Here is a 230,686-nt window from a genome sequence, read left to right on the forward strand (position 1 = left end):
GTGCCCAGCATGGCGTCGCTGTCGCCCTGCTCGACGGCCGCGCGCAATCGCCCCAGGCCGGTCTCGAAATCATCCAGCGCATCCAGCAGCGCATCGCGGTTGGCGGTGAAGATATCGCGCCACATCACCGGATCGCTACCGGCGATGCGGGTAAAATCTCGAAACCCGCCGGCGGCGTAGCGGAAGATATCCAGCCGTTCGTCCTGGCGGGCCAGCGTGTCGACCAGCGAGAACGCCAGCAGATGCGGCAGATGGCTGGTTCGCGCCAGCACCTGATCGTGCCGGTCAACCGGCATCTCGAGCACTTCCGCGCCACAGCGCTGCCACAATCCCCGCACCACGGCGACGGCCGTCGGCGTGGTGTCAGCCTCCGGCGTCAGGATGACCTTGTGATGACGATAGAGCGCCGGATTGGCCGCAGCCACGCCGCTCTTTTCGGAACCGGCGATGGGGTGGCCCGGGACGAAATTGGCCGGCAGCCGGCCGAAAGCTTCCCGCGCCGCCTCGCAGACGCGGCGCTTGGTACTCCCGACATCGGTCAGCACGCGCTCGCCGAGGACCGGCGCCAGCTGCTCGAAGACCCGGCGCATGGCCAGCACCGGCACTGCCACCACGACGAGGCCGCTCTGGGCGACCAGCGCGGCGAGATCGCGCCCCCCGTCGTCGATCACCCCCATCTCGAGGCCGACGGCGATCTCCTCGACGTTGGGATCGCAGGCCAGGATCCGCCCGTCATAGCCGCTGGACTTGAGCGCCGCGGCCAGCGAGCCGCCGATCATCCCCAGTCCTACGATCAGTACCGTGGGATCCGCTGACGTTGTCTCGCTCTCCCCCATCCTAAAGCACGCCCACCGGGTAGGAACCCAGCACCTTCATATCCTGCGCGCCGCTGCGCACCTCTTCGAGCACGCTCGCGATCTCGGGCTGGTCGACATGCCCCTTGAAGTCGATGAAGAACACGTAGTTCCACGCGCCAGTGCGCGACGGGCGCGTCTCGAGGCGGGTCATGTCGACATGGTGGCGGTGAAACGGCTCGAGCAGCGCATGCAACGCGCCGGGTTCGTTGCGCATGGCGACCACCACCGAGGTCTTGTCGGTGCCCGACGGCGGCACCGACTCGTTGCCGATGATCAGGAATCGCGTGGAGTTGTCGGGGCGGTCCTCGATCTTCTCCGCGACATGGTCGAGCCCGTAGAGCTGCGCCGCCATGTCGCCGGCGATCGCCGCGCTGTGCCACTCGGTCTTGACCAGGCGCGCCGCCTCGGCGTTGGAGGATACCGCAACGCGCTCGGCGTGGGGGTAGTGGGCATCCAGCCACTTGCGACACTGGGCAAAGGACTGGGGATGGGAGTAGATCCGGGATATCTTGTCCTGCCGGGTGATGCTCGACATCAGCAGATGGTGGTGGATCCGCAGCACCACCTCCCCGCTGATGTGCAGGCCGGAGTCCATGAACGAATCCAAGGTGTTGTTGACCACACCCTCGGTGGAGTTCTCCACCGGCACCACGCCGTAGTTGACCGCGCCCGCCTCGACTTCACGGAACACTTCGTCGATGGCCGCCATCGGCAAGCTGATGGCGCTGTGGCCGAAATGCTTGAGCGCCGCCTGCTGGGTGAAGGTGCCTTCCGGCCCCAGGTAGGCGACCTTGATCGGCTTTTCCAGCGCCAGACAGGCGGACATGATCTCGCGAAAGAGCCTGGCCATCTCCTCGCGGTGAAGCGGCCCGGGATTCTCCTCCATCACCCGGCGCAGCACCTGCGCCTCGCGCTCCGGGCGATAGAAGACGGCATCGGGGTCGTCAGCGGTCTTGACGTGAGCCACCTGGGCGGCGCACTCGGCACGCTCGCTGATCAGGCGCATCAATTCGCTGTCGATGGTGTCGATGCGCTGCCGGAGTGCAGCCAGGTCCAGCGGCGAATTCGAAGAGTCACTCATGACCGTATCCTGATGACTGTAGGGTGATGTCGTTGGGTGAAGCTCCGCTCATCAACCACGGCGGCGCTCGAAATCCCGCATGAAAGTGATCAGCGCCTGAACGTCGGCCTCGCTGACGGCGTTATAGAGGCTGGCCCGCATACCGCCGACGCTGCGATGCCCCTTGAGATTCAGCAGCCCTTCCGACTCCGCCTCCTCGAGGAACGCCGAATTCAGCGATTCGTCGGCCAGGGTGAATGGCACGTTCATGATCGAGCGGTTGGTCGGATCGATGGGGTTGGCGTAGAAATCGCTGGCGTCGATCGCCGCGTAGAGCGACTCGCACTTGCGCCGGTTGATCGCCTCCATCTCGGCCAGACCGCCAACGTCCTGCTTGAGCCACTGAAACACCAGGCCAGCCAGATACCAGGCATAGGTCGGCGGCGTGTTGATCATGGAGTCGTTGTCGGCATACACCTTCCAGCCCAGCAGCGAAGGCGTCTGCGGCAGGGCGCGCTCGAGCAGATCATCGCGGACGATGACGACGGTGATCCCGGCGGGTCCGATGTTCTTCTGGGCCCCGGCGTAGATGACCCCATACCGGCTCACGTCGAGCGGCGCGGAGAGGATCGACGAAGACATGTCGCAGACCAGCGGCACGTCCACCTCAGGCACGTAGTCGTAGGCCAGGCCACCGATGGTCTCGTTGTGGCAGTAATGCAGGTAGGCGGCATCGGCCGACAGCGCGATCTCGTCCGGACGCGGCACATGGACGTAGCCATTACCCTGCGTCGAGCCCGCGACGTGTGCGCTGGCGAGATGATTCGCCTCCTTGATCGCCTTGCCGGACCAGATCCCGGTATCCAGGTAGTTCGGGGTGCCGCCCGGCCCCAGCAGGTTGAGCGGTACGCAGGCGAACTGCAGGGTGGCGCCACCCTGCATGAACAGCACGCGGTAGTTGTCGGGAATCGCCAGCAGATCGCGCAGATCCCGCTCGGCCTGGGCCGCGATCGCCTCGAACGTCGGGCTGCGGTGGCTCATCTCCATCACCGAGAGACCCTGCCCTCGGTAGTCGAGCATCTCCTCGCGAGCGCGCTCCAAAACGGCGGTCGGCATCGCCGCCGGACCCGCACAGAAATTATGCAGACGTCTCATTGCCTGGGTTCCTGGATCTGAATCATTGCCAACCACGGTGACTGCCCTGAACGGCCATCATCGACGAACGACCACCGCGGAGAACGTTGCTGTCGACCGCGCCGACCCGGTAGGCCGGCGCGGTCCTTGCTCACTCGTCTTCCGACCTGGCGTCGCCCGCTTCGTCGCCGGGAGCGTCATCGGCCTTGTCAACATTCGACTCGGCGTCGGAATCGATGTTGCCGTTCTCGTCGCCGCCCGCTTCAGCCAGCTCGTCCTCGGTCAGTTCGTCCTCTTGGGGCTCGTCGACACGCACCGTCTTGACCAGGCGCTCGTCGTCACCCGTGCGGATCAGCGTCACGCCCTGGGTGTTGCGCGAACTGATCGAGACTTCGGCGACCCGGGTACGGACCAGCGTGCCGCGATCGGTGATCAGCATCATCTCGTCGCTCGAGCGCACCTGCATCGCCGCCACCAGCGAGCCGTTGCGCGCCGTGGTCTGCATCGCGATCACGCCCTGGCCGCCGCGCCCACGAATCGGGAACTCCTCGAGCCGGGTGCGCTTGCCATAGCCGTTCTCCGATGCGGTCAGAATGTAGATCTGCTCGTCGTTGCCATTGCTGCCGTCGTTCTCGGCATCGGCCTGATTGTCGGCTTCGGCATCGGCATTGGCGTCGATGGTCTGGCTCTGCGGGATGATCAGGCTGATCACCTCGGCGCCATCGAGCAGGCGCATGCCGCGAACGCCGCGGGCGGTACGCCCCATGGCGCGGACATTGCCCTCCTCGAAGCGGATCGCCTTGCCGTTGGACGACAGCAGCATGACGTGATCCGACCCGGAGGTGATCGCGGCGCCGACGAGGCGATCGCCCTCGTCGATATCGATGGCGATCAGCCCCACGCTGCGCGGCCGCGAGAACTGATCCAGCGAGGTCCGCTTGACCGTGCCGCTGGCAGTGGCAAAGAAGATGTAGCTGTCGGGGTTGTAGTCCCGCACCGGCAGAATGGCGTTGATCGACTCGCCGGCATCCAGCGGCAGCAGGTTGACCAGCGGCTTGCCTCGCGAGCCGCGGCTGGCGTTGGGCATTTCGTAGGTCTTGAGCCAGTAGACCTTGCCGCGGTTGGAGAACAGCAGCATGGTGTCGTGGGTCGAGGCGACCACCAGATGCTCGATGACGTCCTCGTCCTTCATGCTGGTCGCCGACTTGCCGCGCCCGCCCCGCTTCTGCGCCTGGTAGTCGGTGATCGGCTGGGTCTTGGCGTAGCCGCCACGGGAGAGCGTGACCACCATGTCCTCCTCGGCGATCAGATCCTCCATGGAGAGGTCGAGACGACTGGTGTGAATCTCCGTCTTGCGCTCGTTGCCGTACTGGTCGCGGATCGCCTCCAGCTCTTCGCGGATGACCTCGAGCAGGCGATCCGGCGAGGCCAGAATATGGTTGAGCTCGGCGATCTTCTCGAGAATGCTCAGGTATTCGTCGAGCAGCTTCTCGGTCTCGAGTCCGGTCAGACGATGCAGACGCAACTCGAGGATCGCCTGGGCCTGGGCCGGAGACAGTCGGTACATGGCGCTGTCGTCGGACAGCCCGTAGCCCTCTTCGAGATCCTCCGGCTTGCACGAGGTCGCCCCGGCACGCTCGAGCATGCCGGTGACCTGGCCCGGCTGCCAGTCGCGAGCGAGCAGCTTGTCCTTGGCTTCGGCGGCATTGGGCGAGGCCTTGATCAGCTCGATCACCTCGTCGATGTTGGAGATCGCGACCGTCAGGCCTTCGAGCAGATGGCCACGCTCGCGGGCCTTGCGGAGTTCGTACAGCGTGCGACGGGTAACGACCTCACGCCGGTGACGGACGAAAGCCTCGAGCAGTTGCTTGAGATTGAGCGTCTTGGGCTGACCGTCGTCCAGCGCAACGATGTTGATCCCGAAAACGTTCTCGAGCTGGGTGTGCGCGAACAGGTTGTTGACGACGACATCGCCCGATTCGCCACGCTTGATCTCGATGACCACGCGCAACCCTTCCTTGTCGGACTCGTCACGCAGTTCGGCGATGCCCTCGACCCGCTTCTCCTTGACCAGCTCGGCGATCTTCTCGATCAGGCGCGCCTTGTTGACCTGGTAAGGCAGCTCGGTGATGACGATATGGTCGCGACCGCTCTTCTTGTCGAACTCGACGGTATGCTTGGCCCGCACGTAGATGCGGCCGCGGCCGGTGCGATACGCCTCGAGAATGCCGGCACGGCCGTTGATGATGCCGGCGGTGGGGAAATCGGGGCCGGGGATGTACTCCATCAGGTCGTCGACCGTCAGGGTGTAGTCGTCGATCAGGGCCAGACAGCCGTTGATCACTTCCACCATGTTGTGCGGCGGGATGTTCGTCGCCATGCCGACCGCGATACCCGATGCACCGTTGATCAGCAGGTTCGGCACCTTGGTCGGCAGCACTTCGGGGATCCGTTCGGTGCCGTCGTAGTTGTCGACCCAGTCGACGGTGTCCTTCTCGAGATCCGCCAGCAGCTCGTGGGAGAGGCGCGCCATGCGCACTTCGGTGTAACGCATCGCTGCGGCGTTGTCGCCATCGATGGAGCCGAAGTTGCCCTGGCCGTCGACCAGCACGTGGCGCATCGAGAAATGCTGCGCCATTCGCACGATGGTGTCGTAGACCGCACTGTCGCCGTGGGGGTGATATTTACCGATCACGTCGCCGACCACACGCGCCGACTTCTTGTATGGCTTGTTCCAGTCATTGCCGAGTTCGTGCATCGCGTAGAGCACGCGACGGTGGACCGGCTTCAAGCCATCGCGGACGTCGGGAAGCGCGCGCCCGATAATGACGCTCATCGCATAGTCCAGGTAGGACTGCTTGAGCTCATCCTCGATGTTGACTGGCAGAATTTCTCTGGCGATATCACCCATGGGTCGTCAAATCCTTTGCACCGCTGCCACGACCGGCGTCCGGCCGTGGCAGCGTTAATAAAGCCCCGGCAAGGCGGCCAAGTCACTTGGCCGCACAATCACGGGATCATACCATTTCAGGGGCTTTAAAGGCAGGCGTTGACGTGCTTTGACCGGCTTTTCTACTTCCCTTCGGGTACATCCACCACCAACGGTCCCAATCGCTCTGCCCACGCTCCCTCCATCGGGACCACCTGGCCACTCTGCTGATCGAGCAGCACGAATGTCAGCGTGGCGGCCGCTACCAGCTCACCGCTGCCGAGGTGCGTTATCCGATGCCCTACGACACCGCTGCGCCCACCGATGCGAGTCAGGCAGGTCTCGACCTTGAGGTCGTCGTTCATGACGGCGGCGCGCCGGTAGTCGATATTGAGATTGACCGCGACCAGCGCCACGCCCCGGGCCAACCCGTCGGCGAATTCGGGATGGGCATCGACGTAGGCCCAGCGCCCCTCCTCGAGAAACTCGAGATAGCGGGCATGATTGACGTGACCGTAGCCGTCGAGATGAAAGCCCCGGACGCGAACCTCGGTTACCGTGATACGTGAATCCATGCAAACCTCCGTGATGACGGTTGTAGACGCCGCGGCGGCAAGGCGACGCCTACGTCCGTTCAGTTGCCGATCGTCTGTCGCTCGCAGCCCAAAACATACGCCCGTTTGAAACAGTCGCGCAAACATCAACGATCGACCTCGGTGGTAACACCTGGGTCGTTTCGACATAATATGCCTCCTTTCAAACGGAGCGGGCGCATGTGGTTCAAGCACTGTCATCTGTATCGCTGCCATGACGTCGAGGTTCTCCCCCTAGAGGATCTGGAAACCGCACTGGCAGAATTCGCGTTTCGCCCCGTCTCCCCGCGCGAGGCGCGCCGGGTTGGCTGGAGTGCGCCGGCGGGCCGTCGCAGCGATCAGCGCGCCCATGAGGTTCAGGGACATCGACTGCTGTCGATGCTGCGCCAGGAGCGCTTGCTGCCGGCGGCCGTGGTCAATGATGAGGTCAACGAACGCAGTGAGGCGCGCGAGCAGGCCGAAGGCCAGCCGCTATCGCGCCGTGAGCGACAGCTGCTCAAGGAACAGGTGATGGAGGAGCTGCTGCCCCAGGCATTCACCCGCACCCAGCGCGTGGAATTGTGGTGGGACACCCGCAAGCGCCTGATCGGCATCAACGCTTCCAGCCGCAAGCGCGCCGAGGAGGTGCTGGACCTGCTGCGCCAGACGCTCGGCTCGTTGAAGGTGACGCCATTGGCCACTAAGACGCCGCCCTCTCGCGGCATGACCCAGTGGTTGAGCGACCCCGCCAGCCGCCCCGCCAGCCTGATGCTCGGCGACCAGGTGGAGCTGCGCGCGGCCGAAGACGAAGGTGTCCTGCGCGCGCGCCAGGTCGACCTCGACAGCGAGGAGATCCAGTCGCTGCTGGAGAACGGACGGCAGGCCAGCCAGCTCAGCCTCGGCAGCGAGGGTCAGCTTCGTGCCATGTTGCACGACGACCTGGCGCTCAAGTCTCTCAAGTTCGACGATGCCCTGCTGGACGAAGCCAGCCAGAGTGACGACGGCGACGACCCGATCGTCTCCCTGGAAACCGACTTCGCACTGATGTCGCAGACGCTGGCGACTTTCGTCGACCAACTGATCGAATGGCTGGGCGGCGAAGCCGATCCGGCAGCACCGACGCCATGACGCTTCATCCCGATACCCTCAAGAGCACCGACCCCGGCAGTAGTGGCATGACCGTGAATCCACACAGCGCCGAGGCGGCGATCGATCTCGACCGGTTCGCCGACATTCGTCCCTATCACGACGAAGAGGTCGAGGCCGTGCTGGCCCGCCTCGCCCACGACAGCGAGCTACTGGATGCGATCACCCGCTACCGCTTGCCGCGGTTGGCACGCTTCGCCCCGCCGCTGGCGCGCATGCTCGCCAGCTTCCGGCTGCAGCGTGAGATGCGTGGCGTGACCACCGTGCGTGACTTCCAGTTGCGCATCGCCGACTACATGGCCCACATGATCAGTCGCACGACCCAGGGCTTCGATGTCGAGGGCCTGGAGCGGCTGGATCCGGATCAGGCCTACCTGTTCATCGGCAACCACCGGGACATCGCCCTCGACCCGGCCTTCGTCAACTACGCGCTCTACCTCGCGGGCCACGACACCGTGCGCATCGCCATCGGCGACAACCTGCTGCAGAAACCCTTCGTCACCGATCTGATGCGGCTCAACAAGAGTTTCATCGTGCCGCGCTCGATCAAGGGCAAGCGGGCGATGCTGGCGGCCTATCAGTCGCTCTCGGGCTACATTCGCCACTCGATCACCGACGACAACCACTCGGTGTGGCTGGCCCAGCGCGAAGGGCGGGCCAAGGACGGTGTCGATCGAACCGATAGCGCCATCGTCAAGATGCTCTGCATGGCACGCCGCCTGGAAGAAGGCGATAGCGATATCGGCAGCGCGGTACGCGAACTCAAGATCGTCCCCGTGTCGATCAGCTACGAGTACGATCCCTGCGCGATCAACAAGGCCCGCGAGTTGCAGGCCAAGGAGACCGACGGCACCTACCGGAAGGTGGAGTTCGAGGACATCTTCTCGATCGTCTCCGGCATCACCGGCAACAAGGGCCGGGTCAAGCTGGTGTTCGGGACGCCGCTAGCGGCCGACTTTGGCACTGCCGACGAGGTGGCCGACGAGATCGACCGTCAGGTGCTGGAGAACTATCCGACCTTTCCCAGCCACCAGCTCGCCCTGGCGGAGACCGGGGCAGCCCCGGAACTGGTGGATTTGACTGGCGTGACACCCGGCGATCGCGAGCAGTTCCGCAACCAGCTCGCGGCCGTCCCCGAGCCGCTGCAGCGCTGGTGGCTATTGCAGTACGCCAATCCGATCCTGAATCGAGCCGGCAAAGCCCAGCGTCACGACGCCTGAGACGCCGGCACCAGGATCACATCGTCCCGGCCTCGGCCGGGACCCTCCCTCTCTACTGACGCCCATCTGTCGAGGGCGGCGCCCGGCTCCAAAGCGGGCTCATGGGCGTCCAGGCTCTCTCGCTACAGCGACTCCTGCCCAGCGGGTGTCGCCGGCTGGCCGCATCCGCCCGGCCGGTATCGCTGCTGCCAGCCACTGGCGCAAGCGCGGAATGTTTCTTAAAATACGCTTAAATTTAGCCTGCTAATTAGCGTATTCACGTTCTGCCCATGAACTCTGCTCCCGATTCCGTCACCGTAACCCCGGTCACGGCACCCGATGCCGTCGGGTCGCTCGCTCCGCCGCCTGAAGCATTGCCGCCACCGGCGCCTGCCCCCATCAGGCCCACCACCCTCCAGCAGGGCGGCGGGCTGCTCAAGGCCGATGTCTACCTCGACGTTCACGCGGGAGAACCGGTCATCCGCAAGGATTACAGCCGCTATGCCGGTAGCTGGCAGGCAATTCCGGCGCGTCTGCTGCTGCACCACGAGGCCCGAATGCTGGAACGCCTCCGTCATTGGCCCCATGCGCCCAGGGTGGTTGGCCAGGTCGGCAGGCTCTCGCTGCTGCTGGAGTATGTGCCCGGCGAGCTGCTGAGCGATGCGGCCGACCCTGCCAACCCGGCGGTTTTCGTCCAGCTGATGGCTGCCCTGGCCGCACTCCACCGCAGTTCGATCGTCCACAACGACGTGCGCGGCTCCAATATCATCATGAGCCGGGGTCGCGTGGTGCTGATCGATTTCGCCGCGGCGCTCTACCTGCCCGGCGGTCGACTTCTCCGGTTCCTGCTTCGTCCCCTGCAGCGCAGCGATATCGCCGGCGGGCTCAAGTTCAAGACCCGCCTGACCGGCGAGGCGCTGACACCGAAGGAGGCGCGGCTGCGGCGCAAGCCGACCTGGATGAAAGGCCTGCAGCACACCTGGAAGCGGCGGTTGCTGCCCCGCCTCAAGCGTCGTCTCGCCTCGACCGACCGAAGCAGCCGATGACATCCCGCCCCACCGCTACTTGCGCCAGAAAGGAGGCGCGGCTGCGGCGCAAGCCGACCTGGATGAAAGGCCTGCAGCACACCTGGAAGCGGCGGTTGCTGCCCCGCCTCAAGCGTCGTCTCGCCTCGACCGACCGAGGCAGCCGATGACATCCCGCCCCACCGCTACTTGCGCCAGAAGAACGGCGTCATCAGCACCAGCACCGTGAGGATCTCGAGGCGCCCCATCAGCATGCCGAGGGAAAGCAGCCATTTGGCGGCGTCCGGCAGCGAGGCGAAGTTGCCGGCGGGGCCAATGGTGTTCCCCAGTCCCGGCCCGACATTGGCCAGGGCGGTGGCCGCGCCGGTAATCGCGGTCACCATGTCGAGCCCCAGCGCGGCCAGCGCCAGCGCCAGCACCGCCACGGTGAGAAAGAAGAAGAACGAGAAGGCGATGACCGCGCGCACCACCTCGTCGTTGAGCGGCCGGCCGTTGTAGCGCTGGGCGAATACGCCACTGGGATGCACCAGATAGCGTAACTGGTTGGCCAGCAACAGCCCTCCGATCTGGAACCGGAAGATCTTCATGCCGCCACTGGTCGAGCCGCTGCAACCGCCGACGAAGGTAATGAAGAAGAACGTGGTGACGGCCAGCGGCCCCCACTGGGTGTAGTCGGCGCTGGCGTAGCCGGTGGTCGTCACCACCGAGATCACGTTGAAGGCGACATCCGTCAGCGCCTGAAAAGGCGCATCCGAGAAGGCCAGGACTCGGTAGAGTGTCAGCGTCGCGATCACCACGAGCAGCAGCCCGACGAGCCCCCGCACCTGCTGGTCCTGCCACAGCGCACCGCGACTGTCGCGCAGCAGCCGGATATAGAGCACGAACGGCAACGCCCCGCCCAGCATGAACAGACAGCCCAGCCACAGAATCAGCGGTCGATCGTGATAGATGCCGAACGAGGCGTCGTAGTTGGCGAAGCCACCGGTGGAGACCGAACTCATGGCATGGACGATGGCATCCAGCGTGCCCATGCCCGCCAGCCGATAGCTCAGGATCGCCGCCAGCGTGAGACCGAGATAGATGACCGTGGACGCCTTGGCGATGCCGCCGGCCCGGGGCAGCACCTTGTCCGACCAGTCGGACGACTCGGTCTGGAACAGGCGCATACCGCCGACCTTCAGGAACGGCAGAATCGCGATCGCCATCACGATGATCCCGATCCCGCCCAGCCACTGCATCAATCCGCGCCACAGCTTGAGACCGTCGGAGAGGTTATCGATGCCGGAGAGCACGGTGGAGCCGGTGGTGGTGATGGCGGAGACCGACTCGAACACCGCGTCGGTGAACGACAGCTGCGGCGCCCCCAGCACCAGCGGCAGGCTGGCGAAGGCGCTGATCACCGCCCAGCTGGAGGTGGTCAGGATGAACATGTGACGCGTCTTCAACTCGACCGCCGTCTGCCACGTCCAAGCCAGCAGCGAACCCGAGACCACCGCGACGACCGCCATCGACTTGAGAAATGCCCATAGATCGGGATCGTTCTCCAGCCCCAGCAGGATCACCGGCGGCACCATGAACAGTGCCAAAACGATCAACAGCAGCGCCAGAATCTTGAAAATCGGCTTGGCGTCTCGCAAGACTTCCTCCCGGTTCCGTCCACTCGAGTCCGATCCCTCCGCCCGCAGGAGACCTCCCCGTCGCGACGAATAAATCGCAGCGATGATAGGCCATCACGCGGCGCAAGACACGGCCTTGCCCGCTTTTCTCTTCGCCGGCACGGCTCTGCTCCGCCCTCGCCTCGGCGTGAAGAAACACCACCGGAAAGCGCTCGCCGGCGTGACGACCGCTACATCCCGCAGCCAAGCCCCGCAGCCTCTGGCGATGCGGCGAGATATGCTATGGTGGCGCCATCAGAACGCCTGGGCACGGAGGCTTGGCGATACGCCGCCCCCGACACCGCCCGCGCCGCCCACCACAGGAGAGTCGTCCATGAGTTCCGCCTCGGAAATGCAGAAAAACCGCGTCATCCAGGAGCTGCGCGCCTTCATCAAGAAGCTGCTGCAGGAGCCCGGCATCCTCGAGAACTCGCTGGCCATCGCCAAGCGTCACTCCGATGGCAGCAACGATCCCAAAGCCTGGGCGACCATCGCCAACGAGATTTCGGACACCACCAGCGTGCACATTCCGGAAGACCCGAGCGAGCACTCGGAGGCGGATCGGCTGTTCCTTGAGGTGTTGCGTGAGGTCGTGGGGGAGGAGAAGGCGCTTTATTGAGCTTTAAGCCGCGAGCTGGAAGCTGGAAGAAGAACAAGGCCGGCATTCGCCGGCCAATTATTTATTCGGCTGTGACAGTACAACTACTTGCGTACTGTTCAGCGACTGTCGTTCCACACTCCCATACCCCTGTTGCAGGATAATAAGTGTAAGTGACTGTTTTTGTAGAAATGTTTGAATTCGCCGTAGCGCCGGCTCCAGAACCAAATTTATATTCTACAGTTGCGTTCCCCGAACCATTCCAACTACCTGACGTAATTGCGCCATAAGAACCTTGCGTAGAAATACCAAGACGGCTGGCATCAGATGTAGCGCCATCTTCATTGGTAATAGTATAACTTTCCCCTCTATCGACTTGCTGCTGGATACTAATCTTGGCTCCGCCGAGCATGCTATGGGCTTCAGAGAACTGGGATCTCGCAACATAGTTCTGGTACTGCGGGATCGCGATGGCGGCGAGGATGCCGATGATCGCGACGACGATCATGAGTTCGATCAGGGTGAAGCCGCCCTGCCGGCGAATTGGTGTTTTCGGATTCTGCTGCATCATGGTTCCCTGCTCTTGCCAATGTTGAGCCGGTGGGATGGGCGCCATCTGCGCCGCCCACCGGACGTCCCCTTGCGTTGCGTACCGCGCACTCGCCGGCCCCCAGCCCCCGACCCGCCATGGTCGCTCGCGGCTGCTAGCCGCCATACACACGACGACACGCAAAGTTACTCTTGGTGACACTTCAGTCGACTTATCGGCAGATCGCGAAGGATACTTAAAGAAAAATGGCCTCGAGCCGATATCACCGTCATCCCGGCCGTGATGCCTACTCTTCGTGGCCCTGCGTTGCCGGTCGTCGTCGCTCGCTCAACCGCCCTCCTTGAGCGGTCGATTCCGCTGCTCACATCGTCATTCAAGGGGTGCCTTTCCATGCCGGACGCCATACCCTCCCGCGCGCAGAGCGGGCTCGCCCAGCGCTTCGTCGAGCAGGGATTGATCAGCGCCGAGGCTTGCGAGCAGGCGTTCCGCGAGGCCGAAAAGAGGCAATTGACGCTACTGGAGTTCCTGGTGAGAGAGGGCCGGATCGATGCCCGCCAGGCCAGCGTGCTGGCGGCTCGCGAGTACGGCTTGCCATTCCTGGATTTGAAGCAGATCGACTGGGATCAGCTCCCGGTCATCGAACCGGTGGCGGACAAGGTCATTCGCCGCTTCCAGGTGCTGCCGCTGGCCCGCGACCACCGGCGACTGACCGTAGCGATCGCGTTTCCCGCCACCTTGGCCAGTCTGGACGAGCTGCAGTTCACCACCGGGCTGGCGATCGAGGGCGTGCTGGTGCCATTCGATCAGTTGGAACGGGCGCTGGCCAAGCGCTATCAGAACCACGAGACCTCCGGCATGCTGGAGGCGCTCGGGGAGGCCAGCGAGGCCCTGACGCTGGATACCAGCGAAGCGGATCTGGAAAACGAGGCCGCCGCCTTCGACAAGGGCGGCGACGACGATGAGCCGGTGGTTCGTTTCGTCAACAAGATCCTGCGGGACGCCATCCATCGCGGCGCGTCCGACATTCACTTCGAGCCCTACGAGTCCAGCTATCGGATCCGCTTTCGGGTCGATGGCATGCTGGTCGAGATCGCGCGCCCCCCGCTCAACCTGCGCACCCGCCTGGCTGCGCGACTCAAGGTGATGGCACGCCTGGATATCTCCGAACGCCGCCTGCCCCAGGACGGCGCGATGAAGATCCGGCTCGATGCCAAGCGTGCCATGGACTTCCGCGTCAATACGCTGCCCACCGTTTTCGGCGAGAAGATCGTGCTGCGTCTGCTGGATGCCGAGACCGCCAGCTTCGGCATCGACGCACTGGGCTTCGCTCCCGATCAGCGTCGGCTGTTCGAGGCCGCGCTGGCCGAGCCCCAGGGCATGATCCTGGTCACCGGCCCCACCGGTAGCGGCAAGACGGTGACGCTCTACACCGGTATCAATCTGCTCAATACCGAGGAGCGCAATATCTCGACCGCGGAAGACCCGGTGGAGCTCAAGGTTCCCGGCGTCAATCAGGTCAACGTGCAGCCGCGTATCGGTCTCGACTTCGCCAGCGCCCTTCGCGCTTTCCTGCGCCAGGACCCGGACGTGGTGATGGTCGGCGAGATTCGCGACCTGGAGACCGCCGAGATCGCGGTCAAGGCGGCCCAGACCGGCCACCTGGTGCTCTCGACCCTGCACACCAACTCGGCCGCCGAAACGCTGACCCGCCTGCGCAACATGGGCGTCGCCAGCTTCAATATCGCCAGTTCGGTATCGCTGATCATTGCCCAGCGCCTGGCGCGACTGCTGTGCCCGCGCTGCAAGACGCCGGCGGAGATTCCTGCCGAAGTGCTGCACCGGGAAGGCGTCTCAGCCGAGCGACTGGCAGGCGCCACCCTCTACCGCGCGGTGGGGTGCGATCACTGCACGCTGGGCTACAAGGGTCGAATCGGTATCTACGAGGTCGTGCCGGTCAGCGAGGCGATGAGCCGGATGATCATGGCGGACAGCCATGCCCTCGAACTGGCCCGCGCAGCTCGGGATGCCGGTCATGCGGGGCTGCGCCAGAGCGGGCTCGACAAGGTTCTCCAGGGCCTGACCAGCCTCGAGGAGATCAACCGCGTAACGACGGACTAAAGGCACCGACTGACGCCCGATTTACCAGACAGGAAGCGATCATGGCGACGACCCTCAAGTCAGCCAAGACAGTGAAAGCCCCCAAGGCGCCGCGACGGGTGGTGATGCACCGCTGGCGGTGGCGCGGCAAGAACCTGCGCGGGGAGAGCGTAGCCGGTGAACTCATTGCCTCCGATATCGACGAGGTCCGCAAGGAGCTGACGCGCCAGAGGATCATCGTCAAGCGCATCACCCGCAAGACGGGGATGTTCGGACTGGGGCGAATCAAGGCCCGCGACATCACGCTTTTTTCCCGTCAACTGGCGACCATGATCCGGGCCGGCGTGCCGCTACTCCAGGGCTGCAAGGTTGTCGCCGAGACGCTCAAGAATCCCGCGATGCGAAACCTGGTGGAGACGCTGGCCAACGATATCAGCGCCGGTTCCAGTTTCTCGGAGGCCCTGGCCAAGCACCCCTCCCGCTTCGATCGCATGTTCGTCAACATGGTCGCCGCCGGCGAGCAGTCGGGTGCCCTGGACAAGATGCTCGAGCGCGTGGCCAGTTATCGCGAGAAGATCGAGACGCTCAAGGGCCGGGTCAAGAAGGCGCTCTACTATCCGACCGCCGTGGTCCTGGTCGGCATCGGCGTCACCGCGCTGCTGCTGGTGAAGGTCGTACCGCAGTTCGAGAGCCTGTTCCAGGGCTTCGGCGCCGAGCTCCCGGCCTTCACCCAATTCACCGTACACCTGTCCCAACTGACCCAGGCTTACTGGTGGCAGGCCATTCTCGCCGCGACGGCGATCTTTCTCGGCCTGCGCCAGGCCATGAAGCGTTCCCCCACCTTCGCCTATCGCGCCCATCAACTGGTGCTCAAGCTGCCGGTGCTCGGCAACATCGTCGACAAGGGATCGATCGCCCGCTTCTCGCGGACCCTGGCCACCACGTTCAATGCCGGCATTCCGCTGGTGGAAGCGCTGGAGACCGCCGCCGGGGCCACCGGGAACCGCGTTCACCAGCGCGCCATCGCCAGTATCCGCGAAGACGTGGGGACGGGGCAGCAGCTCAACTTCGCCATGCGTCGGACCCGAATTTTCCCCATCATGGCGGTCCAGATGGTGAGCATCGGCGAGGAAGCCGGCGAGCTGGATACCATGCTCGACAAGGTGGCGGAGTTCTACGAGGAAGAGGTCGACAACCAGGTCGACGCGCTGACGTCGCTGCTGGAACCCTTCATCCTGGTGGTACTGGGAACGATGGTGGGTGGGCTGGTCGTGTCGATGTATTTGCCCATTTTCCAGATGGGCTCAGCCATTTAGGTACGAACGGGCTGCGCTCTCCGCGTTCCTGAGCGTTTGCGTAATCCATCAAACGAATCCTCATGACCAAAGCGGTCAGCGAATGGTTACGTTACCCTTAGCGCTGACTAGTTATTCGATGTCCGTGGAGTCTCCGTTGTCCGACCTTCCCCCTCTGATTCTCTGGCCGCTGGCGTTTCTATTCGGCGCGGCGCTTGGCAGCTTTCTCAATGTCGTCATCGTGCGGCTGCCGGTCATGCTGATGCGGCGCTGGCGCGCGGAAGCGCTGGCGGCACTGGAGCAGCCCACCGAGACCAGCCAGCGCTACAATCTGGCGACGCCAAGATCGCACTGCCCCGGCTGTGGGCACTTCATTGCCTGGCACGACAATCTGCCGCTGATCGGCTGGCTCAAGCGCCGGGGCCGTTGCGCGGCATGCGGCACATCGATCAGCGTGCAGTATCCACTGGTCGAGCTGACCGCGGCGATGCTGGCGGTGACGGCCATCGGCATACACGGGGCCAGCTGGCAGAGCCTGTGGCTGGTCGGCGCCTGCCTGACGCTGCTGGCCGGGGCGGTCATCGATTGGCGCACTCAACTGCTGCCGGATGCGCTGACCCTGCCGCTGCTCTGGGCTGGCCTGCTCTATCAATGGCTGTTCGCGCCATGGATGCTGGAGAGCGCCGTGTTGGGTGCCGTCGCCGGATATCTCTCGCTGTGGTCGGTCTACTGGTTGTTCAAGCTGACCACCGGCAAGGAGGGCATGGGCTATGGCGACTTCAAGCTGATGGCTGCCCTCGGTGCCTGGCTCGGCTGGCAAAGCCTGCCGCTGCTGCTGCTGCTCTCGGCCGGGGTCGGCGCGGTCGTCGGCGTGACATTGATCGCCACTCAACGACAGGAGCGTAACCAGGCAATGCCCTTCGGCCCCTATATCGCGCTCGCCGGGTGGATCGTGCTGCTGGTGGGCGAACCGCTGCTGGCGGCCTACCGCAACCTGTTGCTGGGAAGCTGGGGGTGACCATGACAGTCAAGGCGCAGGAGACCATGCACGAAACCATGGTGGTGGGACTCACCGGCGGGATCGGCTCCGGCAAGAGCGCCGTCGCCGACGCCTTCGGCGCCCTGGGCATCGGCTGGATAGACGCCGACCATGTTGCCCGTGAGGTCGTGATGCCTGGCGAGCCCGCGCTGGCGGCCATCGTCGAACGCTACGGCGACGCCATCCTCCAGCAGGATGGCACCCTCGATCGCCGCGCGCTGCGCACCCGGATCTTCGACGATGCAGCCGAACGCCGCTGGCTGGAGGGGGAGACTCACCCGCGCATCCGTCAACGACTGCTGGCCCACCTGGCGCGGCTGCGCGCTGCCGGCGCCCCCTACTGCCTGCTGGTGTCGCCGCTACTGATCGAATCGAGTCAGCATGAACTGGTCGACCGGATTCTGGTCGTGGACGTTCCCAGGGAGATTCAGATCGAGCGCACCTTGGCCCGGGATGGGGTCGACCGGCGCCAGGTGGAGTCCATCCTGTCCGCCCAAAGCTCCCGGGAGCGCCGCCTTGCAGCGGCCGACGACGTCATCGACAATGGCAGTACTCGACGACATTTGCTCGATCAGGTCGCTCGACTGGATGCCAAGTACCGTCAGTTGCACGCTCCAGCGGGATGAGGGTGCTCCGGCGCCCAGGCCTTCGACACGTTAGCCACCGACACGATATCCCCCATGACTCGATCCAACGATCCAAGCAACGACAACGTCGCCGGCAAGGGGCTGACCGTCCCCTGCCCCCAGTGCCAGCAACCGGTGGCCTGGACGACCGACAACGCCTACCGGCCATTCTGTTCCAAGCGCTGCAAGCTGATCGACCTGGGTGCCTGGGCGGATGGCTCCCACCGTATTCCGGGCGAACCGCACATGGATGAAACCGAACTCGACGAGCTCATCGACCGGCTCGAACGTGGCGAGTAGCCGGCGCGCGCATTGAGCGCCGACGCTCGCTACAGGGTCATTCCTGTGGCCAAAAACGAGGACGCCGCACCCAATGGGTGCGGCGTCCTCGTTTTTGGCTCGTAGCTCTTAGCTCGTAGCTCGTAGCTCTTAGCTCTTAGCTCTTAGCTCTTAGCTCGTAGCTCGTAGCTCTTAGCTCTTAGCTCTTAGCTCGTGGCTCGTGGCTCGTGGCTCAGGAGTCGTTACGCCAGAAATCGCGAATCGATGCGATGCCCTGGGCCCCGACGGCCCGCGCCTGATTCGCATGGTGACGCGTCATCCCGCCCAACGCGAAGACCGGCATCGCCGCCATCTCCACCATCTGCTGGAAATCGTGCCACCCGATCGTCACCGCCTCCGGGTGCGACGGGGTCGGCGCCAGCGGCGAGAGGGTGACGAAGTCGCAGTCGATCTGCCCGGCCTGGGTCAGTTGCTCCTCACCATGCGTCGAGGCGCCCAACCACTTGTCGCTGGGGACCGGGCGCCGCTTGAGCTCCATCAGCCTGGCACTGGTCAGATGGATACCGTCGGCATCGACCCGCTGCAGCCACTCGGGGTCGGCGTTGAGCAGCAACTTGGCACCATGGCGGCGGCAGAGCGCCAGGGTCTTCTCGGCGCGGGCCTGGTAGGCAGCATCATCGAGCCCCTTGGCACGCAACTGCACCAGACGAATATTGTCCTCTTTCAGAGCACGCTCGAGCCGGTCGAGAAAGACGGCGTCGTCCGCCTCCTCAGCGGTGATGAGATACTCCTGGGGCAGCGCCACCGCGCGCAGAATCGGCAGATTGGCCGCCGGAAAGGCGTAACTGGTCAGATCGTCGACCTCGACCCAGCGCACCGGTTGCCCTTCTCTCCCGTACGGGTCGCCTTCGTACTCGCGCACCTGCCAGACATCCAGCAGGATGTGCTTGTCGGCGTATTCGTGATGCACGCGAATCAGCGGCTGGGCGCGCAGGATCTGGATGCCGAGCTCTTCGCTCAGCTCCCGCTTGAGCGCCTCGAAGCCGGTCTCGTAGGGGGCAAGCTTGCCCCCCGGGAATTCCCACAGACCGCCCTGGTCGACCGTCGCCGGACGCCTGGCAATCAGCACTCGCCCGTCGCCTCGGATGACGGCGGCAGCCGCTACATGGACCCGTCTCTTGATCATCTTGCTAAGTCTCTCGCACCACTTCAGTGTTTGACGGCGATATCCGGCTTCGGGATAGCGCTCTCCGTCAGAAAGCGTTCAACTGCGGTAATCCGCGTTGATCGATACGTAATCGTGGGACAGGTCCGATGTCCAGATCGTGGCGCTGGCATCGCCGCGACCGAGGCGAATGCGAATGACGATCTCTTCCTGCGCCATCACCCGACTCCCCACCTCTTCCGTGTAGCTGTCGGCGCGACCGCCATGCTCCACCAGGCGTTCTCCACCGAGATCGATGATGACGCGCTCGACATCCAGATCCTTCACCGGCGCACGCCCGACGGCAGCCAGGATTCGACCCCAGTTGGCATCGCTCGCGTAGAGCGCGGTCTTGACCAGCGGCGAATGGGCGACGGTGAACGCCACCGCCCGCGCCTCGTCGACGCTCTCCGCCTGCTCGACCTGCAGCGTGACGAACTTGGTCGCCCCCTCTCCATCGCGGATAATCGCCTGCGCCAGCTCGACGAGCACCGATGTCAGCGCGTCGCGGAACCGGCGCTCATCGTCGGCCGACTCAATGCGCGGACCGCGACCGGTGGCGATCAGGGTGCAAGCGTCGTTGGTGGAGGTATCCGAATCGACGGTGATCGAGTTGAAGGAGACCTGCACCGCCTCGCGCAGCCACTGCTGGAGCCGCTCCTGATCGATCGCCGCATCGCAGGCAACGAAACCGAGCATGGTCGCCATGTTGGGCTGGATCATGCCGGAGCCCTTGCTGATGCCATTTATAGTGACCGTGCCACCGCCGAGCTCGACCTGGGCCGACGCGCCCTTGATGCGGGTATCGGTGGTCATGATGCCCTCGGCGGCGAGCGCCCAGCCCTCGGCATCCCGCGCGGCCAAGGCGGCGGACAGCGCGTCCGTGATCCGACTCACCGGCAGCGGCTCTCCGATCACCCCGGTCGAGAACGGCAGCACGTGCTGGCTCTCGACGCCGGCCAGCGCCGCCAGGGCGCGGCAGCATGCCTCGGCATCGTCAAGCCCCTTCGCGCCGGTGCCCGCATTGGCATTGCCGGTATTGATCAGCAGGAAACGTGGCGTCGTCTGCTGCAGGTGATCCCGAGCGACGTGCACGGGTGCGGCGCAGAATGCGTTGCGGGTGAACGTGGCAGCGACGGAGGCGCCCTCGGGCACCTCGATCACGACCAGATCGCGCCGGTCCGGCTTCTTGATACCCGCCATCGCGGTACCCAGGCGCACACCCTCGAGCGCCGGCATCCGGGGAAACTGTGATTTACCTACGGCCATTCCATTCTCCTCGGCGAGCACGGACCCTGCCCGTGCCCTTGGCCATTCTCAGCTCAGCGCACCATGGCACTGCTTGTACTTCTTGCCGGAACCGCACGGGCAAGGATCGTTGCGTCCGACCTTCGGGCCTTCACGGCGAACCGGCTGGGCACCATCCTCGGCCGGCGCGGCTTCCGTCTCCGCTTCCGCCCCTTCGGCCGTCTGCTGGGCAGCGGCGACCGCGTCCTCATGGACGGACTGGCTGGCCGCCTTCTCCCGCTCGAGCGCTTCGCGACGCTGACGCTCCAGGTCCTCGACCTCTTCCTGGCGACGCACCTGCACGTGGCTCAGGATGCGGGTGACGTCATGCTTGATGTTGTAGAGCAGGGACTGGAACAGCTCGAAGGCTTCGCGCTTGTACTCCTGCTTCGGGTTCTTCTGGGCGTAGCCGCGCAGGTGGATACCCCGACGAAGATGATCCATCGACTGCAGATGCTCCTTCCAGCGCGTATCCAGCACCTGCAGCATGACCTGCTTCTCGAAGCGCTGCATCATGTCGACACCGATCGCATCGACCTTGGCGCGATACTGCCCCCGATGCTGGTCCAGCAGGCGCTGGCGCAGCACCTCCTCGTTGAAGTTGTCGTCCTCTTCCGCCCACTGCACCAGCGGCAGGTCGATATTGAACTCCTGCTTGAGCTGATCCTGCAGCCCCGCCAGTTCCCACTGCTCCGGCAGGCTCTGCGGCGGCACGTAGTCGGAGATCGTCTGCTCGAGCACTTCGTCGCGGATGCTGGCGACATTGTCGGAGATCTCGTCGGCGGCGAGGATGTCGTCCCGCTGCTCGTAGATGACCCGGCGCTGGTCGTTGGAGACATCGTCGTACTCCAGCAGCTGCTTACGGATGTCGAAGTTGCGGCCTTCGACCTTCTTCTGCGCCCGCTCGACCGCGTTGGAGACCATCTTGTGCTCGATGGCTTCGCCCTCCTCGAGCCCGAGCGCGCCCATCAGGCGTTGCACCCGGTCGGAGCCGAACAGCCGCATGAGGCTGTCTTCCAGCGACAGGAAGAACCGCGTCGAGCCCGGATCCCCCTGACGCCCGGCGCGGCCACGCAGCTGGTTGTCGATCCGCCGCGATTCGTGCCGCTCGGAGCCGATCACGTGAAGGCCACCGGCCTCGAGCACGGCATCGTGGCGCTGCTGCCACTCAGCCTTGATCGCTTCGATCTGCGCCTCGCTGGGGTCCTCGAGCCTGGCGACTTCCGCTTCCCAGTTGCCGCCGAGCACGATATCGGTACCCCGGCCCGCCATGTTGGTGGCCAGCGTGACGGCACCGGGGCGACCCGCCTGGGCAATGATCTCGGCCTCGCTGTCGTGCTGCTTGGCGTTGAGGACGTTGTGAGGAATCTGCTTCGCCTGCATCAGCTTGGAGAGATACTCCGAGGTCTCGATGGACGCGGTACCCACCAGCACCGGCCGCTTGGCCTCGCGCTGGGTGTTGACGTCCTCGATGATCGCGGCGTACTTCTCCTCGGCGCTCAGATAGACCAGATCGTTCAGATCCTGGCGCGCCAACGGACGGTTGGTGGGGATCACCAGCACGTCGAGGCCGTAGATATGGTTGAACTCGAAGGCCTCGGTATCGGCAGTACCGGTCATCCCGGCCAGTTTCTCGTAGAGGCGGAAATAGTTCTGGAAGGTGGTGGATGCCAGCGTCTGGCTCTCGCGCTGGATCGTCACCCCCTCCTTGGCCTCCACCGCCTGATGCAGACCTTCCGACCAGCGGCGCCCGGGCATGGTACGACCGGTGTGCTCGTCGACGATCACCACGTTGCCGTCCGAGACGATGTAGTCGACATCGCGATGGTAGAGGCAACGAGCCCGCAGCGCCGAATGGATATGCTGCAGCAGCCCGAGATTCTGGACCGCGTAAAGCGAGTCTTCCGACTTGAGCAGGCCCGCCTCCCGCATCAACTGCTCGACCTGCTGGTGGCCCTCCTCGGTCAACTCCACCTGCTTCTGCTTTTCGTCGATCAGGAAATCGCCGGTGGTCGGGTCCTCTTCGTCGGTACACTGATTGAGCTGCTTGGAGAGCGCGTGAATCGTGCGGTAGAGCTCGACGTTCTCCTCCACCGGGCCGGAGATGATCAGCGGCGTGCGCGCTTCATCGATCAGGATCGAGTCGACCTCGTCGATGATCGCGTAGTGGAGCGGTCGCTGGACCTTGTCCTGCAGCGAGAAGGCCATGTTGTCGCGCAGATAGTCGAAGCCGTACTCGTTGTTGGTCCCGTAGGTGATATCGCAGGCATAAGCCTGCTTCTTCTCCTCGTTCGGCTGGCCGGAGGCGATGACCCCGACACTCAGGCCGAGGAATTCGTAGAGCGGGCGCATCCAGTTGGCGTCGCGGCTGGCCAGATAGTCGTTGACCGTGACCACATGCACGCCTTTCTCCAGCAGCGCGTTGAAGTAGACCGACAACGTCCCGACCAGGGTCTTGCCCTCACCGGTCTTCATCTCGGCAATCCGGCCCTCGTGCAGCGCCATGCCGCCAACCATCTGGACATCGAAATGACGCATGCCGAGGACGCGCTTGCTCGCCTCGCGGACGGTAGCGAACGCTTCCGGCAGCAGGGATTCGTGCTTCTCGCCATCGGCCAGGCGTCGGCGAAACTCGGCGGTCTTGGCCTTGAGTGCCGTGTCATCGAGCGCTTCGAACTGGGCTTCCAGCTCGTTGATCGCCGCGACCTGCTTGCGCATGCGCTTGACGTCGCGGTCGTTCTTGGACCCGACCAGCTTGTGTAGTATTGCATTCAACATGATCTATTCCTGCGTGCCCCTGAGGCAGCCATGCGACGACGAAGTCGGCACCGGCTACCGGTGATGATGAGATAGCGATAGCGGTCATCAGGCAGGCACGGGCGGGCCTCGGCGGGACAGGACGTCCAGGGCGGCGCTGGGGACAACCAGGGGTTCGAGGTGGGCTCGCTTCGGCTGCGGCAAGGGGGCCATGGTGCGCGGATGCAGGGGGCGCTTGGCGGCGATGCGCGCGACCCGCCGGGACTCGGCCCGAATGGCCTCCGGGGCCATCAGGTAGACTTGCGTCAGGCGCTCGGCCAGCCGCATCGCCTCGGCATGCATCAAGCCCGCAGGCAGCAGGCAGCCGACCAGCACACTGGCCAGCCACCAATGGGCTCGCTGCCGGGGGCGCCAGATGGCGCCACGCTGACCGGACTGCGCTTTGACCGAAGTCATGCTGTCGACGAACTCCGCGCCGTGATAGGTTTAGCGGGTCTTTCCCCACCGCGTGCAAGCCGATGAGTATAAAGGCTAAGCGTTTACGAGCCCAGCCCGTTTCCCGACTCCTTGAGCAACCGGGGGGATTGGGCGACGTGATGCGCATGGCGACGTTGATCGAACGCGCCCAGAACCACCTGAGACGGCAACTCCCACCGGACGTGGCCGAGCATCTCTATGTCGGCGGCTACCGCAACGGCGTGCTGACGCTGATCACCGACCGCGCCGCCTGGTTGACGTGGCTGCGTTACGAACAGCCTCGCCTGCTGGCGTTGCTGCATCAACTGCCCGGGTTCGAGGCGGTCATGAAATTCTCGCTGAAGGTGCGCCCGATCCGGCCGGTCAAGGCGCTACCACGGCAGACGCGTCGACTGTCGCCGGCCGGCGCCGACGCCCTGTCCCACTGCGCGGAGGGCCTGGAAGACTCTCCGCTAAAGCGCTCGCTGAATCGCCTGGCCTCACACGCCCAGATCACACCGGAATCGAACGACGACTCCGCGACCTGAACCGGAGCGCACGCTCATCCCCGCCATCGCGCTGACTGACTAGGCACCGAAGCATTCGCCGTCCACAAACGACGACGCCGATCCTGGGATCGGCGTCTAATTCAGCGACAAGAGCCGAAGCTCTCGGGAAGGCTCAAGCCATGGCTGGGGCGGCGTAGGAGATCGGCGCCGATTGCGAGGTCTCCTCGAAAGTCACGATCTCGTAAGCCTCCGGGTGGGCCAGCAACTCACGGCAGAGCTGATTGTTGAGTCCATGGCCGGACTTGTAGCCCCGGAACTCACCGATCAGGCTGTAGCCGAGCTGATAGAGGTCGCCGATCGCATCGAGCATCTTGTGCTTGACGAACTCATCGTCGTAGCGAAGGCCATCCTGGTTCACGATGCGGTAGTCGTCGACGACGATGGCGTTGTCGAGACTGCCCCCCAGCGCCAGGTTCTGCGAGCGCAGGAACTCCAGGTCGCGCATGAAACCGAACGTGCGCGCTCGCGACACCTCCTTGACGAAGGAAGTCGTGGAGAAATCGACCGTCGCGGTCTGCTTCTGCTGCTCGAAGACGGGGTGATCGAAATCGATCGCGAAACTGACCTTGAATCCGTCGTGGGGCAGGAACGTCGCCTGCTTGCCATCGTCGTTGACGGTCACTTCGCGCTTGATACGGATGAACTGCTTCGGCGCCGACTGTTCGGCGATACCCGCCGACTGGATCAGAAAGACGAACGGACCGGCGCTGCCATCCATGATCGGCACTTCGGGGGCACTCAATTCAACGTAGGCGTTGTCGATACCCAGGCCGGCGAATGCCGACATCAGATGCTCGACAGTGGCGACCTTGACGCCATCCTTGGACAGCGCCGTGCAGAGATTGGTGTCGGTAACGCTTTCGGCGTGTGCCGGGATATGCACCATCGGATCGAGGTCGGTGCGCACGAAGACGATGCCCGTATTGGGCGCCGCGGGACGCAGTGTCAGATACACTTTTTCTCCGGAATGGAGTCCTACGCCAGTGGCGCGGATCGTGTTCTGCAGCGTTCGTTGTTTGATCATGGGCATCGACCTGACAGTCAAATGGTTTGGAAACGGTGTTCACTATAACACCAAACCATGGGCCCACCAACCATATCGATGTGACAAAATGATGATGGGCAGTCAATTAGTCTATCAATCCGCCTGACGACGCAAGAAAGCCGGGATGTCGAGATAGTCGTCCATATCCGACGTCTTGCGCTTCTCCTGCTGGGACTTCTTCGCCGCGGCCTCCTGCTCCGCGCGCGCGGCCTGCTGACGCATGACGGCCGGCTGCTGAAGCTTGCGGTAATCGGTCGTTTCCGGACGCGAAGCCGCCGTTTCACGGGGAACGGCCTTCTCCTTCTGGGCATCCAGTCCCGCAGCGACGACGGTTACCCGCAGTTCGTCGGACATTTCCATATCGATGGCGGTACCCACCACGATAGTGGCGTCCTGGGAAGCGAACTCCTGAACGGTCGCGCCCACATCGTTGAATTCACCGATGGAGAGATCCGGACCGGCGGTGATGTTGACCAGAATGCCTCGCGCACCGTGCAGATCGATATCTTCGAGGAGCGGGCTGCGAATGGCTTTCTCGGCGGCTTCCCGGGCACGATTTTCCCCCGTCGCGGCACCGGTCCCCATCATCGCCATCCCCATCTCGGACATCACCGTGCGCACGTCGGCGAAGTCGACGTTGATGATACCCGGGCTGGTGATCAGCTCGGCGATACCCTGAACCGCCCCCAGCAGCACATCGTTGGCGGCACTGAAAGCGGTCAGCAGGCTGGCATTCTTGCCCAGCACCGAGAGCAGCTTTTCGTTGGGGATGGTGATCAGCGAATCGACGTACTCGGAAAGTTCCTTCATCCCCTCTTCGGCCGCGCGCATGCGCTTCGGCCCTTCGAACGGGAACGGACGAGTGACGACGGCGACAGTCAGAATGCCGAGTTCCTTGGCCACCTGAGCGACCACGGGCGCTCCACCGGTACCGGTGCCGCCGCCCATGCCGGCGGTGATGAAGATCATGTCCGCGCCCTGGAGCATCTCGGCGATGCGGTCACGATCCTCCATGGCTGCCTGGCGGCCGACATCGGGGTTCGCCCCGGCCCCCAAGCCCTTGGTGATCTCGCCACCCAGTTGAAGAACGGTCTTGGCCGCCACGCGCTTGAGCGCCTGAGCATCGGTGTTGGCGCAGATGAACTCGACGCCTTCGATGTTACTCTCGACCATGTGGTTGACGGCGTTGCCGCCGCCGCCGCCGACACCGATGACTTTGATGACTGCACTACTAGAAGGTGCGTTATCTACCAGTTCGAACATTGCCCCGTCTCCAAGACCGCTTGCGGCCTGTCAGAAATTTCCTTTAAACCAGCCTTTGAGTCGCTCCAGCGTCGAAACCTCATCCCTGGTTGCGCGCCGGGGAAGTGAGTCTTCCCTTAGAGGCTGGGCTGATACTGCGCGAGAGTGCTTGGCGTCTTTCATTCCGTAGAGTAGCAAACCTACCCCCGTCGAATAAATCGGGTTACGTACCACATCCGCCAAGCCACGGACGTTGTATGGGCAAGCGATGCGGACCGGCATGTGGAATATCTCTTCCGCCAGCTCGACCACCCCCTCCATTCGAGAGGTGCCCCCCGTCAATACGATCCCAGCCGCCACGAGGTCTTCGTAGCCACTGCGACGAAGCTCCTCGCGCACCAGCGTGAAGAGCTCTTCGTAACGTGGTTCCACGACTTCCGCCAGAGCCTGCCGGGAGAGATCCCGAGCCGGCCGGTCGCCAACGCTCGGGACCTTGATCATTTCGTCGCTGCTCGCCAGTTGCGTCAGCGCACAGGCGTATTTGACCTTGATGTCCTCGGCGTACTGAGTCGGCGTGCGAAGCGCCATGGCGATATCGTTGGTCACCTGATCGCCGGCGATCGGAATCACGGCGGTGTGCCGAATGGCGCCCTCGGTAAAGACGGCGATATCGGTCGTCCCGCCACCGATATCGACCATGCACACGCCGAGCTCCCGCTCGTCCTCGGTCAGCACCGCGTGGCTGGAGGCCAGCTGTTCGAGAATGATGTCATCCACTTCCAGGCCACAGCGGCGAACGCACTTCTCGATGTTCTGGACGGCGTTCATCGCGGCAGTCACCAGGTGAACGCGAGCTTCGAGGCGAACGCCAGACATCCCCAGCGGCTCGCGAATACCCTCCTGGGTATCGATGGCGAACTCCTGGGGGATCACGTGCAGCACGCGCTGCCCTTCGGAAATGGCGCGTGCACGGGCGGAATCGATGACACGATCGATGTCGGCAGGCGCGACTTCCCGCTCCTTGATCGCCACGACGCCATCGGAATTCATCGAACTGATGTGGCTGCCAGCGATACCGACGTAGACCGAATGGATGTCGCAGCCTGCCATCAGCTCGGCTTCTTCCACGGCGCGCTGAATCGACTGAACGGTTGATTCGATATTGATCACGACACCCTTTTTCATGCCACGCGAGGGGTGTGAACCAATCCCGGCAATTTCCAACCCGCCATCATCGGTGGGTTGCCCCACGATGGCGACCACCTTGGATGTTCCGATATCCAGCCCGACCACCATATTGGAAGCGTTGGATTGTCCTGCCATAGGTCGGGGTCGCTCCTCAAACTTCACCGATAAACCGGATAAAAATGGGCCAACAAAGATTCGTGCTTATTATAGGAACAAGACGACCCTTTTCACCAGCCCATTGCTGAAACAAAAGCCACATTAAGCCCTTTTTCTTTAAAAGGGAAATAAGGAAGGAGTGTGGCCGCTATTAACCCGGTGTGAAAACAGCGGCCCTTCGGCGATAGCAGGGGTTAAGCGCACAGTCCGGAGGGTAAGAAGCCATCGCTCGCGGCACCCTCATCTTCTCAGATCGCGATGCCGGAAGCGGCGCCAGCCGCGGGATCCAGCGCGACTTCCAGCCCCGGATGGCACCGACCTAGTGGTTGGAGTCGGCGGCCGTTTCGCCGTGTCTCGCCACCGAGACGCCATTGGGATAACGAAGATCGATGTAGCGTATCTGCGACGCCTCCTGTCCCAACTGTCGTTTCCATGCGGCAATAAAACGAGCCAATCGCGCGTCCAAGTCCGTCCGGCCGAGAATAACCCAGACACCATCATTGATCTGAAAGCGCCAGGCGCCGCGTGGCTCGAGCCTCAACTGCGTGATCGAAAGGCCAAGGTCGGAAAGGGTACGGCGCAGGGAGTCGTAGTAACCCAGGACTTCGCGCCCCGTCCCATCGGGCCCACCGAGATCGGGAAGACGACGCCCAAGATCGCTGACCGGCCCCGGCGAGAACGGCTGCCCACGGTTGTTCAGCAGCAGTTCGTCGTTCCAGCGCGCCACGGGATCCTGCTCGTAAAGCACGAAGCGCAGGGTGTTGGGCCACTCGCGAGAGACGGTGACTTCCCGCAGCCAGCCAATCTTGCGCGCTTCGGTGCGCAGGTCGCTCAAGGAGAGGGAGAGCCAGGTATGGCCGCGCACCAGAGGGGCCAGCTCTTTCTGCAAATAAGCGGCACTGACGTAGTTCAGGTCACCGCTGATCGAAACCCGGGCGATCGGCTTGTCCAGCCACAACCACAATGCCCTGCCGCCGGCACCGATGAGGACGACGATCATGAGTATGCCGAGCAGCGTACCCCGCGCGCTGGAGTTCATGACGCCCGCCCTGCCGAGGCCTCGGCCCCGCACCGCTCGCAACGCTTCGGTCGCGCCATGACGCACCCGCTCTCTTCCGGCAAGACCATTAGCCTCAAAGGACCACCTCGTCGAGCTTGAGCGCACAATGCGCGAGCCCTTGGGCAATACCGCCGATGTCACCGGCCCCCTGGGTGATCAGGATGTCGCCAGGGCGCAGCACGCGTGCGAGGATCCCCGGCAACGCCGACTTCTCCTCGATGAATAACGGATCGACCTGACCACGCTGGCGAATCGAGCCCGCCAACATCTTTCCTTCCGCGCCGGGAATCGGTGCCTCGCCGGCGCTGTACACGTCGAGCAGCAACAGGGTATCGACACCGGAAAGCACCCTGACGAAGTCTTCGTAGAGGTCTCGCGTGCGGGTATAGCGATGAGGCTGATAGATCATCACCAGCCGACGCTGCGGCCAGCCGGCACGAACGGCGCGAATCACCATCTCGACTTCGCGCGGGTGGTGGCCGTAATCGTCCACCAGCATCACCTCGCCGCCCTGCGGCAACGGATAGTGGCCGTGGACCTGGAAACGGCGACCGACCCCGCCGAACGAGGCAAGGCCCCTGACGATATCGTCGTCGCCGATACCAGCGTCGGTGGCCACCGCGATCGCCGCGAGCGCGTTCAGGGCGTTATGGGTGCCCGGCATCGACAGGGTGATGGCCAGCGCCGCGAAATCGGCGGGACGTTCGGCGACGAACCGAATGGTATCGGCGGTCTGTTCGAAGTCCCGAATACGATAATCGGCGTCTTCGCTGAACCCGTAAGTGACGAATTGGCGCTGAACCTGCGGCAGCAATTCCCGTACGTTGTCATCGTCGAGGCAGAGCACGGCCCGACCGTAGAAAGGCAGATTGTGCAGGAATTCGATGAAGGTCGTCTTCAACCGGGAAAAATCGCCGTCGTAAGTCGCCATATGGTCGGCGTCGATATTCGTCACGATCGCCGTCATCGGCTGCAGATGCAGGAACGAAGCATCGGACTCGTCGGCCTCGGCAACGAGGAAGTCCCCGGCGCCCAGGCGGGCGTTGGTTCCCGCACTGGTCAGCTTGCCGCCGATGACGAACGTCGGATCGAGCCCCGCCTCGGCGAACAGCGTCGACAGCAGGCTCGTGGTCGTGGTCTTGCCGTGGGTGCCGGCAACGGCGATACCGTGACGGAAGCGCATCAGCTCGGCGAGCATCTCGGCACGACGCACCACCGGCACGCGGTGCTCGCGCGCCCACTGGATTTCGGGGTTGGTCGGGTCGACCGCCGTCGATACCACGATCACGTTGGCACCTTCGGCGTTGACCGCCGCATGGCCGATGGCGACACGGATGCCACAGTCACGCAGATGGTGGGTGACCGCCGACTCCCTCAGATCACTGCCACTGACTTCGTAGCCTTCGTTGGCCAGCACCTCGGCGATGCCGCACATCCCAGCCCCGCCGATGCCGACGAAATGAATGCCTCGGATGCGTCGCATGCCGAGATGCGATCGCGCCGGACGCGTCTGAATGCTATCGCTCAAAACCGATCTCCATGCAGCCGTCTACCAGGCGCTCGACGGCATCGAGGTGGGCAACCCGACGTGCCTGAACCGCCATTCTCGCCAGCACGACAGGCTGCAAAAGTGACTCGAGCACCGCCTGTAAGCGTTCAGGGGTGAGCTCGGCCTGCTGTATCAATTCCGCGCCACCGGCTTCGACGAGGTGACGCGCGTTATGGGTCTGGTGATCATCGACGGCGTGCGGGAACGGCACCAGCAGGGCGGGCTTGGCCGCCGCGGAGAGTTCGGCGATGGTCAGGGCGCCCGCTCGACAGACGATGACGTCCGCCCAGTCGTAGGCGACAGCCATGTCGTCGATGAAAGCGCTCACCTCGGCCTCGACGCCCGCCGCTCGATAGGCCTCCCGCGTCACGTCATCCTTGTCGCGCCCTGCCTGATGACGCACCTGCGGGCGCCGTGCGGGATCCAGCCCCGCCAACGCGACGGGCAGCTTCTGATTGAGGGACTGTGCCCCGAGGGACCCCCCCAGGACCAGCAGTCGCAACGGCCGGTCGGCCATCTGCTCGTCCGTCCGGGGCGTCTCCCCCAGCTGTGCGATGTCGTCGCGCACCGGGTTGCCGACCACCTCGGCCTTGGCCGACGGGAAGGCACCAGGGAAGGCGGCGTAGACCCGCGTCGCCAGATGCGCCAGGGATCGATTGGTCAATCCGGCAATGGCGTTCTGCTCGTGCACCACCAGCGGCTTCCCGCTCAGACGCGCAGCCAGGCCTCCGGGGCCACTGGCGAAACCGCCAAGTCCGACGACGAGTTGCGGGTCGAAGCGCTGTATCACCCGCCGGGCCTGCCAGATCGCGCGACTCAACCGCCACGGAATCGCCAGCCAGCCACTCAGGCCATTGCCCCGCAACCCGGAAACCGCAATGCGATGCAACGGGATGTCGGCAGCGGGAACGAGACGGTTCTCGATGCCCCGGGGACTCCCCAGCCACTCGACCGTCACCCCGCGCTCACGCAGGGCCCTGGCCAGCGAGAGCGCGGGCACGACGTGCCCACCGGTACCGCCCGCCATGATCAGAACGCGCCGTGCAGCACTCATGGGGTCGACTCCTCGGCCTGGGGGCCTGGCTGTGCAGCGGGCCCGGCCTTGGGCTCCGCTCGGCGCTGCAGCCGCCTGACCTCCGCGTCGACGCGAAACAGGATGGCCATCATGACGCCACTGATGATGAGACTCGACCCGCCGTAACTCAGGAGTGGCAGCGTCAACCCTTTCGTCGGCAACATACCCGAGCTCACGGAGATGTTGATGAATGCCTGGGCGCCGATGACCAACGCAATGCCGTAACAGAGGTAGGCCGCGAACGGGATACCGATCAATTCCGCCTTGCGCCCGATCCTGAAGGCTCGAAAGACCAGCAGGGCGAAAAGCAGGATCACCGCCATGGCCCCGAACAGACCCAGCTCCTCGGCCAGCACGGCAAACACGAAGTCGGTGTGCGCCTCCGGCAGGTAGAACAGTTTCTGGACACTGTTGCCCAGCCCCAGACCGAACCAGTGCCCCCGCCCGAAGGCGATCAGCGCCTGGGTCAGCTGATAGCCGGTGTTGTACTGATCCGCCCAGGGGTTGGCAAAGCTGGTGATACGCTGCAAACGATAAGGTTCCGCCACCGCCAGCATGACGGCACCCGACCCCACCACGGCCAGAATCAGCAGAAATCGCCACAGCGGCGCGCCGGAGAGCAGCAACATGCCCATGACGCAGCCGGTCAACACGACGACGGCGCCATAGTCCGGCTCGAGGATCAGCAGAAAGCCGATCAGGGCCATCACCGCCAGCGGCCGCATGAAGGCGCCCCAGGTGCGACGCACGTCCGGCAGGTAACGCTCCAGATAGCCGGCGATATAGACGATCAGGCACAGCTTGGCGACTTCCGAGGCCTGGATATTGATGATGCCGAGCGGAATCCAGCGCCGGCTGCCGTTGATTTCACGGCCGACGATCAGCACGACGAACAGCAGCAGCAGTGCCACGATCAGCATCATCGGGCCTTTCTGCCGCCACCAGTCCAGAGGCAGGCGCACGGCGACGAGGCCGACACCGATCGCGGCGAGCACGAAGATGCCGTGACGAATACTGAAATAGTAGGGGTTGCCGGTCAGGCTCGCGGCGATCTCGGTAGATGCCGAGGTCACCATCACCCAGCCGATCAGCATCAGCGACAGCGTCGCCAGCAGCAGCCAGCCGTCGAACGACTGATGCTTGGTGGTCAATCGCGCCTGGGACGTCTTCATCATGGCCTTCAGCATGCGGCTTCCTGCCCTTGTCCGAGCGGTCCTTGATCCAGCAGGGCGCGGAACGCCTCGCCGCGCGCCAGGTAGTTGGGGAACTGGTCGAGACTCGCGCAGGCGGGCGACAGCAGTACGCAGTCCCCCGGCTCGGCGATCGCCGCTGCGCGCCGCATGGCTTCTGCCAGCGTACCGACCCGCCAGATGGCGACTTGCGGTTCGAGCGCGGCCGCCAACTGCGACGCATCCTGACCGAAGACGATCGCTTCCCGCGCATAGTGTGCCAACGGTTCGGCCAGCGGCGTGAAGTCGGCGCCTTTGCCGACCCCACCACCCAACCAGACCAGCTTGCCGGTCAGCGTCTGCCCGACGCCGGCGATCGCCGCCAGGGTCGCGCCCACGTTAGTGCCTTTGGAGTCGTTGATCCAGCACACCCCATTGCGCTCGGCGACGATCTCGCCACGGTGCGGCAGGCCGGCGAAACCGGTAAGGACGCTCCGCATCACCTCCCGGGAGATCCCGATGACATGCCCGATCGCCATCGCTGCCAGCGCATTGGCCTGGTTGTGACGCCCCGCCAGACGCAATTCGCCGACCGGCATCAGCGGCTCGCGGCCATGGCAAAGCCACTCGCCGGCCTCGCCCGCCACCGCCGAGATCCCCCACTCGCCTTCATTGGGAGAATGCGTGGTGAAACGCTCGCAGCTCAACGACGCCTGCTCCGGCCAGGTGGCCGCATCATCCGCGTTGACGACGGCATGCGCGGCGCCCTCGAAGATCCGCGCCTTGGCCCGGCGGTAGCCAGCCATGTCGCCATGGCGATCGAGGTGATCCGCCGAGAGATTCAGAAACGCCGCGCAGGCCGCCCCCAATCCGGCGAGCGTTTCCAGTTGAAAGCTCGACAGCTCCAGCACGAACAGCTCCGCCTCCTGGTGATCGATCAGCAGATCCAGCGCGGCATCCCCGAGATTGCCACCGACCGCGACGCGCCTACCCGCCTGCCGCGCCATCTCACCCACCAGTGTGGTCACGGTCGACTTGGCATTCGAGCCGGTGATGGCGACGATCGGCGCCTCGCAGTGCCGTGCGAAGAGAGATATCTCACCGACGACACGATCCCGGACGACACCCAGGCCGGCGCGCTCGAGATCGACGCCGGGACTGACGACGATTTCGGCGAATGCCTCCAGGTCCAGCGACTCGAGGCTGCCCAGGTGAAGTTCGACCGCCGGATGGGCCGCGCGGAAAGCCTCGAGTCCCGGCGGCGCGGCGCGGGTATCGGCGACCATGAATCGCTCGCCACGGCGAGCCAGGAATCGGGCGATCGCACGACCGGAGATCCCTAGCCCGACCACCAGGGTCGACGGCCTCCCCGCGGTGGAAGGGGCTCCCGGAGCAGAGCCAGCCGAATCGACAGAGAGCGGATCGGTCATGGCTTCAACGCAGCTTCAATGTCGCCAGCCCCAGCAGGACCAGCATGACGGTGACGATCCAGAAACGCACGATGACCCGGGGCTCCGGCCACCCCTTCAGCTCGAAATGGTGGTGCAGCGGCGCCATGCGGAAGATGCGCCGACCGGTGAGCTTGTAGGACCCCACCTGCAGGATGACCGACACCGTCTCCATGACGAAGACGCCCCCCATGATGAACAGGACGATCTCCTGGCGCACGATGACGGCGACGATGCCCAGCGCAGCGCCCAATGCCAGCGCACCGACGTCACCCATGAACACCTGGGCGGGATAGGTGTTGAACCACAGAAACCCGAGGCCGGCCCCGGCGATGGTGCCGCAGAACACGGCCAGTTCGCCGGCCCCCGGCACCTCGGGTATATGCAGGTAGTTGGCGAAGAGCGCGTTGCCGCTGGCGTAGGCGAAGACCGCCAGCCCCATGGAGACCAGTACCGTCGGCATGATCGCCAAGCCGTCGAGACCATCGGTCAGGTTGACCGCATTGGAGCTACCGACGATGACCAGATAGCTCAACACGATGTAGAACAGGCCCAGCGGGATCACCACGTCCTTGAACAGCGGCACGATCAGACTGGTCTCCACCGGACTCGCCGCGGTGAAATAGAGAACCAGGGACGCGCCGAGACCGATCACCGACTGCCAGAAATATTTCCAGCGGGCCGGCAGGCCGCGCGGATTCTTCTCCACCACCTTGCGAAAGTCGTCGACCCAGCCGATCGCGCCGAAACCCAGCGTGACCGCCAGTACCAGCCACACGTAATGGTTGGTCAGGTCGCCCCACAGCAGCGTGCTGATCGCGATGGAGATCAGGATCAACGCCCCGCCCATGGTCGGTGTTCCCGCCTTGGACAGGTGGGACTGGGGGCCATCGTCCCTCACGGCCTGGCCGATCTGGCGTTCGACCAGGCGGCGAATCATCTGCGGTCCCATCCACAGACTGAGAAACAACGCCGTCAACGTGCCCAGGATCACGCGCAGGGTCAGATAGCCAAAAACATTGAAAGCACTTTGAAAATGGGTAAGCAGTTCAGCCAGAAAAAGCAGCATGAGTCAGATTCACCTTGAGGCATCATCACGCAGTACGGCAACGAGTCGTTCCATGCCGGCACTGCGAGAACCCTTGACCAGTACGCTGGCCCGGGAAGGAAGCTGATCCTGGGCGAAACGCTCTAGCGTCGCCCAGTCATCGAAATGACGGCCTTCGTTGCCGAAAGCCTCCGCTGCGGCACGGGCGGGTTCGCCGTACGTGCCGAGAAAATCGAGTTCGAGCTCGCTCGCCAACTGACCGATCTCGGCGTGCAGACGCTCGCTCTCGGCGCCCATCTCGCCCATGGGGCCGAGGAAACACCAGCGCGGCGCCGGCAGTGATGCCAGGGTCTCGAGTGCCGCGCGCATGGCGCCGGGGTTGGCGTTGTAGGTGTCGTCGATCAGGCGGCTATCACGCACCCCATCGATCACCTGCATGCGCCCCGGCATGCTCCGACACGCCTCGAGCCCGGCCACGATCTCCGCGGCATGGAGCCCCAGCGCCTGTGCCGCGGCTGCCGCGGCCAGCGCGTTGCGCACATTGTGTCGCCCCATCAAGGCCAGCGAGACGCGGACCGATGTCTCGCCCGGCAGAGAAAGCGTGAAAGCATAACGCCCACCCGCATCGCACACCAGATCACGGGCGGTGACGCTGGCGTCGCTCTCGATGCCGAAGTCGATCACTCGGGCACGTCCCGCCAGGGCTCGCCATACCGGAAAATAGCGCTCCTCCCGATCGAGGACCGCGCAGCCATCCGCGGCCAGGCCAGCGAGAATCTCTCCCTTGGCCTGAGCGATCTGGCCCATGCCGCCAAATTCGCCGACATGGGCCCCGGTGACATTGGTAATGATCGCCACCTGCGGCTTGGCCAGCGCGGTGGTCCAGGCAATCTCGCCGAGATGATTGGCACCCAGCTCGACGGCCGCGTAGCGGTGTTCGGCGCCAAGTTCGAGCAGCGTCAGCGGCGCGCCGATGTCATTGTTGAGATTGCCGCGGGTGGCCAGCGTCGGCGCTCGTCGCGACAGAATCGATGCCAGCATCTCCTTGACCGTGGTCTTGCCGCTGTTGCCGGTCACCGCAACCAGCTTGCCACCCCACTCGAGCCGGTGCGCCCGCGCCAGCAACCCCAGCGCGAGCCGAGTATCGGGCACCTGAATCTGGGCCAGGGGATCGGCGACCGGACGTGAGACGACAGCCCCCACCGCCCCTTTTTCACGCGCCTGGGCAAGAAAATCGTGGGCATCGAAACGGTCACCCTGCAGCGCCACCAGCAGATCGCCAGGCAGCAGCGCGCGGGTGTCGGTGACGACCCGGAGCACCTCGGCGTCGACGCCCGCCAGATCGGCACCGAGGCGCGCCGCAACGCCACTGAGTCTATCGCTCATGCGGACGTCTCCCGCAGGCGAAGGCAACGGCTCGCCACCTCGACATCGCTGAACGGCTGGCGGATACCGGCGATCTCCTGGTAATCCTCGTGGCCCTTGCCCGCGATCAGCACGATATCCTCGTCTCCCGCCGCCGCGACAACCCGCTCGATCGCCGCTTCCCGCCCCTCCACCGACAAGCTCTCCGCCCGAGCTTCCGGCGATAGCCCGGCCGCAATCTGGTCGCGAATGGCTTGCGGGTCTTCGCTCCGAGGATTGTCGTCGGTGACGACGATGCGATCGGCCAGCTTCTCGGCGATGGCCGCCATCAGGGGACGCTTGCCGCTGTCACGGTCCCCGCCACAACCGAACACGCACCACAGGGCGCTGCCTTGGCGGCCCGGCAGATGGTCACGCAGCGCGGAAAGCGCATTCTCCAGCGCAGCCGGCGTGTGGGCATAATCCACGACCACCACCGGCGCCTTGCCGGCGTCGTCTCGCGGCAGCCGTTGCATACGCCCCGGCACCGGCTGGAGCGCGGAGGCGGCTTGCCAGAGAGATGCCAGGGGATAGCCCAGGCCATGGAGCGTGGCGATCGCCAGCAGCGCGTTGTCGAGGTTGAAGCGCCCCATCAACGCCAGTTCGAGGACACCTTCGTTCTCCGGCGTGGCGACAATGGCGCGCAGACCGTTGGGAAGCGCTTCGCAATCGACGACGCGCAACGTGGTGGCCTCGCCGCCGCCGGTCGCCAGGACCCGAGTACCGTTCGGCAGCCCCGCCAGCATCAGGCGAGCCAAGGGATCGTCACCATTGACCACGGCCAGCCGAACCGAGCCCCGCCTGAACAGCCGGGCCTTGGCGGCGGCGTAGGCCGCCATGCTGTCGTGATAGTCCAGGTGATCGCGACTCAGGTTGGTGAAGACCGCGGCATCCACTCGGGTATCACCGAGTCGCTCTTGGGCCAGCGCGTGCGATGACACCTCCATGGCAACGATCTCGACCCCGTCGCTGGCCAGCTCGCCGAGCATCTGCTGCAGGGCCAGCGGGCCTGGGGTGGTCTGCACCGCGGCGCGAACGTCGCCGGGTCGGCCGTATCCCAGCGTACCGATCACCGCAGCCGGAGTGCCGAGGGCTTCCAGCAGCGTCGCGATGTAGTACGTGACCGAACTCTTGCCGTTGGTACCGGTGACACCAACCAGTTGCAGCGACTCCGGCACCGCAAAAAGCCGTCGACCCAGCGCGGCCAACCGGGACGTCAATCCGGGCAGGGCGAGAACGCGCTCGTCGGCGGCCCACTCTTCCGCCAGCCCTTCGGCCTCGCAGAGCACGCCGGTGGCCCCGGCATCGAGCGCCCTGGAGATGAACTCGCGTCCATCGACACTGACACCCGGCACCGCCAGGAACAGGTCGCCCTGCTCGACCTGCCGACTATCCTGCGTCAGCGTCACTTCGGCTGTCGCCGAAAGCCAGGCGGCGAGTCGCTCGGGCGGCGCAGGCTCATCCGAAGACGCGGCGACATCGGGCCATAGCTCGGTCAGCGCGGTCGCGAGCCGCGCGGCATCGATTCTCATGGCGCGGTTTCCTTCTGCGGCGCATCGGGCGGCACGTCGAGCAGACGCAAGGCGCTGCCAACGACGCGGCTGAAGACGGGAGCGGCGACCAGGCCACCGTAGTAGTCGCCCTTCTTGGGATTGTCGATCATCACCACGGTGACGATACGCGGATTCGAGGCCGGGGCAATACCGGCAAACAGCCCCCGGTACTCGGTCTCCTGATAGCCGGTACTGGTAACCTTGCGCACGGTGCCGGTCTTGCCCGCGATCTGGTAGCCGGGAACCATCGCCAGATGGCCACCGGCGTTGGGCTGCACGATCTTTTCCATCATCGCCAGTAGCTCGTGCGCCACCGTGGCCGAGATCACCTGCTCGCTCTCCGGCTCGCCGTTGAGCTTGAGCAGCGAGGGAGAAAGCCGCTTGCCATCGTTGGCGATGGCGGTATAGGCGCTGGCCAGCTGCAGCGGCGTCACGGCAACGCCGTAGCCGTAGGCCATCGCCGCCTGGGCGCTGCGCGGCAGATTGGTCGGCGATGGCAGGCTACCGCTATTTTCGCCAGGAAATCCGGTGCCGGGCGACTGGCCCAGGCCGAGTTCGCGATAGCGATTCCAGATCGCGTCCTTGGGCAACTCCAGCGCGATGTGGGACATGCCGATGTTCGATGAGTGAAGCAGGATGCCGGCTGGTGACAACTTGCCGTAGTTACGGAAATCGCGAATGGTATAGCCATCCACCACCATCCAGCCCGGCGAGGTGTCGATGATGCTCTCCGGCGTGAACTTGTCGGAAGCGAGTGCCGCCGACATGGCGAGCGGCTTCATCACCGACCCAGGCTCGATCGCATCGGTGATGGCCTGGTTGCGCAGCCCACGGACGTCGACGTCACTGCGATTGTTGGGGTTATAGGAGGGCAGGTTGGCCATCGCCAGCACTTCGCCGGTACGCGCATCCAGCATGACCAACGAACCGCCATCGGCGTCGTTGTTGCGGATTCCCGCCGCCAGTTCACGATAAGCCATGTACTGCAGGCGCAGGTCGATCGACAGCGTCAGGTCGCCCCCCGGCTTGGCCTCGTCAATCAGGTGGAGATCACGAACCAGATGCCCCTTGCGATCCTTCAGCACCCGACGCTTGCCCGGCTGGCCGGTCAGATAGCGGTTGTAGGCGAGCTCGAGCCCTTCCTGTCCCTTGTCGTCGACATTGGTCACGCCGACGAGCTGCGCCGCCACTTCCCCCGCCGGGTAATAGCGCTTGTACTCGTCACGCGAATAGACCCCAGGCATCTGCAGATCCAGCGCCGGCTTGGCAGCGGCGGGCGTCAGCTGGCGACGCAGGTACATGAATTCGTGGTCCGAGTAGCGGGAAATGCGATCCTGCAACTGCCCGGGATCCACCTTGAGCGCCTTGGCCAACAGCGTCTGCTGGATCGGATCCTTCGGCAGCTCCTGAGGGTTCGCCCACAGCGTGATCACCGGTGTGGAAATGGCCAGAGGATCGCCGTTGCGGTCGCTGATCATGCCGCGGTGAGCGCCGATGGTCTCGACGCGCAGGGTCCGAGCATCCCCCTGGTTCTGGAGGAAACTGCGATCGATGACCTGGAGATAGACCACTCGGCCGACAAGCGCGGATAGCGCGACGAGGATGACCAACAGCATGAACCAGTAGCGCCCGGCGCCCAGGGGGGCATCCGGCCGGCGAGTCCTGGCTGTCGCAGCGCGTCTGGACGCACTCATGGATGAATCACCTTCACTTCATCGACACTGGGGACACGCATGTCCAGCCGTTTACTGGCCAGTGACTCGATCCGGGCCGGAGAGGACCAGGTACTCTCCTCGAGCAGCAGCCGTCCCCATTCGGTCTGTAGCGAGTCGCGCTGGTTCTCCAGCTTCTGCAGTCGCGCGTACTGGACCCGGGTCAGGTGAGAGGTGCTGATGATGGCCAGCGCCGTTATCAGCAGCGCGATGATGACCATGCCCAGCAAAGCGGAACGCAGGTCCAGGCGTCGAGCGAATGGCCAGTTGCCCACTCCCAACCCATTGCGTCGTCCTTGAACGGCCATGTTGCTCCCTATTCCAGCTTCTCGGCGACGCGCATGACGGCGCTGCGTGCGCGAGGATTGGCGTCGACCTCGCTATCGCTGGCACGCATCGCCTTGCCTACCGGCTTGAGCCGCTTGTGAAGTTGATCCTCGCGTACCGGCATGCCGCGGGGCAAGTGCGTATCGCCTCTCGACTGATCCCGGATGAACCGCTTGACCAGTCGATCCTCCAGCGAATGGAAACTGATGACGACCAGCCGCCCTCCCACCGCCAGCGACTCAAGGGCCACATCCAGCGCGCGGGTCAGTTGCTCCAGCTCGTCGTTGAGATGAATGCGAATGGCCTGGAACACGCGGGTCGCGGGGTGCTTCCCCTTCTCCCATGCGGGATGGGCCGCCTTGACGATTTCGGCCAGTTGGTGGGTGCCGACGATCGGCGTCTCCTGACGCGCGGCGACGATGGCGCGCGCGATTCGTTTGGCGAAACGCTCTTCGCCGTAGGTCTTGAAGACCCGCGCCATCTCCTGGTCGTTGGTACGCGCGATCCACTCGGCCGCGCTGGTTCCCGAGGTCGGATCCATGCGCATATCCAGCGGCCCGTCGCGCAGAAAGCTGAATCCGCGACCGGGGTCGTCCAGTTGGGGAGAGGAGACGCCGACATCGAGCAGAATACCGTTCAACTGGCCTGAAACGCCGCACGCCTCGGCATGCCTGTCCAGTTCGGCGAACACGCCACGACACACCGTCAGGCGTGAGTCGTCGATTTCGGCGGCGACGGCCAGCGCGGCGGGATCGCGATCGATCGCGATCAGCCGACCCTGGTCATCGAGTCGCGAGAGAATCGCTCGGGAGTGTCCTCCACGCCCGAAGGTACCATCGAGATAGACACCAGAGGATGACTGCACGAGTGCGTCCACCGCACCGTCGAGCAACACGCTGGTGTGGCGAAAGTCGGAACGATTCGCCGCACCGCCCTGGGGTGCCTGTGGAGCCTTGTCGCGGTGCAGCATGCGTGTCTCGGTGTTGAACGGCAAAAAATCGGAGAGGGAGTCGGCCGATAAGCCGGGTTCTGTCTAAGACAGTCATTCATCTAGGAAACGCGTCGCCACGTTTCTCGAGCAACCTACCCGGATCCAGCGCGGGCCGCGCCAAAGGATCCCTATTTGGTCTTGCTCCAGGTGGGGTTTACCATGCCACGCACTGTTGCCAGGCGCGCGGTGCGCTCTTACCGCACCCTTTCACCCTTACCGGCAGCGAATCGCTGCTTAGGCGGTCTACTCTCTGCTGCACTAGCCGTCGGCTTGCGCCGCCCAGGCGTTACCTGGCACCTCGCCCTATGGAGCCCGGACTTTCCTCCCCCGGACATGCCGGCGGCGACTGTCTGGCCGACTCCCAAGCGCGCAAGAATAACAGCCCCCCGAGACCCTCTCAAGGCAGCATTGACGAGTCGTGCAAAAGCTTTTGTCACCGCCGACAAACCGTCTCCAGACACCGACACCGATTCGGCGCTGGCGACAACGAGATCGACGCCCGAATCCCGGCAACGGGACGGTGCTGGCTCAGGCCTCCGACTTGATCGACAGCGCCATCTGGTACCAGTGCTTGCGCCGCCCGCCCAGCAACCGGACCGCGATCGCCGCCGCGCTCTTGACCGCCACTTCTTCCGCCAGCAATGCGCGAAGCAGGACCTCGCCCTCGGCATCGTCGGCGGACGCCTCCTTCGGCGGCGACCCCGCCAGCATCACCACGAACTCGCCCCGCGCCTGGTCGGGATCGGCATCCATGATCGCCAGCAACTCGCTGGCCGACCCCTCCAGCAGGGTCTCGAAGGTCTTGGTCAGCTCACGCGCCAGCACCACCTGGCGCTCGCCGACCACCGCGGCAAGATCATCCAGCAGATCGCGAATCCGGTGAGGGGATTCGTAGAACACACGCGTCTCTTCCCGCCAGGCGCCCGCCTCCAGCCGCTTCCGGCGCGCCCCGGACTTGGCCGGCAGAAACCCCTCGAAGGTGAACCTGTCCGTGGGCAGACCGGCAGCACTCAGCGCGGCAACCAGCGCGCAGGGACCGGGGACCGGCACGACCCGGCAGCCGGAACGGCGAAGTTCCCTGACCAGCACGAACCCCGGATCGGAGATCAGCGGCGTCCCGGCATCGCTCACCAGCGCCAATTGCTCGCCGCGGAGAAGACGTCTTCGCAGCTGATCCACACGAGCCGTCTCGTTGTGCTCGTGCAGCGAAATCAGCGGACGCTCGACGCCCAGGTGCCGAAGCAGACGCTGGGTGTGACGCGTGTCTTCTGCGGCAATCGCATCGACCTCCGCCAGGACGCGCCCGGCCCTCGCGCTCAGATCCTCGAGATTCCCAATCGGCGTGGCGACCACGTACAATACGCCTTCCTTTGTCTCGCTCATTCGGTACCATCCGGATTAACGTGCATTCAGAGATCGATGACCGCCAGCGGTGGCGTCGGTGCTCAACTCATCAAGGAAGCCTCCGCAAGGCAGCGGCGGGCGGTCACCGGCCGCCGGACTGCAGCAGCCTCCAGCGGAACGGGAACGGGTCGGCGCCTCGAAACCCGGTCATCGACGACCGGAGCATCCAGAATCGCTATCGATCGCGCGCGACCACTCACACGTAAAGGGAACGACACTATGCGTTACGCGCTGCGGCGACTTCTACTGCCACTGATGGCAACCCTGATACTGGCAGGCTGTGCGGGCCAGAGCATGATGCAAGGCGTCAGCGGCCCCAGCGCGCAGGAGCTGCTCGAGCAGGCCAACAGCCAGAGCGGCCCTCAGGCCGCCGCGTCCCGGCTCGAGGCGGCGGATATCCTAGCACGCCAGGGCGATACGGCGCAGGCGCTCCAGATCGCCGGCCAGATCGACAGCACCCAGCTCGATGACGCGCAACGCACCCGCTGGGCACTGGTGCTATCCGACAGCGCACTGGCCGAGGAGGATGGCTGGAGCGCGATCCGGGCAACCGACATTCTCGACACCCAGGCCAACCTCTCCACCGACGACCGCCAGACGCTACGCTACCGCCGTGGCCTTGCGCTGGAGATGATCGGCGAACCCGAGGCCGCGGCCCGGCTGCTGATCGATCTGCAGCGGGAGAACGCGCCCTACGAGCTGAATGACGACATCTGGAAACCCCTCTCGAGTCTGAGCCCCACGGCACTCGATGCACTGGCCGCGACGAATGGCGATCCGATCACCCAGGGCTGGGTCGATCTCGCTCGGCTCTATCGCACCAGCGGCGGTGACATCTCCAATCTGTTCGACCGCCTGGACCAGTGGCGCAGCCGCTACCCGGACCATCCTGCCAATCGGCGACTCCCGCAGGACCTGTCGGCACTACGCCAGATCGAAGGCAATGAAATCAGTCAGATCGCCGTATTCCTGCCGAACAGCGGCCCGCTGGCCAACATCGCATCGGCCATTCGCCAGGGCCTGGAGACTCGCGCCAGCGATGCCCAAAACCAGGGAGAGCGAACCCCGCGCCTGACCTTCGTCGACTCCAGCCAGCAGAACATCGATGCCCTCTACGCTCAGGCCACCATGAGCGGCGCCCAGGCGGTCATCGGCCCACTCGACAAGGACAAGGTGAGCGAACTCGAGACCCGCAGCAGCGTTCCGCTCCCCACCCTCGCACTGAATTACGGCGAACATCCCCGGGATCAGGCGACCAACCTGTTCCAGTACGGCCTGTCCGCCGAGGACGAGGCGCGCCAGGTCGCTCACCGCGCCCATCTCGACGGACGCCGTCGCGCTGGCATCATGATCCCCGACAACGAATGGGGGTCGCGGGTACTGGCGGCGTTTCGCAACAACTGGGAGGGTGAAGGCGGAACGGTGGCCTCGGTGGTCAGTTACGACCCTTCGGGCTCCGTCGCCACCGCGGTCCGCAAGCTCCTGAACAGCGACCCCTCGAGCATGGACATGCTGTTCCTGCTCGCACTGCCCAGCTACGCTCGCCAGGTCCCGCCGACGCTGGATTTCTACTACGCCGGCGACCTTCCGGTATATGCCACGTCACATCTCTATGAAGGCATCCCGCAGCCGCGCGCCGATCACGATCTCGACGGCGTGCAGTTCGTCGATATCCCGTGGATGATCCCGGATGCCGCCGTGGGCGGCACCGATGCGCTACCGTTCGTCTCCACCTACCAGCAACTGGCAGGCGAGAACGATCCGGGCCTGCTCAAGCTCAACGCCATGGGCGTCGACGCCTACGAGCTGGCCCGCCGCCTGCCGCTGATTCAGGCGCTGCCGAACACGCAGATCTTCGGTGCGACGGGTACGCTGCAGGCGCGCGACGACGGCCGCATCCAGCGCACGCTGCCGTGGGCGGTGTTCCAGTCCGGCACGCCGCAGCCCCTGCTGACGGCACCCGCCTCAGCCCCGACCCGCTCTCCCTCGACTTCCAACGACAGCGGGCCGTCGCAGGGAAGCCAAGGGGCCTCCAACGCCGACCTCAACGGTTTCGCGCTGGACGCCAAAGATGACGGCACCCAATAACCGGCGTCAACTTGGGCAGCAGGTCGAACAGGCCGCTGCCCGCTGGCTCGAAACGCGCGGGCTGACACTGGTCGCCAGCAACCAGCATGCCAAAGGCGGCGAGATCGACCTCATCATGCGCGATGGCGAAAATCTGGTATTCGTGGAGGTCCGCCATCGCCGCAGGTCCGACTACGGCCACCCGGCCGAGACGATCACTCCCGCCAAGCAGCGGCGCATCATCAAGGCCGCGCGTTTTTATCTTCATGCACACGGGCTATCATGCCCCTGCCGCTTCGACGTCGTCGGCGTGACCGGAAGCCTGCCCGCACTCGAATTCGACTGGATTCGGGCCGCCTTCGACGCATATTGACCGCTCAATAGGCATCTCATGGATTTTCAAGCACGCATACTCGACCTGTTCAACGCCAGCATCGACACCAAGACTTACGCCAGCGAAGTCCTGCCGCCCTTCATCGAGGTCGCCAGCCAGATGATGGTCCAGTGCCTGGTCAGCGAAGGCAAGATCCTGGCCTGCGGCAACGGGGGCAGCGCCGGCGACAGCCAGCACTTCTCCTCGGAGCTCCTCAACCGCTTCGAACGGGAACGCCCCAGCCTGCCGGCACTGGCGCTGACCACCGACACCTCGACGCTGACCTCGATCGCCAACGACTACAGCTACAATGATGTCTTCTCGAAGCAGATTCGTGCCCTCGGCCAGCCGGGCGATATCCTGCTGGCCATCTCCACCAGCGGCAACTCCGCCAACGTGGTGCAGGCGATCCAAGCCGCGCACGATCGCGAGATGAGCGTCGTCGCGTTGACCGGGAGGGATGGCGGCGACATGGCGTCCCTGCTGGGGCAGGAGGATTGCGAAATTCGCGTTCCCGCCACTTCCACCGCACGCATTCAGGAGGTCCACCTCTTGGTCATCCACTGTTTGTGTGATCTGATCGACCAACAGCTTTTTGGCAGCAACGAGTGAGCCTTATGAAGAAGACACTGATCGTTTCCTCATGCCTGATCGGCCTGCTGACACTGGGCGGATGCGCCACCGGCGGCCAGCAGGAGAACTACGCCGAGCGCACCCCTGGCGCCAAGGTCGAAGACAGCAACATCCAGAGCAAGATCTTCAATGCCCTCAACGCGGCGGATGCACGGTATGGTGATGCCCACGTCAACGTGGACAGCTATAACAGCAACGTCCTCCTGACCGGCCAGGTGCCCAGCGAGGAACTCAAGCAGCGCGCCACCGAGATCGCCCGCGACGTGCGTAGCGTGCGGCAAGTGCACAACGAACTGATGGTGTCCGCCAACACGCCGGTCAGCCAGCGCATGACCGACACCTGGATCACTGGGCGCATCAAGGCCAATCTGGTCGCCAACGAGGATCTCGATGCCAATCTGATTCGCGTGATCACCGAGAACGGAACGGTCTACATGATGGGGCTGGTGACCCAGCAGCAGGCTAGCGAAGCCACCGCCGCTGCGTCCGGCGTGGGCGGTGTCCAGCGCATCGTCAAGGTCTTCGAATACCTCAACTGACCCTCACTCCAGGCGTAAAAAAGCCGCTGCCGAGGGATCTCCGGCAGCGGCTCTACGGTACCCAAGTGGGCCCGTCGAACAAGGGTCCCGCTACTTGACGATGCGCAGTGACGGCTTGCCTTTCTCGGGACGACCGGGTGCATCGTCATCCTTGGTGGCGGCCGGCTCTGGTGATGTGGCGGTATCGTCATCAGAGCGACTCTCGACGCTCTCGAGCGTCGGCCGCCCCTCCTCTTCCAGTGCCGCCTCCTCCTCGCTGGAGAAGCTCGGCATGACCGGCTCCTGACCAAACACCATGCCGACGCCATTTTCACGCGCATAGATTGCGATCAGAGCATCCATGGGCACCACGACCTGCATCGGCTGTCCGCTGAAGCGCGCCCCGAAAGTGACTGCCGCATTATCGATCGCCAGGTCGCGCACGGCGGCCGGTGCGATGTTCAGTACAATCTGACCATTCTGCACGAACTGCTGCGGCACCCGGACATCGGGCTTTCCAGCATCCACCACGATATAGGGGGTCTGCTCGTTGTCCAGCAGCCATTCATAAAGGGCTCTCGCCAGATAGGGACGGCTAGTCAGCATGTCAACTCCTCTCGGGCAGCTTGCGGCGGAGTCGCCTCAGCTACGCATCTCACGTTCGGTTTCGGACAGCGCCACCTTGAAGGCATCCCGCGCGAAGACACGTTCCATGTAGCTTATCAACGGGGCGATCTGCTTTTCCGGCAGTTCGACACCCAGCGCCGGGAGACGCCAGAGAATCGGCGCAATGCAGCAGTCCACCAGCGTGAACTCTTCACTCATGAAATATGGCATGTCTTCGAAAATTGGTGAAATCCCGGTCAGGCTCTCACGCAACTCCTTACGAGCCTTGTCGGCATCCTTCTTGGGCCCCTGCTGAATCTGCTCGACCAGCGGACACCACTCGCGCTCGATGCGATGCATCCAGAGGCGGCTCTGCGCACGCGCCACCGGGTAGACCGGCAATAGGGGCGGATGCGGGAAACGCTCATCCAGGTACTCCATCATGACCTTGGATTCGTACAGCACCAGGTCACGATCGAGCAGCGTGGGCACGCTGTTGTACGGATTCAGATCGGCCAATTCGGCGTTATGCTCATCGGCCGAGACGTCCAGGATATCGACGGCCACGCCCTTTTCCGCCAGCACGATTCTGACGCGATGGCTGAAATGATCATCACTACCGGAGTAAAAGATCATCGACGATCGCTTGGCCACTACACCCATGAAACTTTCCTCGCATTAATTCAACGACCAATGGTAACACGACGGGCAACCCCGCTGGGCGCCAACCATCGCCACGGAGAGCCACAACACCCCTGCACCACGTACCAACAGCAAAACGCCCGACTGGATAAGCCGGGCGCTGTGCGCAGATGCGAATCCCGTGGGATCAGCGCTTGGAGAACTGCGGACGACGACGTGCTTTGCGCAGACCCACTTTCTTACGCTCGACTTCACGAGCGTCACGGGTCACGTAACCCGCCGCACGCAGCGGACGGCGCAGCTCTTCGTTGTACTCCATCAGCGCGCGCGTGATGCCGTGGCGAATCGCGCCGGCCTGAGCGGAGCCACCGCCACCCTTGACCGTGACGTAGACGTCGAACTGGCCAGTGGTCTCGGTCAGCTCCAGCGGCTGACGCACGACCATCTGTGCGGTGACGCGGCCGAAGAACTCACCCAGCTCGCGGTCGTTGACGGTGATCTTGCCGGTGCCCGGCTTGAGAAACACGCGAGCGGTAGAAGTCTTGCGACGCCCGGTGCCGTAATACTGTTGTGCCATGACGGTTACCCTCAGATGTTCAGTTCTTGCGGCTGCTGCGCGGCGTGCGGATGCTCGGTACCGGCATACACCTTGAGCTTGGCGTGCATGGCACGACCCAGCGGCCCCTTGGGCAGCATGCCCTTGACGGCGCCTTCGATGATGCGCTCCGGCGCGTGGTCGATCAGTTTCTCGAACGACATGGTGCGCAGACCGCCCGGGTAACCGGTGTGACGGTAGTAGTTCTTGGCTTGCGCCTTGTTGCCGGTGACGTGCACCTTCTCGGCGTTGACGACGACGATGTAATCGCCGGTATCGACGTGCGGGGTGTATTCCGGCTTGTGTTTGCCACGCAGGCGGCGCGCGATTTCCGTCGCCAGACGACCGAGCGTCTTGCCCGAAGCATCAACGACATACCAGTCGCGCTGCACGGTGTGCGGCTTGGCACTGAACGTCTTCATGAGTGTTTCACCAAATAAGCGTATTTGGGCGTCGAAGCACAGGCTTCTCGGCCATCCCTATTTTTCTTGGGTTGCCACCACGATCGAAAGCCGATGAACGACTACCGACAGGAGGACAACGGATCGAAGAGCGCGCATTGTACACGCGCACAATGTGCGAGGAAAGACCAGTATCGTCGCGACATTGGCGCTCGCCCGCGGCGCGCGCCATTCAGGGCTTGTGCGCCAGCGCCAGGTAGTCCCGGGACTGCATCTCCTGAAGGCGCGACAGCGTGCGCTCGAACTCGAAGCTCAGATTGCCCCCGGTGTAAAGCGACTCGACCTCGGTCTCGGCGGAGAGCAGCAGCTTGACCGCGCGGTCATAGAACTCGTCGACCATGCTGATGAACCGCCGCGCCTGATCGTCGGTTCCGGCCCCCATGCGCGGCACGTCGGAAACCAGCACGGTATGGAATTCCCGCGACAGCTCGATATAGTCGTTCTGGCTGCGAGGCCCATCGCAGAGCACCTTGAAATCGAACCACACCACGCCCTCGTGCAGACGACGGGTCTTGAGCTCCCGGTGGTTGATCGCCAGCGTGGCATTCTCGCGCCCTTCGCTGCCGGCAACCGAGCGGAAGCTCTTCGCCAGCAGCTGCTCGGCCTCGGCGTCGAGCGGCGAGTGGAATATCTCCACCTGCTCCAGGGTGCGAAGGCGGTAATCCACCCCGGAATCGACGTTGACCACCTCGCAATGACGCTTGAGCAGATCGATCGCCGGCAGGAAGCGCGCTCGCTGCAGGCCATCCTTGTAGAGATCGTCCGGCACGATGTTGGAGGTCGCCACCAGCACGACCCCCTGCGCGAACAACGCCTCCATCAAGTTGCCGAGAATCATCGCATCGGTGATGTCCTTGACGTAGAACTCATCGAAGCAGATGACCCGAGCCTCGCTGGCGAAGGTGGCCGCGATCTGGGTCAACGGGTTCTTCTCCCCCTTGTGGATCTCGAGTTCGCGATGCACTCGCTGCATGAAGCGGTTGAAATGCGTGCGCATCTTGCGCTCGAAAGGCAACGACTCGTAGAACACGTCGACCAGGTAGGTCTTGCCACGACCGACGCCGCCCCAGAAGTAGAGCCCCATGACCGCAGGCCTGGCGGGCGCCTCGGGTTCGGCGGCCTTGCGCTTGCCGAACAGTCCCGCCACCTTCGAGAGCTTGGACTCTCCGGGCGTGGAGGGCTTGGGCGCCGGGGTCCGCTGCAGATCGTCGTACAGACGCTGCAGATGCTTGACGGCGTTTTCCTGCGCGGCGTCGTGACTGAAGTCATCGCGCTCCAGATCCGCGCGATAACGCGACATTGGCGTCATGGCGCCTTGATGGGACGTCGCGGCATGGGATGAACTCATGGCGGTATCGTGACCTCGGTTCGAAACAAGTGGCGGGATTATACTCTCCGACGAAAGTCTTGACAGTGCCGGGCAGACAGGCAAGGTTTGACCCGAGAGCCGAGCGGGTCGATATAATGGCACCGCACCGACCTTAAGTAAGGGTCTTTGAGACAGGTCGTGCCGGGCACGACGACGAGGAGCGCACTGTGAACGAAAGCAATATCGACTGGATCCTGGCAATCGCCTGCTTCCTGGCGGGCATCGGTATCGGCGCCCTTTGTTACCACCTGCTGAACGCCAATGTCGCCCGCAACCAGAAAGTGCGTCAGCGTCTGGCCGAGACGGAGCTGGAGCTCAATCAGGTCAAGGATGCGCTGAACGATCACTTCGCCAAAGTCGCCGATCTGGCCTCGAGCATTCAGCGCCAGAGCCATGATCTCGAACAGCACCTGATCCAGGGTGCGGACAAGCTGGTCGACGATCTCAAGCTGAAACGTCGATTGCATGGCAGTCAGGAAGAGGCCGAAGAGGTCGACCTGCCCCAGGTGCCGCGCGACTACGCCGACGGTACCGGCGGCACGCTGGCCGAAGATTATGGCGTCCGGCAGCGCAGAACCACCGAACAGCAGGACACCGCTCCACAGCCTCCCCGCTACTGAACGGTCGAAGGCCGCCGGAGCCCACCGGGTTCCGGCGGCTGCCACCCCTCCCCTCAAGCCGGATTGTCGATGTCCACGAATCGGTGCTCGATACCGAAACGTTCCGCCAGCCAGTTGCCGAGCGCCTGGATACCATCGCGCTCGGTGGCGTGGTGGCCTGCTGCCAGATAGGTCACCCCCATCTCTCTCGCCATGTGCGTGGTGCGCTCGGAGATTTCACCGGAGATGAAGGCATCGGCACCCGCCTCGGCGGCCATTGGCAACATGTCCTGAGCGCCTCCCGTACACCAGGCCACCCGTCTTATGACGCCGGAACCCCCCTCTATCAGGGTTGGCGTCCGACCCAGAGCGCGCTCGACGAGCCCCGCCAGGGCGCTACTGTCCAGCTCGGCTTGCGGCGCGCCCATCCACAGCAGCCCCCGGCCCAGCTCTCCATCGAGACAGCGTTCCACCTCGAACCCCAGACGCTGCCCCAGGCAAGCGTTGTTGCCCATCGAGACGTGGGCGTCCAGCGGCAGGTGGTAAGCCAGCAGATTGATGTCGTTACTCAACAAGGTAGCCAGACGCCGATGCTTCATGCCGGTCACGCTGACCGGCTCGTTTTTCCAGAAATAGCCGTGATGGACCAGCACGGCATCGGCGTTCCAGGCCACCGCCTCGTCGAGTAACGCCTGGCACGCCGTGACGCCGGTCAGGACACGCTCGATCCGGTCCCGCCCCTCGACCTGCAATCCATTGACGGTGTAATCCTTGAACGCGTCGATATCCAGCTCCGTATCGACCGCCTCCAGGAGAATCTGCCGCGAAATCATACTGTCTCCCAGCGCAAAGCCTTGGTGAATGTTACACTTTTAGTCCGTACCGCCATCGTGCCAGGCACTGCGCACCGCGCCATCGAGCGTATCGTACTCTCATCGATCCCGCTCCGGCTCCATCGGCGTAGCCACGGCCGCCTCGATCACTGCAGCGCTGCCAGATGTGGCGAAGTCGCTCAGATTTTCAGTCTAAGGACCCAGCACATGCGCCGCCACCTAGCCGCCTATCTGTGGCCCGCCCTATGCGGCATTCTGATCGCCGTCGTCCTGCTCTACGCCTTTCCGTCGCTGCTGGGTCGAGACCGAACCGCCAGCGATATGTCAGCCGGTACGGCGAGCGTCAAATCCGCGACCTCGGAACGCGCCCGGCCGGGTGTCATCGATGCGCCATCGCTCAATCGCCAGGAAGGGCCCGTCAGCTACTCCCAGGCTGTCAATCGCGCCGCCCCGGCCGTCGTCAACGTCTATTCGTCGCGCGTCGTCGACACCGGCCAGCACCCGCTGATGTCGGACCCGTTCTTCCGCCAGTTCTATGGCAAGAACGTGCCGCAGCGCCAGCGCATGCTGTCGAGTCTCGGCTCGGGGGTGGTGGTCAGCGAAGAGGGCTATATCCTCACCAACAATCACGTCATCAACGACGCGGACGAGATCCAGGTGGCCCTCCGCGATGGCCGTGAAGCCATCGCCCAGGTGATCGGCACCGACCCCGATAGCGATCTGGCGGTCCTCAAGATCGACCTCGACAATCTGCCGGTCATCAAGCTGAGCGATTCGGAGAAGATCGCCATTGGCGACGTCACCCTGGCCATCGGCAACCCCTTCGGTGTCGGCCAGACGGTGACCATGGGGATCATCAGCGCGACCGGACGCGATCATCTCGGCCTCAGCCGCTACGAGGACTTCATTCAGACCGATGCCGCGATCAACCCGGGCAACTCCGGCGGCGCGCTGGTGGACACCAACGGCTCGCTGATCGGCATCAACACGGCGATATTTTCCCGCTCCGGGGGCTCCCAGGGCATCGGTTTCGCGATACCTGCCAATCTGGCACGCAGCATTCTGAACGACATCGTGACCCAGGGCCGCGTCATCCGGGGCTGGCTGGGGATCGACGCCCAACAGATGACGCCGGACCTGGCGTCGTCGTTCGGCCTCAAGACCCTGAGCGGCGTCATCGTGGCCAACGTCGTATCGGGCGGGCCCGGCGACGAGGCCGGGCTGCGCCCCGGAGACATCCTGCTCGCCATCGACGGCAAGCCGATTCTCGATCCGCGGGAGACCCAGGTGGATATCGCCGAGATCCCCCCCGGCACGGAGCTGCCATTGACCATCGTGCGGGGGGGCGAGAAACGCCAGGTGACGCTGAAGGTCGGCGAGCGCCCGCCACCGACCCAGGGCAACGACGACGCAGCCAAAAGGGCCCAGGCCACCCAGGATTCGGGCGCATCCGAGACGCCCGGCGCCGACGGCGATTCCGGCGCCCGCTAGCCGCCACCCAACGACGATCGCCGCCCAAGGGGCGGCGATCGTCTCTCTCCACGGACCCGATCCGATGCCCGCTCTTCAGCGCTTGAGGCGGTTCTCCGCCGAGCGGGCGTGGGCCGTCAAGGACTCTCCCCGCGCCAAGACCGATGCGGTCCGGCCCAGCGTATCGGCGCCCGCTGGAGAACACTGGATCAGCGACGAGCGCTTCTGGAAGTCGTAGACACCCAGCGGAGAGGAGAAACGCGCCGTACCGGAGGTCGGCAACACATGGTTGGGGCCGGCGCAGTAGTCACCGAGCACCTCCGCCGTGTGGCGCCCCATGAAGATGGCACCGGCGTGACGCACGCCCTCCACCATCTCCTCGGGGGACTCCACGGACAGCTCCAGATGTTCGGGCGCGATGCGGTTGATCAGCTCGACCGCCTGGTCGGGCCCCTCACAGAGGATCAGCGCTCCCCGCCTCGCCAGCGACTCGCGAATGATCGCCTCCCGCTCCATGGTCGGCAGCAGCCGCTCGATGGAAGCCAGGACAGCCTCGAGGTGTCCGGCATCCCAGGCCACCAGAATGGCCTGGGCATCTTCGTCGTGCTCGGCCTGGGAAAACAGATCCATCGCCAGCCAGTCCGGATCGGTACCGGCGTCGGAAACCACCAGTATCTCGGAGGGCCCGGCGATCATGTCGATGCCGACCTGACCGAAGACGGCCCGCTTGGCGGTCGCCACGTAGATGTTGCCGGGCCCGACGATCTTGTCGACCCTGGGCACGCTCTCGGTACCGTAAGCCAGGGCGGCAACGGCCTGGGCGCCGCCCAGCGTGAAGACCCGGTCGACGCCAGCGAGATGGGCAGCAGCCAGCACCAGCTCATTGACCACGCCGTCCGGCGTCGGCACGACCATCACGATCTCGCGCACGCCGGCCACATGGGCCGGCAGCGCATTCATCAGCACCGAGGAGGGATAGGCCGCTTTGCCGCCCGGCACGTAGATGCCGACGCGATCGAGCGCCGACACTTTCTGACCCAGCATGGTGCCGTCCGACTCATGGTACTGCCAGGATTCCGGCTTCTGGCGCTCGTGATAGCTCCGAATACGCTCCGCCGCGTGTTGCAGCGCCTCGCGCTGGTCCGCAGGGATCGACGCGAACGCCGCCTCCAGACGCTCGGCCCCGATCGTCAGTTCGGACATGGCCGTGGCGGCGAGCCGGTCGAAGCGATTGGTATATTCGATCAACGCCGCATCGCCGCGCCGACGAACGGCGTCGATGATCTCCGCGACGCGGGCCGAGATTTCATGATCGGAAACCCCTTCCCAGGCCAGTAGCGCATCGAGGCGCGCGTCGAAGTCAGCGTCCCGAGTGGCGAGGCGGGCAATGGTAGTCGTTTGGCTCATCATTGGTTCTCTCTACGTGCGATCGCGACCGTGACGCCGCCGACGGCGTTCATGCGGCCCAGGACTCGCTCACGGAGCCGCAGCTCAAGCGGCGGTCCGTGCGCTCACCGCGTGACGCAGACGCTCGATCAGCGGCTTGAGTCGCTCGTGCTTCATCGTCATCGACGCCTTGTTGACCACCAGCCTGGTGCTGATGCTCTCGATCAGCTCGCGGGGTTCCATGCCGTTGGCGCGCAGGGTGTTGCCGGTGTCGACGATATCGACGATCTCGTCGGCCAGGTTCATCAGCGGCGCCAGCTCCATCGCACCGTACAGCTTGATCACCTCGGCCTGGATGCCCTGCTCCGCGTAGTAACGACGCGCCACGTTGACGAACTTGGTCGCCACACGACGCCTGGCCCGCGCGGGCTGGGCGCCCACGATACCCGCCGTCATCAGCCGGCAGCGCGAGATCCCCAGGTCGAGTGGCTCGTAAAGCCCCTCGGCGCCGTGCTCGAGCAGTACGTCCTTGCCGGCGACACCGAGATCGGCTGCCCCCAGTTGCACATAGGTCGGCACGTCCACCGCCCGGATGACCACCAGCTTGACGTCGGGCAGATTGGTGTCGAACAGCAGCTTGCGACTCTTGCCGAAATCGTCCGCCGGCGTGATGCCCGCGTCCGCCAGCAGTGGCAAGGTCTCTTCGAGGATACGGCCCTTGGATAGCGCCAGGATCAGTTGATTGCTCATGGTATCTCTACACCCGGCTAGCCCGGCACGCGACGAATGCGCGCACCCAGGAGCTGCAGTTTCTCTTCGATACACTCGTAGCCACGATCGATATGGTAGATCCGGTCCACCATCGTCTCGCCCTGGGCCACCATCGCCGCCACCACCAGGCTCGCCGACGCCCGCAGGTCGGTCGCCATCACCGGCGCGCCGGACAGCTTCTCGACGCCGGTCACCACGGCGGTGTTGCCCTCGAGCGCGATATGCGCCCCCATCCGATTGAGCTCCTGCACGTGCATGAAGCGGTTTTCGAAGATGGTCTCGACGACCGTGCCGGTGCCCTCGGCTACCGCGTTCAGCGCCACGAACTGGGCCTGCATGTCGGTCGGGAAGGCCGGGTACGGCGCGGTGCGCAGATTCACGGCCCTGGGCCGGCGTCCGCCCATGTCGAGCTCGATCCAGTCGTCTCCCGTGGTCAGGGTGGCGCCGGCCTCCTCGAGCTTGGCCAGCACGGCCTCCATGATGTCGGCCCGTGTCTTGCGCACCCGCACGCGCCCGCCGGTGGCAGCGGCAGCGACCAGGAAGGTGCCGGTTTCGATGCGGTCCGGCATCACGTCGTAGTGACAGCCATGGAGACGCTCGACGCCCTCGACCGTAATGGTATCGGTCCCCTGGCCGCGGATATTGGCGCCCATGGCGATCAGGCACTCGGCCAGATCGACGACTTCCGGCTCACGGGCGGCGTTTTCCAGCACCGTGGTCCCTTCGGCCAGCGTGGCGGCCATCAGCAGGTTCTCGGTACCGGTCACCGTCACGGTATCGAAGAAGATCGTGGCGCCCTTGAGACGACCATCGACGCGGGCGCGAATGTACCCCCCTTCGACGGTGATCTCCGCGCCCATCGCCTCGAGCCCACGGATGTGCAGATCGACCGGGCGGGAGCCGATGGCACAGCCGCCGGGCAGCGACACGTCGGCCTTGCCGAAGTGGGCCAGCAGCGGCCCGAGCACCAAGATCGAGGCGCGCATCTTCTTGACCAGCTCGTAGGGGGCATGACAATCGCGCACCTGCGAGCCATCGATCTGGATACTCATTTTCTCGCCCATGACCGGCTCGATGCCCATGCGGCCGAGCAGCTCGAGTGTCGTGGTGATGTCCTGAAGATGCGGCAGGTTGCCGATGGTGACGGGTTCGTCGGCGAGCAGCGTCGCCGCCAGTATCGGCAGCGCCGAGTTCTTGGCACCACTGGCCCAGACTTCGCCGTCTAGCGGCCCGTTACCGGTAATGATCAGCTTGTCCATGAAGGTTCGCTATAGAATCGAGAGAGACGACCGGCCCGAGAGGCCGGACAGGAGCTCAGGCACCGAGGTTTTCCGGCGCCGACTCCCACTGGGCGGGAGTGAACGTCTTGATGCTGATGGCGTGGAGTGCGCCGGAGGCGATCTCGTCCGACAGCGCGCCGTAGATCAGCTGCTGACGCTTGACCGGACTCATGCCATCGAAGACGTCGCCCACGGCGATCACCTGGAAGTTGCAGCCTTCGCCCTGGATATGGAATTCACAGCCGTCGATCTGACTTTCGAGGCGGCTTTTGACATCGCTGGGTTGCATGACATCGGGCTCCCTTGTGACTGCTGCGCAGGATGCGCAGGGAAAGCGCCACATGGTAGCGGAAAGCGCCCCGTCTTGGCGATCTTGGCGATGGGCAAAAACGGCGCAAGTCGATCGCGGTCGGCGAGGCGCCTCGAGGGGTCAGTGTCGCGCCGGGGCCGGCTCGACACAGGTCGTTTCGGTAGTCGCCAGCAGCGGCGCCAGTTCGGTGATGTCCACCAGTCGCTGCAGCGGCAGGGAGAGCGCCACGCGCCTGAGGTTCAACGAGTGCCGGCTGACGCTGCGCATCCAGACCAACAGCACGCTGAGAACGGCGCTGCTGGCCACCTGCACGCCCGTCAGGTCGAAGGAGACCTCGGCTTGGGCCGGCAGCTCCGCCAGCCAGTGCCGGCCCGCCTGAGCAAGCGGGCCGGCACTGTCGAAATCCGCTTCGCCACGGATCGTCAGCGCGTTACCGTCGACGACCTCGAGCGTGGCGTCCTCGCGCTCCAGCAGGACACTCACGCGTCGCCGCCCTGCTCCAGCTCGTCGGTCCCGACTGCCGGCGCCCAGTTGTTGATCACGGTATCGATGTCCCGATTGTTGTCGCGCATCGCCTGATCGAACTGGTTGCGGAACGTCAGCCCCAGATTGATGCCGTTGACGATGACGTTGATCACCTTCCACTGGCCGTCGCTCTGACGCAGTGTGAAGTTGACCGGATAGCTCTGGCCATTGGTGGAAATCACCTCCATGGGCACCGAGGCCTGATCGTCGTAACGGCCCGCGTCTTCGCTATCTTTCACGCGCAGTGTCTGATAATCGAAGGTGACCAGCCCCTTGGCGTAAGTGTCGATCAGGGTCTTGCGGAACACCGTGACGAACCGTGAGCGCTGCTCCGGCGTTGCGGCGCGGAAATAGCGCCCCATCACGCTGGCGCCGATGTAACGGAAATCCGCCACTTCCGCCATGTTGGTGTCGACGAGCTTGGCCAACTCGCCCTCATGCTGGGCGTAGTAGTCCTTCTTGCCCTCGAGCTCGGACATCAGGGAGTCGACACTCTGCTGGATCACCTGGGTTGGCGACTGCTGGGCCTGGGCCGGGGTGGCGATGCTCGCCAGACACATAGCGACGATCGTCAGCGCCGCCATCCAGACACCGCGCATCCCGGTGTCACGCCCCGGAGCACTCGAGGCGTTACGTGCGAAGGTCATTTTCATCATCGACTCCTTGTCTGCGATTACGTTCTTCCGGCTCACTTGGCCATGTTCGACACGAACTGTTGAATGAGATCCTCCAGCACCAGTGCCTGCTGGGTATCGTGAATGACGTCACCGTCATGGAGCATGTCGGGCGCGCCCCCCACGGTCAGACCGATATACTGCTCGCCCAGCAGCCCGGACGTCAGGATGGCTGCCGTGGTGTCATCGGAGAGTTTGCCATCGTACTGCGAGTCCAGCTCCATGGTGACCTTGGCATCGAACCACTTGGGGTCGAGCTGGATGTCGGTGACCTGCCCCACGCGCACCCCGGACATGGTGACCTTGGCCTGGGGACGCAGCCCGCCGATGTTGGCAAAATTCGCGGTCAACGTGAAAGTGTTACTGGGGACGCCCACCCCCAGCCCGCTCACCCGAAGCCCGAGAAACACCAGACCGAGAATGCCTGCCAGCATAAAAATGCCGACGCCCAGTTCCAACCAGCTGTTGCGCTTCATCCGAGATCTCCAAACATCAGCGCGGTGAGCACGAAATCGAGGCCCAATACCGCCAACGAGGCGTAGACCACCGTGCGGGTGGTCGCGCGCGAAATACCTTCCGAGGTGGGGATCAGGTCATAACCCTGGAATACCGCAATCCAGGTCACGACCAGCCCGAACACCAGACTCTTGACCATGCCGTTGAGCACATCATCGAAGAAATTGACGCTGTCCTGCATGTTGCTCCAGTAGGAGCCGGCGTAGACGCCAAGCCATTCGACACCGACCAGATAACCACCCCAGATACCGACCACACCGAAGATCACCGTGAGTATCGGCAGCGAGACGAAGCCGGCCCAGAGCCGGGGCGCGACGATCCGGCGCAACGGATCGACACCGATCATCTCCATGCTGGTGAGCTGCTCGGTCGCTTTCATCAGACCGATCTCGGCGGTGAGCGCCGAGCCGGCACGGCCGGCAAACAGCAACGCCGCCACGACCGGTGCCAGCTCGCGGACGAGGGAGAGCGCCACCATCTGGCCCAGCGCCTCGTCGGCGCCGAACCCGACCAGGATGGTGAACCCCTGCAGCGCCAGCACCATGCCGATGAACAGCCCGGACACCAGTACGATCGCCACCGACATCACGCCGACGAAGTGCATCTGACGAAGCCAGAGGTGGAACCCCTCGCGAGAGGGCAGGCAGAAGATCGACTGGACCAGGAACAGCCCCGCTCTTCCTATCGAGCTCAGGGTATCGAGCGTGGCGCGGCCCAGCGCCGTGAGATATCGCGTCATGAGAACTGTCCCGCCGGCGCCAGGATGTCATCGAAGAAGTCCGGCGCAGGATAGTGGAACGGTACCGGACCGTCGGGCTCGCCATGCACGAACTGCTTCACGTGAGCGTCGTCGTTGACGTCCAGCGTCTGCGGCGTGCCATGCGCCATGACCAGCCCATCGGCGATGATATAGACGTAATCCGCAATCGACAGCGTCTCCTTGATATCGTGAGAGACCACGATAGCCGTCAACCCCAGCGCCAGGTTGACCTTCTTGATCAGCTGCACCAGCACACCCATCGAGATCGGGTCCTGCCCCACGAACGGTTCGTCGTAGAGCACCAGGTCCGGATCCAGCGCCACCGCCCGCGCCAGTGCCACACGTCTGGCCATCCCGCCGGACAGCTCCGACGGCATCAGGTGCCTGGCACCACGCAAACCCACTGCCTGGAGCTTCATCAGCACGATGTCGCGGATCATGGCATTCGGGAGTTCGGTATGGATGCGCAGCGGAAAGGCGACATTCTCGAAAACGTCGAGATCCGAGAACAGCGCGCCACTCTGAAACAGCATGCCCATTCGACGACGCAGCTTGAAGAGCGAGCGCCGGGACAGCTTGTGTACGTCCTGGCCGTCGATGAGGATCTGGCCACGATCCGGCGCCAGCTGGCCGCCGATCAGTTTCAGCAGGGTCGTCTTGCCGGTCCCGCTGGGCCCCATGATGGCGGTAATCTTGCCGAGCGGAATCTGCAGATCGACACCGCGGAAGATGTCGGTGTTGCCGCGAGAGAAGTGCAGATCCTTGACCTCGACCATAATCGGATCGTCCATGCAGCATCCACCAAGCTAATGAGATCAATTATCGAACATTGTATCCTAACCTTGGCGTCAGCGACCAGCAATCACTCTCGGGCGGTGAAAATCACCCGCGTGGGAGGGACGAATCACCGACCGATCAAAGGTATACTGCCGTTACTGCAGGCGTTTCGGACATCCGACGCACACTAGCGGTCAGACGGAGTCCGAGGCCATGAACGATTTCTCCGTCTCTTTCATCACCATCGGGGAGCCATTGCCGAGACCATGAGCGACATCGCCGCGCTAGATTTCCGCGCCAGCGCCAGGCGCACCTTGACCCTGGAGCAACAAGCCATCGGGGAGCTCGTGGCGAAGCTCGACGACTGCTTCGATGACGCCTGCAAGCTGCTGCTCGCCTGTCGCGGCCGGTTGATCGTCACCGGCATGGGCAAGTCGGGGCACATCGCACGCAAGCTGGCAGCGACCTTCGCCAGCACCGGCTCGCCCTCTTTCTACGTCCATCCGGGCGAAGCCAGTCACGGCGATCTCGGCATGATCACCGGCGACGATGTCGTCATCGCCCTCTCCAATTCGGGCGAGACTCAGGAGATCACCGACCTGCTTCCGCTGTTCAAGCGTCTCGGCGCGCCGCTGGTCAGCCTCACCGGACGACCCGGCTCCACGCTGGCCCGCTACAGCGACGTCCATATCGATGTCGGCGTCTCTCGCGAAGCCTGTCCCCACGACCTGGCACCGACCTCCTCCACCACCGCCGCGCTGGCGATGGGAGATGCGCTGGCGCTGGCGCTGCTGGAAGCACGGGGATTCAGCGCCGAGGACTTCGCGCTGTCGCACCCTGGCGGCACCCTTGGCAAGCGGCTGCTGCTGCGCGTCGCGGATCTCATGCACGAGGGTCACCGGCTCCCCAGCGTACCGACCGGCAGCCCATTGCGAGAGGCGCTGCTGGAGATGACTCTCAAGGGAATGGGGTTTACCTGCGTCGTCGATGAACGCGGCATGCTGGTCGGTGTCTATACCGATGGCGATTTGCGCCGAACCCTCGACCAGCGCGGCGATTTCGCGCTGCTGTGCGTGGATGACGTCATGACCCGCGGCGGCAAGACGGCCTCGCCCGATATGCTGGCGGCGGAGGCCGTGAGGATCATGGAGGATAATCGGATTACCGCCCTGGCGGTGGTCGAGAACGGCGCCCCCGTCGGCGCCCTGCACATGCATGATCTGCTGCGAAGCGGCGTCATTTGAGACCCCGGCCGAGGCCGGCTCCACCGAGACTCGAGCCCACTCCAGCCGATGGCGGACATGGGCCCCGATCACCACACTCACCACACTCACCACAAGGAGATAACGTGGCCAAGACAGTCAGATTCCAGTCTCCCTGGTGGCGCCGCCTCGGCCTGCTGGTCCTGTTGCTGGTCCTGGGGGGCGGTCTGACCTACCTGGACCAGCGCGGCGAGAACGGTCAGGAGCCCGTCATCGGCAATACGGTCGGCGAGCCCGACTACTATCTCGAGGATGCCAGCATGACGCGCTTCGACGAACGGGGGCGCGCCTATCAGCGGCTGGAAACGCCACGCCTGGTGCACACGCCCTCCGACGACATCATCCGCACCGAGGCGCCCCACGGCTACCTGACCGACGACCAGCAACGCCAGTGGCAGGTGACCAGTCAGACGGGGCAACTGAGCCGCAGCGGAGAGCAGTTGACGCTAGAGGGCGACGCCCGCCTGGTTCAGCCAGAGCAGGCGTGGAGCCTGGAAACGCAGACGCTGCACTACGACAACCGCGAGGCCCACGCCTGGAGTGACACACCCTCCGTGTTGCGCCAGCATAATCAGACCATGCGCGGGGATCGCTTCGATGCCTGGATCAACGAAGATCGTATGCGTTTGACCGACAACGTGCAGGGGCGCCTGCCACAGCAATCTGAGGATCAAGGATCATGAGGCGAGAAATCGGCCAACTCCTGGTGCTGACCGCGCTGGGTTTCACCAGTTTTCCAACCATCGCGCTGGAAAGCGATGCCAGTGCACCGATCGAGATCGCCGCCGATCAACTCGAGCTGGACGACCGTCAGGGCACCGCCGTCTATACGGGTGGCGTCGACCTGCAGCAAGGCAGCATGCATCTCAAGGCCGCACGCGTCGACATCCAGCGCGGCAACAACGGCCAGGTCAGCCTGGTCACCGCCAAGGGCGGCGGCGGCGAGCGCGCCTACCTCGAACAGAAGCCGTCCCCCGACCAGGAGATCGTCAAGGGCTGGGGCGATACCGTGGTCTATCACGCGGCCCAACGACGCGTGGAACTGATCGGTAACGCGGAGCTTCATCAGGCCGGCGACACCTTCGACGGTGCCTATGTCGAGTATTATCTCGACTCGCGACGCGTCCAGGCCCGTTCCGCCCAGAACAGCGACGGGAGCGGTGACGGCCGCGTCCGCATGACCCTCACGCCGCGTGACTCGTCCCAGTAACGCTCAAACCCTGACCCGGCACGGCCTCGAGCCGCCGCGTGGGGGCGTGATCGCCGACACCATATCCGGCGCGCAGCCACAAGGATCGTATTCATGAAAACGCTAACGGCCGCCAACCTTGCCAAGAGCTACAAGGGACGCCGAGTCGTCCACGACTTCAGCCTGACGCTGCGGCAAGGCAGCATTGTCGGCCTGCTGGGGCCGAATGGCGCCGGCAAGACCACCTCCTTCTACATGATCGTCGGCCTGGTCAAGTCCGATGCCGGCAGCGTCCATATCGACGACATGGATCTCAGCCGCGCACCGATGCACGACCGGGCGCGAGCCGGTATCGGCTATCTGCCGCAGGAAGCCTCGATCTTCCGCAAGCTGAGCGTTGCCGACAACATCATGGCCATCCTCGAGACGCGCAAGGACCTGGATCGTGCCGGGCGACGCGAGCGGCTGGAACAGCTGCTCGGCGACTTCCACGTCGATCACATTCGCGACAACCTGGGCATGAGCCTGTCCGGCGGCGAGCGGCGGCGGGTCGAGATCGCCCGTGCCCTGGCCACCGAGCCGGCCTTCGTGCTGCTCGACGAACCGTTCGCCGGTGTCGACCCCATCTCGGTCGGTGACATCAAGAGCATCATCCGCCAGCTGCGCGACCGCGAGATCGGCGTCCTGATCACCGATCACAACGTGCGCGAGACGCTCGACATCTGCGATAATGCCTACATCGTCGGCGACGGCCAGATCATCGCCGAGGGCCGGCCCCAGGCCATTCTCGAAAACCAGCGCGTCCGCGAGGTCTATCTCGGCCACGAGTTTCGCCTGTAGTCGCCTCTCCCCCGTCATGCCATCGGCAGCCATACCAGGCATCCGCACCGATGGCATGTTTCTTGCATGAAACGTTGCATCTCGTCACCGCAGCCAGTAACGTAAGCCTTCCACCGTTGATTGTGACGATCGTTTCTCCATGTCCATGAAGCCCTCGCTGCAACTCAGGGTCGGCACGCAGTTGACCATGACGCCTCAGCTCCAGCAGGCCATTCAACTGCTCCAGCTGTCGACGCTCGACCTCCGCCAGGAAATCCAGCAGGCGCTCGAATCCAACCCCATGCTGGAGATGGAAGAGCCCTACTCGGAGCAGGAAACTCAGGACGCCACGGAAGACGAGTGGGCCAGTGACATTCCCGACGAACTGGCCCTCGACAGCGACTGGAGCGATACCTACCAGGACGCCCATGCCAGCTCGTCGGGCAGCGCCAGCGAAGAAGCGCCGGACTTCGACCGCAACGCCGCCGTGACCACCCTCCAGGATCATCTCCTCTGGCAACTGGCCATGGGAGATTTCGACGAGCGCGAGCGCGCGCTCGGGGAGTGCCTGATCGACGCCGTCAACGACGACGGCTACCTGGTGGGCTCGCTGGACGAGCTGGCGACGAGTCTGCGCGAGCAGCGCAGGGAGAGCGTCAGCATGGCCGATCTCGAGCACATGCTCATGCGCCTGCAGCAGTTCGATCCGACCGGCGTCGGCGCTCGCAATCTGCGCGAGTGCCTGCTGCTTCAACTCGGCACGCTGGACGACGACACGCCGCTGCTACCCCAGGCCAAGCGCCTGGTGCGCCAGTTCCTCGAGGCGCTGGCCGGCAACGACCGGCGACTGCTCAAGCGTCGCCTGCGCCTCGAGGAGAACGAACTCGACAGCGTCATCGCCCTGATCCGGACGCTGGAGCCGCGCCCGGGGCAGCGCTTTGATACCAGTCACGACGATTACGTGGTTCCCGATCTGGTTGCCACCCCCTCTCGCGATGGCTGGCGTATCGAACTCAATGCCGAAACCCTGCCGCGCCTGCGCATTCAGCCCGACTACGCCGCCCTGATCAAGCGGGCAGACAAGAGCGATGACAACACCTTCCTGCGCCAGCACCTGCAGGAAGCCCGCTGGCTGATCAAGAGTCTCTCCAGTCGCAACGATACCCTGCTCAAGGTGGGCCGAGAGATCATGTCGCGCCAGATCGGGTTCCTCGAGCGCGGTGAAGAAGCGATGAAACCCCTGATCCTGGCCGATATCGCCCGCAGCGTCGACATGCATGAATCGACGATCTCCCGCGTCACGACCCAGAAGTACATTCACACGCCACGCGGCGTATTCGAGCTGAAATATTTTTTCTCGAGCCAGGTCGGCGGCCAGGGCGGCGAAGGCGATAGCTATTCGAGTACCGCCATCCGCGCTCGCATCAAGAAATTCATTGGCGACGAATCCCCTCGCAAGCCGCTGTCGGACAGCAAACTGGTCGAATTGCTGGCCCAGTCCGATATCAGTGTGGCCAGACGCACCGTGGCCAAATATCGCGAAGCCATGGGCATTCCGTCCTCCAGCGAGCGCAAGCGTCTGGCCTGATACAGGGCTCCGAAACCCGTCAAGACTCGCCATTCCGAATCAGATCGATCACGATGCCTTTGCAGTCCCCTGAAAAGGGTTACAATCAGAAGTGCCATCTGCCGCAACAGGAGTGTGTCATGCAAGTGAACGTTACCGGCCACCATGTCGAGCTGACCGACGCCCTCCGGGACTACGTCGGAGAGAAACTCGTTCGTTTGGAGCGTCACTACGACAACATCACCAATGTCCAGGTCACCCTGAGTGTCGAGAAGGAACGCCAGCAGGCAGCCTGTACCCTGCACGCAGCAGGCGGCGATCTACACGCCGAAGCCAGCGACACCGACATGTATGCCGCCATCGATTCACTGGCCGACAAACTCGACCGCCAACTGGTCAAACACAAAGAGAAGGCACAAGCCCGCGCCCAAGGCGCAGGCGCCCGCTGACGCCTGATGATGACACTGGAAAGCATTCTGCCCCCCGAGCGAACTCTGTTCGAGGTCACGGGGGGCAGCAAAAAACGTCTGCTGGAATTCTTCAGCACCTTCATCGCCCAGAATACACCCAGTCTGGATAGCCATGAGGTCTTCAGCCGCCTGATCGGTCGCGAGCGACTGGGCAGCACGGGGATCGGCAACGGCGTTGCCATCCCCCATGCCCGCAGTCCGCATTGCAAAGGGCCGATCGCGGGATTCATGCGCCTGGAAGACGCCATCGACTTCGATGCCATCGACGGCGAGCCGGTGGATCTGGTTTTCGTGCTGCTGGTGCCGGAAGAGGCGGATGATGCGCATCTGTCGCTGCTGGCGGAAGTTGCCGGCATCATGAATCAGAGCAGCGTTCGGCAGCAGTTGCGTCAGGCCGACTCGCAGCGGGCGTTGTACGACGCGCTCGTCGATGCCATCCGCCATCACCGTGACAGCGACGACGGATAAGCGATGCAACTCGTCATCATCAGCGGCCGCTCGGGCTCGGGGAAATCGATCGCACTGCAGGCGCTCGAGGATCTTGGCTACTATGCCATCGACAACCTCCCGGCCAACCTGCTGGCACCGCTGATCGACGAGCTGCGCAGCGCGCCGCCCTCCCGCCCCAACGTGGCGGTCAGCATCGACGCACGCAACCTGCCGGAATCGCTGGAGCGTTTCCCCATCCTGCTGGAGGCGGTACGCGAGCGAGGCATCGATACTCAAGTCGTCTATCTCACCGCCGACGCCAAGATCCTGCTCGAGCGCTACTCGGCCACTCGCCGACGTCACCCGCTGACCCGCGGCAATGACATGACCCTGGCCGAGGCCATCGATCACGAGCAAAGCTATCTCGCGCCGATTCGCCGCGTGGCCGACCTGGTCATCGACACCCAGGGGCTCTCGGTGCACGACCTCCGGGCCCGGATCGGCGAACAGGTGGCCAGGCATACCGGCGGCCGCCTGACCCTGACCTTCGAGTCGTTCGGCTTCAAACGGGGCGTGCCGCTGGACGCCGACATGGTGTTCGACGCCCGCTGCCTGCCCAACCCGTTCTGGGACCCCGGGCTGCGCGCCTACGACGGCCGCGATGCCTCGATCATCGAGTTCCTGGAGTCTTACCCCGATGTCCATGCCCTGGCGGAGGATATCCATGGCTGGCTCGATCGCTGGTTGCCATCCTACCTGGCCAGTCATCGCAGCTACCTGACGGTCGCCATCGGCTGTACCGGCGGCCAACACCGCTCGGTCTATCTGATCGAGCGACTGGCACGCCATTTTCACCACGACGACGCCGATATTCGACTGCGCCATCGTGAGCTGGGCATTCATACCGCTCTCTCGAGCGACTCAGCAGCGCAGCCATCGGCACCAACAGGAAACGCAGGATCCCCAGAGCGCGATGCCGACACGTGAACTTCGCCTGACCAACCGCCGCGGGCTGCATGCCCGTGCCGCCACCAAGCTGGTGCAGTGCTGCCAACCCTTCGACGTACGCGTCGCGATCTATCACGGTAACCGCCAGGCAGACGCCGCCAACATCATGTCGCTGCTGATGCTCGCCGCCCCTTGTGGCACCGAGCTGGTGGTCGTTACCGAAGGCGCAGACGAGGAGATCGCCATGGACGCCATCGTCGGGCTGTTCGACGCTCGTTTTCACGAGGACGAGTAACCCGCCTTATTTGTGAACAGCGTTTTCCATCCTCGTCATGCGCCTCGACGATGGTAGAATGCTCACCCTATCGCCAGTCGTTCAAGGATGACCGTTCAGGATGAGCAACAATCCCGAAAAACTGCAGCCACGGCTGGCCAAGCTCAACCAAGCCCTCGAGAGCGGCGCGCTGGATCAGGCGCGGCGCATGCTCAACCGTGGCTTGGCGCCGGTGGATGTCGCCCACCTGCTCGAATCCACGCCGCCCAAGGAGCGCGAGATCCTGTGGGGCTTGCTGGACCCCGAGCTACACGGCGACGTGCTGCAGTATCTGGGCGACGACGTCCAGCTCGAATTCCTCAACCGCATGGATGCGGAAGAGCTGCTGACAGCGACCGAGGGGCTCGACGTCGACGACCTCGCCGACCTGCTCCAGCAGCTGCCCAACACCGTCATTCAGGAAGTCCTCCAGTCCATGGAGGCGCAGGAGCGTCAACGCGTCGAAGCGGTGCTCTCCTATCCGGAAGACACCGCCGGCGGCCTGATGAACCCGGATGCGATCACCATCCGCCCGGATATCACGCTGGATGTCGTTCTCCGCTACCTGCGTCGCCACGAGCGCCTGCCGGATGCCACCGACACCCTGCTGGTGGTCACGCGTCGCGACGAGCTGATCGGGATCCTGTCGATCAACCGCCTGCTGGTATCGGATGTCTCGGTCCTGGTTCGCGAAGTGATGCAGACCGACTTCCACGCCATTCAGGCGACCGCCTCGGACAGCGACGTGGCGACGCTGTTCCAGAAGCACGACTTGATCTCGGCACCGGTCGTCGGCATCGATGGCAAGCTGCTCGGCCGCATCACCATCGACGATGTGGTCGATGTGATCCGGGAGGATGCCCAGCACCAGGTCATGAGCATGGCCGGTCTCGACGAGGACGAAGACACCTTCGCCCCCGCGCTGAGGACGAGCCGCCGCCGTGCGGTATGGCTCGGCATCAACCTGGTCGCGGCGACGATCGTCTCCATCGCCATCGGTTTCTTCGAGGACACCATTCAGCAGATCGCCGCGCTGGCCGTGTTGATGCCGATCGTTTCCAGCATGGGCGGTATCGCCGGCTCCCAGACCCTGACCGTCCTGATCCGGGGTATTGCGCTGGGCCACGTCTCGGGCGCCAATGTCCGTTGGCTGCTGATTCGCGAACTGCTCGTCGGCATGACCAACGGACTGATCTGGGCCGTCGTCGTGGGCGCGATGTCGGTGTTCCGCTTCGATGACATTCGGCTCGGCGAGATCATCGCCATGGCGATGGTCATCAACCTGACCGTCGCCACGCTCGCAGGCACCCTGATCCCGGTGATGCTGAAAAAGTTCAAGATCGATCCGGCCCTGTCCGGCGGCGTGCTGTTGACGACCATCACCGACGTGGTCGGCTTCGTCGCCTTCCTCGGATTGGCGACGGCGTTCTATCTGTAACGACACCGTGGCAACGTATCCCCAAGGCGCGAGCGCCCGCCAGCCAAGGAGCAGCAGATGAACTTCCACACCCGCAAGTGGATCAAGCCCGAGGATCTCAACCCCAACGGGTCACTCTTCGGTGGCAGCCTGTTGCGCTGGATCGACGAGGAGGCGGCCATCTACGCCATCATTCAGCTGGGCAACGCCCAGGTGGTGACGAAATACATCTCCGAGATCAACTTCGTCTCCAGTGCCCGGCAGGGCGACATCATCGAGCTGGGCATCACCGCCACCCGCTTCGGCACCAGCTCCATCACCCTGGAGTGCCACGTCCGCAACAAGATAACCCGCAAGAGCATCCTGACGATCGACAGGATGATCTTCGTGAATCTCGGCGAGGATGGCGCTCCCGCCCCGCATGGCCGCACCGAGATCACCTATGTCAAGGATCGCTTCGACGCCTGAAGCCGCGAGCCGCGAGCCGCGAGCCGCGAGCCGCGAAAATCAGCATCCAGTCCGCCGTAAAGAAAAAACCAGCGACGAACGTCGCTGGTTTTTTCGTAGCTCGTAGCTCGTAGCTCGTAGCTCGTAGCTCGTAGCTCGTAGCTCGTAGCTCGTAGCTCGTAGCTCGTAGCTCGTAGCTCGTAGCTCGTAGCTCGTAGCTCGTAGCTCGTAGCTCGTAGCTCGTGGCTCGTGGCTCGTGGCTCGTAGCTCGTAGCTCGTGGCTCGTGGCTCGTGGCTCGTAGCTCGTGGCTCGTTGGCTCGTAGCTCGTGGCTCGTGGCTCGTAGCTCGTAGCTCGCGCTTACTGCCCCGCGATGGTCATCGAGTCGATCAACCAGCTGCCGGTCTGGATGCTTCCCCGTCGATCGATGTCGTCGCCGACGCCCTGGAGGCCGGAGAACATCTCGCGCAGGTTGCCGGCTACGGTGAACTCCTCCACCGGGTGGGATATCCGGCCGTTCTCTACCCAGAAACCCGCCGCGCCTCGCGAGTAATCACCGGTTACCGGATTGAGCCCCTGGCCCATCATCTCGGTCACCATCACTCCCGTGCCCATCTGCTGCATCAACTGCTCAAGAGAAGAGGTCGGCGCCTGAATCCGAACATTGCGCGCCCCGCCGGCGTTGCCGGTGGTCTGGAGGCCCAGCCGACGAGCGCTGTAGGCCGCCAGCATGTAACTCGCCAGCCTGCCGCGATCGATGAAGACGTTGTCCCGGGTGGCGACGCCGTCACCATCGAAGGCGGCGCTCGCCATGCCACCGACCTCGCGCGGATGCTCACCTAGGGTGAACCACTCTGGGAACAGCGTCTCGCCGAGCTGGTCGCAGAGAAACGACGATTCGCGATAGAGCGCCCCGCCGGCGATGCTGTTGAGCAGGTTGCCGACCAACCCGCGCGCCATGTCCGGCGCCAGCAGCACCGGGAACCGGCCGGTTTTGGGCCGCTGCCCGCCCAGCCGGCTCAGGGTCCGCTCGGCAGCGCTGACACCCACCGACTCCGGAGTCGCCAGATCACTGGCCTTGCGCGCCGTGGTGAAATCGTGATCGCGCTGCATGCCGTCGCCGCTACCGCCGATCAGCAGGCAGGAAAGGGAGTGGCGAGTGCCGCGCTTGCTGCCCAGAAAGCCATGGCTGTTGGCATAGACCGTGACCACTTCCGAGGAAGAGAGGCTGGCACCTTCGGAGTTGGTGATGCCAGCTTGATCACGGCCCGCGCTTTCGCAGCGCAGCGCCAGCTCGACCGCCTGATCGGTGCTCAGCGCCCACGGGTGATGGAGGTCGAGATCCGGCAGCTCGGTCGCCATGAGCGCTGCGTCGGCGAGCCCCGAAGCCGGGTCCTCGCCGGTGTAGCGCGCGATCGAGATCGCCTTCTCGACCACCGCCCGAATCGAGGCGTCCCCGGCGTCCGAGGAGGAAGCATTGCCCTTGCGGTTGCCCACGTAGACGGTGACCGCGATACCTTGATCGCGAGAGAGCTCCACCGTTTCGATCTCGCCCAGGCGCACGCTCACGCCCAACCCCTGGTCGACGCTGGCACCGACTTCGCAGGCGTCTGCGCCAAGTTGCCTGGCGAGTTCCAGCGCCATGCCGGCGCGCTCCTCGAGGCGCGATTGCTGTGCCTCGGCGTTGAAAGCTTGACTCATCTGAGACTCCTGATGCTTGAAACTCCGCTCATCGGACACGCCGATCGAACGGAGCCTGGATCAATTCGGGCCTTGGGCGGGGCGCTATGTATCCACGCCTGGCTGACAAGAAGCGTTGGCGAGGCGGGTCGCGCTGATATACTACGGCCCTCACTCGACGCATTGGGTAAACCATGGCTAACGATTCGGACAACGATACGGCTTTCGATCACGACGCACCTCCCAGCAAGAGCCAGATCAAGCGGGAGATGCAGGAGCTGCAGGCACTCGGCGAGCGCATCATCGCACTGGACCCCGCCGTGCGCGCGCGGCTGCCGCTCTCCGACGAAATGCTCGCTGCCGTCGAGGAGACCGGTCGCATCCGCTCCCACGAAGGACGCCGTCGCCACATGCAGTACGTCGGCAAGATCATGCGCAAGGAGGACCGCGAGGCGATCCGGGCCGCCTTCGAGGAGATCGACCAGGAGCACGTCCAGCGCAACGCCGCGTTCCACCGTCTCGAACGGCTTCGCGACCAGCTCATCGAGGACGATGCCGCCCTGGAACCCTTCATCGAAACGCATCCCCATGTCGACCGCCAAGCGCTGCGCCAGTTGATCCGCAACGCCCGAAGCGAGAGAGCGCGGAACAAGCCGCCCGCCAGCTCCCGCAAGCTGTTCCAGCTGATTCGTGACACTGCCGGGCTCTGAACCGCGGGCAGCCAACCTGGGCTCGCCTGTCGCCAGATCACGCAACGCCTGGCGCGTGGCTATGACGCCGTGCCACCGACGGTGATCTCGTCCAGCTTCAGGGTCGGCTGACCGACGCCGACCGGCACCCCTTGGCCCTCCTTGCCGCAGACCCCGATACCGCTGTCCAGCGCCATGTCGTTACCGATCATCGAGACATGCGACATCGCTTCGGGGCCATTGCCGATCAGCGTGGCGCCCTTGACCGGCGCGGTGATCTTGCCGTCCTCGATCAGATACGCTTCGGAGGCCGAGAACACGAACTTGCCGGAAGTGATATCGACCTGACCACCGCCGAAGCTGACCGCGTAGATACCCCGCTTGACGCTCTTGACGATCTCTTCCGGATCGTCCCGCCCCGCCAGCATGTAGGTATTGGTCATGCGGGGCATGGTGACATGAGCGTAGGATTCGCGCCGCGCGTTGCCGGTGGGCTGCATGCCCATCAGCCGCGCATTGAGCTTGTCCTGCATGTAGCCGGTGAGAATGCCATCCTCGATCAACGGCGTGTACTGGCCCGGCGTTCCCTCGTCGTCGATGCTCAGTGAGCCGCGACAGTCGTCGAGCGTGGCATCGTCGACGACAGTGACGCCCTTGGCCGCCACCCGTTGACCCAGGCGGCCGGAGAAGGAGGAGCTGCCCTTGCGATTGAAATCCCCTTCCAGACCGTGGCCCACCGCTTCATGCAGCAGGATGCCCGGCCAGCCGTTGGCCAGCACCACCGGCATCTGTCCGGCCGGCGCGGCGACCGCCTCCAGATTCACCAGCGCCTGCCGCACCGCTTCCTTGGCATAGGCGTCGGCAACGTTCTCGTCTCGCAGACGCTGCATGGAATAGCGGCCGCCACCGCCAGCGCTGCCGCGCTCGCGACGCCCATTCCTGGCGACGATCACGTTGACGTTGAACCGCACCAGCGGACGGATGTCGGCGGCCAGCGTGCCGTCGCTGGCACAGACGAGCACCACCTCGTGCACCCCGGTCAACGACGCGCTGACCTGGGTCACCGCGGGATCGGCGGCGCGCGCCACGCGATCCGCCTGCTTGAGCATCGCGATCTTCTCCTCGGCACTCAGCCCGCTCAGCGGATCGATACCCTGGTAGCGAGACGTCGCGGCGGCGACCTGAATCGGTGCCGGTTCACGCCGGTCGCCGCTGCGCGCGATGCCGGACGCGGTGCGCCCGGTGTCCAGCAGCGCGTCCGGGCTGATCTGGCTCGAGTAGGCGAAGCCGGTCTTCTCGCCGGAGAGCGAGCGCACGCCGACGCCCCCATCGATGTTGTAGCTGGCATCCTTGACCTCGCCATCCTCCAGCACCCACATCTCGTGCCAGGTGCGCTGGAAGAAGAGATCGGCGTAGTCGATACCGGCGCCCATGGCGTGGCCAAGGCCAACGCTCAGCGATTCGACGTCCAGCCCGCCGGGCGCCAGCAACAGCGTCGACGCCTGCTCGAGAGCGTCGCCACTCGTCTGTTTCATCGGACTCAGTGTCATTGGGCACTTTCCAGGTTGATGTTCGGCGAGGACCAGGGGCCCTCGATGCGATAGTAAATCTGCGTCGCGCGATCCAGCCAGCGGCCGAACAGCTGATCGACGACGAAGAGGCCGATACCGACCTGCGGAGCGCCGGCCATGACCGCGACCAGCGGCAGGTTCTGGCTGACGGGCACGGTGATCCCGAGGCGCTGGTCCAGCGTCTGCCGATTGAGATCGACGCTGCCGGAGAGCGTGAACCGAGTGGCGGTACCGTCGACGACGATCGGCCCCTCGGTCTGCAATCGGCCATTGTACAGCGTAGCGCTGCCCTCGATGCTATTGAAAGCCGTACCGCCGCTCGTGACGTCGGAAAAGTCCAGTTGCAGACGGCGCAGCACGTTGTCCAGGTTGAACAGGCCGACCAGCTTGGCCCCCGAGGAGTGAATCTGGCGTAGTCGGCCATTCTCGAGGGTCGCCTGAACCCGTCCGGTCGACAGCGGCAAGGCGAACTGCCATGGCGCCCCCGGCCAGGAGAGTTGCAAATCGGCGTCCGCGCTCTCGCTGGTGACCGGCACCTGCTGGCCCAGCGCCTGGAAGGCACTCCCCACGTTGCCACCCGTGGCTTTCACCTGAGCCCGGCTCAAGCTTGCCTCCCCGGAGGCTTGCCACTCGAGCGACCCGGACAGCTTCAGCGCTCCCAGGGTCAGACTCAGCGGCTCGACGGCGAGTTGCCGGTCATCGGCATGCCAGGTCGCCTCCAGCGGCCCGAACTGCTGCCCCTGACGCTCGAACTGTGCAACCCGCACGCGACCCGCCGGCACTTTGGCGAGACCCGAGGGGATCGCCGCTGGATGGGGGGCGGTCTCGATCTCCTCCATCAGGCTCGACGTCTGGCCCTGGTCCGCCCCCTCCTTGGGGGTCAACGCATCCAGGTTGAGACGTTGCAGGTCGATATCGATCGGCATCGCGGCATCCGGCTGCCAACTGGCCTTGCCCGCGGCGATCTCGCCGGCGAGCGACAGTTGCCAGCCGTTCGACAGCGGCGAGGCATCGGCCTGCAAGCCACCGAGACAGCGCCCTTCCACCAGGATGCACGGCGTCGATAGCGCAATGCGCTTGAGACCGCCGCCATCCTTGACGGGCTTCGCCTCGGGATCGCCAACATCGTCCTCGAGGGTCGTTGGAACACCACCCTCCGTATCAGGTGCCGAATCGGCGGCTTCGAGTCCGCTCAGGGCCTGTACCCAGCGCTGGGTATCGATCCGGTTCGGGCGCCACAATACGTACCAGCCGGGCTCGCTGGGCCAAGCGGCCTGTTCGCCCGGCCACCCTTCCAGCCACACCTGTCCCTGGACCTGATCGCCCACGGTGCGCCAGCGCGCGTGCCCCCAGCTACCCAGCGTCACCCGACCGGTGCCGGCGGCGATATCGGCATCGATCGCCAACGACTCGCTCGAAGAAGGCGACTTCCCGAACGGCGGCGGCAGTGCGATCCCCAGGCTCTCGAGATCGCTTCGCACCGTGAGGCTGGCGTTGTCCTGTTCGTCGAACGTCAAGTTGGCGCGATAGGGGAAGAAGCCGCTCAACAGGCCGCCGACGCGAGACAGGCCGGCCCAATCCAGCAGTCCCCGCCCCAGCGCTCTGCCCTCGAGGGCAATGCCGCTGGGGCCGCGCTGGCGACCGCCGATATTGAAGTGCGCCAGCACCGGCCCCTCGAAAGCCCGCGCCCCCAGCTCTCCGGTGACATAGTCCTCGCCGTTGTCGCGCCGATAGCGCAGGTCGCCGTTGACGCCACCGAGCGTCAGTTGCAGCTCGGGGAACGTCAATGACTTAGCATCGACCCGGCCCTGGACGTCGACCGCCATGTCGGTCTCGACGTCGCTGCCCTCGTCCATCGGCATATCGATACGGAGATTGGCACTGACCGAGCCCTCGCTCTGCCAAAGGCCGAAGGTCTCACTCATGGTGTCCAGCGGGGCGTGGGCGAGAAAATCCAGCACGCCGGCGGTGCTGCCGTTGACATCACCCTCGACGTGCAGCGTCTTGTCGTCCAGCACGACACTGGCATTGCGGGTCGTGAGGCCATGGCTGGTGGCGTGTGTGATGTTCGCGTCCAGGTCCATGTTGTCCATCTGCAGGTGGCCATAGACCTTCTCCAGCGCGGGCCACTCGGGCGCGTACTGGAGGCGCCCGTCGGCCACGTCCAGCGACAGCTTGAGATAGTCGTCCGGGTTGACGAACATCTGCCCCTCCGGCGCTTCCTTGTCGCTCAGCGTGACGGAGAGTCCCAGCTTGCCCCGCTCGACGATGCCGCCGATGTCGCCGCCGAACCATTCCCGTAATTGCTCGTCGTCGATCACGCGGGTAGGCAGCCACGACAGCACTCGCGAGTTTCGGGCATCGGCATTGGCGAAATCGAGATCCAGTAGGAAGGTACCGGGCTTGTCCTGGTCATCGTAGAGCGTCAGCCCGAATCGCCCAGTGGCGGTTGCACCCCGCCATCCCGCCTTGAGGTTCTCGCCGCTGACCACGGCACCCTGGCGGGTCAGTTCGAAGTCGATCTGGCCGCTGGCGCGGGAGAGATCCAGCGGGTCGGCGTAAACCATCGGAATCGAGAATTGCGCCGCCTCACCGGCGGCGAAGGAGACCGTGCCTCCACGCCCACGATAGCTGATCCAGGCGTCCGCGGGGCCGCCGCCGGGAATCTCGTTCCAGGCGGTTACCGCAGCGTTCTCGAGCGCACTCTGGGCGTACCATTCACCGTTTTCCCGCCCGACTTCCAGACCGGCGACGTGGCCGCGGGGGTTCAACTGGATCAGCGTCTGAGCGAGCTCGAACGGCATTGGCAGATAGCGCAAATAGTCGGTCATGCCGGCCAGATCGAACGGTGCGCTGCGCAGCCGCCAGCCATTCTCGGTGGACTGGGCCTGCAACTGCTGTGGCCAGTCCACCGCTGCCAAGCCGGCATGGGAGACCCGCAGGTCATCCAACCAGGCTCTCCAGCCACCCTGGGAGTCGCGGTCCAATCCCGCCTCGAAGCCGAGCCCACGCAGCGTCTCGGAAACCTCGTTGCGGGTGTCATTGACCTGCAACCTGGGTACGTCGAGTGAGAGCCGGCCCTGGCGCAGTCCGCCGTCGCGCCACTCGCCGGCCAGCGACGCCTCGCCCTCGACCTTCCCGACCCCCTTGGGGTAGCCCGAGCTCAATGCGGCCAGTGACGGCGATAGCGCGCCCAGATCAAGCTCTCCGGCGAAGCGAGCCTCGGGGTGATCGTCGGTGCCACCGTCCCCTGGTTGCGACTCACCGCCGCTCTCGATCGCCAGATGAAGGTGTCCCGCCTCTTTCTCCCCGGCGCTGAGCGTCGCCTGGATCGAGGCCTGGCCGTTCCGGCTGGCCAGCATCAGTTGCGAAACCGAGACGCTGGCCTGCTCGCGCTCGCCATGCAGGACCAGCGTGACGTTCTCGAGCCGGGCCTGCTGGCGCGCCAGCATCCGCAGCCAGCCGTCGATATCGAGCGACGAAGACGAGGAGTCGTCGGTGCCACCGAACCAGCGGCTGCCTGCACCATCCGGCCAGGCCCATCGGCCGTCGGCAGCCTGATAGAGATGCAGCGTCAGCCCCTCGATCTCCGCCCCCCGCAGGACCGGCGCGCCCAACCGCCAGCTTGCCAGCGTCTCGAGCCGCCCGGCGGCGTGATCGATGCCCAGCAGCGGCTGACCGTCATGGGTCTCGAGTCGCAAGTCATTCAACGTCAGGCGGGGATTCAATCGATGGACCGTCAGGGCGAGGTGACCGAGCCGGGCACTGGCCTGCAACTGGTCTTCCACGACCGAGGTCAGCCAGGGGCTCAGCCGATCGATCTGCCAGGCCGCCAGCCGAACGCCGCTCGAAAGCACGGCGACGATGATGGCAACGAGGGCGACCAGCGTCAGCAGCCAGCGCCAGGAGGCACGCAACCGAGTCATTCGGGGACGACTCATCGGTTCACATCAGCACGATGTCGTACTGTTCCTGGGAGTAATGCGCCTCGACCTGGAACCGGATCGTCTTGCCAATGAAGGATTCGAGATCGGCCACCGCAGCGGACTCCTCGTCGAGCAACCGATCGACCACCGACTGGGCGGCCAGCACCATGTAGGTCTCCGGCGAATAGGCACGCTCCTCGCGCAGGATCTCGCGGAAGATCTCGTAGCAGATCGTTTCCGGGGTCTTCAGCGACCCCCGCCCCAGGCAGGTCGGGCAGGGCTCGCACAGTGTCTGCTCGAGACTCTCGCGGGTACGCTTGCGGGTCAGCTGCACCAGGCCCAGTTCGGTAACGCCGGTCAGCTTGTTCTTGGCATGGTCCCGCTCCAGCGACTTCTCGAGCACCCGCAGCACCTGGCGCTGGTGCTCCAGCTCCTCCATGTCGATGAAGTCGATGATGATGATGCCGCCGAGATTGCGCAGCCGCAGCTGGCGGGCGATGGCGGTCGCGGCTTCGAGGTTGGTCTTGAAGATGGTCTCTTCGAGATTGCGATGGCCGACATAGCCGCCGGTATTGACGTCGATGGTGGTCATCGCCTCGGTCTGGTCGATGACCAGATAACCGCCGGACTTGAGCTGTACCTTGCGCCCCAATGCCTTCTGGATCTCGTCCTCGACGCTGTAGAGATCGAAGATCGGCCGCTCGCCGGGGTAGTATTCGATCCGCGACTCCATGGTCGGCATGAACTCCCGGGCGAACTCCTTGAGCTTGAAGTAGTTCTCGCGGGAGTCGATGCGCACCTTCTCGATCTGGTCACGCATCACGTCGCGTAGCGTACGGATGAACAGTGGAAGATCGTCGTAGATCGGGGTGGAGACCTCGGCCGTGGTACGCCGCTCGGCCACCTTCTGCCACAGCCGCTGCAGGAAGACCATGTCGGCGAACAGCTCCTCTCGCCCCACGCCCTCGGCCGCCGTGCGAATGATGAAGCCCCCGCTGTCGCCTGACGGCAGCTCCGCCTTGCCGCTCTCGACCAGCGCCTTCAATCGTTCGCGCTCGGCCTCGTCCTCGATCCGCTGGGAGACGCCGACATGGGGGGAATCCGGCATATAGACGAGATAGCGGGAGGGAATGGAGAGATGCGTGGTCAACCGCGCCCCCTTCGAACCGATCGGGTCCTTGGTGACCTGGACGATCAGCGACTGCCCGGCGTGCAGCAGATGGCTGATCGACGCCGGCTCCTCGTGCGGGGCATCGGGAGGGAGTACTTCGTTGACGTGAATGAAGGCGGCCCGCTCGAGGCCGATATCGATGAAGGCGGCCTGCATGCCCGGAAGGACCCGCACGACCTTGCCCTTGTAGATATTGCCGACGATGCCCCGGCGACGGCTACGCTCGATGAAGGCTTCCTGCAGCACGCCGTTTTCCACCACGGCCACCCGCGTTTCCATCGGCGTCAGATTGATCAGTACCTCACCGCTCATGCGGGCATCCTTGTTGCAGGTGGTTCGAGCACGCCGGCGACATCCCTTGCCGGGGCCAGCGGCGCCAGCCTCATGGGAATTATGGCACAGCCGCCCGTTCTCTCATAAGGCGCCCCGTCACGAGGGAAGATCGCCCGGCCCGCCATCCGCCAACGCGCCACCCCACAGCGGGACACCTTGCCCGCGTAGCAGGGCCGCGGTCTCGGCAAGCGGCAGACCCACCACGGCGGAGTAGCTCCCCACCAATTGGTCGACGAAGATCGATGCCAGGCCCTGAATCGCGTAGCCGCCCGCCTTGTCCAGCGGCTCCCCGGTTGCCCAGTAGGCCGACGCTTCCGCCTCGTCGATGCGACGCATCACCACGCGGGTGGAGACCCGGCTCTCGACCAGCCCCCGAGGGCCCAGCACGGCCACCGCGGACAGTACCCGGTGCTCCCGTCCGGACAGCATCATCAACATCTCGCGGGCGTGGGCTTGATCTGCCGGCTTGCCGAAGATGGCGTCGTCGCAGACCACGACGGTGTCGGCGCCCAAGGTGGGCAACGCACTGCCCACATGGCCCGCCTCGGCCTTCTGGCGAGCTAGGCGGGAGACGAAGCGCTCCGGCGACTCTTCCTCCAGCCGGGACTCGTCGATGTCGGTCGGCACGACCTCGACCGTGACGCCGATCGACGCCAGCAGCTCGCGCCGACGCGGCGACGCCGATGCCAGGCGCAGGACGGGGTCGGCGCGGGAAGCGGCATTCATGGGCAAATCCTCCGAGGGAGCTGGGAAGTCACCGGCCGTCGGCATGCCGCCACCGGTCGGGAAGAGCGCCGGTCACGCCGCAGCGTGGTCGCGAATGGCCGCTGCGACGGCTACCCGATGCCCAACCGGCGACGCACCACCTGCATCATGGTGAATAGCCACGGCCAGAGCAGCGCTCCGATCAGTGCCGGCAGCAGGAACTCGAGGCTGACGGAGATCGGGCCGAAGATCGTGCGCAGCCACTGTTCGACCAGTTGCGCGATACCCAGCAGAATGAAGACCAGCACGGCCTGCTGCCAGATCGAATAGACGCGGAAACGCTGATAGAGCAGCAGGAAGAGATAGGCAAGCAGCGACAGCACCAGGGCATTCTGCCCCAGCGGTGCGCCCTCGATCAGGTCGAGCATCAGGCCCAGCACGAAGCCATGCAGCACGCCCACGCGTTGCGGGGTGGCGACACACCAGTAGGCCAGCAGCACACCCAGCCAGTCCGGTCGCCACACCAGCCAGGCATCCGGCAGCGGCATCACCTGCAGGCAGAGTGCCAACAGCAGCGTGAACCAGACGAAGAGATAACCGAACGGACCCATGGCTACTCCTGCTCCGTGGACTGCAGTGTCAGCGCTGCGGTCAACGCGTCTTCATTGATCCGGTTGGTATCGGGATGACCGGGATCACCCGGCCACACCACCTGGCGAGCCATGCGTTCCGGCGCGCTCAAGCTCTCCTCGGGTCGCTCGGGCGGAAACAGCAGCAGGAAATAGCGCGAGCGCTCCGGCTGGGAGATCGGCTCCGCCGAGACTTCCATGAACGCCTGACTCGACTCGCGCTTGACGTCGACGACACGCGCGACCGGATAGCCCTGAGGGAAACGCCCGCCCAGTCCGGATGTCACCAGCAGATCGCCCTCGCGAATATCCGCCGTCGCCGGCACGCTGGGAATGTTGAGCGAATCGAGCTGGCCGGTGCCCTGGGCGATGAAACGCAAACCGTTGCGATTGATCTCCACCGGCACCGCATGGTTGGCATCGGCCACCATCAGCACGCGACTGGTATAGGCGGAGACGGAGACCACCTGGCCGATCAGGCCCGAGGCGTCCATCACCGGTTGGCCGATGTAGACGCTATCGCGCCGCCCTCGGTTGATCACCATCTGCTGGGTGAACGGGTCGGAGTCCAGCGATAGCAGCTCGGCGGTGATATAGGGCACGTCGGCGGGATTCGGAGCGTTGAGCAGTTCGCGCAGGTGGATGTTCTCGGCGGTCAGGCTCGCCATGCGCTGCACCCGGTTGGAGAGCGTCAGCAGTTGCTCGCGCAGGCGCCCGTTCTCGTCGATCAGCGCCTGCTGGTCGGAGATCGCCATGGCGCCCCAGCGCACACCCTCGCTAGGCAGCGCGACCAGCCACTGGATCGGCGCCACGATCGAGGTCATATGGGAACGTGCCGTTTCCACCGCGCTGAAGCGGTGTTCGGCAAACATCAGCCCGAACGCCAGTACCGCACACAGCAGCATGCGGTACGTGGGTATCGGGCCGTAGGAAAACAGCGGTTTGATAGGCCTCACCCCCACCTACCGAAGACGGAAGGTGCCGCTCGGCGGCCTCATCCGTCGCGGCTGGCCTCAATCGCTGGAGAGCAGTTCGAAGGTATGCTGATCGATCATCTCGAGCGCCTTGCCGCCACCCCGAGCAACGCAGGTGAGCGGATCCTCGGCGATGATGACCGGCAGGCCGGTCTCCTCGGCGATCAGCTTGTCGATATCACGCAGCAACGCGCCACCGCCGGTCAGCACCAGGCCACGCTCGGCGATGTCGGAGGCCAGTTCCGGCGGGGACTGCTCCAGGGCGCTCTTGACCGCCGCGACGATGGAAGCCAACGGCTCCTGCAGCGCATCGAGGATCTCGTGGGAATTGAGCGTGAAGCTGCGGGGAATGCCCTCGGCCAGGTTGCGCCCGCGAACGTCGATCTCGCGCAGCTCGCCGCCCGGATAGGCGCAGCCCACCTCCTCCTTGATCCGCTCCGCCGTCGCCTCGCCGATCAGACTGCCGTAGTGGCGACGCACATAGGAGGTGATCGCCTCGTCGAAGCGGTCGCCACCCACCCGCACGGATTCGGAGTAGACCACGCCATTGAGCGAGATGATCGCGATCTCGGTGGTGCCGCCACCGATGTCGACGACCATGGAACCCTGCGCCTCCTCGACCGGCAGGCCGGCACCGATCGCGGCAGCCATAGGCTCCTCGATCAGGTAGACATCCCGTGCGCCGGCACCCTCGGCGGACTCCTTGATCGCGCGGCGCTCGACCTGCGTGGACATGCAGGGAACGCACACCAGCACGCGCGGGCTGGGCGTCAAAAAGGTGCTTTGATGAACTTTGCGGATGAAGTGCTGCAGCATCTGCTCGGTAACGGTGAAATCGGCGATCACGCCATCCTTCATCGGACGGATGGCGGTAATGTTACCGGGCGTACGCCCCAGCATCCGTTTGGCGTCGAGACCGACAGCCGCAACACTACGCATGTTGCCGGATTGGCGAATCGCCACGACGGAGGGTTCGTCCAGGACGATCCCGCGACCGCGGACGTAAATCAGCGTGTTGGCGGTCCCCAGATCGATCGACAGATCGCTCGAGAACAGCCCCCGTAAACGTTTAAACATGGAAACTTTTACCTAGTCCAGACCGGAACCCTGTGCGGACGCAAACGGTATCACCGTGGGGGTAAAGCAGCAAGCGCAAGCCTGCCAGATGGGGCGTTAATATGATAATGTCTCCTCCATTTCTTGGCATGAACAGTATCGCGAAGTTTTAGCGCGATGATCGTCTCCGATTTCCGACATCCCGAGGTTCGGGACTGGCCCTTTGGGTAGAGGTTTCGGCGATTCGGTCTCACCGCCATTCACGACGCGATGTCTCAACCAGAGGACCTTTTCTACATGGCAATCGAACATGCGGACGTGCTGCGCGCCGCGCATCTGGCTCGCCTGGGACTCAACAGCGATGCCGAAGCGGCCGGCTATGTCGACGACCTGACCCGGATCCTGGAAATGGTCGATCGCTTGCAGGCGGTGGACACCGATGGCATCGCGCCCCTCTCCCACCCGCTCGACACCACCCAGCGCCTGCGCCCGGACGAGGTCACCGAGACCAATCAGCGCGACGCCTTCCAGGCCTGCGCGCCGGAGACCGCCGAGGGCCTCTATCTGGTACCGCGTGTCGTCGAATAAGTTCGACATTTCAGGACACTTTAGACTTCAGGGCGCTTTAGAGAGTCGACTAAGTTCGACATCGTCGAGCACGTCCGACGTCGTTTATCGATGAGAGCGACAATTGCCGTCATTTCATCCCGCATAGCGATCTGACTCAGGGAATATCGACCCCATGCATCATATGACGCTCACGGAACTCGCCAAGGGCCTAAAAGCCGGCGACTTTTCCAGCCGAGAGCTGACCACCAGCCTGCTCGACCGTATCGAGCGCCTGGATGGCGAAATCAACAGCTTCGTCACCGTCACTCGCGATCAGGCCCTCGCTGCTGCCGATACCGCCGACCAGGCCCGCGCCAAGGGCGAGTCGCGCCCGCTTGCCGGCCTGCCGCTGGCGATCAAGGATATCTTCTGCACCCAGGGCATCCGTACCAGTTGCGGTTCGAAGATGCTCGACAACTTCCAGGCGCCCTACAACGCCACGGTGGTCGAGAAGCTCCAGGCCGCCGGCATGATCAGCCTCGGCAAGACCAACATGGACGAGTTCGCCATGGGCTCGTCCAACGAAAACAGCTTCTATGGCCCGGTCAAGAACCCCTGGGACCACACCGCCGTCCCCGGCGGCTCCTCCGGTGGCAGCGCCGCCGCCGTCGCGGCCGGCTTCGCGCCTGCCGCGCTGGGCACCGATACCGGCGGCTCGATTCGCCAGCCGGCCGCCTTCTGCGGCATCACCGGGCTCAAGCCGACCTATGGCCGGGTCTCCCGCTACGGCATGGTCGCGTTCGCCTCGAGCCTCGACCAGGGCGGGCCGATGGCCCGCAGCGCGGAGGATTGCGCCCACCTGCTCGGCGCCATCGCCGGCCACGACCTGCGTGACTCCACCAGCGTCGCCCGGGTGGTGCCGGACTATCTGGCCGAGCTGGACGCGCCGCTGGACGGACTCAAGATCGGACTGCCCAAGGAGTACTTCGGTGACGGCCTGGACGCGGAGGTCGAAAGCGCCATCCGCGAAGCGATCCGGGTCTACGAATCCCTGGGCGCCAAGGTGTGCGAGGTCAGCCTGCCGCATACCCACCTGGCGGTGCCGGCCTACTATGTGATCGCCCCGGCGGAAGCCTCCTCGAATCTCTCACGCTACGACGGCGTGCGCTTCGGTCACCGCTGCGACAACCCGGTCGATCTAGAGGATCTCTACAAGCGCTCGCGCGCCGAGGGCTTCGGCGACGAGGTCAAGCGCCGTATCCTGATCGGCACCCACACCTTGTCGGAAGGCTTCTTCGACGCCTACTACCGCAAGGCGCAGCAGGTCCGCCGCCTGATCCGCCAGGACTTCATGGACGCCTTCGAGGAAGTCGACGTGCTGATGGGCCCGGCCGCGCCGACCCCGGCGTTCGATCTCGGCGCCAAGAAAGATCCGGTCTCGATGTATCTGCAGGACATCTACACCATCGCCATCAACCTGGCCGGTATCCCGGGCATCAGCGTGCCGGCCGGTTTCTCCGGCCAGGGCCACCGGCCGATCGGCCTCCAGATTCTCGGCCAGCACTTCGCCGAGGGCCAACTGCTCAACGTGGCGCATCAGTTCCAGCAGGCGACGGACTGGCACCGTCGGCATCCGACCGATCAGGAGACAACCTAATGCAGTGGGAAACCGTCATCGGGTTGGAGGTCCATGTCCAGCTCGCCACCCAATCCAAGATCTTTTCCGGCGCCTCCACCGCGTTCGGCGCCGAGCCCAACACCCAGGCCTGCGCCATCGATCTGGGCCTGCCCGGCGTGCTGCCGGTGCTCAATGAAGGCGCTGTGGCAATGGCCGTTCAGTTCGGCCTGGCGATCAACGCCGAGATCCCCGAGACCTCGCTGTTCGAGCGCAAGAATTACTTCTACCCCGACCTGCCCAAGGGCTATCAGACCAGCCAGATGGCCCAGCCCATCGTCGGCAAGGGGGAAGTCGAGATCGTGCTGGACGACGAGGTGCGCAAGCGGATCCGCATCCACCACGCCCACTTGGAAGAGGACGCCGGCAAGTCACTGCACGAAGACTTCCACGGCATGAGCGGCATCGATCTCAACCGTGCCGGCACGCCGCTGCTGGAGATCGTCTCCGAACCCGACATGCGCTCGGCCAAGGAAGCGGTCGCCTACATTCGTGCGATTCACGCCATCGTCACCTATCTGGGCATCTCCGACGGCAACATGGCCGAGGGCTCAATGCGCTGCGACGTCAACGTCTCGGTGCGCCCCAAGGGCCAGGAAACGCTGGGCACCCGTGCCGAGATCAAGAACGTCAACTCGTTCCGCTTCGTCGAGCGCGCGATCGAATTCGAGGTCGAGCGCCAGATCGAGCTGATCGAGGATGGCGGCAAGGTCGTCCAGGAGACGCGGCTCTACGATCCGGACCAGGACGAGACCCGCAGCATGCGTACCAAGGAGGAAGCCAACGACTATCGTTACTTCCCCTGCCCCGATCTGCTGCCGGTGATGCTCGATAGCGCCTATATCGAACACCAGCGCGCGACCCTGCCGGAGCTGCCCACCGAGAAGCGTCACCGCTTCGAGACCAGCCTCGGGCTCTCGGCCTATGATGCCGGCGTGCTCTCCTCGACCCGCCCGATGGCCGAGTATTTCGAGGCCGTGCTGGCCGTCTGCGGCGATGCCAAGCAGGCGGCCAACTGGGTCCAGGGCGAGCTCTCCGGGCATCTCAACCGCGAGAACATCGATATCAGCAACAGCCCGGTCACCCCGGAGCAGCTCGGCGGCCTGGTCAGCCGCGTGCTCGACGACACCATCAACGGCAAGGCGGCCAAGCAGGTCTTCGCCGCGCTGTGGAACAACGAAGGCCAGAGCGCCGACGAGATCATCGACACCCGCGGGCTCAAGCAGGTCACCGACACCGGTGCCATCGAAGCGATGATCGACCAGGTCATCGCGGACAGCCCGGTGCAGGTCGCCCAGTACCGCGACGCCGACCCGGAGAAGCGCGGCAAGATGATCGGCTACTTCGTCGGCCAGGTGATGAAGGCCTCCCGCGGCACCGCCAACCCGCAGCAGGTCAACGGCCTGCTCAAGCAGAAGCTGGACGAAGCCTGAGCCAACGCTCGATCAACCAGCCAGCACCAACGAAAAAGCCCATGGCCTTGGCCATGGGCTTTTGCATGTTGGTGGCCTAGGCCGCCTCGGTCTGCACCCGCTGCCGCAAGGCAAGCGCACACCTCTCGCGATCCTCCTTGGCCAGGCTCTTGAGCGGGATCTTGAGCTTGCCTTCACCGGAACTGGCTTTGCGGTAGTAAAGCACACACTCGCGCGGGGTCGCTTCAACACGCGCTATCTGGTCGAGCGCAAGGGTCGTACGCGGGCGGATGATCGCCAGCTTGACCGAGACATCATCCTCCGTGAGCCGGACGATCGGATTGAACTGGAACCAGAGCCCGGCCACGATCAGGGCACAAGCGACGAGGATCGGAGCCCCTGGAAAAACCGGCGAGCTGGAGATCGCCACCAGCGACGCGAGCAATAATCCACCCCCGCCGCAAAGCGCGATAAGCGAGGGGACCTTGGCGTAAAAAGCCTGATCTGAATTCTCTTGAACCGGCATAGAAAACCACCCCTTAGCGTCGGACAGGCTGGCGCCAGATTATGACTTATCACCACACACCAGCACCTACGCGAAAGCTTCAGTTGGCGCGACGAATAAAACCACCGCCAACCTGAACGTTGTGCTCTTCCTGCCATTCTTTGGACTGACGGAGAGCTTCGTCGATCTGCTCTTGAGTCATTTCCTTGGCAATGCGCTTTTTATCATCAACGCCAGCACTTCCACTCAAGTCATAGTACTTATAGGCTTTCACAAGATCCCTATCCACTCCTATCCCTTTATCGTAATACTCAGCCAGGTAAGGGAAGTTTATTATCTGCCCCGGCTCAAATTTAGAACACGCCGATTTTTTGGCCCAATAAAAAGATTTTGCCTCATCCACTCCCACACCAACACCCTTGCGGTAAAGATAGGAAAGATTACCAGCAGACTGAGTATCACCTGCCTCACCAGCCTTGCTTAACCAAAAAACGGCCTTATTCATGTTTTTAGAATACAGACCCTGCCAATCACGCCCCCAGTAGGCTCTACCAAGCATTCTTTGGGAGAGAATGTAGCCTTCTTCTGCTGTCTCGGTGGCAAGCTGTCTCACCTCATCTAGATTCTTACTTACGCAGACGCCATAGTAATACATGGTTGCAAGGGTATAGCCAGCATCAACCACATCAGCCTGCCATGCTTCCTTTAACAAGCCAACTGCTTTATCACAGTTTTTTGCAACACCAAGTTCATCATCTCCTTTTACATAAAGCAACCCCAACATATATTTGTATTTGTACTCATTGGCACCATCTGCAGACTTCAGGCTCTCTATAGTCAGGTCGTCATACGCTTCATTAAGCGACCTTCCAGTGGGATCCTGAAAAAAACTTCCGCATATGCAGATCGCGCAAACACAGACAACGCAATAAAAACAAAAACAAAAAGATTTTTCATTAACCCAGCCTCATCTCCAATATATCACGCTTCATAAAGCCCAAGCTCGCGTCCCCCACGAGGACACTCAACTCAGCCTTATCTCCAACTTCATCTATTGAATAATCGCCCTGCCACTCCAGAACGTATGATTCATCAATATATTCAAAAGCAGGTTGATCAGAAAGGTGTACGCCTTGTGAGTGCGAACCTCCTGAAGCGGGCAACATTTGATCGCCACCCTCAACCTTTTTGTAACGCCAATCAAAAACATAATCCCTCGTTTCAGAAACTCTTAAACGAGCCTCCAAATCAACAGTTCGAAGGGCTGGCAAACTTATTTTTATAGTAATCCTCAACAGATTTCTTCTTGATGCAGACATATCGACAACATCGCTAGTACTAAATCCCAGCAAGCCATTACTGACACCAGTATCATTAGAGCCAGAAACAACACGGCTCCACGAAAACTCCACCAAGACCCCCTCAAACACCATCTCCAGCGAACTTTGCTCGGACGCCATATCGTCGAACGGCAGAACCTGCATATCTTCTCGTTCCGATGGCTTACCGAGAATGCTGCGGTTCACCCACATCTGCACCGCCGGGGACACCATGGCCACAAATGCATAACCCAGCAGTAGCGTCAGAATCCCGAAAAACACGCCTACGACGAGCCCGACACCCGTGCTCGCGCTGATCACGACGATCGAAGCAATGCCGGCGAGAACCCAATAAAAAACCCATGGTCAATGCCATGGGTTTTTTATTAGAAGGCCATATATCATACTGGCAACACATCAGCACCTAGCGTTAGTTGGCTTGACGAATAGAGCCACCGCCGATCTTAACATTATGCTCTTTCTGCCACTCTTTGGACTGACGAAGAGCTTCGTCGATCTGCTCTTGGGTCATTTCCTTTGCAATACGCTGTTTATCCTTGACACCCGCAGAGCCGCTAAGATCGTAGTACTTATAGGCTTGAACAAGATCTAAGTTTGTACCGATCCCTTTTTCATAATATTCAGCAAGAGGCAAAAAACCGCCTATCCCGCCTCCATAGCTATCCGATGAAAAAGCAGCCCTTTTCCTCCAAGCAAAGGATTTCTCCGCATCCTTCTTAACACCAAGCCCCTTAAGATATATATAAGACAAATTGGCAGACGAGACACCATCGCCGGATTCACCTGCCCTCTTCAACCAAAAAATAGCTTTTTCCATATTCTTAGGAAAAGCATTCAACTGACCTCTCCCCCAGTAGGAACGGCCTAGCTCACGCTGAGCTAATAAATACCCTTTCTTAGCAGACTCTACTAGCAGCCGCTTAGCCTCTCCAGAATCCTTATCAACGCACTCTCCTTTGTAATACATGGTAGAAAGAGTATACCCTGCGTCAGCACCACCATTATTCCAAACGTCGTTGAGCAAAGAGACTGCAGCTTTACAGTCCTTTTCCACTCTAAGGCGCTCATCCCCCTTCAAGTACAGAAGTGCCGAGATATACTCAAGCTCTTTATCTTCCGCGCCTTCATCTCTAATAATGTCAGAAGACTCCATACTTCGATATTTTTTATCAAGTTCGAAGCCTTCCGGGTCTTGAAAAAGGACATCTGCAGAAGCAATCGAAGAAAACACAAAAAGGGCAAAAATAAAAGCAATCTTTTTCACTGTCAAAACTCCAAAACAAACGCATCTGAGTAACGCATCATAGCACTTTGTCCCACAGCCTTATAGAAAGACACTTCAAAGGTAACCCTATCCCCAGCTAAAGCTTTAGACAACTCATCGCTCCATTCAAAATTAAGATCACCCTTAGATTCAACCAGATCAGGCTTAGTTCCGCCGGAACTATAAGATGGCTGGCTTAATCCGCCGCCCGTTGCCGAGTCAGTTCCAACAAGCCGATATGTCCAATCAAAAAAAACCTCACCTGACATTTTATTAGACAGCGCAACGTCAAAAACAATGCCTCTTACGTCCGGAAAGGCGACCTTCACATTTACTTCAACTTTCCCCAAAGCTTCTTCAGTGGCCGCTTTCAAACCATCCATATCAATATCATAAGGAGACTCAACATATTGATTTGTATCCGGCCTCACCGGCGACCAAGACAGTTCTACCAACACCCCTTGGAAAACCATTTCCAGCGAACTTTGCTCGGACGCCATATCGTCGAACGGCAGAACCTGCATATCTTCTCGTTCCGATGGCTTACCGAGAATGCTGCGGTTCACCCACATCTGCACCGCCGGGGACACCATGGCCACGAATGCATAACCCAGCAGTAGCGTCAAAATCCCAAAAAACACGCCTACGACGAGCCCGACACCCGTACTCGCACTGATCACGACGATAGAGGCAATACCGGCGATAACCCCAACCCCGCCCACGATCATGCCATAGTGGCCGGTAAGACTCTGGCCTGTCTTGTTGGCCTCGTTGGCTTCCGTCAACTTCTTCAGGCCATCCCAGATCGAGATCATGCCACCCGCCGCGCCGAGCACGTCACTGACAAAGGCCCATTTAATCCCACCGATCACCGCGCCTTCCGTCGATAGGCCCAGGCTCGCCATGCGGATCTTGTGGTAGCCTTCGATCCCCGCCATCGCGCCACTGGCCACGCTGACACCCGAGCCGATGATCTTGCTCCAGTCAGCGCCCTCCTCATCGTCCACGAAGGCGCCTTCTTGCCAGGAGACGATCAGGCTCCATAGCACCAGGCACGCACCGGCGACCTGGCCACTGCCCTTGTGTGCGCTGAGCAGGGTGTTGCCGATATCGCGGGCGTTCTGCGCCAGATCACCCAGGCGCTGCTGTTCATCCTCCGGCGTATAGCTGCCTGGCAGGGCGGGAGGTTCGCCACTCCCCCCCGTCACCGCTTTGATATCCACGTAAACCGGCAAGGCAATGCGCACCGTTCTGTCGCTATCGGCCATCGGCGCGGAAAAGTTGCCGACCATCCCATCCAGAGACTTCATTGCCTCGCTGGTATCGGCACCTTGATTCGGCTTTTGGGCACTCGCTTGCGAGACGGCGCGTAGCCACTGATAGAGTTCGGAGAGTTTGACCTCCCTCTCGACCAGAGTGGGCGCCGGCTGCTCACCGTCCAGTGCTTGCGGATCGGCCATGAAGGCCAGTTGGTGATAACGCACGAACTGCGACAGCGCCGGCTTATAGTCCGGCGCGGGCACACCAGCGGCTCGGTACAGTACCAGCGAGGCGATGGAGTTGCCGATCGTCGTTGCCAGTAGATCCTGAATCGGGCGCCAACGGTTGATGATCTGGTCGCTTGTTGGCGCGCGCCCGTCAGGCTTCTGCGTACGTTCACGTGCCTGCTGAAAGCGCTCCCCCCAGGACTTAAGCGTCTGCGCCGATAGCTTTGTCCCAGCGGGCAAGCTACCTAAACGCTCTCGGGCCTGCATGATCAGTTCTTTGTCATTGGCAAAGAGCGCGGCGAGTAGCGGCGACTCACTCGACTCGAGGTCATCGGCCAACAGCTTCCATAAGCCACCACTGGAAGGCGACATGATACCGCCACGCAGTGCATTGCTAATCAGGCCACTGAGCCCTAGCCCGGTCCAGTAGTCGGACTGGCTATAACGTCCAATCACGGCGGGTAAACCATGCTTCGCCCAGATCGCATAGTCATCGTCGAATACGGCGGCCAGACTCTGGCAATGTGCCGTATTGTCCTCGTAGGCCTGCTTGAAGGCAGTGAGTGCATCGACATCGTACATGCGGTGCAACTGATCCAAGTGCTGCTCGCTAGCCAACTCCGCATCAGATTTCAAACGATTGATGCGGTTACGCAGCTCCGTCTTTCTCATCTGGCTGCCAGGGCCTTGCACACGAGAAGAATTCAGCTCATTCAGCTCGTCTTCCAACCGCTTTCTTTCGGCTTTATCTTCATCGGACACTTGGAACAGCTCGTCGCGTTCCCGTTGCGCCTGCTCGACGGCACTATTCAAGCGGCTCCGCTCGGCGAACTCGAACGTATGAGCAGGGGATGGCCCCTGATCTAAAATCTCGCGATTTTTCTCGACAAACTCATCCCTGGCTTTTTTGGCATCCTCGACGGCTTTATCCGCATCCGCTTGCTGCTGGGCCCTGTAGCCCTGTTCGAAGCGCTTTTGAAAGGCATCGATGGCCTGCATGCAGAGCAGCTTGCGACGACGCACATTGTGTATCTGCGCCTCGTCATCCTCTTCTTCCTTGTTGTAGAAGAACGCTTCGACGCTGGCCAACGCCTGATGCCGATAGGCGTTCAACTCATCAATGATGCCGATTTCGTCCTTGACCGCGAGAATGAGCCCCTTGCCCTGGTATTCACTGCCGGCATGGTCGAGCCGGCGTTGCATGGCGTTCCTGAGTTCGTCGGGCTCATACAGCGGTCGCGTCGGGCCGCTGGACCAGAACTGTTCATCCAGACTTTCTGCCGCCGCGCTGTACTCGGCGACTTTCTCCAGCTCATCGATGCCAAAAGCGCAAGATTGCCGCTGCCCCCCCACCCATGCTGGGATGTTCACCTGCTGCATGTGGTCCTGACGCCACGCCTCATCACTGCCGATCATCCGGATGTGGGCGTTGGGCCAGGGGTGTTCGCTGAAGGCGTAGTAAAGCGTGCCCGATTTCTCGGGAAACGGCAGGGTGACGATAGACGCATCCAGGACATCGCCGGGCTTGTTCTTGCAGCTGTCGGGAAACTTGATGTCGTCCAGCGCGGGCGGCTGCAGCACCGGGAACTGATAGTACTTGCCATCGCTCGTGATCGCGTAGGCGTACCAATAATTCCCGTCTGTATTGTCCTGGTCGTAGAAGTAGAGATACCCCTGGCGTAGCTGACGCAGAATGTACTTGTTGACCTGATTGCCGGTGCTCTGCGTAAGCTCCGCCCTGACCTCGTCAGGCACGCTTCTCGCCTGCTCTTCGCCGCCTACCAGACTCTTGTCCAGCAGGATGTCGGTGAACTCCTGGATTCTCGAGGTCTCGAGTTCCGGTATATCGCCATTGCGGTCGTTACGCTGGCAGACAGCGTAGCGCACGGGAAGGATCGGTAGTCCCTTGCGTTCACAGAACTGGCAGCTCCCGCTCTCCTGGCCCGCCGCCTCATTTTCCGCTGCGTGAGCGCTCGCTTGAGATGGTGCGGTCATACTATGTCATCTCCCCCATGTCCGATATCGCTTCCCAGTCAGCGTCTGAAAGCTGATTCGACAATCCAATGTAATTCAACCGTCCGCCCAGACGGCCCAGCAGCGCCTGCATGATCGGGTGGCGATGAAAATCGGTTCGCGTGGTCAGCCCGTGAAGGACGAAGGTGGCCACGTCTGCTCGGTCTCGCAGCCCGAGGTCGTACGCGGCGACCAACAAGCCGTCGACGCTGTTCGCGGGCGCTACCGAGAGTCCCGCCGAGCCAGGGAGCGTGCGATAGAGCTCCCGGCAACGATTGATCGGGCCGATGCGCTGTATGGCCCGCCACTGCTCGGCGCTGGGTTTCAGGCCGCCGAGCCGGCGCACCTCTCCGTGTGGGTCGAGAGCGCGCAGCTGCAGCTCGGTATCGAGATAGACCCAGCGGTCGATGGGCCCCAGCAGCGCCGAGAGCTGCCAGCGCTCGAGAATGCGCGGCAGGTGCTCCAGTACCCGGGGGTCGTAGAAGCGCAGCAGGGCTGGCTTCCCTTCCGGCGTCATCTGCTTGAGCTGGCGGCCGAGATAGGTGGCAACACTGGTGCTGGCATGGTGAGAAATCAGCCAGCCGCAGAGCGGCACTGGGCCGAGCAGCCCAGCACCACGCTCGGCGCGCTGGTGATCGAGTTGCGACGCCAGCGCCGCGACGCGATGTTGATCTATCCGTTCGAGATAGAGACGCTGGGCCGGGGTCTGGGCCAGGAGCGGGTGGCGAATCAGCGTCGCTCGCTGGCGAGCCTCGCCGCTCAGCGTCCAGTCTGGCGACTCCGAAGGGTCCACCAGGCGGTAAAGCCGCCCCTCCCTGGCGGCCTCATTGGCCTCGGCCATCCACGCCGGGTCGCTCACGCTGCGCACCGCTAGCCTTCCACGCTACCGTCACCGCTGCTTGCCGCAGCCTGGCTCTTGCTGGCACAAAGCACATCTTCGCCTTCCGGCAACTCCGGCAAATCGCCCTCCAGGCTCGCCGGCCCCCCAAAACTCTTCGTCGCGCCCTTGACGGTGACCTTGCCGGGGGCGTGCAGCTCGATATCGCCGCCCTTGATGCGCACATAGGCGCCGCCGCTGACCAGCAGAATCTCCTTGGCGGCGGCCAGGTCGATTTTCTGATCGCTGGAGGTAACGTTGAGGTCGCGGCGGGCGGTGGCTTCCAGGTTGTCCGACTGCGCCTGGATATCCACCTTGCCCCGCGCGGCAAACAGCTTGATCCCGGCCTTCTGCACGAACAGCGAGAGCTTCTCGGAGATCGAGGCGACCAGGCTCTTGCCGGTGGCGACATTGACGTCCTCGCCGCTGGAGACACTCAGCGAACGCCCCTGGGCTAGGTGGGTCGATTCCGGCGTGCTCATGGTGATGCCGGCGGGCGAGGCCATATGCAGCCAGGGCGCTTTCATCCGCGCCGCTTCGCCGCGGCCGCCGCTGTCGGTGGCGCCGCGGGCGTTATCTTGCTTGGCATCCGCAAGCTGTTCGCTATTGCCGTAGGTGTCGTCGGCGTCTTCGCCTGCCTGCTTGAGATGCTCGCGGGCATCGAGGGCGTCGGCGTTGTGGTCCGCCGCACTCTGGCTGAGGCTGTCGGTGAGGTTGTAGGCGCTGTCGAGCTGCTGCTTGGCCGGGGTGAGGTCGAGCTGGTCGCCGCTGGCGCCGAGCTGGCCCCAACTGGTGAGGTAGAGCCCCTGGTTGGCGCGGATGGCGCCGTAGGCGTCGGTGCGCAGCTCGAACCCGGTGCCGCGGAAGGCGCCGCGGGTGTTGCCGGTCTGGTGGATCAGGTAGCCGAGGTTGAGCTGGCTCTTCTCGGCTTCGGAGTTGAGGCGAACGCGCTCCTGGTCGGTGGCGTCGTCGAAGACGAGTTCGTTGTACTTGCTGCCGCGGTAGGACTTGCTCTTGAACCCGGAGAGCAGGCCGTGGCTGTGCCAGTCGGGGGTCTGCTCGCCGTTGTAGACCCGGCCGGTGATCAGCGGGCGGTCGGCATCGCCTTCGAGGAAGTCGACCAGCACTTCCTGGCCGATACGCGGCACGAACACCCCGCCCCAGCCGGCGCCGGCGTTGGGCTGGGAGACCCGCAGCCAGACGCTGGCGTTTTCATCGTGCTGACCCTGGCGGTCCCAGTGGAACTGGACGCGCACCCGGTTGAGGTGATCGGTGTGGATCTCCTCGTTGGCCGGGCCGACCACGGTGGCGGTCTGCGGCCCGCCGATCACCGGGCGGCGGTGGGTCAGCGGATGGCGGTAGGGCTGGCTGCGCCGCTGCGCTTCGAGATCGACCAGAAAATGGCCGGTGCCGCCACTCATGTAGTCGGAGAGACGCTCGCCAGTAGGGTCTGCGGTATCACTCTCGAGACCGTGCGCTTTCTTGGCAGCGTCGAGCTGAGGCTGCAGGCTGCCCGGCAGCGCCTGGAGCTGGGCCGAGACCGGTAGCGCATTCTCGGCGTGCACGGTCACCCCGAGCAGCAGGAACTGACGCTCTTCTTCGCCCCCCGTGTCGTGCAGCGGGTGCTGGGTGAGTTCGAACCAGCGCCCGGCCTGGAGCTGGCGAGCGCCGCCGCTGCCACGGAAGCGCTTGGCGCGGGACTCATGCGCTTCCAGACGATTCTCGGTCAGCCGTTCACCGCGCGCATAGCCGTGGTAGTAGTACTCGCCGGCGTAGTCGTAGAGTTCGGTCTGCGGCAGGTTGCCCTGATCGCTGAGGGTGTCGAGTCCGGTGCGCTTGGTCAGTGAGGGCTGCTTGTAGTCGAAGGTACCGACGCTGACCCGGGTGGGCTGCTGGCTGCGCACGCCGCCCCACTGTGTCAGCGCGTCCTCGCGCTCGGTGGCCGCCTGGCGGTGGAAGCGGATCGCCTGGGGGCTGACCGGCTGGGTGGTGTCGACATCGTCGGTGATGACGATGCGGTGGCCAGCATAGTCGTCGTCTTCGCCCGCGAATTCGGCGTAGTAAAAGAGACCTTCTTCCTCGCAGAGGCGGCTAACGAAGTTCAGATCGCTCTCGCGATACTGCACGCAGTAGCTGCGGGCCGGGTAATCACGACGCAGATCGAAGCGGTAGCGCCCCTTGGCCAGTTCATGACCGTCGAACACCGCGGTGAGGACATCGACGACGCTGCGATCCTGGAAGATTCTACTGTCACGGCCCAGCTCGAGCATCTTGAGCCACGGCACCAGGGTGAGTTGGTAGTAGGTGACGCCGCCGTCCTCGCCCAGCAGCGCGGCCTCGGAGACCAGGCCGTGCAGCGGGCGATAGCTGCCGTCCGCCTGCAAGATCGAGAGCCGGGCCGGCTGGGCCATCAACATCTTGAGTTCGATATCGCCCTGCTGGGAGACGCAATCCAGTGTATAGGTGAAGGGCTCGCTGACCCGCTCCTCGCCCACCAGCCGGTGAGGAATGAACGACGTTCCGGCCAGGTCGAGCGTCAGCAGCCGCTGGGACTGCGACAGGTCGATATCGAAGGTGTCGAGTAAGCTATCCAGTGTCGTCTCTGCCATCTTGACCTCTCCGCCATCACACCACCCGCTGCTTGTACCGCCACGGTGTCGATGGCTAAATTAACGCTCGTTGATGAGCCCGCTTGGCCGGACTCGACCTCTCACACTTGCCAGGAAGCCCGGATCGATGAAAGGCATCGTTGTACTCGGTGACGCCACCAGCCACGGTGGCAAAGTCATTACCGCACAGAGCAACTATCTGATCGACGGCAAACCGGTTGCCTGTCTCGGCGACAAGGTCACCTGCCCGAAAGACGGTCACGGCAGCACCAACGCCATCGTCGAGGGTCATCCGACCATGAAGATCAACGGCAAGCCGGTTGCCCTGCATGGCCACAAGACCGCCTGCGGTGCCTCGCTGATCTCTTCACACAACGGTGACAGCGGTCACGAATGATCTTCGTCCTGCGCGGTTTCGGCCGCGCAGGATCGCAAGCGCCATACCGTTGAGCGGGTCTCGTCTTCCACGCGGATCACGACCGCGCTGTCCAGCGGCGAGAGCGGTGCCATCGCCAGTACCAGTGCCATCGCCGTCACCGCCTCGCCGGGCCAGCCACAGAACTGATCGACCCCCGCGCCGTCGTCGATCATGTCGATCTCCGGCCAGCGCTCGATCAACGCACTGCCGATCTCCACTGCCCTGCCGGGCAGCCCCATGGCATCGATGACGACCCGTGCCGGGGCAGCGCTCGCGCCGTCGACAGGCGTATCCGCCCCCTCGGCCTGGCCAGCGTCCGAGGCCGCAGACGCAGGCCAGGCGTCCTTCAACAGCGCGAGCAGCGCCTGGCGCTTGGCATGATCACGTTGAGCCGACCGGGCGGGATGATCGCGGACGCTACCGGTGTCGACTCGCCAACCGATATCGAAGCCGGCATCTTCGGGCAGCAGCCGCTGGATCAGCAGCGCCGCGACGCCTTCTCCCACGTAAAGTCCCGGGCTGTTCGAGGAGCGACCCAGGACCCGACGATGCTGCAACGCGGCGACGTCCGTATCGTTGAGCAGAGAGTCCGCACTGATCCACAGGACATAGGGCATGCCGCCGTCATCGCCAACGCCCACCAGGGTATGCGGGTCGCCGCCTCGCGTGGCGTGATGTATCTCGCCCAGTGCCGAGGCGTATTGTGTCTCGACGATGGCGGCCCGCAGACGCTCGACGACGATGGCGGTCGCTTCGGGGGAGCGCAGTGGCGCCGTCAGCACCACATCGAAGGCGGCTTCTTCCGGTAGCGCCTCGAGCATCATCAGCGCCTCGATCACGATCGTCTGTATCAGCTCATGAAGCCGTAATGCCTTGGCTTCCAGCCGGCCCAGCCGAGGCTCCTGGATAGGCGTGACATCGGCGACCCGGTGCACCAGCAGGCGAAAGCCGTCCGGACCATGGAGCGAGGGAGACAGCGCTGGCGACTGTGCGGCGGGCACCGCGCCGGCACCCACGAAGCCGGATGCGGTCAACGCCACGCCGTCGAGGAGCCGCAGTCTGTCGACGCGATAGTCGCTCCGGGCAGAGCTGACCTCTTCAACCGGTTCCGGAGACTGCTGGCGTTGGTGGAGCAGATCGAAAATCGAGGCTCGAGACATGGTCAATAGTCATCATCCTTGGGCTGCGTACCCAGGGTGTCGCGGATGTTGTCGATCACGCCGTTGTCCTTGATCACATCCTTGAGCCACTCTTCGAGCGGCATACGGCCCCACTTCACCGCCCGTTCGATCAGGTAAGGCACCGGGCTGTGCGGCTCGCGCTCCTTGAAGTAACGGGCGACGCCGTTGAGCATCTCGAAAGCCTCGTCACGACTGTTGGGCTTGGTGCGCAGCTGGCCGGCAGGCTCGGTGGCAGGCGGGGTAAAACTGGGCTCGACGCGCCCCGGGGCCTCGGCTTCCGCTTCGGCGATGGCTGCGGCCTCCTCCTCGACCGCGACACCGGCACCCCGGTCCCGGAGCAGCTTCTCGGTCAGGTCGCGGCACTGGACCAGCACTTTCTCGAGCGAGGAGAAACTCGGGGCATCACGGCCGAAGCGCTCGTCACTTGTCTGATCCAGTTGCGCCAGCGACACCAGCGAGGCGGCGATCGAGGTGTGGCGCTCCTGCAGAAACTCGGTGCTGCTGAGCACCACCGAGCGCTGGAATATCTCATCGTTGATCTTGCCCTCGCCCAGCGCCCGATCCATGGCATCCGGATCATTGCGAGCCTGGTTCTCGACCTGGCGGGATTCGTCGTAGTCCGCGAGGCTGTACCCCTCGCCGGCGACCAGTGGCAACGACCGCACGACATTGACCAGGGTATCGCCGAGCCAAGCCAGGCGGGCCGCGCGCTCGTCGAGATCCTCTTCGTCGAGCTCGGGATAGAGCGTCTCCCAGTAGTCGTTCAGCAGGCGCGCGGTGAGAGTCAGTCCGAAGCGCATGCCGTCGAAGCCCTCGCGATGCACCAGCCCTTCACACAGCCAGGCCGCCAGTTGCAGGTCCTTGCTCTGGGTCTCCAGCGCGGTACTGGCCAGATTGATCACCTGCCCCCAGTCGGACTGCTTGAGTTCGGTCTGCCACTCGCCCTGGGGAAGATAGGTGGGGTCCGCTCGACGCGCTTCCTTGATCTCGTCGAACAGTATCGAAAAGGTCAGGTCTTCCCCACCACCCCCATGGCTACCGCCCTCGATGGGCGCGAGAAGCGCATCGATGGAGAGTTCGCCGAGTTGATCCATATCTTCGACCTCATGATCATTTCGCGTCGCGACGGACGCCGGCGTCGTCCAGCCAGCGACGGCATTGGCTCACGCAGAAAGGGCTCGCCCTGCCTGGGTCAACCAACGGCACTCCGGCTGTAGCCGGCCAGCCCTCCCAACGCGCGGGACATTGTCAGGATCAGGCCGACCGGCAACATACCCACCTTCCGCCGCCACGGCCGATGGGTATGTCGTTGAACCGCCCCGTAGGGCGGCAGGACAAGATCAGGCGTAGACCTTGTTGCGCGTGCGATCCCAGCCACCCGCGACATTACCGCCACCCTGGCCGTCGGAACGTTTCTGCTGGGTGTAGGTGATCTTGATCCGCGCGTAGTTGAACTTGACGGTCTCGTACGGCAGATCGTGACGATCTTCGTTATCGCTCTGCTCGAAGCCAGTCGAGGTGGAAGTACCTTCCATCTCGGTGGAAGAGACGATCACTTCCTCGAGCTTGATCTCCATGTAGCGGACCTTGTCGCCACCCGCGCGGTTGACGTGCAGCACCACTTCCTTGATGTGCTGCCCCTTGCAGCAGGATTCGAACAGCTTGGCAGAGGCCTTGTCGACGAACTTCTGAATACGGAATTCGCTCAGATTGACGCGTTCTGCAGAAGCGCCACCGGAAGAGCTAGCCGTTGCAGAAGTCGCCTGACTAGCACCAAAGTCGAAGCTCTTCAGTTCGATCCAATCCGGGTGCTTGTCGTCCAGACTTTCACCGGGGATGCCATCGATTTTGAGATATGCGTCAAAAGCCATTTTGCTAAGTTCTCCTAGTTTTTCACCTACAGGAAGACACCCTCATGCATAAGATCGGCCTAGGCCCATTCTCACGAGCGGCATCTCTTTGCCAATCTATCGCCCTGCGCCATGAAGACGAAAGATATCCATGATCGAATCAACCGACTGTTTATAATGATGAATTATTCCACATCGGACAGAACCTGCCGTTTTACGACAGGATTTTCCGTCATCTAAAACCCCTAATCTGTAGGAAATCGGCGACACCATTAACATCCAATTTCCTACATGATCGAGATGTTTCCAAATGACGCCGGCCGATGCAATTCCTCACAAAATGTCGATTAACCCAGATTATATAGGGCCTTCTTAAACTTTAAAGGCAATGAACACATTTAAATACATTTGATTCAATTCGTTACAATAAAGCATCCGCGATTGACGGCAATATCGCTCACTCCTGCTTCCTGACCTCGATCTCGACCCGCCGATTGGGCGCCAGGCAGTCGATGAGCTGCGCACGCGGCTGACTGCGGTCACAGGTCACCAGCGGACGCTCGCTCCCCGCCCCTTTGGCTTCGATCAGCCCCGCAGGGACCCCTTTGCCGATCAGGTACTGACGAATCGTCATGGCGCGCTGCAGCGAGAGCTGCTGGTTGGCCCGCTCGTTGCCGATCGGGTCGGCGTGGCCGGTGATCAGAATCTGCCCCAGGTCCTGCGTGTTGAGCAGCCGCTCGGCCAGCTCGTCCAGTTCCTTCTGGCCCGCGGCCTGCAACCCGGCGTAGTCGCCGCGCCCGAAAGCGAAGAGCGTGTCGGACTCCAGCACGATGGTCTCGGAACTGGTCAACGTCTGCTCCAGCAGGCTGTCGATGTAATTGCGACTGCTGGAGACCAGGAAGGCGTTGGCGGAGATTCGCGGCACATCGCTCTCATGGACCTGTCGACTGTAGAAGTCGAGCTGGCGCCCGGCGTAACGATAGTCCGCCTGGTCCTCGTCGATCTCGGTACCGGTCCGCTGCTGGATCGCGGGATACCAGAACGCCGGCAATCGGGCCCGCAGCGTGTCCGAATCGATGTCGCCACGATCGATGTCGGACATCATCAGATAGGTGTCCAGGGTGGAGCGGCCGAACTTGGCCAGCGACTCCGCACTGTTGTCACGGGGTCGTGCGTAGGGCGCGACGGTCTCCGGCCCCTCGACGGCGTGCAGTTCGTCGCTGTTGCGACGATAGACATCGATGGTGGTCAGGGTGAACAGGGAGCGCGTCAGGTTCTGCTCCACCGGCTCCAGCATCACCGGCTGCAGTTGATCGAAGTAGCGCTCGCGAATGGCCGGCTCGATTCGATCTCCCTGATAGAGCCCCCAGCCCATGGACCAGGGCACGCCCTCGCCTTGGCGACGCTGATAGTAGTGGCTGCCCCACTCTCTGAGCGCATCCAGGCTCGACCATCGCGCATACTGTGACGGATGGCTGTCATCCTGCTCGACGGCGTCGGCGAAGGTTCCCGACATCGCCTCGATCTCGCCGTGGTTGCGCATGGCGGAGGTGATCCATAGCCCGCAGCAGAGGGCGCCGATCAGCCCTGCGACCAGCGTCCAGCGCAGTTTGCGGCGACGGCCTCGGACGTCGCTCGCATAGAGTCCGGCAAGATGCTGGTCGGCGATGATGACCTTGCGAAACAGGTTGGCGATGAAGAACGGATGCTGGGTCTGCTCGCCGGTCAGCGCTTCGGGCCGGGCCAGGGAAAAATGGCGGCCGACACGCCCGGCGTGCTCGCCCTCGATGACATCTCCCCCTTGCAGCGCGCTGACGAAATAGAAGCCGCGCAGCAAGGGCGCACTCTGGTAAGGATTGGCGTTGGTCAGCGCTTCGACGAATCGGGCCAGCGGTTCGCGCAGGGCGGCCAGTTCGAGGGGGAACCGAAACGCGGCGACGTCCCGCCGCGTATCGACGATGTCCCGCTGGACGATCTCATCGTCTCCCATCCGCTGCCAGTGGCGGCAGAGACCCTCCAGAGCGGCATCGAACTGCTGGCTCCAGTTCACGTCGCTGGGCTGCTGGTGCGGGAACGTATGCCCCAGCACATCACTCTGGCGCTGCGGGTCGAGACGTTCGAAGAACGTCGTGAACCCTTCGATCAGATCGCACTTGGTGAACACCAGATAGATCGGCAAGCGCGCTTCCAGATGCTCCCGCGCCTCCTGGATCCGCTCTCGCAGGCGCCGAGCCAGATTGTTGCGCTGGGCGTCGCTGACCTGGACGACGTCGCTGATATTGACCGCGACGATCAGGCCGTTGAGCGGGCAGCGCCGCCGATGCTGCTTCAGCAGCGACAGGAACCCTTTCCATTTGCCGGCCTCCTCTTCGCTGTTCATGTACCGGCCCGCGGTATCCAGCAGGATGGCGTCGGAGCTGAAGAACCAGTCGCAGTGACGGGTCCCGCCCATACCGGCGACGCGCGCATTTTCCCGTTCGGCGAAGGGGAAGTTGAGACCGGACTGATAGACCATGGTGCTCTTGCCGGCCGCGGGCTGGCCGACGATCATGTACCACGGCAGCGCATAGAGCGCGTCCTTGCCGTTCCTGCCCTTCCCACGACCGCTTTTCTTCAGACGCTCGATGGTCTTGAGCAGCCGCTCCCGCAGCAGGCTGATCTCTTCCCGATCCTGCGGACTGGCATCCAGCACGGCGGCATCGGCATCCTCCATCAGCAGGTGTTCCAGATTGCGTTTCTGGCCCACGCCGCGGTAAAGCAGCAGCACGTAGATCGCCGATACCAGCAGGAACAGGACGATCCCCGCCAGCAGGCTGGCCAGGGACGAGAAACCGAATGCCACGCCCAGCCGCCAGACCAGGAAGATGGCAGCGAAGAACAGCAGCCCGAGGATATAGGGCTGATACTTGAAGAAGGCGTATTTCAGATAGGCGAGTTTCATACGTTTCATTAGCACATCTGCTCAATCTAGCTCGCTCACGGCGCCTGGTGGCCGCGTGGAAAACGAGTCATGAAATCGGCCAAGTTCAGCCGGGTGTCCGGCAGCGGCAAGGTCCCCGGGTGTGGTTCGTCGTCGGCGAACGGCGCCAGCACGTCAATGCACAGGCGCCGATCATCGGGGTTCGAGAGCACTTCGAAAAACGCCTCCGCGCTATGCCAGGCAGGCATCAGCAGCAGGCGCGGGCGCATGAAGTCATCGATCAGCAGACTCATGACCGGTGCCCCTCCCCGGCAGGCGCTGCCCAGCCACTGCTGCCACAGATCCGCCACCGGGCGTTTCAGTCCGCGCTCGGCAGGCAGCGGCAACAGCACCGCCAGCGTGCTGCCCGCTTCCCAGCTCTCCAGCGCGTAGTGCAGACGATGCAGGCAAGCGCCGGCGATGAATTCCGGCCAGCCCCACTCCAGCGCCCGAGCGATGTCGTCGAAGCTGTAATCCTGCAGGAATCGCTCGTGGATACGCTGATAGAGCGCCAGGTCCTGGTCGTTCCAGAGCCGCATCTCCTTGATCGCGACGGCCGGGTCGATCGGCGTCTGACCGTGCACCGAGTCGGTCAGGATCTGTCGCGCCTGGCCGGCGAAGATCTCACCCAGCGTATGCAGGAACGGCAGCACCGATGGCCGCCCTTCCCCTTTCAACAGCTGAAAGATGAAAAACGGATAACGGCGCCCGGAAGCATCGGCGGAGCTGATCATCGCGCCCATCACATCGCTGCCGTTGCGCGCGTGATAGTGAAAGAAGCAGACCGGCAGCGCATCGAAGCGATGCATCCAGTCCTCGTGATCCAGAAATCGAACCAGCGCGCTCTGCAGCCACTGATCGAGCTCCTGGATCACCGTGCCGGCGGCGTTCACCCCCACGAAATCGGCTTTCGAGGGAATCTTGCCAAAGCAGCCGATCATGCAGACCCCTTTCTCATCGCCTGTGCCACTCCTTCACCACCCTGTCGTCACCGGCCCATTGATGGAATGTTCAGAGACTTGATCCGCTTTAGATCCGATATCTGCACACCACCGAAGTTACGGACGTCAAAGCTCACGGTTCCCATGTAGGTTCGCCAGCTGAAGCGCTGACGGGCGCTGTCGATCGGGGTGATATGGGCGCTCTCGATCATGCGCAGGAATCCCCACCGGTTGGGGTAATCGAAGACGGTGTGACGCTGACCGTTTCGATTGATGATATCCATGCGCGCACCGAAGGATTCGCCATCGCCCGGCCAGGTCAGCCGCTCCCAGGACTGGGTGTTGTTGCGGTAGTGCAGCCGCTGACCATCGAGCGTCAGGATGATATCGGTCAGCCCCGCCGTCGGGTTCATCTGTAGCTCGAAGCCGTTGCGCAGATCCGAGAGGCTGTCGATGACCCGGCCCAGCGCCGTCGCGTCGTCGATACTGGAGAGCATGCGCGGATCGACCATCGGCGAGCGCTGCCCACTGCCCGAGCCGGCGAGATCGCCGATCTCGTTCTGGCGGAACTGGGAAAGTGCGCCCTGATCCGGGTCGATGAAATACTCCAGGTCCCGCACCGAAGCTTCATTGACCGAGTCGCTGACCGGATACCGGCCAGCCACCATCTGATCCCAGGGAGTGACGATCTTGTCGTCCCAGGCGGCGTTGAGTTGATTCCTGGCAGGTTCGTTGAGCGCGGCCCAGGTGTCTTCGACCGGCACCCGGAACAGTGGCTCCAGCGCCTGCACCAGCGGCGACCGCGAGGTATCGACCCGGGAGGCCACGAAGTTGCGCAGCCCGTTGATCTCGGTAGGCTGGCCCGAGAGCGTGGCCATGATCAGTGACTTGCTGCTGCGACCCACGTCCTGGGCGCTACGGACGTTGTCGACCCGGACCTTGAGCTGACGCAGGTCGAGCAGGTACTGGTTGAGAACGGAGTTGTCGCTTCCCGTCGCCTCGTCCGCCGAGAGCATTCGCGTCACCGGCTGGAAGTGGCGCGCCAGCGCGCCATCGTTGATTCGTGGCAACGTCGCCAGATCCACCGCCGGCCCATTGCCGCCACTGCCATCGAAGACGCTCATCACGCGTCCCCAGAAACTCTGGTCCTGGGCCTTGCCGGCGGCCTGACCTTCTTCGTCGGTCGCCTTGGGGTCATCCCAGCCGGTGTTGGCCTTGACCGCCTCCAGCACCTGTCGCAGCGGCGACCCCTGCAGGTCGCTCAATGCGGCCAGCCGGTCACTGGCCTGATCGAGCGTATCGAAGCGGGAGACATGGGTGTTGCCGAGAAAGCGCTCCCAGGCGATGGCGTAATCGCGCTTGTAGCGCGCCATCAACTGACTGACGAAACGCGCCTTGGACTGGACGGCATCGTCGACGTCCTCGTCATCGAGAACCCAGTCGGACTCGCGCTGCAGATCGCCGGAGACGGTCTGAATGATCGCCGGGCGAAGGTACTCGTCCCAGACCTGACGGGTATAGAAAGCGGGTACCGCGCGACTGGAGTAGAACAGCCGACCGGACATCTCCGGCGCCATCCTGGACAGCGTCAGCGGATCGTAGCGCTCCTCGACGTCGAGCTGATAGCGCAGGTACTCGCGGTCCACCAGGCTGCTGTCGATCAGGAAGGCGTTGAGACGCTCACGACTATCGGCGACCAGGCTCTCATCGCGCTCGAGCGCCGGTGCCGTTCCTTGCTGCAGGTAGTGCACGTAGAGCGCGGCGTTGTCCATGATGCTCTCGCGGGAGCGTGACAGCCCGCGGCGACGCGCCGTCTCCTGCCACAGCCGCGGCAGGGCCGACGCCACGAAATCGCCCTGGTCCTGGTGTGCCGCCGGATCGGTCAGAATCAGGTAGAGCTTGAGCGAGGAGTAGCTCTCGATCAGCTGCTCGACGTCCTCCTGGCTCAATCGGGTCAGCATCTCCTCGGACAGCGAGGGCCCTCGTTCGCCGGACAGCGCCAGCGTCGACTCGTCGCCATCGCCGTCACCCACGGCGCTCCCCAGCGTGCTGGTGCGTTCACGCAACCCTTCTTCGAGTTCGGTCTCCGCGTTGCTGCGTGCGGAGTACCAGGCATCCCTGGCGCTGTCCGTGGTTCGCGAGCGCAGTTCGCCGCGGGCCCGACTACCCAGTTCCGAGGCGCTGGTCGGCACGCTACCCAGCGTGGGCCGCGAGGTGGAGCGTTCCCGCATCCGATCCATGGCGTCGCGACCGATCGCCTGGCCACGCTCTTCCATCGCGCCGGCATCCTGCCCGGTATTGGCCTGCGGCTCGACCTCGGCGCCAGTGGTATCGATGTTACCACCCGGCGTATCGAAACTGTCCAGAGAGCGCAGCTGCCGGGTCAGTCTCCACGCCAGCGGCTGGAGGACATCCTCGCGCAGCAGGTCCGACCAGGCCTGTTTCAACGGTTCTCGCAGGGCTCCACCCTGATAGAGCCCCAGGTCCAGCTTGAGGGGCACACCGTTCTCTCGATGCCGCTCGATGGCGGCCAGCTGCTGCTCCAGGTCGCCAAGCAGCTCGCGGCGTTCATGGGGCTTCAGGCGGCCGGTGCTGTTGCCGGCCATGATCTCGTCCAGACGGTGCTGGATATGATCGACCCACAACTTGTTGTTGTAGGCCGACCAGCCCTGGGCGGCGATGGCGGCAACGCCCAGCGCGCCCAGGGCGCCGATCATGAATGTCGGCAGGGTGCGCCGCTCGCCCCGTTGCGAGTAGTAGAGACTCAGGTTGCGGTCGGGGAAGACCACCTCGCGAAAGGTATCGGTGATGAAGTAGCTCTTCTCTCCGCCACGCGATGCAGCTGTGTCGGTCTCGCCCGGCGCCAGCGCGAACTCGGCGCGGGTCTGGTCGTCCAGCAACGCGGGCAGCGCGGGCCCGGTCTGCAAGGCGCTGGTGAAATAGAGGCCTCGCAATACCGGCGCCTGCTCGCCCTGCTGCGGAATGTCGAACTGCTCGAGGAAGTCGCTCAGGACGCCCAGCAGCTCGGCGAAGTAGTCGGGGAAGCGCAGCAGTTCGCTGTCTGCCTCGGTGCCCTCTTCGATCACTCGCCGGTCGACGCGTTGACGTAGTGTCGCCACCAACTTCGGGAAGCGCCGCTGGAAAGCGCTGATCACACCCTCGCGACGCAGCTCCTCCAGAGAGAAGGTCAGCCCCCAAGGACGCTGGCGTTCGGTGGCGTCCAGCACCTCGAAGGTGCGGGTGAAGCCGGGCAACAGGTCCGTCTTGCTGAAGAAGAGGTAGACGGGGGGATTGATCCCCAGGCAACGACGATACTCCACCACCCGACTCACCAGCTGCTCGGCAAGGGCATGAGCCTCCTGCCGCGACTGCTCGAGCAGCTCGGGCAGGCTGACGACCAGCACCAGCCCGTTGATCGCCGGCTTGCGACGCTGCTTGCGCAGGGTCTTGAGGAAGTCGGCGAACTCGCTGGCCGGCCGATCCTCGACCAGGTAGCGCCCGGCGGTATCGACCATCACCGCCTCGCGACTGAAGTACCAGTCGCAGTGCTGTGTCCCGCTGACCGCGGAGAGATTGCTGCCACCGGCCATGGTCGCCGCCAGCGACGAACGGGTCAGCAGAGAGGTCTTGCCCGAGGCTGCCATGCCGATCACCAGATACCACGGCAGTTCGTAGAGCGACGCCTTGCCGCCATCCACCGAACGCGCCGCGCGCTGCATCGCCATGGCGTGCTTGAGGCGGTCGCTGAGGATCTGGTAGTCGCCGGATTCGCTTTCGGCCGCTTCGCGGTGCACCTCCAGCTCGACCAGGTTCTCGATACTGCGCTCGGCGCGGATGCGATGATATTGACGCATGACCACGACCAGCAACCACACTGCGGTCACCAGCGCCATGGCAATGAAGATGAGCTCGCGCTCTTGCGTCAGCAGAGGCAGGATCAGTACGCAAAGTGCCAGCCCCATCAACAGCAGTACGATGGAGAGCGGCCAGAAGCCTTTCAGCGAGCGCAGGAATCGAAGAAAACGCATCGTCAGACTCGCTCGTCAGCGGGTGGAATTGAAAAGCTGCCGAATCTGCTCGATCAGCGAATCGGTCTCGCTGCCCAGCCACCAGCGCAGTCCGCCGTAGACGATCAGGCAGACCAGCACGATCCCCAGCAGATAGACCCACAACGGGATCTCGTAGCGCAACAGCTGGCCAACCTGATCCGGCAGCTTCCAGCTTTCGTTGCGCTCGTCGCTCTGCTGTCGATAACGGGCGATGTCCTGCCCCAGCGTGTTGGCGATGTAACGCAGCTGGTCCCGGTTCTCCAGGCTGTACTTGCCTTCGAAACCGAGCGCGAGACAGAGGTGGTAGACCTCGAGCACGTCCAGGTTGGCGCGCACGTCGCTGCGCAGACTGTCGAGACGGTCATAGAAGCCTTCGCCAGCGAGATGCACACCGAAGTAGCGGTACTGGAACGGGTGCAGCTCGACATGCTCGCGAATGTTGCCCACCCCGCCCTTGAGCACGCTCTCGTCGAGGAAGGCGCAGAGTGCGTACTGGGCGTCCTTCACCGCATCGGCGCTGTAATTCTCGGCCCTGGCCTTCTCCTCGAATTCGCGCAACCACTGATCGACACGTTCGAGAAAGCGCTCGACGCTTTCGGCCTGCTGGCCGCGGCGCACCATCAGGACCATGGAGATGAAGTCGCGCGACAGTGTCTTGAGCGTTTGGGGCTCGGCGATCTCGGAGGGATGAGCAAGGGCTTCGGTCATTTCATTACCGCCATCAGTTCAATGCTGAGATTCTTGAATCCGCTGGGGACGTAAAAGGCGATCGCCTGGGCGTCCATCATCCGTTCGTAAACGGCGCCATGGGGTTCGAGCGCGAAATAGTGGTTGTCCAGCCGCACCGGGATCGCGCTGGGCATGCGGGAGGCGTGCGTCAAGGTACCGCCCGGCATCGCGGTGTTGACCACCACCTCGATATCCTCCGGCGATCCGACCTTGAAGGCGCGAGGCACCAGTTCGAGGATCTGCGCGCCGGGCATGTCGGCGTGGACGCTGATGTAGAAGTCGGCGTTCTTGAGCCGAGCGTCATTGAGCCGCCCGACATAGTAGGAAGGTCGCGTCTGCTCGAGGGGGATCGGAATGTACTGGTTGGGCACCACGATCTCGAGCAACTCCCGCACCACGCTTTCCAGCCCCAGCAAGGCCGGCGCCGGATCACGATGATCGTAGTCCGGGATGTCCCCCAGCTTGTGGGACATGGAGAACGTCATCAGGCTGGCGGCGAATTCGGCCAGAAAGCGATAGAGCGTTTCGGGATGCAGCCGCGGATGCGCCAGCAGGTGCGCCAGCTGCGGGTAGGCACGATTGATGGTGTAAAGCAGCCAGAACAGGGTGACATCGCTGGAGCCGAACTCCGCCACCTGGTCGGCACGCTCGCGGCGACGGCCGGAAAGCGCCTCGCTTCGCGCCTGCAGCATGCCGATCAGGCGATTGGCGATATCGAAAGGCAGCGCGACGGAATCGATATGCAGTGCCGGCGGCATGAAGCGTTCGCTTTCGAGATTGAAGCCACCGGCGGCGTTGCGCTTGAGCAGCGCGATCGGACAGTGGGTGAAACCATCCAGGCTGTCCCCTTCCATCAACAGGGTGGCGTTGAGTTCGAGCGTGCCCAGCTCGTTCTCCAGCGAGCCCTCGTTGAGATCGGGCCGCGTCTCGAAGCGCTGGACATAACGGCGCCCGCCGTGGCGCGGGGCGTCCTGATCGAGATAACTTGGCGACCACGGTTCGAGCGTGCGCAACGCGGCGAATATCCTGACCTCTCCATTGCGCGCCAGCTCGTCGAGACTTCGCCCTGGCGGAAGCGGATCGTGCTGAGGCGCATCAAGCAAGGTACCGTCGGGAAAGACCAGCTTGAGGCGGCTCAACCGCAGTGTGCCCTGCTCGAGCGCACCCTCGTCGAAGGCGATCTCCTGCACCCCCCACTGGAACGGGTGCTGGACCTGGCGCGACTCGGCCTGCTGGCGCTGATGGAATTCGTCCTGGTACTGAAAATGCTGGGGCAGAAGGAACATCCCTTCCGACCACATGATGCGGTTGTGTTTGTTCACGTCCCTGTCCCGTGCCTCTGAATACTGACGCCCGCTGCGCGGCCGTCCTCCGAATCACAAGCTCCACTGGCTGCCGGCCCGACGCCGGAAGGATTACCGGCCGAGCAGATCGTGACCACGCTCGACTTCGACGCGATCATCGAGGAGGCGCAGCCGGACACCTTCCGAGGCGCTCAACAGGCCGTCGTTCCTGAGCTCTTCGGCGTCGAAGACCACGTGCCAGTTGTCACCGACGACATTTCGGAAAAAGGCGGCAATACCGACGAACTGGGTATTGGGCGCCAGGGCGGCGACGTCCACCTTCTGCTCACCCGGCAGCAGAGTCACTTCACGCTGGGACAACAGAGTGTTTCCCAGCACGCTCTCGCCCTCGCTCCACAGCTGACGTGGCGAGGCTGTGGCGAAGGGAGCCTGCTCGCTCAGCTGGTAGATTCTGACGACGACGGACAACGGCTCGCCATTGACATCCGGGTTGACCGATTCGTCGCTATCGATGGTGACTCGCACCCGCTCCTGGTTGCCGAACAGATCTCCCGCCCAGGTATCACCGAAGCGGTTGCCGACACGATCGGCCACGCCGCAACCCGCCAGCAGAGCCACGCATAAACCCACTACCAAAACGCGTACGGACGCCATCATTGCCGTCTCATTCACTCTATTATTTAGTCCCGAGAAAGCTCACGAAGCCTGAATGCCAAAGAAGATTTGGCATCAATTTGTCTCGTTCGCCACACACCCTACCAGATTTAATGGCTATAATAAGCGTCGAATTTAACATTAGCTTACTCAGAAACATTTATTTACAAAAAGTTTGAGATCGACACATGAAAGCACAGTCCGTCAAATGGGCTTCGGTCGCGGCTTGCCTATTGTTGAGTGCTTGCGCAGCCGGCCCTCAATCCAAGGTCAATTATGTCAAGGCTACCGAACGCTTCGAAGGCACCCTGCCCTGCAATGATTGCCGCGGGATCAAGACCGACCTGATATTGCAGCGTGATGCCATTACCGGAGCCCCCCAGGGTTTCTACCTGCACGAGGTCAAGATCGACGCGCCCGGAGGAGAGAGAGTCAACTCGACCTGGGGAAAATGGTCCAAAAATCAAGATATTAACGACTTCGAACGGCAGCTTTATGTGCTCAGGCCAGAGGTGGGCGATGCGCGTGCCTACGTCAGAATGGACAACGGCAATCTGCAGCCGCTGACGGATCAGGGCATGCCGGCCATCGACGATGAAGGCAAGAGCGTGGCCCTCGAACTGTTGACCCCGGATCTATCCCCCGCGGCGGAGACGGATAAGGACAATTGAATCACCACTCGTGCTAGAGTGATGAAATAACCTTTAATTACACGAGATGTAAGAGATCACCTACAACATTAATAGCAGATAACCTCGGAGCACCGTCTCGATTCTCCGATACAATACTTTGCGATTTCTGTTACCGGGTAGAATCTTGATCGTCAATCTATTGAGTCTTTCGGCGTCCTCGGCACAATGGGTCGCGAGCCGATGTTCAATGGAATGACACGACTGGCCTCGATAACCCAATCGACGCCAAGTCCATCTCGACGATATGACGTCGCACCGGGAATCGATCATGACGCAGTCCTTCGATGTTGATAGCTTCATCCGCTCGCGCAAGCAGACGCGAGTGGTGTCGGATTCGCTCAAGGCGCAGGCAGCGGACTATCTCACGACCTTGGCGCCACTGGTGCGACCCCAACCGCTGTTCGGCGAGTACCTGCAGGGGGCGCCCCGCGGTAGCGGCCGGGAGACTCAGCATCACTTCAAGGAGTTCCGCACCCTGTTCGACAAGCATGCGGCGCAGCGTCCGTTCAACCTGATGAACGAGCTCGAGGTACCGCTCAACATCATCAACTCCACGCCTGAGCTCTTCCCACTCGAGTACGACCATGACCTGCCGGGCGGCAGCACGGTGCGCGTGACCAGTCCTGCACGCTGGGTGGTGGGTTACTCGTCATTCGACTTGAGCCGCTTTCGTCAGGTCGTCCGCGACCCCAATCGCAGCGGCTCGGAGCTGCACCGTTTCGTGGTGCACTACCTGATGCTGTTCCACTGCTTCAGCCGCGCCGCCGGCCTGGGTCGCCTGTTCAAGGGGCTGCGCTTCCCGGTCGGCTTCCAGCAACTGGACGATTTCGGCGAGCTACCTTTCTGCGTGATCAGCTCGCCGGTCGCCTCGACCCTGCCGGCAGACGACGTGATCCGCCACAGCACCGAAATCTCCGGAAGCCGCAGCTTCGAAGAGCTGATCTCCGAAGATGCGATCGATGCCATGCAGGACGACCTGCGGGAGCAACTGATATCCGCCGTCAGGGAGGCGCCGTCCGCCTGACCGCGAGGCGCAACCCGGGCACGACCCGTTCGAACCCCAACGAAGCCGCCATCTCAAGGGAGGATCCTTTCATGGCCAAGAACGAAAGTACTCAACACAAGCTGTCGCGCGTCAGGGCACCGCGAGTTCACCTGACCTACGACGTCGAGATCGGCGACAGCATCGAGAAGAAAGAACTGCCGTTCGTGGTCGGCGTCATGGGTGACTATTCGGGCAACCCGCTCGAGCCACTGCCGCGGCTGAAGGACCGCAAGTTCGTCAATGTCGACCGCGACAACTTCGACAGCGTCATGAAGGGCGTCAAGCCGCGCTTGAGCTACCGCGTCGACAACACTCTCGCCAACGACGGCTCGCAGTTGCCGGTCGAGCTCAACTTCAAGCGGATGGAGGATTTCGAGCCGCAGGAAGTCGTGCGCCAGGTCGAGCCGCTGCGCAAGCTGCTGGAGGTTCGCAACAAGCTGGCCGATCTGCGCAACAAGATGGGTGGCAACGACAAGCTCGAAGAGCTGTTGATGGACGTGCTGCAGAACACCGACAAGCTCCAGGCCCTGGGTGAAGAGCTGGGTCGTGAAGCCGCTGCGAAACCGCAGAGCGACAAGGAATAACGGGAGTCTTCCATGGCCGACAATCAGACCGACAACACGTCACAGACCGAAACCCAGGAAGTCTTCGCGCCGGAGACTTCACTGCTGGACAGCATCATCTCCGAGAGCCGCGTGGCCCGCTCGGAGACCGAGCGCACCCGTACCCGTGACCTGATCGACGAACTGGTCAATCAGGTGCTGGAGGGAGAGGTCACCCCGAGCAAGGACCTGATCGCGGTGCTCGACTCGCGTATCGCCGAGATCGACTCGCTGCTGTCGGATCAGTTGAACGAGGTCATGCACGCCAGCGAATTCCAGCAGCTCGAAGCGTCCTGGCGTGGCCTCAAGTATCTGACCGACCAGTCCGAGACCAGCACCAACATGAAGATCCACATGTTGAACGCGTCCAAGAAGGACCTGGTCAAGGATCTCAAGTCGGCCTCCGAGTTCGACCAGAGCGCGCTGTTCAAGAAGGTCTACGAGGAAGAGTACGGCACCTTCGGCGGCGCCCCTTTCGGCATGATGATCGGCGACTACGAGTTCGGCCGCCATCCGCAGGACATGTACCTGCTGGAGCAGGTTTCCCATGTGGCGGCGGCGGCGCATGCGCCGTTCATCTCCTCGGCCTCGCCGGAGCTGTTCGGCTGGGATTCGTTCACCGACATGACCGGGCCGCGGGATCTCTCCAAGATCTTCGATACCGTCGAATACGCCAAGTGGAAGTCCTTCCGCAATTCGGAAGATGCCCGCTACGTCGGCCTGACGCTGCCCCACGTGCTCGGCCGCCTGCCCTACGGCGAGGAAACCACGCCGGTGGAGGAGTTCAACTTCACCGAGAGCGTCGACGGCCGCGACCACAACAAGTACCTGTGGATGAACGCCGCCTACACCATGGGCGCGCGGGTCACCGATGCGTTCTCCAAGTACGGCTGGTGCGTCGCGATCCGTGGCGTCGAGGGCGGCGGCCTGGTCGAGGACCTGCCAACCCACACCTTCCAGACCGACGACGGCGAGGTGGCATTGAAGTGCCCCACCGAGATCTCGATCACCGACCGCCGCGAGAAGGAGCTCTCCGACCTGGGCTTCATCCCGCTGGTGCACTGCAAGGGTACCGACTACGCCGCCTTCTTCGGCACCCAGTCCGCTCAGTTGCCCAAGCAGTACAACACCGACGTGGCCAACGCCAATGCGCGCCTCTCCTCGCAGTTGCAGTACATCTTCGCCACCTCGCGCATCGCTCACTTCATGAAGGCGATCATGCGCGACAAGGTCGGCAGCTTCGCCTCGCGCCAGAACGTGGAGGATTACCTCAACGAATGGCTGTCGCAGTACGTACTGCTGGACGACAACGCCGGCCAGGAAGCCAAGGCCAAGTACCCGCTGCGCGAAGCGCGCGTGGAAGTCGCCGAGGTCCCCGGCAAGCCCGGCGCCTACAAGGCGGTCACCTTCCTGCGGCCGCACTACCAGCTCGATGAGCTGACCGCGTCGCTGCGGCTGGTGTCGGAACTGCCGCAGTCCACTCGCGGCTCCTGATCCGCACGACCGAAGGCGGGCAGCGGTCAAGTACCGATGCCCGCCGGCGAATCCGAGGCGATATCCGGGAAGCGCGGCGCGCGGGACGACGCCGCCACGATCCATCGTGAGATGAGGATGAGATGAGCGAACCCTTGCAGATGGTTCCGACCCTGCTCGACCGTCTACTCGACGATGAGCCGCAGCACTCGACCGAAGCGCAACCCGGCCATCGCTGTTCGCTGGCCGACTACAAGAGCTCGGTGGTGCGCGATCTCGAACTCCTGGTCAACACCCGCCGGGAGCTGGTGGCCGACGGGCTGGATGGCTGGCCGTCACTGCAGGGCACCCTGCTCGACTACGGCCTGCCGGACTTCATCAGCCGTGGCGTCCGCAGCACCGAGGATCGCCGGCTGATCCAGCGCCAGCTCGAACGCACCATCGAACAGGGCGACAAGCGCTTCAGCAGCGTGCGCGTGCAACTGCTCAACCAGGACAGCCACGACCGTATTCTCCAGTTCCGCATCGAAGCCGTGCTGTCGCTGAGCGAAGCGAGCCAGCGCGTGGCCTTCGATGCCATACTGCAAGTCAACACTCGCCAATACAAGGTGCAGAACCTGATCTGATGCTCGACGACCTGCTGCCCTACTACGAGAAGGAACTCTCCCACCTGCGTTTTCTGGGTCAGGAGTTCGCTCAACGGTATCCGAAAATCGCCTCGCGACTGCTGCTCGAGGGGGACTACTGCGAGGATCCCCACGCGGAGCGGATGATCGAGTCCTTCGCCTTCCTCAGCGCCCGGGTTCACAAGAAACTCGACGACGACTTTCCCGAGATCGTCGAGGCGTTTCTCGACGTGCTCTACCCGCACTACCTGCGTCCGACACCGGCACTGTCGATCGTCGAGTTCGACCCGGGGGCACAGACCTCCCTGACCGGCGCGTATCACCTGCCCCGGCATACGGCGCTGCACTCACGCCCGGTGGAGGACTCCTTCTGCCGCTTCCGCACCTGCTACCCGGTGGATGTCTGGCCGGTGGCGGTGAGCGGCGCCGAACTGACCCGGCTGGAGCGCTCGTCGTTCAATGCCCACGGCAACGACAACGTCGCCAAGCTGACCTTGTCGCTCGAGAGCCTCGGCAACACCGATTTCGGCAAGCTGGGCATGGATCGCCTGAGATTCTTCCTCGACGGGGAAGGCACACTCATGCACCCGCTCTACGAGCTGCTGTTCAACAACGTGGCGCGAATCTCGGTCAGTTTCGTCGATGCCGGCCAGCAGCGCGAGATCGGGTTGGCACCGGATGCCATCACCCCGGTCGGCTTCGGTCACGACGAAGGGCTGATCGACTACTCCGAGCGATCGTTCCTGGGCTACCGCCTGCTTCACGAGTACTTCACCTTTCCCGAGAAATTCCTGTTCTTCGACCTGAACGGCCTGGCCCGCCCCCTCGCCGGCAAGCCGGTGACCCAGATCCAGATTCACTTCCTGTTCCGCGACTACGATCAGCACGAGCGTCTCGCCCGGCTGGCGCAGACCGTGGGGCGCCACAATTTCCGTCTCGGCTGCACCCCGGTGGTCAACCTGTTCCCGCAGCAGGCCGAACCGATCAAGCTCAGCCACACGCGCCATGAATATCCGGTGGTGCCGGACGTGCGCCACTCCCGTTCCACCGAGATCGTCTCGATCGACGAGATCACGCGGGTCATTCGCACCGCGATGCAGGACGAGGTCGCGCCCTGCCTGCCCTTCTTCGAACCGCGGGACAGTGAAAAGCAGGCCCGCCAGAGCTACTGGATCGCGCGGCGGGTCGCCTCGGAAAACGCCCGCGACCCGGGCACCGAAATGCGCCTTAGGGTGGTCGATCGCGAACTGGAGATGCTCGACGCCAGCAGCGACACCCTGAGCCTCAAGCTCACCTGCAGCAATCGCGACCTCCCGCAGTTGATGACCTTCGGCCATCCGCAGGGGGATTTCACCCTCGAACGCGAGCAGGTGGTGCAGCAGATCCGCTGCCTGCGCAAGCCGACGGCGCCGGTACGCCCGCCCATGGGCAAGGGCCTGATCTGGCGCCTGGTCTCGCACCTGTCGCTCAACCATCTGTCGCTGGTCTCCGACGGCCGCGAAGCGCTGATGGAGCTGCTGACGCTCTACAACTATCGCCAGGCTTCGGCGATCCGCAAGCAGATCAACGGCATCGCCTCGATCGCGAGCGAACCGGTGATGACGCGCATCGGTCATCCGCGCCCCGCCTTCGTGCGCGGCACCGGCATCACCCTGGAGCTCGACGAAAGCCAGTTCACCGGTAGCGGTATCTACCTGTTCGGCATGGTGCTGGACCACTTCTTCGGCCAGTACTGCAGCCTCAACAGCTTCACCCAACTCACCCTGCGCTCTCGTCAGCGCGAACAGCGAGTCGCCCAATGGAAGCCGAGAACCGGTACTCAGCCCCTGGTCTGATCGATCAGGCCCGCGCCGAGCCCTGGCGATTCGGGTTCTTCCAGCTCGTGCGCCTGCTGCGGCTGCACTACAGCCGCACCGGGCGTATCGATCCCGAAAACCGCCCCCATCAGGACCCGTTGCGGTTTCGCTCGCTGCTCTCGCTGAACTTCCCGCCCAGCGAGATCAGCGACCTCTCCTTCGAGAGCGACAAGGTCCGTTCCGCCAGCGGCGATCCGCTGAGCGAGATCCAGGTCACGTTCATGGGGCTGGTGGGGCCGTCCGGCGTCCTGCCGCGCCCCTACACCGAACTGCTGATCAACCGCCATATCGAGAAGCGCGACGATGCCGCCCATGCGTTCATGGATTTCTTCTCGCACCGCATGACGGCGCTGTTCTACGAGGCGTGGCAGAAGTACCGCTTCCATATCGAATACGAGCGCAAGGGCAGCGCGGACTTCGAGGAGTGGCTGCTGCACCTGGTGGGTTTCACGCCCACCACGCTGGAGAAGAGTCTCGCCCGCGACGCCGCGCCCGGCTCGCTGCGCCGTGACCTGTTCAGCTGGTTTTCCGGGCTGTGGTCGCAGCGGCCGCGCAATCCGAGCAACCTGCAGTCGATCCTGGAGTACACCTTCCAGCTGCCCTGCCGGGTCGACTCGTTCGCTGGCCGCTGGATACGCCTCGATCCGGCGCAGTACACCCGCCTCGGCCAGGCCAATGCCAGGCTCGGGGAGAGTGCCGTGGCCGGCACCCGGGTGCGTGACTATCAATCCGCCTTTCGCGTCTCGTTCGGGCCGCTGAGCCTGAGCGCCTACCGTTCGCTACTGCCGGACACCGAAGCGCACCGGAAGCTGATCAAGCTGGTGCGTTTCTACGCCGGCATCGAACTCGACTTCGAGATCGAGTTGATTCTCGACAGGCACAGCATTCCCGCCCCCCAACTGGGTGCGGGGGGCAGTATCCACCTGGGGCGGCTGGGTTGGCTCCAACCCGCCGACCGACCGGCCGCCTCCCACGGCCATGCACTCTTCGACATTCCCTACGACGGAGCCACGGCGTGAGTCTCAAATCCCTTTTCGACAAGCTCAACGATCCCTGCCGCGAAGCCACCGAAGGCGCAGCGGCACTGTGCCTGGCCGAGCGCCAGTACGACGTCGATATCGAGCACCTGCTGCTCAAGCTGCTCGACAGCGACGACAACGACTTCCTGCGCATCGCCCGGCACTACGACGTGTCGCTCGATCGCCTGGCGACGCAGCTCGAGGAGACGGTCTCGACCTTCAAGACCGGCAATACCCGAACGCCCGCCCTGTCGCCGCGCATCACCCGGCTGATCGAGCGCGCCTGGGTGATCGCCTCGATCGATCACGGCGAGGCCCAGATTCGCGGTGGCCACCTGCTGCTGGCGCTGCTCAAGGACGACGAACTGCGCCGGGTATTGCTGGATGGTGCCCGTGAGCTCGAGCGGATCAATGTCGACGACCTGCAGGCACATCTCGACGACCTGATCGGCGGCAGCAGCGAAGATCAACACGTGCGCCCGCTCGGCGAGGGGACGAACGCCAGTGGCCCGAGCCAGAGCGCCGGCCACTCCTCGGACACCCGGTCCGGCGGCGGGCGCCCCGGCAAGAGCAAGACCCCGGCGCTGGACCAGTACACCATCGACCTGACCGGCAATGCCCGCGCCGGTCGCATCGATCCGGTGCTCGGCCGCGAGGAGGAGGTGCGCCAGATGGTGGACATCCTCACCCGACGCCGCCAGAACAACCCGATCCTCACCGGCGAAGCGGGTGTCGGCAAGACCGCCGTGGTGGAAGGTCTGGCACTGCGCATCGTCAACGGCGATGTGCCACCGCCGCTCAAGAACGTCGAGCTGCGCACCCTCGACCTGGGGCTCCTGCAAGCCGGCGCCGGGGTCAAGGGCGAGTTCGAGAGCCGACTCAAGAACGTGATCGAGGAGACCAAGCGCAGCCTGCATCCGATCATCCTGTTCATCGACGAGGCCCATACCCTGATCGGCAGCGGCGGACAGGCCGGCCAGGGCGATGCCGCCAACCTGCTCAAGCCGGCGCTGGCGCGCGGCGAACTGCGCACCATCGCCGCCACCACCTGGGCGGAGTACAAGAAGTACTTCGAGAAGGACGCGGCGCTGGCCCGTCGCTTTCAGGTGGTCAAGGTCGAGGAGCCGGCCGAGCCGGTGGCCATCAACATGCTGCGCGGCCTGAACGAACGGATGCAGGATCATCACAAGGTGACCATTCTCGACGATGCCATCGTCCAGGCCGTTCGCCTGTCGCACCGCTATATCACCGGCCGCCAACTGCCGGACAAGGCCGTCAGCGTGCTCGACACCGCCTGCGCCCGGGTCGCCCTGGCGCAGTCCTCGCAGCCGGCGGCGCTGGAGGACGCCCATCGTCGCGTCGACAATCTCAACAGCGAGATCGCCGTTCTCCAGCGCGAACAGCGCGAAGGCAGCGATCATGCGGAAACCCTCACCGCGCTCGACGAACAGCTCACCGCGACCCGCAGCGAGATCGACGATCTCAGCGCACGCTGGGAGCGCGAGCAGGAGATCGTGACGCGCCTCAAGGGGTTGGAGGCAGAGCGCGAATCCATCGAGGCCGGCCAGCAGGATGGCGATGGCGACGCGCTGAGCCGGCAGATCGGCGAGGTCCGGCGGGAGCTGGCCGCGATTCAGGGCGAGCACTCGCTGGTGCACGGCCATGTCGACGGCAACGTGATCGCCGAGGTGATCTCCAACTGGACCGGCATTCCACTCGGCAAGATGATGCGTGACGAGATCGCCACCGTGCAGCGCCTGCCCGAACTGCTCGGCGAGCGCGTGCTGGGCCAGGATCACGCCCTCGCCGAGATCGGCAAGCGCATCGCAATCTCGCGGGCGCGGATGGAGGACCCCAACAAGCCGATCGGGGTCTTCCTGCTGCTCGGCCCCAGCGGCGTCGGCAAGACCGAAACCGCGCTATCGCTGGCCGACACCCTCTACGGTGGCGAGCGTAACGTCATCACTATCAACATGTCCGAGTACCAGGAAGCGCACACCGTCTCCAGCCTCAAGGGCTCGCCCCCCGGCTACGTCGGCTACGGCGAGGGCGGCGTGCTGACCGAAGCGGTGCGCCGCAAGCCCTACAGCGTGGTGCTGCTGGACGAAGTGGAGAAAGCCCACCCGGACGTGCTGGAGCTGTTCTTCCAGGTGTTCGACAAGGGCGTGCTGGACGATGGCGAAGGTCGCGAGATCAATTTCCGCAACACGGTGATCCTGCTCACCTCCAACGTCGGCACCGACGACATCATGCAGCAGTGCCTGGGCGTCGAGTCCCTGCCCGCGCCGGATGCGATCGTCGAAAGCCTGCGCGATCAGCTCAACGGCGTGTTCAAGCCGGCGTTCCTGGGCCGGTTGAACATCATTCCCTACTACCCGGTGCAGAAAGAGATTCTGCACAACATCGTGCGGCTCAAGCTCGACCGCATCAAGCACCGCTTCGAATACAACCATCGCGCCGAGTTCGAGTACGACCCGGCGATCATCGAAGCCGTCGCCGAGCGCTGCACCGACAGTGACAGCGGCGCACGCAATATCGACAACATCCTCTCCGGCAGCCTGATGCCGACCGTCGCCGCCCAGGTGCTGGACAAGATGGCCAATGGCGAGGCAATCGAGAAACTGACGGTCAGCCTCGACGACCAGGGGGAATTCGCTTACGCGCTGAGCTGAGTCAGCAGCGTAGCAAGACGATAGCGTCCCCGGCGGCCGAGCGTGCCGTCGGGGACGTCTGCCATTCGGCGCGCGACGGTCATCCACCAAAGTCGTATTCAGCGAAACCAAAGCCCCCTGCCACGAAAGACAGATTTCCCCCGATATCGAGTCCGGCCATGCTGGCGATACCTCCCCAGATTGGTAAATCGCGTCATGCCCGACAATCTGTCCCAAGAGACGCTCCAGCGGTGGCTAGGCAACCGCGAGCAGAGCACGGATCGTCTCGATAGCGCCCTGGTTGCCAGGGTCGCGGCGACGTTCAGCAGACCCTGCCCAGAACCAGGCGAGCCCCTGCCCCCCTTGTGGCACTGGGCGTTTTTCCAGAATCCGCTCCCCGGTGCGCAGCTCGGCGGTGATGGTCATCCGACCCGTGGCGGTTTCCTGCCGCCGGCGGACAACCGCAACCGGATGTGGGCCGGTGGCCGCGTCGAGTTTCTCACTCCATTGAAAGTGGGTATCGAAGCACAGCGCGTCTCCACCGTGACCGATATTCAGGAGAAGCACGGCCGCACCGGCTCGCTGCTGTTCGTGACGGTACAGCACGACTACTCCCAGGCTGGTGAGCTCGCCATTCGCGAAGCCCAGGATATCGTCTATCGCCAGCCTTCTCCGCCGAAACTGTCGCTCGACGAGCCGATGCCGGAAGCCGACTGGTCGCAGACCCTCGACCCCGACCCGGTGCTGCTGTTCCGCTACTCGGCGGTCACCTTCAATGGCCACCGGATTCATTACGACTGGCCGTATGTCACCGGGACCGAGGGTTATCCGGGGCTGGTAGTCCATGGCCCGCTGATCGCGACGCTGCAACTGCAGGCGTTCTGCGACGCCAATCCCCAACTGCGCCCGACGCGCATGCAGTATCGCGGCCTGCGTCCGCTGATCGCCGACAAGCCGTTTCGTACCACCGGCCGGATCACCGACCACGGCACGGCCGAGCTGACCGCCGGCAACGACGACGGGCCGGCCCATCGCGCCACGGTTGAATTCCACGACATTGAAGACCAGGAGTCTCGAGCATGAGCCTCAACCCCATCGACCACGAGGCGCTGGAAGCGATCCGCGACGGCGTTCGCAGCCTGTGCCAGCAATATGATGGCGAGTATTGGCGCGACATCGACAAGGCCCAGGGCTTCCCCGAGCAGTTCGTCACCGAGCTGACCGAAGCCGGCTGGCTCGGTGCGATGATCCCCGAGGCGTTCGGCGGCTCGGGTCTGGGTCTGGCGGAAGCCAGCGTGATTCTGGAGGAGGTCAACCGCTGCGGCGGCAATGCCGGCTTCGTTCACGGCCAGATGTACAACATGGCGACGCTGCTCAAGCATGGCAGCGAGGCGCAGAAAGCCGCCATCCTGCCCAGGCTGGCCAGCGGCGAGCTTCGCCTGCAGTCGATGGGCGTCACCGAGCCCACCACCGGCACCGACACCACCAAGATCAAGACCACGGCCGTCAAGCGCGGCGACAAGTACGTGATCAACGGCCAGAAGGTGTGGATCTCGCGGATTCAACACTCTGACCTGATGATTCTGCTGGCGCGCACGACGCCGCTGGCCGAGGTCAAGCGCAAGTCCGAGGGGATGTCGATCTTCCTGGTCGACCTGCATCAGGCAATCGCCAATGGCATGACGGTCCAGCCGATCGACAACATGGTCGGCCACGAGACCAACGAGCTGTTCTTCGACAATCTCGAGCTGCCGGCGGATAGCCTGATCGGCGAGGAGGGCAAGGGCTTCCGCTACATTCTCGACGGCCTCAACGCCGAACGCACCCTGATCGCGGCGGAGTGCATTGGCGACGGCCGCTGGTTCATCGACAAGGCCAGCCGTTACGCCAACGAGCGCGTCGTGTTCGATCGCCCGATCGGTCAGAACCAGGGGGTGCAGTTCCCCATCGCCGAGGCCCATATCGAGGTGGAAGCCGCCGATCTGATGCGCTGGCGTGCCTGCCAGGAGTTCGATGCCGGTCTGCCGGCCGGGGCCAGCGCCAACATGGCGAAGTACCTGGCGGCCAAGGCCTCGTGGGAGGCGGCCAATGTCTGCCTGCAGACCCACGGCGGCTTCGGCTTCGCCACCGAGTACGACGTCGAGCGCAAGTTTCGCGAGACTCGCCTCTACCAGGTCGCTCCGATCTCCACCAACCTCATCCTCTCCTACGTCGCAGAGCACTTGCTCGACCTGCCACGCTCGTTCTGAGGTTACCCATGAAGATCTCACAGCTGGATCATCTGGTGCTGACGGTCGCCGATATCGATGCGACCTGCGATTTCTACGGTCGTGCGCTGGGGATGAAGCGGATCGCCTTCGGCAACGGGCGTAGCGCGCTCGTCTTCGGCCAGCAGAAGATCAACCTGCACCGTCACGGCCAGGAATTCGAACCCAAGGCGCATCGCCCCGTGCCGGGTTCGGCGGATCTCTGTTTCCTCAGCGACACACCACTGGAGCAGGTGATCACCCACCTCGAGACCGAACAGATCACGATCATCGAAGGTCCGGTGGATCGGACCGGCGCCACCGGCCCGATCCGTTCCGTCTACGTTCGCGACCCTGACGGCAACCTGATCGAGATCGCCAATCGCATGGAGGAGCCTGGCAATGAATGACCTGTCCCATGATCGAACGCGAGAACTGGCAGGCTTTCTGGCCGAGCTTAGTTACGCCCACATCCCGCAAGCGGTCGTCGAGCGCTGCCAGGCCTACTACCTGGACTGGCTGGGCTCGGCGTTGGCCGGCAAGAACCACGCACCGATCCCGCTGTTCGAGCAGTACAGCCAACTCATGGGGCCGAGTGATGGAGGCTGCCAGCAGTTGACCGACCGGCGCATGACGTCGCCGCACTTCGCCGCCCTCGTCAACGCGGCCGCCTCGCATGTGGTCGAGCAGGACGATCTGCACAACAGCTCGGTGCTTCACCCGGCGACCGTGGTCTTTCCTGCCGCCCTCGCCACCGCCCAGGACCTGGGCAGCAGCGGCGAGGCGCTGATCACCGCCGCCGTGGCCGGTTACGAAGCGGGCATTCGGATCGGCGAGTTTCTGGGTCGCTCCCACTACCGTGTCTTCCATACCACCGGCACCGCCGGGACGCTGGCCGCCGCCGTGGCCGCAGGCAAGCTCATGGAACTCGACACCGACGGTTTCGTGAACCTGCTCGGCAACGCCGGCACCCAGGCGGCGGGGCTATGGGAATTTCTGCGCGACGCCGCCGATTCCAAGCAGTTGCACACGGCCAAGGCAGCCTCCGATGGTCTCCTTGCCGCCTACATGACCCACAGCGGCCTAACCGGTGCCAGGCATATTCTCGACGGCCCCCAGGGAATGGCTGCCGGGATGTCGACCGATGCCGATCCGAGCCGGCTGACGGATCGTCTCGGCGAGCGCTGGGCGCTGGTCGAGACGTCGTTCAAGTTCCATGCTTCCTGCCGGCATACGCACCCGGCGGCGGACGCCCTGCTGGCATTGATGCAGCGAGAAGCGCTGACCCACGACGCCATCGAGAGCGTCACGGCGAGAGTCCATCAGGCGGCGATCGACGTGCTCGGACCGGTGGTCGACCCGCGCACCATTCATCAGGCCAAGTTTTCGATGGGGAGCGTGCTGGGGTTGATCGCGGTTCATGGCGACGCCAGCCTGGCCAGCTTCCGGGATCACGCCCTGCAGGACGAGGCGGTGGCCAGTTTCCGCCAGCGTGTGTCGATGGTACTGGACCCGGAGGTGGATGAGGCCTACCCCCGACGTTGGCTGGGTCGGGTCGAGGTCACGACCCGCGACGGCCGCCGCTTGAGCGCGGCCATCGATGAACCCAAGGGCGATCCGGGCAACACCCTGAGCCGGGAAGAGCTGGAGGCGAAGTTCCGCCGCCTCGTGACCTTCTCGGGTGCCGCCGACGATGACGAAGTCGTCAGGCTGATCGCCCACGCCTGGCACCTGCCCTCGGTGGCACGCCTCGAGCCACTGCTGTGAGCCGGCGACCCGCCGGCATCGCATCTCCATTTCGCGAACAGGATCCCTCATGACTGCTCAACCGCCTCGTCCGCTGGATGGCATTACCGTCGTCAGCCTGGAACACGCCATCGCCGCGCCCTTCTGTACCCGCCAGCTCGCCGACCAGGGGGCTCGGGTGATCAAGGTCGAACGCCCCGGTGTCGGCGATTTCGCCCGCGGTTACGATGAGCGGGTTCACGGCCTGTCGTCGCACTTCGTTTGGACCAACCGGTCGAAGGAGAGCCTGACGCTCAACCTCAAGCACGAGGCTGCCGCGCCGATTCTCGACGATCTGCTCGGCGAGGCGGACGTGCTGGTGCAGAACCTGGCGCCCGGCGCCGCTGCCCGAATGGGGCTCGGCTTTGATGCATTGCACGCGCGCTTCCCCAGGCTGATCGTGTGCGACATCTCCGGCTATGGTGAAGGCGGCCCCTACGAGGCCAAGAAGGCGTACGACCTGCTGATCCAGAGCGAGGCAGGATTTCTCTCCGTCACCGGCGGCCCGGAACCCGATGCCATGGCCAAGGCGGGCTGTTCGGTCGCCGATATCGCCGCCGGCATGTACGCCTACAGCAACATCCTTGCCGCGCTGCTGCTTCGCGGGCGAACCGGCGAGGGCTCGCACATCGATGTCTCGATGCTGGAGAGCCTGGTCGAGTGGATGGGTTATCCGATGTACTACGCCTTCGACGGCGCCACACCACCGCCTCGCGCCGGCGCGTCCCACTCCACGATCTACCCCTATGGCCCCTTCCCGACCGGCGACGGCGGCACGGTCATGCTGGGTCTGCAGAACGAGCGCGAGTGGCAGCTGTTCTGCGAGAAGGTGATGGAACAGCCTGCGCTGGCCGCGGACGAGCGCTTCGATGCCAACTTCAAGCGCTCGGCCAATCGCGCCGCCCTGCGCGAGCTGATCGACACGGTCTTCGCCGAACTCACGGCGGAGCAGGTGATCGCCCGTCTCGATCAGGCCCAGATTGCCAATGCCCACGTCAACGACATGGCCGGTGTGTGGAACCATCCGCAGTTGGCCGCGAGAGATCGCTGGCGCGACGTGATCACCCCTGGCGGGCAGGTGCCGGCAGCGTTGCCGCCCGGACGCAATGCAGCGTACGAGCCACGCATGGACGCGGTCCCCGCATTGGGCGAACACAGCGCGACTATCCTCAGGCAGTTGGGCTACGCCGACGAGCAGGTGAACACCCTGCGCCAGGCCGGTACGATCTGACGGGTACCGCCTGAAGACCGGCTGACACCCGCCATCCATCGCTCACGCAGCCATTCATCCACCACGCATTCGCCACCGCAAGGAATCGGCTCATGACCTTGACCAACCCACCTCGCTCGGCCCTGTTCGTGCCGGCCAATCGCCCCGAGCGCATTCCCAAGGCGCTGGCCAGCGGCGCCGACATCGTTATCGTCGATCTGGAGGATGCGGTCGCGCCAGCAGTGAAACCTATGGCCCGTCGGGCGCTGGGTGACTTTCTCGAGACTGCATCGCCGGGCACCGTCTGGGTGCGGATCAATGCCGCGGACACCGATGATTTTCTCGAGGATCTCGCGTTATGCCGTGACCGGCCGGGCATCGCCGGGCTCGTCGTTCCCAAAGCGGAAAGCACCAGGAGTCTGGCCCAGGTGGAGGCACTCGGCTACCCGATGATTCCGCTGATCGAGAGCGCCAAGGGCCTGGACCATCTGGGAAAGCTGGCGCGGGTCGAGGGTGTCGTCCAGTTGAGCTTCGGCGCACTGGATCTCAGCCTGGACCTTGGCATCGAGCCGGGTAGCGAAGGGGGGAACGGGATGCTGGACCAGGCACGCTATCAGATCATCCTGCAGTCGCGCCTGGCCGGACTCGCGGCCCCCATCGAGACCGTGCATCCCGAATTCCGCGACATGGGCGTCATCCAGCGCGCCGCCAGGCGCGCCGTCGAGATGGGCTTTGCCGGCATGCTCTGTATCCATCCGAGCCAGGTCACGGTGGTCAACGACACGTTTCTGCCTACCGCCGACCAATTGGCCTGGGCGAAGCGCGTGATCGCAGCGGCCGAGCAGGACGCCGGAGCCGGGCAGATAGACGGCCAGATGATCGACGCGCCGGTCATGGCCCGCGCCCGACGGCTCGTCGCCAGTGCCGACCGGGGCTGAAAGACCCTAACCGAAACAGTTGGCGGCGAGCATTACCAGCGTGCCGCCAGCTCGTGCAATCTCGCTGTCCTGGCGACGATGGTCCACGTTAACTTCTGTGACCTCGAGCTTGACTGCCGCGGCAACCTGCCGGAATAGCCGCGATCCTGCGACGATGATTGAGCATGAAATTCCGTCGACGACGGGCTATGATCTGCACTTCAAAGAATTCATGAAAATAACATTACTATTTGAATTCAATAGAATTTATGTTTTTGACATCATATCAAAACCGGCACTCTCCAACTTTCCAGCTCCGACTTTTTAAACTTTTTAAACCAGAGAAAAACGTTATCTTTATCGCCCTAATGGTCCCGAGTCCCGCCGAAGGTTGAATATACGAATCGAGATAATTATCCGCATACTCCGCCTGGCATCGCTAATAAGGCGTTATGACAGACGCCAAGACGACAGAACAAACCCAGGAGTGAAATGCCATGTCCCTCATCAATCCAAAAACAGTATTTGGCGCGATCGGAGTTGCCATCCTGATGGGTGGCGTTGCGACTGCTCAGGCGCAGGATCCCATCGTCATCAAGTTCTCCCACGTCGTGGCCGAGAACACGCCCAAGGGCCAGGGCGCGAAGATGTTCGCCGAGGAAGTGAAGGAGAAGCTCGGCGACCGGGTCAAGGTCGAGGTCTATCCCAACTCATCGCTCTACGGCGATGGCAAGGAGATGGAAGCATTGCTGCTCGGCGACGTGCAGATGCTGGCCCCTTCGCTCGCCAAGTTCGAGCAGTACAGCCCCAGCCTGCAGCTCTACGACCTCCCGTTCCTGTTCGACGACATCAATGCCGTCGACCGCTTCCAGCATTCCGACGCCGGCCAGGGCCTGCTCGACTCGATGCAGGATCGCAACATCCAGGGGCTGGCCTATTGGCACAACGGCATGAAGCAACTCTCTGCCAACAAGCCGCTGCGCGAACCCAAGGATGCCCGCGGCCTCAAGTTCCGCGTACAGGCTTCCGACGTGCTCGACGAGCAGTTCAAGGTGCTCCGCGCCGTTCCCCGCAAGATGAGCTTCGGCGAGGTGTACCAGGCGCTGCAGACCGGGGTGGTCAACGGTCAGGAGAACACCTGGTCGAACATCTATAGCCAGAAGATGCACGAAGTGCAGCCCTACATCACCGAGTCCAACCACGGCATCATCGACTACATGGTGATCACCAACGCCGACTTCTGGAACGGACTGCCGGACGATATCCGCAGCCAGCTGGAAGAGATTCTCGCCGACGTCACCACGAAGGTGAACCAGCAGGCCTACGACCTCAACCAGCAAGCCAAGCAGTCGATCATCGACGCCGGCACCAGCGAGATCATCCAGTTGACGCCGGAAGAGCGCGAAGACTGGCGCGAAGCGGTTCGTCCGGTATGGAAGATGTTCCAGGACGACATCGGTAAAGACCTGATCGAGGCTGCCCAGGGCGCCAATCAGTCCGATACCGCCCAATCTGAAACCTCCCAGTAACCGAGCCGACCATGACACGTTTCCTGCGTGCCTGGGCGCATCTGGAGGAGGGCCTGGTGGCCTTCCTCCTCGCCCTCATGACCTTGGTGACCTTCAGCTACGTGATGGTCAATAACCTCTATACCGTCTTCTATGATGCAGCGGATCTGTTTCCGTTCGCGGAAACGCCGCTCTTCGCGATTGGCGATTTCATCATCGACCTGGCCCAGGAGATGACCTGGAGCATCGCCCTGACCAAGGCGTGCTTCGCCTGGCTGATCTTCCTGGGGATCGCCTACATCGTGCGCATCGGCGCCAACATCGGCGTCGATCTGATCGTCAGACTGCTGCCGGAGCGTGCGCGACGTGGGGTTGGCATCATCACCTGCCTGATCTGTATCGCCTATACCGCGCTGTTCGCCGTCTCCAGTTACAGCTGGGTCATGGCGCTGATGCGGGCCGGCATCGGTGCCGAGGATCTCGACCAGTACGGGGTTCTGCAGTGGCACATCACGATCATCGTGCCGGTCGGCTTCACCCTGGTGCTGATCCGCCTGATCGAGGTGCTGATCCGGATGCTGCGCGGCCAGCAGATCACCATGGAACTGAGCAACGAGTCCACCGACGCCCTGAAGCTCCAGGACGAAGCCGGCACTGAGGAGAAGCCGACATGACCATCGCCTTTCTGTTCGTGGTGCTCTTCGGCCTGCTCTTCCTCAACGTGCCGATCGCGTTCTCGCTGGGCATCGCCAGCTCGCTAACCATCATGCTGTTCAGCCAGGATTCGCTGAGCTCGCTGGCCATCAAGCTGTTCGAGACCTCCGAACATTACACCCTGCTGGCGATCCCGTTCTTCATCCTCGCCGGCGCCTTCATGACCAGCGGCGGCGTGGCGAAACGCCTGATCAATTTCGCCAATGCCTGCGTCGGCCATATCCGCGGCGGCCTGGCAATCGCCTCGGTGCTCGCCTGCGTGATGTTCGCGGCCCTTTCGGGTTCCTCCCCGGCCACGGTCGCTGCCGTCGGTTCGGTGGTCATCGCCGGGATGGCGCGTTCCGGCTACACCAAGGATTTCGCCACCGGCATCGTCTGCAACGCCGGCACCCTGGGCATCCTGATCCCCCCCTCGATCGTGATGGTGGTCTACGCCACGGTCACCGAAAGCTCCGTCGGCAAGATCTTCGTCGCGGGCATCGTGCCCGGCCTGTTGCTGGGCCTGATCCTGATGGTCGCGATCTACATCGTCGCGCGGATCAAGAAGATGCCGGCGCTGCCGCGGCCGTCGGTCGGCGAGTTCCTCGCCACCGCCCGCAAGGCGAGCTGGGGATTGCTGACCATCGTGATCGTGCTGGGCGGTATCTACGGCGGGTTCTTCACGCCCACCGAAGCCGCTGCCGTGGCCGCGGTCTATGCCGGTTTCGTCGCGCTGTTCGTCTATCGCGACATCACCCTCAGGCAGTGTCCCGGCGTGCTGCTCGACGCCGCCAAGCTCTCGGTGGTGCTGATGTTCATCATCGCCAACGCGATGCTGTTCGCCCATGTCCTGACCACGGAGCAGATCCCGCAGACCATCACGGCCTGGGTCGTCGAGCAGGGTTTCTCGCCGATCACCTTCCTGCTGGTGGTGAATATCGTGCTGCTGGTGGCGGGGTCGTTCATGGAGCCGTCGGCGATCATCCTGATCCTGGCCCCGATCCTGTTTCCGGTCGCCACCCAACTGGGCATCGACCCGATCCACTTCGGCATCATCATGGTGGTCAACATGGAGATCGGCCTGGTGACGCCACCGGTGGGCCTGAACCTGTTCGTGGCGTCGGCCGTCACCGGCATGCCGCTGACCCGCACGATCCGGGCCGCAACGCCTTGGCTGTTCCTGCTGCTGGGCTTCCTGCTACTGGTGACCTACGTGCCCTTCCTCTCGCTCGGCCTGCCGAACTGGCTGGGAATGCCTTAGCGGACGAGACGAGCCATCACAGCATGCCATTGTCGAGGGCGCCGTCACGGCGCCCTCTCTCTTGGCGGGCAACCGCACTCCCCGCGCTCCGACCTCGTCGCCCGACCCATCGAGAGCGACTACTTCAGCCACCAGGACAGGATCAGCAGCAGCAGCAGCACGGTGGCGATGGCCTGCCACACGTTAGCCGGCTCCCGCCACGGCCGCCGCCCCTCTTCGTCGCCTTTCGGTGCGGGACGGAGATGGTAGGCAAGCTCCGTGATCCGGCGGAACCTCAGCGCCCGCAGCGGATCGAGCGAGCGGCGCAGCGCGTCGTCGAGATCGCCGCTGATCGCCGGGTTGCTCAACTGTGCGCGGCGATAGGTCATCTGCTCCAGGTCGGTATGGCTACGCAGATGATTGGGCAGGAGGGTATAAGGCAGGTGGCCGGTGAGCATCCAGTAGATGGTGGAAGCCAATGAATACTGGTCGCTGCGCCGACCGACCTCGGTGTCCAGCGCATACTCCGGCGCGCTGTGTTCGGTCAGCCCGACCTGACGCGCGAGTTGACGTGCCTCGCCCAGGGCGTCGCCCTCGCGCTTGTGGCAGGCGCCGAAATCGGTCAGCAGCAGGTTGCCATGCCGGTCGATCAGGATGTTGTCGGGGTGAATGTGCTGGTGCAGCACGTCGTGGCGGTGTAGCGCCTGCACGGCCTTGACCAGTTGCCGCGCGATCTCGAGACGCTGCTCGAGACTGGCCTGGGGGTGCCGTCCCAGCCACTCGGTCAGCGTCTCGCCATCGACGTAGCTCATCAGATAGTAGAGATAACGGCGGGGCCGAGCCGGCTCCATCACCTTGACCACGAACGGCGAGTTGACCCTTTCGACAACCCACTGCTGCAAGCCGAAGTGCTCGAGATAGACGTTGCGCGTGGAGAGCTCGGGGCTGGGCGCTTTCATCACCATCTCGCGGCCGCTGCGCACATCGCGCACCCGGTAGAGCCGCGCCTTGGCGGTCCGGGAGAGCACATCGACGATCTCCAGGCCGTCGAGCCGTTCGCCCTTGGCCAGCTCCGGCGGCACCGGCAGATGGTGATAGACCCGCGGCGGCTCGTCCGGTTCGTCGTCCGAGAGCCGGTCGACACGTACCAGCTGAAAACAGAACTGGTTGGCGTTGTAGCCGCGCTCGATCGCCCGCTGGTTGGCCGCCTCGGCAAGCCGCTCGCAGGCGGCGTCCAGATCGCTGACATCGGCCCGGATCAGTTGCACGTACTCCGACGGCACCAGGGTGCCGCGGACCGCCTGGGTCATGAACAGGAACAGATCGCCCTGCTTGAGCGAAAAGGTCGAGTAGTCGATGTCCACGTGGCCATCCATCCCCAGCGCCCGGGAGGGGTAGCGATACCCGCCCAGGTCGGTGACGTGATCCCGGGTCAGTTGCTCGAACTCCGCGCCCCGGATGCGGTAGACCAGGGTATCGCCCATGTGGAACAGGTGAGCGTCGTGCTGATGGAAGATCATCGCCGACAGCGAGCAGATGTAACTCCCCCCTTCGATATAACCGCTCTGGCTGTGACACCAGCTGTTCAGGGCACGCAGTACGCGGGTCGCGGAGGTCTTGATGTCCCAGTGCTCGGGAGTCGAGTAGTAGTCGGCGAGGAATCCCCGCACACTGAGATCGCCGGCCTGCTTGGCGATCGAGTTGCGCCAGGTGGAGTCGCTGATCAGCGCACAGCCACCCTTGGAGACCAGCTGCTCGCCCTGGGGAATCTGAACCGACATCGAGCTACGATGACGATGCAGATCCGGTGCGACGAAGGCCTGACCGTAGGTCAATGACAGTGAGCTTTTCGACAACGGCTTTCTCCCGGTTGATCGACGAAGGCGACGGATGCTCCTGTCCCGGGACCGACACCTCCGGTGACATCGGCGTCTCCGCGTCGAGGTTTTCGGATGGCGGTTCTTGGCCCGGGTTGGTAATCGGCCTAGCCTATTCGTATAATTCCCCGGATTTTCGCCCGCTGGTGTTCAACCTGCAAACCGCAAGGACTCAACGATGAGTTTCGACAAGATTCCCGCCGGAAAGGATCTCCCCAACGACGTGTACGTGGCGATCGAGATTCCCGCCAACCACGCGCCGATCAAGTATGAAATCGACAAGGAGATGGACGCGCTGGTGGTCGACCGCTTCATGGCCACCCCGATGTTCTATCCGGCCAACTACGGTTTCATCCCGAACACCCTGGCCGATGATGGCGACCCCCTCGACGCGCTGGTGGTCACGCCCTACCCGGTCCAGCCCGGCAGCGTGATCCGCGCCCGCCCGGTGGGTGTGCTCAACATGTCGGACGAAGCCGGCGAGGACGCCAAGCTGGTCTGCGTGCCCCACGAGAAACTGAGCGCGCTCTACGACGACGTGCATGAGGTCACCGACCTGCCGGAGCTGCTGCGTCAGCAGATCGCCCACTTCTTCGAGAACTACAAGGATCTCGAGAAGGGCAAGTGGGTCAAGATCGACTCATGGGACGGCGCCGACGCCGCCCGCAAGGCGATCGAGAAAGCCGTCAGCGCCTACGAGAACGAGTAAGCGTCACGCCCTCGGGCCTCCGTTCGCGGCACTGACGAAAAACGCCGCCCCGGCATCCAGCCCGGGGCGGCGTTTGACGTTGTGGCGCAGGCTCTGAGGGAGTGTTTACAAAATGCCTGCGCTCGGCGATACGGCGTTGAAATCGGCCTCGTACGCGAGCCCGGTCAAAATGCTCATTTACCCCGTGTCAACTGGAACGCCAGCCCGGTCCTTTTTTCGACCGATTTCGCCTTCTCTTGCCTTCGCTCGTCGAATTTGTAAACACCCTCTGGGACCCGGCGATCAGAGCTGATTGCGGATCTTCTCGACGAGTTGGGAAGCCCGCACCGTGTAGTTGGCCATCATCAGCGAGTGGTTGGCGAATAGTCCAAATCCGGAGCCATTGAGGATCACCGGGCTCCAGACGCGGGCCTGAGAGCTCTCCAGCTCCGCCACCAGCTGGTCGAAATCGCCACCGACGCCGCTGCTCTCGATCACGTCGGCATAGTCGATCCTGGCGGCCTGCAGCAGTTGCGCCAGCGCCCAGGTGGTGCCGCGCGCCTCGAAGAACACGTTGTCGATGCGAAGCCAGGGCGTACTGTCCGTCTGCTGGTCGCCATTCGGCGACTGGCCGACGTTGGCGGCCAGGTGCTGGGTCTGGGTCTGCAGCCGCTGCTGGACCTGGCCCAGCCACTCCGCCAGCGCGGAGGAGTCGGGCGCTGCCGCCGGCTCGGTCGAGGCGGCCGCATCCTGGGTCGGGGCGCCCGGCCCGGCACTGTTTTCCAGTGCGGTGAAGGCTTCGCCCAGGTTGTTGCGCGCCGATTTCAGCAGGGTCTCGGACGCCGGCCAGCGCCAGCTGTCCAGATCGCCGCCAAGCGACTCGTTGGCCTGGTTCAACGGCGCACTGCCGACGCTCAACGCACCGCCCAGCATGGCGACCGCGTCGCGAACCTGCCGCGTGACGCCCTTCTCCCAGTTGGGCATGTTGTCGAGCCACAATCCCGGGGGCATGACGTCATTGCGCAGGTAGCCGCCAGGCTTGTGGAGCAGCGTATCGAGAATCGAGATATTGGTGGCCAGCAAGGCTTCGCCAGGCGGCACCGGTTGCGCCTCTCCGCCGGTATCGACACTCTGGGGGAAGCCCCGCTGCATCTCGACCGCCTGTCTCGGGTCCGTGGGCGCGGGCGTCCAGCTCCACCAGATACCGAGCACGATACAGACCAGCAGGTAGATGACGACCAGTGCCACCAGCGGCTTCCAGATCCAGCCGTACTGGGGCGTCTCGAGAACCTCGGTACGCGACAGTGGCGCCTTGTTCCTGCGAAATAGAGCCATGGACGATCCTTGTCATTTCGGGAGGTTGGAAATCATGTCGAGAAAGGCCGCCTGCGGCAGCCAGGCCCGACCGGAAACGGGTTGGGAGACGATATGACTCTATCCTATCATGCTCCCCGTGACGCGCAGCCCGCCTTTCGCTGCATGCCGGGCCTGGCCCACCGACGCGATCGATGGCACTTTTCCGTCACCAAGCGATCGAAAGACGCGTCGTTTCACGCGGCTTTGTCACCACCGCCCAGCTCGTCAGGGCCAAGCCTCATTCGTCGTCGGGATACCCATTAGAGCATGTCGCGTTTCTACCGGTTGGTTTTGCTGTTTTGCTGCTGTCTGTCGGCACCGCTGGGCGCCGCCCACGCCGATCTCCTCCAACGGGAGCGCCAGCCCCTGTTCGCCCAGGGCAACGCGCAGTTTCTGGCCGTCGACCAGGCGTTCCACGCTTACGCTTGGCATGACGATGAGCGCGTCTATGTCGGCATCCGCAATGAACCCGGCCACTATCTCTATCGTCACCGCTTTGCGCTGGAGAGCCGCCAGCCCGGCGTGACGCTGGGCACGCTCGAGCTGCCGCCGGGAGAGTTCAAGCACGACCCGTATCTGGGCGACGTGCATGTCTTCCACGACCAGGTCGAGATCAGCGCACCGCTATCGAAGGTCGAGGACGCCGCCGATACCGGAGGTTCGATCCCCGTCACCCTCACCTTCCAGGGGTGCGCCGACGCCGGACTCTGTTACCCCCCCGAACACTGGACGCTGGAGGCCAAGGCCGGCCCACCGCCAGCGGCATATACCGACGCGACCCGTGATGCCAAGTCGTCGCCGATCGAACAGGCCGCCGGCAATCCGTTCCCGGGATCCGGCGATGACGCTCCGCTGGCCAACCCGGCCAGCCCCCCCGATAGCATCCGGTCGACCCCGGCCCCGATACCTTCCGCCGGCGACGCACCGACGCTCGCCCATGCCAGTGCCGACGGCCGGTTCCGATCACTGCTCGACGCGGGCATCGGCCTGAGTGCGCTGGGTCTCTTCTTCCTCGCCGGGCTGGGGCTGACCTTCACCCCCTGCGTGCTACCCATGCTGCCGATCCTGACCGCCATCATCGTGGGCCAGAACGCCCGACGCGGGCGCGCACTGGCACTGTCGGCGAGCTACGTTGCCGGCATGGCCGTGACCTTCACCCTGCTCGGCACCCTGATGGGCATGTTCGGCGCCTCGCTCAATCTGCAGGCCCGGCTCCAGTCGGGCTGGGTCCTGATCCCTTTCGCGTTGCTGTTCGCGCTGTTCGCGATCGCGATGTTCGGCGCTTTCGACCTGCGCCTGCCCAGCGCGATCGGCCAGCGGGTCGACGCCTGGCAGAACCGGCTCCAGCGCAGCGGCCCGGCGGGCCTGGCAGCGGCCGGCGCCCTGTCGGTACTGGTAGTGTCGCCGTGCGTTTCCGCACCCTTGGCCGGCGCGCTGGTCTTCATCTCGACCACCGGCGAAACGCTGGGCGGCGCGTTGGCGCTGCTGGCACTGGCGCTGGGGATGGGCGTGCCGCTGATTCTGGTCGGCACCTTTGGTGGACAGTGGTTGCCGCGTACCGGCGCCTGGATGCAGGGCGTCAAGGCAGTATTCGGCGTGATGCTGCTCGGCGTCGCCATCTGGCTGATCGAACGCTTGCTGCCGGGCCCTGTCGGCCTGCTGCTGTGGGGCGCGTTGACGCTGGGATGCGCGCTGGCACTCGGCGCTCTGGACATGCGGACCACTGCCGGCTGGCCACGGGCACGCCAGGCAGCGGGCTGGGCGCTGCTGGTCTGGGGCACGGCGATGATATGGGGCGCGGCCCAGGGCGGCGGCGACCCGCTGCGGCCCCTGGCCGGAACGGATGCCCGGGCGGCTGCCGACGTGACGCGCCCCGCCTTCCAGACCGTCGACGATCTCGATCAGCTCGATGCGGCGCTGGCCTCGGCCCGCGCCGCGGGGCGGCCGGTCATGGTCGACGTCAGCGCCGACTGGTGCATCTCGTGCAAGGTGATGGAGCAGCGGGTATTCCCCGCGCCAGCGGTGGCCGAACGCCTGGCCGACTTCACCCTGCTCCGCGCCGATGTGACCCGGGACGTGGCCGCCAGCCGAGACCTGCTCGACCGCTACGGCCTGTTCGGCCCACCGGGGCTGCTGTTCTTCGCCGGCGGGCAGGAGCTCCACGACGCTCGCGTTCAGGGCGAGATCGATGCCCCGGCACTGGCCAGTCACCTGGAAGCAGTACAGCAACGGCTGCGGGACGACGGGCCTGTCGGCCCGCCGCGAGACTCTTGAACGGTGGCAAGCCGCTCGCGGCCCATGGCTCGTGATCCGAGATCCGAGATCCGAGATCATGCATTACCGAACATCGTTCGATGGTCAGGGTGGACACTCTCAGTCTTTTTCGGCAAACTTCGACACCAACGAAAAACGGTGCGCCGACGACGCCATCTTGCAGCAAAGTGACGCGATCTCGGCAATTCACGAACGGGTTAACAGCGCAAGGACTGTCATGGCTAGACTCCTGGTTCTCAATGGTCCCAACCTGAATCTGCTCGGCACTCGCGAGCCGTCGGTATATGGCACGACCACGCTGGAGGATATCCGGGTGCGCCTGACCGAGCGGGCCCTGAGCGCCGGCCATCAACTCGAGTGGCTGCAATCCAACGCCGAACACGAGCTGGTCGAGCGCGTGCACCGCGCCCGGCAGGAGAACATCGATTTCATCCTGCTCAACCCGGCCGCTTTCACGCACACCAGCGTGGCGTTGCGCGATGCGCTGACCGGCGTCGATATCCCGTTCATCGAACTGCACCTCTCCAACGTGCACGCACGGGAGCCTTTCCGCGCCCACTCCTATTTCACCGATGTCGCCCGAGGCGTCATTGCCGGATTCGGTGCCGAGAGCTACACCCTCGCGTTGGAAGCCGCACTCTCGCAGTTGGGTCGCAACTGACGCCCTTCTCGCCCGTGAACACTCGCTGAAAAGACACCGTCACCGTCAACTTTCACATTCAACCAACCCGAGACATCGCCATGGATATACGCAAGGTCAAGAAACTCATCGAACTCCTGGAAGAGTCCAACATCAGCGAAATCGAAATCCAGGAAGGCGAGGAGTCGGTTCGCATCAGCCGTCATCCCAATGGCTTCGGTGCCATGCAGCAGCCGATGTACATGCCGCAGTCCATGGCACCGGCGGCCCAAGGGCCCGGCCCGGTGGCCACGCCGGCCCCGGATCCTGCAGAGCCGGGCCCCGTGCAGCCCACGGGCCACGCCGTGACCTCCCCCATGGTCGGAACCTTCTATCGGTCGCCGGCGCCGGGCGCCAAGGCATTCGTCGAAGTCGGCCAGAGCGTCAAGAAGGGCGATACCGTTTGTATCGTCGAAGCGATGAAGATGATGAACCAGATCGAAGCCGACAAGGATGGCGTGATCGAAGCGATCCTGGTCGAGGATGGCGAGCCGGTCGAGTTCGACCAGCCGATGATCATCATCAACTAAGGCCACACGAGCGAAACCATCATGTTGGACAAGGTACTCATCGCCAACCGCGGCGAGATCGCCCTCCGTGTCCTGCGCGCCTGCAAGGAACTGGGGATCAAGACCGTCGCGGTTCATTCCAAGGCCGACCGGGAACTGATGCACGTGCGCCTGGCAGACGAGGCCGTCTGTATCGGCCCCGCCGCCTCGGCACAGTCCTATCTCAATATTCCCGCCCTGATCAGCGCGGCGGAAGTCACCGACTCGAGCGCCATCCACCCCGGTTACGGCTTTCTGTCCGAGAACGCCAACTTTGCCGAGCAGGTCGAGCGCTCCGGCTTCACCTTCGTCGGGCCGCGGGCGGAAACCATCCGCCTCATGGGTGACAAGGTCAGCGCGATCAACGCCATGAAGGCCGCCGGCGTGCCGACGGTGCCAGGCTCCGATGGCCCGCTGCCGGACGACGACGCCGAGATTCGCCGCATCGCCGGTCGCATCGGCTATCCGGTGATCATCAAGGCGGCAGCCGGCGGCGGCGGTCGCGGCATGCGCGTCGTGCGCAACGACGACGAGGTCGCCAAGGCAGCCAGCGTGACCCGTTCGGAGGCGGCGGCAGCGTTCGGCGACGGCACCGTCTATATGGAGAAGTTCCTCGAGAACCCCCGCCACGTCGAGGTACAGGTGCTGGCCGACGGCCAGGGCAATGCCATCCACCTCTACGACCGTGACTGCTCCCTTCAGCGTCGTCACCAGAAGGTGCTCGAGGAAGCGCCGGCACCGCACCTGGATCCCGAGGCGCGCGCCAAGGTGCTGAAGTCGTGCACCGATGCCTGTATCGAGATCAACTACCGGGGCGCGGGGACCTTCGAGTTCCTCTACGAGAACGGCGAGTTCTTCTTCATCGAGATGAACACCCGGGTCCAGGTGGAGCATCCCGTGACGGAGATGGTCACTGGCGTCGATATCGTCAAGGAGCAGTTGCGTATCGCCTGCGGTCAGCCGCTGTCGATCAAGCAGTCCGATGTCGAGCTTCGCGGCCATGCGTTCGAGTGTCGCATCAATGCCGAGGACTCACGCACCTTCATGCCCTCCCCCGGCAAGATCGACCTCTATCACCCGCCCGGCGGCCTGGGCGTGCGCATGGACTCCCACATCTATACCGGCTATAGCGTACCGCCCTACTACGATTCGCTGATCGGCAAGCTGATCACCTGGGGCGCGGATCGGGATATCGCCCTGATCCGGATGCGAAACGCACTCGACGAACTGCTGGTCGAGGGCATCAAGACCAATATCGACCTGCAGAAGGATCTGGTTCGCGATAGCGCCTTCCAGCGCGGGGGTGTCAACATCCACTATCTGGAGAAAAAGCTCGGGCTGAGCTGAACCCGAGCCCATCCCGGCGGGGCGGTCTATCCAGCGATAGCCCGCCCCGTTTTCGTCACCATCATCATTCCGGAGAGCGACCCATGGCGTGGCTACAACTCAAGGCATCCATCGCCCCCGAGCAGGCCGAGTGGCTGGAAGAGCTGCTGCTAGCCGAGGGTGCCAGCGCGATCACCCTGCAGGACGCTCACGACGAGCCGCTCTTCGAGCCCGACCGGGGAACCACGCCGCTGTGGCGAGAGACGGTACTTACCGGCCTCTACGACGATCTTCCCGGCGTCGAGGCGATGATCGAGCGTGTCCAGCGAGCCTGGTCCGAGGGATCTCCCGACGACCCCGCCCCGCAGATCGAGTACGAACTGTTGGCCGATCGCGACTGGGAGCGGGAGTGGATGGATGGCTTCGAGCCCCTGCAAATGGGTCACCGGTTGTGGATCGTGCCCAGTTGGCACCAGGCCCCGGACCCCGATGCCGTCAACCTGCTGCTCGATCCCGGCCTCGCTTTCGGCACCGGTACGCACCCCACCACGGCGCTCTGCCTCGGCTGGCTCGACGCCCAGGATGTCGCACAGCGACAGGTGCTGGATTACGGCTGTGGTTCCGGCATTCTAGCGATCGCCGCGCTCAAGCTCGGTGCCGACACCGCCGTCGGTGTCGATATCGACCCCCAGGCGCTGCAGGCGAGCCGGGACAACGCCGAACGCAACCAAATCGATGAGTCCCGCCTGATCCTGGACTATCCGGAAAGGATCGGACAGGGCCAGTTCGACGTGGTCGTCGCCAATATCCTCGCCGGCCCCCTGGTCGACATGGCGGCGACGATCGCCGAGCGGGTCAAATCCGGTGGCCACCTGGCCCTCTCCGGCATTCTGGCCACCCAGGCGGATACCGTGCTGGACGCCTACCGGGCCCAGGGCCTGTCGATGGACGAGCCCCGCGAGCGGGAAGGCTGGGTGCTGCTCACCGGGCATCGCGCGGCCTGAGTGTCGCTCGTCCGGTCCGCCGCAAGCCCCTCGCTGCTCGATTTCATGCCCGAGCGGCCTGACCTGAACGGCGTTCATGCACTCCCGGCGCGCTTTGCGGCTTAGGTCGTGAGTCGGCAAACAGCGCTTCAACAAACCCGGGGTGACCGGTATCATAGCCTCCCCGTTTTGCCTGAGCCCCTGTAACGATGCGTGATTCCGTGTCACCGCAGACCGATCGCCCGTTACCCCGCATCGGCCATCACACGCTACCCAATCGCGTGATCCTGGCCCCCATGGCCGGGGTGACCGACCGCCCTTTTCGCCAGCTTTGTCGCGAGCTGGGCGCAGGTCTCGTGGTGTCCGAAATGGTCACCGCCGACAGCCGGCTCTGGCACACCCGGAAATCCCGGCAGCGCATGATCCATCGCGGCGAGCCGGGGCCGAGATCGGTGCAGATCGCCGGCGGCGACCCGCAGATGCTCGCCGAGGCGGCACGGCTCAATGCCGAAGCCGGCGCCGAAATCATCGACATCAACATGGGTTGTCCGGCCAAGAAGGTCTGCAACAAGGCGGCGGGATCCGCGCTGCTGCGGGACGAACGCCTGGTAGCCGATATCCTGGGGGCCGTGGTCGCGGCGGTGGACATCCCGGTCACGCTGAAGATTCGCACCGGCTGGTGTGCCGAGACCCGCAATGCGCAGCGTGTCGCCAGCCTCGCCGAGGACGCCGGCATCGCGGCCCTGGCCATCCATGGCCGAACCCGCGAGCAGCGCTATACCGGCGCCGCGGAGTACGACACCATCGCCGCGATCAAGCAGCGCGTATCGATACCGGTCTTCGCCAACGGCGACGTGACCACGCCGCAGCGCGCTGCCGAAGTGCTCGCCTACACCGGTGCCGATGCCGTGATGGTGGGGCGCGGTGCCCAGGGCAACCCATGGCTGTTCCGGGAGATCGAGCACTACCTGCGTACCGGCCGTGAGCACGCCCCACCGAGCGCGGACGAGATCGCCAGCACCATGGGGCGCCACCTGCGTGCCCTGCACGAGCACTATGGCGACTATCTCGGCGTCCGGGTGGCTCGCAAGCACGTCGGCTGGTATCTCGCCTCGCACGATCCCAGCCGGGCATACCGCTCCCGCTTCAATCGTCTCGAGCAGGCCGAACAACAATTCGAGTTTCTTCATGAACTCTTTCGCGGTGACGCCGCCGCGATCGGTAACGGAATCCACGCAGCATGAATAGCCGGCAACCTTTAGCTCTCGATGGTGAGTCAACCGCGGAGGCCGACTCCCTCCAGATGCCCGACGCGCTATCTCACACGACTCTCCGAGAGTGCGTCGAGCGCGTCATGGAGCGCTACTTCTCCCATCTCGAGGGTGAATCCGTATCCAACCTCTACGGGATGGTGCTGGCGGAGGTCGAGGCACCGCTCCTCGAAGTCGTGATGCGCAACGTCGAAGGCAATCAGACCCGAGCCGCCGAGCTGCTCGGTCTCAATCGCGGCACGTTGCGCAAGAAGCTCAAGCAGTACGATCTGATGTAAATTCTCTCTCGCTTCGCCCGAGCGAAGCGCCACCTGGACGCGCGACGCCGCCGCCGACTCGAGAGTCTCCTGGCTGCGCCTGCCGTCTCATCGCACAAGAGTGGACTGGCATGTCTCAACCCCCTGCTTCTACCGCCCCCCGCGCCGTCCGTCGCGCCCTGCTCAGCGTGTCCGACAAGACCGGCGTCGTCGAATTCGCTCGCGAGCTGACCTCGCTTGGCGTCGAGCTGCTGTCGACCGGCGGTACCTATCGCCTGCTGCACGAGAACGGTATCGCGGTCGTCGAAGTCTCCGAGCACACCGGCTTTCCGGAGATCATGGATGGGCGCGTCAAGACGCTGCATCCCAAGATTCATGGCGGCATTCTCGGACGTCGCGGCCAGGATGACGCGGTCATGGCGGAGCATGGCATCGACCCGATCGACATGGTGGTCGTCAACCTCTACCCCTTCACGCAGACGGTGGCCAATCCGGACTGCACCCTGGAGGACGCCGTCGAGAACATCGACATCGGCGGACCGACGATGGTTCGGGCTTGCGCCAAGAACCACGAGCACACCACGATCGTGGTCAGCGCCGAGGACTACTCGCGGGTGCTGAAGGACATGGCCAGCCACGACGGCGGCGTCAGTCACAAGACCCGCTTCGACCTGGCGGTCAAGGCGTTCGAGCACACCGCCGCCTACGACGCCGCCATCGCCAACTATTTCGGCCAGCGGGTGGGCAGCGGCGAGCCCGACTTCCCGCGCACGCTGTCGCTGCAGTTCACCAAGAAGCAGGGCATGCGCTACGGCGAGAACCCGCATCAGAAGGCGGCCTTCTACGTCGAGCCGGAGAGCAGCGAGGCCAGCATCGCCACCGCCAGCCAGCTCCAGGGCAAGGCGCTCTCCTTCAACAATGTCGCCGATACCGACGCCGCGCTGGAGTGCGTCAAGTCGTTCACCAAACCGGCCTGCGTGATCGTCAAGCACGCCAACCCGTGCGGCGTGGCGGTGGTTCCGGAAGACGAGGGTGGTATCCGCAAGGCCTACGACCTGGCCTTCGAGACCGACAGCGAATCCGCTTTCGGCGGCATCATCGCCTTCAACCGGGAGCTGGATGGCGATACCGCCAGCGCCATCGTCGCCCGCCAGTTCGTCGAGGTGATCATCGCACCGCGCATCTCTGCCGAGGCCCGCGAGGCAGTCGCCAGCAAGACCAATGTGCGCCTGCTCGAATGCGGGGAGCTGCCGGCGAAGACTGGCGATGGGTGGGACTACAAGCGCGTCAACGGCGGTCTCCTGGTCCAGAGCCGCGATACCGGCATGATCGGCGCGGATGACCTCAAGGTCGTCACCCGGCGCGCCCCCACCGAACAGGAGCTGAACGACCTGGTGTTCGCCTGGAAAGTCGCCAAGTTCGTCAAGTCCAATGCGATCGTCTACGCCAGGAATCGCCAGACCGTGGGCGTTGGCGCCGGCCAGATGAGCCGCGTCAATTCAGCGCGTATCGCGGCGATCAAGGCCGAGCAGGCGGGCCTGGCGGTGACCGGCTCGGTCATGGCATCGGATGCGTTCTTCCCCTTCCGCGACGGCCTGGACAACGCCGCCGCCGCCGGCATCACTGCCGTCATCCAGCCCGGTGGATCGATGCGCGACGAGGAAGTGATTGCCGCGGCCAACGAGGCAGGCATCGCGATGGTGTTCACCGGTATGCGCCACTTCCGGCACTGAGCCGCGAACCGCGAACCGCGAACCGCGAACCGCGAACCGCGAAAAATAGCCTGACCGCAAGACGAAGAACGCCAGCGACAATGTCGCTGGCGTTCTTCGTTCGAAGCTCGAAGCTCGAAGCTCGAAGCTCGAAGCTCGAAGCTCGAAGCTCGAAGCTCGAAGCTCAGTCTGGTTGTTCGCCCAGATCGATGCAGAGGTACTTGGTCTCGAGATACTCGTCGAGCCCGTACTTGGAGCCTTCGCGGCCCAGCCCGGACGCCTTGACGCCGCCGAAGGGCGCGCTGGCGTTGGAGATCAGCCCGGTGTTGATGCCGACCATGCCGTACTCGAGTGCCTCGGCGACCCGCCATACGCGCCCCAGGTCCTTCGAGTAGAAATAGGACGCCAGCCCGAACTGGGTGTCGTTGGCCAGCCGCACGGCCTCCTCCTCGGTCTCGAACGGGAACACCGCTGCCAGCGGGCCGAACGTCTCCTCGTGCGCCACCTTCATCTCCGGGGTGGCGTGGCTGATCAGCGTGGGCGAGAAGAAGCGCCCGCCGAGGGAGTGCTCGTGGCCGCCGAGCAGCAACTGGGCACCCTTGTCAGTGGCATCCTTGACGTGCTCACTCACTTTGGCCACCGCATCTTCATCGATCAGCGGCCCGATATTGATCCCTTCCTCGAAACCGTCTCCGACCTTCAGTTCACTGTTCATCGCCGCCGCGAGCTTCTCGCTGAAGGCGTTGATCACGCTGGACTGGACCAGGAAGCGGTTGGTGCAGACGCAGGTCTGGCCGGCATTGCGGAACTTGGAGGCGATGGCGCCTTCGACCGCGGCGTCCAGGTCGGCGTCCTCGAACACCAGGAAAGGCGCATTGCCGCCGAGCTCCAGCGAAATCTTCTGGATATGCTGGGCAGCGCCGGCCATCAATGAACTCCCGACCTCGGTGGAGCCGGTGAAGGTGACCTTGCGCACCACGGACGACTCTGTCATTGCCTTGGCGATCTCGCTGGCCTTGCCCGGCACCACGTTGAAGACGCCACGCGGCACACCGGCCTGTTCGGCCAACGCGGCCAGCGCTGTCGCCGAGAACGGGGTCTGGCTGGCAGGCTTGATCACGATGGTGCAGCCGGCCGCCAGCGCGGCGGCGGCCTTGCGGGTGATCATCGATGAGGGGAAGTTCCAAGGCGTGATGGCGCCGACGACGCCCACCGGCTGCTTGGTGACGACGATCCGCTGCCGGGTGTTGGCGGCAGGAATGGTGTCGCCATAGATACGACGAGCCTCTTCGGCGAACCAGCGCATGAAGCTCGCGGCGTAGACGATCTCGCCCGCCGCCTCCTTGACCGGCTTGCCCTGCTCGGCGGTCATGATCGCGGCCAGCTCATCCTTGTGCTCGAGCATCAGCTCGTACCACTTCATCAGGATATCGGCACGCTCCAGCGCCGTGTGATTGCGCCAGCCCGGCAGTGCCGCCTCGGCGGCCTCAATGGCGCGCTCGGTCTCGGCTCTCCCCAGGCGCGGCATGCGCCCGAGAATCTCGCCGCTGGCAGGGTTGTCGACATCGATCTGCTCGCCGCTGTCGGCAGCGACCCAGTTGCCGTCGATGTAGGCAAAGGGCCTGAACAGCGCACTCTCTTTAACGGATTGCATGATTCACTCCTTCCTGGATGTGCTTGCCGATAGCGGGCATGCCCCCTATCCGCCCGACCGTTGCCACGGAACGGCGTGCCACGCGATCGGTCCTGGCTGGCGCCGGTGAAAACGAGTCAGCCGCCACGGTTGTACTGGACAGGATGGCGCGTTAACGGCACTCGTGCCAGTCACATTCACGCCCTCTCGCTGCCGAACGTCGGGGCAAGCCGTGCCAACGCCGGAGGCCAGTCACCAACGCGAAGCGAGCGCGCTCACCACCACTGGGACCACAGAGTCACGCCTACGGCCACCACGATGGCGATACCGTTCAGCCACTGCCCGGTCAGGCGCTGGGGTTCGCGATGCACGTGGCGCAGGCCCAGCCACGCCAGCACGATCGCCACCGCTTCCACCACCGGCGCATAGCGCCCCGCACTCACGCCGGCGACGGCCACCACGAAAGCGGCCAGCGCCCAGTGCGAAAGCACCTTGCGCCGGGTCTTGCCGTCAACGCCACGGATGGTGCTGGCGCGTCGCTGCGCCTCGGGGTGATTGAACACCTGAATGGCCCGACCGTCGCGGAGTTCGAAGCGCACCGGCGTTCCGGCGCTCGGCAGGCCACGACCGCGCCATTGGGAGAAGTCGAAGGGGTAGCGCTTGCCATCGCTGGACTCGATCTCTCCGAGCTGCGCTTCATCGTCGAAATGGGAAAGACGACCGTCCATCCTGCTGTCCTTGCTATCCATACGGAACCGGTTGCCGGGAGCCCGCCCGGGGTCAGGCAGTCCGTTTCTCAGCGGCCGTTGACCAGCATCAGGAACTCCTGGCGCGTGGTCTGATTCTTGCGAAAGCTACCCAACATCACCGAGGTCTTCATGCTGGAGTTCTGCTTTTCGACCCCTCGCATCATCATGCACATGTGCTGGGCCTCGATCACCACGCCGACACCGCGCGCCTGGGTCACCTGCATTACCGCTTCCGCAATCTGTCGGGTCAGATGTTCCTGAATCTGCAGGCGACGCGCGTACATGTCGACGATTCGCGCGAATTTCGACAGCCCCAGCACTTTGCCCTGGGGCAGGTAGGCAATATGGCACTTGCCGATGAAGGGCAGCACGTGATGCTCGCACATCGAGTACATCTCGATGTCCTTCACCAGCACCATTTCGTCCGTGTCGGAGGCGAAGACGGCACCGTTGACCAGTTCATCCAGCGATTGGCTGTAACCCTGGGTCAAGAACTGCATCGCCTTGGCGGCACGCATCGGGGTGTCGCGCAGGCCTTCACGCTGAGGATCCTCCCCCAGCTTTTCCAGAATACCGTGATAATGGCCTGCCAGTTGCTCTGTCATGTTGCTGCCTTGTCTATCGTTATCATCGATCGAACGCGCTCGCCGCCGCGACCGCCCCGGCCTCACTCTCGGTGAGGGCCGATTCTAGCGAAACTGCACCGACACCACTATCTCGGCACCGACTAATGACCGGTTCAGGCAAGCCAGCGCGGCGAATCGAGTGTCACACGCTGCTGCTCCAGATGACGGATGTGCTGATCCCAGTATCCGCTCTCGGCAACGTAGGGAAACGCCCGGGGAAAGGCGGGATCCTCCCAGCGCGCCGTCACCCAGGCGCTGTGGCGAATCAGGCGCAGCGTGCGCAGGGTCTCGATCCAGTCGAGCTGGCGCCGATCGAACTCCCGGCTCATCTCGTAGCCTTCGATGATCTCGGACAGTTGCATCTGCCACTCCCCCGGCGCCTGGGCGGTCAGCAGCATCCAGAGATCCTGCACCGCCGGTGCCATCAGACAGTCGTCGAAGTCGACCAGAGAAAACCGTTCGTCCCGGCCCAGCATGTTGCCGAGGTGGCAATCGCCGTGAACGCGCTGGAGCGCGCTATCGGGCCAGGCGTGGTCCGCCATCAGCGGTACCAGGGCGTCGATGACCTGGCCATAGAGGCGCCGCTGCCGCGTATCCAGCCAGCGAGCCTCGAGGACACAGCGCCGGCTTTCGTCGACCATGGCGTTCAGGTCGAGCCGCCGCCGGTGGCGGAAGGGTTCGCGGGCACCGACCTCGTGGACCTGGCCAATCAGCTCGCCGAGCGCAAATAGATGGGAGGGATTATCGAGCTCCGGCGCCTGGCCGACCACATGCGCAAACAGCGCGAAGCGAAAACCCTCGAAATAGTGCAGCGTCTTGCCCTCGGCGCTCTCCCAGGGGGCGCCGACCGAGACCGACGCCGCCGCGAGCGCCAGGAGGAAAGCGTGCTCTTCGAGAATCTGCTCATCGCTCCAGCGCGCTGGCCGGTAGAATTTCACCACCCAGCGTCGGCGGTCGTCATCGGTCAGCGAATAGACCCGGTTCTCGTAGCTGTTGAGGGCGAACGGCTCGCCGGGCAACCAGAGCCCGAGAGACTCGACAGCCTCGACCACGAGCTGTGGCGTCAGCCTCTCGAACGGATGCAGGGAATCAGCGCTCATACGAACCTCGGCTAGCAGCGGCAGGCTTGCGCGCATGCTATCAGATTCGCGCCGACGGAGTACGTGCGAAAGCCAGCGCCGTGATCTTCTCGGCACCGGCCTCTCGACAGGCACTGGCCAGCGAATCCAGCGTGGCGCCGGTCGTCATGACATCGTCGACGATGGTGACCGCGGCCGGCAACGATCGATTGATGACGAACGCGCGCGTCACGTTGCGTCGCCGGGAGAGCCGGTCCAATCCCCGCTGAGAAGGGGCCTCCCGAATCCGCTCGGCCGCGATGACCGGTAGCGCCAATCGTGCCGCCAGGCGTCCGGTCAACCAGGCGGTGTGGTCGAACCCGCGCTCCCGCGTGCGCTCATGCTGTCCCGGCACACCGATCATGGCGCTTCCCAGCTCGGGAGCGCGATCCAGCGATGCCAGCATCAGCTGTACCAATACCTCTCCTGCCCGCGGGTCCGCCGCGAACTTGTAGCGCCGAACCAGACGCGTCACCCGTGACTCGTAACGTAGTGGCACCCATGACGCGGTCTGCTGCGGCCGATGTTTCAGGCAGCGCCCACACTGGCGCGGACGAAGCGTCCCGGCATGCGTGGTCGGCAGCGGCTCGGCGCAGAGTTCACAGACCTCCTGATTCCAGGGCATGTCCGAGAAACAGTCGGAGCACCAGGGCAGCCCCTCCTCGGCGGCGGCACTGCAGAAGGCGCAGTAGCCCGGCAGCGCTCTCTTCAGTTGCGCGCCGATCCCGTCCAGCGACTTGCGGGTCAACGGCCACAGGATCTCCAGGCATCGCAGCATCGACGTTTCCTCGCCCCGTTCAATCATCATGTCGACCACGGCGATGAAAACTGAAGCGGGCGCGGCCGCCGAGCGACGCCCAGGGCGCAACGATTGACATCGATCAAGGCGACAGTACAATGAGCGCGCCTGTCAGAATGCGGATGTGGTGGAATTGGTAGACACGCTAGATTTAGGTTCTAGTGCCGAAAGGTGTGGGAGTTCGAGTCTCCCCATCCGCACCATCGAATAGCCCCAAGATCAATAGCTTATATTTTCCGAACGGATTCTATCCGATCCCGGCTCGGGCTGGATGGCGCGGTGAACGCATGCGCCGTTGCGGCAACGCGCGGTCGGTCGCCCTCCAGTTATCAGCAACGACTCAGCCGTCGAGTCGACGGACCCACTGCCTGACGCGCCACCGCTGAAGCCGACTGGCATAGCGCTTGGTATCGACCGAGACGGGAGCCAGCGTGCAGGCCTTGTCGTCCGTCATATGAAGACGGAAGCGACGCTCGGCCCCGATCGGATGGTCCTCACTGCCGTAGATCGCGACGACGCGAATATCGAGAAAGTGGAAAACGATGTCGTCCGTGGGACGGTCGTGCTCGAGCGTCAGGTCATGGGTCCTGCACAAGCGCTGCAAGATGGTCTCGAAGGTGCCGACGTGACTGAAGCTTCCGCAAGGCATGGGGCCCTGGCTCGACTCCAGCCTCTCCCCTCCTTCCCCGGAGTCCGTACCCGCTGAACCTGGCGATGCCTTACCATCCGGATGACGATCGCCTTCGCAGTCGATCATGTCCTGGGTCAACGACCCTCGACTGGTGTGTAGCGTCACGATGATGTGTTCGAGAAAGATCGGCTCGGAACTCATGTTGCTGATCAGGCACAGCGACGTCAGATCGTTGCCGTGGCCGCGATTGATGATGATGCGAGGACGCCGGGTACGGGCGAAATTCCGATAGAGAATCTGGGCGTAGAAGAACCACACGAACAGCGTCAATATGCTGGTGACGGCGGTTATCGCCTTGCTGTGTTCCGACAACCACTCCATGGTCGGGATCGGCTCCTGCCTGCTGGGATCGCAAAGGCGCCAATGTAGAGGAGAAACCTGGCGGGCGATATAACCCAGTTTGTGGCACCAGCGCCGTCGACTCGACCGGTGAGCAGAAACACGAAAGGCGGGCCTCTCGGCCCGCCTTTAAATCAACCGCCGAACCCAGGCATCCTGCCCTGTCTTCGTCATCCTGACGGAGCGAGTTCACGGTAATGCTTGAGCCCTGTCTTCATCTCCCTGAATCCAACGGGCTGACAGTCGTCCCTGACTGCGACTCCGACTCACCTTTGACATCCTTCAACCCATCCTTGGGTGCGGTAAGTCAGCTAACGAACTCAAAGTTATACAAGAGTTGTCGACCCGTCAAGCTTTTTCAAATAGAGCCCATTCCGGGTGAAGGTGATGATTCTGGAAGCGGGCGTGCGGAAGGGCCCCGCATGGCGTCCTGTGGCCGCGCAGCGGAAGAGACACTCGGCTGATATCGAAATCGAGGTGGGAAACCGACGGAAGGACGCCGGCTTCCCCGAGACACTTACCCCCTGCGCCATGAACCCCAACGCCGGAGGCGAAAGAGGCCGCATGACATCGCTGACGGTCATGCGCCGAAACTTTCCGCGCTCCTGAGCCTGTCGGCTCATTCCCTGGCCCCTGCCACTAACCAACGCGAAGCGCACATCCCTTGGTCACGTCCCTGCGGCAGCCTTCACAGAAAGAATCGCGCAAATGTTAGATCAATACAGTACAAACGGCAAAGCCAAGTATAGATTGATCTCGTTCGCCGAGCGGGATCCAGCTCACTGCGCCTTTCATGAACGCGCCATCCGTCGATGGGTACGGTTTCCGGAAACCAGCGATAGCGTAAAACAAAAGGATATATAAATTATTTTTCTTATTACCAATTTCAAAACTGGGCTATCCTGTTGCCAAATTCGGCGCGTGCAAAGCCGGATCTCCTCACCACCTTCTCCGGGAATCTTTTCGCTCATGACAATACGATCGATTTCAATGGCGTCTCTTCGGCTGGCCACACTGTCTCTCGCGCTGGGGCTGACCGGTGCAACCCTGGCACAGGCGGATACCTTGAGAGTGGGCATGTCGGGAGGCTACTACCCTTTCACCTACGTCGAGCACGATCAACTCAAGGGGTTCGAAGTCGATCTCATGAATGCGATCGGCGAGATCACCGGCGACGACGTCGAGTTCGTCACGGCCAGCTTTTCCGGTCTGGCGGGTATGCTGGACTCCAACCGCATCGATACCATCGCCAACCAGATCACCATCACGCCGGAGCGCCAGAAGAAGTATCTTTTCAGCCAGCCCTACGTCTACGACGGCGCCCAGGTGGTGGTTCGCAAGGGCAACGACGCCATCCATGGGGTCGAGGATCTCAAGGGCAAGACGGTCGCGGTAAACCTCGGCTCCAACTACGAGCAGCTGCTGGACGAGCTACCATACGCCGATGATATCGACATCAAGACCTACGACTCCAACATCGAGCAGGATGTGGCACTGGGCCGTGCCGATGCCTTCGTCATGGACCGTGTCAGCGCTACCCAGGTAATCAAGGACAAGCCGTTGCCGCTGCAACTGGCCGGACAGCCCTTCTCCCGGATCGAGAACGCCTACCCCTTCCGCGACGACGCGGACGGCAAGGCTCTCCAGAAACGTATCAACGACGCACTCGCGCAACTGCGTGATAGCGGCCAGCTGAGAGACATTTCAGAGAAGTGGTTCGGCAGCGACATTACCCAGCCCTGATCGATGCTCACAGTGATGGCCCATGACGCCGACAGGCGTCATGGGCCTTTCCGTTATCCGAGCTCGCCAACCGCGGAGCGCCCAGCCCTGAGCCAAACGTCATGCACGCACTCGATATCGACTACATGCTGGGCCTGGTGCCCATTCTTCTCAGCTACCTGCCACTGACGCTGGAGATGGCGGCGGCCGGCATGGCCTGTGCGCTGGTGCTCGCCTGCCTGCTGGCGGTCATCCGGGTCAGTCGCGTGCCGGGCCTCAACGCCTTCGCACTGCTGTTCATCTCGTTCTTCCGAGGTACGCCGCTGCTGGTGCAACTGTTCCTGTTCTATTACGGGCTACCGCAGGTCTTGACGTTCCTCGTCGCGATCAACGGCGTTACCGCCACCATTCTCGGACTGACGCTCCACTTCTCGGCCTACATGGCGGAGTCGATCCGTGCGGCCATCGTGGGGATCGATCGTAGCCAGACCGAAGCCGCCCTGTCGATCGGCATGACCCGGGCACAACTGATGCGTCGCATCGTGTTGCCCCAGGCGACCCGGGTGGCAACGCCGACGTTGATGAACTATTTCATCGACATGATCAAGTCGACCTCGCTGGCGTTCACGCTCGGCGTCACCGAGCTGATGGGTGCCACCCAGAAGGAAGCCGCTGGCAGCTTTCTCTACTTCGAGGCCTTTCTGGTCGTGGCGGTCATCTACTGGATCGTGGTCGAGGCACTTTCCTGGGTCCAGAAATGGCTGGAACAACGACTCAACCGGGCGTATCAGCGATGATAGAACTCAAGGGCATCCGCAAGCAGTTCGGCAGTCACATCGTCTTCGACGACGTCGATCTTCAGCTCGAGCGCGGCGAGATCATCGTGATCGTCGGCCCCTCGGGCACCGGCAAATCCACACTGCTGCGCTGCATCAATTTCCTGGAGACGCCTGATGCCGGCCAACTGACCGTCGGCGATCTCAGCCTCGATGCCACGACCGCGACGCGTGACCAGATCCTCGCCCTGCGGCGGCGTACCGCCTTCGTATTCCAGAACTATGCTCTCTTCGCCAACAAGACCGCCCTTCAGAACATTGCCGAAGGCATGATCGTGGTCGATGGCATCGCCAAGCGCGAGGCGTACGCCAGGGCAAGGGAGATTCTCGGGCGCATCGGGCTGGCCGACAAGGCCGATGCCTACCCCGCCGCGCTCTCCGGCGGACAGCAGCAGCGCGTGGGCATCGGCCGGGCCATGGCCGCCAATGCCGAGGTCATCCTGTTCGACGAACCGACATCCTCGCTGGACCCGCAGTGGGTGGAAGAAGTACTCGGACTGATGAAGCAGCTTGCAGCCGAGCACCAGACGATGATCGTCGTCACTCACGAGATGCAGTTCGCTCGCGAGGTCGCCGATCGGGTGGTGTTCATGGATCAGGGCGGCATCATCGAGCAGGCACCTCCCTCGGAGCTGTTCAGCCATCCCAAGGACGAGCGTACCCAGCAGTTCCTGCGCAAGATCCTGGCGGCAAACAAGAGCTGACCGCCCCGCCCCGGGCAACGACTTCCCCCTGGCGACGTGTCGCGAAACCGCTTTCTCTTCTAGGCTAGTATCCGGCCAATCACAAGGAACAGCATGAAGCGAAACCACGTTAGCCTACGGGATGGATTGCGGCACACGGCTTCGGCGGGCTATGTCGCCAAAGGCATGATCTACCTCACCATCGGCTGGCTCGCGCTGCTGACGGCGATAGGCTTGGGGGGCAGCGAGAGCGGCGCTTCCGACGTCATTCGCAAGATCGCGCTGTGGCCGTTCGGGCGTGCGCTACTGGCGCTGCTGGGGCTGGGGCTCGTCGCCTATGTGTTGTGGCGCCTGGCTCAGGCGATTTTGGACACGGAGCGCAAGGGCAACGACTGGCAGGGATGGATACAACGTCTGGGGTTCGCGGTCAGCGGCGGCTTGTATGCCACGCTGGCCTGGCGGTGTGCCACTCTGGTCTTTCAGAGCCTGGCCCAGGGCCAGGGGGGCGGGACCTCACAGCATACCGAACGGGTGCTGGGCATTCCCGGCGGACGCTGGTTACTGGTCATGCTCGGCGTCATCTTCATCGGCGTCGGCATCCACCAGATGGTGCGCGCCTGGCGGCGTTCCTATCGCAAGAACTGGCACCTGGACAGCCGGCCCAACCCGCCGCTGCCACTGCTCGAGGCGATCGCGCGCCTCGGTCTCGCAGCCCGTGGCGTCACCTTCGTCCTGATAGGCAGTCTGATCGCACTGGCAGCCTGGCACCTGTCGCCCAGTGATGCCCAAGGCCTGGGCGCCGCGCTCAACCTGCTGGCCCACCAACCCTTCGGCGACTGGCTTCTGGGCGCCGCCGCGGTCGGCCTGATGGCGTACGGGGGCTACTGCTTCATCAATGCCGGCTATCGTCGGGTCAGGCACCCACGGAGCGGAACCTGACCGATTCGCTGCCGGGGCCGGCAAGCCACCAACGGCGGCGTACAACAAACCGTCGGGAGCGGTTTTTGACGCCTCGGGCGGCCCGAAGGGTGGCCGCCAGGGATGGCAGGCCACAACAAACCGTCGGGAGCGGTTTTTGACGCCTCGGGCGGCCCGAAGGGTGGCCGCCAGGGATGGCAGGCCACAACAAACCGTCGGGAGCGGTTTTTGACGCCATGGGCGGCCCGAAGGGTGGCCGCCAGGGATGGCGGGCCACAAAAAAGACCGCCGTGGCGGTCTCAAACGATCGATAAGCCTATCTCGAAAGAACGAGACGGGGGTCATCGCACGAACTCTGGGTCCCGCTTATTGAGCCGGCCCCGTGTTGAGAGGTTGGCGATTGACGGAGTCCTTGCCAGCGGCGCCGTCCTGATCGCTGCCACTCAAGGGGGCGCTGTTGTCCATCGTCGGAGACATGGGGGCAGCGTCGCCCCGATGGGGCATGCCTTTCACCATCCCGTCACGATTGGCGCTGTCCTTGCTCGCCATTCCCATCTGATCGCTGCTGCTGTTGGGCGCACTGTCATCCATGGCAGAACCAAGGGCGGACTTCTGCGGCGACGACGGCATGCCGTTCACCATCGCATCGCGGTTGGTGCTGTCCTTGCTTGCCATTCCCATCTGATCGCTGCTGCTGTTGGGCGCACTATCGTCCATGGCGGTCTGCGCCATGGCTGCACCGCTCAATACGGCCAACATCAAACCGGTAGCGATACCGAAACGGTGACGGATGGAGATTTTCATGAGGGGCTCCTGCGGGTTTCCATGATCGAACGCGGCGTCGCGCTCCTGGGTCTTCCCTAACATGACGGTGGTGGCCGTCTATCCCTGTATACGCCGCTGTTCTGGAAACGGATGCAGTGCCCCTTGCGCTCTCACCCCAACAACAGCGCCCCACCCGCAGCGGCAATGACGGCACCGATACCGCGAAGCCAGCGGCTGTCACGCTGCATCAGCCAGTTGCCGACCAGACGGCCGACCAGGGTGATAGCGACGCTGGCGATGACGAAGCCAACGGCGTAGAGCAGTGCCGATGCCCCGGGTGCCAGCTCGCTGCCGTGAGCATGGCCATGCAACAGGATGAAGGCAAAGACCAGGGTGCCGCCAACCGCGGTGGGCAGCTTGACCAGACAGGCCAGCATCACGCCCGCCAGCAGGACGCTGGAGGCGATGCCGAATTCGACGCCGAGCAGCGGCACGCCGGCCCAGGCCAGTCCCGCCCCCGCGATCATGCCCAGGGCAATCAGCAGCGGCATGGCCCGGCACAACGTCGGGGACTGGCGGCAGCTCCACAAGCCGATTGCCAGCATGGCGAGCAGATGGTCGAGACCCGTCAACGGATGCATCAGCCCGGCCAGGAGACTGCCGCCATGGGTATGCGGTAGCGCGCCGGGATGCGCCATGGCCGCCGAGCCGACCAGCAGCAAGAGCGGTGCGGAGAGCCAGGCCAGGCCACGAGCCGGGGGAGTGGATGCGGTCATGACGAATCTCCTTGCAGGTAACGGATGAGAGATCAGTTGGCTGTCAGCAGTTGCTGGTCCTGGATGGCACGTCGTTCTTCGCCGCGCCGCTCCGGCAGCATCCCCCGATCGAGGATGAAACGAACGATGGTCTCGACACCGACCCCGTCATGCAGGTTGGTGAAGACGAAGGGACGCTCGCCACGCATCTTCTTGGCATCGCGCTCCATCACTTCGAGGGAGGCATGGACGTAGTCGGCGATGTCGATCTTGTTGATGATCAGCAGGTCCGACTTGGTGATTCCGGGGCCGCCCTTGCGCGGGATCTTGTCGCCAGCCGAGACGTCGATGACGTAGAGCGTCAGATCCGAGAGCTCGGGACTGAAAGTGGCAGCCAGGTTGTCGCCACCGGACTCCACCAGCACCAGCTCCAGATCGGGATGGAGGGCGTGCAGGTCGTCGATCGCCGCGAGATTCATCGAGGCATCCTCGCGGATCGCCGTGTGGGGACAGCCGCCGGTTTCCACGCCGATGATACGGTCGGCGGCCAGTGCATCGTGACGCAGCAGGAAGTCGGCATCTTCCCGGGTATAGATGTCGTTGGTCACCACCGCGATATCGTAGTGTTCACGCAGCGCCAGACAGAGCTGCTTGAGAAGTGCCGTCTTGCCGGAACCCACCGGCCCGCCGACCCCCACGCGTAGACAATGCTTCATCGCTTTCCTCTCCTTCCAATATCTCAACTGCGAAACAGACGCGAATACTGTGTTTCATGCAGCGCACTCGCCAGGGCCAGTCCCGGCAGGATGGGACCGAGCGCCTCGTCGTGCAGCCGGTTGGCGGTCTCGACTGCGCTCACCAGTTCGGGTCGCAGCCGCTCGACCAGCCGCTGTGCCGCGGTCTGGCCCAGCGGCAGCGCCTTGCAGGCGGCGGCCAGCTGGTTCTCGAGCCAGGCCCATGCGAAGCCGAGCTGGGCATCCTCGATGCCGATCCCTCGTCGATGCGCCACCCAGGCAAACAGGGTGACGTACGCCGGACGCTGGGGCAGCCAGCCATCTTCGGGCAGCAGCGCCAGGTCCCCCAGCAGACGCGCAAGCGCCTGCCCCAGACGCACGTCCTCGTCCGCCAGTTCCTGGGTTTCCCGATTGGCCCGAAGCCAGTCGTTCCAGACCTGCAGCGTCTCGCGGTCGCCAGTGTTCCAGGCGCCCTGCAACCTGCCCAGCACCGGCAACTCGCAACGTGTCAGGCCATCGTCGAGAACACCCGACAACCACTCGCCGAGGCTCTCCTCGTCACCTACCCAGTCAAGCTCGAAGGCGCTCTCCAACCCCTGTGACCAGGCGAAGGCGCCGATCGGCAGCGCCGGGCTGATCAGCTGCATCAGCCCCAGCAGGGCCAGCGGGTCGCGCGTCGACTCGGTGATCAAGTCTCAACGCTCCTGCTTGTGGCCATGGCGGTACGAGAGATGCTGCTGGAAGTCATAGACCTGGCCGAGGTTCCCGACAGCGTCGTGATCGTGGGAATGGTCGTGGCCGTGGCCGTGGGAATGACCGTGAGCATGGGAGTGGGCGTGTCCATGGCGAGCCCCCTCGCCCTCGGCATACGCGCCCGGCTCGGGGTCGAACGGCGCCTGGTGATGCTCGAGCGTCGCTCCCAGCCTCACTGCCAGGGTTTCCAGCACATGATCCGGCGGAAAACGCACCCAGCCACACTCGCCGGCCGTGCCGATCGCCAACTGAACGTGACGATTGCCCAGGTGATAGCAGAGCCTCGCCAATGCCAGCCCGAGCGGCACCTTCGCCGTCACCACCGGTTCCGCGGCAGCGAGAACTTCGATCACCTCGCCGCTTTCGGCACGCAGTAAGGCCCCATCGCGCAGCACCGGGCCGCGATCGAGGAAAATGCCGATCTCGTGGCCCCGGTCGCTGGTCGCCTTGAGTCGGCCGCGCATTCGCAGCTCGAACGGCAACGTCACGCTGTCGATGGCGATAGCGTCGGACGTCGCCTCCAGCCGTTCAATCAATTTCCACATGTCTATCTGCCTCGTGATAGCCGCTACCGGACTCGAGATGACCTCGACATAGATAACCGAAAACGAGCCCGGCCGGCGGATGAATAGTCGAATCAAAAAAGATGATAACGCTGGGCCAGCGGTAACTCGAAGGCCGGCTCACAGGTCAAGAGCTCGCCGTCGGCGCGCACCTCGTAGGTTTGCGGATCGACCTCCAGATGCGGACAGGCGTCGTTGAGCTTCATGTCCGACTTGCGAACGCCCCGTACGTTCCTGACCGCCGACAGCATGCTCTCCAGACCCAGGCGCTCCTTGATCCCGGCATCCAGCGCGGCCTGGCTGACGAAGCTGAAGCGGGTCGCGCTGGCCGCCTTGCCAAAGGCGCCGAACATCGGCCGGTAATGCACTGGCTGCGGTGTGGGGATCGACGCGTTGGCATCGCCCATCGGCGCCGCCGCGATCATGCCGCCCTTGACGATCAACGCCGGTTTGACGCCGAAGAACGCCGGGCTCCACAGCACCAGGTCGGCCAGTTTGCCGACTTCCACCGAGCCGACCTCGTGGGCGATGCCGTGGGTCAATGCCGGGTTGATGGTGTACTTGGCGATATAGCGGCGGGCGCGAAAGTTGTCCGCGCCCAGCGCCGCATCTTCCGGCAGCAGGCCGCGCTGCACCTTCATCTTGTGTGCGGTCTGCCAGGTACGGCAGACCACCTCTCCCACCCGCCCCATGGCCTGGGAGTCCGACGAGATCATCGAGATCACGCCCATGTCGTGGAGGATATCCTCGGCGGCGATGGTCTCGCGACGAATGCGGGAATCGGCAAACGCCACGTCTTCCGGGATGTTCGGATCGAGGTGGTGGCACACCATCAGCATGTCGAGATGCTCGTCGATGGTATTGACCGTGTAAGGCCGGGTCGGATTGGTCGACGACGGCAGCACGTAATCCTTCGAGCAGGCGGTGATGATGTCGGGGGCGTGACCCCCGCCGGCACCTTCGGTGTGATAGGTGTGGATGCCGCGCTCCTTGAACGCGGCGATCGTATCCTCGACGAAGCCGGACTCGTTGAGCGTGTCGGTATGAATCGCGACCTGGATGTCGTAGCGCTCCGCCACGCTCAGGCAGTTGTCGATCGACGCCGGTGTCGTTCCCCAGTCTTCGTGCAACTTGAGCCCGATCGCTCCGGCGACGATCTGCGCTTCCAGCGCCTCCGGCAGGCTGGCGTTGCCCTTGCCGAGCAGGCCGATGTTCATCGGCAGGGTGTCGATCGCCTGCAACATCCTGGCGAGATGCCACTCGCCGGGGGTACAGGTGGTGGCATTGGTGCCGGTCGCCGGACCGGTACCGCCGCCGAGCATGGTGGTGACGCCGCTCATCAAGGCTTCTTCGACCTGCTGCGGGCAGATGAAGTGGATGTGTGCATCGATACCGCCGGCGGTGAGGATCTTGCCCTCCCCCGCGATGATCTCCGTGCCCGGCCCGATGACGATGTCGACGCCAGGCTGGACGTCCGGATTGCCGGCCTTGCCGATGGCGGCGATCCGGCCTTGCTGCAGGCCGACATCCGCCTTCACCACCCCCCACCAGTCGAGGATCAGCGCGTTGGTGATGACGGTATCCATGACACTGTCATCCACGCGCTGGCTCTGGCCCATCCCGTCCCGAATGACCTTGCCACCGCCGAACTTGACCTCGTCGCCGTAGACCGTCGCGTCGCGCTCGACCTCGATCCACAGTTCGGTGTCGCCCAGGCGCACGCGATCGCCGACGGTGGGGCCGTACATGTCCGCGTACGCCTGCCGGGTAATCGTCACCATCAGTTCGTTCCCCCTTGATCGCCATTGTCGTCAGGCGCCCCTGGCGCGGCAGTGGGCAGCGCCCCCATCACCTCGCCGCGGAAACCGTAGATCCGACGCGCGCCGGCATAGGGCACCAGGGTCACCTCGCGACTCTGGCCCGGCTCGAAGCGAATCGCCGAACCGGCCGGCACATCGAGACGATAGCCACGCGCGATGGTGCGGTCGAAAACCAGCGCCGGGTTGGTCTCCGCGAAGTGGTAGTGGGAGCCGACCTGGACCGGCCGGTCACCGGTATTGGCCACCGCCAGCGTGATCGTCTCGAGACCCGCATTGAGCTCGATCTCGCCATCCTGAATCTGCGTTTCACCGGGAATCATCGATTTTCCCTTGTTGTCGATTGTTCTTCGCCGGGACGGCACCCGGACGGCTCATGGCAAGGCCGTCGACGTTGGCCGACCGGCAGCATGCGAAACCGCGCCGACACCGCCCGGCCCGGAAGCGCCGCGTCAGACGATGGGATCGTGAACCGTGACGAGTTTGGTGCCGTCCGGGAATGTCGCTTCGACCTGCACCTCGTGAATCATGTCGGCCACCCCGTCCATGACGTCTTCCCGCGTCAGTATTTCGCGCCCATATCCCATCAGGTCGGCCACGCTCCTGCCATCCCGCGCGCCTTCCAGAATCTCGAAACTGATCAGCGCCATCGCTTCCGGATAGTTGAGCTTGAGCCCACGGGCGCGCCGCCGCTCGGCCAGTTGGGCGGCGCTGAACAGCATCAGCTTGTCTTTGTCTCTCGGGGTCAATTCCATCGCGACGGCTCCCTGGCTCTTGCGCGTTGTTCAAAGTTCGGTCTTTCGGCCCTGCTGCCGGGCAAACGCCGGCTTCGATGTGCCGCGAACGGGGCTATCCACGGGGTCGTCAAGTCCGCCAGATGCGCGGCTCGCAAACGCCCCGACCGGCCAGCAAGGGTCGAAGCACGTGCCAGGCAGCGCAGCACAGATCCCAGGCTTCGTTGCGGGAGCTGCCCAGATAGCGCAGCAGCAGCACACCGTGACGCTGCGTCACCGCCCAGTTTGGCCGCGCCGGCAGTGCCGCTCTGAGGGCACCGACCGCTCCGCCGGCATCCTCCACTCCCGCCGCCCACAGCGTGGCCTGGACCGTCGCGCCGCCCTGCCCCCAACGCCCGACGAATCGCCGGTGCGCCGGATCCAGCGGCTGGCGCTCGAGCCACAGCGGCCGGCCATCCCGGCTCAGTCGAAAGCGCTGCTCGATGCGGCCGCTCTCGAACGGCAGCTGGCTCGCCGGGCGCCCCAACGCCATGATTTCCCACCCCAGGCAGCGGGCGCTGCCCTGCAAGGCGATCTCGGTGAGCTGCTCGCCTCGCGAGCCATCGAAACCGATGGTCTCCTGGGGCAGCCACTCGAGAAGACCATCGTCCTCGACGGCGAATCGATTGGTCTGCGACCAGGCGACGGCGTGGCTGTCCGCGCGGTAGAGCTTGGTCGCCGCCGGCGTGGTGAGCACGGCATGGGCAGAAGGCTCGACCCGGATGTCGACCGTCAACGCATCGCCGCTGACCAGGCCCCCTGGCGGGTGCAGCAGATAGACGTGACAGGGGTCGACTCGGCCGACCTGGTGCGGCTCCGGATAGAACGGCCGCTGGACCCTTAGCGGCCCATGGTGCCGCGCCCGGACCAAGCGCGTTCGAGCCGCGCCTTCCCGACCATGGGAGCGCGACGCGAACGCCAACGACAGCGAGGCATCCCAGCGGCGCCCGGCATCGAAACGGTGCCCGGAATCCGCCGGCGCCGGTGATACCGTCCGTTGCAACGGTCTGGAGATCTCGGCCGTCATACCGTTAGATGTCGCTTGATCAGGTCGTCGCTCAATGATCCGATATCTCCCTCGGCCACCTTCTGCCCCCGATCCATGATCACGAAGCCATCGGCGTAGCGACGCGCGAACGGCAATTTCTGCTCGACCAACAGCACCGTCAGGCCATCCTCGCGATTCAGCTTGCGAATGACCTCCCCGATCTGAGCGACGATGTTGGGCTGGATACCCTCGCCCGGCTCGTCGAGGATCAGCAGACGGGGGTCGAGCACCAGCGCTCGTCCGATCGCCAGCTGCTGCTGCTGCCCGCCGGAAAGATCGCCACCTCGACGATAGCGCATCTCCTTGAGCACCGGAAATAGCTCGTAGATGCGCTCGGGAATCTTGCCGACCCTTTTTTCCCCGTCACGAACGCGCCGCGACGGCAGCCCGATCTTGAGATTCTCCTCCACGCTCAGGGTGGCGAATATCTGGCGCCCCTGGGGCACATAGCCGATGCCCAGGCCCGCGCGAGCCTCGGGGCGGCGCTTGAGCAGATCCTCGCCGTCGAAGCGAACGCTGCCACCACGGGCGGCAACCTCGCCCATGATCGTCTTCAACAGCGTCGTCTTGCCGACCCCGTTGCGCCCCATCACGCAGGTACAGCGACCCGCGGGCACGTCCAGGGTGAGATCGCGCAGTATATGACTTTCGCCATAGTACTGGTTCAGGTTTTCCACGCTCAGCATCAGGCCGACTCCTCGTCACCGCCGAGATAGACCTCGATCACCCGCGGGTCGTTCGACACCTCATCCATGGTGCCCTCGGCCAGGACACTCCCCTGATGCAGCACCGTGACCTGCCGCGCGATCGAACGCACAAAGCCCATGTCGTGCTCGACCACGACCACCGACTGCTGGCCGGCAAGGTGCGTCATCAGTTCGGCGGTGCGGTGCATTTCCGGTTCGGTCATGCCGGCCACGGGCTCGTCCACCAGCAGCAGCCGCGGCCGCTGCATCAGCAGCATGCCGATCTCGAGCCACTGTTTCTGGCCATGGGAGAGCACGCCGGCAAGACGATAACGCTCCTCGCTCAGCCCGATCGTCTCGAGCACCTCGTCGATCCGCGCCTGCCCTTCGTGGTCGAGCCGCGCCAGCAGCGTTTTCCAGACTCGCCGCTCACCCGCCATCGCCAGCTCCAGGTTCTCGGTCACGTCGAGCGCTTCGAACACCGTCGGTTTCTGGAACTTGCGGCCGATGCCGAGATTGGCGATCTGCGGCTCGTCCAGGGCCAGCAGGTTGTGGCGGCTGCCGAACCAGACCTGGCCGGTGTCGGGACGTGTCTTGCCGGTAATGATGTCCATCATCGTCGTCTTGCCGGCCCCGTTCGGGCCGATGATGCAGCGCAGCTCGCCATCGTCGATGGTCAGATTCAAGCCGTTGATGGCCTGGAAGCCATCGAAACTGACGCTGACGTCCTCGAGATAGAGGATCGGTCCATGACGCACGTCCACCGGCGACTGGGCCGGGGCCATGAAGTCGAACACCCGGTCTGGCCGGGCCAGCTCGCGCAGCCGGCCGAAGCGGGCACTCTCCACACCGCTCATGCGCTTGCCTCCCTCTGCCCAGGCCGCACCGCTGCGCGCCGCCGACCCCGCCACTTCGCGATCACCCCGGCGATGCCCTGAGGCAACACCATCGTCACCAGCACGAACAGCGCGCCAAGAATGAACAGCCAGGCGTCCGGCATCGCCCCCGTCAGCACCGTCTTCAGATAGTTGACCACCAGCGCACCGAGCAGGGCGCCGTAGAGCGTCGCGCGACCGCCCAGGGCAACCCACACCACGACCTCGATGGAGAACAGCGGCGCGAAGGTGCTGGGGTTGATGATGCCGACCTGCGGCACATAGAGCGCCCCGGCAACGCCGGCGATCATCGCCGACACCACGAACAGCGCCAGCTTGACGTGATCGACCCGATAGCCGATGAAACGCACTCGCGCTTCGGCATCCCGCGTCGCCAGGCTGACCCGACCCAGCCGCGAGACGGTGATCGCCCGGCACAGCCAGAACGCCAGCAACACGGCAATACCGGAGGCCAGGAACAGCGCCACGGTCATGCCTTCGCTGCTCAGGGAAAAGCCCAGCAGCTCGTAGAAGCGCGTGAGGCCGGTACTGCCGCCAAGCCCCATCTCGTTGCGATTGAACGCGAGCATCAGCGCGAAGGTCAGCGCCTGGGTAATGATCGAGAAGTAGACGCCGGTGACCCGGGAGCGAAACGCCAGCCAGCCGAAGACCAGAGCGAGCAGACCCGGTGCCAGCAGGACCATGAGTGCCGCCACCGGGAAGTAGGTCATCATCGCCTGCCAGCCCGGCAATACCGAGGTCTGCGCGTTGAGATAGAGCCCCATGGCGTACCCGCCCAAGGCGAAGAAGGCGCCGTGGCCGAGGCTCAGAATACCGAGATAGCCCCAGATCAGGTCCACGGCGAGTGCCAGCAGCATGTAGGTGAAATACTTGCCCAGCAGTGCGACGGTCGCCCCGCTGACGTGCAGCGCGTTCGACGCCGGCAGGGCGTTGAGGATCAGCACGAGCAGCATGCCGACGATCAGCGCCAGGCTGGTCACCAGCGTCGAGCGGGAGAGGAACGCCTGGCGCGACCGATCGCGGCTGGGCAAGGTGGCTTGGGTCGTCATGAGGTCCGCCCCTTGGGTGCGAAGATGCCCTGCGGGCGCTTCTGGATGAACAGGATCACGCCGACCAGCACGATGATCTTGGCCAGCACCGCGCCGACCCAGGGCTGCAGCACCTGGTTGATCACGCCCAGCGACATGCCCGCCACCAGCGTTCCCCACAGATTGCCGACGCCGCCGAAGACGACGACCAGGAAGGAGTCGACGATATAGCTCTGGCCCAGGTTGGGACCGACGTTGGTCAGCTGCGACAGCGCCACGCCGGCGAGCCCCGCGACGCCCGCGCCGAGGCCGAACGTGAGCATGTCGACGCGCGTGGCGCGCACGCCCATCGCCCTCGCCATGGCACGGTTCTGGGTAACCGCGCGCACCTCTAGCCCGAGGCGGGTGAAGCGCATCAGCGCCCACAGTGCGGCGAACACGGCCAGGCAGAACAGCAGCACGCCAAGCCGGTTGAGCGTAAAGGCGAGCGCCTCGTTGATCTGCCAGGCGCCCTGCAGCCACTCCGGCGAGGTCACTCGGCGGTTGAGCGGCGAAAACACGCTGCGCACCAGCTGCTGCAGGATCAGGCTGAGGCCGAATGTCGCCAGCAGCGTCTCCAGCGGGCGGCCCTTCAGAAAGCGGATCACGGTGCGCTCGATCACTACGCCGAACGCCCCGGCGACCAGAAATCCACCGGGGATGGCGAGCGCCAGCGCCAACCCGGGCTGGCCGGGCAGCGCCTGCTGGATCAGCCAGGTGGTGTAGGCGCCGATCATGATCAGCTCGCCGTGGGCCATGTTGATCACGCCCATGACACCGAAGGTGATTGCCAGGCCGATGGCCGCGAGCACCAGAATCGAACCGGCGCTCAGGCCGAAGAACAGCGTCTGCGCGCGGTCGTACCAGGCGCGCTTGCTCTCGATGCCGCCAAGTACCGATTGCGCCTCGGCCGCCAGGGGCGAGTCGCCCGCAGCGATCGGCACCAGCGTGTTACGCACCCGCGTATCGAGATTGCCGCGCAGCGTGTCGAGCGCCTCGGCGTCGCCGTTCTGCACGTCGTAGAGCGCCAGCGCGACATCGAGCGGCTGGCGAACGGCGTCGCTCTCCTCCTCGTCGCGCATCCGGCGAACACTGGCGACATTGTCCTCGGTGATCTCTCCGATCAATCGCCGCGCCGCCGAGAGACGCGACGCTTCATCGCCCGCGCTCAGCGACAGCGACGCGATCAGCCCCTCGAGCTGGGCACGCAGATCGTTGTTGATCTTGAAGATATCGACCGTGCGTCGGGTGCCGGTGCCGGCATCCTCGAAGGTAATCGCGTCGATGATCGGCCATTCGCGGCCGCTATCGTCGGTGACGATATAAAAGCGATCGCCACGACGCTCCTTGCCGAGACGGCCATCCAGCAGCGCCTGCAACCAGCGCGTCTTCTGCTCGGCGTCACTCTCGGCGATTGCCTGCGCGGCCGCCCCCTTGGCTTGGAAATTGCCGGTATCCAGCGCTTCGAGCAGCGCTCGCGGCTCACTGGAGGTCGCGGCGAAAGCGCCTTGACTGATGATGCTCAGGCTCCATGCCATCAGCAGGCACAGCAGCACGGTGATCGTCGGCCTGCGCGTCGGGGCGCGGCCGTCATGTTCTACGGTGGCTCTCATGGGATCGTCCTCGGACGCGTTCTATCGCCGGGCCAAACGAGCGACACCGATGCCCGGGCGGACACCGGTGTCGAACCGGTCTGATTTAGTCGGCGCCGGGACCGTCCTGGCACTGCATGCTTTCGACGTCGAGCTTGCCGCAGCGCAGCGGTGCCCGCCAGTCGCTGATCAGGTTCTTGGATTCCGGCAGATAGTCGGACCAGGCATCCCCGGCAACGGTCGTCGGCGTTCGCCAGACCACGCTGAACTGGCCGTCATTCTGGATCTCGCCGATCATCACCGGTTTGGTGATGTGGTGGTTGGGCATCATGGTCGACGCACCGCCGGACAGATTGGGCACGGTGACGCCGATGATCGAATCCTTGACCGCGTCGACATCGGTGGTCCCCGCTTGCTCGACGGCCTCTAGCCACATGTTGAAGCCGATGAAGTGCGCTTCCATCGGATCGTTGGTCACCGCCTGGTCGTTGCCGGTGTAAGCGACCCAATCATCGATGAAGTCGTAGTTGGCATCACTGTCGACGCTCATGAAGTAGTTCCACGCCGCCATGTGGCCGACCAGCGGCGCGGTGTCGATACCGGTCAGTTCCTGCTCGCCGACGGAGAACGCCACCACCGGGATGTCTCCCGCCGAGATACCCTGGTTGGCGAGTTCGTTGTAGAACGGCACGTTGGCGTCGCCATTGATGGTCGACACCACCGCGGTCTTCTTGCCCTGGCTGCCGAAATCCTTGACCTGGGAGACGATCGACTGCCAATCGCTGAAGCCGAACGGCGTGTAGTTGATCATGATGTCGGCGGCGGCGACGCCATTGGCCTTGAGATACGCTTCCAGAATCTTGTTGGTGGTGCGCGGATAGACGTAGTCGGTTCCCAGCAGCGCCCAGCGCTCGACGCCTTGACCCATCAGGTAGTCGACAGCAGGGATCGCCTGCTGGTTGGGTGCCGCGCCGGTGTAGAAGATGTTCTCGGAGGACTCCTCGCCCTCGTACTGCACCGGATAGAACAGCAGCCCGTTGAGTTCCTCGACCACCGGCAGCACCGCCTTGCGGGACGCCGACGTCCAGTTGCCGAAGATGACGTCGACGCGATCATCGCCGGTCAGCATGTCGCGCGCCTGCTCGGCATAGAGCGACCAGTCCGAGGCCGGATCCATGACCACCGGTTCGAGCTTGCGACCCAGCAGCCCACCGGCCTCGTTCTGCTTGGCGATCAGCATCAGCATCTCGTCTTTCAGCGTCGACTCGCTGATCGCCATGGTGCCGGAGAGCGAATGCAGGATGCCGACCCGGATCGGGCCCTCGTCCTGGGCCACCGCGGCGGTACCGAAACCGGCCAGCCCCAGCGCGATGCTGGAACCGGCAATCAACTTGCGAAGGGATGTTGTTGTCATCGGATTCTCCTGGTCATGATCCCCTGATGATCGGGAATGCTCGCCCGTGACGGCGTAGCCATCGATCGGAAAACCCCATGCATTTTTCGTGCCCTAAACTTTCACCACCTCAACCTTGTATACAAAAACCAGAAAAAAGAGCGAGAACTTCGGTCAACGGCAACGATTTGGTGCAAAAAAAGATCGAAGAATCAGAGGCGATTTCCGCAAAAGGCGCGCCAGCCCCCCTCAAGCGCCTCGGCTCGCACCATTGCTGCGCATGAAACTCGCGCGCGAGCAGGTGTCGCTCTGCGTTGGTGCGGCCTGGCCCGATAACCAGGATCGACCCCCAAGGTGACGTCAGAACCAGTCCCGTTCCAGCGCCATCAGCCCCGACGGCCCCGCCGCTATCTGGCGCTCCAACGCCTCGGAATGGGGTAGCTGGCGAGTCAGAAAATGCTGCCCCACGATCAACTTCGCCCGATAGAAATCCTCACCGGACGGCCCTTGTCGGGTCAGGCCGCGCTGGGCCGCGCCGGCCGCCTTCCACCACAACCAGCTGTAGACCGCGTAGCCGAGCAGATGCAGGTAATCATTGGCGGCCGCCCCAGCCGCCGCCGCGTCCTTGCTGGCGGCGTCGATCACCGCCGCGGTGACTCGCTCGAGCCGAATCAACTCACGCTCGAGCGCCTCCCGGAACGGATGCACGTCAGGCGCATCGATATCATCGTTCTCGAGCTCCGTCCTGATCCGATCGGCAAGACGCTCGACATAAGCCCCCTGGTTGCGCGTCAGCTTGCGGCCGATCAGATCCATGGCCTGAATGCCGTTGGTGCCCTCGTAGATCATCGCGATTCGCGCATCACGCACGTACTGCTCGGCGCCCCATTCGACGCAGTAACCGCTGCCGCCATAGATCTGCTGCGCCTCGACCGTGGTCGCAAAGCCCCGGTCGGTCAGAAACGCCTTGGCCACCGGGGTGAGCAGCGCGACCAGTTCGTCGGCCGCCTCGCGAACTTCGCGATCGGAATGATACTTGGCACGATCGAGTTCACGGGCGACACAGGCGGCAAACAGACGGCCGCCCTCGTTCCAGGCACGGGCGTTGAGTGCCATGCGTCGCACATCGGGATGAACCAGGATCGGATCGGCGGCCTGGTCGGGCTCGGCGGCACCACCCGGGGCCCGGCTCTGGCGACGCTCGCGGGCGAAGGCGATGGCGCTCTGGTAGGCGACGTCGCCCAGGCCCAGACCCTGTATGCCGATCGAGAGTCGTTCGTAATTCATCATCGTGAACATCGCCGCCAGCCCCTGGTGGGGTTCACCGATCAGCACGCCCTCGGCGCCCTCGAAATGCATCACGCAGGTCGCGCTGCCGTTGATGCCCATCTTGTGCTCGAGGCCACCGCAGACAACGCCGTTCGCCTCTCCCAGCGAACCGTCTTCCAGCACCCGGCGCTTGGGAACCAGGAACAGCGAGATGCCCTTGGCGCCCGGCGGCGCATCCGGCAGCTTGGCCAGCACCAAATGGACGATATTGTCGGTCAGATCGTGCTCACCGCCGGTGATCCAGATCTTGCTGCCGGTCACCGAGTAACGGCCATCATCGCTCGGCACTGCCCGCGTCTTGATCAAGCCGAGATCGGTGCCGCAGTGCGGTTCGGTCAGGCACATGGTGCCCAGCCACTCACCGGCGTAGAGCCGCGGAAGATAGCGGGTCTTGACCGCCTCGTCGGCGTAGGCGTCGAGCAACAGGCCGGCACCGTTGTTGAGCGTCAGGTATAACGCGAAGCCGGTATTGCTGGCGTAGAGCAGTTCGTCGAAGGACTGGGTCAGCAATTTGGGCAGGCCCTGTCCACCATGGGCAGGATTGCCGCCGAGCCCGCACCATCCGCCCCGCGCCAGCTCCGCGAAAGCCTGGCGAAAACCGCCCGGTGTGGTCACCGCGCCATCCGACATCACGCAGCCTTCTTGGTCTCCACGCTGATTGAGCGGGAACAGCTCCGCTTCGACCAGACGAGCCGCTTCCTCGAGCACGGCATCGGCGAGTTCGGCATTGAAATCGGCGGTCGCCGACATGGCCTGCCACTCCTGTTCGGCCCGGAACACCTCTTCACGGACGAACCGCATGTCCGTAAGCGGCGCGCGATAGTCTGCCATTCGACCCCCTCAAGAATTCAAACATTCGTTTAAATATGCCTGCGACTGTAAGCGATAATGCCGGCGCGTTTCACTCTGACCTTGGTCTACTCTTCGCGTCGTCGCCAGAACAGAATCAGCAAGGGAAAGCGGCTATTGTCGCGAGACCCTCGATGGGAAACTTGCGGATTCTCGCCGAGACGGTTGGACGCACCAACTTGATTCAGGATAATTGGGAAACTTGCGTGTTCCCGCGGATACGCCAGACTATGTGCTCTGCCTCGACCGGGTGGCACAGCCTGGCAAGACGCCCGGACGACGCAAGGGAGCGCAAGGGAATCGTCGCCACGCGAGGGCGACCTCGAACTGACTCATCAAACAATGGAGACGGCTAGTGGCTCAAGACGCCAACAATCAGCCGGATGCGCCGCAGGAGGGCATACCGGCTCCCGAGGGTCCCGCCAATCTCATCGACACCGATTATGTGATTGGCCAGGACAATATTCAGACCAGCAAGTTTGGTCTCAACGTCGATCTGCATGGCAAGGTCTTTTCGGTCTCGTCCCTGCTGATCCTGTTCTTCGTCATCATCACTCTGGCATTGCCGGAGCAGATGGGTCCGATCTTCAACGGTGCGAAGAGCTTCCTGACCGATCATTTGAGCTGGCTGTTCCTGTTCGCCGCCAACATCTTCGTGCTGCTGTCGGTGGTGCTGATCTTCACCCCGCTGGGCAAGGTCAGGATCGGCGGTCTGCACGCCAAACCCGATTTCAGCTATGCCGGCTGGTTCGCCATGCTGTTCGCGGCGGGCATGGGTATCGGGCTGATGTTCTATGGCGTCTCCGAGCCCATGACCCACTTCGATACCTCCATCACCGGCGACTCGTGGGCGCCGCTGGGGGGTGCCCAGGGCGACCAGGCCGCAGCGCAGTCGCTGGCCATGGCAGCCACGATTTTCCATTGGGGCCTGCACCCGTGGGGGATTTACGCGGTTGTCGCCCTGTCGCTGGCGCTGTTCTCCTTCAACAAGGGCCTGCCGCTGACCATGCGCTCGATCTTCTACCCCATTCTGGGTGAGCGGATCTGGGGCTGGCCGGGGCACATCATCGATATCCTGGCCGTATTCGCGACCTTGTTCGGCCTCGCGACATCCTTGGGCCTCGGTGCGTCGCAGGCGTCGGCCGGCCTCAACTATCTTTTCGGTACGCCCAACAACGATGTCACCATGGTGCTGCTGATCATCGGCATCACACTGGTCGCGCTCATGTCGGTCATGCTGGGTGTCGACAAGGGCGTGCAACGCCTGTCCCAGATCAACATGGCGCTCGCGTTCCTGCTGCTGCTGTTCGTGATCTTCGTCGGCCCGACCCTGCTGATCGCCACCGGCTTCGTCGAGAACATGGGGTCGTACCTCAAGAATCTGCCGGCGCTTTCCAACCCGTTCGGCCGTGAAGACAGCAACTTCGTGCATGGCTGGACGGCCTTCTACTGGGCCTGGTGGATCTCCTGGTCACCGTTCGTCGGCATGTTCATCGCTCGCGTCAGCCGCGGTCGCACGGTGCGCGAATTCCTGATCGCCGTACTGCTGGTGCCGACCATCGTCTCCGTGCTGTGGATGACCGCCTTCGGCGATACCGCCATCAACCAGCTGGTCAGCGACGGCTTCCAGGGCGTCAAGAACGCCGAATTGCCACTGCAGCTGTTCACCATGCTGGGCCAGTTGCCGTTGACTTCCATCACGTCGTTCGTCGGCATCATCCTGGTCATGGTGTTCTTCATCACCTCGTCCGACTCCGGTTCGCTGGTCATCGACTCGATCACCGCCGGCGGCAAGGTCGACGCACCGACGCCGCAGCGCGTGTTCTGGGCCTTGATCGAGGGTGCGATCGCCATTGCGCTGCTGCTGGGTGGCGGCTTGACGGCGCTGCAGGCGGCGGTCATCACTACCGGCCTGCCGTTCACGATCGTTCTGCTGGCAGCGTGCTACGCCATTATCCAGGGCTTGCGGTCCGAGCCTCGCGGCTGACGACTTCTCCCCGGAAGATGGATCACGAAAAAAGGGCGGCTCAGAGAGCCGCCCTTTTTTTGCATCCGCCGCCAGGATCGCCCTGCCCGGTCCGGGTCAGCGCCACAGCGCACCGACCGGGGTCTCCCAGTCGTAATGGTAAAGAACCTGCGCCTGCAACAGCTCCGCCGTCGCCAGCGAATCGACCAGCGCATGGTGCCCGGTGTACGCCGGGAGATGATAGCGCTGGCGACTCTCGTGCAACCGAATCGACGCCATCGGCCGTCCCGCCCAGCGACGCAGCCTTGCCCACCACGACTGGCGGTGAATCCGCGCTTCCAGCGACATGGTATCGATCATCGGCATCAGCAGACCCTCACCCAACCGCTCGCGTACCGCCGCGTCGAGGAACGTTCGCTCCAGCTGGCGATAGTGCACGACGACCAGCCGGCCGGCGAGCAAGGCCAGCAGCTCATCGATGATCGCCGCGAAATCGGGGGCGCCCGCCACCTCGGCATGGGTGATGTGGTGAAAGGCCACCGATTCGTCGCTGAGCTTGCGGCGCGGCGACAGCACCCAGTAGCGGCCGTCCGCCGGGCGGATTCGGGACAAGGTGAACGGCATCACCCCGACGCTGACGATGTCGTGGCGGCTGCTATCCAGGCCAGTGGTCTCGAAGTCCATCGCGACCAGCGGCGCCTGGCCGATCGGGGTGTCCGGGTCGAGCGTTCCCCGGGTGAAGAAATCGGCCAACCGGGATTCGCGAGCCTGCTTCGCGCGGGAGGCCATGTAGTCCGGCCAGGTCGGCTGGGACGGCCTTCTTGCGCCGGCACGGAAGGTCATCGGCGGCTCCGCTGCTCTTCGGAGCCACCGCTCGTCCTGGAGGAACCCGACCGGGACGGCATGGTATAGCGGAAGGAGAGGAATTTCTGAGCGTTGCTGATCGCCTCGAAGGCATCCTTCAGATGGTGCCGTTCACGGCTGCCGATGTTCTCGGGGTCGACGCTGTTGTCGGGCTCGACGCCCCGCTCGATCGCATCGGCCTGATGGCGAATACGGACCATCGACATGAACTCGAAGGCGTAACGCAGACGCTCGGTGACGCCATCGGCCAGCAGTTTGGTCTGGGCGATGTCATCGAGGCGGGCAAAGCTGTTCTGCGCCTTGGAGCCGCAGGCCAGCGCATGCACGCGCACCAGATCGGTCAGCGGCGCGGTTCCCCGGCGCTTGAGGTTGATCGACTTGCGGTGTTCGCCATCCTGCTCCATGACGAACTGCCGGAAGAATCCCAGCGGCGGCGTGCGATTCTTGGCGTTGCGCGCCAATGCGGCCAGGAAGACCGGCCGCTGCGGTGCCAACTCGGCGATCAGGTCCTGCAACGCTTCGACCATGGGCGTCTCGCCATGCACCGGCGCCAGGTCGAAGAAGATGGAGCTATGCAGCAGCCGCTCGCCGTTGGGTTCGTCCATCCACTCGGTGAAATAGCGTTTCCACACCTGCAGCGGCTTTCGCCAGCGCGGATTGGTCGCCATCACGTCGCCCTTGCAGTACGGATAGCCGCAGGCGTCCAGGCCGTCGCAGACGAACCTCGCCAGCGCCTCGAAATACTCTCCATGCTGCTCGGGGTCGTAGTCGTCATGAAGAACCAGCGCGTTGTCCTGATCGGCATTGATGGTGGGCTCCTCCCGCGCCATCGATCCCAGCACCATGAAGCAGTAGGGCACCGGTGCCGGGCCCAGCTCGGCCTCCGCCAACTCGATCAGGCGCTGCGTGAACGCCCGTCCGATCGTCGCCAGCGCCCGGCAGACCATCTCGGAGTTGGCGCCGTCGGCGACCATGCGCACGAACCCCGTGCCCACCTCCGGCGCCAGCCGTGCCAATTGCTCGGGCGTGTTCTGAACGAAGATGTTGTTGACCAGGAACAGGCTGCTGTGGGTCTCGTGGCGAACGATATCGGAGAGGTGCAATACGCCGACCGGCTGACGACGGTGCAGTACCGGCAGGTGGTGAACCTGATTGCGCAACATGCACAGCATCGCCTCGTAGACCGATTCATCGGACTGGATGACGATGACTCTCCGCGACATGACCTCGCCCACCGGGGTCTGGGCCGATTTGCCCTCCGCCAGCACCCGGGTGCAGAAATCGCGGTCGGTCAGAATGCCGTTGAGCTGCCAGTGCCGGCCGTCGGGGCCGGTGAAGGTATAGGCGGAATGAGTTTCGGTGACATCGACCACCAGCACGCAGGTGACGTTGGCATCGCGCATCTGCCGGGCCGCCTGCTGCAGGGACATGGAGGCTTCGACCATCTGCGGCTGCCGGCTGATCAGCTTGCGCACCCGGGTCGTCATCAGGCCGCTGTCGTCGCGCTGCTGTTCCACCGTCACCTTGAGACGCTGGCCACCGGTCTCCACGAACTCGGCGAAGTCGTCGTCCTCCTCGCAGATCGCCTCGAACACATCGCCGGGGATGAAATAGATCAGCGTGTCCTCGATGGCGCTGACCGGGTAGCGCACCCGACGGTTGCTGCGCAGCAGATCCGAGTAACCGAAGATGTCGCCTTCGCTCAGGCGATTGAACAGCCGGCCGCTGCGCTGGTACATCTCCACCGCCCCGCTGCGGATGTACCACAGCGCTTCGACCTGCTCATCCTTGACCAGCAGTTCGCTGCCGGCCTGGAAATAGCGGATTTCGACCTCTCCGGCGATGCGATCGAGCAGCGCATCGGGAAGATCGTCGAACGGCGCGAACTGCGCCATGTGGCCACGGATATCCAACTGCTCAACGTTCATGCGCCTCTCCCCGTCGCGAGCTCTCATTGTCGAAGCGCCGCAACATGGCGTCAACGACGGTTTGGCCGCTATCCGGTTGATCTATCGATGGAAACGTCGCAAGTGTCGACCAGAGGGAGAAAAGACCAGCCATCGCGCCTCGTGAACCCCGAGTGCCGGGGTCGCCGCCGGCGGCTGGCTTCAGGCGCTGTCGGCCTTGGAGAGCGGTGTGGGGTGCTTGCCCTCGACCCAGCCCAGGCTGCCGCTATCGGTCGGCTTGAACCAGTCGAGACGCGAGGCCAACTCGACCACGCTGCCGACGACGATCAGCGTCGGCGGTCGGGGCTGGTGCCCGGCGAGGCTATCCGGCAGCCGTGCCAGCGTGCCCAGATGCACGCGCTGATTGGCGGTGGTGCCCTGCTCGATCAGCGCCAGCGGGGTGTCCGCTTCCAGCCCATGTGCCACCAGCCGTTCGCGAATCAGCGTCAGCGCACCCAGGCCCATGTAGAAGACCAGGGTCTGACCGCCGCGGGCCAGCGCCGGCCAGTCGAGATCGCAACTGCCGTTCTTGAGATGGCCGGTGACGAAACGCACCGATTGGGCGTGGTCGCGATGGGTCAGCGGCAGACCGGCATAGGCCGCACAGCCGGAAGCGGCGGTAATCCCCGGCACGACATCGAATTCGATCCCGGCGGCGACCAGCGCCTCGAGCTCTTCCCCGCCACGACCGAAGATGAACGGATCGCCGCCCTTCAGCCGAACCACCCGATTACCCGCCCTGGCCCAATCGACCAGCGCCTGGTTGATGCCCTCCTGGGGCACACTGTGCCGGGACCGCGCCTTGCCGACGTAGAAACGCCTGGCATCGGGCCTGGCCAGGGCCAGGATCTCCTGGCTGACCAGCCGGTCATGGATGACGATATCCGCCTGCTGCAGCTGCCTCAGGGCTTTCAGCGTCAGCAGCTCCGGATCCCCCGGCCCGGCCCCGACCAGCGAGACGTGGCCGCGTCGCCAGCTCTCCGGCGCCAGCCCTGCCGCGTTCTCGGCCGCGTCCCGAGTGGTTACCCGTGGCGGCAGGCGCACACTGCAAAGCGCCGGATGCGACGGCACGAAGACCGCCACACCGGCCTCCCGCGCCCGCGTGGCCACCTGATGATCACGCGCGGCGTCGCCACTGGCTACGAGCCATAGCTGGCCAGCCCGCGGCAGCGGCTCGTCGCTGCGCACCGCCCAGCCCTGGCTCTGGCAAAGCGCTGCCAGCGCCGGCATCGTCGAGCCGGCATGCACGGTCACCCGCGGCATCAGCCCGGCGACACGCTGAGCCAGCGCCAGCGTCTCGCTGCCGCCACCGATCAGGTGCACGTCGAGCTGCATCGGGTCGTACTGCAGAGTCAGGGAGTCGGTCAAGAATCGAGCCGTCATAGAAGTGGGAAGGATCGGCCTTAGATCGAAAAGCCGAAAACGACATCATGCTTATAGCGAAAGTGTAAGAGCACGACACCGGCAAACGAAGGAACGCTTTTTTTTAGGGTTATAACCAAACGTGCCCTGGTCACCCTCCATTGACCAGGGCACACGCCCCATCTACGCGACGTTGAGACGCGTCAAGCCGCCCATGTAGGGCGACAGCGCCGCCGGCACGTCCACGCTGCCGTCGGCGTTCTGGTAGTTTTCCAGCACCGCCAGCAGGCAGCGCCCTACCGCCAGCCCGGAGCCATTCAGGGTGTGTACCAGCTGCGGCTTCTTCTGCCCGGGGCTGCGGAAGCGCGCCTGCATCCGCCGCGCCTGGAAATCCTCGCAGTTGGAGACCGAGGAGATCTCGCGATAGGTCTGCTGGCTCGGCAACCACACTTCAAGATCGTAGGTCTTGGTCGCGCTGGCGCCCATGTCGCCAGTACACAAGGTCACCACGCGATACGGCAGCTCCAGCGCCTGCAGGATCGCCTCGGCGTGACCGCGCATCACCTCCAGCGCCTCGTAGCTGGTCTCGGGGTCGACCACCTGCACCATTTCGACCTTGTCGAACTGGTGCTGGCGGATCATCCCGCGCGTATCCCGGCCGTAGGCACCCGCCTCGCTCCGGAAGCACGGCGTGTGGGCGGTCAGCTTCAGCGGCAGCGCATCGTGCTCGAGGATCTCGTCGCGGACGAAGTTGGTCAGCGGCACCTCGGCGGTGGGGATCAGGTAGTAGTCGCTGTCGCCGAGCTTGAACAGATCCTCGCCGAACTTGGGCAGTTGGCCCGTTCCGGTCAGCGTCTCGGCGTTGACCATGTAGGGCACGTAGCACTCTTCGTAGCCGTGGTCCCGGGTCTGGGTGTCGAGCATGAACTGCGCCAGCGCCCGATGCAGCCGGGCGATCGGCCCGCGCATCACGGCGAAACGCGAGCCGGTGAGCTTGGTCGCCAGCTCGAAGTCGAGATAACCGAATCGGGCCCCGAGATCGACGTGGTCACGCACCTCGAAATCGAATTCGCGCGGGGCGCCCCAGCGGTGCAGCTCGACATTGTCGCTCTCGTCCGCGCCCTGCGGCACGTCTTCATGGGGCAGGTTGGGCAGCCCCGCGACAAGATCCTCCCAGGCCTGCTGCACCTCGCCGAGCTCGCGCTTGGCGGCATCGAGATCGTCGCCGAGCTGGCCCACCTCCGCCAGCAGCGGCTGGATGTCCTCGCCGGCGGCCTTGGCCTTGCCGATAGACTTGGAACGCACGTTACGCTCGTTCTGCAACTGCTCGGTCCGCGTCTGCAGCTCGCGACGGCGGGACTCGAGCGACTCGAGCTGCGCGATGTCGAGAGTGAAGCCCCGCAGGGCCAGGCGCTGGGCGACTAACTGCGGATCGCTGCGCAACAGCTTGGGATCGAGCATGACGAAATTCCGTTGGTTGAAATCGAAGACCGTGACGACAGGAATCGACCGAAGACGCACGACGACAGACGAACGTGTTGATGGTCATTCTTTGCGAGGGGAATATTGTAGGGAAAACCCCTCCCCGGCACCATGCGCCTCAAGGGATTCGTGCCACATCGCCGCCTGGCACGCTAGACTGTGGCCCCCCGAGCGCCCGTGGCGCCATGAACCGGCTCCCGCCATGCCCGCGGCGCCGGCAATCGATAACCCATCGGATGGATCGCCATCCGATGAAGGCCGTCTGACCGGCCCGACGTGATGGCTTGATACATGACAATGATGACACGCCTCGACCCGAACAGCGCGGAACTGACGCTGCCCGAGCGCTATCGCCGATTCCTCGCCGAGCTGGCGACGGCCGGCTTCAGCGGCGATATCGCCGACGATGCCGCCAACCGCACCGTACTGGCTACCGACAACTCGATCTATCAGCGTCTGCCGATGGCAGTCCTTTATCCTCGCGATGCCGCCGACCTCCAGCGGATCGCCCGGCTCATGGCCCAGGAGGCGTATCGCGACATCGCGCTCGCGCCCCGTGGGGGCGGCACCGGCACCAACGGCCAGTCGCTGACCGACGGCCTGGTGGTGGATGTCTCCCGCCACATGAACCGGATCGTCGAGATCGACGTCGAGAACCGCCGCGTGCGCGTCCAGGCCGGGGTGGTCAAGGATCAGCTCAACGCCGCACTCAAGCCCCACGGGCTGTTCTTCGCCCCGGAACTCTCCACCTCCAACCGCGCCACCATCGGCGGCATGATCTCCACCGACGCCAGCGGCCAGGGCAGCTGCGAGTATGGCAAGACCCGCGACCACGTCCTCGCGCTCGATGTCGTGGTACCCGGTGGCGAACGGTTCGAGAGTCGACCGCTGGACGCCGCCGCGCTGACTAGCGCATGCCAGCGTCAGGACCGGATCGGCGAGATCCATCGCGCGGTCAGCGGCATCGCCGACGCCGAACGCGAGCGGATCGATGCCATCTTCCCGCCGCTCAATCGCTGCCTGACCGGCTACGACCTGGCCCATCTGGTCGACGACCAGGGGCACTTCGACCTCAACAGCGTGCTGTGCGGATCGGAAGGTTCGTTGGCGCTGCTCAACGAGGCCACGCTCAATGTCCTGCCGCTTCCCCGGCACTCGACCCTGGTCAACGTGCGCTACGCGGGTTTCATGGAGGCGCTGCGCGATGCCAAGGCGCTGATGTCGGTAGGCGATCCGACCTCGATCGAGACCATCGACGACCACGTGCTGACGCTGGCGATGGAGGATTTCGTCTGGGATAGCGTGGCGGAATTCTTCCCTGCCTCCGTCGCTGACAGCGGCGAGCGCGGGACGCCGATTCGTGGCATCAACCTGGTCGAGTTCAACGACGACGATCCGGCCCGGCTGGCCGAGCGGGTACGCGCCTTCACCGATCACCTGGGCGCGGACACCAGCGTCGAGCGGCTCGGCTACACTCTGGCCGAGGGCCGTGCGCAGATCGGCCGGGTCTATGCCATGCGCAAACGGGCGGTGGGACTGCTCGGCAACGCCCGCGGCGAACAGCGTCCGATCCCGTTCGTGGAGGACACGGCGGTACCGCCGGAATGCCTGGCCGACTATATCGGCGAGTTCCGCCAATTGCTGGACGCACGCGGCCTGGCGTACGGCATGTTCGGCCATGTCGATGCCGGCGTGCTCCATGTTCGCCCGGCCATCGACATGAAGGATCCGGATCAGGCGCGCCTGATCCGCGAGATCTCCGACGAGGTGGCGGCACTCACCCAGCGTTACGGCGGGCTGCTGTGGGGCGAGCACGGCAAGGGGGTCCGGTCCGAGTACTCGCCGCGCTTCTTCGGCGAGCTCTATCCGGCGCTGCAGCGGGTCAAGGCCGCCTTCGATCCGTACAACCAGTTCAATCCGGGCAAGATCGCGACCCCGCTGGCGGAAGGCACTACCGGCATCGTCGATGGTCACGACCCCGGGCTTCTGACCATCGACGGAGTGACCACCCGCGGCGAGCTGGACCGCCAGATCGACGAGCGGGTGTGGCAGGAGAACGCCAGCGCGGTCTACTGCAACGGCAACGGTGCCTGCTACAACTACGATCCCGACGATGCCATGTGCCCGTCGTGGAAGGCGACCCGCGAGCGGGTGCACTCGCCGAAGGGCCGCGCCAGCCTGATGCGCGAGTGGCTACGCCGCCAGGGCGAAGCCGGGGTGGACGTGACCGAGGTGAGCCGGGCCCAGCGCCGCAACGGCCTCGGCGCCTGGCTGCTGGCCCAGCCCGGCAAGATCGGGCGGGCGATTGCCCGGCAGCGCGGCGAGACCGACTTCTCCCACCAGGTCTACGACGCCATGGCCGGCTGCCTGGCGTGCAAGTCCTGCGCCGGCCAGTGCCCGATCAAGGTCGACGTGCCCGACTTCCGCGCCCGCTTTCTCGAAAGCTACCACAGCCGCTATGGGCGACCGCTGCGCGACTACCTGATCGGCGGGCTCGAGTTCGTGGTGCCGCACCTTCGCTCGGTGGCGCCGCTCTACAACGCGCTGCTCGGCAACCGGCTGGTCGACCGCTTCCTGGCCAGCGGCCTCGGCATCGTCGACAGCCCGAGACTCTCCCGCGCCAGACTCGACAAGACGCTCGATGCCTGGGGCATTGCCGAAGCCACGCCGCTGACGCTGGGCCGGCTGACGGCGCACCAGAAAAGCCGCAGCGTGGTGCTGGTGCAGGACGCCTTCACCAGCCATTTCGAGTCGCGGCTGGTGATGGATGTCGTCGAACTGCTGGCACGCCTCGACATCCGGGTCTTCGTGGCCCCGTTCGGGCCCAACGGCAAGCCGCTGCACGTGCAGGGATTTCTCGGCCGCTTCGAGCGGGTCGCCGAGCGGCAGGCCGACCGGCTCAGGGCGCTGTCGCGCTTCGGCGTACCGCTGGTGGGCATCGATCCGGCGATGACGCTCACCTATCGCCAGGAGTACGTCAAGACACTCGGGCCGCAGGCGGTGCCGGAGGTGCTGTTGCTGCAGGAGTGGTTGCTATCGCTGGGGCGATCGGTCCTGCCGCAGGGCTGGAGCAGCGAGCGCATCGACCAGGTCGATCCCGGCTACCGCCTACTGAGTCACTGCACCGAGAAGACCAACGCTCCGGGCAGCCCCAGGGGCTGGCAGCAGCTGTTCGAGCGCTTCGGCCTCGCGCTGGAGCTGGTCGACACCGGCTGCTGCGGCATGTCCGGCACCTATGGCCACGAGGCGCGTCACCGCCAGACCTCGGAGACGATCTACGACCTCTCGTGGCGCGAGCCGGTCGAGAACCAGGCCAACACCGGCCGGCTGCTGGCGACGGGCTACTCCTGCCGCAGCCAGGTCAAGCGGCTCTCCGATCAGGCGTTGCCCCACCCACTGCAGGCTTTGCTGAAGCGCGTCAGGATCGCCGGCGCCGCCTCGTGACGACGAGACCGGGCGGATAAGCCATTGGCGAATGCCTGCGGCATTGATCCCGTGCCATACTTGGCCGACTCATGCCCGGTCGCTTCACGTTCTAGATAGGAGCGCGCTTCATGTCGAGCAGTTGGATCCTGATCAATTTCATCGCCATCTGGACAGTGGCTGCCGTCACCCCGGGGCCTAACTTCTTCCTGACGCTGCAGACCGGGATCGTCCACGGACGCCGGGCGGCGATGATCGCCGTCGCCGGGCTCGCCTCGGGCACCTTCGCCTGGGGGCTGTTCGGCTACTTCGGCATTGCACTGCTGTTTGCGCTGGCGCCGTGGCTCTACCTCACGCTCAAGCTGTTCGGTGGCGCCTATCTTCTGTTTCTCGGTAGCCGACTGATTCTGCATAGCTTCCGTGGCCCAGGCGATGACACGCCCCATAGGCATCTCGTGCTGCCCGACGGCCAGGTCTATCGCCGGGGTCTGCTCACCGGCGCGTCGAACCCGAAGACGGCGCTGTTCGTGAGCAGCCTGTTCGCCTCGACGCTGCCGGCCCATGCCCCGATGTGGATGGGCATCGTCTGTATCGGCGCGATGCTGACGATCTCCGTGTGCTGGTACAGCCTGATCGCACTCGCCTCCACCACGCCGCGCCTGCGCGCCCTGTATCGGCGCACACGGCACTGGATCGAGCGTTGCGCTGGCGCCGTCTTCATCGGCTATGGCGGCCGACTGATCACGCTGCGCTGAGGTTGCGGCACCCGAGTGCAGCGGGGTTGTCGTTCTGGCCATTGCGATGACGCCCCGAATCACCGGCCACGAGACCGTCTGAAGCGGTACCCTGCAACCGCATGACTCAACGGCCGCCGACCACCCGAGCCGCCGCGCTCCGCTTCCTCCAGGTTCGGCGGCAAACCTTTCATCCGGAGCCCGTTACATCATGTCCGACACGCTTCACCTCGTCTGCCCCCATTGCCATGCCGTCAATCGCGTCGCCAGCGTGCGCCTGACGGAAGCTCCCCGCTGCGGACAGTGCCACAACGCGCTGTTCACCGGCGAGCCACTGGCGCTGGACTCCGCCAACTTCGACCGCCACCTGTCGCGCAGCGATCTACCGCTGCTGGTCGATTTCTGGGCCGACTGGTGCGGCCCCTGCAAGGCGATGGCGCCGGGGTTCGCCAAGGCCGCGGGCGAGCTCGAGCCCCACCTGCGCCTGGCCAAGCTGGATACCGAAGCGGCCACCGACATTGCATCGCGCTTCGGCATCCGCAGCATCCCGACGCTGATCCTGTTCCGCGGCGGCCGCGAGATCGCGCGCCAGGCGGGCGCCATGGGGCAGGCGGACATCGTCGCCTGGGCCCGGCGACAACTCGTCACACCCTGAACCCCCTCCGGCTCACGATTCGGCATTGCATCCATGCAGTGCCGCCGCTAGTCTGCGCGCCTTTTGCCACGCACCGGAGAGACTCCATGGAAAACGCCGCCCTTGCCCTGACCGGCATCGGCCTGCTGGCGCTGGGCTGCCAATGGCTCGCCTGGCAGATCCGGGTGCCGGCCATCCTCCCGCTGCTGATCGCCGGTATCGCCGCCGGGCCGATCACCGGGGTGCTCGACCCCGATGCGGTGCTCGGCGACCTGCTGTTTCCGCTGGTCTCCCTGGCGGTCGCGGTGATCCTGTTCGAGGGCGCATTGACCCTCGACTTCCGGGAGCTGCGGGGCCACGGCCGCACCGTCAGCAGGCTGGTGACCTGGGGTGCGTTGATCACCGCGCTGCTGGCCATCGTGGCCGCGCACCTGATCCTCGGACTCTCCTGGGAGATGGCCAGCGTCCTAGGCGCGCTACTGGTCGTGACCGGACCGACGGTGGTCCTGCCGCTGCTGCAGTCGCTGCGAGCGCGTGAGCACGTCAGCCAGATCCTGCGCTGGGAAGGCATCCTGATCGATCCGATCGGCGCCATCGGCGCGGTCCTCGTCTACGAGTTCGTCGCGCTGGGGCTCTCCAATGGCGCAGCGACCCACACCCTGGTGAGCTTTGCCCAGACCGCGGTGATCGGCTTCGGCCTGGGGACGGCGGGCGGCTATCTGTGGGGCAGCGTGCTGCGCCACTACTGGCTGCCGCAGCGCCTGCACAGCTTCGGCACCCTGATGATCATGCTGACGCTGTTCACTGCCTCGAACCTGCTGTTCCACGAGTCCGGCCTGCTGACCGTCACCGTCATGGGCGTATGGATGGCCAATATGCGCGGGGTGCCGACGCAGCCGATCCTGGAGTTCAAGGAGACGCTGTCGATCCTGCTCATCTCGGGACTGTTCATCCTGCTGGCAGCGCGGCTGAGCCTGGCACAACTGGGTCTGCTGTCGTGGGAGGCGTGGGCGTTCCTGGCCGTGCTGGTGTGGGTCGCGCGACCGCTGGCGGTGTGGGTCTGTACCTGGGGGAGTTCGCTCAACTGGCGGGAGAAGGCACTGCTGGCCTGGCTCTCCCCCCGCGGCATCGTCGCCGCGGCGGTGGCCTCGCTGTTCGCGATCCGGCTCGAGGCGCTGGACGTGCCGGGCGCGGAGCTGCTGGTCCCGATCACCTTCCTGGTGATCATCAGTACCGTGGTGGTGCAGAGCCTGTTCTCGCGTCCGCTGGCTCGGTTTCTGAAGGTGGACGCGCCAACGGCGTCGGGCTTCCTGATCATCGGCGCCAATCCGGTGGCGCGAGCCTTTGGCAGCGCGCTGCAGGAAGCCGGCTTCGCGGTGCGACTGTGCGACCACAACTGGGATGCGATTCAGGAGGCGCGGATGGCCAGCCTCCCTACCTACTACGGCAACCCGCTGTCGGAGCATGCCGCCCAGCATCTGGGGCTGACGGGCATCGGTCATCTACTGCCGCTGTCGCCCTACCGCGAGCTCAACAATCTCGCCGCACTGCACTTCGAACATACTCTCGGTCACGGCAACGTCTTTCGACTGGCGGTGGAATCCTCCCGCAACGCCCGTCGCCACCATCAGCAGGCGCTGGCCCACCTGCCGCTGCTGTTCGACGGCCACACCACCTTCACCCGCCTCTCCAGCCTGATCGGCCAGGGCGCGGTGATGCGCCACGCCAAGATCAGCGACAACTTCGACATCGAGGATTACCGTCGCATCCATCAGGACCGGCTGTTGACGCTGTTCACGCTCTCCGCCAGCGGCCGCATCCGCATCGCCACCTCGGCCAAGCCGCTCAATCCGAAAGCGGGCGATACCCTGATCAGCTTGATCTTCCCCGACTCGCCCGAGTTCTGATCGCTCCAGTCAAGTGGCGACCCTTGGTCCCCACCGATGCAAAGCGCCGCTCCCCGGTCTCGGGGAGCGGCGCTCGAATGCCGGCGACGACGTCGTCAGCGGCTAGAAAAACATCCGGCGCAACGCGCTACCGGGCTCTTCCTCGCGCATGAACGCCTCGCCCACCAGAAAGGCGTTGACGTCGAACTCCCGCATCCGTTCGACATCGTCACGGCTGTGGATGCCGGACTCGGTGACGACCGTGACGCCCTGAGGGATCCGCTTCAGCAGTTCGAAGGTGGTATTCAGCGAGGTCTCGAACGTGCGCAGATCGCGGTTGTTGATGCCCACCAGCGGCAGATCCAGCATCAGCGCCCGCTCGAGCTCGAAGATGTCGTGCACCTCCACCAGCACGTCCATGCCCAGCGCCGTAGCCTGCTGATGGAGATCCTTGAGCTGACCATCGCTCAGCGCCGCCACGATCAACAGGATACAGTCGGCACCGATGCCTCGAGCTTCCGCGACCTGATAGCCGTCGATGATGAAATCCTTGCGGATCACCGGCAGCTCGCAGGCATCGCGCACGGCAATCAAGTGATCCTCGTGACCCTGAAAATAGTCGGCGTCCGTCAGTACCGACAGGCAGCTCGCGCCTGCCGCGGCATAGTCGACCGCGATCTCCGCGGGTCGAAAGTCTTCGCGAATGACACCCTTGGAGGGCGACGCCTTCTTGATCTCGGCGATGACGGCGGGGTCACCGCCCTCGATACAGGCATCGAGGGCGGCCACGAAACCTCGTGGCGCCGCCTGGGATTTCGCCCGCTCCAGCCACGCCTGCTCGCTGACGACAGGTCGGCGCTCGGCAATCTCCTCGCGCTTGCGCGCCAGTATCTTGGCCAGGATGGTCGGCAGTTCACTATCGGCGACATCGGTCATGTAGCGGTTCCTGTTGGCATTGTTCGGCGAGAGCTCACTCGGCGAAGACACGAGTGAAATCGGAAAGCTCCTTGAGCTTCTCCAGCGGCAGTTTGGAAGCCTGGGCGTCCTGGGCCATCAACACGCCCTCTTTCAGCGAATCGGCGATGCCAGCGGCAAACAGCGCCGCCCCCGCGTTGAGCGCGACGATATCGCCGGCCACGCCCTTGCCCACCAGCGCCTCCTTGACCAGCTTGAGGCTGTCCTCGGCGGTCACGACCTTCAGCGATTCGAGCGATTGACGCTCGATGCCCAGCGACTCGGGAGTGATCGTGTATTCGCGGATCTCGCCATCGCGAAGTTCGGCCACCCGGGTCGGCGCCGCCACCGAGATTTCGTCCAGACCATCCTCGGCATGAACGACCAGCACGTGCCGGCTGCCCAGCTTGCGTAGCGATTGCGCCACCAGCGGCACGAGATGGGGCGCGTAGACACCCAGCAGCTGGTTGGGGGCGCCCGCCGGGTTGGTCAAAGGCCCCAGAATGTTGAAGACCGTGCGCACCCCCATCTCCCGGCGCGGGCCGATGGCATGACGCATCGCCTGGTGGTGACGCGGCGCGAACATGAATCCGACGCCCACCTGCTCGATACAGCGGGCGATGGTCGCGGCGTCGAGGTCGAGATAGATCCCCGCGACGTCGAACAGATCCGCGCTGCCGGCTGAAGAGGAGACGCCGCGGTTGCCGTGCTTGGCGACGTGGCCGCCGGCAGCCGCGACGACGAAACTCGATGCGGTGGAGATGTTGAAGAGGTTGGCGCCATCGCCGCCGGTGCCGACGATATCGACAACATTGTCGCAGTCGATCGATACCGGCTGCATCAGCTCACGCATGACTTGCGCCGCCGCCGTGATCTCGTCGGCGGTTTCGCCTTTCATCGCCAGGCCGATCAGAAAGCCGCCGATCTGCGCTTCGGTGGCCTCCCCCGTCATGATCGCCTGCATGATGGCGTGAGTATCCTCATAGCTGAGGTCCTGGCGACGCATGACCGCGCCAATGGCATCCCGCATTTGCATGTTGACTCCTCGCCTGTTCCAGTTAGCCGCGTCGTTTGAGGAAATTCGCCAGCAGCTCGTGACCTTGGCGAGACAGAATCGATTCGGGATGAAACTGCACCCCTTCGATATCCAGCGTCTTGTGCTTCAAGCCCATGATCAATCCTGGCGTCGGATCGTCGTCGCCGACCCAGGCGGTGACTTCGAGACAGTCGGGCAGCGTCGTGGCATCCACGACCAGCGAGTGATACCGGGTCACCTCGAGCGGATCCTCGAGGCCCTCGAAAACCCCTTCACCGTGGTGACGAACGCGGGACGTCTTGCCATGCATCACCTGCGGCGCGCGCACCACGTCGCCGCCGTAGACCTGGCCGATGGCCTGGTGCCCCAGGCAGACACCCAGTATCGGAATCCTGCCGGCAAAGTGACGGATCGCCTCCATGGCGATCCCGGCTTCATTGGGCGTGCACGGACCGGGCGACACCACCAGATGGCTCGGCTCGTGCCGCTCGAGGCCGGCAATATCCGTCTCGTCGTTGCGCACGGTCACGACATTTGCCCCCAACTCTCCCAGGTACTGGACGATGTTGAAGGTGAAGCTGTCGTAATTGTCGATCATGAGGACTGACATGGTGCAAGCTCCTGATATTCATACTAGATCGAGTAAAGGCCGTGATTGCTTACCCAGGTGATTACCCAAGTCGATCATTCCACCTATGCCAAACCCCACGAAGCGCAGCAGACAAACGAAAAATGCCGCCCCGAGGGACGGCATTTTCTACAGACGTCGGCATGCCGCCCTTGGATCAAAGGCGCCACCACCACTGGTTCGGTCTGTGCGTCGGATTCATGTTCATGGGCCGTATAGTGCCGTGGAGCGCCGATCACTGTCAACGCCGCCCTGCCGGGCATCGCGGCCGGGTATCTACCGCCCCTTCTGAGCCGCGACATCTCATCCAGAGGCGTGGTTCGGCGTCCGGGTAGCGGGTTACTCCTCGTGGACGCCCGTATCGAGATCCATCAACAAGTCGTCGATGTCGGGAAAGATGGGCTCGACCGCCGACTGGCCCGACCGTCTTGGGCCCAGCTGGACTCGCAGGAACTGCCAGAAAACCAGGCCATAGCGATCCATGTAGTGGCCGATTCGGGATTGCATTGGTATGCCTTCGCCACTGGCGAGCCGCTCGGCCAGAAAAGGAACGAGCTGCATCTGTAATCCTTCGAAAGCCTCCATGTCGGACGAGGCTTCGACCACCAGACCAGGCAACGCGGGCACCAGTGCTTCCCAGCGTCGTCGGGACATTGCCGCCGGCCGGATCACAACATCGAAAACGAACTCTCGCATCCTCCCCCCCAAACCATCACGGCCAATCAGAAGCGGTCACCGATACCCGCTGGCCATCTGGCACATTGTGCGAGAGGCACACGCCATCAAATGGATAAGGAGCCACCATCAAGCGGACCAATTCATTCCCGAGGAGGAGAGACACCGGTCAACCGGTGCACCCGGTCAGGAGGCTTGGGGGGGCACTGCCGGAATTGGGCAGGGATATCGCGGTTTCAGGCATGAAAAAGCCGCTTTCACTGATCGTGACAAGCGGCTTTTTCATGGAGAATATGGTGGAGCCTAGCGGGATCGAACCGCTGACCTCAACACTGCCAGTGTTGCGCTCTCCCAGCTGAGCTAAGGCCCCAAAAACATGCTGCCCTGATGGACGCGACGCACTATAAAAGCCCCCTTCCCTCAGGTCAAGCCCTGCTCATCAAGAGGCAACCCTGTCGGTGTCGTGGCGACCGCCATGGAAGCGGGTCGGCGCAAGACTTTGTCGGTCGCAAATTCACCGCCGAACATGGAGTATTTGGTCCAAGAACATGTCACACTACTTGACAGCGCGGAAGTGGAACTTCCCTTCGTAAACGGACAGGTTCCGATGATAAAGATATTGGCGTTGTTCAGGCTTTCGCCGGCTCGTGGAATGAGAGCGCAACACCAATTATAAAGAAGGCTCGCCGCCGGCCGCTGGCACAGCAGTCGACGGCAGGGCCTTCAGGGGCAGCGGGAATCCAGGAGTCATCTTGATCAGGGTATTAGTAGCCGACGATCACCATCTGGTTCGCACGAGCATCGCGCGCGTCATGGCCAGCGAACCCGACATCGAGGTCGTTGCCGAAGCCGACAGCGGAGAAAGTGCGTTACAGAGCTGCCGGGAACATGCGCCGGATATCGCGATGATCGACATTCGGATGCCGGGAATCGGCGGTCTGGAGACCATTCTGAAACTCCTCAAGACTCAGCCCGACACCCGGATCATCGTACTGACAGGGCATGTCGAGGAGAGCACGGCGCAACGCTTGATAGATTCCGGCGTCACCGGCTTCATCAGCAAGGGCACCGAACTGGATCTGATGATCGAGGCCGTGCGCCGGGTCGCGGAGGGGAAGCGCTTCATCAGCCCGGACATCGCCCAACGCGTGGTGCTGGCCCGCAGCGAGGGCCGTCAGAGCCCATTCGACCAGCTCTCCCATCGTGAGCTGCAGATCGCGACCATGATCATTCACTGTCACAAGGTCAGCCGTATCTCGGAGCAGCTCTGCCTGAGCCCCAAGACGGTGAACACCTACCGCTACCGGATATTCGACAAGTTGAAAGTGCAGTCCGATGTGGAGTTGACGCACCTCGGCCTTCGGCATGGCCTGCTGGACGGTTTCGAACCCAAATCGTGAAGACAAATCGAGTGCGCTGGAAATGCATGGAGCCCACCGTGCTCGTATGGGACTTTGATATACTCGGGGCATGAGCGAACTCTCGATCGATACCCCATCGCGCTTCGACGCCAAGCACTTCCTGAAATCGGTCTCGGAGTCGCCGGGCGTCTACCGCATGCTCGACGAACAGGCCAACGTGCTCTACGTCGGCAAGGCCAAGCGCCTGAAACCGCGACTCGCCAGTTACTTCCGCGGCGCCTTGAATACCAAGACCCAGGCGCTCGTGGCACGCATTCAGGACATCCAGATCACGGTCACCCGCAGCGAGACCGAGGCCCTGCTGCTGGAGCAGACCCTGATCAAGGAGCTGCGGCCGCCTTACAACATTCTGCTGCGCGACGATAAGTCCTACCCCTACGTCTTCGTTACCGATCGGCACGCCTACCCCGCGCTCGAGTTCAAGCGCGTCCGCCAGAAGCGACGCGACGGCCGTTATCTCGGCCCCTACCCGAGCTCGACTGCGGTACGCGAGAGCCTCTCGCTGATGCAGAAGATATTTCGCATCCGCAACTGTGAAGACAGCGTGTTCGCACACCGGCACCGACCGTGCCTGCAATACCAGATCAAACGTTGCAGCGCCCCCTGTGTCGATTACATCAGCGAAGCCGACTATCGCCAGGATATCGAGCACGCCGTGATGTGCCTCGAGGGGCGCAGCGAGCAGGTGACCCAGCAACTTACCGCAAGCATGGAGCGTGCCAGCGATGCGCTCGACTTCGAGGAAGCGGCACGCTTGCGCGACCAGATCCAGCAACTGCGCCGACTGCAGGAGAAGCAGTTCGTCGATAATGCCGATGGCGATGCCGACATTTTTGCCCTGGCCGAACAACCCGGCGGGCTCTGTATCAGCGTCCTGTCGATTCGCCAGGGTCGCATGATGGGCGCGCGTCATCACCAGCCCGACAATGGCCTGGACCTGGGGGCCGAGGAGCTGCTCAGCGAGTTCGTCAGCCAGTTCTATCTCGGCCAATCCAAGGAGATCCCGCTCGAGATCATCGCCTCGCACCCGTTGACCGACAGCGAGTTGCTGCAATCGGCACTGAGCGAGCACGCCGGTCGGCGCATTCGGGTCGCGTCTCAAGTGCGGGGCCATCGCGCCCAGTGGCGCCGGCTGGCCATCACCAACGCCGAGCAGCACTTGGCGACCCAGCTCGCCAACCGCAGCCAGTTGGGCAAGCGTTTCGAGTCGCTGCGCCAGGCGCTGGATGTACCGGTCGCCCCCGCCCGGCTCGAGTGCTTCGATATCAGCCACAGCCACGGCGAAGCGACCGTGGCATCCTGCGTCGTGTTCGACCAGAATGGTCCGGCCAAATCCGACTACCGACGCTTCAACATCGAAGGGGTAGCCGCAGGTGACGATTACGCGGCGATGCGCCAGGCCCTGACCCGACGCTTCAAGCGACTGCAGAAAGGTGAAGGCAAGCTGCCCGACATCCTGATCGTCGATGGCGGCAAGGGCCAGTTGAACATGGCCCGGGAGGTACTGGCCGAACTGGAAGTCGTCGATGTCGCGCTGATCGGCGTCGCCAAGGGAACGACCCGGAAGGCCGGTCTGGAGACGCTGTTCATCGAGACGGTGGACCGCACCCTCAACCTCGATACCAGTTCACCGGCACTCCATCTGATCCAGCACATTCGCGACGAGGCCCACCGCTTCGCGATTACCGGCCACCGTCAGCGCCGTGACAAGCAGCGTCGTACCTCCTCGCTGCAGGATATTCCCGGCGTTGGCCCGAAACGTCGCCGAGAGCTGTTACGCTTCTTCGGCGGCCTGCAAGGCGTGCGCAAGGCAACCCGAGACGATCTTTCCCGCGTTCCGGGCATCAACGAGCAGATGGCAGCCACCATACATCAGGCGCTCCATGGATGAGCGCACATAGCAGGCGTAAAATGCCCGACTCTCATTTCCCAGTAAGGACGCTAGCGGCACGATGAACATTCCCAATATGCTCACCCTGGCAAGAATCGTGTTCATCCCGCTAATGGTGGTGTTGTTCTACTTGCCCTACGCCTGGAGCCTGCTGGTGACAGCAGCCCTGTTCGGGCTGGCGGCCATCACCGACTGGCTGGACGGTTACCTCGCCAGGCGCTGGGACCAGAGCACGCCGTTCGGCGCTTTTCTGGATCCCGTCGCGGACAAGGTCATGGTCGCCGTCGCCCTGGCGCTGCTGATCGAGCGCTACGAGGCGTTCTGGCTGACGCTGCCGGCACTGGTCATCATCGGCCGCGAGATCGTGATATCCGCGCTGCGCGAGTGGATGGCGGAGATCGGACAGCGCAAGCGAGTTGCGGTCTCCTGGATCGGCAAGTCGAAGACCACGCTGCAGATGATCTCGCTACTGCTGCTTCTGGGCTTCCCGCCGCTCTCCCCGATTGCCAACATCGGCATCGTGCTGCTCTATGCAGCGGCCAGCCTGACCCTGTGGTCGATGATCCAGTATCTCAGGGCGGCGTGGCCGGAACTCACCCGCTCGCTATAAGCGAAAAGTGACATAAGCGTTTGACAGGTACGCACTTATCCTTATAATGCGACGCGTGTTCAGCGGGAATAGCTCAGTGGTAGAGCATCGCCTTGCCAAGGCGAGGGTCGGGAGTTCGAATCTCCTTTCCCGCTCCAAACACGAAGTGTCATGGAAACGGTAAGCGAAGATCGGGAGCTGGAACGCCAGCCCGGTCGATCTCCTTTCCCGCTCCAAACACGAATCTCGATCCTGCCGATTCGACGCGAATTGTCATAGTAATGACAGTTCGAAAGACAGATCTGCAGTAAATCGACAAAAGGCTGGATGGCAGAGTGGTTATGCAGCGGACTGCAACTCCGTGTACGCCGGTTCGATTCCGACTCCAGCCTCCACTTCTTCTCGGCGGTGAATCCTTCATGATTCGATCGCCATACTCGGCCACCGGCGCCCTGCCTGAGCAAAGGCCTCCGGAATAAAGTAGCCGAATGCGTCCAGCCCGGATGGCGAAATTGGTAGACGCAAGGGACTTAAAATCCCTCGGTGGCAACACCGTGTCGGTTCGAGCCCGACTCCGGGCACCATCTTCCGATTTGCTACCGACCATCAATCAATGATCATCTCCCCGCTTTCCACCTGTTTCCGCTCTCCCGCGCGATAACCCGAGCCAGATCGGTACCTCGGTAATGCAGCCGGGCTGTCGGTTTTCTGCCATGAGGATGAGCCCGGCAAACGCTTTCTGGTCGGCGTGACGGGACGAAGTGTGGACGAAAAAGCGACCCGGTGGCACACGGAAAGAGACGCCATATGCACCAGGTCGAAGTCGTCGCAGGGAAGCGACACAAACCCATAGCGGATACGAACCGACATCGGCATCCGCTCGGTTACCGGCACTGAACTCGCACCCCTGACCGTCTGGTGACTGTTCTATCGGCCAGCGTCCCGATGACTTGAACTCGACGCCCCGGACTTGGCGCCGTGCGCCCCGAAAGCGCCGCGCCTGGCCTGAACGTCTCGATCCGCAAGTCGCCTCCGTCCGAGGACATCGCAACCAGATTCCGCCGTCCAGTACCAGCGCAAACCCGCTCGACGGCGCGTTGAAACCAGACCGGCGGGACAGAAAAAACCCCGGCCAGGGGGATGGCCAGGGAGGTTGGAGACGACGGAAGGCCTCTCGAAGGCGCCCCGAACTCTCGAGGCGCGAGACAGAATGTTCTGCGATTGCGATCCTGATTGACGCTCAGTCGATGCTGGCAAACGTCATTTCGACATGGCCGCGATCCGTTGGCTGGCCAACACTCTGCAGCGCCTGGGCGGCAGCGACGCTCTGCCCGCCACCGATCAGGCCTTCATTACCCGCCGGGATATCGGTAGCGTGCATGGTGCTGACGGAGACATAGGTCAAGGCCTCGTCGGCGGCGGCGCTGTGGCCACCATTGACCGGGTTGACACGATACTGGGTCGGCAGCGCCTGGAACTCGGAAGTTTGCTGGGCGTTCAGTGCCTGATGCTGGCTGGCAAAAGCTTCTTCGGCCTGAGCGCTATTGGCCTGAGCGGCAGCGGGCAGCGCGATGGCCAGTGCGATTGCGGCAAGAATGGCGGTTTTCATGATTCGTTCTCCAATGGCTTTTTTCGTTTTCTTTCTTCGGTTGGCCCTTTGGCCTTGACCGTTAACGCCATTATGGGAACGAGAAAGTTAGCATGCGAATCGAAAACCTCGAAAGCGACTATCGCCAGAATCGATAGGTCAAGCCATGAGCACCGCGCACGCGGGCACTGGCCTCTCGCGCGGCTGGCGTGATGGTCCTTCCAAAGACGACGCCTGGCACGGGTACGCTCCCATCTTGCTCATGGAGACGCGGCTTCATCCTGGTTCTGTGCTGAAGCGACGATGCGCTCCAGTACCGGATTCCAGCAGGATTCGACATTCAATCCGAATCGTTCGCCAAGGATGTCGATCATCTCCTCGACCGAGAGGTAGCGCTCTTCGACCTCTCCCGTCACCCGTGCCACCTTCAACCGATTGCTCGCCAAGGTATAACGCGCTTCGGGTGTGGTTATCGCTACCATCAACCGACTGCGAAAGTGTGATTTCTGGTGGCGGGACACGTAGTGGTTGGCCATCTGGTAATCGATGGGCTCCCAGGGAAAATCGAGAATCTCGTACAGGGCCTGCCAGGCGTGATCATGATGTGACTCGACCATGAAGCCGCTCATCGTCTTGCGCAGCCGATAAGCGCCGTAGGCATACTGCTGGGAACGCTCCGGCTGCCAAAGGAGCGGCTCATTGGGCATGAAACTGCCGAAACCGACATCCACCAACCACAGGGCGTCGTCCACCACCACTTTCAAGGATGCGTGTGTCGCTGCCGGGGCGGGGCCTTCCAGCTCGTGGCCGACCCACACCCGGGCCAGATGGGTTTCCACCGAGTACCCCAGCGCTTGCAGCACACGCTGCAGCAGGTTGGTGTGTTCGAAACAGTAGCCTCCCCGTCGTCGACGAAGCATCTTGTCATCGACGGCGTTCGGATCGAGTGATATCTCCCGCCCCAGCAATACATCGATAGCCTCGAAGGGAATGGAGGCCATGTGATGGGCAACGATGGAACGCAGCGTCCCCAGCGTCGGGGACAGAGCACCCGAGAGTCCGATACGCTTCAAATAGGCTGGTAGATCGACGTTGGCCATCGCCTGGCCGGAGAGTGGAACGATAGCTGACATGATGGAGCTCCTCTGAACGACGAGCGCAGCGTAATTCCTCGACTTTACTTGAGGTCAAGCCCGTGATGGCCCGTTGAACGCCCGCTCGAAAAACCCTTTCGGCAGAGCCTGGCGGGCACCGTGATGAACGAGGATACCCGTGATCGCTGTGTCGCCCGAACCCGGCCTTGGCTGGATCCACCCATGTCGGCGCACCGCATCGAGAAGGACGGCGCGCTGAGCTCCAGTTCTCGGCGCTTGGCCCACTCTTCAGTCATCGCCTTGCGCGGGAAGGTCCGCGACTCTGTATAATCCCCGCTCCCTCGGTGGGCGATGCGGATCCGAGCCAGGTATGAGAAACTGCCGCCCTTCTTTTGCCGCTTGACGATGGTGGCCACAGCCCCCTCCCGGAATGTGACAAATCCGGATGCCGCGCGGTGCCAGATTTGTGACAACACGACACGCAAAACGCGGCAAAACCACTGTAAATATTACCAGTTATGGCTATGACCGAAAACGCCACAAACCGCGGAAACGCTACAACCACGCGGCCTGCGTTGGATAGGACTTTCTCCGTCGCGCCGATGATGGACTGGACCACCCGGGACTACCGTGCCTTCGCCCGCTGTCTGACCCGCCGCGCACTGCTGTATACGGAGATGGTCACCACCGGCGCGATTCTGCATGGCTCGCCGCGGGAGCGTTTCCTGGGTTACGACGCCGTAGAGCATCCGCTGGCGCTGCAATTGGGTGGCAGCGATCCCGGTGAACTGGCCGAATGCGCGGCCATCGCCGAAGCGTGGGGCTACGACGAGGTCAATCTCAACGTGGGCTGTCCGAGCGATCGGGTGCAGAACAACCTGATCGGCGCCTGCCTGATGGGTTATCCCGACAAGGTGGCCGAAGCCGTCGCCGCCATGCGCCGCGCGGTATCGATTCCCGTCACGGTGAAATGTCGCATCGGGATCGACGACCAGGACGAAGATGCCGATCTCGAGCGCTTCATCGATCGGGTCGCCGACGCCGGCTGCGATACCTTCATCGTGCACGCCCGCAAGGCGTGGCTCCAGGGACTCTCCCCCAAGGAAAATCGCGACGTCCCGCCGCTCAACTATCCCCGCATTTACCGACTCAAGGCACAGCACCCCGAACTGCACATCGGGATCAATGGCGGTATCAAGACGCTGGAAGCCTGCAGGGGGCATCTCGACGCTGGCGCGGATAGCGTGATGATCGGTCGGGAGGCCTACCAGAATCCGTGGCTGCTGGCCGATGTCGACAGCACCCTCTACGGTGTCGAGCCGCCGGCCACCAGCCGCCACGAGGCGGCGCGGGCCTTTCGTCCCTACGTGATGGAACGGCTGGCCGAAGGCGTCAAGCTCAACCATATCACCCGGCATCTGCTGGGACTGTTCCAGGGCTGTGCCGGCGGCAGGCGCTTCCGGCGCTATCTGTCGGAAAGCGCCCACAAGGAGGGTGCCGGTATCAGCGTCTACGATGACGCCATCGGCCTGGTCGACGAGCGTCGGCTGGCCGAGCCGGCCCGGGAGCGCGCCTAGAAGCCGGTCGTCTCGTAACGCGACTGGAAGCTCTCCACCGCGTTCTCGACATCGTCGATCTCCTGGTAGCGGGCGACGTGAAACAGCGCCTCGCCCTCGTTGACCAGCGGCAGGTTGCTCATGCCGATGACGATGCCATCGGCATTGGCCACGACCGGCGCCTCATCGTTGCCGAAAGGATCGGCCACCACGCCCAGCGACTGATGCTTGGCGACCCGCGCGCCCAGTCTGACGCGCGGCCTCAGAATGCCATCGATGGGCGCCCTGGCCCAGCTCGAACCGTTGGCCACTTCGGCGGGGGGCGGCGTGCGTCGGCGGCTGTCGGCCGGCAGCATGCCGATCAGGCGCATCACACGCCGGATCCCCCTCACGCCGGGCGCGATCGCCCACTCGTCGAAGCGCAGCGCCTCGCCAGCCTCGTAGGTGAGCACGGGGACGCCACGATTCTGGGCGTATTCGCGCAGGCTCCCCTCGCGAAGCTCTGCATTGAGGATCACCGGTACGCCGAACGCCTCGGCCATGGCCTGGGTTTCGCGGTTCTGGCGCAGTTGGGAACGAATCTGGGGCAGGTTGGTGCGGTGAATGGCACCGGTGTGCAAGTCGATGATGTGAGTGGCCCGATCGACCATCTCCTCCCGCATCAGCGCGGCGATGCGAGAGCCCAGCGACCCGCCCTCACTTCCCGGGAAGCAGCGATTGAGGTCGCGCCGGTCCGGCAGGTAGCGCGACTGCTGGACGAAGCCGAAGACATTGACGACGGGTACGGCGATCAGGGTCCCGCGCAATCGCGACAGGTTCGGCAGCCGTAACAGCCGGCGCACGATCTCGACGCCGTTGAGCTCGTCGCCGTGAATCGCGCCGCAGACCAGCAACACCGGGCCAGGCTGGCGGCCGTGGACTACCTCTACCGGAATATGCATCGGGGCGTGGGTATAGAGCTTGGCCACCGGGACATCGACCTGCCGGCGCGTGCCCGGTTCGATTCGCTCGCCGACGAGGGTGAAGGCTTCCTGCGCCATGACAATCCTTGACAATGGTTGGGTCGGTAGTGACGAGATCGTGAAACCCTCACGTCAGCGGGAGGGGGCATCCCGCTGGATCGCTTCCAGCTCGAAGATCAGCGTCACATGATCACCGACCATACCGTTGTCGACGCCGTAATCCATCCCCCAGTCACTGCGATCGAGAGCGCCACGGACCGACAATCCCAGCGTGGGCCGCTTGTGCCCGAACGGATAGACAGCCTCCCGGTTCAACGTGACGTCCAGCGTGACCGGCTCGGTACGCCCCAGCAGCGTGAGTTTGCCATTCAGCGTACCGGTCGTCGGGGAGGAGGGCTCGAAATCCGTGGCCACGAAATGTATCCGCGGATGACTGCCCGCGTCCAGAAAGTCGCGTCCCCGCAGATGCTCGTCGCGAGCCCCGAGATTGGTGAAGACGCTGGTGGACTGGATCGTGACCTCTGCCGAGATCAACCTCTGCGCCTCCCGGTCATAGACGAAAGTGCCCTCGCCCTCCAGGAACTGTCCAAGCAGGTTCTCGTAACCCAGATGATCCACCATGAACGCGATGGAGAAGTGTTCGGGATCGATATCGAAGTGCTGCGGCTCGGCGCTTGCCGGCGGCGACGCCAGCAGCACCAGCGCGGGGAGAAGATTCAGCCAAGCGCGTCTCATGACGGCCTCCTTGCGGGGAAATCGACCAAAATATCGCGCGAGACGGCGGTGCCGCTCACAGCTCGATGTCGCCGGCAGGACGCCGATGCCAGAGCCAGACGATGTCCCGACCGAACGAGAGGACCAGCAGCAGTGCCGCGACCGATGTGAAAGCGGTCGCCCACGACGATTCGACGAAGGGGAGCAGGCAGACCATCAACGTCGACACCTGCCAGACGCAAACCGTCTTGCGGAAATAGCTCTCGGGCAGGGCGCGATTGAGCCACGGCGAGTAGAACCCGGCCACCAGAAATACATAGCGGGCCAGCCCGATGACCAGGATCCAGGCCCCCACCTTGTCCAGGGCGATCAACGCCACGCACAGCACGACGATGAAAAACGCGTCCAGCTCCATATCGAATCGCGCGCCGAAGGCGCTCGACGAGCCAGTTCGCCGCGCCACCCAACCATCGATCCCGTCGAGGGCCAGTGCCAGCAACGACAACGCCGCGATCCCTTCGGCGTGGCGCTGGATGAAATCTGGATAGACCACGACGCCAGCGACGACCGCGATCAGCACCGCTCGGAGCAGGGTGACACGGTTCGCCCAGCCGAGCCCCTGCCGCGAGGCTGGCCAGGCCCAGAGCACTGCCGTGGCGATCGCCAGATAAATGCCGCCGGCCGTGAGACGCAGGCCCGAGGGCGCCGAGAAAGCCCAGTGCACCCACTCGGTGAGCAGGCCGACCATGGCGAGCCCCGCGGCCATCTCGACCCAGCCGCGCAGGGATCTGCCCCGCCGGGAAACCGCTGCCGAGATACGTGTCGATGAGTGTCGCATCGGCGACCTCCTCCCTGATGATGGCTCGCACCCCGACCTGTCGTGACGCTGGATCGCGATGCCCTTCCCCAACCGATACGCTACCGGTACAAGTTTGGATGCAGTTTGACCGATTTGCGAGAGTGACGGGTCACCGTGGCGACCGACGGGGCCAGCAACGCCGAGAGCTGGCCGACTTCCAGGCCGCCCACTTCGCCCCGGCAGCCTCCCGACGGCGCCATCGGAGCGAGCAAATCTTGTTCATTGATTTATTATTGTACACCATTTGTACAATTCCAATTCGTCACACTCTGCCATACTGTCAGCAGGACGACGAGCCGCCACCCCGATCTGCCCTCAAGGAACGGATACCGCAATGACGACGCCTTACGCTCACGCCTTCTGGTCTCTCGGCAACGGTAACGGCGAAATTCGCCAGGCCGAGCTGAGTGTCAGCGGCGACTTGATGATCCGCACCTGTTACTCCGCCATCAGCCGGGGCAGCGAGACGCTGGTCTTCAATGGCCAGGTACCGGCAAGTGAATACCAGCGGATGCGGGCGCCCTTTCAAAGCGGCGAGTTCCCCGGCCCGGTCAAGTACGGCTACTCCAATGTCGGCGTCGTCGAGCAGGGCGCGCATGACTGGCACGGGCGCTACGTCTACTGCCTTCACCCTCACCAGACCCACTATCGGGTCGGCGTCGACGACGTCGTGCCGCTGCCGCCCGGCGTGCCCCCGCAGCGCGCGATACTCGGCGCCAACATGGAAACGGCGCTCAACGCCCTGTGGGACGCGGCGCCAGGAATCGGCGACCGGATCAGCGTCGTCGGCGCCGGCGTCGTCGGTGCCCTGGTGGCCTGGCTCTGCGCCCGATTGCCGGGGACCCGCGTCCAGTTGATCGATATCGACGAGCGCAAGCGCTTCCTCGGCGAGGCGCTGGGAGTGGACTTCCACACCCCCGAAACCGCCGAGGCCGAACAGGACCTGGTCGTGCACGCCAGCGCGTCGAATGCCGGCCTGCAGAGTGCCCTCTCACTGGCGGGGTTCGAGGCCACCGTACTGGAAATGAGCTGGTACGGCAGCCGCGAGGTCAACCTGCCGCTCGGCGAGGCGTTTCACGCCCGCCGTCTGACGTTGCGCTCCAGCCAGGTCGGCAGCGTATCGCCCGGACACCGCCCTCGCTGGAATCACCAGCGGCGACTGGCGCTGGCGCTGGCGCTGCTCGATCACGACTGTCTGGACGTGCTGATCAGCGGAGAAAGCCATTTCCGGGATCTCCCCGAAACGCTCAAGCGACTGAGTCAGCGCGACGACGATACGCTCTGCCAGCGCATCCGCTACGGCTGACGCGACGTACCTCATGATACCGGCCCGGTATCGCAGGCTGCGCCGGGCGAATTCGCCGCCAGGGACAGCAAGACGCAAATTCGGCAACGGCCCCATACGGCCAACTCAGCAAGGAGCGAGAGGAATGTTCAGCCTGACCGTTCGCGATCACATGATGATCGCCCACAGCTTCAATAGTGAAACCTTCGGCCCGGCGCAGAAGCTTCACGGTGCGACGTACGTGGTCGACGCCACCTTCAAGCGTCCCGAACTCGACCAAGACGATCTCGTCGTCGATATCGGTCTGGCCAGCGAAACGCTGAAGCGCGTACTCGGAGAATTCACCCTGGGCAACCTCGACGAGATCGGCGAATTCAAGGGCCGCAACACCACCACCGAATTCATGGCCAAGGTCGTATTCGACCGACTCTCCCACGCCATCCGCGAGGGTGAGCTGGGTGACGGCGGCCGCCATCTCACTGCCCTGACCGTGACCCTGCACGAGTCCCACGTGGCCTGGGCGAGCTACGAAGGGGGGTTATGAGCGACTTCACGCTGATCGTCGCCGGCGACCCCGGCCAGTTGACCGGTGGCTACGTCTACGATGCGCGAATCGTCGAGGCGCTGCGCGCCACCGGCTGGACCATCGACGTGATCGGGCTCGAGGGGCGCTTTCCCGAGCCGGACGCCGTCGCCGCCCACGCCCTGGACAGCGCCTTGACCGCACTGGCGGACGGCAGTCGGGCCGTGATCGACGGGCTTGCCATGGGCGGGCTACCGGCCATCGTCGAGCGTCACGCGTCGCGGCTATCCATCACCGCACTGGTGCACCATCCCCTCGCCGACGAAACCGGCCTGGGCGCACCGGAGCAGCAGCGCTTCCGCATCAGCGAGACCCGCGCCCTGGCTGCAGCGGGGAGCGTCATCGTCACCAGCGTCTTCACCGCTCGTCGGCTTCGCGACTTCCAGGTACCGGCCGACAAGATCGCGGTCATCGAGCCTGGCGTCGAGCCCGGTTCCCTGGCGAGCGGCGACGGCAGCGGCACGCCTCGCCTGCTGTGCATTGCAACGGTGACGCCGCGCAAGGGCCAGGATCTGCTGGTCGAAGCGCTGGCAGGCCTGACCGCGCTGCCGTGGCAGTGCGATCTGATCGGCGCGCTGGACCGAGCCGACACCTACGTCGCCAAGGTGCGCGAGATCATCGACGAACACCAGTTGGGCGAACGTATCCGGCTACTGGGCTCGCAGCCCGCCGAGCGCCTGTCCGAGCATTACCGGCAAGCCGATCTCTTCGTGCTGCCCTCGCACTACGAAGGCTACGGCATGGTGGTCACCGAAGCGCTCGCCCACGGCCTACCGGTCGTCACCACGACGGGCGGCGCCCTGGCCCATACGCTGCCCGACGGCGCCGGTATCAAGGTGGCGCCGGGAGACGTGGTGGCGCTGCGTGACGCGCTCGAACGCATGCTGGAAGATCCGGAGACCTACCAGCGCTGCCGGGAGGGGGCCAGAGCGTGTCGCGATACCCTGGCCGACTGGCACGCCGCCGCCGCCGCCTTCGGTCAGGCCCTGAAGCGCTCGGACACGAGAGAGGCAACGCGCTGATGCCGACCTCGACGCCCCCCGCCACCGACGCGCTGTTCAGCGATCAATGGCTGACGCTGAGGGAGCCCGCCGATCACAGGGCACGCGATGCCCAGCTCACCCACGCCGCAGACCAGTGGCTGGTGCGCCGCGCCGCAACGAACCCGGCGCAGGACACCCGGCCGTTCGAGACACGGCGTACCGTGGTCGACCTGGGCTGCGGCAGCGGCTCCAATCTGCGCTATCTGGCCCCGCGCCTGCAGGGCGCCCAGCAGTGGCGGCTGATCGATCACGACGCCGGGCTGCTGGCCCAGGCCCGACAGCGTTGCGAGTCGCTGGCGAGTGCCGACGGCCAGCCGATCCATCTCGAGACCGATCAACTGAGCCTGACGACGGCCTGGCAACACGGCCTGGAAGGCGCCGATCTGGTCACCGCCTCGGCGCTGTTCGACCTGCTGACGGCCGACGCCCTCGAGGCAATGGCCGATGCCTGCCAGCGTAGCGGCTGTGCGGTGCTGTTCGCGCTCAGTATCGATGGCCTGATCCGGTTCCACGATGCCAGCGGCAGCGCGCTCTACGACGACGACGATCGCTTCATGCTCGCCGCGCTGCAGGCCCACCAGCATCGCGACAAGGGGGGTGGCCCGGCGGTAGGCGGTGAGGCTCCCCGTAGACTTCGCGAGAGCTTCCACCGTCGCGGCTACCATATCCGTGAAGCCGCCTCCCCCTGGCGACTCGGGCCGGAGTCGCAGCCTCTCGCCGAAGCGCTGATGGCGGGCTGGCGCCAGGCGCTTCACGAGCATCTGCCACAGCAGCGGGACCGCGTCGACCAGTGGCATGGCCGCCATCTCGACGACCTGCGGCGTGGCCGGGTGACCTTGACCGTGGGTCATCGGGACCTGCTGGCGACCCCGGCCGATGCAACGCACCCGGGAGCGCGAGCGTGAATCGGTGGCTGTCGCCGTGGCTGCGGCTGGCCGTGACGCTGGCGCTGCTGGGCGTACTGGCGTGGAGGCTGGATACCGGCCAGTTGCTGGAGAGGCTCACGGCGCTGTCGCCAGCCTGGGTTGTGCTTGCGGTCCTGCTTGGCCTTCCCCAGATCGCGATCTCGGCCTGGCGCTGGCGAATGACCGCCCACCGGGTCGGCATCGCGCTGCGCTGGCCCACGGCCATTCGTGAGTACTACCTGGCCACCTTCCTGAATCAGGTACTGCCGGGCGGTGTCCTGGGGGACGCGGCTCGGGCCTGGCGTCACGGCAACGCCCCGACGAACGCCGCTGGCAGTCAGCGATCGCCATCAGGACCGGCGGTGCGTGCCGTGATCATCGAGCGGGCCTCCGGCCAGGTGGCGCTGCTGCTGGTGGCGGTCGCCGCCGTCTCGCTCTCGCCGGCGCTACGCCACGGGATCGCTCGGGCATGGCAACCCTGGACGACGACCCTGGCATGGCTGCTGCTGGCGGTACTGCTGCTGGTCGGCGTCATCATCGGCGTCTCGAAGCGACGACCCGGGACGGCTCTGGCAACCTTCGGCCGGGACGTCAGGCGGGCGTTGCTGACGGCGTCGGTATGGCCCGCCCAACTGGTCAGCTCGCTGCTGGTCATCGCCACCTACGTCGCGGTCTTTCTCTGCGCCGCCCAGGCCCTCGGCCTCCAGCGGCCGGTCTCACAGCTGCTGCCGCTGATCCCGCCCCTGCTGATGGCCATGGCGATCCCCTTGACCGTCGCCGGTTGGGGGCTACGGGAAGGAGCCGCCGCGTTGATCTGGCCCCTGGCCGGCCTGCCGGCCCAGGAGGGCGTCGCGCTGTCGGTGGCCTACGGCCTGCTCGTGCTCGCCGCCAGCCTGCCGGGATTGGGAGTGCTGCTGTGGGACCGCCGGGCGAGCCAGGTAGTCTCGCTTCGCCGCAAGCTGGCATCGGAGGGGCATCCTTGATGAGATCAGGACACCGCTGGCGTTCGATCACGCAGGTCGAGATCGAACAGCATGTCCCGGCCGAGGCAAAAATGGCGACAGGCTGGCCGCAACGCCACATCCAGCGTCTCGATCTCCGGCAGCGTCAGCGCGGGACGGCCGGATCCGATCAGCATGGGGGCGACGACACTGTGCAAGCGATCGAGACAGTCCGCCTCGAGAAAGCGGGAAATCGTCAGCCCGCCACCTTCGATCAGGATCCGACGATGGCCCTGCTCGGCCAGCAGCGCCAGAACCCTCGCGGGATCGAAGCCCGTCGCCTCCGGCGGCAACGACTTGACGCTGACATGCGCCGCGAGCCCGTGGCCCTCGACGCCCTCGTTGACGAGATGCCAGGTCGGCGCCGCCGACTGGCGGAAGACGTGGCGGTCGGCCGGTACCCGCCCTCGCGGATCGAGCACCACCCGCAGCGGGTTGTCGCCCTCGACATGGCGCACGGTCAACTGCGGGTCGTCGGCGTCGACCGTACCGGCACCGACGACGACCGCGTCGACCAGCGCCCGCATTCGATGCAGGTGGACCAGGCTCGGCTTTCCGGTCACGTAATGGGAAGCCCCGGTGACCGTCGCGATACGGCCATCCAGGCTCTGGCCCAACTGGGCGATGACGCATGGCCCCCGGCGCACCGAGGTCGTGCACCACGGCAACCAGATCGACAGCAGTTGCCCGGCCTCCTCGCCGACCGGATGGTTGCAGCGCCAGTCGCCGTCGGCGTCGACTTCCAGGCGACGATGCCCATCGACGACGGTCCCGTCGAACGTGTCGTCACGGGTCAGGGCCGCCACCTGGCGAAGCCAGCGCCAGGCCAGGACGACGGACACGGAGGATGTAACGGCGTGGGCGGGATTATCGGACGAGGCAGTCACGGTCATTCCTTGGCCAGACGGCATCACAGCGTAGCAAAGATCGCCCTTGGCGCGGAGAGCGTTCGGCGGTGGGCGCCATCATTCCGGCTCACCCCGCCGATCCCCCCACCCCGGGCCTCGGGTGCCGATCACGGAGAGCGATCACAGATGAGACTGATCATGGACGACAGGATAAGGAGACGATCATGCGACAGGTAGAGCGCGCGATATTCGATCTGCGACGCGGCCTCCCGGTGCTCGTGCGGGCCGCCAGCGGCGACGTGGTGGTCCACCCGCTCGAGGGCTGCGACGACGAGGCACTGACGGCATTGCCGGCGCTCGCCGGCAACCCGGCCGCCCTGGCGCTGACCCGCCATCGCCTGGCACGGCTGGGCATCGACTTCGGCCCCCGCGTGGGGCTGGTGCCGGTCGTTCCCGGCGACGGCGCCCACGCCATCGTCGCCTGGGCCAGCGACGAGACGCAGCGGCTGCCCGTGGATCGCCAGCCCGTCGCCGCCGCCCCGGCGAGCGAGGCGGCACTGGATCTGATGCGGATCGGCCTGCTGATCCCCGCGGCCGTGGTCGCCGAGGTCAGCCAGGCACAGCGCGCCCAGGTCGAGGCGCTGGTCGCGGAGGGTACGGTTCTGGCGGTCGCCGCCGAGCAGATCGACGCCTACGCCGAAAGCCGGTCACGCTTCCTCAAACGCACCAGCGACGCGGAGATCCCGCTGTCCCACGCCGAACGCGCGAAATTCGTCATGTTCCGGGAGGCCGACGGCATGCGCGAGCACATCGCGATCGTGATCGGCGATCGCGCCGAATGGAGCGATGCGGTGCCGGTGCGTCTTCATTCGGCCTGCCTCACCGGGGACCTCTTCGGCAGTTTGCGCTGCGACTGCGGCGAGCAGCTGCGCGAGAGCGTGCGCACCATCGACGAACGCGGCGGCGGCGTGCTGCTCTATCTCGCCCAGGAGGGCCGCGGCATCGGGCTGGCCAACAAGCTGCGCGCCTACACCCTGCAGGATGGCGGCCTGGATACGGTCGACGCCGACCAGGTACTCGGGTTCGGCGAGGACGAGCGAACCTACGAAGTCGCGCTGGAGATGCTCGAGCAGCTCGAGATCGCGCGGATCGAACTGTTGACCAACAACCCCGAGAAGATCGCCGCCATGGACCAGGGCGGCGTCGAGGTGGTCAACCGTCGCGGCATCTACGGCAAGCTGACCAAGCAGAACCGACGCTACCTGGACGCCAAGGCCAAGCGCGCCGGCCACTGGCTGGAAGAGGTCCTCGACGACGGCGAGGACGAATCTGCCACGCCTTTCAGGCGTCCGGTGGCGCGCTGAGCGTCACCCCGACGCCGGATGGGCGTGGCGCAAGGTGGCGAGATCGAATGTCCCCGCCTCCTCGATCACCTGCGCCAGCCGGGCGCCGAAATGGTCGACCAGCCGACGACCGGTCTCGGCATCGGCCAGGGTTGCATTGCCGGTCACCCCGCTGGCGTGGAGATCCTGCGCCAGCCAGGCGTAGCCGGCGTCCCCCTCCGGCCCCAGGGTCGATCCGGCCTGCTCGCGGATTCGCCCCTCGGAGACCGCATCGGCCAGCCGGGCGATGCGAACCTTGTCCGGGGCGAGATATAGCATCATCGACGTCTCCAGCGCACCGCCATGCAGGCCATGGCGGAGCTCCTCGGCGGGAAGCGCCTGCGCCGGGGGCGCAAAGCGGAAGTAGTTGGCCTTGACCACCAGCATGGCGTGCCTCGCGCGCAGCTTGAGCGCTGCCAGGTCGATGACCGCCTTGTTGCCGCCGTGGCTGTTGAATAGCACCAGACGGCGAATGCCGGCGCGGCTCACCGCCTCGCCCAGCGCCTCGATGACCGCGATCGCCGTCTCCGGCAGCAGGCTCAACGTGCCCGTGAATCCGGCGTGTTCCAGGCTCGAGCCCAGCGCCAGCGGCGGCAGCAGGATCACGTTCCGATCCGGCGCGAGTCTTGTCGTCGCCGCCTCGAGCAGGCCCAGCCCGATGTCCAGGTCGGTAGAGAGCGGCAGATGCGCACCGTGCTGCTCGATCGCCGCCAGCGGCAGCACCGCCACCGTCCCCGCGTCGACCAGTTCGGCCATCTCCGTCGTGGTCAGCTCCTGCCACTGGTAGACACTCATGTTTCACTCCCTGACGAACCGCTTGACGTCGATGGCGCCGGCGAGCCCAGCAGCCGCTCCGCGATCGCGCTATCCCTGACCACCCGCCGGGCGATCGCCTCGCGTAACGTCCGCTCGTGGTTGCCGCCCTGCGCCAGGGTCAGTCGCGAGCGGGCTCGCGTGATGCCAGTGTAGATCAGCTCCCGGGTGACGATCGGATTGGCCCGCGCCGGCAGTGCGAACAGGACGTGCTCGAACTCCGATCCCTGGGATTTGTGCACGGTCATCGCGAATGCCGTCGCCGCGGCATCGAGCCGCGACGGCAGTACCTGGCGGATACCGTCGCCCTGCGGGAAACAGACCCGCAGCCGGCCGGCGTCATCGGCCAACGTCAGCCCCAGATCGCCGTTGTAGAGACCCAACTGGGGGTCGTTGTGGGTCACCATCACCGGGCGCCCGGCGAACCACCCTTCGGTGCGCGATATCCAGCCCTGCTGCCACAGCGCCCGGGCGATACGTTCGTTCAGCCCCTCGACACCCCAGGGCCCGCGACGCAGGGCACACAGCACCTGGAAGCGGCCCTGCAGGGCAAGAATCGATGCCACGTCCGCCCCGCCACTCAGCGCCTCGAACAGCGGCCGGTAGCCGGTCACCACGGCCCGCTCGAATGCCGCCGTGTCGATGTCCAGCGTCTCCACATCCTCGAAACCTGCCGCCAGCAGCCGCGTGAACTCGCGGCCGTCGCCGGCGTTGGCGGCCCTGGCGAGGGCCCCGATGCCACTGTCCGCCCGGAAACGGAAGCTCCGGCGCAGCATGGCCACGTGATCGGCCAGCGGATTGGTCACGGCAGCCACGGGCAACGGCTCGCCCGCGATCGCCTGAAGATAGTCGCGCGTCGCCTCGGAGTAACCGGCGTCGCCGGCCCCCGCGCACAGGTCGCCCAGCACCGAACCCGCCTCCACCGAAGCCAGTTGATCCTTGTCGCCGAGCAGGATCAGGCGGGCCTTCGCCGGCATCGCGTCGAGCAGCGCCGCCATCATCTCGAGATCGACCATCGAGGCCTCGTCCACCACCAGCAGGTCGAGGCTCAGCGGCGCCTCGCGATGATGGCGAAAATGGCGCGTGTCCGGGCGCGCCCCCAGCAGCCGGTGGAGCGTCTGCGCCTCCTGGGGTATGGCGGCGCGCACGGCATCGGAGACCTCCAGCCGGCCGACCGCCCCCGCGATCGATTCCGATAGCCGGGCGGCCGCCTTGCCGGTGGGCGCGGCCAGCCGTATCCGAAGCGGCTCGCCGTCACCCGACAACGACTGCTCCTGCAGCAGCGCCAGCAGTCGAGTCACGGTGGTGGTCTTGCCGGTCCCGGGCCCGCCGGAGATGATCGTCAGCCGCTGCCGCAACGCCAGGGCGCACGCCACGCGCTGCCAGTCGGGTTCGCCCTCCTCGCGCCGATTGCCGGCGAACAGGGCCTGCAGCCGCCCGGCCAGCTCCTCGGCAACCGCCAGTGGTGGCCCCAGGCGCTGGCGCAGCCGCGCCGCCACCCCGCTCTCGGCCTGCCAGTATCGGCGCAGGTAGACCCGGTCGCCGTCCACGACCAGCGGCGTGGCGAGCCCCTCCGCCGCCGTCGCCTCGGCAACGGTGGAGGATTCGATCAACGCGGCAAGCCATTGCGCCGGCGTGACCGGGTCGAGCAGGAATTCCGGCAGCACCACCGCCTCCGCCGACTCGTGCTCGCCCGCGTTCTCCAGAGGCGGCAACGACAGCGCGGAGCGCGGCGCGTCCAGCACCCGGGCCAGCGACAGGCAGACATGGCCCCGGCCCACCTGATGGCTGACCAGCGCTGCAGCCAGGCCGACCAGCGGATCGGCGGCGGGATCGCGTTCGAGCAGGAAGAGCGCGAAGTGGCGGTCGAGCTGGCGCAGCCAGCCCAGCGCCACCCACAGCGACAGCGCCGTCAACAGGGTCTCGCGGGTGAGCGCAGCGGCGGTCGGCGACGCCGCGGTATCGTCACCATCCAGGGCCAGCGAGAACTGGCCCTCGCCCGGCGAGCCGGGGCGAACGTTCCGATTCGAAGGCGTGGTCGACGGTCGGCGGTTCATGCCGGAATCTCCCTGGATTGTCGCAGCAGCGCGCCGGCCGGCCCGGCGTCACCCTGGAGCCACGCGTCCAGCGCCTCGATCAGCGCCCGCGACGGGCGCCGGTGGAACACCCCGGGCGCGACTTCGGACACCATGCCAGACTCGAACGCGTCTTGGGCCGCCATGGCAGACTCAGGCGCATCCTCGGGCGCCTTGGAGAGCGGCACGTCTTCGGGCGCCTTGGAGAGTGGCGCATCTTCGGGCGCCTTGGAGAACGGCGCATCTTCGGGCGCCATGGAGAGCGGCGCCTTGGAGAGCGACGCCTCGGAAAGTCCCCGCAGGAAGACGTAGCAGGCGCCGCCCATGTGCCGGTCGTAATCGTAATTCTCCAGCCGCGACTCGAGCAGGCGGTGTAGCGCCAGCACGTAGAGTACGTACTGCAGGTCGTAGCGGTGATCCACCATCGCCGCGGCCAGGCGCTCGCCCTGGTAGTCGTCCGGCGTATCGCCCAGATGATTGGATTTCCAGTCGAGCACGTACCAGCGCCCTCCCGACTCGAAGACAAGGTCGATATAGCCCTTGAGCATGCCGTTGAGCTTGCGCGGCGCCAGCCGGGGACGCCGGCCGGGCAGCGGCTCCAGCCGTGAGACGAGACGGTCCAGCGGCTCGCTCCAGGCTGCCGATGCCGGCAGCCAGAACTCGAGCTCGGGCCGCCATGACTCGAGGCGATCGAGGCGCACCGAGTGGCCGTCGACGGCCATCAATGGCGAGCGCAGCCGCTCCAGCAGCAGCGCCTGCAACAGCGGCGCCCACTCGGCATCGAATCCGCTGGTCGCCAGACGGCGGTCGATCTCCCGGCGCAGCGCCACGGCATAGCCGGGCTCGTCCAGGCGATCGAAGTCGAGCGTTTCCAGCAAGCCGTGCAGGAAGGTTCCCGGGCGTGGCCCCCGCGGGAAATCGAACAGCGCACGGATACTGGGCCGCGGTACCGGATCCCGCTCGCCGCTGACCTCGATGTCCAGCGTCGCCGGCAGGTCCTCGCTGGCCGCGACCGCATCCTCGCCCCCACCATCGCCGGTGTCGTCGCCGTTCCACGCCTCCTCCTCCTCGCCCACGGTGCGACGGGCATCCGCTATCAGCGAGGTGTAGGAGGCGATCCACCAGTCATCGTCGATCTCGCCGTCGAAGATCCGCGCCGGTTTGGTCTCCGGGGCGGCCATCGCCGCTCGCAGCCGGTGATCCGGCGGTTCGGGCAGCGGCTCGACCGCCAGCCAGCCGTCGCGCTGGCCCTGCCGCAGCCGATCCAGCAGCGCCGCACCATCGTCCGTCTGCGCGCTGCCCAACAGCCGGCCCAGCGCGGTCTCGTGCAGGCAGCCGCCCTGGCCCCGCCCGCGACCGACATGGGCGACCCCCAGGCGACAGGCGTAGGCGGCACGGGTCAAGGCGACATAGAGCAGGCGGACATCCTCGTCTAGGCGCGCCAGCTCGGCCTCTCGCTTGTGGTCGTCATCGGGCGCGGCCACCAGCACGCTGCCCTCGCCCCCGGGCGGCCTCAACGCCAGCAGTCCGGTCCGGCGATCCGGCTCCGCCGGCCGGTGGGAGCAGACGAACGGCAGCAGGACGATGGGGTACTCGAGGCCCTTGGACTTGTGCACGGTGACCACCCGGACCAGATCCTCGTCGCTCTCCAGCCGCTGGCTGAGCGCCTGGCTGTCCAGGGTCGCGACGCCCTCCTGCAGCGCCCGGTGCCACCAGCGCAGCAGCGCCTGTTCACCGTCGAGCCGCTGCTGGGCGTTCTGGGCAAGCTCACCGAGATGGAGCAGATCGGTCAACGCCCGCTCGCCGTCGACGCGCTGGGCGAGCCGTTCGGCGACACGGAAATCCTGCATCACCCTGCGCAACATGGGCAGTACGCCGCGCCGTTGCCACTGGCGATGGTAGTCGCCGAAGCGCTCGACCTCGCGCTCCCACGCCAGCTCGTCGGCCAGCAGCGCTTCCAGGGCCCGCGGCGAATCGTTGAGCAACTGGGTCGCCAGTGCCGCCTTGAGTCGGGCATCCTGGCGCGGCTGGGCCACCGCCTCGAACAGCTGCAACAGCTCGAACGCCTGCGGGGTGTCGAACACGCTCGACTTCTCGCTGAGGTAGACGCTACGGATCCCGCCGTCGGCGAGCGCCCGTCGCACCTTGAGCGCTTCCGGCCCATTACGCACCAGGATGGCGATATCGGCCGGCTGGACCGCACGCTCGCCGGTGGCGCCGGCGAAGCGCCACTCGCCCTCCAGCAGCCGCTGGACCTCGGCCCGGGTCGCCGACGCCATCGTCGCCTGATAATCGCCCTGGCTGTAGCGCTCGGTATCCGGCCACCACACCCCCAGCGCGGCCACCGGCCCACCTTCTCGATCGACCAGCCGCGTCGGCTTGGGCTGGGAGTCGATCGCCACGAACGGTATCTCGTCGCTGCCGAACGGCTGGGGGTGACGCTGGAACAGCGCGTTGGTGGCCTCGACCATGGCCTGTGTCGAACGGAAGTTGCGCATTAGCGTGAAGCGGCTCGGCGTGGCCCGACGCGCGCGCAGGTAGGTGTGGATGTCGGCACCACGAAAGGCGTAGATCGCCTGCTTGGGATCCCCGATCATCAGCAGTGCGGTGGTGGCCGGGTCGCTCTCCGGCGCCCGATAGATCCGCGAGAAGATTCGGTACTGGACCGGATCGGTATCCTGGAACTCGTCGATCAGCGCCACCGGCAGTTCCTGGCGGATGCGCGCGGCCAGCCGCAGCGCGGCATCGCCACCGTTACTGCCCGGCGTCAGGGCGGCGTCGAGATCGTTGAGCAGGTCCGAGAACTCCCACAGTCCGCGGCGCCGCTTCTCCTCCGCGAACGCTATCGCGATTCGGTCACGGGCGTGCACCAGCACCTGGGAGGCAATCGCATCGAATGGCGTGCCGGCCTCGGCGAGCCGATCCAGCCAGCCGAAGAACGGATGCTCGGGCACCGCCGCGTTCTTCTTCGTCGCGCCCGCCAGCTTCTCCTGGCTGAGCCAGAAACGCCCGCTGCTGTCGGTGACGTCGTCCGCCTTGTCGAAGGTCTCCTGTTCGAGCCAGCTCCGGAAACCGGCAACGCGAGCCTCGAGCTCTTCCGGCTTGTAGCTGTTCTTCTTCAGCGCGTCGGCGTCGAACGCCGCCTGCAGCGTCTGGCGGATCGCATCCTCATCCCAGTGCGCGTGCAGAGCGGACTCGATCTCCTGGCGGCGCTCCATCTCACGCTCGAAGCCGCCCAGCAGCGCCGCCAGCGATGTCGGCGCCGATACCGCCTCGCCGTCCACCCACAGCGGCTGTGGCTCGCCATCCTTCAGCAATGGCCGCAACGCGGTCGCCAGGGCATCCGGTCCGCTCCAGCGCGAGCGGATCTGACGCTGCCAGCGCTCGTCGAGCGGATAGAACTCGCAACGCCAGTAATCTTCCACCGTTCGGGCCAGCAGCGTCTGTCCGTCCTGCAGCAGTTCGGCGGAGAACCGCGCCCCGGCGTCGAAGGCGTGGCGGGTCAGCATCCGCTGGCAGAAGCCGTGAATGGTGAAGATCGCTGCCTCGTCCATCAGGCGCGCGGCCTGGTCCAGCCGCTTGGCTCCACCGCGGCAGGCGGTCTCTCCGGCTGCCACCAGCGGTGCCAGCAAGGTCGCCAACACCGGGTCGGCGCGGTCCTCTGGGTTGACCAGCAACCAGTCGCGGGCCTGCTTGAGGCGCGCGCGGATACGTCCACGCAGCTCGGCGGTGGCGGCCTCGGTGAAGGTCACCACCAGAATCTCCGGCGGCGTCAACGGACGCGGGAAATCCACCGTCTCGCGGCCCGGTAGCGGCCCCAGCACCAGCCGAACGTAGAGTGCCGCCAGGGTGAAGGTCTTGCCGGTGCCGGCACTGGCCTCGATCAGATGCCGCCCGGTCAACGGCAGGCCGTCGAGCGCCAGCGGCACGACCCTCTCGTCCATCGCGGCATCGGCGCGGTCGCGGCTGTCGGTCATGAGTCGCCCCTCGAGAGATGAATGCGCTGCGAGGCCTGGCGCATCGCCTCCAGCAGCGGCTGGTAGTGGCGGACGCTCTCGGCCACGCCGCCGGCCGCCTCGAACGCCTCGAAGTCGCGCCAGAGCTGACCCAGACCGCCCTCTCGCTGGACCAGCGCCGCGACCTGGTAGTTGCCCGCCTCGTAGTCCGCGGCGAGACGCTCCCGCAATGCCGGTTCGGGCGCCTCTCCCGCGGCCAGGGCTTGCAGCGTCTCGGCACGGCACTGGCCCCACAGCGTGCGGACCAGCTCCCCCGAGGCCGGCAGCGGCTTGCACCAGGCCCGCCACCAGCTCGCCAACCACGCTGTCAGTCGCCGCCTCGCCTCGAGCCGTTCCAGCGGCGGGAAATCGAGACAGCGATCCTCGAAGATCGCCGTCCAGTGACACGACGCCTCGCCAGCCGCATTGACCAGCAGCCAGCGCAGATAGCCGGCATGGAGTCGATGCGGCTTGCCGAGCTTCTTCCACGGGCCGTCGCCCTCGGGCTTGAAGTGACCGAAATGGCTGGTTTCCAGCGTCATCAATTGGCAGCCGCCTTGCGCGTCCGTGAACAGCCCGTCGACGCGCGCCTCCAGCGCCAGCGACGGCACGTCGTCGGCAGCTGCTGCCTCGAAATGCAGCAGTGGCGGCTCCCGCTCGCTGGCGGTCGCGGTCAATCGTCGCCAGGTCTCCAGCTGCGTCTCCAGCCGTTTCAGCGTCGGCTCGATGGTGGCCAGGCCAAAGCCGGCCGCCGGCAGCCGCCCCGTCAGACGCAGCCGGTCCGCCATCTGCACCAGCGGTTCGCCACGGCGCCCGGCCTCCAGCAGTTCGCGTTTGACGGTGTGGTCCTCCAGCGCATCGAGGACGAAAGGCTCGCTATCCTCGTCGGGGACTTCGGCATCCTGGAATCGCACGCCCAGGCGGCCGAGATAGACGCTCCAGGGCCGGCGCAGCAGTCGCTGCAGGTCGGCCAACCCCAGCGCTTCCCCCGGCGGCTGGGGTGGAGCCGGCTCGGTGACGTTCTGCCCGGTGTCCCGTTCGGCATCGTCGCGGGTGTCGTGCAATGGCGCCCAGCTGGCATCGAAGGTGTAGCGTGGATCGTCGGCCTGGAAGTAGCGACGCGAAAACGGTTGCAGCGGGTGGGCCTCGATCAGCCGTGCCGCCAGCGCCGTCTCGTCGTCCACCGCCGGGCCATCCCCCGGATGGCCGGCCGGACGCCAGCCCTGCTCGAGCGTATCCAGCAGCTCGCCGATCAGCACCGAGGGCGGTCGTGGCGTGTTGTCGCGCTGGTCGAAGCCGACCCAGGAGAGTGTCAGCCGCTCGCGGGCGGAGAGCAGCGCCTCGAGCAGCAGGTAGCGGTCATCGTCGCGGCGCGAACGATCCCCCGGGCGCGGGCGCTGTGCCATCAGGTCGAAGTCCTGGGGCTGGCGCGTTCGCGGATAGGCGCCGTCGTTCATCCCCAGCAGGTAGACCTGCCGGAACGGGATGGCACGCATCGGCATCAGCGTGGCGAAATTGACCTTGCCGGCCAGGAAGCGCTGGGCCAGGCCACCGTCGTCGAGCTCGGCCCTGAGGGCGTCACGCACCACCGCCAGGCCGATCGGCTGCGAGAACGAGGCCAGCTCGCAGCTCTGCTGCCAGCGGCCCAGCGCCTGGTCCACCCGCGCCAGCACATCGTGCTCGTCCAGTGCCGTCGGCGCGAACAGCGCCTCCATCAGCGATTGCAGTCGCATCAGCCAGTCGCCCGGCGTGGCGGACCCGCTCAGGGCCTCGCACTGGGCGGCCACGATCTGCATCAGCTCGGCGAGCCGGCCCGCCAGGTCCGCCTCCAACCCGCCCACCTCGTCGTAGGGCACGATGGCATCGAACTGCCAGGCAGCGTCAGCGGGTATCGACACATTGCCCCCGCCCGGCGGCAGCGGGCCGGTGGACCCCGACGGCAGCGGGCCGGTTGAATAGCCCAGCAGCATGCGTTCCAGCCCGAACGCCCAGCTGTTCTCATGCAGCGCCGGGAACCCGAGCGCCTGGCGATGCGCGCCCGAGAGCCCCCAGCGCACGCCGCTCTCCGAAAGCCACCGCCGCAGGCGCGGCAATTCGGCTTCGTCGATGGCGAAACGGGCCCGAAACGCCGGCACATCGAGCGCATCGAGCAGTTCGCTCACCCCCAGCCGCCGCTCGGGCAGTTCCAGCAGCGCCAGGATCAGCACCATCATCGGATGCGCTTCACTGGCAACCTGGTCGGCGATGGTGAAGGGGATATGGCGCGGATCGTCGGCGGGCAGCCGGCCGAAGACCGCTTCGATATAGGGGGCGTAGACGTCGATCTCCGGCACCATCACCAGGATGTCCCGCGGTCGCAGCGGCGCCCCCCGGGCGCTGGCCTCCTCGAAGGCCGCCAGCAGCCGGTCGTGCAGCACTTCGACCTCGCGCAGGGGCGAGTGCACGCTGAACAGCGACAGCGAGGCGTCGTTCGCCGCGATCGTGCGTTTACCGCTCTCCCGGGCTCGCTCCCCCGGATGTCTGAGATCGAGGATGTCCTGCTGCAACTGGTTGAGCAGCGGCGCTCGTGCGGCATCCGCTTCATCGTCCGCCGCCGGGTCGCGAAAGAGATCGGTCTCGACGTCGAAACCACCATCCTGGCTCTCGAACTCGTAGAGACCGACGATGAAGTCGCGCCCCTGGGCACCCCAGGCGGCCAGCAGCGGGTTGGCCTGGAGATGCAGCGCCTCCTCGTCCAGCGCTTCGAGCCAGGGCGCTTCGGGGTGGCGGGCCTGCTGGCGCGCCACCGCCCCGGCGGAGAGCCGCCCGGCACGCTTGATCGCCTCGCGGTCGGAGACGATGTCCCCCCAGTAGTGGCGGCAGGGGTTGGTGATCATCAGAAAGACATCGATGACACCGGAGAGCGCATGCAGCGCCTCCAGCGTCTGCGACGGCAGCGCCGAGATACCGAAGACGAAGATCCTCGGCGGCAATACCTTCGGGCAGCTCCGCAGTCGCCTGGCGGCGTGCAGGAAACGGCCGTGCAGGTTGGCGCGGTGAAACGCCCGCTCGTCCGGCCCGGCGTCATCGATCAGCGCCCGCCACAGCGCCGGCTGCCAGCGCTGATCGGCGGGCAGGTCACGGGGCGACTCCTCCCCCGCTTCCCAGGCCGCCAGCCAGTCCGGCCGGTAGTTGAGGTACTGGTCGAACAGGTCCGCCAGACGGACCGCCAGTTGCCAGCGCTTGCGCTCCGCCTGCTCGGCCGCCAGGCGCTGCGCACCCGCCGTCGAGCGGTCCCCGTTACCGGGTTCGGCCCGCGCATCGTCTGGCACCGCACCATCCGGCCCGGCGCCCAGGTAGTGGGCGAGCGGCGCGAAAACGACCGGCGCCGCGGCGACCGCGCCCTCCAGCAGTCGGAAGATGCGCCAGGCCAGCGGTCGCTTGTCGAACGGCGAGTGCAGCGGAATCGACTGCCCCTCGCCCTCCCCACCGGCCTGTTCGAGCACCGCGCGATAGGCACGCCAGACGAAGCTCGAGGGCAGCGGGAAATCCACCGAAGCGGCGATGCCATCGGCTTCGGCCAGCGACAGGCGCAACCACTGGGCCATGCCGTTGGACTGCACCAGGAAGGTCTCCGGGGTCAGTGGCGGCAGCCGATGGCGCTTGATCAGCGCCAGTGCCAGGTCGTGCAGGTCTTCGAGATGATTGGCATGCAGGACGCTGAACATCCGTTCTCCGGGATTCACGGGGCGACGGGGACCGATGAGCACCGATCCATGGTCGTGCCATCCTACCGTGGCGCAGGGCGACGATCACCTGAAGCCTGTGGCAAGATGTGACAATCGAATGACGAGCGTGCCGTTATTGCCCTCGCCTACTCGCTGTGATTAAGGATTCGCGTTGACGACGCCCGTCTTCCTCGCCGTGCTGGCCGGCGCCCTGATGCACGCCAGTTGGAATGCGCTGGTCAAGGTCGGACTGGACCGGCTGCTGAGCATCTCGCTGATTCAGGCCGCCTGCGCCGTGATCGCCCTCGCCGGCGTCGCCTTCGTGCCGCTGCCGCAAGCGGAAGCCTGGCCGTGGTTGGCGGTATCGGCGGTTCTGCATATCGGCTACAACATCTTCCTGGCCCGCGCCTACCGGGTCGGCGATCTCGGCCAGATCTACCCGATCGCCAGGGGCTGCGCGCCCCTGCTGGTGACGCTGGTCGGCGTCTTCGCGCTCAGCGAGAATCCCTCGTGGATCGGCTATACGGGAATCGCGGTGCTGGTCCTCGGCATCCTGTGCATGGCCTTTAGAGGCGGCAAGGGGCCACGCCTGGAACGCGCCTCGCTGGTCAATGCCCTGACGACCTCCGCCTTCATCGCCGGCTACACCCTGGCCGATGGCAGCGGCGCTCGCGCCAACGGCGACGCGATCGGCTACGTGATCTGGCTGTTCCTGCTCGACGGCTTCGGCATGCTGCTGGCGCTGGTGGCCATGCGCGGCGTTCGAGCGCTACCCGAACTGAGCCGTCACTGGCGGGTCGGTCTGATCGGCGGCGCGCTCTCCCTCGGCGCCTACGGCATCACCATCTGGGCCATGACCCAGGCACCGATCGCGCTGGTCGCGGCCTTGCGCGAGACCAGCGTGCTGTTCGCCATCGCCATCGGCGTGATCTGGCTGAAGGAGCCGTTGCGTCGCGAGCGGCTGCTCGCCGGCGGGCTGATCCTCGGGGGCGTCATCCTGACCCACTGGGGATGAATGTCATCCCCCGCCAGGACTGCTAGGCTTAACTCTCCGAATCACTGCTCTGCCAACGCCGTTGCCGAGTTTTCCGGCGCGCATCCGACGCTCATCCAGACGACAGCCTGAGGGCGACAGCAATCGGCAAGGAGCCTATCGTGACTCTCACCGCGCCAACGTACACCACCAATGCCGACGGTCAGCCGCGCCGGGTCGGTGTCGAGATCGAGTTCGCCGGTATCGGCCCCATCCAGGCAGCACGTCTGGTCGAGATGACGTTCGGCGGTCGCGTCGAGCAGCATAGCGCGCATCGCCTCCAGGTCACCGGGACCCCATGGGGCGTCTTCCATGTCGAACTGGACAGCAAGTACGTTCACCCCGACGAGCGCTTGCTCGACCGCGCCCGCGCCGTCGACGGCCAGCCGCCCGGGATCGGCGAGCACCTGCGTGCCAGCCTGCACAGCCGCACCCGCGAATGGCTTGGCGACATGGTGGCGGGCCTGGTGCCGACGGAGATCGTCTGCCCGCCGATTCCCTGGCACGAACTGGAGCGCCTGGACGAGCTGTTCGCGGCGCTGCGCCGGCATGGGGCGGAAGGCACCGATGCCAGCCTGCTGTATGGCTTCGGTCTCCACCTCAACCCGGAAATCCCCTCTCCCGACGTCGAGAGCGTGGTGGCCTACCTGCGCGCCTATCTGATACTCGCCGACTGGCTGCGCGACGAGATCGTCGTGGACGTGACGCGGGACATGCTGCCGCACACCCGGCCGTTCCACAGCGACTACACCCGCCGGATACTGGCGCCGGACTACGCCCCCACGCTGCAGACGCTGATCGACGACTACCTGGTCGCCAATCCGACCCGCAACCGGGAGCTGGATCTGCTGCCGCTGTTCGCCTGGCTGATGCCCGACCACCCCAATGCGCTGCTCCGGGAGACGCTGGTCAAACCCCGGCCGACCTATCACTACCGCCTTCCCAATGCCTCGCTCTCCGATCCCGAGTGGGGCGTGAGCGTCGAGTGGAATCGCTGGGCCGAAGTCGAGCGCCTGGCCGCCGACCCGGACCGGCTGGCGGAGCGCAGCGCCGCCTACCGCGTCCACCTCGCCCAGCCGACCCTGAGCCGCTGGCTGGACTCGCTACGCCACTGGATGCGCCATTGATGGGCTGGACGCGCGCCCGCTCCGATCGCAGACGGCGAGTCGGGTCGCCCCGGGTGACCGGCCGACCGCTGATCGGTATCACGACCTCGGACCACAAGAGCTTCCTGGCCTGGTGGTGCGACTGGGTCTCGGTCTGGCGCGCCGGGGGCAGGCCGCTGCGGATTTCGCCCGCCCGCCCGCTGCAACGGCCGGTGGACGGCCTGATCATCGGCGGAGGCGACGATATCGGCGCCCAGCGCTACGGCGGCGAGATGCAACTCGACGTGCGTATCGACCCCGCCCGCGACGAACTCGAACTCGAACTGCTGGCCCGCTATCTACCGGAGCGGATACCGATCCTGGGCATCTGCCGTGGCGCCCAGATCATCAACATCCACTGCGGTGGCAGCCTGATCGAGGACATCCAGACGACCTATCGTCACATCAAGAACCGACGCATGGTGCTGCCACGCAAGCGCATCGAGATCGAACCGTTCAGCCAGTTGGCCGACATTCTCAACCGCCGCTACTGCCATGTGAACAGCCTGCATCACCAGGCGGTGGATCGGCCTGGGGACGGCCTGAAGGTGGTCGCCCATGACCGCGACGACCTGGTGCAGGCGATCGAGAGCGACCGCCACCCCTTTCTCATCGGCGTGCAGTGGCATCCGGAGTTCCTGCTCTTCAGCCGCTCGCAACAACGGCTGATCCGGGCGCTGGTGGATGCGGCCCGGCTGGGAGCTGACACCCCGAGACAGAGCCCCGGGGAGTGACGGTCGATCACTTGACCGCCGTGACGACCACCTCCAGTAGCGCGCCCGGGGCCAGGTCGCTCCAGCAGGAGTGGCCAAGGGCCTTGGCAGGCGAAGCCCCTATCCTGGCCTGTCTTCCTTATCGAGGTGTCAGGAATCAAAGCCGACCCCGAAACGGTTCAGTGTACGTAGCAAGAGTGAGCGGCGTCCCGTGCGGTCTTCCTGAGCGAGATCCTTTTGAACGCGTTGGATCGCCAAGGATCGGAACGGTTCGGGGGGAAAGGGTACGACCCAGCTGCGCAGCATCCGCAAGTCCGTGCGTTCCGTGCGTCTGCCTTCCAGCATGTCAAGCATCGCCAGCGCGGCAAAACGCGAGGCCGAAACGCCTTGGCCGGTAAAGCCAAGCGCGTAGGCCAGTCGCCCCCCTAGCGCGGTGCCGGCAAAGAACGTGGTGCGTGCGGAGGTATCGACGATCCCTCCCCAGGCATGACTGAAGGATAGATCCGATAGCGCCGGGAAAGCCTCGTCGAAGTTCGCTTCCAGACGCGCGTAACTCTCGGGACGATGCAGGAGCTCGCGATCCCGACGGCTGCCATAATGGTAGATCGCGTCAAATCCGCCCCAGAGAATCCGGTTGTCCGCCGTCTTGCGGCAGTAATGAAACTGGTTGCCGCTATCGGCTACGCCATGGCGCCCGCGCCAGCCAATGGCCACGAGCTGTTCGTCGGAAAGCGGCTCGGTGACCAGCGTGTAGTCAAAAATAGGGATGATCGACATCCGAAAGCGCCTGAGAAGCGGCATCGCGGCATTCGTCGCCATCACCGACTGCCTGGCGGACACGACCGCCTGTGGCGTGGTCAGCCGTACGCCCGATGCAGCATTGTCGAGCGATGTGACAGGCGTGTCCTCATGAAGGACGATACCGCGATCGAGACAGGCCTGCCGCAGACCCGCGACCAGCTTCATGGGGTTCACTAGTGCATAATTGGGCTCGTAGAGTCCTGCCTGATATCTCGGGCTCTTGAACTTTTCATCCAGAGCATCGCCCTCGAGATAATGGCTCTCGATACCGAAGCGCGCGTAGACGTCACGCATCGCTTTCAGCCCTTCCGCCTGCCACGGAGTGGCAGCGACGTTGAGCTTGCCCTCGCGCTCGAATTCGCAGTCGATCCCGTACCTCGTGAGATCTTCCTCTAATCCGTCGAGGTTCTCGTAACCCAGGCGAATCAGGGTTTCGGCCTCTTTGGGCCAGCGCGCCAAGGCGTTGGCGACACCGTGGGAAATACTGGGCGCGCAGAAACCGCCGTTCCGGCCGCTTGCCGCAGCACCGCAACGCGTGGCCTCCAATATGACGATACGCGCATCTGGCCAGCGCTCGCGCGCCTTGAGTGCCACCCAGAGGCCCGTGAACCCGCCACCGATGACCGCGAGATCACAACGGACATCGGTCGTTGGCGGCGAGGCGAGATCGCTCTCCAGAATGGTCTCCAGCCAGACAGGCGTCCGATCGGCATCAGAAAATCGGTTGATTCCTTCCATCCAGCGGCCCTCCTATGCCGACCGAGCTTCGGCTCTGGAACAGCCCAAATCCGCAAATTCCTGGTATAGATTGGCTCGAGGAAATACCTGTGATCCTCTGGCCGCGTCAGTCAAGGTATCCGCCACCTGAGGCGTCCGAGTCATTGCCCCTCCCCTTGTCCAGATACCAACCCCACTCTTCTCTATGATCAAATCGTGTTACCTGTTTCGTCTCGAGGTAAGCGTGGAATCCGGCCTCACCCAGTTCCCGGCCCACACCGGAACTCTTGTATCCCCCCCAAGGCGCTTGGGCGAAGGTTGGCTGGGAACAGTTGATCCAAATGATGCCGGCGCGCAGTTTGGCCGCCACCCGGTCACACCGCGCCAGGTCGTCGGACATCACCGCACCGGCAAGTCCGTAGGGGCCATCATTGGCAATACGGATCGCCTCCTCGTCCGTTTCGAAGGGATTGATGCAGACCACAGGACCGAAGATTTCCTGCTGCCAGATTTCCGCCTCGAGCGGCACGTCGGCATAGATCGTCGGTGCGATGAAGTAGCCCGTTGGCAAGCCGTCGGGCCGGCCTCCTCCGGTTACCAGTCGCGCACCGCTGCTTCGAGCGCGATCGAGAAAGCCCAAGACCTTGTCATATTGGCTCTTCGACACGATGGGGCCGAGCTTGACGCCCTCCCGGTCGCCTGCACCGATCGTGATTTTCCTGGCCTCTTCTGCGACCCGCTCCACCATCCGGGGATAAAGGCTCTTCTCGATCAGCACTCGGGAGGTTGCCGAACAGACCTCGCCCTTGTTCCAGAAGATTCCGAAAAGGATCCACTCTACCGCCTTGTCGATGTCACAGTCGGCAAAGACGATGAAGGGCGACTTTCCGCCCAGTTCCAAGGAAACGTTGCGGATACTCAGGGACGCGGCATGCATTACCTTACGACCGGTGGGGATGGAACCGGTAAAGGCGATCTTGTCCACCAACGGATGTTCGGAGAGCGGAGCACCGGCCTCGGGTCCGAATCCAGTGATGAGGTTGAAGACTCCGGCTGGGACACCCGCTTCATGGATAATCTTTGCCAACTCCACGCAGGACATCGAGCACAATTCGGATGGCTTCAGAACCACCGAACAGCCTGCCGCCAACGCCGGTGCCACTTTCCATACCGCCATGAGCATAGGGAAATTCCACGGCGTAATGGCGGCCACAACTCCCACTGGCTCGCGCCAGATGCGGCTATCGAAGCGCGGATCGCCTACGTCCACCTGGTCGACACCCTTTGCGGCGACTTCTTCCGCGAGATCGGCGTAGTAATCGAAGCAGAAAGCGGCATCCGCGATATCCCACTCGGACTCGGGTAGTGGCTTGCCATTGTCCCGAGTTTCCAGAGCAGCGATCTCCTTTAGCTGGGCTCGGATGCCCGCAGCGACCTGGCGCAGCACGCTTGCCCTATCGGAAGCCGCCAGATCGGACCATTTACCACTGTCAAATGCCGTACGTGCCGCTCGCACAGCACGATCCACGTCTTCATCCTGGCCCGCGGCAATCCGCGCAAACTCTTGCTCGGTGGCCGGATCGATTGCCGCTAGAGTGGCGCCTTTGCGTGGCGCAACAAAGGCGCCGTCGATGTAAAGCTCTGTCGTCATCAGTTGACTCCTACGCTGGCCGGGCTGGGCTCGGTGACACCCGGCCACGATGAGATTCATGCGCCAGGCACTAGGCAGCACTCGCCATGGTTGGCCGGCGCATGAACGAGGGGGACCGTTTATCGACACTTGGGAACGCCTGCCTAGTGGGGTGCCAACGATGGCAGGTACAGACTGATCATCGGGAAAGTGATCAGCAGAAGTAGCGTGATCAAATCGACAGCGACGAACCAGCCGACGCCACGGAAGATCGCCGTGAGCGGCACCCTTTTACCGAGCGCTGCCTTTACGATGTAGACATTGAGACCCACGGGTGGGGTAACGAGGCCTATCTCCAGAAGCTTCACCAGAATGACGCCGAAATAAAGCAGCTCGACGCCAGCTTCCTGCGCCACAGGCAAGATAATCGGCATGGTCAGAAGCAAGATGCCGATGGAATCGAGGAAACATCCAAGAATGAGATAAAGTATGGCGACCATCAGGATGATGGCAAGATCGCTGGAGCCGAAGGACAATAGCGAGGATGCGATGTAGTTCGGCACGCCGCTCAACGTCATGAATTTGCCGAGCAACGTCGTCCCGATGACCACCATGAAAATGCCAGCGGTGCTGGACAGCGTCGCAAGCCCACTTCGAGTCAACGACTTCCATGTAAGGGAACGCCGCATCGCACCCAGTGCGATGGCGAGCGCCGCACCAATAGCGCCTGCCTCCGTGGGACTGAAGAGACCGGTGAAGATACCGGCAAGAACCACGACAACGATGGTCGGCAACGCCCAGACCTCCTTCAACGCATCCACCAGGTCGCGCCGGGTGAAGGTTTCGGTGACAGCGGGCGCCAAGTTAGGGTTGAGTGAACAACGGATGACGATCATCGCGATGAACATCATGGCCGAAAGAAGGCCTGGCAGAAAGCCGGCCATGAATAGCTTGGCAATCGAGATCTCGGCGAGATACCCGTACAGCACCAGCAGAATGCTCGGCGGTATGAGTGAACCCAGCGTGCCGGCGGCCGCGATGACGCCGGTCGCAAGCCCGGGATCGTAGCGGTAGCGAAGCATCTCCGGTGTGGCAATGCGCGCGAAGGCCGAAGAGGTGGCAACGCTGGAGCCTGACGCCGCGGAGAGCATCGCGCAGGCTCCTACACTCGATACGGCCAACCCGCCCGGAAGCCAGGCGAGCAGGATTCGCATCGCACGGAAAAGCCCTGTGGAAATTCCGGTTTCCGAGGCGATGAATCCCATGAGGAGGAACATGGGGATAGCCGTCAAGTTCCAGTCGCCCACGAGGTTGAACGGGATCGCGGTAAGCATGCCCCATGCTGCTCGTGTGTTGAGCAAAACACCGATGCCGATGAACGATACCAGTCCAAGAACGACACCGATCTGGACGCGTAAAAGCAGCAGGATGAGCGCGACACCCAAGCCTAGAAAGCCAATCGTCAGGTTGTCCATTGATCTACCTTGTCAGCTGCCGACTTCATCGGACGACACTGGCGATGGGTCGAAATCCGGCTCAGTCGCCGCTTGATAAGCGTTCGCGAGAACCATGAGGAGCATGGCGGAAAAGCCGACCGGCAGGGCCAGTTTCGCTGGCCATATCGTGACGTAGACCGCGCCCATCATCATCTCGTTGAGTTGGTAGGACCGCATGGCATCTGCCCAAGTCTGCCAGGCCAGAAGCCCAAGAAAGGTCGCCGTGACGAGGTATCCAGCCACCAGGACCCACCGCTGCAATCGGCTTGGCAGCATCTGATAGACGAGATCCACCGAGATGTGCTCGTTCTTTTTCTCGACAAAGGCGAGTGGAAGAAAGACGACGAGCACCATGTGATAAACGGAGATGATTTCGAGGTTTCCGGGTATCGGGCGACCGGAAAGATTGCTTGCCAGCACGTCAACCACAGTCTGGAGCATCATGAGAAAGAGGCTTACCAGCGCGAGCGCGGCCAGCAGATTGGCGAGATGCCTGATCAATCGCAGAATCATGGCGTGCTCCCTCCCGGCGGCTCCTGCGAACTCCCGTAGAGACCATAGGTCGACACGTCGACCTTGCTGTAGATTTGATCGTGGAAGATCTTCTGCAGCGCGTCGGTGTCATCCCTATCCACATCTGCCAGCAGATGCTCCCACTTCTCGTAGGTCTGCTCGAATCTGTCGATCAGCGCGTCGGGATCGTCGACATCGAGACGTTTCGCCACATCCAGGGCCATCTCGTTGACATCCGAAGCGATGAACCGATCCAGTTCCCCTTTGAGGCTGTCGTCCGGCTCGTGGATCGTCACGCCATGATCCTTGGCCTCGGCGAGGGCCTCGTCGGCCGACTGCTCGAAGGCCTCCGTCATCACGACGAGATTGTCGGAGATAGTGTCTATCAGGAGTTGCCGCTCCTCCTCCGAAAGGCGGGACCACGCCGCTTCATTCATGGCGTACTGCCAACCGGCAAAGTACTGCCCGAGATCCAGCAGCGTTACCTCCTTCGCCACGTCCCAGAGGGAGCGCGTCTTCAGATCGTTGGGCGAGTTGGCGGCACAGTCGAGCTGCCCCCTGTCGAGGCCGGTGAACATCTCGGACGAAGGTACATTCACTGGCACCGCCTGCACGGAAGAGGCCCAGGCAGCATGCACCGGACTCGGCAGCCTGATCTTCTTGCCGGCGATGTCCTCGATCGAGACGACGGGCGTGGTGCATATCAGGGCATAAGAGGGCGAGGCATAGCTACCAAGGAAGACAATGCCCTGCTTGCGGAACATGGCCTGCATCTGCTTATCGTTCAAGTAGAAGTCGGCAACGGCGGCCGTCAGCACCATGCTGTCATTGAACGAGATGCCCAGCGCAGCGAGCACGTTGTCTGCCGGGAGGTCCGAGGGCGTATAGGTTCCCGCGTGATAGGTCATGTCCACAATCCCGTCACGGAGACCCGATAGATGAGCGCCGGGCGGGAGCACCGAGTCGCCCGTGTAGACTTGCATGGTGAGGGCACCATGAGATTTCTGATCCAGCGTCTTGGCCAGGGCGAAGTAACCGTTCCTGACCAACGGATAGGTATCCGGAAACCAGGTACTGGCCGTGATCTCGGTCGCCGAAGCGGGAGCCGCCGCGACGCTGAACAAGCTGATGAGGAGGACTCCGCAAAAACGTCTCATAGGGTACCCTTTTCGTTGTTGTACTGAGTTCTTGCTGCTTGGGTCGGGAGTCAGGCGCCGCTATCAAGCGTGTCCGGCGCCGGACCGGCCCGGGGCGACAGACCTCCTACGCAGAGGCGAGCGCACCTTCCACTGCATCCCGCGAGAGCCGCTCTCCCTCCCTCTGGGCGGGGTCACCGAAGCCGCCGCCGCCAGCGGTCTCGATTACCAATCGGTCGCCGCGGCGAAGGACGATATTGCCCTTGGAAGGCAAGTCGATGGACGCGCCGTCACGCTCCACGAAAAACCGCGAGTTTGCGCCTGGCTTTCCGCCATGCAGACCCCAGGGCCGGAACTTGAAGCGATCGGAGTAGCAATTGAAGGTCACGTCATCATCGAGGATCTGGTAGATGCGCCGTGCCCCCATACCGCCCCGATGAGCACCGGCTCCCGCGGAGCCGCGACGCAGCGCATACTCCTCGATGCGCATGAAGGGATAGTCGATCTCCAGACTCTCGATCGGCACGTTCGAGCAGTTTCCGACAAATCCGTCCACGACATCGGCCCCGTCAGCGCCAGCAGAGGCTCCCCAACCGCCGCCGACCACCTCCATGTAGACGCGATAGCGGTCGGGCCCCATGTGGCCCATGCCAATGGCGTTTGTCGTATCGTGACCGGCAGCCAGCACTCGGTCGGGCGCGACGTCTGACATTGCTCGCATGATGGCGTTGTAGATGCGATGACAGGCGGTATTGCGGGCGCGGACCGCGACCGGTTGGCTCGGGTTCAGGAACGAGCCGTGCGGCACGTCGATACGCCTGATCGGCCGATACAGCCCGTCATTCACCGGGATCTGTCCACCGCCGAGCAGAATGGCGAAGGCCCCGTAGGCAGCGGAGATCGTCGAGGCCAACGGAGAGTTGATGATGCCCTTCGACTGCGGGGAGCTCCCCTCGAAATCGATCTCGACGGCGTCGCCGCTAATCGTGATCCTGACGGCGACGCGCAGCGGCTCGTCGGTAAAACCGTTGTCGTCCACGAAGTCTTCCGCTTCGTAGACGCCATCGGGAATGCTGCGAATCCCCTCGCGTGCCAGTCGTTCCGAATAATCCTGCAGTCCCGCGCCCGCGCTGAGCACGGTCTCCTCGCCAAACTGCTCGAGCATTTCGGCGAAGCGCTGCTGCCCTGTCCGGTTGGCGGCCAACTGTGCATAGACATCGCCCATGACCTGATCGGGCGCTCGCACATTGAGACGAATGAACTGCTCCAGCAGACCGTCGCCGAGATCGCGCTCGATGTCGAAGCGCGAAAGCGGGATTCGCAGACCTTCCGAGAAGACGTCCGATGCACCGGCATTCGGGCCCGCAGCACCGCCGCCGACATCGATGTGATGGCCGATCGACGCGCTGAAGGCGACGACTTCCCCGTTGTAGATGATCGGAGTGAACAGCACGAAGTCATTCAGGTGCTGGGCGCCGCTGTACGGATCGTTGGTGATCAGCCCTTCGCCGGGGCCTATGGTTGACAGGTCATAGCGCTTGGCGAAAGCCTCGAACACCTTGCCGAACGAGTTCATGTGGATCGGGCAGAACTGGGCCTGCGCCAGAATCCGTCCATTGCGGTCCAGCAGCGAGGTCGAACAGTCCCTCGCCTCGCGGATGATGGTGGAATAGGCTGACCGAACCAGTTTCTCTCCCATCTCCTGCGCGATTCCGTGCAGACCGTTGCTGATGATGCTGAACAGGGCGTGGTCGCTTGCGCTCGACGTGCTCATGCCTGGGTCTCCTTTTCGAGGATCAACGATCCGGTCTCGTGTACAGTCGCACGCCATGCCGGCGGTACGAGCGTGGTGGCAGTTGGCTCCTCCACGATTGCCGGCCCATGCAGGACGTGGCCCTTCGGCAGCGATGCGCGCCAGGCAAACTGACACGGCGTTCGGACGCCGCGGAACGTCACCGCAAACTCTTCGATCTCGGGAGAGACATCGCCGGAGGGGCCGCGAGTCAGTTCCTGCAGGGTGTCGCCATCGGCGGGTATCTGCGCGACGAGTCGCAATGTGACGATCTCCACGGGGTCGCGTGAAACCGAGCCGTAGCGTGCCATGTGTGTCTCACGGAAGAGCCGCTCGAGATAGGCCTGACCCTGCGCAGCAAGCGTTTCCAGGTCGATCTCCGTCAGAAGCTCGAACCCTTGGCCCAGATAGCGCATCTCCAGGGCATGGTCGAAAACCAGCTCGTCATGATGGCGACCGAGGCGGGTGAACTCCTCGACCGCACGCTCCCGCATTCTCACGAAGGATGCCGCCACGCGCTCGGCCGCGTGCTCGTCCACCTTCATCAGATGGGTCTCGCGATAGATGCGCTTCAGGTCCGACACGAGCAGGCCGAGCGCCGAGAACAGTCCGGGATGGGGCGGAATGACCACACGCCCGATCTTGAGCTCCTCCGCCGCCAGAGCGCTCATCATTGGCCCCATACCGCCATAGCCGTAGAGCGCGAAGTTCTTCGCGTCGTGGCCGCGCTGGACTGAAACGAGGCGGATACCCTGGCCGATATGGGCAATCGCGATATCGATCATGGCTTGGGCCGACTCCGAAGCCGACGAACCCAGCGTCGCAAGGGCTTCGCTGGCGCGGTCGGGGTGCAGCGTCATCTTGCCACCGAGAAACCGGTGAGACCGGATCCAGCCGAGTTCCACGAGGGCGTCCGTGATCGCCGGATCCGTTCCGCCGTGGCCGTATGACGCGGGCCCAGGTCGGGCGCCAGCCGAGCGCGGTCCCACCTTCAGCATTCCCCCGCGGTCGACATAGCCGAGGCTCCCGCCGCCGGCGCCGATATTGGCGATATCGGTGCTCGGCAGCCCCACCGGCAGTCCGTTGACATCCGTTTCAGCCGTGACACCGGCCATACCGTTGCGGATCAGCGCAATGTCGGAACTCGTCCCACCGATATCGAGCGTGATGACGTCGGTATCGCCGACCACCTCCGCCACCCGGACCGCACCGATGACTCCCGCCGCAGGCCCGGAATTGAGCATGTGAACACCGCAGTCGAGGGAACCGCCTACCGGCAGCACGCCGCCGGAAGACTGCATGAGGAAGAGATCGCTCTGCGGGGCATGTTCCGCCATGTGGCGCTCGAGGCGGCCGATATACCGGCCTACCAGGGGTGCCAGGTAAGCGGCCATGGCGGTCGTGGACGCGCGCTCGTATTCACGGAACGTTGGCAAGACATCCGATGACAGAATGACCGGCAGATCGGGGAAACGCTCGGCCAGAAGGACACGGACCCTGTCTTCGTGCCGCGGATTGAGATAGGAGTGGAGCAAGCAGACTGCGATGGCCTCGGGCGACTCGCGCTCGATGAGCGCTTCGACCGCGTCGATCAGGGAGGCTTCATCCAGCGACTCGACAACCTCACCATGCGCATCCAGTCGCTCGGGAACCTCGATCGAGCGACTCAAGGGAATCAGCGGCTGTGGCTTTTCGCAGGCAATCGCGTAGACGTTGGCGCGAAGCTGGCGCTGCAACTCCAGAACATCTCTGAAGCCACGTGTCGTCACGAGTGCGGCGCGACACCCGCGCCGTTCGATGATGGCATTCGTGGCCACGGTCGAACCGTGACAGAGCTCAGACATCTTGGAGAGATCCTCACCCAGCGCCACCTGCAGACCGGAGATCACGCCCTCCGAGGCGTCCTCCGGCGTCGAGGGAACCTTCTGGCTTTTCACCTTTCCCTCTTCGATCCAGATCAGGTCGGTAAATGTCCCCCCGACCTCAACAGCCATCTTTATCATCTTGTTAGATATCATTTTGCTAAATCCACCTTCGTGGTTTGCCATGGTGCTGGAACCGCTGGAAATCAGTGCTCCGTTTCACGACATGTCGGAGTGTCATACCTGCCGTTATTCAAGTGCCCCATCCTGCGACAAGTAGCCGTGTTCGCTGCCGCGCGAGTTGAAGAAAATCATCGGGGGTCATGTTCGAGCGAGCGCAATATTCCCGAAAATCGTACATCAGCAGCGCGTAGACAATATCTGCTGCCACGCCCTCGTCGACGTTCTCACCCAGGCTATTCCGGGTCCGAAAATGTCGCAGAATGCGGCGCGTGAACGTTTTGAAGACCTCTCTATTCTGATCAATCTCTTCGGACGCTTCGCTGTTTGCCCGAAACTCCGCGGCAAGCATATCGCGCCACAGCGACTTCTCCTGGGGCGTCGTCACGTCGCCGATGTCGGCGTACATGAGTTGTGCCAGTGCTTCGGCAAGATCGTCGGGCGGGTTGTCGGCGACAGCCTCATACGCTTGTGAAAGACGTTTTCGATCGTTGGCAAGGATCGCCAGCAGCACGGAGTTCTTGGTAGGGAAATAGTTGTAAACGGTCTTGAGCGAGACATCAGCCCTCTCGGCAATGTCTTCCATTCTGGTCTGTTCGAAGCTCTCCTTGCGCAGCAGAGCGATAGCCGCTCGCAAGATCTCCGCTCGCTGCATCTGCTTTTTTCGCGCGCGTCGATCACTGCTTGGTGACACATCGGCCTCATCCATTTTTTACCCCAATATATTTTTACACTTGCATGTAAAAAACCTGAGGCATGCGCCACTGAGTGTCAAGAATTTTTTGAGAGCCGTCGTTATCGGATAAGTAATTTCCACCTGAGGCCGGGCCAGGATATGAGTGCCACGAAGGCAAGAAAGATGGCATGAACCACCCCCAGCCCGCGTCCCTCGGCCCAGGCCTGAAGCGTCCGGATAGCGAGAACCTGAACGCTGGCCTCTTCGGTAGCCGTTCCTGCATGGGTGAGACTCAACCGCCGGCAGCGGCTGAGCAGAGCGGGAGGGAGCTTGTGATCTTGCACTGGTGCCAGGCTCGAGAACTCCACTCGTCTCGCGCGCACGGTCTGCTGCGAGACGAAGCCGGCCTTTCTCGTCGTATGGAGTGGAAACCGGTCACTTTTGAACGATTTACCTCCTTCAAGCCACACTGCCCCCTATCCCCCGCCCTCGCTGTTCACGTCGTGCCGAAGAGCGCCATGCGCTGGCCATCCCGGCAACGGTCTCCTGGTCGGCTAGAGGAAACGGTTCTGATCGAGATGGTGACTTTTCGGCGCTAGGCGGGCACGCCAGGTATTGCGGGCCACCAAGCCACTCACACCGCTTCAGGCGCAAGGTGATGGCCTGGTCTTGGCGAATGGAGCGCTCCAGGTAAATCCGACACAGACACTCCAGCAGCAGGTGACAGACCAGCAGGTGCTGGCCGCAGAAGACGTGGGGCGGCGGGAAAGAACCATCGGAGAAGCTAGAGAAGAGCTGCTCGATCTGCCCATCATGCGGCGGGTCCGGGGTGGCGTCGAAGTCGCGGATCGATCGCTTCGTCGGCGGCTGCCGAAAGGCGCGGGCGAACGGCTCGACGATCTCTTCCCGGGTGGTCTTCGACCCTGTCGCCAAGTCGGCTGCTCGAAGCGATACCGCTTCGACTGGCTGGTCAGGACACCGGCCATGGTTCGCTCGCGTGTTTCGGGGCGCGAACAGAGCGTGTCGGTCGACCGCTACATCATCGAACGGTCTGAAAGCAGGGAGATCCCGTTTCCGAGAAAGCGGCCTCGGACGTTCGCGTCGACCGACCCGATACGGCGGTAGTGCTCAGGCCGCCGCTCGATGCAAGACACCCGGCGCACACGAGGCGCGACGGGGTGTCATCGAAGCTCCAGGCCCCTTCGGCTACGACGGCATGACCGCCAGCCGGCGCCCGGCAGGCGTGCGCAGCAGAAACAGGCCGATGAGGATACCCATCACCGATAGCGCGGCGACATAGATCGCCGGCGACATCGGGTACCAGCGCATCAGCGTGGTGACGATGATCGGTGTGAAGCCGCCGAATACCGCATAGGCAACGTTGTAGGAGAACGACAGCCCGCTGAACCGGACCGCCGCCGGGAACGCCTTGACCGCCGCCGCCGGGATGGCGCCGGTGATTCCCACCGCGAAGCCGGCCAGGGCGTAGAGCGGCATCAACTGGTCGGGGCGCTGGCCGACGACACTCATCATCAGCCAGTAGCTCGCGCCCAGCAGTGCGCTCCAGCCGATCAGGGTCGCGCCGCTGCCGAAACGGTCGGCGCACCAGCCGGCGACCACGCAGCCCACGATCAGACACAGGATCGCCACCACGTTGGCCAGCGAGGCGTCCAGCCCGGCGTACTGCGCCGCCAGCAGCGGCGGCGTCATCAACATCACCACGACGATGGCCGCGGTCAGGATCCAGCTGACAGCCATGGCCAGCAGTACGCCGCCCAGGTGGTCGCGAAGTACCGCCTTGACCGGCAGCTCGGCAGCCAGCGCCCGGCGCTCGCGCATCTCGGCGAAGACCGGGGTCTCGCGCAGCCAGCGACGCAGGTAGACCGCGATCAACCCGAAGCCCCCACCGATCACGAACGGGATTCGCCACGCCCCTTCGGCCAGCTCGCCGGCCGAGTAGTGCGATTTCATCGCCGCCGACACCAGCGAACCGATCAGGATCCCCGCCGCCAGCCCCGCCGACAGCGTGCCGCAGGCAAGCCCGACATGACGACGCTGGACATGCTCGGTGACGAACACCCAGGCGCCGGGCACCTCGCCACCCACGGCCGCCCCCTGGAGCATGCGCAACAGGACCAGCAGCAGCGGCGCCAGATAGCCGATGGTGTGGTAGGTCGGCAGGCAACCGATCGCCAGCGTCGGCAGTGCCATCAGCAAGATCGACAACGTGAACATCCGCTTGCGCCCCAGCAGGTCGCCGAAGTGGGCCATCACGATGCCGCCCAGGGGACGCACCAGATAGCCGGCGGCGAAGATGCCGAAGGTCTGGGTCTGGCGCAGCCACTCCGGCATGTCCGGCGGGAAGAACAGTTGCCCGATCACCGTGGCGAAGTAGACGAAGATGATGAAGTCGTAGAACTCCAGCGCGCCCCCGAGCGCGGAGAGCGACAGCGTCTTGACGTCGCCTCGCGATAGAGGCCGGTTGGCGCTCGCGCCGGTAGCATTGTCGGATAACGGTGTATGGGCCACGGTCTCTTCCACGAAAGACGCCACCCGCGGGTGGCGCCGTCTTGGCTATCGGTCGACAGGCGGTCGTCACGGCCACCGGGTTTCCGGCCCCAATGGCCGCCGCCCGGTCAGGCGCGAGACCGCCGCGGAATCAGTTCTGCATCAACGCCAGGCGCTGCCCGCTTGGCGCGCGCAGCAGGAACAGGCCGATCACCACGCCGAGCGTCGCCAGTGCGGCGATATAGTAGGCCGGCGCGGCGGGATGACTGGCCATCAACGTCGACACCACCACCGGGGTAAAACCGCCGAAGATCGCATAGGCGACGTTGTAGGAGAACGACAGGCCCGAGAATCGCACCGCTGCCGGGAACGACTTGACCGCAATGGTGGGTACCACGCCGACGATGCCGACGCCGAACCCGGCCAGGCAGTAGAGCGGCGTCAGTTGATCGGGACGGGTCGGCACCGTATGCATCATCACCCAGTAGCCGACGCCCAGCAGCAGGCTCCAAACGATGATCGTGATCCCGCTGCCGAGACGATCGCAGCACCAGCCCGAGACCACGCAGCCGATGATCACGCAGACGATGGCCCAGACATTGGCCAGCGAGGCGTCGATGCCGTAGAGCGTCTGCAGCAGGCTCGGCGTCATCAGCACCACCACCACCACCGCGCCGGTGAGAATCCAGGTCACCGCCATCGACAGTACGACGCTGTCCAGGTGGCGGCTGAGCACGCGCTTGACCGGCAGACCGTCGGAGAGCGCTTTCTTGGCGCGCATCTCGGCGAACACCGGCGTCTCTTCCAGGTAACGGCGCAGATAGACTGCCAGGAAACCGAAGACGCCACCGATCAGGAACGGCACCCGCCAGCCGTAGGCGTTCATCTCCTCCGGCGTGTAGTACGACTTCAGGAACGCCGAGATCACCGACCCGATCAGGATGCCGGCAACCAGCCCGGAAGCCAGCGTGCCGCAGGCCAGGCCCACGTCCTTGCGCGAGACGTGCTCGGTCACGAACACCCAGGCGCCGGGGACCTCGCCGCCCACCGCCGCGCCCTGCAGGATACGCATCAGCACCAGCAGCAGTGGCGCCAGGTAGCCGATGGTGTCGTAGGTCGGCAGGCAGCCGATCAGCAGCGTCGGCACCGACATCAGGAAGATCGACAGCGTGAACATCCGCTTGCGGCCCAGCAGGTCGCCGAAGTGCGCCATGATGATGCCGCCCAGCGGCCGCGCCAGATAGCCGGCGGCGAAGATACCGTAGGTCTGGACCATGCGCAGCCACTCCGGCATGTCGGGCGGGAAGAACAGGTGCCCGATCACCGTGGCAAAGTAGACGAAGATGATGAAATCGTAGAACTCCAGCGCGCCACCCAGGGCGGATAGCGACAGGACCTTGATGTCACCGCGTGACAAGGGACGCGACGGAGCCGCATCGTATTGTGGTGCGTTAGCCATGGCCATGTTCTTTTTCTGAGGCGTTGAAACGTGCAGTTGTCCGGTAGCCAACGTGCGTCACGGATGCTCGACAGAGGATGCCGCCCGGCGCATGAAGGGGCCACGACATTACCAGACTTTGCCAGTTCCGTCAGCGGCACGCCGGGGCGCGAGCCGCACCCCGGCGCAAAAAAAAC

The 230,686-nt window shown here is 64.2% G+C and carries 198 protein-coding genes, 5 tRNA genes, 1 other RNA gene and 1 pseudogene (1 of these 205 only partly in view); 86 read left to right on the plus strand and 119 right to left on the minus strand.

The window, feature by feature from the left end; all coding sequences use genetic code 11:
* The 5 genes from AAGT95_RS18565 to AAGT95_RS18585 all read right to left on the minus strand — a co-directional run.
* A protein-coding gene (locus AAGT95_RS18565; protein WP_342594749.1) for a bifunctional prephenate dehydrogenase/3-phosphoshikimate 1-carboxyvinyltransferase crosses the window boundary here: on the minus strand, window positions 1-779 show its 5' portion. It extends 1,402 nt beyond the left edge of the window; only the first 779 of its 2,181 coding nucleotides appear in the window; the start codon lies at window positions 777-779; its stop codon lies off the left edge, out of view.
* Between the two features lie 58 nt (window positions 780-837).
* Complete coding sequence (gene pheA, locus AAGT95_RS18570) at window positions 838-1,938, minus strand: prephenate dehydratase (RefSeq protein ID WP_110710566.1); 1,101 nt, start codon at window positions 1,936-1,938, stop codon at window positions 838-840.
* Window positions 1,939-1,989: 51 nt separating this feature from the next.
* On the minus strand, window positions 1,990-3,072 hold the full coding sequence (gene serC / locus AAGT95_RS18575; protein WP_342594750.1) for a 3-phosphoserine/phosphohydroxythreonine transaminase: 1,083 nt from the start codon (window positions 3,070-3,072) through the stop codon (window positions 1,990-1,992).
* 130 nt (window positions 3,073-3,202) lie between these two features.
* Window positions 3,203-5,962 (minus strand): DNA gyrase subunit A, encoded by a 2,760-nt coding sequence (gene gyrA / locus AAGT95_RS18580; protein ID WP_342594751.1) that lies wholly within the window; start codon window positions 5,960-5,962, stop codon window positions 3,203-3,205.
* Window positions 5,963-6,123: 161 nt separating this feature from the next.
* Window positions 6,124-6,555 (minus strand): acyl-CoA thioesterase, encoded by a 432-nt coding sequence (locus tag AAGT95_RS18585; protein WP_110602860.1) that lies wholly within the window; start codon window positions 6,553-6,555, stop codon window positions 6,124-6,126.
* Window positions 6,556-6,753: 198 nt separating this feature from the next.
* On the opposite strand from AAGT95_RS18585, the gene AAGT95_RS18590 reads away from it, so the two are divergent.
* From AAGT95_RS18590 to AAGT95_RS18605, 4 genes are all read left to right on the plus strand, one after another.
* A complete protein-coding gene (locus tag AAGT95_RS18590) occupies window positions 6,754-7,680 on the plus strand; it encodes a recombination-associated protein RdgC (protein ID WP_110602862.1) in 927 nt (308 codons plus the stop codon).
* A 47-nt stretch (window positions 7,681-7,727) separates the two neighbouring features.
* The gene (locus tag AAGT95_RS18595; RefSeq protein WP_342596547.1) at window positions 7,728-8,918 is read left to right on the plus strand and encodes a 1-acyl-sn-glycerol-3-phosphate acyltransferase; all 1,191 of its coding nucleotides are present in this window, start codon (window positions 7,728-7,730) and stop codon (window positions 8,916-8,918) included.
* Between the two features lie 269 nt (window positions 8,919-9,187).
* Window positions 9,188-9,943, plus strand: coding sequence for an RIO1 family regulatory kinase/ATPase (locus AAGT95_RS18600; protein WP_342594752.1), 756 nt, complete (start codon window positions 9,188-9,190; stop codon window positions 9,941-9,943).
* Window positions 9,940-10,092, plus strand: a complete 153-nt coding sequence (locus tag AAGT95_RS18605) for a hypothetical protein (RefSeq protein ID WP_342594753.1) — start codon at window positions 9,940-9,942, stop codon at window positions 10,090-10,092. Before AAGT95_RS18600 ends, AAGT95_RS18605 begins: the two co-directional genes overlap by 4 nt.
* Window positions 10,093-10,107: 15 nt before the next feature.
* Here the strand turns inward: AAGT95_RS18605 and AAGT95_RS18610 are convergent, their stop codons facing one another.
* Complete coding sequence (locus tag AAGT95_RS18610) at window positions 10,108-11,559, minus strand: TrkH family potassium uptake protein (protein ID WP_342594754.1); 1,452 nt, start codon at window positions 11,557-11,559, stop codon at window positions 10,108-10,110.
* 352 nt (window positions 11,560-11,911) lie between these two features.
* Here AAGT95_RS18610 and AAGT95_RS18615 point away from each other — a divergent pair, with 352 nt between their 5' ends.
* Entirely contained in the window at window positions 11,912-12,196 is a 285-nt protein-coding gene (locus tag AAGT95_RS18615) for a hypothetical protein (RefSeq protein ID WP_110602865.1), read from the plus strand.
* 61 nt (window positions 12,197-12,257) lie between these two features.
* Here the strand turns inward: AAGT95_RS18615 and AAGT95_RS18620 are convergent, their stop codons facing one another.
* Window positions 12,258-12,587 (minus strand): pilin, encoded by a 330-nt coding sequence (locus AAGT95_RS18620; protein ID WP_425356061.1) that lies wholly within the window; start codon window positions 12,585-12,587, stop codon window positions 12,258-12,260.
* Window positions 12,588-12,601: 14 nt separating this feature from the next.
* Window positions 12,602-12,719: pseudogene (locus tag AAGT95_RS21690) on the minus strand (prepilin-type N-terminal cleavage/methylation domain-containing protein); the annotation flags it as partial.
* A gap of 396 nt (window positions 12,720-13,115) precedes the next feature.
* On the opposite strand from AAGT95_RS21690, the gene pilB reads away from it, so the two are divergent.
* From pilB to yacG, 5 genes are all read left to right on the plus strand, one after another.
* Complete coding sequence (gene pilB, locus AAGT95_RS18625; protein ID WP_110602867.1) at window positions 13,116-14,843, plus strand: type IV-A pilus assembly ATPase PilB; 1,728 nt, start codon at window positions 13,116-13,118, stop codon at window positions 14,841-14,843.
* A 41-nt stretch (window positions 14,844-14,884) separates the two neighbouring features.
* Window positions 14,885-16,138 (plus strand): type II secretion system F family protein, encoded by a 1,254-nt coding sequence (locus AAGT95_RS18630; protein WP_342594756.1) that lies wholly within the window; start codon window positions 14,885-14,887, stop codon window positions 16,136-16,138.
* A gap of 136 nt (window positions 16,139-16,274) precedes the next feature.
* The gene (locus tag AAGT95_RS18635) at window positions 16,275-17,135 is read left to right on the plus strand and encodes an A24 family peptidase (RefSeq protein WP_342594757.1); all 861 of its coding nucleotides are present in this window, start codon (window positions 16,275-16,277) and stop codon (window positions 17,133-17,135) included.
* 38 nt (window positions 17,136-17,173) lie between these two features.
* Window positions 17,174-17,782 (plus strand): dephospho-CoA kinase, encoded by a 609-nt coding sequence (gene coaE / locus AAGT95_RS18640; RefSeq protein ID WP_342596548.1) that lies wholly within the window; start codon window positions 17,174-17,176, stop codon window positions 17,780-17,782.
* A 54-nt stretch (window positions 17,783-17,836) separates the two neighbouring features.
* A complete protein-coding gene (yacG, locus tag AAGT95_RS18645; protein ID WP_110602871.1) occupies window positions 17,837-18,082 on the plus strand; it encodes a DNA gyrase inhibitor YacG in 246 nt (81 codons plus the stop codon).
* Between the two features lie 211 nt (window positions 18,083-18,293).
* Here yacG and AAGT95_RS18650 read toward each other — a convergent pair whose 3' ends face one another.
* From AAGT95_RS18650 to AAGT95_RS18665, 4 genes are all read right to left on the minus strand, one after another.
* Entirely contained in the window at window positions 18,294-19,247 is a 954-nt protein-coding gene (locus AAGT95_RS18650; protein ID WP_110602384.1) for a Nudix family hydrolase, read from the minus strand.
* A 78-nt stretch (window positions 19,248-19,325) separates the two neighbouring features.
* Window positions 19,326-20,534: a bifunctional glutamate N-acetyltransferase/amino-acid acetyltransferase ArgJ gene (gene argJ / locus AAGT95_RS18655; RefSeq protein WP_342594758.1), complete on the minus strand. Its 1,209-nt coding sequence runs from the start codon at window positions 20,532-20,534 to the stop codon at window positions 19,326-19,328.
* Between the two features lie 48 nt (window positions 20,535-20,582).
* Window positions 20,583-23,330 (minus strand): preprotein translocase subunit SecA, encoded by a 2,748-nt coding sequence (gene secA / locus AAGT95_RS18660; protein ID WP_342594759.1) that lies wholly within the window; start codon window positions 23,328-23,330, stop codon window positions 20,583-20,585.
* A gap of 87 nt (window positions 23,331-23,417) precedes the next feature.
* Window positions 23,418-23,765 (minus strand): hypothetical protein, encoded by a 348-nt coding sequence (locus AAGT95_RS18665; protein ID WP_342594760.1) that lies wholly within the window; start codon window positions 23,763-23,765, stop codon window positions 23,418-23,420.
* A 146-nt stretch (window positions 23,766-23,911) separates the two neighbouring features.
* Between AAGT95_RS18665 and AAGT95_RS18670 the strand changes: the two genes are divergently transcribed.
* Window positions 23,912-24,313 (plus strand): DUF721 domain-containing protein, encoded by a 402-nt coding sequence (locus tag AAGT95_RS18670; RefSeq protein ID WP_342594761.1) that lies wholly within the window; start codon window positions 23,912-23,914, stop codon window positions 24,311-24,313.
* A 133-nt stretch (window positions 24,314-24,446) separates the two neighbouring features.
* Here AAGT95_RS18670 and lpxC read toward each other — a convergent pair whose 3' ends face one another.
* From lpxC to rsmI, 16 genes are all read right to left on the minus strand, one after another.
* Window positions 24,447-25,358, minus strand: a complete 912-nt coding sequence (gene lpxC, locus AAGT95_RS18675; RefSeq protein ID WP_110602376.1) for a UDP-3-O-acyl-N-acetylglucosamine deacetylase — start codon at window positions 25,356-25,358, stop codon at window positions 24,447-24,449.
* A gap of 114 nt (window positions 25,359-25,472) precedes the next feature.
* Complete coding sequence (gene ftsZ / locus AAGT95_RS18680) at window positions 25,473-26,642, minus strand: cell division protein FtsZ (protein ID WP_110602374.1); 1,170 nt, start codon at window positions 26,640-26,642, stop codon at window positions 25,473-25,475.
* 30 nt (window positions 26,643-26,672) lie between these two features.
* Window positions 26,673-27,944, minus strand: coding sequence for a cell division protein FtsA (ftsA, locus tag AAGT95_RS18685; RefSeq protein ID WP_110602373.1), 1,272 nt, complete (start codon window positions 27,942-27,944; stop codon window positions 26,673-26,675).
* A gap of 340 nt (window positions 27,945-28,284) precedes the next feature.
* On the minus strand, window positions 28,285-29,004 hold the full coding sequence (locus AAGT95_RS18690) for a cell division protein FtsQ/DivIB (protein ID WP_342594762.1): 720 nt from the start codon (window positions 29,002-29,004) through the stop codon (window positions 28,285-28,287).
* A 94-nt stretch (window positions 29,005-29,098) separates the two neighbouring features.
* Window positions 29,099-30,508, minus strand: coding sequence for a UDP-N-acetylmuramate--L-alanine ligase (murC, locus tag AAGT95_RS18695; protein WP_342596549.1), 1,410 nt, complete (start codon window positions 30,506-30,508; stop codon window positions 29,099-29,101).
* Window positions 30,509-30,542: 34 nt separating this feature from the next.
* A complete protein-coding gene (gene murG / locus AAGT95_RS18700) occupies window positions 30,543-31,628 on the minus strand; it encodes an undecaprenyldiphospho-muramoylpentapeptide beta-N-acetylglucosaminyltransferase (protein ID WP_110709844.1) in 1,086 nt (361 codons plus the stop codon).
* Window positions 31,625-32,836 carry a putative lipid II flippase FtsW gene (gene ftsW, locus AAGT95_RS18705; protein ID WP_342594763.1) on the minus strand — a complete coding sequence of 404 codons (1,212 nt, stop codon included), beginning with the start codon at window positions 32,834-32,836 and terminating at the stop codon, window positions 31,625-31,627. The genes murG and ftsW overlap by 4 nt, the downstream gene beginning before the upstream one ends.
* Window positions 32,830-34,248 (minus strand): UDP-N-acetylmuramoyl-L-alanine--D-glutamate ligase, encoded by a 1,419-nt coding sequence (gene murD / locus AAGT95_RS18710; RefSeq protein WP_425356034.1) that lies wholly within the window; start codon window positions 34,246-34,248, stop codon window positions 32,830-32,832. Before murD ends, ftsW begins: the two co-directional genes overlap by 7 nt.
* A gap of 4 nt (window positions 34,249-34,252) precedes the next feature.
* Window positions 34,253-35,335, minus strand: coding sequence for a phospho-N-acetylmuramoyl-pentapeptide-transferase (mraY, locus tag AAGT95_RS18715; RefSeq protein ID WP_110602368.1), 1,083 nt, complete (start codon window positions 35,333-35,335; stop codon window positions 34,253-34,255).
* A 9-nt stretch (window positions 35,336-35,344) separates the two neighbouring features.
* Complete coding sequence (locus tag AAGT95_RS18720; RefSeq protein ID WP_342594764.1) at window positions 35,345-36,700, minus strand: UDP-N-acetylmuramoyl-tripeptide--D-alanyl-D-alanine ligase; 1,356 nt, start codon at window positions 36,698-36,700, stop codon at window positions 35,345-35,347.
* Window positions 36,697-38,250, minus strand: coding sequence for a UDP-N-acetylmuramoyl-L-alanyl-D-glutamate--2,6-diaminopimelate ligase (locus tag AAGT95_RS18725; protein WP_342594765.1), 1,554 nt, complete (start codon window positions 38,248-38,250; stop codon window positions 36,697-36,699). Before AAGT95_RS18725 ends, AAGT95_RS18720 begins: the two co-directional genes overlap by 4 nt.
* Window positions 38,247-39,965: a penicillin-binding protein 2 gene (locus tag AAGT95_RS18730; RefSeq protein ID WP_342594766.1), complete on the minus strand. Its 1,719-nt coding sequence runs from the start codon at window positions 39,963-39,965 to the stop codon at window positions 38,247-38,249. Before AAGT95_RS18730 ends, AAGT95_RS18725 begins: the two co-directional genes overlap by 4 nt.
* Complete coding sequence (ftsL, locus tag AAGT95_RS18735; protein WP_110602363.1) at window positions 39,962-40,291, minus strand: cell division protein FtsL; 330 nt, start codon at window positions 40,289-40,291, stop codon at window positions 39,962-39,964. Before ftsL ends, AAGT95_RS18730 begins: the two co-directional genes overlap by 4 nt.
* Window positions 40,292-40,299: 8 nt before the next feature.
* Window positions 40,300-41,280: a 16S rRNA (cytosine(1402)-N(4))-methyltransferase RsmH gene (gene rsmH, locus AAGT95_RS18740; RefSeq protein ID WP_110602390.1), complete on the minus strand. Its 981-nt coding sequence runs from the start codon at window positions 41,278-41,280 to the stop codon at window positions 40,300-40,302.
* A 32-nt stretch (window positions 41,281-41,312) separates the two neighbouring features.
* Window positions 41,313-41,663, minus strand: an RNA gene (gene rnpB / locus AAGT95_RS18745) — RNase P RNA component class A.
* A 166-nt stretch (window positions 41,664-41,829) separates the two neighbouring features.
* The gene (gene rsmI, locus AAGT95_RS18750; protein ID WP_110602361.1) at window positions 41,830-42,684 is read right to left on the minus strand and encodes a 16S rRNA (cytidine(1402)-2'-O)-methyltransferase; all 855 of its coding nucleotides are present in this window, start codon (window positions 42,682-42,684) and stop codon (window positions 41,830-41,832) included.
* A 240-nt stretch (window positions 42,685-42,924) separates the two neighbouring features.
* Here rsmI and AAGT95_RS18755 point away from each other — a divergent pair, with 240 nt between their 5' ends.
* The 4 genes from AAGT95_RS18755 to AAGT95_RS18770 are packed head-to-tail and all read left to right on the plus strand — an operon-like array spanning window position 42,925 to window position 46,317.
* Window positions 42,925-44,793 carry a penicillin-binding protein activator gene (locus tag AAGT95_RS18755; protein ID WP_342594767.1) on the plus strand — a complete coding sequence of 623 codons (1,869 nt, stop codon included), beginning with the start codon at window positions 42,925-42,927 and terminating at the stop codon, window positions 44,791-44,793.
* On the plus strand, window positions 44,777-45,145 hold the full coding sequence (locus tag AAGT95_RS18760) for a YraN family protein (protein WP_110602359.1): 369 nt from the start codon (window positions 44,777-44,779) through the stop codon (window positions 45,143-45,145). Before AAGT95_RS18755 ends, AAGT95_RS18760 begins: the two co-directional genes overlap by 17 nt.
* 18 nt (window positions 45,146-45,163) lie before the next feature.
* Window positions 45,164-45,757, plus strand: a complete 594-nt coding sequence (locus tag AAGT95_RS18765; RefSeq protein ID WP_110602357.1) for a phosphoheptose isomerase — start codon at window positions 45,164-45,166, stop codon at window positions 45,755-45,757.
* 5 nt (window positions 45,758-45,762) lie between these two features.
* Window positions 45,763-46,317: a BON domain-containing protein gene (locus tag AAGT95_RS18770; RefSeq protein ID WP_342594768.1), complete on the plus strand. Its 555-nt coding sequence runs from the start codon at window positions 45,763-45,765 to the stop codon at window positions 46,315-46,317.
* A 90-nt stretch (window positions 46,318-46,407) separates the two neighbouring features.
* On the opposite strand, the gene AAGT95_RS18775 is transcribed toward AAGT95_RS18770, so the two are convergent.
* The 5 genes from AAGT95_RS18775 to zapE all read right to left on the minus strand — a co-directional run bounded on the left by AAGT95_RS18775 (window position 46,408) and on the right by zapE (window position 49,948).
* Entirely contained in the window at window positions 46,408-46,902 is a 495-nt protein-coding gene (locus tag AAGT95_RS18775; protein WP_110602354.1) for a ClpXP protease specificity-enhancing factor, read from the minus strand.
* Window positions 46,903-46,938: 36 nt separating this feature from the next.
* On the minus strand, window positions 46,939-47,565 hold the full coding sequence (locus AAGT95_RS18780) for a glutathione S-transferase N-terminal domain-containing protein (protein WP_110602353.1): 627 nt from the start codon (window positions 47,563-47,565) through the stop codon (window positions 46,939-46,941).
* 166 nt (window positions 47,566-47,731) lie between these two features.
* Window positions 47,732-48,121: a 30S ribosomal protein S9 gene (gene rpsI, locus AAGT95_RS18785; RefSeq protein WP_087717922.1), complete on the minus strand. Its 390-nt coding sequence runs from the start codon at window positions 48,119-48,121 to the stop codon at window positions 47,732-47,734.
* Window positions 48,122-48,132: 11 nt separating this feature from the next.
* On the minus strand, window positions 48,133-48,561 hold the full coding sequence (gene rplM / locus AAGT95_RS18790; protein WP_110602351.1) for a 50S ribosomal protein L13: 429 nt from the start codon (window positions 48,559-48,561) through the stop codon (window positions 48,133-48,135).
* 211 nt (window positions 48,562-48,772) lie between these two features.
* Window positions 48,773-49,948, minus strand: a complete 1,176-nt coding sequence (gene zapE / locus AAGT95_RS18795; RefSeq protein ID WP_342594769.1) for a cell division protein ZapE — start codon at window positions 49,946-49,948, stop codon at window positions 48,773-48,775.
* Between the two features lie 188 nt (window positions 49,949-50,136).
* Between zapE and AAGT95_RS18800 the strand changes: the two genes are divergently transcribed.
* Entirely contained in the window at window positions 50,137-50,589 is a 453-nt protein-coding gene (locus AAGT95_RS18800; RefSeq protein WP_110709835.1) for a YhcB family protein, read from the plus strand.
* A gap of 53 nt (window positions 50,590-50,642) precedes the next feature.
* Here AAGT95_RS18800 and AAGT95_RS18805 read toward each other — a convergent pair whose 3' ends face one another.
* The gene (locus AAGT95_RS18805) at window positions 50,643-51,401 is read right to left on the minus strand and encodes a Nif3-like dinuclear metal center hexameric protein (protein ID WP_342594770.1); all 759 of its coding nucleotides are present in this window, start codon (window positions 51,399-51,401) and stop codon (window positions 50,643-50,645) included.
* Between the two features lie 207 nt (window positions 51,402-51,608).
* Between AAGT95_RS18805 and AAGT95_RS18810 the strand changes: the two genes are divergently transcribed.
* On the plus strand, window positions 51,609-52,892 hold the full coding sequence (locus AAGT95_RS18810) for a Do family serine endopeptidase (RefSeq protein ID WP_110602344.1): 1,284 nt from the start codon (window positions 51,609-51,611) through the stop codon (window positions 52,890-52,892).
* A 75-nt stretch (window positions 52,893-52,967) separates the two neighbouring features.
* Here the strand turns inward: AAGT95_RS18810 and hisD are convergent, their stop codons facing one another.
* The 9 genes from hisD to AAGT95_RS18855 all read right to left on the minus strand — a co-directional run bounded on the left by hisD (window position 52,968) and on the right by AAGT95_RS18855 (window position 59,884).
* Entirely contained in the window at window positions 52,968-54,278 is a 1,311-nt protein-coding gene (gene hisD / locus AAGT95_RS18815) for a histidinol dehydrogenase (protein ID WP_110602388.1), read from the minus strand.
* An 84-nt stretch (window positions 54,279-54,362) separates the two neighbouring features.
* Window positions 54,363-55,007, minus strand: coding sequence for an ATP phosphoribosyltransferase (gene hisG, locus AAGT95_RS18820; protein WP_110602342.1), 645 nt, complete (start codon window positions 55,005-55,007; stop codon window positions 54,363-54,365).
* Between the two features lie 17 nt (window positions 55,008-55,024).
* The gene (murA, locus tag AAGT95_RS18825) at window positions 55,025-56,287 is read right to left on the minus strand and encodes a UDP-N-acetylglucosamine 1-carboxyvinyltransferase (protein ID WP_110602340.1); all 1,263 of its coding nucleotides are present in this window, start codon (window positions 56,285-56,287) and stop codon (window positions 55,025-55,027) included.
* Between the two features lie 55 nt (window positions 56,288-56,342).
* Window positions 56,343-56,597 carry a BolA family protein gene (locus AAGT95_RS18830; RefSeq protein WP_110602339.1) on the minus strand — a complete coding sequence of 85 codons (255 nt, stop codon included), beginning with the start codon at window positions 56,595-56,597 and terminating at the stop codon, window positions 56,343-56,345.
* A gap of 141 nt (window positions 56,598-56,738) precedes the next feature.
* Entirely contained in the window at window positions 56,739-57,101 is a 363-nt protein-coding gene (locus tag AAGT95_RS18835; protein WP_110602338.1) for an STAS domain-containing protein, read from the minus strand.
* Complete coding sequence (locus AAGT95_RS18840; protein WP_425353340.1) at window positions 57,098-57,790, minus strand: MlaC/ttg2D family ABC transporter substrate-binding protein; 693 nt, start codon at window positions 57,788-57,790, stop codon at window positions 57,098-57,100. The genes AAGT95_RS18835 and AAGT95_RS18840 overlap by 4 nt, the downstream gene beginning before the upstream one ends.
* A gap of 41 nt (window positions 57,791-57,831) precedes the next feature.
* A complete protein-coding gene (gene mlaD / locus AAGT95_RS18845; RefSeq protein ID WP_110602336.1) occupies window positions 57,832-58,293 on the minus strand; it encodes an outer membrane lipid asymmetry maintenance protein MlaD in 462 nt (153 codons plus the stop codon).
* On the minus strand, window positions 58,290-59,072 hold the full coding sequence (gene mlaE, locus AAGT95_RS18850; RefSeq protein WP_110602334.1) for a lipid asymmetry maintenance ABC transporter permease subunit MlaE: 783 nt from the start codon (window positions 59,070-59,072) through the stop codon (window positions 58,290-58,292). The genes mlaD and mlaE overlap by 4 nt, the downstream gene beginning before the upstream one ends.
* Window positions 59,069-59,884, minus strand: a complete 816-nt coding sequence (locus tag AAGT95_RS18855; RefSeq protein ID WP_342594771.1) for an ATP-binding cassette domain-containing protein — start codon at window positions 59,882-59,884, stop codon at window positions 59,069-59,071. The genes mlaE and AAGT95_RS18855 overlap by 4 nt, the downstream gene beginning before the upstream one ends.
* 252 nt (window positions 59,885-60,136) lie before the next feature.
* On the opposite strand from AAGT95_RS18855, the gene AAGT95_RS18860 reads away from it, so the two are divergent.
* From AAGT95_RS18860 to AAGT95_RS18910, 11 genes are all read left to right on the plus strand, one after another.
* Entirely contained in the window at window positions 60,137-61,114 is a 978-nt protein-coding gene (locus tag AAGT95_RS18860) for a KpsF/GutQ family sugar-phosphate isomerase (protein WP_342594772.1), read from the plus strand.
* 104 nt (window positions 61,115-61,218) lie between these two features.
* Window positions 61,219-61,815, plus strand: coding sequence for an LPS export ABC transporter periplasmic protein LptC (gene lptC, locus AAGT95_RS18865; protein ID WP_110602328.1), 597 nt, complete (start codon window positions 61,219-61,221; stop codon window positions 61,813-61,815).
* Entirely contained in the window at window positions 61,812-62,342 is a 531-nt protein-coding gene (lptA, locus tag AAGT95_RS18870) for a lipopolysaccharide transport periplasmic protein LptA (RefSeq protein ID WP_110602327.1), read from the plus strand. The genes lptC and lptA overlap by 4 nt, the downstream gene beginning before the upstream one ends.
* A 93-nt stretch (window positions 62,343-62,435) precedes the next feature.
* Window positions 62,436-63,161 (plus strand): LPS export ABC transporter ATP-binding protein, encoded by a 726-nt coding sequence (gene lptB, locus AAGT95_RS18875; RefSeq protein WP_110602325.1) that lies wholly within the window; start codon window positions 62,436-62,438, stop codon window positions 63,159-63,161.
* Between the two features lie 139 nt (window positions 63,162-63,300).
* Window positions 63,301-64,728: an RNA polymerase factor sigma-54 gene (locus tag AAGT95_RS18880; RefSeq protein ID WP_110602324.1), complete on the plus strand. Its 1,428-nt coding sequence runs from the start codon at window positions 63,301-63,303 to the stop codon at window positions 64,726-64,728.
* A gap of 119 nt (window positions 64,729-64,847) precedes the next feature.
* A complete protein-coding gene (gene hpf / locus AAGT95_RS18885) occupies window positions 64,848-65,156 on the plus strand; it encodes a ribosome hibernation-promoting factor, HPF/YfiA family (RefSeq protein WP_071232900.1) in 309 nt (102 codons plus the stop codon).
* A gap of 9 nt (window positions 65,157-65,165) precedes the next feature.
* Window positions 65,166-65,645, plus strand: coding sequence for a PTS IIA-like nitrogen regulatory protein PtsN (gene ptsN / locus AAGT95_RS18890; protein ID WP_110602385.1), 480 nt, complete (start codon window positions 65,166-65,168; stop codon window positions 65,643-65,645).
* 3 nt (window positions 65,646-65,648) lie between these two features.
* Window positions 65,649-66,593 (plus strand): RNase adapter RapZ, encoded by a 945-nt coding sequence (gene rapZ, locus AAGT95_RS18895; RefSeq protein ID WP_110602322.1) that lies wholly within the window; start codon window positions 65,649-65,651, stop codon window positions 66,591-66,593.
* Complete coding sequence (locus AAGT95_RS18900; RefSeq protein ID WP_110602320.1) at window positions 66,580-66,849, plus strand: HPr family phosphocarrier protein; 270 nt, start codon at window positions 66,580-66,582, stop codon at window positions 66,847-66,849. Before rapZ ends, AAGT95_RS18900 begins: the two co-directional genes overlap by 14 nt.
* 100 nt (window positions 66,850-66,949) lie before the next feature.
* On the plus strand, window positions 66,950-68,305 hold the full coding sequence (gene mgtE / locus AAGT95_RS18905; protein ID WP_110602318.1) for a magnesium transporter: 1,356 nt from the start codon (window positions 66,950-66,952) through the stop codon (window positions 68,303-68,305).
* Between the two features lie 57 nt (window positions 68,306-68,362).
* Window positions 68,363-68,752 (plus strand): acyl-CoA thioesterase, encoded by a 390-nt coding sequence (locus AAGT95_RS18910; RefSeq protein WP_110709821.1) that lies wholly within the window; start codon window positions 68,363-68,365, stop codon window positions 68,750-68,752.
* Window positions 68,753-69,090: 338 nt separating this feature from the next.
* On the opposite strand, the gene pmbA is transcribed toward AAGT95_RS18910, so the two are convergent.
* Window positions 69,091-70,431, minus strand: coding sequence for a metalloprotease PmbA (pmbA, locus tag AAGT95_RS18915; RefSeq protein ID WP_342594773.1), 1,341 nt, complete (start codon window positions 70,429-70,431; stop codon window positions 69,091-69,093).
* A 173-nt stretch (window positions 70,432-70,604) separates the two neighbouring features.
* Between pmbA and yjgA the strand changes: the two genes are divergently transcribed.
* Complete coding sequence (gene yjgA, locus AAGT95_RS18920) at window positions 70,605-71,120, plus strand: ribosome biogenesis factor YjgA (RefSeq protein ID WP_342594774.1); 516 nt, start codon at window positions 70,605-70,607, stop codon at window positions 71,118-71,120.
* A gap of 59 nt (window positions 71,121-71,179) precedes the next feature.
* On the opposite strand, the gene tldD is transcribed toward yjgA, so the two are convergent.
* The 7 genes from tldD to AAGT95_RS18955 all read right to left on the minus strand — a co-directional run bounded on the left by tldD (window position 71,180) and on the right by AAGT95_RS18955 (window position 81,485).
* A complete protein-coding gene (tldD, locus tag AAGT95_RS18925; RefSeq protein ID WP_342594775.1) occupies window positions 71,180-72,649 on the minus strand; it encodes a metalloprotease TldD in 1,470 nt (489 codons plus the stop codon).
* A complete protein-coding gene (locus AAGT95_RS18930) occupies window positions 72,646-76,596 on the minus strand; it encodes a YhdP family protein (protein WP_342594776.1) in 3,951 nt (1,316 codons plus the stop codon). The genes tldD and AAGT95_RS18930 overlap by 4 nt, the downstream gene beginning before the upstream one ends.
* Window positions 76,597-76,615: 19 nt before the next feature.
* On the minus strand, window positions 76,616-78,079 hold the full coding sequence (rng, locus tag AAGT95_RS18935; RefSeq protein WP_110598219.1) for a ribonuclease G: 1,464 nt from the start codon (window positions 78,077-78,079) through the stop codon (window positions 76,616-76,618).
* A gap of 117 nt (window positions 78,080-78,196) precedes the next feature.
* Window positions 78,197-78,826: a Maf family protein gene (locus AAGT95_RS18940; RefSeq protein WP_342594777.1), complete on the minus strand. Its 630-nt coding sequence runs from the start codon at window positions 78,824-78,826 to the stop codon at window positions 78,197-78,199.
* A 110-nt stretch (window positions 78,827-78,936) separates the two neighbouring features.
* On the minus strand, window positions 78,937-79,416 hold the full coding sequence (gene mreD, locus AAGT95_RS18945; RefSeq protein ID WP_110598221.1) for a rod shape-determining protein MreD: 480 nt from the start codon (window positions 79,414-79,416) through the stop codon (window positions 78,937-78,939).
* A gap of 2 nt (window positions 79,417-79,418) precedes the next feature.
* The gene (gene mreC / locus AAGT95_RS18950) at window positions 79,419-80,339 is read right to left on the minus strand and encodes a rod shape-determining protein MreC (protein WP_110598222.1); all 921 of its coding nucleotides are present in this window, start codon (window positions 80,337-80,339) and stop codon (window positions 79,419-79,421) included.
* 108 nt (window positions 80,340-80,447) lie between these two features.
* A complete protein-coding gene (locus AAGT95_RS18955) occupies window positions 80,448-81,485 on the minus strand; it encodes a rod shape-determining protein (RefSeq protein WP_110598223.1) in 1,038 nt (345 codons plus the stop codon).
* Between the two features lie 276 nt (window positions 81,486-81,761).
* On the opposite strand from AAGT95_RS18955, the gene gatC reads away from it, so the two are divergent.
* From gatC to gatB, 3 genes are all read left to right on the plus strand, one after another.
* On the plus strand, window positions 81,762-82,052 hold the full coding sequence (gatC, locus tag AAGT95_RS18960; protein ID WP_110708615.1) for an Asp-tRNA(Asn)/Glu-tRNA(Gln) amidotransferase subunit GatC: 291 nt from the start codon (window positions 81,762-81,764) through the stop codon (window positions 82,050-82,052).
* A 154-nt stretch (window positions 82,053-82,206) separates the two neighbouring features.
* Window positions 82,207-83,670: an Asp-tRNA(Asn)/Glu-tRNA(Gln) amidotransferase subunit GatA gene (gatA, locus tag AAGT95_RS18965; protein ID WP_342594778.1), complete on the plus strand. Its 1,464-nt coding sequence runs from the start codon at window positions 82,207-82,209 to the stop codon at window positions 83,668-83,670.
* Window positions 83,670-85,121 carry an Asp-tRNA(Asn)/Glu-tRNA(Gln) amidotransferase subunit GatB gene (gatB, locus tag AAGT95_RS18970; protein ID WP_110598226.1) on the plus strand — a complete coding sequence of 484 codons (1,452 nt, stop codon included), beginning with the start codon at window positions 83,670-83,672 and terminating at the stop codon, window positions 85,119-85,121. The genes gatA and gatB overlap by 1 nt, the downstream gene beginning before the upstream one ends.
* A 76-nt stretch (window positions 85,122-85,197) precedes the next feature.
* On the opposite strand, the gene AAGT95_RS18975 is transcribed toward gatB, so the two are convergent.
* The 7 genes from AAGT95_RS18975 to AAGT95_RS19005 all read right to left on the minus strand — a co-directional run bounded on the left by AAGT95_RS18975 (window position 85,198) and on the right by AAGT95_RS19005 (window position 95,195).
* A complete protein-coding gene (locus tag AAGT95_RS18975; RefSeq protein WP_342594779.1) occupies window positions 85,198-85,626 on the minus strand; it encodes a hypothetical protein in 429 nt (142 codons plus the stop codon).
* 79 nt (window positions 85,627-85,705) lie between these two features.
* On the minus strand, window positions 85,706-86,389 hold the full coding sequence (locus tag AAGT95_RS18980) for a tetratricopeptide repeat protein (protein ID WP_342594780.1): 684 nt from the start codon (window positions 86,387-86,389) through the stop codon (window positions 85,706-85,708).
* 172 nt (window positions 86,390-86,561) lie between these two features.
* Entirely contained in the window at window positions 86,562-87,245 is a 684-nt protein-coding gene (locus AAGT95_RS18985; protein WP_342594781.1) for a hypothetical protein, read from the minus strand.
* A gap of 109 nt (window positions 87,246-87,354) precedes the next feature.
* Window positions 87,355-88,209 (minus strand): tetratricopeptide repeat protein, encoded by an 855-nt coding sequence (locus AAGT95_RS18990; protein WP_342594782.1) that lies wholly within the window; start codon window positions 88,207-88,209, stop codon window positions 87,355-87,357.
* Window positions 88,210-88,211: 2 nt separating this feature from the next.
* Window positions 88,212-91,691, minus strand: a complete 3,480-nt coding sequence (locus AAGT95_RS18995; protein ID WP_342594783.1) for a T6SS effector BTH_I2691 family protein — start codon at window positions 91,689-91,691, stop codon at window positions 88,212-88,214.
* Window position 91,692: 1 nt separating this feature from the next.
* The gene (locus tag AAGT95_RS19000) at window positions 91,693-92,568 is read right to left on the minus strand and encodes a DUF4123 domain-containing protein (protein WP_342594784.1); all 876 of its coding nucleotides are present in this window, start codon (window positions 92,566-92,568) and stop codon (window positions 91,693-91,695) included.
* Between the two features lie 11 nt (window positions 92,569-92,579).
* Window positions 92,580-95,195, minus strand: a complete 2,616-nt coding sequence (locus tag AAGT95_RS19005; protein ID WP_342594785.1) for a type VI secretion system Vgr family protein — start codon at window positions 95,193-95,195, stop codon at window positions 92,580-92,582.
* Window positions 95,196-95,322: 127 nt separating this feature from the next.
* Between AAGT95_RS19005 and AAGT95_RS19010 the strand changes: the two genes are divergently transcribed.
* Window positions 95,323-95,592, plus strand: a complete 270-nt coding sequence (locus AAGT95_RS19010; RefSeq protein WP_110598232.1) for a PAAR domain-containing protein — start codon at window positions 95,323-95,325, stop codon at window positions 95,590-95,592.
* Here the strand turns inward: AAGT95_RS19010 and AAGT95_RS19015 are convergent.
* The 9 genes from AAGT95_RS19015 to tssJ form a co-directional block, all read right to left on the minus strand.
* On the minus strand, window positions 95,583-96,773 hold the full coding sequence (locus tag AAGT95_RS19015) for a hypothetical protein (protein WP_342594786.1): 1,191 nt from the start codon (window positions 96,771-96,773) through the stop codon (window positions 95,583-95,585). The two genes, AAGT95_RS19010 and AAGT95_RS19015, sit on opposite strands and share 10 nt — an antisense overlap.
* A 2-nt stretch (window positions 96,774-96,775) precedes the next feature.
* Window positions 96,776-97,888 (minus strand): type VI secretion system protein TssA, encoded by a 1,113-nt coding sequence (gene tssA, locus AAGT95_RS19020; RefSeq protein ID WP_342594787.1) that lies wholly within the window; start codon window positions 97,886-97,888, stop codon window positions 96,776-96,778.
* A gap of 246 nt (window positions 97,889-98,134) precedes the next feature.
* A complete protein-coding gene (locus AAGT95_RS19025; RefSeq protein ID WP_110598235.1) occupies window positions 98,135-98,665 on the minus strand; it encodes an Hcp family type VI secretion system effector in 531 nt (176 codons plus the stop codon).
* Between the two features lie 436 nt (window positions 98,666-99,101).
* Window positions 99,102-101,594, minus strand: coding sequence for a type VI secretion system membrane subunit TssM (tssM, locus tag AAGT95_RS19030; protein WP_110598236.1), 2,493 nt, complete (start codon window positions 101,592-101,594; stop codon window positions 99,102-99,104).
* Between the two features lie 26 nt (window positions 101,595-101,620).
* On the minus strand, window positions 101,621-102,544 hold the full coding sequence (gene tagF / locus AAGT95_RS19035; RefSeq protein ID WP_342594788.1) for a type VI secretion system-associated protein TagF: 924 nt from the start codon (window positions 102,542-102,544) through the stop codon (window positions 101,621-101,623).
* 47 nt (window positions 102,545-102,591) lie between these two features.
* Window positions 102,592-106,572, minus strand: a complete 3,981-nt coding sequence (locus AAGT95_RS19040) for a type VI secretion protein IcmF/TssM N-terminal domain-containing protein (RefSeq protein WP_342594789.1) — start codon at window positions 106,570-106,572, stop codon at window positions 102,592-102,594.
* A gap of 15 nt (window positions 106,573-106,587) precedes the next feature.
* The gene (gene icmH, locus AAGT95_RS19045) at window positions 106,588-107,301 is read right to left on the minus strand and encodes a type IVB secretion system protein IcmH/DotU (protein ID WP_110598239.1); all 714 of its coding nucleotides are present in this window, start codon (window positions 107,299-107,301) and stop codon (window positions 106,588-106,590) included.
* Window positions 107,298-108,644, minus strand: coding sequence for a type VI secretion system baseplate subunit TssK (gene tssK / locus AAGT95_RS19050; RefSeq protein ID WP_342594790.1), 1,347 nt, complete (start codon window positions 108,642-108,644; stop codon window positions 107,298-107,300). The genes icmH and tssK overlap by 4 nt, the downstream gene beginning before the upstream one ends.
* A gap of 93 nt (window positions 108,645-108,737) precedes the next feature.
* Window positions 108,738-109,244, minus strand: coding sequence for a type VI secretion system lipoprotein TssJ (tssJ, locus tag AAGT95_RS19055; protein ID WP_240612285.1), 507 nt, complete (start codon window positions 109,242-109,244; stop codon window positions 108,738-108,740).
* Between the two features lie 224 nt (window positions 109,245-109,468).
* On the opposite strand from tssJ, the gene AAGT95_RS19060 reads away from it, so the two are divergent.
* The 17 genes from AAGT95_RS19060 (at window position 109,469) to AAGT95_RS19140 (ending at window position 128,864) form a co-directional block, all read left to right on the plus strand.
* Window positions 109,469-109,951 carry a copper resistance protein NlpE N-terminal domain-containing protein gene (locus AAGT95_RS19060; RefSeq protein ID WP_342594791.1) on the plus strand — a complete coding sequence of 161 codons (483 nt, stop codon included), beginning with the start codon at window positions 109,469-109,471 and terminating at the stop codon, window positions 109,949-109,951.
* Window positions 109,952-110,240: 289 nt separating this feature from the next.
* Entirely contained in the window at window positions 110,241-110,996 is a 756-nt protein-coding gene (locus tag AAGT95_RS19065) for a hypothetical protein (RefSeq protein WP_110598243.1), read from the plus strand.
* Between the two features lie 71 nt (window positions 110,997-111,067).
* Entirely contained in the window at window positions 111,068-111,601 is a 534-nt protein-coding gene (tssB, locus tag AAGT95_RS19070; protein ID WP_110598244.1) for a type VI secretion system contractile sheath small subunit, read from the plus strand.
* 12 nt (window positions 111,602-111,613) lie between these two features.
* On the plus strand, window positions 111,614-113,113 hold the full coding sequence (gene tssC / locus AAGT95_RS19075) for a type VI secretion system contractile sheath large subunit (protein WP_110598245.1): 1,500 nt from the start codon (window positions 111,614-111,616) through the stop codon (window positions 113,111-113,113).
* Window positions 113,114-113,235: 122 nt separating this feature from the next.
* Window positions 113,236-113,718 (plus strand): type VI secretion system baseplate subunit TssE, encoded by a 483-nt coding sequence (gene tssE / locus AAGT95_RS19080; protein ID WP_342594792.1) that lies wholly within the window; start codon window positions 113,236-113,238, stop codon window positions 113,716-113,718.
* Window positions 113,718-115,553 carry a type VI secretion system baseplate subunit TssF gene (gene tssF, locus AAGT95_RS19085; protein WP_342594793.1) on the plus strand — a complete coding sequence of 612 codons (1,836 nt, stop codon included), beginning with the start codon at window positions 113,718-113,720 and terminating at the stop codon, window positions 115,551-115,553. The genes tssE and tssF overlap by 1 nt, the downstream gene beginning before the upstream one ends.
* Entirely contained in the window at window positions 115,517-116,593 is a 1,077-nt protein-coding gene (tssG, locus tag AAGT95_RS19090; RefSeq protein ID WP_342594794.1) for a type VI secretion system baseplate subunit TssG, read from the plus strand. Before tssF ends, tssG begins: the two co-directional genes overlap by 37 nt.
* Window positions 116,590-119,265, plus strand: coding sequence for a type VI secretion system ATPase TssH (gene tssH, locus AAGT95_RS19095; protein ID WP_342594795.1), 2,676 nt, complete (start codon window positions 116,590-116,592; stop codon window positions 119,263-119,265). Before tssG ends, tssH begins: the two co-directional genes overlap by 4 nt.
* Window positions 119,266-119,460: 195 nt before the next feature.
* Entirely contained in the window at window positions 119,461-120,327 is an 867-nt protein-coding gene (locus AAGT95_RS19100; protein WP_342594796.1) for an FAS1-like dehydratase domain-containing protein, read from the plus strand.
* Window positions 120,324-121,493, plus strand: a complete 1,170-nt coding sequence (locus tag AAGT95_RS19105) for an acyl-CoA dehydrogenase family protein (protein ID WP_110708598.1) — start codon at window positions 120,324-120,326, stop codon at window positions 121,491-121,493. The genes AAGT95_RS19100 and AAGT95_RS19105 overlap by 4 nt, the downstream gene beginning before the upstream one ends.
* A gap of 8 nt (window positions 121,494-121,501) precedes the next feature.
* Complete coding sequence (locus AAGT95_RS19110) at window positions 121,502-121,900, plus strand: VOC family protein (RefSeq protein ID WP_342594797.1); 399 nt, start codon at window positions 121,502-121,504, stop codon at window positions 121,898-121,900.
* Window positions 121,893-123,257: an MmgE/PrpD family protein gene (locus tag AAGT95_RS19115; RefSeq protein ID WP_342594798.1), complete on the plus strand. Its 1,365-nt coding sequence runs from the start codon at window positions 121,893-121,895 to the stop codon at window positions 123,255-123,257. The genes AAGT95_RS19110 and AAGT95_RS19115 overlap by 8 nt, the downstream gene beginning before the upstream one ends.
* Window positions 123,258-123,306: 49 nt before the next feature.
* The gene (locus AAGT95_RS19120; RefSeq protein ID WP_342594799.1) at window positions 123,307-124,506 is read left to right on the plus strand and encodes a CaiB/BaiF CoA-transferase family protein; all 1,200 of its coding nucleotides are present in this window, start codon (window positions 123,307-123,309) and stop codon (window positions 124,504-124,506) included.
* A 92-nt stretch (window positions 124,507-124,598) separates the two neighbouring features.
* The gene (locus AAGT95_RS19125; RefSeq protein WP_342594800.1) at window positions 124,599-125,423 is read left to right on the plus strand and encodes a CoA ester lyase; all 825 of its coding nucleotides are present in this window, start codon (window positions 124,599-124,601) and stop codon (window positions 125,421-125,423) included.
* 530 nt (window positions 125,424-125,953) lie between these two features.
* Window positions 125,954-126,931 carry a TRAP transporter substrate-binding protein gene (locus AAGT95_RS19130; RefSeq protein ID WP_342596551.1) on the plus strand — a complete coding sequence of 326 codons (978 nt, stop codon included), beginning with the start codon at window positions 125,954-125,956 and terminating at the stop codon, window positions 126,929-126,931.
* An 11-nt stretch (window positions 126,932-126,942) separates the two neighbouring features.
* Window positions 126,943-127,584, plus strand: coding sequence for a TRAP transporter small permease (locus tag AAGT95_RS19135; protein WP_342594801.1), 642 nt, complete (start codon window positions 126,943-126,945; stop codon window positions 127,582-127,584).
* Window positions 127,581-128,864, plus strand: coding sequence for a TRAP transporter large permease (locus AAGT95_RS19140; protein WP_110598257.1), 1,284 nt, complete (start codon window positions 127,581-127,583; stop codon window positions 128,862-128,864). Before AAGT95_RS19135 ends, AAGT95_RS19140 begins: the two co-directional genes overlap by 4 nt.
* A 119-nt stretch (window positions 128,865-128,983) precedes the next feature.
* Here AAGT95_RS19140 and AAGT95_RS19145 read toward each other — a convergent pair whose 3' ends face one another.
* On the minus strand, window positions 128,984-130,699 hold the full coding sequence (locus AAGT95_RS19145; protein ID WP_110598258.1) for a bifunctional protein-serine/threonine kinase/phosphatase: 1,716 nt from the start codon (window positions 130,697-130,699) through the stop codon (window positions 128,984-128,986).
* A gap of 199 nt (window positions 130,700-130,898) precedes the next feature.
* Here AAGT95_RS19145 and ppa point away from each other — a divergent pair, with 199 nt between their 5' ends.
* Window positions 130,899-131,429 (plus strand): inorganic diphosphatase, encoded by a 531-nt coding sequence (gene ppa, locus AAGT95_RS19150; protein WP_110598259.1) that lies wholly within the window; start codon window positions 130,899-130,901, stop codon window positions 131,427-131,429.
* Window positions 131,430-131,711: 282 nt separating this feature from the next.
* On the opposite strand, the gene AAGT95_RS19155 is transcribed toward ppa, so the two are convergent.
* Window positions 131,712-132,743: a DUF2333 family protein gene (locus AAGT95_RS19155; protein ID WP_342594802.1), complete on the minus strand. Its 1,032-nt coding sequence runs from the start codon at window positions 132,741-132,743 to the stop codon at window positions 131,712-131,714.
* A gap of 288 nt (window positions 132,744-133,031) precedes the next feature.
* On the opposite strand from AAGT95_RS19155, the gene dsbD reads away from it, so the two are divergent.
* The 8 genes from dsbD (at window position 133,032) to purH (ending at window position 141,835) form a co-directional block, all read left to right on the plus strand.
* A complete protein-coding gene (dsbD, locus tag AAGT95_RS19160; protein ID WP_342594803.1) occupies window positions 133,032-135,038 on the plus strand; it encodes a protein-disulfide reductase DsbD in 2,007 nt (668 codons plus the stop codon).
* Between the two features lie 217 nt (window positions 135,039-135,255).
* Window positions 135,256-135,699, plus strand: coding sequence for a type II 3-dehydroquinate dehydratase (gene aroQ / locus AAGT95_RS19165; RefSeq protein WP_110598262.1), 444 nt, complete (start codon window positions 135,256-135,258; stop codon window positions 135,697-135,699).
* An 80-nt stretch (window positions 135,700-135,779) separates the two neighbouring features.
* On the plus strand, window positions 135,780-136,247 hold the full coding sequence (gene accB, locus AAGT95_RS19170; protein WP_110598263.1) for an acetyl-CoA carboxylase biotin carboxyl carrier protein: 468 nt from the start codon (window positions 135,780-135,782) through the stop codon (window positions 136,245-136,247).
* A gap of 21 nt (window positions 136,248-136,268) precedes the next feature.
* Window positions 136,269-137,612: an acetyl-CoA carboxylase biotin carboxylase subunit gene (gene accC, locus AAGT95_RS19175; RefSeq protein ID WP_110598264.1), complete on the plus strand. Its 1,344-nt coding sequence runs from the start codon at window positions 136,269-136,271 to the stop codon at window positions 137,610-137,612.
* A gap of 83 nt (window positions 137,613-137,695) precedes the next feature.
* A complete protein-coding gene (gene prmA / locus AAGT95_RS19180; RefSeq protein ID WP_110598265.1) occupies window positions 137,696-138,595 on the plus strand; it encodes a 50S ribosomal protein L11 methyltransferase in 900 nt (299 codons plus the stop codon).
* Window positions 138,596-138,783: 188 nt separating this feature from the next.
* Complete coding sequence (dusB, locus tag AAGT95_RS19185; protein ID WP_342594804.1) at window positions 138,784-139,818, plus strand: tRNA dihydrouridine synthase DusB; 1,035 nt, start codon at window positions 138,784-138,786, stop codon at window positions 139,816-139,818.
* Window positions 139,819-139,877: 59 nt separating this feature from the next.
* On the plus strand, window positions 139,878-140,123 hold the full coding sequence (gene fis, locus AAGT95_RS19190; protein WP_110708583.1) for a DNA-binding transcriptional regulator Fis: 246 nt from the start codon (window positions 139,878-139,880) through the stop codon (window positions 140,121-140,123).
* A 110-nt stretch (window positions 140,124-140,233) separates the two neighbouring features.
* Entirely contained in the window at window positions 140,234-141,835 is a 1,602-nt protein-coding gene (purH, locus tag AAGT95_RS19195) for a bifunctional phosphoribosylaminoimidazolecarboxamide formyltransferase/IMP cyclohydrolase (RefSeq protein WP_342594805.1), read from the plus strand.
* Window positions 141,836-141,998: 163 nt separating this feature from the next.
* Here the strand turns inward: purH and AAGT95_RS19200 are convergent, their stop codons facing one another.
* The 5 genes from AAGT95_RS19200 to AAGT95_RS19220 all read right to left on the minus strand — a co-directional run bounded on the left by AAGT95_RS19200 (window position 141,999) and on the right by AAGT95_RS19220 (window position 146,718).
* Window positions 141,999-143,468: an NAD-dependent succinate-semialdehyde dehydrogenase gene (locus AAGT95_RS19200; RefSeq protein WP_342594806.1), complete on the minus strand. Its 1,470-nt coding sequence runs from the start codon at window positions 143,466-143,468 to the stop codon at window positions 141,999-142,001.
* Between the two features lie 254 nt (window positions 143,469-143,722).
* The gene (locus tag AAGT95_RS19205) at window positions 143,723-144,175 is read right to left on the minus strand and encodes a hypothetical protein (RefSeq protein WP_342594807.1); all 453 of its coding nucleotides are present in this window, start codon (window positions 144,173-144,175) and stop codon (window positions 143,723-143,725) included.
* A 68-nt stretch (window positions 144,176-144,243) separates the two neighbouring features.
* The gene (gene folE, locus AAGT95_RS19210; protein ID WP_110598270.1) at window positions 144,244-144,801 is read right to left on the minus strand and encodes a GTP cyclohydrolase I FolE; all 558 of its coding nucleotides are present in this window, start codon (window positions 144,799-144,801) and stop codon (window positions 144,244-144,246) included.
* A gap of 134 nt (window positions 144,802-144,935) precedes the next feature.
* On the minus strand, window positions 144,936-145,922 hold the full coding sequence (locus tag AAGT95_RS19215; RefSeq protein ID WP_342594808.1) for a serine/threonine protein kinase: 987 nt from the start codon (window positions 145,920-145,922) through the stop codon (window positions 144,936-144,938).
* Window positions 145,923-145,962: 40 nt separating this feature from the next.
* A complete protein-coding gene (locus AAGT95_RS19220; RefSeq protein ID WP_342594809.1) occupies window positions 145,963-146,718 on the minus strand; it encodes a ComF family protein in 756 nt (251 codons plus the stop codon).
* 139 nt (window positions 146,719-146,857) lie between these two features.
* On the opposite strand from AAGT95_RS19220, the gene AAGT95_RS19225 reads away from it, so the two are divergent.
* Window positions 146,858-146,942 (plus strand) — tRNA-Leu (locus AAGT95_RS19225).
* A 137-nt stretch (window positions 146,943-147,079) separates the two neighbouring features.
* On the opposite strand, the gene AAGT95_RS19230 is transcribed toward AAGT95_RS19225, so the two are convergent.
* Window positions 147,080-147,751: a hypothetical protein gene (locus AAGT95_RS19230; RefSeq protein WP_342594810.1), complete on the minus strand. Its 672-nt coding sequence runs from the start codon at window positions 147,749-147,751 to the stop codon at window positions 147,080-147,082.
* 1,008 nt (window positions 147,752-148,759) lie between these two features.
* On the opposite strand from AAGT95_RS19230, the gene AAGT95_RS19235 reads away from it, so the two are divergent.
* From AAGT95_RS19235 to AAGT95_RS19250, 4 genes are all read left to right on the plus strand, one after another.
* Entirely contained in the window at window positions 148,760-149,512 is a 753-nt protein-coding gene (locus tag AAGT95_RS19235; RefSeq protein WP_342594811.1) for an amino acid ABC transporter substrate-binding protein, read from the plus strand.
* A gap of 101 nt (window positions 149,513-149,613) precedes the next feature.
* The gene (locus tag AAGT95_RS19240; protein ID WP_110598273.1) at window positions 149,614-150,288 is read left to right on the plus strand and encodes an amino acid ABC transporter permease; all 675 of its coding nucleotides are present in this window, start codon (window positions 149,614-149,616) and stop codon (window positions 150,286-150,288) included.
* Window positions 150,285-151,031 (plus strand): amino acid ABC transporter ATP-binding protein, encoded by a 747-nt coding sequence (locus tag AAGT95_RS19245; protein ID WP_110598274.1) that lies wholly within the window; start codon window positions 150,285-150,287, stop codon window positions 151,029-151,031. Before AAGT95_RS19240 ends, AAGT95_RS19245 begins: the two co-directional genes overlap by 4 nt.
* 93 nt (window positions 151,032-151,124) lie before the next feature.
* Entirely contained in the window at window positions 151,125-151,949 is an 825-nt protein-coding gene (locus AAGT95_RS19250; RefSeq protein ID WP_342594812.1) for a DUF1206 domain-containing protein, read from the plus strand.
* Window positions 151,950-152,294: 345 nt separating this feature from the next.
* Here the strand turns inward: AAGT95_RS19250 and AAGT95_RS19255 are convergent, their stop codons facing one another.
* From AAGT95_RS19255 to AAGT95_RS19325, 15 genes are all read right to left on the minus strand, one after another.
* Window positions 152,295-152,732 carry a hypothetical protein gene (locus AAGT95_RS19255; protein WP_342594813.1) on the minus strand — a complete coding sequence of 146 codons (438 nt, stop codon included), beginning with the start codon at window positions 152,730-152,732 and terminating at the stop codon, window positions 152,295-152,297.
* A gap of 131 nt (window positions 152,733-152,863) precedes the next feature.
* Window positions 152,864-153,469 (minus strand): HupE/UreJ family protein, encoded by a 606-nt coding sequence (locus AAGT95_RS19260; RefSeq protein WP_110598277.1) that lies wholly within the window; start codon window positions 153,467-153,469, stop codon window positions 152,864-152,866.
* Between the two features lie 32 nt (window positions 153,470-153,501).
* On the minus strand, window positions 153,502-154,164 hold the full coding sequence (ureG, locus tag AAGT95_RS19265; protein WP_110598278.1) for an urease accessory protein UreG: 663 nt from the start codon (window positions 154,162-154,164) through the stop codon (window positions 153,502-153,504).
* Window positions 154,165-154,187: 23 nt separating this feature from the next.
* Complete coding sequence (locus AAGT95_RS19270; protein ID WP_425356035.1) at window positions 154,188-154,874, minus strand: urease accessory protein UreF; 687 nt, start codon at window positions 154,872-154,874, stop codon at window positions 154,188-154,190.
* Window positions 154,875-154,877: 3 nt separating this feature from the next.
* Window positions 154,878-155,480, minus strand: a complete 603-nt coding sequence (gene ureE / locus AAGT95_RS19275) for an urease accessory protein UreE (protein WP_342594814.1) — start codon at window positions 155,478-155,480, stop codon at window positions 154,878-154,880.
* A gap of 92 nt (window positions 155,481-155,572) precedes the next feature.
* Window positions 155,573-157,279 (minus strand): urease subunit alpha, encoded by a 1,707-nt coding sequence (gene ureC / locus AAGT95_RS19280; protein WP_198655735.1) that lies wholly within the window; start codon window positions 157,277-157,279, stop codon window positions 155,573-155,575.
* A complete protein-coding gene (locus AAGT95_RS19285; RefSeq protein WP_110708572.1) occupies window positions 157,279-157,638 on the minus strand; it encodes an urease subunit beta in 360 nt (119 codons plus the stop codon). Before AAGT95_RS19285 ends, ureC begins: the two co-directional genes overlap by 1 nt.
* Before the next feature lie 129 nt (window positions 157,639-157,767).
* Window positions 157,768-158,070 (minus strand): urease subunit gamma, encoded by a 303-nt coding sequence (locus tag AAGT95_RS19290; RefSeq protein ID WP_110708571.1) that lies wholly within the window; start codon window positions 158,068-158,070, stop codon window positions 157,768-157,770.
* Window positions 158,071-158,179: 109 nt separating this feature from the next.
* Complete coding sequence (locus AAGT95_RS19295) at window positions 158,180-159,115, minus strand: urease accessory protein UreD (RefSeq protein ID WP_342594815.1); 936 nt, start codon at window positions 159,113-159,115, stop codon at window positions 158,180-158,182.
* Complete coding sequence (gene urtE, locus AAGT95_RS19300; RefSeq protein WP_342594816.1) at window positions 159,112-159,822, minus strand: urea ABC transporter ATP-binding subunit UrtE; 711 nt, start codon at window positions 159,820-159,822, stop codon at window positions 159,112-159,114. Before urtE ends, AAGT95_RS19295 begins: the two co-directional genes overlap by 4 nt.
* Window positions 159,822-160,679 carry an urea ABC transporter ATP-binding protein UrtD gene (gene urtD, locus AAGT95_RS19305; RefSeq protein ID WP_342594817.1) on the minus strand — a complete coding sequence of 286 codons (858 nt, stop codon included), beginning with the start codon at window positions 160,677-160,679 and terminating at the stop codon, window positions 159,822-159,824. Before urtD ends, urtE begins: the two co-directional genes overlap by 1 nt.
* A complete protein-coding gene (gene urtC, locus AAGT95_RS19310) occupies window positions 160,676-161,767 on the minus strand; it encodes an urea ABC transporter permease subunit UrtC (protein ID WP_342594818.1) in 1,092 nt (363 codons plus the stop codon). Before urtC ends, urtD begins: the two co-directional genes overlap by 4 nt.
* The gene (gene urtB / locus AAGT95_RS19315; protein ID WP_342594819.1) at window positions 161,764-163,398 is read right to left on the minus strand and encodes an urea ABC transporter permease subunit UrtB; all 1,635 of its coding nucleotides are present in this window, start codon (window positions 163,396-163,398) and stop codon (window positions 161,764-161,766) included. Before urtB ends, urtC begins: the two co-directional genes overlap by 4 nt.
* An 85-nt stretch (window positions 163,399-163,483) precedes the next feature.
* The gene (urtA, locus tag AAGT95_RS19320) at window positions 163,484-164,791 is read right to left on the minus strand and encodes an urea ABC transporter substrate-binding protein (protein WP_342594820.1); all 1,308 of its coding nucleotides are present in this window, start codon (window positions 164,789-164,791) and stop codon (window positions 163,484-163,486) included.
* 339 nt (window positions 164,792-165,130) lie between these two features.
* A complete protein-coding gene (locus AAGT95_RS19325; protein ID WP_342594821.1) occupies window positions 165,131-166,930 on the minus strand; it encodes an acyl-CoA dehydrogenase C-terminal domain-containing protein in 1,800 nt (599 codons plus the stop codon).
* Window positions 166,931-167,303: 373 nt separating this feature from the next.
* On the opposite strand from AAGT95_RS19325, the gene AAGT95_RS19330 reads away from it, so the two are divergent.
* Window positions 167,304-168,935 (plus strand): BCCT family transporter, encoded by a 1,632-nt coding sequence (locus AAGT95_RS19330; RefSeq protein ID WP_110598290.1) that lies wholly within the window; start codon window positions 167,304-167,306, stop codon window positions 168,933-168,935.
* Window positions 168,936-169,031: 96 nt separating this feature from the next.
* On the opposite strand, the gene AAGT95_RS19335 is transcribed toward AAGT95_RS19330, so the two are convergent.
* From AAGT95_RS19335 to serS, 4 genes are all read right to left on the minus strand, one after another.
* A complete protein-coding gene (locus AAGT95_RS19335) occupies window positions 169,032-169,757 on the minus strand; it encodes a 3'-5' exonuclease (RefSeq protein WP_342594822.1) in 726 nt (241 codons plus the stop codon).
* Entirely contained in the window at window positions 169,754-171,706 is a 1,953-nt protein-coding gene (locus AAGT95_RS19340) for a DUF294 nucleotidyltransferase-like domain-containing protein (protein ID WP_342594823.1), read from the minus strand. The genes AAGT95_RS19335 and AAGT95_RS19340 overlap by 4 nt, the downstream gene beginning before the upstream one ends.
* A 180-nt stretch (window positions 171,707-171,886) precedes the next feature.
* A complete protein-coding gene (cobA, locus tag AAGT95_RS19345) occupies window positions 171,887-172,714 on the minus strand; it encodes a uroporphyrinogen-III C-methyltransferase (RefSeq protein WP_342588714.1) in 828 nt (275 codons plus the stop codon).
* Between the two features lie 555 nt (window positions 172,715-173,269).
* Window positions 173,270-174,547 carry a serine--tRNA ligase gene (gene serS, locus AAGT95_RS19350; protein WP_342594824.1) on the minus strand — a complete coding sequence of 426 codons (1,278 nt, stop codon included), beginning with the start codon at window positions 174,545-174,547 and terminating at the stop codon, window positions 173,270-173,272.
* Window positions 174,548-174,865: 318 nt separating this feature from the next.
* Here serS and ydiJ point away from each other — a divergent pair, with 318 nt between their 5' ends.
* From ydiJ to AAGT95_RS19370, 4 genes are all read left to right on the plus strand, one after another.
* Entirely contained in the window at window positions 174,866-178,012 is a 3,147-nt protein-coding gene (gene ydiJ / locus AAGT95_RS19355; RefSeq protein ID WP_110598295.1) for a D-2-hydroxyglutarate dehydrogenase YdiJ, read from the plus strand.
* A gap of 110 nt (window positions 178,013-178,122) precedes the next feature.
* Entirely contained in the window at window positions 178,123-178,746 is a 624-nt protein-coding gene (locus AAGT95_RS19360; protein WP_110598296.1) for a LysE family translocator, read from the plus strand.
* Window positions 178,747-178,936: 190 nt separating this feature from the next.
* Complete coding sequence (gene trxC / locus AAGT95_RS19365) at window positions 178,937-179,380, plus strand: thioredoxin TrxC (RefSeq protein WP_110598297.1); 444 nt, start codon at window positions 178,937-178,939, stop codon at window positions 179,378-179,380.
* An 86-nt stretch (window positions 179,381-179,466) separates the two neighbouring features.
* Window positions 179,467-181,266, plus strand: coding sequence for a sodium:proton antiporter (locus AAGT95_RS19370; protein ID WP_342594825.1), 1,800 nt, complete (start codon window positions 179,467-179,469; stop codon window positions 181,264-181,266).
* Window positions 181,267-181,368: 102 nt separating this feature from the next.
* On the opposite strand, the gene trpC is transcribed toward AAGT95_RS19370, so the two are convergent.
* From trpC to AAGT95_RS19395, 5 genes are all read right to left on the minus strand, one after another.
* Window positions 181,369-182,181 carry an indole-3-glycerol phosphate synthase TrpC gene (trpC, locus tag AAGT95_RS19375; RefSeq protein WP_342594826.1) on the minus strand — a complete coding sequence of 271 codons (813 nt, stop codon included), beginning with the start codon at window positions 182,179-182,181 and terminating at the stop codon, window positions 181,369-181,371.
* A 34-nt stretch (window positions 182,182-182,215) separates the two neighbouring features.
* Window positions 182,216-183,235, minus strand: a complete 1,020-nt coding sequence (trpD, locus tag AAGT95_RS19380; protein WP_342594827.1) for an anthranilate phosphoribosyltransferase — start codon at window positions 183,233-183,235, stop codon at window positions 182,216-182,218.
* A 22-nt stretch (window positions 183,236-183,257) separates the two neighbouring features.
* Window positions 183,258-183,845 (minus strand): aminodeoxychorismate/anthranilate synthase component II, encoded by a 588-nt coding sequence (locus AAGT95_RS19385; protein ID WP_342594828.1) that lies wholly within the window; start codon window positions 183,843-183,845, stop codon window positions 183,258-183,260.
* 357 nt (window positions 183,846-184,202) lie between these two features.
* Window positions 184,203-184,559: a hypothetical protein gene (locus tag AAGT95_RS19390; RefSeq protein WP_342594829.1), complete on the minus strand. Its 357-nt coding sequence runs from the start codon at window positions 184,557-184,559 to the stop codon at window positions 184,203-184,205.
* A gap of 273 nt (window positions 184,560-184,832) precedes the next feature.
* A tRNA-Ala gene (locus AAGT95_RS19395) sits at window positions 184,833-184,908 on the minus strand.
* Between the two features lie 382 nt (window positions 184,909-185,290).
* On the opposite strand from AAGT95_RS19395, the gene AAGT95_RS19400 reads away from it, so the two are divergent.
* The 6 genes from AAGT95_RS19400 to AAGT95_RS19425 all read left to right on the plus strand — a co-directional run bounded on the left by AAGT95_RS19400 (window position 185,291) and on the right by AAGT95_RS19425 (window position 189,023).
* Window positions 185,291-185,938 (plus strand): response regulator, encoded by a 648-nt coding sequence (locus AAGT95_RS19400; RefSeq protein ID WP_110598303.1) that lies wholly within the window; start codon window positions 185,291-185,293, stop codon window positions 185,936-185,938.
* Window positions 185,939-186,008: 70 nt separating this feature from the next.
* Complete coding sequence (uvrC, locus tag AAGT95_RS19405) at window positions 186,009-187,850, plus strand: excinuclease ABC subunit UvrC (protein ID WP_110598304.1); 1,842 nt, start codon at window positions 186,009-186,011, stop codon at window positions 187,848-187,850.
* A 61-nt stretch (window positions 187,851-187,911) separates the two neighbouring features.
* Window positions 187,912-188,460 carry a CDP-diacylglycerol--glycerol-3-phosphate 3-phosphatidyltransferase gene (gene pgsA / locus AAGT95_RS19410; protein WP_110598305.1) on the plus strand — a complete coding sequence of 183 codons (549 nt, stop codon included), beginning with the start codon at window positions 187,912-187,914 and terminating at the stop codon, window positions 188,458-188,460.
* A 62-nt stretch (window positions 188,461-188,522) separates the two neighbouring features.
* Window positions 188,523-188,597 (plus strand) — tRNA-Gly (locus AAGT95_RS19415).
* Between the two features lie 163 nt (window positions 188,598-188,760).
* Window positions 188,761-188,834, plus strand: a tRNA-Cys gene (locus tag AAGT95_RS19420).
* Window positions 188,835-188,936: 102 nt separating this feature from the next.
* Window positions 188,937-189,023 (plus strand) — tRNA-Leu (locus tag AAGT95_RS19425).
* 656 nt (window positions 189,024-189,679) lie between these two features.
* On the opposite strand, the gene AAGT95_RS19430 is transcribed toward AAGT95_RS19425, so the two are convergent.
* Together AAGT95_RS19430 and AAGT95_RS19435 are read right to left on the minus strand one after the other, a co-directional pair.
* Entirely contained in the window at window positions 189,680-190,048 is a 369-nt protein-coding gene (locus AAGT95_RS19430; protein WP_342594830.1) for a hypothetical protein, read from the minus strand.
* Between the two features lie 239 nt (window positions 190,049-190,287).
* Window positions 190,288-191,160: an arylamine N-acetyltransferase gene (locus AAGT95_RS19435; protein ID WP_342594831.1), complete on the minus strand. Its 873-nt coding sequence runs from the start codon at window positions 191,158-191,160 to the stop codon at window positions 190,288-190,290.
* A 485-nt stretch (window positions 191,161-191,645) separates the two neighbouring features.
* Here AAGT95_RS19435 and dusA point away from each other — a divergent pair, with 485 nt between their 5' ends.
* Window positions 191,646-192,698 (plus strand): tRNA dihydrouridine(20/20a) synthase DusA, encoded by a 1,053-nt coding sequence (gene dusA / locus AAGT95_RS19440; protein ID WP_425356036.1) that lies wholly within the window; start codon window positions 191,646-191,648, stop codon window positions 192,696-192,698.
* Here the strand turns inward: dusA and AAGT95_RS19445 are convergent.
* Genes AAGT95_RS19445 through AAGT95_RS19455 form a run of 3 tightly spaced genes read right to left on the minus strand, consistent with a single transcriptional unit; the run spans window position 192,695 to window position 195,191 of the window.
* Entirely contained in the window at window positions 192,695-193,717 is a 1,023-nt protein-coding gene (locus AAGT95_RS19445; RefSeq protein WP_110598310.1) for a succinylglutamate desuccinylase/aspartoacylase family protein, read from the minus strand. The two genes, dusA and AAGT95_RS19445, sit on opposite strands and share 4 nt — an antisense overlap.
* Before the next feature lie 54 nt (window positions 193,718-193,771).
* Window positions 193,772-194,374, minus strand: coding sequence for a YceI family protein (locus AAGT95_RS19450; RefSeq protein WP_342594833.1), 603 nt, complete (start codon window positions 194,372-194,374; stop codon window positions 193,772-193,774).
* A 55-nt stretch (window positions 194,375-194,429) separates the two neighbouring features.
* Window positions 194,430-195,191: a CDP-alcohol phosphatidyltransferase family protein gene (locus AAGT95_RS19455; RefSeq protein ID WP_342594834.1), complete on the minus strand. Its 762-nt coding sequence runs from the start codon at window positions 195,189-195,191 to the stop codon at window positions 194,430-194,432.
* 355 nt (window positions 195,192-195,546) lie between these two features.
* Here AAGT95_RS19455 and AAGT95_RS19460 point away from each other — a divergent pair, with 355 nt between their 5' ends.
* The 5 genes from AAGT95_RS19460 (at window position 195,547) to AAGT95_RS19480 (ending at window position 200,011) form a co-directional block, all read left to right on the plus strand.
* Window positions 195,547-196,518, plus strand: coding sequence for a zinc-dependent alcohol dehydrogenase (locus tag AAGT95_RS19460; RefSeq protein WP_110598313.1), 972 nt, complete (start codon window positions 195,547-195,549; stop codon window positions 196,516-196,518).
* A gap of 124 nt (window positions 196,519-196,642) precedes the next feature.
* Window positions 196,643-197,041, plus strand: coding sequence for a 6-pyruvoyl trahydropterin synthase family protein (locus tag AAGT95_RS19465; RefSeq protein WP_110598314.1), 399 nt, complete (start codon window positions 196,643-196,645; stop codon window positions 197,039-197,041).
* Window positions 197,038-198,102, plus strand: a complete 1,065-nt coding sequence (locus AAGT95_RS19470; protein WP_342594835.1) for a glycosyltransferase family 4 protein — start codon at window positions 197,038-197,040, stop codon at window positions 198,100-198,102. Before AAGT95_RS19465 ends, AAGT95_RS19470 begins: the two co-directional genes overlap by 4 nt.
* On the plus strand, window positions 198,102-199,028 hold the full coding sequence (locus AAGT95_RS19475; protein WP_342594836.1) for a class I SAM-dependent methyltransferase: 927 nt from the start codon (window positions 198,102-198,104) through the stop codon (window positions 199,026-199,028). Before AAGT95_RS19470 ends, AAGT95_RS19475 begins: the two co-directional genes overlap by 1 nt.
* Window positions 199,025-200,011, plus strand: coding sequence for a lysylphosphatidylglycerol synthase transmembrane domain-containing protein (locus AAGT95_RS19480; protein ID WP_342594837.1), 987 nt, complete (start codon window positions 199,025-199,027; stop codon window positions 200,009-200,011). The genes AAGT95_RS19475 and AAGT95_RS19480 overlap by 4 nt, the downstream gene beginning before the upstream one ends.
* Window positions 200,012-200,016: 5 nt before the next feature.
* Here the strand turns inward: AAGT95_RS19480 and AAGT95_RS19485 are convergent, their stop codons facing one another.
* Window positions 200,017-200,916: a RibD family protein gene (locus tag AAGT95_RS19485; RefSeq protein ID WP_342594838.1), complete on the minus strand. Its 900-nt coding sequence runs from the start codon at window positions 200,914-200,916 to the stop codon at window positions 200,017-200,019.
* 185 nt (window positions 200,917-201,101) lie between these two features.
* On the opposite strand from AAGT95_RS19485, the gene ribA reads away from it, so the two are divergent.
* Window positions 201,102-202,241 carry a GTP cyclohydrolase II RibA gene (gene ribA / locus AAGT95_RS19490; protein WP_342594839.1) on the plus strand — a complete coding sequence of 380 codons (1,140 nt, stop codon included), beginning with the start codon at window positions 201,102-201,104 and terminating at the stop codon, window positions 202,239-202,241.
* A 3-nt stretch (window positions 202,242-202,244) separates the two neighbouring features.
* Here the strand turns inward: ribA and AAGT95_RS19495 are convergent, their stop codons facing one another.
* From AAGT95_RS19495 to recC, 4 genes are read right to left on the minus strand one after another with little or no spacing between them, the layout of a single operon-like run.
* On the minus strand, window positions 202,245-203,054 hold the full coding sequence (locus AAGT95_RS19495) for a creatininase family protein (RefSeq protein ID WP_342594840.1): 810 nt from the start codon (window positions 203,052-203,054) through the stop codon (window positions 202,245-202,247).
* Window positions 203,051-205,129, minus strand: a complete 2,079-nt coding sequence (gene recD, locus AAGT95_RS19500; RefSeq protein WP_342594841.1) for an exodeoxyribonuclease V subunit alpha — start codon at window positions 205,127-205,129, stop codon at window positions 203,051-203,053. Before recD ends, AAGT95_RS19495 begins: the two co-directional genes overlap by 4 nt.
* Entirely contained in the window at window positions 205,126-209,124 is a 3,999-nt protein-coding gene (gene recB / locus AAGT95_RS19505) for an exodeoxyribonuclease V subunit beta (RefSeq protein WP_342594842.1), read from the minus strand. The genes recD and recB overlap by 4 nt, the downstream gene beginning before the upstream one ends.
* Window positions 209,121-212,849, minus strand: coding sequence for an exodeoxyribonuclease V subunit gamma (gene recC, locus AAGT95_RS19510; RefSeq protein ID WP_342594843.1), 3,729 nt, complete (start codon window positions 212,847-212,849; stop codon window positions 209,121-209,123). Before recC ends, recB begins: the two co-directional genes overlap by 4 nt.
* 172 nt (window positions 212,850-213,021) lie before the next feature.
* Here recC and AAGT95_RS19515 point away from each other — a divergent pair, with 172 nt between their 5' ends.
* From AAGT95_RS19515 to AAGT95_RS19525, 3 genes are all read left to right on the plus strand, one after another.
* Window positions 213,022-213,864 (plus strand): EamA family transporter, encoded by an 843-nt coding sequence (locus AAGT95_RS19515; protein ID WP_342594844.1) that lies wholly within the window; start codon window positions 213,022-213,024, stop codon window positions 213,862-213,864.
* 140 nt (window positions 213,865-214,004) lie between these two features.
* Complete coding sequence (locus AAGT95_RS19520; protein ID WP_342594845.1) at window positions 214,005-215,009, plus strand: amidoligase family protein; 1,005 nt, start codon at window positions 214,005-214,007, stop codon at window positions 215,007-215,009.
* Window positions 215,009-215,761, plus strand: a complete 753-nt coding sequence (locus tag AAGT95_RS19525) for a type 1 glutamine amidotransferase (RefSeq protein ID WP_342594846.1) — start codon at window positions 215,009-215,011, stop codon at window positions 215,759-215,761. The genes AAGT95_RS19520 and AAGT95_RS19525 overlap by 1 nt, the downstream gene beginning before the upstream one ends.
* A gap of 129 nt (window positions 215,762-215,890) precedes the next feature.
* Here AAGT95_RS19525 and AAGT95_RS19530 read toward each other — a convergent pair whose 3' ends face one another.
* The 8 genes from AAGT95_RS19530 to AAGT95_RS19565 all read right to left on the minus strand — a co-directional run bounded on the left by AAGT95_RS19530 (window position 215,891) and on the right by AAGT95_RS19565 (window position 226,576).
* Window positions 215,891-217,279 (minus strand): FAD-dependent oxidoreductase, encoded by a 1,389-nt coding sequence (locus tag AAGT95_RS19530; protein WP_342594847.1) that lies wholly within the window; start codon window positions 217,277-217,279, stop codon window positions 215,891-215,893.
* Between the two features lie 106 nt (window positions 217,280-217,385).
* Window positions 217,386-218,909, minus strand: coding sequence for an aldehyde dehydrogenase family protein (locus AAGT95_RS19535; protein ID WP_342594848.1), 1,524 nt, complete (start codon window positions 218,907-218,909; stop codon window positions 217,386-217,388).
* Between the two features lie 143 nt (window positions 218,910-219,052).
* Window positions 219,053-220,363, minus strand: a complete 1,311-nt coding sequence (locus AAGT95_RS19540) for a TRAP transporter large permease (protein WP_110598328.1) — start codon at window positions 220,361-220,363, stop codon at window positions 219,053-219,055.
* Window positions 220,364-220,375: 12 nt separating this feature from the next.
* On the minus strand, window positions 220,376-220,897 hold the full coding sequence (locus AAGT95_RS19545) for a TRAP transporter small permease subunit (protein WP_110598329.1): 522 nt from the start codon (window positions 220,895-220,897) through the stop codon (window positions 220,376-220,378).
* Window positions 220,894-222,021 carry a C4-dicarboxylate TRAP transporter substrate-binding protein gene (locus AAGT95_RS19550; RefSeq protein ID WP_342594849.1) on the minus strand — a complete coding sequence of 376 codons (1,128 nt, stop codon included), beginning with the start codon at window positions 222,019-222,021 and terminating at the stop codon, window positions 220,894-220,896. Before AAGT95_RS19550 ends, AAGT95_RS19545 begins: the two co-directional genes overlap by 4 nt.
* A 139-nt stretch (window positions 222,022-222,160) precedes the next feature.
* Window positions 222,161-223,864, minus strand: coding sequence for a hydantoinase B/oxoprolinase family protein (locus AAGT95_RS19555; RefSeq protein WP_342596553.1), 1,704 nt, complete (start codon window positions 223,862-223,864; stop codon window positions 222,161-222,163).
* Window positions 223,804-225,819: a hydantoinase/oxoprolinase family protein gene (locus AAGT95_RS19560; RefSeq protein ID WP_342594850.1), complete on the minus strand. Its 2,016-nt coding sequence runs from the start codon at window positions 225,817-225,819 to the stop codon at window positions 223,804-223,806. The genes AAGT95_RS19555 and AAGT95_RS19560 overlap by 61 nt, the downstream gene beginning before the upstream one ends.
* Window positions 225,820-225,940: 121 nt before the next feature.
* Window positions 225,941-226,576 carry a TetR/AcrR family transcriptional regulator gene (locus AAGT95_RS19565; protein WP_110598333.1) on the minus strand — a complete coding sequence of 212 codons (636 nt, stop codon included), beginning with the start codon at window positions 226,574-226,576 and terminating at the stop codon, window positions 225,941-225,943.
* Window positions 226,577-227,212: 636 nt separating this feature from the next.
* Between AAGT95_RS19565 and AAGT95_RS19570 the strand changes: the two genes are divergently transcribed.
* A complete protein-coding gene (locus AAGT95_RS19570; protein ID WP_342594851.1) occupies window positions 227,213-227,668 on the plus strand; it encodes a hypothetical protein in 456 nt (151 codons plus the stop codon).
* Window positions 227,669-227,749: 81 nt separating this feature from the next.
* Here the strand turns inward: AAGT95_RS19570 and AAGT95_RS19575 are convergent, their stop codons facing one another.
* Complete coding sequence (locus tag AAGT95_RS19575; RefSeq protein WP_342594852.1) at window positions 227,750-229,072, minus strand: MFS transporter; 1,323 nt, start codon at window positions 229,070-229,072, stop codon at window positions 227,750-227,752.
* 130 nt (window positions 229,073-229,202) lie between these two features.
* Entirely contained in the window at window positions 229,203-230,510 is a 1,308-nt protein-coding gene (locus AAGT95_RS19580) for an MFS transporter (protein ID WP_110598336.1), read from the minus strand.
* Window positions 230,511-230,686: the final 176 nt, after the last annotated feature.

It is taken from the genome of Salinicola lusitanus, assembly GCF_038648475.1.
GTDB lineage: Bacteria > Pseudomonadota > Gammaproteobacteria > Pseudomonadales > Halomonadaceae > Salinicola > Salinicola lusitanus.

Bases quoted from the DNA above. Each gene is read 5' to 3' on its own strand.
- pheA (WP_110710566.1), bottom strand. From the start codon at position 1,938: ATGAGTGACTCTTCGAATTCGCCGCTGGACCTGGCTGCACTCCGGCAG.
- serC (WP_342594750.1), bottom strand. From the start codon at position 3,072: ATGAGACGTCTGCATAATTTCTGTGCGGGTCCGGCGGCGATGCCGACC.
- gyrA (WP_342594751.1), bottom strand. From the start codon at position 5,962: ATGGGTGATATCGCCAGAGAAATTCTGCCAGTCAACATCGAGGATGAG.
- AAGT95_RS18585 (WP_110602860.1), bottom strand. From the start codon at position 6,555: ATGGATTCACGTATCACGGTAACCGAGGTTCGCGTCCGGGGCTTTCAT.
- AAGT95_RS18590 (WP_110602862.1), top strand. From the start codon at position 6,754: ATGTGGTTCAAGCACTGTCATCTGTATCGCTGCCATGACGTCGAGGTT.
- AAGT95_RS18595 (WP_342596547.1), top strand. From the start codon at position 7,728: ATGACCGTGAATCCACACAGCGCCGAGGCGGCGATCGATCTCGACCGG.
- AAGT95_RS18600 (WP_342594752.1), top strand. From the start codon at position 9,188: ATGAACTCTGCTCCCGATTCCGTCACCGTAACCCCGGTCACGGCACCC.
- AAGT95_RS18605 (WP_342594753.1), top strand. From the start codon at position 9,940: ATGACATCCCGCCCCACCGCTACTTGCGCCAGAAAGGAGGCGCGGCTG.
- AAGT95_RS18615 (WP_110602865.1), top strand. From the start codon at position 11,912: ATGAGTTCCGCCTCGGAAATGCAGAAAAACCGCGTCATCCAGGAGCTG.
- AAGT95_RS18620 (WP_425356061.1), bottom strand. From the start codon at position 12,587: ATGCTCGGCGGAGCCAAGATTAGTATCCAGCAGCAAGTCGATAGAGGG.
- pilB (WP_110602867.1), top strand. From the start codon at position 13,116: ATGCCGGACGCCATACCCTCCCGCGCGCAGAGCGGGCTCGCCCAGCGC.
- AAGT95_RS18630 (WP_342594756.1), top strand. From the start codon at position 14,885: ATGGCGACGACCCTCAAGTCAGCCAAGACAGTGAAAGCCCCCAAGGCG.
- coaE (WP_342596548.1), top strand. From the start codon at position 17,174: ATGGTGGTGGGACTCACCGGCGGGATCGGCTCCGGCAAGAGCGCCGTC.
- yacG (WP_110602871.1), top strand. From the start codon at position 17,837: ATGACTCGATCCAACGATCCAAGCAACGACAACGTCGCCGGCAAGGGG.
- AAGT95_RS18650 (WP_110602384.1), bottom strand. From the start codon at position 19,247: ATGATCAAGAGACGGGTCCATGTAGCGGCTGCCGCCGTCATCCGAGGC.
- argJ (WP_342594758.1), bottom strand. From the start codon at position 20,534: ATGGCCGTAGGTAAATCACAGTTTCCCCGGATGCCGGCGCTCGAGGGT.
- secA (WP_342594759.1), bottom strand. From the start codon at position 23,330: ATGTTGAATGCAATACTACACAAGCTGGTCGGGTCCAAGAACGACCGC.
- AAGT95_RS18665 (WP_342594760.1), bottom strand. From the start codon at position 23,765: ATGACTTCGGTCAAAGCGCAGTCCGGTCAGCGTGGCGCCATCTGGCGC.
- AAGT95_RS18670 (WP_342594761.1), top strand. From the start codon at position 23,912: ATGGCGACGTTGATCGAACGCGCCCAGAACCACCTGAGACGGCAACTC.
- lpxC (WP_110602376.1), bottom strand. From the start codon at position 25,358: ATGATCAAACAACGAACGCTGCAGAACACGATCCGCGCCACTGGCGTA.
- ftsZ (WP_110602374.1), bottom strand. From the start codon at position 26,642: ATGTTCGAACTGGTAGATAACGCACCTTCTAGTAGTGCAGTCATCAAA.
- ftsA (WP_110602373.1), bottom strand. From the start codon at position 27,944: ATGGCAGGACAATCCAACGCTTCCAATATGGTGGTCGGGCTGGATATC.
- AAGT95_RS18690 (WP_342594762.1), bottom strand. From the start codon at position 29,004: ATGAACTCCAGCGCGCGGGGTACGCTGCTCGGCATACTCATGATCGTC.
- murC (WP_342596549.1), bottom strand. From the start codon at position 30,508: ATGCGACGCATCCGAGGCATTCATTTCGTCGGCATCGGCGGGGCTGGG.
- murG (WP_110709844.1), bottom strand. From the start codon at position 31,628: ATGAGTGCTGCACGGCGCGTTCTGATCATGGCGGGCGGTACCGGTGGG.
- ftsW (WP_342594763.1), bottom strand. From the start codon at position 32,836: ATGCTGAAGGCCATGATGAAGACGTCCCAGGCGCGATTGACCACCAAG.
- murD (WP_425356034.1), bottom strand. From the start codon at position 34,248: ATGACCGATCCGCTCTCTGTCGATTCGGCTGGCTCTGCTCCGGGAGCC.
- mraY (WP_110602368.1), bottom strand. From the start codon at position 35,335: ATGCTGCTTTTTCTGGCTGAACTGCTTACCCATTTTCAAAGTGCTTTC.
- AAGT95_RS18720 (WP_342594764.1), bottom strand. From the start codon at position 36,700: ATGAGCGATAGACTCAGTGGCGTTGCGGCGCGCCTCGGTGCCGATCTG.
- AAGT95_RS18725 (WP_342594765.1), bottom strand. From the start codon at position 38,250: ATGAGAATCGATGCCGCGCGGCTCGCGACCGCGCTGACCGAGCTATGG.
- AAGT95_RS18730 (WP_342594766.1), bottom strand. From the start codon at position 39,965: ATGAGTGCGTCCAGACGCGCTGCGACAGCCAGGACTCGCCGGCCGGAT.
- ftsL (WP_110602363.1), bottom strand. From the start codon at position 40,291: ATGGCCGTTCAAGGACGACGCAATGGGTTGGGAGTGGGCAACTGGCCA.
- rsmH (WP_110602390.1), bottom strand. From the start codon at position 41,280: ATGCTGCACCGCGACAAGGCTCCACAGGCACCCCAGGGCGGTGCGGCG.
- rsmI (WP_110602361.1), bottom strand. From the start codon at position 42,684: ATGAGCGAGACAAAGGAAGGCGTATTGTACGTGGTCGCCACGCCGATT.
- AAGT95_RS18755 (WP_342594767.1), top strand. From the start codon at position 42,925: ATGCGTTACGCGCTGCGGCGACTTCTACTGCCACTGATGGCAACCCTG.
- AAGT95_RS18760 (WP_110602359.1), top strand. From the start codon at position 44,777: ATGACGGCACCCAATAACCGGCGTCAACTTGGGCAGCAGGTCGAACAG.
- AAGT95_RS18765 (WP_110602357.1), top strand. From the start codon at position 45,164: ATGGATTTTCAAGCACGCATACTCGACCTGTTCAACGCCAGCATCGAC.
- AAGT95_RS18770 (WP_342594768.1), top strand. From the start codon at position 45,763: ATGAAGAAGACACTGATCGTTTCCTCATGCCTGATCGGCCTGCTGACA.
- AAGT95_RS18775 (WP_110602354.1), bottom strand. From the start codon at position 46,902: ATGCTGACTAGCCGTCCCTATCTGGCGAGAGCCCTTTATGAATGGCTG.
- AAGT95_RS18780 (WP_110602353.1), bottom strand. From the start codon at position 47,565: ATGGGTGTAGTGGCCAAGCGATCGTCGATGATCTTTTACTCCGGTAGT.
- rpsI (WP_087717922.1), bottom strand. From the start codon at position 48,121: ATGGCACAACAGTATTACGGCACCGGGCGTCGCAAGACTTCTACCGCT.
- rplM (WP_110602351.1), bottom strand. From the start codon at position 48,561: ATGAAGACGTTCAGTGCCAAGCCGCACACCGTGCAGCGCGACTGGTAT.
- zapE (WP_342594769.1), bottom strand. From the start codon at position 49,948: ATGAGTTCATCCCATGCCGCGACGTCCCATCAAGGCGCCATGACGCCA.
- AAGT95_RS18805 (WP_342594770.1), bottom strand. From the start codon at position 51,401: ATGATTTCGCGGCAGATTCTCCTGGAGGCGGTCGATACGGAGCTGGAT.
- AAGT95_RS18810 (WP_110602344.1), top strand. From the start codon at position 51,609: ATGCGCCGCCACCTAGCCGCCTATCTGTGGCCCGCCCTATGCGGCATT.
- hisD (WP_110602388.1), bottom strand. From the start codon at position 54,278: ATGAGCCAAACGACTACCATTGCCCGCCTCGCCACTCGGGACGCTGAC.
- hisG (WP_110602342.1), bottom strand. From the start codon at position 55,007: ATGAGCAATCAACTGATCCTGGCGCTATCCAAGGGCCGTATCCTCGAA.
- murA (WP_110602340.1), bottom strand. From the start codon at position 56,287: ATGGACAAGCTGATCATTACCGGTAACGGGCCGCTAGACGGCGAAGTC.
- AAGT95_RS18830 (WP_110602339.1), bottom strand. From the start codon at position 56,597: ATGCAACCCAGCGATGTCAAAAGCCGCCTCGAAAGTCAGATCGACGGC.
- AAGT95_RS18840 (WP_425353340.1), bottom strand. From the start codon at position 57,790: ATGACCTTCGCACGTAACGCCTCGAGTGCTCCGGGGCGTGACACCGGG.
- mlaD (WP_110602336.1), bottom strand. From the start codon at position 58,293: ATGAAGCGCAACAGCTGGTTGGAACTGGGCGTCGGCATTTTTATGCTG.
- mlaE (WP_110602334.1), bottom strand. From the start codon at position 59,072: ATGACGCGATATCTCACGGCGCTGGGCCGCGCCACGCTCGATACCCTG.
- AAGT95_RS18855 (WP_342594771.1), bottom strand. From the start codon at position 59,884: ATGGACGATCCGATTATGGTCGAGGTCAAGGATCTGCACTTCTCTCGC.
- AAGT95_RS18860 (WP_342594772.1), top strand. From the start codon at position 60,137: ATGAGCGACATCGCCGCGCTAGATTTCCGCGCCAGCGCCAGGCGCACC.
- lptA (WP_110602327.1), top strand. From the start codon at position 61,812: ATGAGGCGAGAAATCGGCCAACTCCTGGTGCTGACCGCGCTGGGTTTC.
- lptB (WP_110602325.1), top strand. From the start codon at position 62,436: ATGAAAACGCTAACGGCCGCCAACCTTGCCAAGAGCTACAAGGGACGC.
- AAGT95_RS18880 (WP_110602324.1), top strand. From the start codon at position 63,301: ATGTCCATGAAGCCCTCGCTGCAACTCAGGGTCGGCACGCAGTTGACC.
- hpf (WP_071232900.1), top strand. From the start codon at position 64,848: ATGCAAGTGAACGTTACCGGCCACCATGTCGAGCTGACCGACGCCCTC.
- ptsN (WP_110602385.1), top strand. From the start codon at position 65,166: ATGACACTGGAAAGCATTCTGCCCCCCGAGCGAACTCTGTTCGAGGTC.
- rapZ (WP_110602322.1), top strand. From the start codon at position 65,649: ATGCAACTCGTCATCATCAGCGGCCGCTCGGGCTCGGGGAAATCGATC.
- AAGT95_RS18900 (WP_110602320.1), top strand. From the start codon at position 66,580: ATGCCGACACGTGAACTTCGCCTGACCAACCGCCGCGGGCTGCATGCC.
- mgtE (WP_110602318.1), top strand. From the start codon at position 66,950: ATGAGCAACAATCCCGAAAAACTGCAGCCACGGCTGGCCAAGCTCAAC.
- AAGT95_RS18910 (WP_110709821.1), top strand. From the start codon at position 68,363: ATGAACTTCCACACCCGCAAGTGGATCAAGCCCGAGGATCTCAACCCC.
- pmbA (WP_342594773.1), bottom strand. From the start codon at position 70,431: ATGAGTCAAGCTTTCAACGCCGAGGCACAGCAATCGCGCCTCGAGGAG.
- yjgA (WP_342594774.1), top strand. From the start codon at position 70,605: ATGGCTAACGATTCGGACAACGATACGGCTTTCGATCACGACGCACCT.
- tldD (WP_342594775.1), bottom strand. From the start codon at position 72,649: ATGACACTGAGTCCGATGAAACAGACGAGTGGCGACGCTCTCGAGCAG.
- AAGT95_RS18930 (WP_342594776.1), bottom strand. From the start codon at position 76,596: ATGACTCGGTTGCGTGCCTCCTGGCGCTGGCTGCTGACGCTGGTCGCC.
- rng (WP_110598219.1), bottom strand. From the start codon at position 78,079: ATGAGCGGTGAGGTACTGATCAATCTGACGCCGATGGAAACGCGGGTG.
- AAGT95_RS18940 (WP_342594777.1), bottom strand. From the start codon at position 78,826: ATGAATGCCGCTTCCCGCGCCGACCCCGTCCTGCGCCTGGCATCGGCG.
- mreD (WP_110598221.1), bottom strand. From the start codon at position 79,416: ATGGGTCCGTTCGGTTATCTCTTCGTCTGGTTCACGCTGCTGTTGGCA.
- mreC (WP_110598222.1), bottom strand. From the start codon at position 80,339: ATGCTGCTGTGTGCGGTACTGGCGTTCGGGCTGATGTTTGCCGAACAC.
- AAGT95_RS18955 (WP_110598223.1), bottom strand. From the start codon at position 81,485: ATGTTTAAACGTTTACGGGGGCTGTTCTCGAGCGATCTGTCGATCGAT.
- gatC (WP_110708615.1), top strand. From the start codon at position 81,762: ATGGCAATCGAACATGCGGACGTGCTGCGCGCCGCGCATCTGGCTCGC.
- gatA (WP_342594778.1), top strand. From the start codon at position 82,207: ATGCATCATATGACGCTCACGGAACTCGCCAAGGGCCTAAAAGCCGGC.
- gatB (WP_110598226.1), top strand. From the start codon at position 83,670: ATGCAGTGGGAAACCGTCATCGGGTTGGAGGTCCATGTCCAGCTCGCC.
- AAGT95_RS18975 (WP_342594779.1), bottom strand. From the start codon at position 85,626: ATGCCGGTTCAAGAGAATTCAGATCAGGCTTTTTACGCCAAGGTCCCC.
- AAGT95_RS18980 (WP_342594780.1), bottom strand. From the start codon at position 86,389: ATGTTGGGGTTGCTTTATGTAAAAGGAGATGATGAACTTGGTGTTGCA.
- AAGT95_RS18995 (WP_342594783.1), bottom strand. From the start codon at position 91,691: ATGACCGCACCATCTCAAGCGAGCGCTCACGCAGCGGAAAATGAGGCG.
- AAGT95_RS19005 (WP_342594785.1), bottom strand. From the start codon at position 95,195: ATGGCAGAGACGACACTGGATAGCTTACTCGACACCTTCGATATCGAC.
- AAGT95_RS19010 (WP_110598232.1), top strand. From the start codon at position 95,323: ATGAAAGGCATCGTTGTACTCGGTGACGCCACCAGCCACGGTGGCAAA.
- AAGT95_RS19015 (WP_342594786.1), bottom strand. From the start codon at position 96,773: ATGTCTCGAGCCTCGATTTTCGATCTGCTCCACCAACGCCAGCAGTCT.
- tssA (WP_342594787.1), bottom strand. From the start codon at position 97,888: ATGGATCAACTCGGCGAACTCTCCATCGATGCGCTTCTCGCGCCCATC.
- AAGT95_RS19025 (WP_110598235.1), bottom strand. From the start codon at position 98,665: ATGGCTTTTGACGCATATCTCAAAATCGATGGCATCCCCGGTGAAAGT.
- tssM (WP_110598236.1), bottom strand. From the start codon at position 101,594: ATGAAACGTATGAAACTCGCCTATCTGAAATACGCCTTCTTCAAGTAT.
- tagF (WP_342594788.1), bottom strand. From the start codon at position 102,544: ATGATCGGCTGCTTTGGCAAGATTCCCTCGAAAGCCGATTTCGTGGGG.
- AAGT95_RS19040 (WP_342594789.1), bottom strand. From the start codon at position 106,572: ATGCGTTTTCTTCGATTCCTGCGCTCGCTGAAAGGCTTCTGGCCGCTC.
- icmH (WP_110598239.1), bottom strand. From the start codon at position 107,301: ATGACCGAAGCCCTTGCTCATCCCTCCGAGATCGCCGAGCCCCAAACG.
- AAGT95_RS19060 (WP_342594791.1), top strand. From the start codon at position 109,469: ATGAAAGCACAGTCCGTCAAATGGGCTTCGGTCGCGGCTTGCCTATTG.
- AAGT95_RS19065 (WP_110598243.1), top strand. From the start codon at position 110,241: ATGACGCAGTCCTTCGATGTTGATAGCTTCATCCGCTCGCGCAAGCAG.
- tssB (WP_110598244.1), top strand. From the start codon at position 111,068: ATGGCCAAGAACGAAAGTACTCAACACAAGCTGTCGCGCGTCAGGGCA.
- tssC (WP_110598245.1), top strand. From the start codon at position 111,614: ATGGCCGACAATCAGACCGACAACACGTCACAGACCGAAACCCAGGAA.
- tssE (WP_342594792.1), top strand. From the start codon at position 113,236: ATGAGCGAACCCTTGCAGATGGTTCCGACCCTGCTCGACCGTCTACTC.
- tssF (WP_342594793.1), top strand. From the start codon at position 113,718: ATGCTCGACGACCTGCTGCCCTACTACGAGAAGGAACTCTCCCACCTG.
- tssG (WP_342594794.1), top strand. From the start codon at position 115,517: ATGGAAGCCGAGAACCGGTACTCAGCCCCTGGTCTGATCGATCAGGCC.
- AAGT95_RS19100 (WP_342594796.1), top strand. From the start codon at position 119,461: ATGCCCGACAATCTGTCCCAAGAGACGCTCCAGCGGTGGCTAGGCAAC.
- AAGT95_RS19105 (WP_110708598.1), top strand. From the start codon at position 120,324: ATGAGCCTCAACCCCATCGACCACGAGGCGCTGGAAGCGATCCGCGAC.
- AAGT95_RS19110 (WP_342594797.1), top strand. From the start codon at position 121,502: ATGAAGATCTCACAGCTGGATCATCTGGTGCTGACGGTCGCCGATATC.
- AAGT95_RS19115 (WP_342594798.1), top strand. From the start codon at position 121,893: ATGAATGACCTGTCCCATGATCGAACGCGAGAACTGGCAGGCTTTCTG.
- AAGT95_RS19120 (WP_342594799.1), top strand. From the start codon at position 123,307: ATGACTGCTCAACCGCCTCGTCCGCTGGATGGCATTACCGTCGTCAGC.
- AAGT95_RS19125 (WP_342594800.1), top strand. From the start codon at position 124,599: ATGACCTTGACCAACCCACCTCGCTCGGCCCTGTTCGTGCCGGCCAAT.
- AAGT95_RS19130 (WP_342596551.1), top strand. From the start codon at position 125,954: ATGGGTGGCGTTGCGACTGCTCAGGCGCAGGATCCCATCGTCATCAAG.
- AAGT95_RS19135 (WP_342594801.1), top strand. From the start codon at position 126,943: ATGACACGTTTCCTGCGTGCCTGGGCGCATCTGGAGGAGGGCCTGGTG.
- AAGT95_RS19140 (WP_110598257.1), top strand. From the start codon at position 127,581: ATGACCATCGCCTTTCTGTTCGTGGTGCTCTTCGGCCTGCTCTTCCTC.
- ppa (WP_110598259.1), top strand. From the start codon at position 130,899: ATGAGTTTCGACAAGATTCCCGCCGGAAAGGATCTCCCCAACGACGTG.
- AAGT95_RS19155 (WP_342594802.1), bottom strand. From the start codon at position 132,743: ATGGCTCTATTTCGCAGGAACAAGGCGCCACTGTCGCGTACCGAGGTT.
- dsbD (WP_342594803.1), top strand. From the start codon at position 133,032: ATGTCGCGTTTCTACCGGTTGGTTTTGCTGTTTTGCTGCTGTCTGTCG.
- aroQ (WP_110598262.1), top strand. From the start codon at position 135,256: ATGGCTAGACTCCTGGTTCTCAATGGTCCCAACCTGAATCTGCTCGGC.
- accB (WP_110598263.1), top strand. From the start codon at position 135,780: ATGGATATACGCAAGGTCAAGAAACTCATCGAACTCCTGGAAGAGTCC.
- accC (WP_110598264.1), top strand. From the start codon at position 136,269: ATGTTGGACAAGGTACTCATCGCCAACCGCGGCGAGATCGCCCTCCGT.
- prmA (WP_110598265.1), top strand. From the start codon at position 137,696: ATGGCGTGGCTACAACTCAAGGCATCCATCGCCCCCGAGCAGGCCGAG.
- dusB (WP_342594804.1), top strand. From the start codon at position 138,784: ATGCGTGATTCCGTGTCACCGCAGACCGATCGCCCGTTACCCCGCATC.
- fis (WP_110708583.1), top strand. From the start codon at position 139,878: ATGCCCGACGCGCTATCTCACACGACTCTCCGAGAGTGCGTCGAGCGC.
- purH (WP_342594805.1), top strand. From the start codon at position 140,234: ATGTCTCAACCCCCTGCTTCTACCGCCCCCCGCGCCGTCCGTCGCGCC.
- AAGT95_RS19200 (WP_342594806.1), bottom strand. From the start codon at position 143,468: ATGCAATCCGTTAAAGAGAGTGCGCTGTTCAGGCCCTTTGCCTACATC.
- AAGT95_RS19205 (WP_342594807.1), bottom strand. From the start codon at position 144,175: ATGGACGGTCGTCTTTCCCATTTCGACGATGAAGCGCAGCTCGGAGAG.
- folE (WP_110598270.1), bottom strand. From the start codon at position 144,801: ATGACAGAGCAACTGGCAGGCCATTATCACGGTATTCTGGAAAAGCTG.
- AAGT95_RS19215 (WP_342594808.1), bottom strand. From the start codon at position 145,922: ATGAGCGCTGATTCCCTGCATCCGTTCGAGAGGCTGACGCCACAGCTC.
- AAGT95_RS19220 (WP_342594809.1), bottom strand. From the start codon at position 146,718: ATGCTGCGATGCCTGGAGATCCTGTGGCCGTTGACCCGCAAGTCGCTG.
- AAGT95_RS19230 (WP_342594810.1), bottom strand. From the start codon at position 147,751: ATGGAGTGGTTGTCGGAACACAGCAAGGCGATAACCGCCGTCACCAGC.
- AAGT95_RS19235 (WP_342594811.1), top strand. From the start codon at position 148,760: ATGGCGTCTCTTCGGCTGGCCACACTGTCTCTCGCGCTGGGGCTGACC.
- AAGT95_RS19240 (WP_110598273.1), top strand. From the start codon at position 149,614: ATGCACGCACTCGATATCGACTACATGCTGGGCCTGGTGCCCATTCTT.
- AAGT95_RS19245 (WP_110598274.1), top strand. From the start codon at position 150,285: ATGATAGAACTCAAGGGCATCCGCAAGCAGTTCGGCAGTCACATCGTC.
- AAGT95_RS19250 (WP_342594812.1), top strand. From the start codon at position 151,125: ATGAAGCGAAACCACGTTAGCCTACGGGATGGATTGCGGCACACGGCT.
- AAGT95_RS19255 (WP_342594813.1), bottom strand. From the start codon at position 152,732: ATGAAAATCTCCATCCGTCACCGTTTCGGTATCGCTACCGGTTTGATG.
- AAGT95_RS19260 (WP_110598277.1), bottom strand. From the start codon at position 153,469: ATGACCGCATCCACTCCCCCGGCTCGTGGCCTGGCCTGGCTCTCCGCA.
- ureG (WP_110598278.1), bottom strand. From the start codon at position 154,164: ATGAAGCATTGTCTACGCGTGGGGGTCGGCGGGCCGGTGGGTTCCGGC.
- ureE (WP_342594814.1), bottom strand. From the start codon at position 155,480: ATGTGGAAATTGATTGAACGGCTGGAGGCGACGTCCGACGCTATCGCC.
- ureC (WP_198655735.1), bottom strand. From the start codon at position 157,279: ATGGTGACGATTACCCGGCAGGCGTACGCGGACATGTACGGCCCCACC.
- AAGT95_RS19285 (WP_110708572.1), bottom strand. From the start codon at position 157,638: ATGATTCCCGGTGAAACGCAGATTCAGGATGGCGAGATCGAGCTCAAT.
- AAGT95_RS19290 (WP_110708571.1), bottom strand. From the start codon at position 158,070: ATGGAATTGACCCCGAGAGACAAAGACAAGCTGATGCTGTTCAGCGCC.
- AAGT95_RS19295 (WP_342594815.1), bottom strand. From the start codon at position 159,115: ATGACGGCCGAGATCTCCAGACCGTTGCAACGGACGGTATCACCGGCG.
- urtE (WP_342594816.1), bottom strand. From the start codon at position 159,822: ATGCTGAGCGTGGAAAACCTGAACCAGTACTATGGCGAAAGTCATATA.
- urtD (WP_342594817.1), bottom strand. From the start codon at position 160,679: ATGAGCGGTGTGGAGAGTGCCCGCTTCGGCCGGCTGCGCGAGCTGGCC.
- urtC (WP_342594818.1), bottom strand. From the start codon at position 161,767: ATGACGACCCAAGCCACCTTGCCCAGCCGCGATCGGTCGCGCCAGGCG.
- urtB (WP_342594819.1), bottom strand. From the start codon at position 163,398: ATGAGAGCCACCGTAGAACATGACGGCCGCGCCCCGACGCGCAGGCCG.
- urtA (WP_342594820.1), bottom strand. From the start codon at position 164,791: ATGACAACAACATCCCTTCGCAAGTTGATTGCCGGTTCCAGCATCGCG.
- AAGT95_RS19325 (WP_342594821.1), bottom strand. From the start codon at position 166,930: ATGGCAGACTATCGCGCGCCGCTTACGGACATGCGGTTCGTCCGTGAA.
- AAGT95_RS19335 (WP_342594822.1), bottom strand. From the start codon at position 169,757: ATGACCTTCCGTGCCGGCGCAAGAAGGCCGTCCCAGCCGACCTGGCCG.
- AAGT95_RS19340 (WP_342594823.1), bottom strand. From the start codon at position 171,706: ATGAACGTTGAGCAGTTGGATATCCGTGGCCACATGGCGCAGTTCGCG.
- serS (WP_342594824.1), bottom strand. From the start codon at position 174,547: ATGCTCGATCCCAAGCTGTTGCGCAGCGATCCGCAGTTAGTCGCCCAG.
- ydiJ (WP_110598295.1), top strand. From the start codon at position 174,866: ATGATGACACGCCTCGACCCGAACAGCGCGGAACTGACGCTGCCCGAG.
- AAGT95_RS19360 (WP_110598296.1), top strand. From the start codon at position 178,123: ATGTCGAGCAGTTGGATCCTGATCAATTTCATCGCCATCTGGACAGTG.
- trxC (WP_110598297.1), top strand. From the start codon at position 178,937: ATGTCCGACACGCTTCACCTCGTCTGCCCCCATTGCCATGCCGTCAAT.
- AAGT95_RS19370 (WP_342594825.1), top strand. From the start codon at position 179,467: ATGGAAAACGCCGCCCTTGCCCTGACCGGCATCGGCCTGCTGGCGCTG.
- trpC (WP_342594826.1), bottom strand. From the start codon at position 182,181: ATGACCGATGTCGCCGATAGTGAACTGCCGACCATCCTGGCCAAGATA.
- trpD (WP_342594827.1), bottom strand. From the start codon at position 183,235: ATGCAAATGCGGGATGCCATTGGCGCGGTCATGCGTCGCCAGGACCTC.
- AAGT95_RS19385 (WP_342594828.1), bottom strand. From the start codon at position 183,845: ATGTCAGTCCTCATGATCGACAATTACGACAGCTTCACCTTCAACATC.
- AAGT95_RS19390 (WP_342594829.1), bottom strand. From the start codon at position 184,559: ATGCGAGAGTTCGTTTTCGATGTTGTGATCCGGCCGGCGGCAATGTCC.
- uvrC (WP_110598304.1), top strand. From the start codon at position 186,009: ATGAGCGAACTCTCGATCGATACCCCATCGCGCTTCGACGCCAAGCAC.
- pgsA (WP_110598305.1), top strand. From the start codon at position 187,912: ATGAACATTCCCAATATGCTCACCCTGGCAAGAATCGTGTTCATCCCG.
- AAGT95_RS19430 (WP_342594830.1), bottom strand. From the start codon at position 190,048: ATGAAAACCGCCATTCTTGCCGCAATCGCACTGGCCATCGCGCTGCCC.
- AAGT95_RS19435 (WP_342594831.1), bottom strand. From the start codon at position 191,160: ATGTCAGCTATCGTTCCACTCTCCGGCCAGGCGATGGCCAACGTCGAT.
- dusA (WP_425356036.1), top strand. From the start codon at position 191,646: ATGACCGAAAACGCCACAAACCGCGGAAACGCTACAACCACGCGGCCT.
- AAGT95_RS19445 (WP_110598310.1), bottom strand. From the start codon at position 193,717: ATGGCGCAGGAAGCCTTCACCCTCGTCGGCGAGCGAATCGAACCGGGC.
- AAGT95_RS19450 (WP_342594833.1), bottom strand. From the start codon at position 194,374: ATGAGACGCGCTTGGCTGAATCTTCTCCCCGCGCTGGTGCTGCTGGCG.
- AAGT95_RS19455 (WP_342594834.1), bottom strand. From the start codon at position 195,191: ATGCGACACTCATCGACACGTATCTCGGCAGCGGTTTCCCGGCGGGGC.
- AAGT95_RS19460 (WP_110598313.1), top strand. From the start codon at position 195,547: ATGACGACGCCTTACGCTCACGCCTTCTGGTCTCTCGGCAACGGTAAC.
- AAGT95_RS19465 (WP_110598314.1), top strand. From the start codon at position 196,643: ATGTTCAGCCTGACCGTTCGCGATCACATGATGATCGCCCACAGCTTC.
- AAGT95_RS19470 (WP_342594835.1), top strand. From the start codon at position 197,038: ATGAGCGACTTCACGCTGATCGTCGCCGGCGACCCCGGCCAGTTGACC.
- AAGT95_RS19475 (WP_342594836.1), top strand. From the start codon at position 198,102: ATGCCGACCTCGACGCCCCCCGCCACCGACGCGCTGTTCAGCGATCAA.
- ribA (WP_342594839.1), top strand. From the start codon at position 201,102: ATGCGACAGGTAGAGCGCGCGATATTCGATCTGCGACGCGGCCTCCCG.
- AAGT95_RS19495 (WP_342594840.1), bottom strand. From the start codon at position 203,054: ATGAGTGTCTACCAGTGGCAGGAGCTGACCACGACGGAGATGGCCGAA.
- recD (WP_342594841.1), bottom strand. From the start codon at position 205,129: ATGAACCGCCGACCGTCGACCACGCCTTCGAATCGGAACGTTCGCCCC.
- recB (WP_342594842.1), bottom strand. From the start codon at position 209,124: ATGACCGACAGCCGCGACCGCGCCGATGCCGCGATGGACGAGAGGGTC.
- recC (WP_342594843.1), bottom strand. From the start codon at position 212,849: ATGTTCAGCGTCCTGCATGCCAATCATCTCGAAGACCTGCACGACCTG.
- AAGT95_RS19525 (WP_342594846.1), top strand. From the start codon at position 215,009: ATGGGCTGGACGCGCGCCCGCTCCGATCGCAGACGGCGAGTCGGGTCG.
- AAGT95_RS19530 (WP_342594847.1), bottom strand. From the start codon at position 217,279: ATGGAAGGAATCAACCGATTTTCTGATGCCGATCGGACGCCTGTCTGG.
- AAGT95_RS19535 (WP_342594848.1), bottom strand. From the start codon at position 218,909: ATGACGACAGAGCTTTACATCGACGGCGCCTTTGTTGCGCCACGCAAA.
- AAGT95_RS19540 (WP_110598328.1), bottom strand. From the start codon at position 220,363: ATGGACAACCTGACGATTGGCTTTCTAGGCTTGGGTGTCGCGCTCATC.
- AAGT95_RS19545 (WP_110598329.1), bottom strand. From the start codon at position 220,897: ATGATTCTGCGATTGATCAGGCATCTCGCCAATCTGCTGGCCGCGCTC.
- AAGT95_RS19555 (WP_342596553.1), bottom strand. From the start codon at position 223,864: ATGGCGTGCGACTGTACACGAGACCGGATCGTTGATCCTCGAAAAGGA.
- AAGT95_RS19560 (WP_342594850.1), bottom strand. From the start codon at position 225,819: ATGGCTGTTGAGGTCGGGGGGACATTTACCGACCTGATCTGGATCGAA.
- AAGT95_RS19565 (WP_110598333.1), bottom strand. From the start codon at position 226,576: ATGGATGAGGCCGATGTGTCACCAAGCAGTGATCGACGCGCGCGAAAA.
- AAGT95_RS19580 (WP_110598336.1), bottom strand. From the start codon at position 230,510: ATGGCTAACGCACCACAATACGATGCGGCTCCGTCGCGTCCCTTGTCA.